The 230,686-nt window shown below is 53.1% G+C and carries 206 protein-coding genes, 3 pseudogenes and 1 riboswitch (1 of these 210 cut by a window edge); of the genes and pseudogenes, 179 read left to right on the top strand and 30 right to left on the bottom strand.

From position 1 onward, the window contains the following. Nucleotides 1-208 precede the first annotated feature (208 nt). From KXU80_RS07440 to KXU80_RS07395, 10 genes and pseudogenes are all read left to right on the top strand, one after another. The gene (locus tag KXU80_RS07440; RefSeq protein ID WP_219837599.1) at nt 209-1,090 is read left to right on the top strand and encodes a phosphotransferase; all 882 of its coding nucleotides are present in this window, start codon (nt 209-211) and stop codon (nt 1,088-1,090) included. Nucleotides 1,091-1,308: 218 nt separating this feature from the next. Continuing rightward, entirely contained in the window at nt 1,309-2,262 is a 954-nt protein-coding gene (locus KXU80_RS07435; protein WP_219837598.1) for a glycoside hydrolase family 43 protein, read from the top strand. Between the two features lie 1,031 nt (nt 2,263-3,293). Further along, nucleotides 3,294-4,655 carry a WG repeat-containing protein gene (locus tag KXU80_RS07430; protein ID WP_219837597.1) on the top strand — a complete coding sequence of 454 codons (1,362 nt, stop codon included), beginning with the start codon at nt 3,294-3,296 and terminating at the stop codon, nt 4,653-4,655. A gap of 600 nt (nt 4,656-5,255) precedes the next feature. Then, on the top strand, nt 5,256-5,684 hold the full coding sequence (locus KXU80_RS07425; protein ID WP_219837596.1) for a P-loop NTPase family protein: 429 nt from the start codon (nt 5,256-5,258) through the stop codon (nt 5,682-5,684). Nucleotides 5,685-5,771: 87 nt separating this feature from the next. Then, nucleotides 5,772-6,683 (top strand): phosphotransferase family protein, encoded by a 912-nt coding sequence (locus KXU80_RS07420; RefSeq protein WP_219837595.1) that lies wholly within the window; start codon nt 5,772-5,774, stop codon nt 6,681-6,683. A gap of 267 nt (nt 6,684-6,950) precedes the next feature. Beyond that, on the top strand, nt 6,951-7,454 hold the full coding sequence (locus tag KXU80_RS07415) for a GNAT family N-acetyltransferase (protein WP_258171425.1): 504 nt from the start codon (nt 6,951-6,953) through the stop codon (nt 7,452-7,454). A 182-nt stretch (nt 7,455-7,636) separates the two neighbouring features. Then, nucleotides 7,637-8,068, top strand: a complete 432-nt coding sequence (locus KXU80_RS07410; protein ID WP_219837593.1) for an NUDIX hydrolase — start codon at nt 7,637-7,639, stop codon at nt 8,066-8,068. Between the two features lie 151 nt (nt 8,069-8,219). Continuing rightward, nucleotides 8,220-8,762: a DUF6199 family natural product biosynthesis protein gene (locus tag KXU80_RS07405; RefSeq protein ID WP_219837592.1), complete on the top strand. Its 543-nt coding sequence runs from the start codon at nt 8,220-8,222 to the stop codon at nt 8,760-8,762. 107 nt (nt 8,763-8,869) lie between these two features. Beyond that, nucleotides 8,870-9,166: a hypothetical protein gene (locus KXU80_RS07400; protein WP_219837591.1), complete on the top strand. Its 297-nt coding sequence runs from the start codon at nt 8,870-8,872 to the stop codon at nt 9,164-9,166. 174 nt (nt 9,167-9,340) lie between these two features. After that, nucleotides 9,341-10,611: pseudogene (locus tag KXU80_RS07395) on the top strand (IS110 family transposase). 524 nt (nt 10,612-11,135) lie between these two features. Here KXU80_RS07395 and KXU80_RS07390 read toward each other — a convergent pair. Continuing rightward, a complete protein-coding gene (locus tag KXU80_RS07390) occupies nt 11,136-11,525 on the bottom strand; it encodes a YmaF family protein (RefSeq protein ID WP_219837590.1) in 390 nt (129 codons plus the stop codon). Between the two features lie 247 nt (nt 11,526-11,772). Here KXU80_RS07390 and KXU80_RS07385 point away from each other — a divergent pair, with 247 nt between their 5' ends. The 5 genes from KXU80_RS07385 to KXU80_RS07365 all read left to right on the top strand — a co-directional run bounded on the left by KXU80_RS07385 (nt 11,773) and on the right by KXU80_RS07365 (nt 17,111). After that, the gene (locus tag KXU80_RS07385) at nt 11,773-12,249 is read left to right on the top strand and encodes a UPF0158 family protein (RefSeq protein ID WP_219837589.1); all 477 of its coding nucleotides are present in this window, start codon (nt 11,773-11,775) and stop codon (nt 12,247-12,249) included. Nucleotides 12,250-12,326: 77 nt separating this feature from the next. Further along, a complete protein-coding gene (locus KXU80_RS07380) occupies nt 12,327-13,241 on the top strand; it encodes a phosphotransferase (RefSeq protein ID WP_219837588.1) in 915 nt (304 codons plus the stop codon). A gap of 493 nt (nt 13,242-13,734) precedes the next feature. Then, on the top strand, nt 13,735-14,046 hold the full coding sequence (locus KXU80_RS07375) for a VOC family protein (RefSeq protein ID WP_219837587.1): 312 nt from the start codon (nt 13,735-13,737) through the stop codon (nt 14,044-14,046). Nucleotides 14,047-14,656: 610 nt separating this feature from the next. Next, a complete protein-coding gene (gene ltrA / locus KXU80_RS07370; RefSeq protein WP_219837586.1) occupies nt 14,657-16,036 on the top strand; it encodes a group II intron reverse transcriptase/maturase in 1,380 nt (459 codons plus the stop codon). Nucleotides 16,037-16,184: 148 nt separating this feature from the next. Beyond that, the gene (locus tag KXU80_RS07365; protein WP_219837585.1) at nt 16,185-17,111 is read left to right on the top strand and encodes a TniB family NTP-binding protein; all 927 of its coding nucleotides are present in this window, start codon (nt 16,185-16,187) and stop codon (nt 17,109-17,111) included. A gap of 368 nt (nt 17,112-17,479) precedes the next feature. On the opposite strand, the gene KXU80_RS07360 is transcribed toward KXU80_RS07365, so the two are convergent. Continuing rightward, on the bottom strand, nt 17,480-17,788 hold the full coding sequence (locus KXU80_RS07360; RefSeq protein WP_219837584.1) for a hypothetical protein: 309 nt from the start codon (nt 17,786-17,788) through the stop codon (nt 17,480-17,482). 193 nt (nt 17,789-17,981) lie between these two features. Beyond that, nucleotides 17,982-18,701, bottom strand: a complete 720-nt coding sequence (locus KXU80_RS07355) for an MOSC domain-containing protein (protein WP_219837583.1) — start codon at nt 18,699-18,701, stop codon at nt 17,982-17,984. A gap of 153 nt (nt 18,702-18,854) precedes the next feature. Here KXU80_RS07355 and KXU80_RS07350 point away from each other — a divergent pair, with 153 nt between their 5' ends. The 11 genes from KXU80_RS07350 to KXU80_RS07300 all read left to right on the top strand — a co-directional run bounded on the left by KXU80_RS07350 (nt 18,855) and on the right by KXU80_RS07300 (nt 32,189). Beyond that, a complete protein-coding gene (locus tag KXU80_RS07350) occupies nt 18,855-19,649 on the top strand; it encodes a VOC family protein (protein ID WP_219837582.1) in 795 nt (264 codons plus the stop codon). Nucleotides 19,650-19,826: 177 nt separating this feature from the next. Beyond that, entirely contained in the window at nt 19,827-20,306 is a 480-nt protein-coding gene (locus KXU80_RS07345; RefSeq protein ID WP_219837581.1) for a DUF6530 family protein, read from the top strand. Nucleotides 20,307-20,342: 36 nt separating this feature from the next. Continuing rightward, nucleotides 20,343-20,729, top strand: coding sequence for a GIY-YIG nuclease family protein (locus tag KXU80_RS07340; protein WP_219837580.1), 387 nt, complete (start codon nt 20,343-20,345; stop codon nt 20,727-20,729). A 338-nt stretch (nt 20,730-21,067) separates the two neighbouring features. Beyond that, nucleotides 21,068-22,051, top strand: coding sequence for a substrate-binding domain-containing protein (locus KXU80_RS07335; protein ID WP_219837579.1), 984 nt, complete (start codon nt 21,068-21,070; stop codon nt 22,049-22,051). Next, the gene (locus KXU80_RS07330; protein WP_219837578.1) at nt 22,048-23,487 is read left to right on the top strand and encodes a sensor histidine kinase; all 1,440 of its coding nucleotides are present in this window, start codon (nt 22,048-22,050) and stop codon (nt 23,485-23,487) included. Before KXU80_RS07335 ends, KXU80_RS07330 begins: the two co-directional genes overlap by 4 nt. Beyond that, complete coding sequence (locus KXU80_RS07325; protein WP_219837577.1) at nt 23,484-25,067, top strand: response regulator; 1,584 nt, start codon at nt 23,484-23,486, stop codon at nt 25,065-25,067. The genes KXU80_RS07330 and KXU80_RS07325 overlap by 4 nt, the downstream gene beginning before the upstream one ends. Before the next feature lie 46 nt (nt 25,068-25,113). Further along, nucleotides 25,114-26,208 carry a D-xylose ABC transporter substrate-binding protein gene (gene xylF / locus KXU80_RS07320; protein WP_219838918.1) on the top strand — a complete coding sequence of 365 codons (1,095 nt, stop codon included), beginning with the start codon at nt 25,114-25,116 and terminating at the stop codon, nt 26,206-26,208. 214 nt (nt 26,209-26,422) lie between these two features. Then, nucleotides 26,423-27,523 carry a sugar ABC transporter substrate-binding protein gene (locus tag KXU80_RS07315; protein WP_219837576.1) on the top strand — a complete coding sequence of 367 codons (1,101 nt, stop codon included), beginning with the start codon at nt 26,423-26,425 and terminating at the stop codon, nt 27,521-27,523. An 89-nt stretch (nt 27,524-27,612) separates the two neighbouring features. Beyond that, entirely contained in the window at nt 27,613-29,133 is a 1,521-nt protein-coding gene (locus tag KXU80_RS07310; RefSeq protein WP_219837575.1) for a sugar ABC transporter ATP-binding protein, read from the top strand. Between the two features lie 11 nt (nt 29,134-29,144). Further along, nucleotides 29,145-30,320 carry a sugar ABC transporter permease gene (locus tag KXU80_RS07305; RefSeq protein ID WP_219837574.1) on the top strand — a complete coding sequence of 392 codons (1,176 nt, stop codon included), beginning with the start codon at nt 29,145-29,147 and terminating at the stop codon, nt 30,318-30,320. A 306-nt stretch (nt 30,321-30,626) separates the two neighbouring features. Continuing rightward, nucleotides 30,627-32,189 (top strand): histidine kinase N-terminal 7TM domain-containing diguanylate cyclase, encoded by a 1,563-nt coding sequence (locus tag KXU80_RS07300; protein WP_219837573.1) that lies wholly within the window; start codon nt 30,627-30,629, stop codon nt 32,187-32,189. Between the two features lie 80 nt (nt 32,190-32,269). Here KXU80_RS07300 and KXU80_RS07295 read toward each other — a convergent pair whose 3' ends face one another. Beyond that, a complete protein-coding gene (locus KXU80_RS07295; protein ID WP_219837572.1) occupies nt 32,270-33,193 on the bottom strand; it encodes a DMT family transporter in 924 nt (307 codons plus the stop codon). Nucleotides 33,194-33,321: 128 nt separating this feature from the next. On the opposite strand from KXU80_RS07295, the gene KXU80_RS07290 reads away from it, so the two are divergent. Then, nucleotides 33,322-34,203 (top strand): LysR family transcriptional regulator, encoded by an 882-nt coding sequence (locus tag KXU80_RS07290; protein WP_219837571.1) that lies wholly within the window; start codon nt 33,322-33,324, stop codon nt 34,201-34,203. A 17-nt stretch (nt 34,204-34,220) separates the two neighbouring features. On the opposite strand, the gene KXU80_RS07285 is transcribed toward KXU80_RS07290, so the two are convergent. The 3 genes from KXU80_RS07285 to KXU80_RS07275 form a co-directional block, all read right to left on the bottom strand. Continuing rightward, nucleotides 34,221-34,994 carry an SDR family NAD(P)-dependent oxidoreductase gene (locus tag KXU80_RS07285; RefSeq protein WP_219837570.1) on the bottom strand — a complete coding sequence of 258 codons (774 nt, stop codon included), beginning with the start codon at nt 34,992-34,994 and terminating at the stop codon, nt 34,221-34,223. 130 nt (nt 34,995-35,124) lie between these two features. Further along, the gene (locus KXU80_RS07280; RefSeq protein WP_219837569.1) at nt 35,125-36,903 is read right to left on the bottom strand and encodes a sensor histidine kinase; all 1,779 of its coding nucleotides are present in this window, start codon (nt 36,901-36,903) and stop codon (nt 35,125-35,127) included. Beyond that, the gene (locus tag KXU80_RS07275) at nt 36,900-38,459 is read right to left on the bottom strand and encodes a helix-turn-helix domain-containing protein (protein ID WP_219837568.1); all 1,560 of its coding nucleotides are present in this window, start codon (nt 38,457-38,459) and stop codon (nt 36,900-36,902) included. The genes KXU80_RS07280 and KXU80_RS07275 overlap by 4 nt, the downstream gene beginning before the upstream one ends. Nucleotides 38,460-38,668: 209 nt before the next feature. Here KXU80_RS07275 and KXU80_RS07270 point away from each other — a divergent pair, with 209 nt between their 5' ends. The 4 genes from KXU80_RS07270 (at nt 38,669) to KXU80_RS07255 (ending at nt 43,020) form a co-directional block, all read left to right on the top strand. After that, nucleotides 38,669-40,057, top strand: a complete 1,389-nt coding sequence (locus KXU80_RS07270) for an ABC transporter substrate-binding protein (RefSeq protein WP_219837567.1) — start codon at nt 38,669-38,671, stop codon at nt 40,055-40,057. 71 nt (nt 40,058-40,128) lie between these two features. Beyond that, a complete protein-coding gene (locus KXU80_RS07265; protein WP_219837566.1) occupies nt 40,129-41,043 on the top strand; it encodes a carbohydrate ABC transporter permease in 915 nt (304 codons plus the stop codon). Next, nucleotides 41,040-41,858, top strand: coding sequence for a carbohydrate ABC transporter permease (locus KXU80_RS07260; protein ID WP_219837565.1), 819 nt, complete (start codon nt 41,040-41,042; stop codon nt 41,856-41,858). Before KXU80_RS07265 ends, KXU80_RS07260 begins: the two co-directional genes overlap by 4 nt. A gap of 103 nt (nt 41,859-41,961) precedes the next feature. Next, nucleotides 41,962-43,020, top strand: a complete 1,059-nt coding sequence (locus KXU80_RS07255) for a DUF4037 domain-containing protein (protein ID WP_258171308.1) — start codon at nt 41,962-41,964, stop codon at nt 43,018-43,020. Between the two features lie 23 nt (nt 43,021-43,043). Here the strand turns inward: KXU80_RS07255 and lspA are convergent, their stop codons facing one another. Further along, the gene (lspA, locus tag KXU80_RS07250; protein ID WP_219837563.1) at nt 43,044-43,526 is read right to left on the bottom strand and encodes a signal peptidase II; all 483 of its coding nucleotides are present in this window, start codon (nt 43,524-43,526) and stop codon (nt 43,044-43,046) included. A gap of 120 nt (nt 43,527-43,646) precedes the next feature. Between lspA and KXU80_RS07245 the strand changes: the two genes are divergently transcribed. From KXU80_RS07245 to KXU80_RS07215, 7 genes are all read left to right on the top strand, one after another. After that, nucleotides 43,647-44,339 (top strand): DUF7002 family protein, encoded by a 693-nt coding sequence (locus tag KXU80_RS07245; protein WP_219837562.1) that lies wholly within the window; start codon nt 43,647-43,649, stop codon nt 44,337-44,339. A 292-nt stretch (nt 44,340-44,631) separates the two neighbouring features. Then, nucleotides 44,632-45,642 (top strand): ABC transporter substrate-binding protein, encoded by a 1,011-nt coding sequence (locus KXU80_RS07240; protein ID WP_219837561.1) that lies wholly within the window; start codon nt 44,632-44,634, stop codon nt 45,640-45,642. A 6-nt stretch (nt 45,643-45,648) separates the two neighbouring features. Continuing rightward, nucleotides 45,649-46,464, top strand: coding sequence for an ABC transporter ATP-binding protein (locus KXU80_RS07235; RefSeq protein ID WP_219837560.1), 816 nt, complete (start codon nt 45,649-45,651; stop codon nt 46,462-46,464). Further along, a complete protein-coding gene (locus tag KXU80_RS07230; protein WP_219837559.1) occupies nt 46,445-47,245 on the top strand; it encodes an ABC transporter permease in 801 nt (266 codons plus the stop codon). The genes KXU80_RS07235 and KXU80_RS07230 overlap by 20 nt, the downstream gene beginning before the upstream one ends. A 294-nt stretch (nt 47,246-47,539) precedes the next feature. Beyond that, complete coding sequence (locus KXU80_RS07225) at nt 47,540-48,646, top strand: GGDEF domain-containing protein (RefSeq protein WP_219837558.1); 1,107 nt, start codon at nt 47,540-47,542, stop codon at nt 48,644-48,646. Further along, a complete protein-coding gene (locus KXU80_RS07220) occupies nt 48,643-49,734 on the top strand; it encodes a GGDEF domain-containing protein (RefSeq protein WP_219837557.1) in 1,092 nt (363 codons plus the stop codon). Before KXU80_RS07225 ends, KXU80_RS07220 begins: the two co-directional genes overlap by 4 nt. 43 nt (nt 49,735-49,777) lie before the next feature. Beyond that, nucleotides 49,778-52,141 carry a putative bifunctional diguanylate cyclase/phosphodiesterase gene (locus KXU80_RS07215; protein WP_219837556.1) on the top strand — a complete coding sequence of 788 codons (2,364 nt, stop codon included), beginning with the start codon at nt 49,778-49,780 and terminating at the stop codon, nt 52,139-52,141. A gap of 74 nt (nt 52,142-52,215) precedes the next feature. Here the strand turns inward: KXU80_RS07215 and ytxJ are convergent, their stop codons facing one another. From ytxJ to KXU80_RS07195, 4 genes are all read right to left on the bottom strand, one after another. Beyond that, complete coding sequence (ytxJ, locus tag KXU80_RS07210; protein ID WP_219837555.1) at nt 52,216-52,560, bottom strand: bacillithiol system redox-active protein YtxJ; 345 nt, start codon at nt 52,558-52,560, stop codon at nt 52,216-52,218. A gap of 100 nt (nt 52,561-52,660) precedes the next feature. Continuing rightward, on the bottom strand, nt 52,661-54,586 hold the full coding sequence (locus KXU80_RS07205) for a glycosyl hydrolase family 18 protein (protein WP_219837554.1): 1,926 nt from the start codon (nt 54,584-54,586) through the stop codon (nt 52,661-52,663). A gap of 146 nt (nt 54,587-54,732) precedes the next feature. After that, nucleotides 54,733-55,011 carry a YxcD family protein gene (locus KXU80_RS07200; RefSeq protein WP_219837553.1) on the bottom strand — a complete coding sequence of 93 codons (279 nt, stop codon included), beginning with the start codon at nt 55,009-55,011 and terminating at the stop codon, nt 54,733-54,735. A 2-nt stretch (nt 55,012-55,013) separates the two neighbouring features. Further along, nucleotides 55,014-55,451: a hypothetical protein gene (locus tag KXU80_RS07195; RefSeq protein WP_219837552.1), complete on the bottom strand. Its 438-nt coding sequence runs from the start codon at nt 55,449-55,451 to the stop codon at nt 55,014-55,016. A 131-nt stretch (nt 55,452-55,582) separates the two neighbouring features. Between KXU80_RS07195 and KXU80_RS07190 the strand changes: the two genes are divergently transcribed. Next, on the top strand, nt 55,583-56,116 hold the full coding sequence (locus tag KXU80_RS07190) for a DUF309 domain-containing protein (RefSeq protein ID WP_219837551.1): 534 nt from the start codon (nt 55,583-55,585) through the stop codon (nt 56,114-56,116). An 85-nt stretch (nt 56,117-56,201) separates the two neighbouring features. Here KXU80_RS07190 and KXU80_RS07185 read toward each other — a convergent pair whose 3' ends face one another. Together KXU80_RS07185 and KXU80_RS07180 are read right to left on the bottom strand one after the other, a co-directional pair. Next, nucleotides 56,202-56,777: a beta-class carbonic anhydrase gene (locus KXU80_RS07185; RefSeq protein WP_219837550.1), complete on the bottom strand. Its 576-nt coding sequence runs from the start codon at nt 56,775-56,777 to the stop codon at nt 56,202-56,204. A gap of 69 nt (nt 56,778-56,846) precedes the next feature. Beyond that, a complete protein-coding gene (locus KXU80_RS07180; protein ID WP_219837549.1) occupies nt 56,847-57,164 on the bottom strand; it encodes an iron-sulfur cluster biosynthesis family protein in 318 nt (105 codons plus the stop codon). Between the two features lie 120 nt (nt 57,165-57,284). Between KXU80_RS07180 and KXU80_RS07175 the strand changes: the two genes are divergently transcribed. Continuing rightward, complete coding sequence (locus KXU80_RS07175) at nt 57,285-58,799, top strand: carboxypeptidase M32 (protein ID WP_219837548.1); 1,515 nt, start codon at nt 57,285-57,287, stop codon at nt 58,797-58,799. 110 nt (nt 58,800-58,909) lie between these two features. On the opposite strand, the gene KXU80_RS07170 is transcribed toward KXU80_RS07175, so the two are convergent. Further along, complete coding sequence (locus tag KXU80_RS07170) at nt 58,910-59,773, bottom strand: helix-turn-helix transcriptional regulator (protein WP_219837547.1); 864 nt, start codon at nt 59,771-59,773, stop codon at nt 58,910-58,912. A 122-nt stretch (nt 59,774-59,895) separates the two neighbouring features. On the opposite strand from KXU80_RS07170, the gene fabF reads away from it, so the two are divergent. From fabF to KXU80_RS07075, 19 genes are all read left to right on the top strand, one after another. Continuing rightward, nucleotides 59,896-61,143: a beta-ketoacyl-ACP synthase II gene (gene fabF / locus KXU80_RS07165; RefSeq protein WP_219837546.1), complete on the top strand. Its 1,248-nt coding sequence runs from the start codon at nt 59,896-59,898 to the stop codon at nt 61,141-61,143. Between the two features lie 67 nt (nt 61,144-61,210). Continuing rightward, nucleotides 61,211-62,203: an aromatic acid exporter family protein gene (locus tag KXU80_RS07160; protein ID WP_219837545.1), complete on the top strand. Its 993-nt coding sequence runs from the start codon at nt 61,211-61,213 to the stop codon at nt 62,201-62,203. Between the two features lie 122 nt (nt 62,204-62,325). Continuing rightward, nucleotides 62,326-62,880 carry an outer spore coat protein CotE gene (locus tag KXU80_RS07155; protein WP_219837544.1) on the top strand — a complete coding sequence of 185 codons (555 nt, stop codon included), beginning with the start codon at nt 62,326-62,328 and terminating at the stop codon, nt 62,878-62,880. A gap of 136 nt (nt 62,881-63,016) precedes the next feature. Then, nucleotides 63,017-64,429, top strand: coding sequence for a putative amidoligase domain-containing protein (locus tag KXU80_RS07150; protein ID WP_219837543.1), 1,413 nt, complete (start codon nt 63,017-63,019; stop codon nt 64,427-64,429). A gap of 84 nt (nt 64,430-64,513) precedes the next feature. Beyond that, a complete protein-coding gene (gene mutS, locus KXU80_RS07145) occupies nt 64,514-67,306 on the top strand; it encodes a DNA mismatch repair protein MutS (RefSeq protein ID WP_219837542.1) in 2,793 nt (930 codons plus the stop codon). A gap of 98 nt (nt 67,307-67,404) precedes the next feature. Further along, nucleotides 67,405-69,645, top strand: a complete 2,241-nt coding sequence (gene mutL / locus KXU80_RS07140) for a DNA mismatch repair endonuclease MutL (RefSeq protein WP_219837541.1) — start codon at nt 67,405-67,407, stop codon at nt 69,643-69,645. Continuing rightward, entirely contained in the window at nt 69,642-70,412 is a 771-nt protein-coding gene (locus KXU80_RS07135) for a class I SAM-dependent methyltransferase (protein WP_219837540.1), read from the top strand. The genes mutL and KXU80_RS07135 overlap by 4 nt, the downstream gene beginning before the upstream one ends. Further along, nucleotides 70,409-71,416, top strand: a complete 1,008-nt coding sequence (gene miaA / locus KXU80_RS07130) for a tRNA (adenosine(37)-N6)-dimethylallyltransferase MiaA (protein WP_219837539.1) — start codon at nt 70,409-70,411, stop codon at nt 71,414-71,416. The genes KXU80_RS07135 and miaA overlap by 4 nt, the downstream gene beginning before the upstream one ends. Continuing rightward, a complete protein-coding gene (gene hfq / locus KXU80_RS07125; protein WP_219837538.1) occupies nt 71,413-71,652 on the top strand; it encodes an RNA chaperone Hfq in 240 nt (79 codons plus the stop codon). The genes miaA and hfq overlap by 4 nt, the downstream gene beginning before the upstream one ends. A 208-nt stretch (nt 71,653-71,860) precedes the next feature. Beyond that, nucleotides 71,861-74,461 carry a PBP1A family penicillin-binding protein gene (locus KXU80_RS07120; protein ID WP_219837537.1) on the top strand — a complete coding sequence of 867 codons (2,601 nt, stop codon included), beginning with the start codon at nt 71,861-71,863 and terminating at the stop codon, nt 74,459-74,461. A 63-nt stretch (nt 74,462-74,524) separates the two neighbouring features. Beyond that, nucleotides 74,525-75,223 carry a peptidylprolyl isomerase gene (locus tag KXU80_RS07115; RefSeq protein ID WP_219838917.1) on the top strand — a complete coding sequence of 233 codons (699 nt, stop codon included), beginning with the start codon at nt 74,525-74,527 and terminating at the stop codon, nt 75,221-75,223. Between the two features lie 199 nt (nt 75,224-75,422). Further along, on the top strand, nt 75,423-75,977 hold the full coding sequence (locus tag KXU80_RS07110; RefSeq protein ID WP_219837536.1) for a ribonuclease FAU-1 family protein: 555 nt from the start codon (nt 75,423-75,425) through the stop codon (nt 75,975-75,977). Then, nucleotides 75,974-76,660, top strand: coding sequence for a YdcF family protein (locus KXU80_RS07105; RefSeq protein ID WP_219837535.1), 687 nt, complete (start codon nt 75,974-75,976; stop codon nt 76,658-76,660). The genes KXU80_RS07110 and KXU80_RS07105 overlap by 4 nt, the downstream gene beginning before the upstream one ends. A 119-nt stretch (nt 76,661-76,779) precedes the next feature. Further along, nucleotides 76,780-77,763: an AAA family ATPase gene (locus KXU80_RS07100; protein WP_219837534.1), complete on the top strand. Its 984-nt coding sequence runs from the start codon at nt 76,780-76,782 to the stop codon at nt 77,761-77,763. Nucleotides 77,764-77,791: 28 nt separating this feature from the next. Further along, nucleotides 77,792-79,078: a GTPase HflX gene (gene hflX, locus KXU80_RS07095; RefSeq protein ID WP_219837533.1), complete on the top strand. Its 1,287-nt coding sequence runs from the start codon at nt 77,792-77,794 to the stop codon at nt 79,076-79,078. Nucleotides 79,079-79,179: 101 nt separating this feature from the next. After that, the gene (locus KXU80_RS07090) at nt 79,180-80,406 is read left to right on the top strand and encodes a methionine gamma-lyase family protein (RefSeq protein WP_219838916.1); all 1,227 of its coding nucleotides are present in this window, start codon (nt 79,180-79,182) and stop codon (nt 80,404-80,406) included. Between the two features lie 61 nt (nt 80,407-80,467). Next, a complete protein-coding gene (locus KXU80_RS07085) occupies nt 80,468-80,878 on the top strand; it encodes a MerR family transcriptional regulator (protein ID WP_162644588.1) in 411 nt (136 codons plus the stop codon). Between the two features lie 31 nt (nt 80,879-80,909). Next, nucleotides 80,910-82,238, top strand: a complete 1,329-nt coding sequence (gene glnA, locus KXU80_RS07080; protein WP_219837532.1) for a type I glutamate--ammonia ligase — start codon at nt 80,910-80,912, stop codon at nt 82,236-82,238. A 134-nt stretch (nt 82,239-82,372) separates the two neighbouring features. Further along, on the top strand, nt 82,373-82,951 hold the full coding sequence (locus KXU80_RS07075; RefSeq protein ID WP_219837531.1) for a hypothetical protein: 579 nt from the start codon (nt 82,373-82,375) through the stop codon (nt 82,949-82,951). Between the two features lie 96 nt (nt 82,952-83,047). On the opposite strand, the gene lexA is transcribed toward KXU80_RS07075, so the two are convergent. Further along, on the bottom strand, nt 83,048-83,668 hold the full coding sequence (gene lexA / locus KXU80_RS07070; RefSeq protein ID WP_219837530.1) for a transcriptional repressor LexA: 621 nt from the start codon (nt 83,666-83,668) through the stop codon (nt 83,048-83,050). A gap of 191 nt (nt 83,669-83,859) precedes the next feature. Here lexA and KXU80_RS07065 point away from each other — a divergent pair, with 191 nt between their 5' ends. The 5 genes from KXU80_RS07065 to KXU80_RS07045 all read left to right on the top strand — a co-directional run bounded on the left by KXU80_RS07065 (nt 83,860) and on the right by KXU80_RS07045 (nt 87,040). Further along, nucleotides 83,860-84,234 carry a LysM peptidoglycan-binding domain-containing protein gene (locus tag KXU80_RS07065; protein ID WP_219837529.1) on the top strand — a complete coding sequence of 125 codons (375 nt, stop codon included), beginning with the start codon at nt 83,860-83,862 and terminating at the stop codon, nt 84,232-84,234. 211 nt (nt 84,235-84,445) lie between these two features. Beyond that, nucleotides 84,446-84,643 carry a DUF896 domain-containing protein gene (locus KXU80_RS07060; RefSeq protein ID WP_219837528.1) on the top strand — a complete coding sequence of 66 codons (198 nt, stop codon included), beginning with the start codon at nt 84,446-84,448 and terminating at the stop codon, nt 84,641-84,643. Nucleotides 84,644-84,675: 32 nt separating this feature from the next. Next, nucleotides 84,676-85,662 (top strand): aldo/keto reductase, encoded by a 987-nt coding sequence (locus KXU80_RS07055; RefSeq protein WP_219837527.1) that lies wholly within the window; start codon nt 84,676-84,678, stop codon nt 85,660-85,662. 49 nt (nt 85,663-85,711) lie between these two features. Then, complete coding sequence (locus KXU80_RS07050) at nt 85,712-86,230, top strand: hypothetical protein (RefSeq protein ID WP_219837526.1); 519 nt, start codon at nt 85,712-85,714, stop codon at nt 86,228-86,230. A 24-nt stretch (nt 86,231-86,254) separates the two neighbouring features. Beyond that, nucleotides 86,255-87,040: an HAD family hydrolase gene (locus tag KXU80_RS07045; protein WP_219837525.1), complete on the top strand. Its 786-nt coding sequence runs from the start codon at nt 86,255-86,257 to the stop codon at nt 87,038-87,040. A gap of 91 nt (nt 87,041-87,131) precedes the next feature. On the opposite strand, the gene KXU80_RS07040 is transcribed toward KXU80_RS07045, so the two are convergent. Next, nucleotides 87,132-87,668 (bottom strand): 1,2-dihydroxy-3-keto-5-methylthiopentene dioxygenase, encoded by a 537-nt coding sequence (locus KXU80_RS07040; protein ID WP_219837524.1) that lies wholly within the window; start codon nt 87,666-87,668, stop codon nt 87,132-87,134. 235 nt (nt 87,669-87,903) lie between these two features. Here KXU80_RS07040 and metH point away from each other — a divergent pair, with 235 nt between their 5' ends. From metH to KXU80_RS06930, 22 genes are all read left to right on the top strand, one after another. After that, complete coding sequence (gene metH, locus KXU80_RS07035; protein ID WP_219837523.1) at nt 87,904-91,341, top strand: methionine synthase; 3,438 nt, start codon at nt 87,904-87,906, stop codon at nt 91,339-91,341. 86 nt (nt 91,342-91,427) lie between these two features. Continuing rightward, nucleotides 91,428-92,369 carry a ribonuclease Z gene (gene rnz, locus KXU80_RS07030; protein ID WP_219837522.1) on the top strand — a complete coding sequence of 314 codons (942 nt, stop codon included), beginning with the start codon at nt 91,428-91,430 and terminating at the stop codon, nt 92,367-92,369. An 83-nt stretch (nt 92,370-92,452) separates the two neighbouring features. Then, nucleotides 92,453-93,427, top strand: coding sequence for a metal-dependent hydrolase (locus KXU80_RS07025; RefSeq protein WP_219837521.1), 975 nt, complete (start codon nt 92,453-92,455; stop codon nt 93,425-93,427). Between the two features lie 181 nt (nt 93,428-93,608). After that, nucleotides 93,609-95,894, top strand: a complete 2,286-nt coding sequence (locus KXU80_RS07020) for a DEAD/DEAH box helicase (RefSeq protein WP_308858206.1) — start codon at nt 93,609-93,611, stop codon at nt 95,892-95,894. Beyond that, entirely contained in the window at nt 95,891-97,231 is a 1,341-nt protein-coding gene (locus tag KXU80_RS07015) for a ribonuclease H-like domain-containing protein (protein WP_258171307.1), read from the top strand. Before KXU80_RS07020 ends, KXU80_RS07015 begins: the two co-directional genes overlap by 4 nt. 6 nt (nt 97,232-97,237) lie before the next feature. Continuing rightward, nucleotides 97,238-98,056 carry a TIGR01457 family HAD-type hydrolase gene (locus KXU80_RS07010; protein WP_219837519.1) on the top strand — a complete coding sequence of 273 codons (819 nt, stop codon included), beginning with the start codon at nt 97,238-97,240 and terminating at the stop codon, nt 98,054-98,056. A 16-nt stretch (nt 98,057-98,072) separates the two neighbouring features. Continuing rightward, entirely contained in the window at nt 98,073-98,912 is an 840-nt protein-coding gene (locus tag KXU80_RS07005) for an Fpg/Nei family DNA glycosylase (RefSeq protein WP_219837518.1), read from the top strand. A 6-nt stretch (nt 98,913-98,918) separates the two neighbouring features. Beyond that, nucleotides 98,919-99,764, top strand: a complete 846-nt coding sequence (locus KXU80_RS07000) for a deoxyribonuclease IV (RefSeq protein WP_219837517.1) — start codon at nt 98,919-98,921, stop codon at nt 99,762-99,764. Beyond that, entirely contained in the window at nt 99,757-100,065 is a 309-nt protein-coding gene (locus KXU80_RS06995) for a cyclic-phosphate processing receiver domain-containing protein (RefSeq protein WP_219837516.1), read from the top strand. The genes KXU80_RS07000 and KXU80_RS06995 overlap by 8 nt, the downstream gene beginning before the upstream one ends. A gap of 18 nt (nt 100,066-100,083) precedes the next feature. Continuing rightward, complete coding sequence (locus KXU80_RS06990) at nt 100,084-100,866, top strand: ABC transporter ATP-binding protein (RefSeq protein ID WP_219837515.1); 783 nt, start codon at nt 100,084-100,086, stop codon at nt 100,864-100,866. Beyond that, nucleotides 100,863-101,882: an SAM-dependent methyltransferase gene (locus KXU80_RS06985; protein WP_219837514.1), complete on the top strand. Its 1,020-nt coding sequence runs from the start codon at nt 100,863-100,865 to the stop codon at nt 101,880-101,882. Before KXU80_RS06990 ends, KXU80_RS06985 begins: the two co-directional genes overlap by 4 nt. A gap of 90 nt (nt 101,883-101,972) precedes the next feature. After that, complete coding sequence (locus KXU80_RS06980) at nt 101,973-103,565, top strand: serine/threonine-protein kinase (protein WP_219837513.1); 1,593 nt, start codon at nt 101,973-101,975, stop codon at nt 103,563-103,565. Between the two features lie 100 nt (nt 103,566-103,665). Beyond that, nucleotides 103,666-105,225, top strand: a complete 1,560-nt coding sequence (locus KXU80_RS06975) for an ABC-F family ATP-binding cassette domain-containing protein (RefSeq protein WP_219837512.1) — start codon at nt 103,666-103,668, stop codon at nt 105,223-105,225. Nucleotides 105,226-105,356: 131 nt separating this feature from the next. After that, complete coding sequence (locus KXU80_RS06970; RefSeq protein WP_219837511.1) at nt 105,357-106,055, top strand: response regulator transcription factor; 699 nt, start codon at nt 105,357-105,359, stop codon at nt 106,053-106,055. Beyond that, nucleotides 106,052-107,410 carry a HAMP domain-containing sensor histidine kinase gene (locus KXU80_RS06965; RefSeq protein ID WP_219837510.1) on the top strand — a complete coding sequence of 453 codons (1,359 nt, stop codon included), beginning with the start codon at nt 106,052-106,054 and terminating at the stop codon, nt 107,408-107,410. Before KXU80_RS06970 ends, KXU80_RS06965 begins: the two co-directional genes overlap by 4 nt. Nucleotides 107,411-107,434: 24 nt before the next feature. Next, the gene (locus tag KXU80_RS06960; protein ID WP_219837509.1) at nt 107,435-108,298 is read left to right on the top strand and encodes a carbon-nitrogen hydrolase family protein; all 864 of its coding nucleotides are present in this window, start codon (nt 107,435-107,437) and stop codon (nt 108,296-108,298) included. A gap of 24 nt (nt 108,299-108,322) precedes the next feature. Further along, the gene (locus tag KXU80_RS06955) at nt 108,323-108,982 is read left to right on the top strand and encodes a GNAT family N-acetyltransferase (protein ID WP_258171306.1); all 660 of its coding nucleotides are present in this window, start codon (nt 108,323-108,325) and stop codon (nt 108,980-108,982) included. 37 nt (nt 108,983-109,019) lie between these two features. Continuing rightward, nucleotides 109,020-109,688, top strand: coding sequence for a GNAT family N-acetyltransferase (locus tag KXU80_RS06950; RefSeq protein ID WP_219837508.1), 669 nt, complete (start codon nt 109,020-109,022; stop codon nt 109,686-109,688). A gap of 21 nt (nt 109,689-109,709) precedes the next feature. Further along, nucleotides 109,710-110,486 carry an MBL fold metallo-hydrolase gene (locus KXU80_RS06945; protein ID WP_258171305.1) on the top strand — a complete coding sequence of 259 codons (777 nt, stop codon included), beginning with the start codon at nt 109,710-109,712 and terminating at the stop codon, nt 110,484-110,486. A 480-nt stretch (nt 110,487-110,966) separates the two neighbouring features. Then, a complete protein-coding gene (locus KXU80_RS06940) occupies nt 110,967-112,907 on the top strand; it encodes an endonuclease MutS2 (RefSeq protein WP_258171304.1) in 1,941 nt (646 codons plus the stop codon). 141 nt (nt 112,908-113,048) lie between these two features. Beyond that, nucleotides 113,049-113,729 carry a trimeric intracellular cation channel family protein gene (locus tag KXU80_RS06935; protein ID WP_219838912.1) on the top strand — a complete coding sequence of 227 codons (681 nt, stop codon included), beginning with the start codon at nt 113,049-113,051 and terminating at the stop codon, nt 113,727-113,729. Then, nucleotides 113,726-114,202: a low molecular weight protein-tyrosine-phosphatase gene (locus KXU80_RS06930; RefSeq protein ID WP_219837506.1), complete on the top strand. Its 477-nt coding sequence runs from the start codon at nt 113,726-113,728 to the stop codon at nt 114,200-114,202. Before KXU80_RS06935 ends, KXU80_RS06930 begins: the two co-directional genes overlap by 4 nt. A 131-nt stretch (nt 114,203-114,333) precedes the next feature. Here KXU80_RS06930 and KXU80_RS06925 read toward each other — a convergent pair whose 3' ends face one another. Then, nucleotides 114,334-115,074 carry an alpha/beta hydrolase gene (locus KXU80_RS06925; protein ID WP_219837505.1) on the bottom strand — a complete coding sequence of 247 codons (741 nt, stop codon included), beginning with the start codon at nt 115,072-115,074 and terminating at the stop codon, nt 114,334-114,336. Nucleotides 115,075-115,356: 282 nt separating this feature from the next. Here KXU80_RS06925 and pdhA point away from each other — a divergent pair, with 282 nt between their 5' ends. The 11 genes from pdhA to KXU80_RS06870 all read left to right on the top strand — a co-directional run bounded on the left by pdhA (nt 115,357) and on the right by KXU80_RS06870 (nt 128,224). Further along, a complete protein-coding gene (pdhA, locus tag KXU80_RS06920; RefSeq protein WP_219837504.1) occupies nt 115,357-116,424 on the top strand; it encodes a pyruvate dehydrogenase (acetyl-transferring) E1 component subunit alpha in 1,068 nt (355 codons plus the stop codon). A gap of 41 nt (nt 116,425-116,465) precedes the next feature. Next, complete coding sequence (locus KXU80_RS06915) at nt 116,466-117,443, top strand: alpha-ketoacid dehydrogenase subunit beta (RefSeq protein WP_219837503.1); 978 nt, start codon at nt 116,466-116,468, stop codon at nt 117,441-117,443. 52 nt (nt 117,444-117,495) lie between these two features. Beyond that, entirely contained in the window at nt 117,496-118,818 is a 1,323-nt protein-coding gene (locus KXU80_RS06910; protein ID WP_219837502.1) for a dihydrolipoamide acetyltransferase family protein, read from the top strand. Between the two features lie 4 nt (nt 118,819-118,822). Further along, nucleotides 118,823-120,238, top strand: coding sequence for a dihydrolipoyl dehydrogenase (gene lpdA, locus KXU80_RS06905; RefSeq protein WP_219837501.1), 1,416 nt, complete (start codon nt 118,823-118,825; stop codon nt 120,236-120,238). Nucleotides 120,239-120,366: 128 nt separating this feature from the next. After that, nucleotides 120,367-120,855: an acyl-CoA thioesterase gene (locus KXU80_RS06900; protein ID WP_219837500.1), complete on the top strand. Its 489-nt coding sequence runs from the start codon at nt 120,367-120,369 to the stop codon at nt 120,853-120,855. Nucleotides 120,856-120,914: 59 nt separating this feature from the next. Continuing rightward, nucleotides 120,915-121,877 (top strand): thymidylate synthase, encoded by a 963-nt coding sequence (locus tag KXU80_RS06895; protein ID WP_219837499.1) that lies wholly within the window; start codon nt 120,915-120,917, stop codon nt 121,875-121,877. A 29-nt stretch (nt 121,878-121,906) separates the two neighbouring features. After that, nucleotides 121,907-122,392 (top strand): type 3 dihydrofolate reductase, encoded by a 486-nt coding sequence (folA, locus tag KXU80_RS06890; protein WP_219837498.1) that lies wholly within the window; start codon nt 121,907-121,909, stop codon nt 122,390-122,392. A 215-nt stretch (nt 122,393-122,607) separates the two neighbouring features. Further along, nucleotides 122,608-124,095 (top strand): glutamate synthase subunit beta, encoded by a 1,488-nt coding sequence (locus KXU80_RS06885; protein ID WP_219837497.1) that lies wholly within the window; start codon nt 122,608-122,610, stop codon nt 124,093-124,095. A 95-nt stretch (nt 124,096-124,190) separates the two neighbouring features. Continuing rightward, complete coding sequence (locus tag KXU80_RS06880) at nt 124,191-124,508, top strand: hypothetical protein (protein WP_219837496.1); 318 nt, start codon at nt 124,191-124,193, stop codon at nt 124,506-124,508. Between the two features lie 69 nt (nt 124,509-124,577). Continuing rightward, nucleotides 124,578-125,696 (top strand): hypothetical protein, encoded by a 1,119-nt coding sequence (locus KXU80_RS06875; RefSeq protein WP_219837495.1) that lies wholly within the window; start codon nt 124,578-124,580, stop codon nt 125,694-125,696. Nucleotides 125,697-125,749: 53 nt separating this feature from the next. Further along, nucleotides 125,750-128,224, top strand: coding sequence for a DNA topoisomerase 3 (locus KXU80_RS06870; protein ID WP_258171303.1), 2,475 nt, complete (start codon nt 125,750-125,752; stop codon nt 128,222-128,224). 66 nt (nt 128,225-128,290) lie between these two features. Here KXU80_RS06870 and KXU80_RS06865 read toward each other — a convergent pair whose 3' ends face one another. Then, complete coding sequence (locus KXU80_RS06865) at nt 128,291-129,031, bottom strand: HAD family hydrolase (RefSeq protein WP_219837494.1); 741 nt, start codon at nt 129,029-129,031, stop codon at nt 128,291-128,293. A gap of 125 nt (nt 129,032-129,156) precedes the next feature. Here KXU80_RS06865 and KXU80_RS27915 point away from each other — a divergent pair, with 125 nt between their 5' ends. Then, entirely contained in the window at nt 129,157-129,291 is a 135-nt protein-coding gene (locus tag KXU80_RS27915; RefSeq protein WP_258171302.1) for a hypothetical protein, read from the top strand. 87 nt (nt 129,292-129,378) lie between these two features. Here the strand turns inward: KXU80_RS27915 and KXU80_RS06860 are convergent, their stop codons facing one another. After that, the gene (locus KXU80_RS06860) at nt 129,379-129,600 is read right to left on the bottom strand and encodes a hypothetical protein (protein WP_219837493.1); all 222 of its coding nucleotides are present in this window, start codon (nt 129,598-129,600) and stop codon (nt 129,379-129,381) included. A 172-nt stretch (nt 129,601-129,772) separates the two neighbouring features. Between KXU80_RS06860 and KXU80_RS06855 the strand changes: the two genes are divergently transcribed. The 18 genes from KXU80_RS06855 to KXU80_RS06770 all read left to right on the top strand — a co-directional run bounded on the left by KXU80_RS06855 (nt 129,773) and on the right by KXU80_RS06770 (nt 150,688). After that, nucleotides 129,773-130,498 (top strand): phosphonate ABC transporter ATP-binding protein, encoded by a 726-nt coding sequence (locus KXU80_RS06855; RefSeq protein WP_219837492.1) that lies wholly within the window; start codon nt 129,773-129,775, stop codon nt 130,496-130,498. Beyond that, entirely contained in the window at nt 130,495-131,007 is a 513-nt protein-coding gene (locus KXU80_RS06850) for a GNAT family N-acetyltransferase (protein WP_219837491.1), read from the top strand. The genes KXU80_RS06855 and KXU80_RS06850 overlap by 4 nt, the downstream gene beginning before the upstream one ends. 84 nt (nt 131,008-131,091) lie before the next feature. After that, the gene (locus tag KXU80_RS06845) at nt 131,092-131,703 is read left to right on the top strand and encodes a DUF3298 and DUF4163 domain-containing protein (protein ID WP_219837490.1); all 612 of its coding nucleotides are present in this window, start codon (nt 131,092-131,094) and stop codon (nt 131,701-131,703) included. Between the two features lie 24 nt (nt 131,704-131,727). Next, the gene (locus KXU80_RS06840) at nt 131,728-132,333 is read left to right on the top strand and encodes a response regulator (protein ID WP_219837489.1); all 606 of its coding nucleotides are present in this window, start codon (nt 131,728-131,730) and stop codon (nt 132,331-132,333) included. 241 nt (nt 132,334-132,574) lie between these two features. Beyond that, nucleotides 132,575-134,359 (top strand): sensor histidine kinase, encoded by a 1,785-nt coding sequence (locus KXU80_RS06835; RefSeq protein WP_219837488.1) that lies wholly within the window; start codon nt 132,575-132,577, stop codon nt 134,357-134,359. Beyond that, nucleotides 134,352-135,938 (top strand): response regulator transcription factor, encoded by a 1,587-nt coding sequence (locus tag KXU80_RS06830; RefSeq protein ID WP_219837487.1) that lies wholly within the window; start codon nt 134,352-134,354, stop codon nt 135,936-135,938. The genes KXU80_RS06835 and KXU80_RS06830 overlap by 8 nt, the downstream gene beginning before the upstream one ends. Nucleotides 135,939-136,059: 121 nt before the next feature. Continuing rightward, nucleotides 136,060-137,406 (top strand): ABC transporter substrate-binding protein, encoded by a 1,347-nt coding sequence (locus tag KXU80_RS06825; RefSeq protein ID WP_219837486.1) that lies wholly within the window; start codon nt 136,060-136,062, stop codon nt 137,404-137,406. 69 nt (nt 137,407-137,475) lie between these two features. Beyond that, on the top strand, nt 137,476-138,354 hold the full coding sequence (locus KXU80_RS06820; RefSeq protein WP_219837485.1) for a carbohydrate ABC transporter permease: 879 nt from the start codon (nt 137,476-137,478) through the stop codon (nt 138,352-138,354). Next, a complete protein-coding gene (locus KXU80_RS06815) occupies nt 138,354-139,172 on the top strand; it encodes a carbohydrate ABC transporter permease (protein ID WP_258171301.1) in 819 nt (272 codons plus the stop codon). Before KXU80_RS06820 ends, KXU80_RS06815 begins: the two co-directional genes overlap by 1 nt. Before the next feature lie 13 nt (nt 139,173-139,185). After that, complete coding sequence (locus tag KXU80_RS06810) at nt 139,186-141,306, top strand: alpha-galactosidase (protein ID WP_374987757.1); 2,121 nt, start codon at nt 139,186-139,188, stop codon at nt 141,304-141,306. Nucleotides 141,307-141,420: 114 nt separating this feature from the next. Continuing rightward, nucleotides 141,421-143,133, top strand: coding sequence for an amino acid permease (locus KXU80_RS06805; protein WP_219837484.1), 1,713 nt, complete (start codon nt 141,421-141,423; stop codon nt 143,131-143,133). Between the two features lie 211 nt (nt 143,134-143,344). Beyond that, nucleotides 143,345-144,010, top strand: a complete 666-nt coding sequence (locus KXU80_RS06800) for an MOSC domain-containing protein (protein ID WP_219837483.1) — start codon at nt 143,345-143,347, stop codon at nt 144,008-144,010. A 25-nt stretch (nt 144,011-144,035) separates the two neighbouring features. Then, nucleotides 144,036-145,070: a phosphotransferase gene (locus tag KXU80_RS06795; RefSeq protein WP_219837482.1), complete on the top strand. Its 1,035-nt coding sequence runs from the start codon at nt 144,036-144,038 to the stop codon at nt 145,068-145,070. Between the two features lie 151 nt (nt 145,071-145,221). After that, entirely contained in the window at nt 145,222-146,142 is a 921-nt protein-coding gene (locus KXU80_RS06790) for a polysaccharide deacetylase family protein (protein WP_219837481.1), read from the top strand. Between the two features lie 213 nt (nt 146,143-146,355). Next, nucleotides 146,356-147,366 (top strand): 2-oxoacid:acceptor oxidoreductase family protein, encoded by a 1,011-nt coding sequence (locus KXU80_RS06785; RefSeq protein ID WP_219837480.1) that lies wholly within the window; start codon nt 146,356-146,358, stop codon nt 147,364-147,366. A 39-nt stretch (nt 147,367-147,405) separates the two neighbouring features. Beyond that, nucleotides 147,406-149,712: a thiamine pyrophosphate-dependent enzyme gene (locus tag KXU80_RS06780; RefSeq protein ID WP_219837479.1), complete on the top strand. Its 2,307-nt coding sequence runs from the start codon at nt 147,406-147,408 to the stop codon at nt 149,710-149,712. 127 nt (nt 149,713-149,839) lie between these two features. Beyond that, on the top strand, nt 149,840-150,130 hold the full coding sequence (locus KXU80_RS06775) for a hypothetical protein (RefSeq protein ID WP_219837478.1): 291 nt from the start codon (nt 149,840-149,842) through the stop codon (nt 150,128-150,130). A gap of 24 nt (nt 150,131-150,154) precedes the next feature. Continuing rightward, nucleotides 150,155-150,688 (top strand): hypothetical protein, encoded by a 534-nt coding sequence (locus KXU80_RS06770; RefSeq protein ID WP_258171299.1) that lies wholly within the window; start codon nt 150,155-150,157, stop codon nt 150,686-150,688. A 114-nt stretch (nt 150,689-150,802) separates the two neighbouring features. On the opposite strand, the gene KXU80_RS06765 is transcribed toward KXU80_RS06770, so the two are convergent. After that, nucleotides 150,803-151,786: a YpdA family putative bacillithiol disulfide reductase gene (locus KXU80_RS06765; RefSeq protein ID WP_219838907.1), complete on the bottom strand. Its 984-nt coding sequence runs from the start codon at nt 151,784-151,786 to the stop codon at nt 150,803-150,805. 171 nt (nt 151,787-151,957) lie between these two features. Here KXU80_RS06765 and KXU80_RS06760 point away from each other — a divergent pair, with 171 nt between their 5' ends. The 12 genes from KXU80_RS06760 (at nt 151,958) to KXU80_RS06705 (ending at nt 165,136) form a co-directional block, all read left to right on the top strand. Continuing rightward, on the top strand, nt 151,958-152,491 hold the full coding sequence (locus tag KXU80_RS06760) for an ADP-heptose synthase (RefSeq protein ID WP_219837477.1): 534 nt from the start codon (nt 151,958-151,960) through the stop codon (nt 152,489-152,491). Nucleotides 152,492-152,848: 357 nt separating this feature from the next. Then, nucleotides 152,849-154,588 carry an ABC transporter ATP-binding protein gene (locus KXU80_RS06755; protein ID WP_258171421.1) on the top strand — a complete coding sequence of 580 codons (1,740 nt, stop codon included), beginning with the start codon at nt 152,849-152,851 and terminating at the stop codon, nt 154,586-154,588. A gap of 92 nt (nt 154,589-154,680) precedes the next feature. Beyond that, nucleotides 154,681-156,489, top strand: coding sequence for an ABC transporter ATP-binding protein (locus KXU80_RS06750; protein ID WP_219837475.1), 1,809 nt, complete (start codon nt 154,681-154,683; stop codon nt 156,487-156,489). Between the two features lie 154 nt (nt 156,490-156,643). Then, the gene (locus KXU80_RS06745) at nt 156,644-156,916 is read left to right on the top strand and encodes a hypothetical protein (RefSeq protein ID WP_219837474.1); all 273 of its coding nucleotides are present in this window, start codon (nt 156,644-156,646) and stop codon (nt 156,914-156,916) included. A 318-nt stretch (nt 156,917-157,234) separates the two neighbouring features. Further along, entirely contained in the window at nt 157,235-158,518 is a 1,284-nt protein-coding gene (gene serS / locus KXU80_RS06740; RefSeq protein ID WP_219837473.1) for a serine--tRNA ligase, read from the top strand. Between the two features lie 89 nt (nt 158,519-158,607). Then, nucleotides 158,608-159,573 carry an AAA family ATPase gene (locus tag KXU80_RS06735; RefSeq protein WP_219837472.1) on the top strand — a complete coding sequence of 322 codons (966 nt, stop codon included), beginning with the start codon at nt 158,608-158,610 and terminating at the stop codon, nt 159,571-159,573. Nucleotides 159,574-159,597: 24 nt separating this feature from the next. Then, on the top strand, nt 159,598-160,692 hold the full coding sequence (locus KXU80_RS06730) for a DUF58 domain-containing protein (protein WP_219837471.1): 1,095 nt from the start codon (nt 159,598-159,600) through the stop codon (nt 160,690-160,692). Then, nucleotides 160,689-161,978, top strand: coding sequence for a DUF4129 domain-containing protein (locus KXU80_RS06725; protein ID WP_219837470.1), 1,290 nt, complete (start codon nt 160,689-160,691; stop codon nt 161,976-161,978). The genes KXU80_RS06730 and KXU80_RS06725 overlap by 4 nt, the downstream gene beginning before the upstream one ends. A 77-nt stretch (nt 161,979-162,055) precedes the next feature. Beyond that, nucleotides 162,056-162,418, top strand: coding sequence for a hypothetical protein (locus tag KXU80_RS06720; protein WP_219837469.1), 363 nt, complete (start codon nt 162,056-162,058; stop codon nt 162,416-162,418). Between the two features lie 251 nt (nt 162,419-162,669). Next, nucleotides 162,670-162,882, top strand: coding sequence for a hypothetical protein (locus KXU80_RS06715; RefSeq protein WP_219837468.1), 213 nt, complete (start codon nt 162,670-162,672; stop codon nt 162,880-162,882). Nucleotides 162,883-163,093: 211 nt separating this feature from the next. Next, nucleotides 163,094-163,654, top strand: coding sequence for a transglutaminase domain-containing protein (locus KXU80_RS06710; protein ID WP_219837467.1), 561 nt, complete (start codon nt 163,094-163,096; stop codon nt 163,652-163,654). 150 nt (nt 163,655-163,804) lie between these two features. After that, a complete protein-coding gene (locus KXU80_RS06705; RefSeq protein ID WP_219837466.1) occupies nt 163,805-165,136 on the top strand; it encodes a beta-propeller fold lactonase family protein in 1,332 nt (443 codons plus the stop codon). Nucleotides 165,137-165,201: 65 nt separating this feature from the next. Here the strand turns inward: KXU80_RS06705 and KXU80_RS06700 are convergent, their stop codons facing one another. Then, nucleotides 165,202-165,978, bottom strand: a complete 777-nt coding sequence (locus KXU80_RS06700; RefSeq protein ID WP_219837465.1) for an alpha/beta hydrolase — start codon at nt 165,976-165,978, stop codon at nt 165,202-165,204. Between the two features lie 115 nt (nt 165,979-166,093). Here KXU80_RS06700 and KXU80_RS06695 point away from each other — a divergent pair, with 115 nt between their 5' ends. Beyond that, nucleotides 166,094-167,065, top strand: a complete 972-nt coding sequence (locus KXU80_RS06695) for a serine hydrolase domain-containing protein (protein ID WP_219837464.1) — start codon at nt 166,094-166,096, stop codon at nt 167,063-167,065. 66 nt (nt 167,066-167,131) lie between these two features. After that, nucleotides 167,132-168,919 (top strand): ABC transporter ATP-binding protein, encoded by a 1,788-nt coding sequence (locus tag KXU80_RS06690; protein ID WP_219837463.1) that lies wholly within the window; start codon nt 167,132-167,134, stop codon nt 168,917-168,919. A 111-nt stretch (nt 168,920-169,030) separates the two neighbouring features. On the opposite strand, the gene KXU80_RS06685 is transcribed toward KXU80_RS06690, so the two are convergent. Next, a complete protein-coding gene (locus KXU80_RS06685; RefSeq protein WP_219837462.1) occupies nt 169,031-169,186 on the bottom strand; it encodes a DUF1540 domain-containing protein in 156 nt (51 codons plus the stop codon). A 154-nt stretch (nt 169,187-169,340) separates the two neighbouring features. Here KXU80_RS06685 and KXU80_RS06680 point away from each other — a divergent pair, with 154 nt between their 5' ends. After that, nucleotides 169,341-170,621: a chloride channel protein gene (locus KXU80_RS06680; protein WP_219837461.1), complete on the top strand. Its 1,281-nt coding sequence runs from the start codon at nt 169,341-169,343 to the stop codon at nt 170,619-170,621. Between the two features lie 85 nt (nt 170,622-170,706). Here KXU80_RS06680 and KXU80_RS06675 read toward each other — a convergent pair whose 3' ends face one another. After that, complete coding sequence (locus KXU80_RS06675; RefSeq protein ID WP_219837460.1) at nt 170,707-171,180, bottom strand: C40 family peptidase; 474 nt, start codon at nt 171,178-171,180, stop codon at nt 170,707-170,709. Nucleotides 171,181-171,425: 245 nt separating this feature from the next. Here KXU80_RS06675 and KXU80_RS06670 point away from each other — a divergent pair, with 245 nt between their 5' ends. The 21 genes and pseudogenes from KXU80_RS06670 to KXU80_RS06570 all read left to right on the top strand — a co-directional run bounded on the left by KXU80_RS06670 (nt 171,426) and on the right by KXU80_RS06570 (nt 196,831). Next, a complete protein-coding gene (locus KXU80_RS06670; RefSeq protein WP_219837459.1) occupies nt 171,426-171,959 on the top strand; it encodes a hypothetical protein in 534 nt (177 codons plus the stop codon). Nucleotides 171,960-172,111: 152 nt separating this feature from the next. Then, nucleotides 172,112-172,441, top strand: a complete 330-nt coding sequence (locus KXU80_RS06665) for a metal-sensitive transcriptional regulator (RefSeq protein WP_219837458.1) — start codon at nt 172,112-172,114, stop codon at nt 172,439-172,441. A gap of 136 nt (nt 172,442-172,577) precedes the next feature. Next, complete coding sequence (locus KXU80_RS06660; protein WP_308858204.1) at nt 172,578-174,779, top strand: heavy metal translocating P-type ATPase; 2,202 nt, start codon at nt 172,578-172,580, stop codon at nt 174,777-174,779. Between the two features lie 86 nt (nt 174,780-174,865). Further along, nucleotides 174,866-175,039, top strand: coding sequence for a cation transporter (locus KXU80_RS06655; RefSeq protein WP_374987780.1), 174 nt, complete (start codon nt 174,866-174,868; stop codon nt 175,037-175,039). Between the two features lie 104 nt (nt 175,040-175,143). Continuing rightward, nucleotides 175,144-177,093, top strand: coding sequence for an ATP-dependent DNA helicase (locus tag KXU80_RS06650; RefSeq protein ID WP_219837455.1), 1,950 nt, complete (start codon nt 175,144-175,146; stop codon nt 177,091-177,093). A 58-nt stretch (nt 177,094-177,151) separates the two neighbouring features. Continuing rightward, nucleotides 177,152-177,874, top strand: a complete 723-nt coding sequence (locus KXU80_RS06645; protein ID WP_219837454.1) for a thioredoxin domain-containing protein — start codon at nt 177,152-177,154, stop codon at nt 177,872-177,874. Then, nucleotides 177,871-178,350 carry a disulfide oxidoreductase gene (locus KXU80_RS06640; RefSeq protein ID WP_219837453.1) on the top strand — a complete coding sequence of 160 codons (480 nt, stop codon included), beginning with the start codon at nt 177,871-177,873 and terminating at the stop codon, nt 178,348-178,350. Before KXU80_RS06645 ends, KXU80_RS06640 begins: the two co-directional genes overlap by 4 nt. Nucleotides 178,351-178,530: 180 nt before the next feature. After that, complete coding sequence (locus tag KXU80_RS06635) at nt 178,531-181,443, top strand: 2-oxoglutarate dehydrogenase E1 component (RefSeq protein WP_219837452.1); 2,913 nt, start codon at nt 178,531-178,533, stop codon at nt 181,441-181,443. Nucleotides 181,444-181,446: 3 nt separating this feature from the next. Then, a complete protein-coding gene (gene odhB, locus KXU80_RS06630) occupies nt 181,447-182,712 on the top strand; it encodes a 2-oxoglutarate dehydrogenase complex dihydrolipoyllysine-residue succinyltransferase (protein ID WP_219837451.1) in 1,266 nt (421 codons plus the stop codon). Between the two features lie 156 nt (nt 182,713-182,868). Then, nucleotides 182,869-184,197 (top strand): deoxyguanosinetriphosphate triphosphohydrolase family protein, encoded by a 1,329-nt coding sequence (locus tag KXU80_RS06625; protein ID WP_219837450.1) that lies wholly within the window; start codon nt 182,869-182,871, stop codon nt 184,195-184,197. Between the two features lie 655 nt (nt 184,198-184,852). Beyond that, nucleotides 184,853-185,137 (top strand): MarR family winged helix-turn-helix transcriptional regulator, encoded by a 285-nt coding sequence (locus KXU80_RS06620; protein WP_258171297.1) that lies wholly within the window; start codon nt 184,853-184,855, stop codon nt 185,135-185,137. Nucleotides 185,138-185,504: 367 nt separating this feature from the next. Next, a complete protein-coding gene (locus KXU80_RS06615; RefSeq protein ID WP_219837448.1) occupies nt 185,505-187,043 on the top strand; it encodes an alpha/beta fold hydrolase in 1,539 nt (512 codons plus the stop codon). Between the two features lie 205 nt (nt 187,044-187,248). Beyond that, a complete protein-coding gene (locus tag KXU80_RS06610) occupies nt 187,249-188,151 on the top strand; it encodes an alpha/beta fold hydrolase (RefSeq protein WP_219837447.1) in 903 nt (300 codons plus the stop codon). A 141-nt stretch (nt 188,152-188,292) separates the two neighbouring features. Next, a complete protein-coding gene (locus tag KXU80_RS06605) occupies nt 188,293-188,490 on the top strand; it encodes a helix-turn-helix domain-containing protein (RefSeq protein WP_219837446.1) in 198 nt (65 codons plus the stop codon). Between the two features lie 279 nt (nt 188,491-188,769). Then, entirely contained in the window at nt 188,770-189,210 is a 441-nt protein-coding gene (locus KXU80_RS06600; RefSeq protein ID WP_219837445.1) for a hypothetical protein, read from the top strand. Nucleotides 189,211-189,578: 368 nt separating this feature from the next. Then, nucleotides 189,579-191,036: pseudogene (locus KXU80_RS06595) on the top strand (IS5 family transposase). A gap of 524 nt (nt 191,037-191,560) precedes the next feature. After that, nucleotides 191,561-192,295: an alpha/beta fold hydrolase gene (locus KXU80_RS06590; RefSeq protein ID WP_258171296.1), complete on the top strand. Its 735-nt coding sequence runs from the start codon at nt 191,561-191,563 to the stop codon at nt 192,293-192,295. Nucleotides 192,296-192,564: 269 nt separating this feature from the next. Then, a complete protein-coding gene (locus KXU80_RS06585; RefSeq protein WP_258171295.1) occupies nt 192,565-193,620 on the top strand; it encodes an IS110 family RNA-guided transposase in 1,056 nt (351 codons plus the stop codon). Between the two features lie 1,373 nt (nt 193,621-194,993). Continuing rightward, a complete protein-coding gene (locus tag KXU80_RS06580; RefSeq protein WP_219837444.1) occupies nt 194,994-195,197 on the top strand; it encodes a hypothetical protein in 204 nt (67 codons plus the stop codon). 93 nt (nt 195,198-195,290) lie between these two features. After that, complete coding sequence (locus tag KXU80_RS06575; protein WP_219837443.1) at nt 195,291-196,199, top strand: hypothetical protein; 909 nt, start codon at nt 195,291-195,293, stop codon at nt 196,197-196,199. 113 nt (nt 196,200-196,312) lie between these two features. Next, nucleotides 196,313-196,831: a glutathione peroxidase gene (locus KXU80_RS06570; protein ID WP_219837442.1), complete on the top strand. Its 519-nt coding sequence runs from the start codon at nt 196,313-196,315 to the stop codon at nt 196,829-196,831. Between the two features lie 166 nt (nt 196,832-196,997). Here KXU80_RS06570 and KXU80_RS06565 read toward each other — a convergent pair whose 3' ends face one another. Next, entirely contained in the window at nt 196,998-198,341 is a 1,344-nt protein-coding gene (locus KXU80_RS06565; RefSeq protein ID WP_219837441.1) for an APC family permease, read from the bottom strand. A 162-nt stretch (nt 198,342-198,503) separates the two neighbouring features. Then, a riboswitch (guanidine-I (ykkC/yxkD leader) is annotated at nt 198,504-198,613 on the bottom strand. Between the two features lie 82 nt (nt 198,614-198,695). Between KXU80_RS06565 and KXU80_RS06560 the strand changes: the two genes are divergently transcribed. Then, the gene (locus tag KXU80_RS06560; RefSeq protein ID WP_219837440.1) at nt 198,696-198,935 is read left to right on the top strand and encodes a cold-inducible protein YdjO-related protein; all 240 of its coding nucleotides are present in this window, start codon (nt 198,696-198,698) and stop codon (nt 198,933-198,935) included. A 60-nt stretch (nt 198,936-198,995) separates the two neighbouring features. Here KXU80_RS06560 and KXU80_RS06555 read toward each other — a convergent pair whose 3' ends face one another. Then, a complete protein-coding gene (locus KXU80_RS06555; RefSeq protein WP_219837439.1) occupies nt 198,996-199,892 on the bottom strand; it encodes a DNA-3-methyladenine glycosylase family protein in 897 nt (298 codons plus the stop codon). 163 nt (nt 199,893-200,055) lie between these two features. On the opposite strand from KXU80_RS06555, the gene KXU80_RS06550 reads away from it, so the two are divergent. From KXU80_RS06550 to KXU80_RS06480, 15 genes are all read left to right on the top strand, one after another. After that, nucleotides 200,056-200,625, top strand: coding sequence for a bifunctional transcriptional activator/DNA repair enzyme AdaA (locus tag KXU80_RS06550; protein ID WP_219837438.1), 570 nt, complete (start codon nt 200,056-200,058; stop codon nt 200,623-200,625). Continuing rightward, a complete protein-coding gene (locus KXU80_RS06545; RefSeq protein ID WP_219837437.1) occupies nt 200,618-201,133 on the top strand; it encodes a methylated-DNA--[protein]-cysteine S-methyltransferase in 516 nt (171 codons plus the stop codon). The genes KXU80_RS06550 and KXU80_RS06545 overlap by 8 nt, the downstream gene beginning before the upstream one ends. A 44-nt stretch (nt 201,134-201,177) precedes the next feature. Next, the gene (locus KXU80_RS06540) at nt 201,178-202,452 is read left to right on the top strand and encodes a sensor histidine kinase (RefSeq protein WP_258171294.1); all 1,275 of its coding nucleotides are present in this window, start codon (nt 201,178-201,180) and stop codon (nt 202,450-202,452) included. 8 nt (nt 202,453-202,460) lie between these two features. Continuing rightward, nucleotides 202,461-203,096, top strand: a complete 636-nt coding sequence (locus KXU80_RS06535) for a response regulator transcription factor (protein WP_219837435.1) — start codon at nt 202,461-202,463, stop codon at nt 203,094-203,096. A gap of 143 nt (nt 203,097-203,239) precedes the next feature. Then, nucleotides 203,240-204,214 carry a DoxX-like family protein gene (locus KXU80_RS06530; protein WP_219837434.1) on the top strand — a complete coding sequence of 325 codons (975 nt, stop codon included), beginning with the start codon at nt 203,240-203,242 and terminating at the stop codon, nt 204,212-204,214. Continuing rightward, nucleotides 204,198-204,875 carry a DUF4166 domain-containing protein gene (locus KXU80_RS06525; RefSeq protein ID WP_219837433.1) on the top strand — a complete coding sequence of 226 codons (678 nt, stop codon included), beginning with the start codon at nt 204,198-204,200 and terminating at the stop codon, nt 204,873-204,875. Before KXU80_RS06530 ends, KXU80_RS06525 begins: the two co-directional genes overlap by 17 nt. 65 nt (nt 204,876-204,940) lie before the next feature. After that, nucleotides 204,941-205,237 carry a DUF6509 family protein gene (locus KXU80_RS06520; protein WP_219837432.1) on the top strand — a complete coding sequence of 99 codons (297 nt, stop codon included), beginning with the start codon at nt 204,941-204,943 and terminating at the stop codon, nt 205,235-205,237. Nucleotides 205,238-205,346: 109 nt separating this feature from the next. Further along, the gene (locus KXU80_RS06515; RefSeq protein ID WP_219837431.1) at nt 205,347-205,673 is read left to right on the top strand and encodes a hypothetical protein; all 327 of its coding nucleotides are present in this window, start codon (nt 205,347-205,349) and stop codon (nt 205,671-205,673) included. A gap of 193 nt (nt 205,674-205,866) precedes the next feature. After that, nucleotides 205,867-206,745, top strand: coding sequence for a radical SAM/SPASM domain-containing protein (locus KXU80_RS06510; RefSeq protein ID WP_219837430.1), 879 nt, complete (start codon nt 205,867-205,869; stop codon nt 206,743-206,745). Between the two features lie 24 nt (nt 206,746-206,769). Further along, nucleotides 206,770-208,707: an LTA synthase family protein gene (locus KXU80_RS06505; RefSeq protein ID WP_219837429.1), complete on the top strand. Its 1,938-nt coding sequence runs from the start codon at nt 206,770-206,772 to the stop codon at nt 208,705-208,707. Nucleotides 208,708-209,036: 329 nt separating this feature from the next. Then, nucleotides 209,037-209,759, top strand: a complete 723-nt coding sequence (locus KXU80_RS06500) for an urea amidolyase associated protein UAAP1 (RefSeq protein ID WP_219837428.1) — start codon at nt 209,037-209,039, stop codon at nt 209,757-209,759. A gap of 108 nt (nt 209,760-209,867) precedes the next feature. Then, complete coding sequence (locus tag KXU80_RS06495) at nt 209,868-210,518, top strand: urea amidolyase associated protein UAAP2 (protein ID WP_219837427.1); 651 nt, start codon at nt 209,868-209,870, stop codon at nt 210,516-210,518. Between the two features lie 25 nt (nt 210,519-210,543). Beyond that, entirely contained in the window at nt 210,544-214,188 is a 3,645-nt protein-coding gene (gene uca, locus KXU80_RS06490) for an urea carboxylase (protein ID WP_219837426.1), read from the top strand. Beyond that, nucleotides 214,185-215,996 carry an allophanate hydrolase gene (gene atzF, locus KXU80_RS06485; protein ID WP_219837425.1) on the top strand — a complete coding sequence of 604 codons (1,812 nt, stop codon included), beginning with the start codon at nt 214,185-214,187 and terminating at the stop codon, nt 215,994-215,996. The genes uca and atzF overlap by 4 nt, the downstream gene beginning before the upstream one ends. Before the next feature lie 135 nt (nt 215,997-216,131). Further along, nucleotides 216,132-216,722 carry a hypothetical protein gene (locus KXU80_RS06480; RefSeq protein WP_219837424.1) on the top strand — a complete coding sequence of 197 codons (591 nt, stop codon included), beginning with the start codon at nt 216,132-216,134 and terminating at the stop codon, nt 216,720-216,722. 12 nt (nt 216,723-216,734) lie between these two features. Here the strand turns inward: KXU80_RS06480 and KXU80_RS06475 are convergent, their stop codons facing one another. Beyond that, nucleotides 216,735-217,343: a biotin transporter BioY gene (locus tag KXU80_RS06475; RefSeq protein ID WP_219837423.1), complete on the bottom strand. Its 609-nt coding sequence runs from the start codon at nt 217,341-217,343 to the stop codon at nt 216,735-216,737. A 97-nt stretch (nt 217,344-217,440) separates the two neighbouring features. Here KXU80_RS06475 and KXU80_RS06470 point away from each other — a divergent pair, with 97 nt between their 5' ends. The 4 genes from KXU80_RS06470 (at nt 217,441) to KXU80_RS06455 (ending at nt 221,897) form a co-directional block, all read left to right on the top strand. Continuing rightward, the gene (locus KXU80_RS06470; protein WP_219837422.1) at nt 217,441-218,301 is read left to right on the top strand and encodes an energy-coupling factor ABC transporter ATP-binding protein; all 861 of its coding nucleotides are present in this window, start codon (nt 217,441-217,443) and stop codon (nt 218,299-218,301) included. After that, the gene (locus tag KXU80_RS06465) at nt 218,298-220,049 is read left to right on the top strand and encodes an ATP-binding cassette domain-containing protein (RefSeq protein WP_219837421.1); all 1,752 of its coding nucleotides are present in this window, start codon (nt 218,298-218,300) and stop codon (nt 220,047-220,049) included. The genes KXU80_RS06470 and KXU80_RS06465 overlap by 4 nt, the downstream gene beginning before the upstream one ends. Before the next feature lie 66 nt (nt 220,050-220,115). Beyond that, nucleotides 220,116-221,180, top strand: a complete 1,065-nt coding sequence (locus KXU80_RS06460) for a M42 family metallopeptidase (protein ID WP_219837420.1) — start codon at nt 220,116-220,118, stop codon at nt 221,178-221,180. A 72-nt stretch (nt 221,181-221,252) separates the two neighbouring features. After that, on the top strand, nt 221,253-221,897 hold the full coding sequence (locus tag KXU80_RS06455; RefSeq protein WP_219837419.1) for a hypothetical protein: 645 nt from the start codon (nt 221,253-221,255) through the stop codon (nt 221,895-221,897). Between the two features lie 79 nt (nt 221,898-221,976). Here the strand turns inward: KXU80_RS06455 and KXU80_RS06450 are convergent, their stop codons facing one another. After that, complete coding sequence (locus KXU80_RS06450; protein ID WP_258171293.1) at nt 221,977-222,894, bottom strand: DMT family transporter; 918 nt, start codon at nt 222,892-222,894, stop codon at nt 221,977-221,979. A gap of 97 nt (nt 222,895-222,991) precedes the next feature. Further along, complete coding sequence (locus KXU80_RS06445) at nt 222,992-223,771, bottom strand: YheC/YheD family protein (RefSeq protein WP_219837417.1); 780 nt, start codon at nt 223,769-223,771, stop codon at nt 222,992-222,994. A 164-nt stretch (nt 223,772-223,935) separates the two neighbouring features. On the opposite strand from KXU80_RS06445, the gene KXU80_RS06440 reads away from it, so the two are divergent. The 4 genes from KXU80_RS06440 (at nt 223,936) to KXU80_RS06425 (ending at nt 225,832) form a co-directional block, all read left to right on the top strand. After that, nucleotides 223,936-224,088, top strand: a complete 153-nt coding sequence (locus KXU80_RS06440) for a hypothetical protein (RefSeq protein ID WP_219837416.1) — start codon at nt 223,936-223,938, stop codon at nt 224,086-224,088. A gap of 113 nt (nt 224,089-224,201) precedes the next feature. Then, nucleotides 224,202-224,621, top strand: a complete 420-nt coding sequence (locus KXU80_RS06435) for an SRPBCC family protein (RefSeq protein ID WP_219837415.1) — start codon at nt 224,202-224,204, stop codon at nt 224,619-224,621. Next, nucleotides 224,608-224,970, top strand: a complete 363-nt coding sequence (locus KXU80_RS06430) for an ArsR/SmtB family transcription factor (RefSeq protein WP_219837414.1) — start codon at nt 224,608-224,610, stop codon at nt 224,968-224,970. The genes KXU80_RS06435 and KXU80_RS06430 overlap by 14 nt, the downstream gene beginning before the upstream one ends. A 55-nt stretch (nt 224,971-225,025) precedes the next feature. Further along, nucleotides 225,026-225,832, top strand: a complete 807-nt coding sequence (locus KXU80_RS06425) for an MBL fold metallo-hydrolase (RefSeq protein WP_219837413.1) — start codon at nt 225,026-225,028, stop codon at nt 225,830-225,832. 236 nt (nt 225,833-226,068) lie between these two features. Here the strand turns inward: KXU80_RS06425 and KXU80_RS06420 are convergent. Next, nucleotides 226,069-226,581 (bottom strand): annotated as a pseudogene (locus tag KXU80_RS06420) (peptidylprolyl isomerase); the annotation flags it as partial. A gap of 207 nt (nt 226,582-226,788) precedes the next feature. Between KXU80_RS06420 and KXU80_RS06415 the strand changes: the two are divergent. From KXU80_RS06415 to KXU80_RS06405, 3 genes are all read left to right on the top strand, one after another. Next, nucleotides 226,789-228,621: a cache domain-containing sensor histidine kinase gene (locus KXU80_RS06415; RefSeq protein WP_219837411.1), complete on the top strand. Its 1,833-nt coding sequence runs from the start codon at nt 226,789-226,791 to the stop codon at nt 228,619-228,621. Next, nucleotides 228,614-229,879, top strand: a complete 1,266-nt coding sequence (locus KXU80_RS06410) for a response regulator (protein ID WP_219837410.1) — start codon at nt 228,614-228,616, stop codon at nt 229,877-229,879. The genes KXU80_RS06415 and KXU80_RS06410 overlap by 8 nt, the downstream gene beginning before the upstream one ends. A 129-nt stretch (nt 229,880-230,008) precedes the next feature. Further along, nucleotides 230,009-230,686: the start of an ABC transporter substrate-binding protein gene (locus tag KXU80_RS06405; RefSeq protein WP_219837409.1), read on the top strand. It continues 687 nt past the right edge of the window; only the first 678 of its 1,365 coding nucleotides appear in the window; the start codon lies at nt 230,009-230,011; the stop codon falls past the right edge of the window.

The raw sequence follows: 230,686 nt of genomic DNA, 5'->3' as shown, positions 1-230,686 counted from the left end.
TCTAGTAATAAAGTTGTTGTATTTATAATAAAGTTGTTTAAATTGAGAATAAAGTTGTTAAAAAACTTGGTCATGGTCGCTCAACTAACGGGCGGTTTAATAAAAGCACGTTTTACTTAATGAGATAGTTGATTGGGGGGGAGATAAAATAAAAAGCTTCTTCGTGCTAATAGCCCTCTGTGTAAGATGAGAAGAAAGGATGGTTTGCATGAACCTTACAATAGAAGAGGTATTAGAGGAGATCCGGTTCAGAGAGCTGATTCCGGTTCCGTTTGACTACACTCCGCTAACAGGAGGAACCGTAAGCACGCTTGTGTCCGTCGGATATTCCGATTCGGTACCGCGCTTCGTGGTGAAAATGAACAAGCCTGACGTCATTAAGGCGGAGGCTTCTTTTCTAAAGACCTATGAAGCCGTTGCGCTGTTTCCCACACTGCATTATGTTGATCCTAGTGACCGGTTTATGATCTACCGCTATATTCCAGGTATGACCGATGAGCGGCGGGTAAAGAAAAAGGACTGGATGTGTACGTTGGTGGAGGATGTTTTGAATCACTATGTGCGGTTACCTGGGGATTCCGTTCCAAAGCCCTCTTCGAGGCTATCCTGTTCAATCAGTGGTTTTGAATGGGCACGCGACGTCATTGGACAACATCTCGGAGAAGAGGACTTCCAATTTGTGATCGAACTGAGCAGGCAGGCGGTGGAGATTAAAGAGGGACGGGATACCTATCTGCTGCACGGGGATTTCGGCTTGCACAACTTTTTGTTTAACGAGGGGCGTCTTATGGGTGTCATTGATCCGATTCCGGCTCAGGATGAGTTGATCTATGATCTGGTCTATGCATTCTGTTCTACTCCTGACGACATGATCTTGGAGACGATCCAGCCGGCTGCAGCGATGCTTAAGAACTGGCATCCGGCTGATTCCGGAGGTCTGCACAGGGAGGTGATGCTAGGCCTTTACAGACGCATTGCCTGCTGTATTTACTATCATCCGCATGATCTAGGGGGATACCTTCAGACATGGTCCTACTGGAGAGGTTTGTGGGCAGCTTTAGAGAAAGCGGTAAACCAGAATGATTATTAAGCTGATATGAACGAGGCGGTCAATACCGGGCCAGATTGTTGGAAGAAAGACGAAACAGGTACGGGTAGTCATTTAACAAGTGATTTGTTAGAGATTGCAGGCTTTAATTTGGGTTTTTCATATGAGCTAAACCTTTTGCCAGAGAATTTTCCGAGGCCTGCAGTTGAGCTTTGGTTTCAAGGAAATATACCTTGCCGGTCAGATTGGAGGCGGATTCATTGTCAGCTGTTTATAAGAATCCCTTGAACATTCGAAATATCGGAGATCCCTTTATATTGAGAACGACGGACGGCAAATACTATTGTTACCCTACATCGGCGCAGAACGGTTACAAGGTCTGGTCATCCGAAGACCTGATCGAATGGACGGACGAAGGGTTCGTATACGAGAAGGAGCGCAATGACAAGGCTTGGGGCTACAAGCAGTTCTGGGCTCCCGAGGTCGTGGAGCGCGAAGGCAAGTTCTATATGTATTACACGGCGCGGTGGAGTGAGAAGGACAGCTTGCGAATTGGAGTTGCCATTGCGGAGAGCCCGACCGGTCCTTTCGTTGACGTATTCGACCGACCTCTGTTTGACTTCGGCTATGCCGCAATCGACGCGCATGTCATGCTGGGTGATAACGGCACTTATTACCTGTACTATTCAAGAGACTGCTCCGAGAATATCGTGAATGGGCGGCATGAGAGTCATATCTACGGATTCGAACTGGATGACGATATGTTGACTCCGAAACAGGAAGGAAAGCTTCTGTTGCAGCCTGACCAGGAATGGGAATTCAAGTCCGGACCAGATTGGCTTTGGAATGAAGGGCCATTCGTCGTTCGGAATAATGGTCTGTATTACTTAATGTATTCGGCGAACTGCTTCGCCCACCGGGATTATTCGGTTGGGTACGCGGTCAGCGAATATCCGCTGGGGCCGTACCGGAAGTACGAACATAATCCGATTCTATTCTCCGATTGTGAAGAAATATCCGGGCCAGGGCATCACAGCGTAACGGACTCTCCCGATCGCACGGAGCTATTCATTGTGTATCACACGCATTCCGACCCTGTAGTAGGCGGTGGAGACCGACAAGTCTGCATGGACCGAATGGCGTTCCGGGAAGACGGCTCCATCGTCGTTCACGGTCCGACGCTGAAGGAGCAGAAAGCGCCTTCGGGATTCTGAATCATGACCGGGCGGTATCCGCGCACGACGAGGTGTCGGGCAAACGGGCAGTCCAACCAGCGAAAACAAACAATTTAAAAAATACGTAGACCAGTATGTTGCTCAATTAAAAATATAAAACAAAAACAAATCAGCGTACCAATATTATTAATATGGCACGCTGATTTGTTTACGGAAAGGGCCTCAGAAGAATAAATATCATTAATGTATAGAAGTTCTTGTCGTTTTTGTATAGAAGTTCTTGTCGTCCGACATGTAACAATATATATATGTCGGGTGACAAGAACATTATCTCATTAAAGGCCGCGAATATCGCGGCTTTCTGTATTAATGGGATCAAGTTCTTGTCAAAACCAAATGACAAGAACTAGATCCCATTACCGAAATTGACAAGAACTTGATCTCATTCCCGACGATTGTCAGGGAAGCGCATAATGAAACAGCTGAATCTTTGTCGGAGGACAAGATCATATATCCATTAAGACCCGCTCAATGCGCGGGTTTGCTTTTTTATGGATATAACTTCTTGTCCTTTTCGAAAGACAAAAAGACGAGAGGCAGGGAATCGTGTAATAAAGGCAGCCGGTCAGAAATTAACGATGAACACTCACCCCTCTATGAGGGCCGCCAATTTGGTGGCCCTTCGTTGCGCATATGGGCTGGATAGTTAAATCATTTTCGCGAGTTCAAACGAAGTAAACAAACGTGGGATATATGCAAGGACTGTTGAATGCGTTAGAGCTTTTGGAACATTATTATAGGAGAGATGCTGGAGCAATGTACCACTGCCCGCTAGAAAGTCAATAAACCCCGAACTGAAATGGGAAATACAATACAAACGAGACAGCAGCCAGTGCTTTAACTGGCTGTTGTTTTGCATTATAGCGTCAAAGGGGAACTGAGGTTGAAAATTCCGTTACTCTTTTTTACGCCTTTCTACTTAAACTGAGCAGAATTTATGGTAAATTATTCATATTAATGTCGGTTTATGTAGTCGCAGATACAAAATCCAAAGACAGGGAGCGTTTTGTTTGAAAAGACGATATCAAGTAACTCGCGTGAAATTTCTAGTGGTTTGTACGATGGTACTTGCGGCAATTACTCCAAACGTAGTTGCGCATTCGGCTTCGGTTTACAAAATTTCGCCGAAGTACACGTTTGCCGAAAAATTCAGCGAAGGCTTAGCCGCTGTCCGTTTAAACGATGATTATAGGTGGGGATACATCGACACATCCGGCCAAATGGTCATCTCTCCAAAGTTTGAAGAAGTCGGACAATTCCATGACGGATTAGCGGAAGTGCGATGGAATGGACTGGTGGGGTTCATCAACGCGAAAGGAAAAACGATGATTCCTTTTAAATACCGGGATGCGCAAGACTTCCAAAATGGCGTTGCCTGGGTAAACGACGGGCTCGGGTGGAACTTGATCGACAAGAAAGGAAATACGATTGCAAACAAGCACTATCAAGTCGCATTTCCGTTCATCGAAGGGCTTGCTCGCGTCGCAGAGAATAGGGAATACGGTTGGGGCTATATCGATAAGAAGGGCAAAGTCGTTATTCCGCTGCAATATAAATTCGCCCCGTTCGATTTTACCGAGGGATTCGCAACAGTCAAAGACATGCAAGAACAATACTATCTGATCGATGCAAAAGGTAAAACCACGGCTTTCGGGTCTCATACGGTAACGAACTTCGATAATGGGTTTGCAGTCGTCGGAACCCCTGGAACGAAGCAATGGGCGATCTACAATAAATCAGGGCAATTAAACACGTTGTCGGAGAAATATGATCTTATGGTGGAGTTTCATGAAGGAATGGCTCCGATCAGAGTCAATCATAAATGGGGATTTATCGATCAATCCGGGAAGAAGGTTATTCCGCCGCAATACGAGGAGTTCAACTATGACATGGGAACGACTAACGGGAATCCCATCTTTCAAGAGGGATTAGCCGCCGCCGTTCAAAAAAACGGGAAGATGGGGTTCATCGACAAAACCGGCAAAATCGTAGTTCCATTTATTTACGATCATGTTCACGATTTCTCTGGGGGCATTGCCAGTGTTTATAAAAATGGCTTAGCCGGTTTTATCGATAAAACAGGCCGAGTGGTTATCCCCCTACAGTTTGCAGGCTTCAAGGTGGATCCCATGGGGGCTACGTTTAACAGCGGCCTTGAACCAGCAAGGGACAAGTCTACTTTGCTTTGGGGATATATCACTAAGCCACCTTTGAAAAAAACGACCCAGGGGTATGAATTATTGTCAGGTGACAAGAACATAATCTCATTAAAGGCCGCGAAAAACGCGACTTTTTGTATTTATGGGATCAAGTTCTTGTCAAAACCAAATGACAAGAACTTGATCCCATTACCGAAATTGACAAGAACTTGATCTCATTCCCGACAATAGGCTGGGAAATTAAATAATAAAGGCGCAAACAGACCCAACTGACGGCACTTCGTTGAACTAACGGGAGACTATAGTTGAATGGAGACACAACGGCAGCCGGCCTCACGACGGCTGCCGTTGTCCATTGAAGTAACGGGCAGATTGCGTATGTTGATGTCAAATATATGAATATAAAAGTTACTTGGTGGTTAGGGGGAAAATCGCATGCGGAAGGATTGTAAATTGATTTTGGTCGAAGGGTTGTGCGGCACGGGTAAATCTACGTTAGCGGAGCGATTGCATCAGTACTAGGTACAACAAGGCAGGTCGTCTTGTTTTTATGATGAAGGCGCCGAAGGACATCCAGCGAGCTTAAACTGGCATGCTTTCTTCCGAGAAGAAGAATATAAGCAATTTTCGGAGCGCTATCCGATCACAGCTAACGAGATCCGTTCGCGGACTATAAAGGATGGTAGCAATTGTTTACTGCCTTATCGTGGGGTCAAGAAGTTCAGCGAGCTGAATGCACTCTATGCCGAGCTGAAGTCCCGTGAGTTATGCTGGACGGATTCACCCAGAGCCACGCTGTCGGAGTTTACATATTTGATTCAGAGGCATTGGGCTCGTTTTGCTGAACTTGCCAGCACTACAGATAACGTTTTTGTACTTGAAGCTGTGTTTTTTCAACATCAAATTCATGATTTGTTAGGGCACTATGAAGCTTCTGATAGCCAAATTGAGCACCATATTGATGAAATCGCTAAGCAAATTTCCGCTATGAATCCCGTCTTGATTTATTTAACCCAACCTAGTGTACGGGAGCAGCAGGTTTGGATTTCATCCATCCGTTCTAAACCAAACTTCGCAACGGAACATAATATTAAGTTTATGGAAAACCGTAAACGGATCGAGTTAAGGTTGCTTGATTCGCTTCCTTTCCCAACCCATGCGATTGAAAATGCACATCTGGACTGGGAAGATGTCTTTTGTAAAATGGTATGCGCAATGAACCGGTTGCCTTTTCTCAATTAAGGGTAGATAAGCAAATTAACCTCGACACTTTCCGTTAAAAGTTAAATTTATTGAAAAGTGTATAAATCCATACAAGGAGGAATCACTATGGAAGATTTCAAGCAAACAGCAAACCGTTTTGTGAAGGATCACTTCGGTGGCCGTGCTCAAAATCTTGCGCCCTTAGCATCTGGTGATTGGTCGAGAGCCTATTCCTTCATGCTCGATGGGTGTGAAATGGTTATTCGTTTCGGTGCATATCTGAATGATTTCGAAAAGGATCGTGTAATGGGGGCGTATTCCATGGCCACGATGCCGATTCCAAAGGTTATAGAGGTTGGTGAGACGGAGAACGGATTCTTCGCCGTCTCTGAACGAGTTCAGGGAGAAAAGCATCTCGATGAGCTGGACGAATCGGAACTGCGGATTGTCCTTCCACAATTGTTTGATGCGCTCTACGAGCTTCAAAAGCTAGATCTCACTAACACACAGGAAGTTGGACTTTGGCGTCCGGAAGGAACAGGTCCGAGCTGGGGAGCAGAGCTATTATTGGTGGCTGAGCCCAGAGATAGGCTTGCTGGTTGGCGCGAACGGTTAAAGACTTCGCCACGGGAGGCAAGTATCTTCGATGCCGGTGTAGTAAAGCTTGGTAAACTCGCACCGCAGCTTCCGGAGTGCCGGGGTATCGTTCATAACGATCTCTTGAACCGAAACGTGTTGGTGGATAATGGGAAACTAACCGGGGTGTTCGATTGGGGAAATGCGTTCTATGGTGACCCTCTCTACGACCATGCTTGGTTTCTTTATTGGTGGCCTTGGTTTCCTCAATGGCAGGGGATTGACTTGCAGGAAATACTTGACCACCACTGGGAAAAGCGCGGGGGACCGCCCGCACAGATGAAGGAACGCCTACTGTGTTATCTCATTCACATAGGGCTTGACCATATCGCTTACAGTGCTTTTAGGGAACGCACAGAAGATATGAGACGAAATGCCGATCAATTATTGACTTACATCTAACTGGCGATGTCCGATTGGGAATTGTCAAAGGGAATAATTATCCGAGAAAGCAAAATAGTCCGTCACGCTAAGACAAGAATAATTGAGGCTAATATCATTAAGCTATCGGAGAACGATAGCTCAATAATAACACGACGGCAGCCGGCTTCAGATCGATCGGCTGCCGTCATTGCGCTAACGGGAAGTTAAAATAGGAAATAAATAATATTAAAATAGGCGTAGGCACTTTTACAACTTGCATAATAGGAGTGTGGATCCGTGTTTACAATGGAAATTTTGCAAATGGAAGATGTATTCACTGAGATGCTTGATTCATTTGAACGTTTTCAAATCACAACAAAGGTGATTTTCAATGATAGGGGTACATGGATTGAGACCGAGGATTCATTTGAAGATAATTGGACCTTACAAAAGAAACGGCAGATTGTCGAGCATTTTATAGATACGATTAAGCATGGCGGTGCTGTTGTAATTGCTAAACAAGGGGCACATTTGGTTGGTTTCGCTGTTATTGAAGCTGTGCCATTTGGAAGTGAGTCTATTTATCGGGAGTTATCTTTTCTTCACGTAACCCGTTCCGTCCGAGGACGAAAGGCAGGTGAGTATCTTTTTCTAAAGGCAAAAGAAATTGCAAAATTATTAGGTGCAGAAAAACTGTATATAGGGGCGCACCCATCAGTGGAAACTCAAAATTTTTATCGCAAAATGGGTTGTGTGCAAGCGATAGAGATTAATGAATTTATTTATAAACGAGAAATTCGGGACATTTAATTAGAGGTCACGTTATAACTCAGCTAAGATAGCTCAATCATGGCACAACGGCAGCCGGCCTTATAACGATCGGCTGCCGTCGTTGCGCTAACGGGCAGATTAGTTTAATAGGCCGCAACAAAAATAGGTAATCATCGTCTAAAATATGGAACTTATTTCTAAAACTCAAAGGGGATACGAAAATGTCAAAAAAACCAGTCGGAGCAGCTGCTGTGATTATGGATTCAGAAGGGCGAATTCTTCTAGTAAAACATAACTACGGAAAATACAATTGGGAACTACCAGGGGGGTTATCAGAACTTAACGAGTCCGCAGAGGACACTGCAAAGCGAGAAGTGTTTGAAGAAACTGGTCTTGAAGTTACCGTCGGTCGCTTAACTGGCGTGTATTATGAACCCACTCACGATATGCATCATTTTGCATTCATATGTAAGGTTGTCGATAATCAACAACCACAGCCTGATGCTGCGGAGGTAACAGAATGTAAATATTACAACATAGATGATTTGCCTAGACCGATTAGTGACTTCACTATTGCACGTATTCAGGAAGCTTTGAATACTGACAGTAATCAATTATTCCACATCATCGGACCAAGACAGTGGTTTGAATAGTCTGGGAGCCATCATTTAGTCTATTCAACTATCGGGAAACGATAGTTGAATTAAGAGGATCTCCTACAGCTTCGGCGGATCCTTTTCAGCTTCGCAACGAAATCTCAAATAGCCGCGTATAACCTTGCAGAATGGAAAGGAGGCGTTCGCGTTGGGCGGTTTTCTACTCATGCTACTTGGGCTTTTCAATGCGTTGTTTCCGTATCCGGCATGGTACCTTTCGGTCGGCTGGCGCATAAAGGATGCCGAACCGACGGAAGCGGCGCTCTTCACGAACCGTGCGGTCGGTGTGATCGCAGCCATTGTTGGTCTCGTCATTATGATTTCGAGCTGTTCAATCGGAGGCGGTGGGGGCTCCGGCTACGCGTCTGCGTTTCAGAAGCGGCTGCTCGCCGGCGAGGTGCAGGAGATCAAAATCGACATCCCGGCCAATACGCCCTCCTTATCCGAGGAAGAGCGTGCCCAGGCCGTCGACCTGATGGCGCATGCGCCGATGGATGGCTTCACGCTAGGTATGAGTTATAGCGGTGCGGGCGAGGCGACGATCGTCTACAAAGACGGGACGACGGACGACCTGCTCATCGGTACTTCGGGCGGCATCGAGTTGCTCCCGAGGTCGGGTGACAAGGCGTACCTGTTTCAAAGCGACGAGTTGGAAATCTTGTTCCGTACGTGGATGAACCGTACTGGTTAAGGGCTTGAGCGGATCGCAGCCTGTGCTTGTGGACGTGGTCGGAGCGGTGTCTCATTCCGGAACTAACGGAGAACGTTAGCTCCAAAGGCAGGGAGGGCGAAACAGATATGGAGTCCAGCCGATCGGTAAAAGCCACTATTACATGGGAAAAAGACCCTGCACGATTTCTATTAAATACGTGGATAACGGACATTATTGTGAACTATGGAGAGCTGAAGGGAAAACATTTTATTGGGGATTCTTGGACGGTGCCTGTGAGAATTACAAGCTTTGTTGAAGGTACCTGGGATACATTTGCAGACGTAGGTTTTCTTGTTGATGAAGCCCCTTGGCATCTCCTTGTAAGTGGATATACCTTTAGACTTTGGGCTGGGAAAGAGATTGCGACAGTCAAAATCCTTTAATGCATTTCGTTACGTTTTTTATTGAGCCTATTTATGATTAAACTAACGGAGAACGATAGCATTCCTGTAGAGCGTTAATTAAGAGCTTTGCAAAAAGAAAAGCGCCTCGGTACGATGGGAGTACGCAACGGGTCATAGCCCTTAAAATCCCATCATCCAGGAGGACGCTCTACTATGAAGTTTAAATCGCAGGACAAACAAAATCAACTCATTGAAAAAATTACCGCTCAGCATCTCGTCGTCGGGATCGACATCGCACAACTAACGCACGTTGCACGTGCAGTAAACTTCGCGGGATCGTAATCGGCAATCCCCTATCTTTCTCAAATGACGAAGAAGGTTTTCAGATTCTTCATCGCTGGATCCAGTCGTTGCAGGCAGCCCATAACTTTAATTCCGCTATCATAGGTATGGAACCAACGGGGCATTACTGACTAAGCGTCTCCAGATGGCTATCTGAGAAGCAATTTGAAGTTGTTCTTGTTAATCCTCATCTCGTGAAAAAGAATAAGGAAAACCGAGACAATACGCCATCTAAGAGCGATAAAAAAGATGCTCTTGTCATCGCAGACATGGTTAAAAACGGCTACTATTCGTTCATTCGCAAAACGTCTGAAGCTTTTGAAGAGCTTCGGGTCTTTCTCTCAAACCGGGACTCCGTCGTTACAAGACTCGTTAGTGCAAAGAACCAAATTCATCGTTGGGTTGACGTCGTGTTCCCTGAGCTACGTCAAGTTTTTAAGAAGCTGATGTGCAGAGGTTCATTGGCGACACTACGTCTGTTCCCGACACCAGAAGAACTGAGAAATTTAACGCCTCAGGACGTGGTGAGAGGGTGGAAATCCATTATGCAACGTCAGTCTGGAAACAAGAAGGCTCAGGCCCTAATTGCTCTTGCTAGACATTCTGTTGGCTCTACTCAAGCAACGCATGCGTACAAGCTTCACTTAAAGCAACTTCTCGCTGAATATGACTTAGCGTGTGAGCAGCTGCAAGATGTGGAGACAGAGATTATTGCAGTTTTGGACCGCATCCCTTTTGCTAGATCCATGCTTGCTGTCAAAGGGATTAGTGCCATTTCATTGGCTGGTATTCTGGGCGAAGCTGGGGATTTAAGCGGCTTTGTTCATGGCAATGCTTTGTTGCGTCATGCTGGTCTTAACCTCGCAGAGGCAAGCTCGGGCAAATGGACTGGACAGATGAAGATTAGTAAACGCGGACGATCTCGCCTTCGACGTTTCATTTTCATGATGACATTGAGCTTGACCGCGAATAATCCGGAGTTCAAGGCGATGCATGCATACAATGTTCAGGTGAAGAAGATGAAGAAAATGAGGTCTCTGATGAAGCTCTGTGGTAAACTGGCTCGCATTCTTGTAGCGATGGCTCGTAGTAGTGAAGCCTACAATCCCCACAAAACGATGCCGTTTCGGCTAGCAGCTTAAGTCGATAACTTACCGTTTGTCGTACGAATTTTGGCTTATTCGCGGGATTTCAAAGAAAGCACGGGGTACCGGATGTGATTGAATCAAAGGGCACCGACCCGTAACGATAGCAAGACCGGCCTCCACCCCCTGGACAGGCGTAACGAAGGAATGAGAGGGCATCGACCCGCCCCGACATGGGAGTGAAAACCTCCAGGGGCGGCGTGGAGAATGCATGCAGCATATGGAAGGATATGGGGTTTTAATCTCCCCCTCTATTTCCTCACGCCTTCATGTTGTCCTGGTCTTCAACAGGGTTGCCCAAACAGTCTTTCCGCAAATCTAGCAAGGGTGAAATCCTGCGAATAAGCGAGTATTCGTGAGAAAAATGAATCGTACTGAGGGAGCTCAATCATGACACGACGGCAGCCGGCCTCAGAACGATCGGTTGCCGTCGTTGCGATAACGGGCAGTCTCGTTACAATTCATGGTAAAATTATGATATGAAGGAATGAGAAGAACTAAGGGAGAGGTGAATTCATAGCTTATCGACTACTGACTTCATTACTTGTTCGCCCGCTATAGGCATGCGAATGCGGGTTACTGCCATCGATTGTCGTATACCCCTCAAATAAGTGGTAATGTCCACCGCCAGGAAGAGCAATGGCGGGACCAGTGTTCCCCTGAATGCGATGGGTATGACCTTGATTCATGGAAGTAAAGGTATTATAGCTGTGGACATGAGGTACACCGGTGGGGGCAGGGGCAGTCCAGCTCGCGTATTGATGAGAATGTCCGTCATTTATTGATGTTATACCGGAAATTGAATGAACATGAACCGGGTTTCCATTGAAGGAAGTTATATAAAGTTTGTGTGAGTGCTGAGGATCATCATCTCCAGAATCCATTACAAACCCAATAACGGGAATTTTCATAATGGGCTCCTTTCCTTAAAAGTAATAAAGTACAGGATTAGTCTATGGAGAATGAAGATGTAGGAAGCGGCTTAAGCCCATACAGCTCAATGTTCTGATGCTCAAGAATAACTAATGGTCCATTAATCTAACTGGGAACGGTAGTTCAATCTGCAGCGGCAGTCTGGAGTTTTTCTCGTCCAGGGTAGCTGATTTTTTTTTGGACAGGATGTTAATTAAGATGTAATTATAAGGGGAGAAATCGAATATGAAGGCTAAGAAACCAGTTAAGTTAATTGATTTAGTTGGTGAAATTGAGATGCAAATAGACGATACTTTTACATACATTAATTCAGCAACAGGAGAAGTTTTTATGCTAACAAGAGAAGAAATTGGAGCGGCTGAAGATGAAAAGCCACTCGAAAAATTTCCTGAATGGCAAAGAGAGAACATCGCAAAAGCAATCCAGATTCTTGAAGATGAAGATGGAATCTACATCGACTTTACATTAAGAAATGACTTCAATGAATATGAACTCATGGAAGATTTTATTGGGGCATTAGAGGATGAAAAAATTCGAGAAAAACTGTTTGTAGATATTCAAGGGCGAGGAGCATTCCGAAGATTCAAAGATAACATTATTGAACATGGTGTTGATAAACAATGGTATGACTACAAAGAAAGAAAGATAAAGGAATTAGTAATTGAATGGTGTAAGGGTCACGATATTGAAATCCAGCATTAAGCTAAAGGGCAGTTATGCGTAACTTCCAGGGAATGTAAACGTCTGAATAAAGTAAGGAACGAGGAGGCAGCCATTTCATGGGAGGAACGAATGTATGGGATGCGGAGTGGGAGGTTAACGAAGAGCAGGCGCGGACGCTGATCGGCAGACAATTCCCTCAGCTGTCATCGAAGCAAGTGAAGCGATTGGGCTGGGGCTGGGACAATACGGTTTTTCTCATCGGTGACGAGTACGTGTTCCGGTTTCCAAGAAGAACGATTGCAGTTGGCTCGATTCGTATGGAAGGGAAGCTGCTGCCGAAGCTGGAGGCATATATGACCATCCCCTATCCGAAACCGTTGTTTTATGGCGAAGCAAGTGACGAATACCCGGCACCATTTCTTGGCTATGCCTACGTGCCAGGAGATTTCCCCATCGGTTTGACGGAAGAACGCCGGGCTTTATCGGCAGAGACGCTGGCGAAATTTTTGCGGAGATTGCATGAGTTTCCGGTGCAGGCGGCGCTGAAGTGCGGAGTTCAGCAAGATCATCGAAGCTTGACGGACATAGCATCGCGCAAAGTGAAATTGGAGGGCTTTCTATCGAAGGTGGTTGAACACTTGTCGCCGGAGGAGTCCGGTGTGATCGAAGCGTATATTAGCAGGCTGCAAACGGACCGTGTCGAGGCGGTGAATGCACTGCTACATGGCGATCTTCATTTCAAAAATATGCTTGTGAATGAGAACGGGATCGTTTCCGGCATCATTGATTGGGGCGATCTGAGCGTAGGCCATCCGGCTTGCGATTTGAGCGTTGCTTACAGCTTTTTACCACCATACGCTCGCGGCGTGTTTTTCGAAACTTACGGAGGAGCGGACGAGGAAACGAAGCTGCTGGCGCGGCTGATCGCGGTATACATCCCCGTACTGATCTTGATGCAAGCGGTCGATGACAGGAATGAAGCGATTGCGGCAGAGGCGAAATCCAACATCATGCGGGCACTGTCGGATTAGGCTCATTATTTCGTTGCAGCTATGGGCTATGGCTATCGGCACCATTTTGTCGTTTAAAGGCCGCGATAAGGTACGATTCGCCTTCTCTGATGCCGCTTTATGTTGAGGAACACGAAATTCAACAGAGTAAGTCGTTGCGCTAACGGGAAACGATAGTTCAATTAAGACACGAAGGCAGCCGATCGGAAATGTTCGGCTGCCTTCGCTCAACTAACGGGCAGGATAGTGGGAATTTTTAACGAATCAATAAATTCAAGGAAAGCTGCACTCTCAAATGCTCGGAATTTATCTGAGCAGCAGCAATGGCGATCATCGACATAGAAGGGAGAATGTAAAATATGTTGAACAATAAAACGAATGGTGGAGATGTGATCGGTTACTGCTGCATGAGATTTCCAGTCACAAACTTAAAAAAGTCGGTGGATTTTTATTGTTATGTGTTGGGCTATGAATTGATTTCAGCAGATTATCGTTTGGAGAAGCACATATAGCATTGAAAAATGGAAATGGCCCAGGTATTTTTTTGATGGAAACCAAAGCGAAAGATGTAACGCAATTGAAGTTTATATTTCCTCGTTCATTTTTTGTCACAAGCAGCACGGGGTACGTAACGATGGTTGAGATATTAACGAATGATTTGCTTGCTTTGCATGAACGGATAAAACAAGCTGGAACCCTTATTGATAAAGAACCTGTTTTTACTAATGATTTCGGTTATTTCACCTTTTACGATCCAGATGGGCACTATATTCGGGCGGTTGAAGAAAGAGGCATGTATACTGATAGTAAGAAAGCATTGAGCTAACGGGCACGATAGCTGAATAAACACGAAGATACGGCAGCCAGCTTATGGCTGCCGTTTTCTCAACTAACGGGCAGTGCGCGCCTAGCTAAGCTAGACACAACTTACTGATGCAAGTTCAGTCGGGGTAGGGACCAAGCCGCTCCGTAGCTAGCAGGCAGACGTCGGCGAAATCCGGCGGCTGAAGCCCTGCGAAAAAAGTCGCACTCTTCGCGATGAAGCAAATCTGCAGGCCGTAATGAAAATGAATCCTACCGCATCGTGAAAGTGAACCCGAAAGGGACAAGAGGGAGCCGAGCCACGACTGCCCCGGCGAAGGCCATGGAACGCGCGAAGATCTTGGAATGCAGCGCATAAGAACCCTCCGGTGTAAAGGGATCGGCATGTAGAGACAGTTGTGTCTGCAACTAGGGAGACCCTCCCCCGCACGAAGTTTTTTTTTTTCGTAACGAGCAAACCTATAAGCCCTAAAGGTGAAGTGGCGAGCTGCGGGAAGGGAGTCGGAGGGGGCCATACTACCAATGATCCGGCGGACAACATAACCCCGGGGAGGGAAGGGCGCCGAGAGGCAATACCCCACTTCGTTCACGGGATATCAAGGAGGTAAGAGCAAGTGAATGCCGAATACACGGCTAACGCCACCAATGAAAACGCTCGACAACTCCAAAATACCCTTTATCTTGCGGCTAAGGAAAACCCCAAGCGTAAATTTCATGCCCTGTATGACAAAGTATTCCGGAAAGATATCCTGCAAGAAGCATGGACTCGAGTGAAAACGAATCGCGGCAGTGCTGGCATTGATGGACAAACGATCTTATTCATCGTTCGAGAGATTGGCGAAGAATCCTTCATCGAAGAGATCAGGCAACAGCTAATGAATGGGGAATATCGACCGACTCCGGTCAAACGGAAAGAGATTCCGAAGCCGGACGGAAAGACACGACCCTTAGGTATTCCAACCGTCCGTGACCGGACTGTTCAGATGGCGACAAAATTGGTGATCGAAGGTATATTCGAAGCGGATTTTAAAGATTGCTCGTACGGATTTCGCCCCAAGCGATCGGCTCATCAGGCGATTAATAGCATCCGAGAAAGCATCAATTGGGGCATTGTCAACTGGGTGGTCGACATAGATATCACAGGCTACTTCGATAATATCTCCCACAGCAAGCTGATGAAACTGGTCGAAGAGCGCATCTGCGACAGGCGTATTCTGAAGTTAATTAGACAGTGGCTTGAAGCAGGTGTTATGAAGGATGGCGTATGGCACAAAACGGAGATCGGAAGCCCACAAGGCGGCGTAATCTCTCCGCTATTGGCCAACATCTATCTCAACTACCTGGATACGATATGGGAAAAGCGGTTTTCTCACCTCGGAAAGCTGGTAAGGTATGCCGACGATCTTGTCATTCTGTGCCGCTACAAACCGCAGGCTCTTGAGGCGATTCGTACTCTTAAAGCGCTCTTTTGGAAACTGGAATTGACCATGAACACATCCAAATCAAAGCTAGTGTGTCTTTGGAAGAACCAAGACGGATTCGACTTTCTTGGCTTTCATCATCGGAAAATGCCTTACCTCCATAAAAACGGGACAAAGTATCGACTGCGAAGCTTTCCATCGAAGAAAGCAATGAAGAAGATGCGCACGCGTGTGAAGGAAGAAACGGCATCTAGAGGCAGGTTAAACTGGCCGTTAAAGCTGATGGTCGAGCTGCTGAATCCGATGATCCAAGGATGGCGTAACTTCTATGCTCATCTGGATGTGGATCGAAGTATGGCAAACCGTTTCCTGGTGAAAGTGGACTGGTACATCCTGAGGAGATTGAGACTGTTCTGGAATAACAAACACAGAAAGCGTAAGCAGAATTGGTCAGAGATGCATGTTCTGCTTCAACGTACAGGACTGAAAACATTATGCACATGGAAAAACCGTACTGCCCTGGATGAAGAACGTCGGAAAGCCGTATGCGGGAAAACTGCATGTACGGTTTGATGAGGAGGGGCTGGGATCCCCAGCCCTTTACTCTACTTAGTTGAGCAAATAATAACGAATTTTACAAATGCAAACTAGAAGGATATTCTTAAGAAAAAGAGAGAATGGGAGGAAGTAAATGGCACTCTAAGTTATTGAAGAATTGGAATTGTTAGAGCAAAAGTTTTCAGGTATTTATTCGGATGTTCAGAAAGAAGCGGAAAAAAATGAGATTCATTTGTCTGAATACCACTTTGCTTATGCCCATATTGCACAAGATAAGTTTTCAATAACGTTTTATCACAATGAGTTTTCAGACGACTCTTTTTATTTAAATATGAGTTTTGAAAGCTTAAATGGTAAGAAAGCTAGCAACGAAGAACTGAAAAGACGTGTTGAGCATGTGAAGAAAATTATCGTTCATCACCCTGGCTACGGAGAACTTCTGGAAGAATTAGAGATGATGCTGGTCCTTTCCGAGGGTTCTGTAAGTCCTGAAGGGTTATATATTTACGGTCCTACAGGGGTCGGAAAGAGTACAGTAACAGAGGAATTTACTGCTCGCTATCCTAGAGAGCTCGTAAAAACGAATGAAGGGGAATACACTCATATTACGGTATTACACGTACGAGTACCCCCAAAAGCAACGCCTAAAATGCTTGCTTCCAAGATTCTAGAAGTGATGGGCGATCCAGGTCATCATAAAGGGACATTGACTGATTTAACAAGTCGTATCCATTATTTTGTGCGTGAGCTTGGTATCAAAATGATCATTCTGGATGAATTTCAGCACTTAATTGATGCCGATACAGACCATGTTCTTACTACAGCATCGAATTGGGTAAAGACATTTACTGAAGAAATTAAAATTGCAATTGTATTATGCGGAATGCCGGAATCTGTAAGTGTGTTTTTGAGCAATCCGCAATTGGATCGAAGATATTGTAACAAAGTTAGTCTAGAACCTTTTAAGTACGGGACGCTGAAAGAAATCATCGATTTCCGTACGTTTCTCCAAAAAATAGATATGGAGCTTCCTTTCCATAGTCGATCGAACATCGCAGATCCATTTTTAGCTAAGGAATCAAGAAGTTAAATGCCAAATCTACTATCACGCCGAATGCATATACTTGGATTCAAACGCATTAATATGGAAATATAATTGAATTTCAAGACTAGTTTCGTTGTATAAATAATACCCTCGATCAAAGATGATCGGGGGTATTATTTATGTTACATTTTACTTGGAGAACACCATATAAATTCATTTGAATAAATATACAATTGACAAAATGCGTAAATTCTCACTAATTATGTATTCTGGCCCTTTTATGGACAGTCATCTACTCAATATTCTCATTAATTCTGAAAATACCCCTTCATAAATCAATCTTTTTCGCAACTATTTTCTCATAAATTCTGACGTCACACACCCGCAAAAGGACGTTTTTCGCTCGTTATGGATTAGTTGCCGCGTTTGACTTTGATCCGTTTTACTGAGCCTTGACCGCTTTGCTCGTCGATCTTCTTGCCGGCGATGCCGCTTCTTCCGTTCCCGTTCGCAAAGTTCGATTTGAAGTTGGCCGTCTTTCTTCCGAAGAGTGCATTCTGGCCGCCTTTGTTCGCATTCGTACCTACGTTCCGATTAATTTGACCGCCGCATTCAGCCCGCTGTTCGACCGTAATGTTGTTTCCTTTGTGAATCGAGATGTTGTAAATGATATAAATGTTACGGCCCTTGCGCTTCGAATGCTCATCTTCGACAACCCCCATATGCTTATTTCATACACTATATTCTATCTCTTCCATTTGCTAATATAGATGTCCAATAGTCTGCAAGATAGATGTCCCCCAGGAACAGATGCCGGTGATTGTCAGCTCGCAGGCGGCCGAAGTTCGGTCGCGGCTGTCTCTTATTCAAACACAAGAAACGGCGATCCCGTCCGGGACCGCCGCATGTCAATGCTTAAGTGTGAAGGAGTCTGATCTCGTCGCCGGCTTGAACGCCGCCGGGTCGTCTAACGGAAGCGTAGAGGCCAAAATGCAGCTCGAAATGCTCATTAACGGCCGCGAGCAGCGATTTATCCCGTTCGAGCGTACCGGGTTCGATCGTAATCATGGAACAGCGCTCGCAGTATTCGTTAATTTGGAGCTCGGCGCCGCCGATCGCGATACTGCGGCCTATCAGCTCGCCTTCCTGAAGCAGCGTATCATCCAGCTCGATCAGCAGATTCGGTCTGAATCTGCGAGAATCAATCGCTTTGTCCCATCGCGTCTCCAGCTTCAGGAGGGAAGCTGTCGTCACGATGAGCAGGCTTGCTGCGTCAACGGCCATTAGACCATCAATGGGCTCGGCGTATGATTTCAGCGAGACGGGCTGGGTGCTGTGCTGCTGGATTTCCTCCCGCAGCTGCTCGTCCCATAGCAGACTTCGCCCATCTGGCGAAATGATGCGCAGCCGATCGGCTTGTCCGTCTCCTCCAAGCCTAGCCTGATAGTTCAGCATGACCGGGATGGTTCTCGCGGTAATGAAGCTGTTCCAGCCTTCGCGCGTTTCATCTACGAAGGCGGCGATACGGTCGCCTTGCATTCCGTACGATTCGATGCCGCACGCTTGCATACGTTCGCCTGCAAATGATTTTACGGGGTAACGGGTAATTTCTAGTAGTTTACCAATGGTTTTCATGCGAGCTAAATCCTCTCTGGCAGGTAGTCGGCGTTAAGGCGTTCATGTCCTCATCTTCAGGTGTTTATTTAATGATTGCCACTTTATAAACATAAACATATACTAAGTATAGTATAATGGTAAATATAACCACTTAAGGGGAGGTGACGCTGCATGATTACGCATTTCGCCGAGCTTCATCTGCACACGGTTTCCATTCAGGGCGTCAAACAATTCTATCATAATCAAATGCGCTTCGATATTGCCTTTGAATCCGATACGGAGATTCATTTCCGGCCAACGCCGCATACGACGCTTGTCTTTACGGATACTGCCGAGCCGATTGCTCCGGTTCATATGGCATTCGAGGTTGCTTATTCTGCCTTCGATTCGGCGGTCAGTCGGCTTGAAGCGGCTGGCATTACGCTGCTGCAATGGTCCGACGGCAGGGCGGTCGATGATTTCGAGACGGGGAAGAACGTGTATTTCCGTGACGGCGAGGGCCACTTGCTGGAGCTGATTTCGCATACTTACGTGAAGGAAGGCGTCGTAGAACCAAACGGCGTGTTAGAGATTCTGTATATGCGAGAGATCGGGTTTCCGGTCGACGAAGTCGCCAGCTTCAGGCAAAAGCTCGTTCAGCTCTTGCATGTCAAGCTCGATCGCGTATTCGACGATTTTACGTTTGCGATCGGAGGTACGGCGCATGCGGTCGTCGTTTCGAAGAAGCGCAAATGGGTTCCCATCGCGATGACGGCGCTGCCTCCGTCGATGGAGGTATGCTTCGGCGTAAGCGGTGCCGAAGATCTAGAGGAGGCTGCGACTCGGTTAGAAGCGAGCGGTCTCCCCTATGAGAGGACTGACGAAAGCAGCCTTGAATTTGAGCTTGAAGGGTACCGGCTGCGTCTAGCGTTGACCCGATTTCCCGAAAATACACCGCGTCTTCTGCAGCTGCCCCAATCGCAATAGCCCTATACATGCAGCCGGAACCGCCTTTGAAGGCGGTTTTTTTTGCGCTGAGCGCCTATTGACTTGCCGAACCGCTTGGGATAGAATCAAGTTTGTGATTTAGTAATTTAGTAAATTACTAAATAAAATCTACATTTAAAGCCTATTTATATTTTTCAAGCGAATGGAGCATCAGCAATGAAAATTCCAACAACATTAAAGCATAAGCCTGTCATCGTCTCTGAGAATTACGAGGGGATCGACGGCAGGTACGCCAATCATACCGACGCGAAGGGGCTTTCGCTCGGACTTGCACAGTGGAATGACAGAGGCAAGATTGATATCTCAGCTAAAGTTTGGCGGTATACGGGCGAGAAATGGTCCAGGCAATCGGAGGAGCTGCCGCTTCACCGGGTGCTGGATTTGGCTATTCTGGTGAGCAGAGGCATCGCTCACTTCAGGGAAGCGTACCGGTACGATGATCTGTACGATAAGGAGAATCCCGTCATCGACCGGATCGGTCTGCAGGGCGACGCCATGACGGTGGCGGTATGCACCGATAACGAGAAGATCAACGAAGATATCAAGCTGTTCAGCCAAGCGCTCAGCTCGGACGACGAGATGATCGGCGAGCGGCTTCGGACGCTGTCCCGAATTTTGAAGGAGCTGGGTTATTAAGCTTAACGCTGAGCAGACAGAATAGGAGGCAGCAGCATGTCGCTCGATAAACAGAAGAAGAAGGAACTGGCGACCGCGTACGCGAAGTCCTTCCGGCCTATGGGCATCTATCAAATCCGCAATACGACGAACGGCAAAGTATGGATCGACGGCACGATGGACCTCGACGGTGCTCGAAACCGTTTTGAATTTTCCAAGCAGATGAACATGATCACGATCTCGGAGCTGCGCGAGGACTGGGATTTGTACGGCGGGTCTATCTTTGTCTTCGAGGAGCTGGATCAGATCAAGCCGCGCGAGGAAGTCATGAACGACCGTTCCGAGCTGGCCAAGTATAAAGAAGAGGTCGAGGCGCTGAGGGAGCTGTGGCTGGAGAAGCTTCAGCCCTACGGCGACAAAGGCTACAACAAAGTGAAACGATAAGAAACAGGTCTTTGATCCGGTGCAGCCGCACCGGATTTTTTGCCGTTGCCGGAGATGCCGGGTCTGGCAATATGTGGGGGTTCCTTTGCCAGAAGCAGCATCTTGATTCAGGTGACGATACGAGCTGCAAGTCTGGAAATGACTGCATATTTCATACGGAGAGAGGGCATCCTCATCTGTGTGCGGATGATGTCGGTCCTAATCCCGATGAACGACTGGCGCTGATTTCACCTGGTAGGATGGCTTATCGGGTATGAACGTGAGACCGGCGATCTATCCGAAACGCAGAAATCATGATAGAATAGCTTACAAAATTTGCTTTTGCCGAGGGAGAAAGCATGAAACGGTTGATTTATATTGCGGTGTTCGCGAGCTGCTTGACTGCGCTGGCGGTAACGATTTATCTCATGCTTACGATTTTCCAAAGCGATATGGATATGGACACATCCTCATTTCCCTTGACGGATAGGCATCCGGAGCACATTGTCCTGATCTCGCAGGAGCAGGGCAGCTACGTGATGAACGAAATTCAGAAGGGCGCTAGAGAAGCGGGCGAAGCCCACGGCATGAAGGTGGATTTCTCCGGCGTATACCGGTCGAATTTCGAAGAGCTTTTAAAGCAGATCGATATTGCAATCGCTTCCAAAGTGAACGGGATCATTATCGAGGGCGTCGATCGTCCAGAGTTCGAGCTGATGGTCGACAAAGCAACCGAGAGAGGCATTCCGGTCGTGACGATCAACTCCGACGCGCCGGGGAGCCTTCGCAAAACATACGTAGGCTCTGATCATTATCAGGAGGGCATCCTCATGGGAGAGCGGATCGCTGCCGACCTTGGCGGCAAAGGCGTTATCGGTGTCGTCGCGAATCCCGATTCGATGGATACGGACCAGCTGCGGCTGAAAGGATTACGCGAAGCGTTGAACGGCTTCACGGGCATTCGACTCGTCTTCGCTTCCAAGGACGCGGAGATGCTCCAGCCCAGCATGCAGGCGTACGACATGCTTAATCACTTCCCGTCGATCAATGCATTCATCGGATTGAAAGCCGACTCCGCCAAGAGTATCGTCCAAGCGGGGGAGTCGCGTTCCCGTATGAAGGGCTACAAGGTGTTCATGTTCGACAATTCACCGCAAACGGTCAAGCTGATTCAAGATGGACTCGTGCAAGCCGGGCTGTCGCAGCATTACGAGGAAATGGGCCGAATGAGCGTCGACTTAATCGAACGCTGGCTCGGCAGCGATCAGCTGCCGCTTGGCCGAAGCTATTATACGCCGATCAGCATCGTGATCGCCTCTGATCCGAAGGAGGCGGCAAGGTGAAGACCATTCGCAGCAAGATGATGATGCTGTCGATCATTATCTGGATCATCATGGCATTCATTTGGATTTCGATGAGTATTTTTAATCAGCGGACAGTTGAGAAGTACAACGAGATTCTGCAGCGGTATCTGATGATGAACCAAGCCTCCCAGCAAAGCAGGCAGGCACTGACGACGCTGAACGATTACCGCATGTCGCCGACGGAGGAGAGCCTGCGGCTGTATGTCTCTGCGAATAACCAGCTGCAGCTGACGAAAGCTCAGATGAATTGGCTCCGAAATCCCAGCAACGACATGGTGCTCGATAACTTCCAGCATATGATGGAGAGCCAGTCCGAGGCGATGAACCTCGCGGTCCGATTTCAGAAGGACAATGACGATGAGAACGGAATCAAGCAGTTCGACGAAGCAACCAATATTTCGACCTATATCTCCGAAATGACGCTTGAATTGATCAGCGGCGAACAGAATACGTACGACGCCTTCTACCGCAAAATCATCGACCGCAGCAATGATATTAAGAAAATGGGCTTCTGGACGCTCGCGCTCGTATCGCTGCTGCTGCTGCTGTTCTCGTATCGCTTCGTCAACAGCGTCACGCAGCCGATTCTGAAGCTGACCCAATCCGCGCGAGAGCTGTCGCGGGGCAATTTCCAGAACCCCATCGTCGTGAATAACAACGACGATATGTCGTTTCTTGCCCGTACGCTGGACAACATGCGGCTGAACATCGGCAATCTGTTTGACGAGATCCAGAGCAAGGCGCAGCTGGAATACGATCTGCATAAGCACAAGCTCATGCTGAAGGAAAGCGAGCTGAAGAGCCTGCAAAGCCAGATCAATCCGCATTTTCTGTTCAACACGCTCAACATGCTGTCGAAAGAAGCTTATCTTGCCGGAGCGGACAAGACGAGCGAACTGATCAGCTCCGTTGCCGGCATGCTCCGCTATAATTTGAGGCGCATGGACAGCCGTGTTACGCTGCGTGACGAGATTGAAGTGCTGGAGGAATATTTGACCATTCAGCAGGCGCGCTTCGGCAGCCGGGTCAATATTGTTCGTGACATTGACGAGGATGCGCTTGATATCGAAGTGCCGATTCTTATTCTGCAGCCGATCGTGGAGAATGCTTTCATCTACGCCATCGAGCCGTCCGAAGACGGAGGTACACTCACGCTGCGCGTGAAGAACGAAGGAAATCACGTCCTTGTGCAGGTGGAGGATAACGGACAAGGCATGGAGTCCGAGCAGGTCGCGCGCATGCTGTCCCATGTCGACAGCGCTGGATATAAAGGGCATTCCACCGGCATCGGCATCCGAAACGTGCTGGACCGTCTGCAGCTGTTTTATGGGGTGCAGGATATTATCGCGGTGGAATCAACGCCCGGAGAGGGCACATGCTTAACGTTAGCTTTGCCGAGGAGGCCGAAATCATGATCACGCTGTTAATCGTTGACGATGAGCCCATCGAGCGGATCGCCCTGCAAAGAATCCTCGAAACAGGACTGCCAGAGATCGCCGTCGTCGGTCAGGCGGCGAACGGCAGGGAGGCAATCGAAGCCGCGGCGCTGCTGAAGCCGGATCTAATTACGATGGATATCAAGATGCCGGGCATGAGCGGGCTGCAGGCCATCGAGGCGATCCAGGAAACGAATGATACCGTTACATTCATTATGGTCACAGCCTACGATACGTTCGAATTCGCGCGGCAGGCGCTGCGGATGGGCGTTCGTGATTATTTGCTCAAGCCAAGCAAGACAGCCGTCGTGCTGGATACGATTGGCAAGGTGGCGGAGGAGATCAAAGCGGCGCGGAGCGAAAGCGAGGTCAGGCGGCTTGACAGGGAACGGCTGCGCAAAATGCTGCCGATCGTCGAAGCGGACATCGTCTCGCAGCTGCTTTTTGATTTCGTGCCGTCCGAGCATTTGGGCGAGATGATCGAGCTGCTTGGACTGCCCGCCATGAACGGCTGTTTCGTCATGAACGTACTGCTGCCCGGCCCCTGCGAGGATGATGGGAGCACCGGAAGCCGTGCAGAGTCGATCTATGCGAACCTCGTTCAGCAATTGGAGACTACGGCCGTCCCGTGCTGGATCGGCCGGTTGTCCGGCAAGCAAATTCCGCTGCTGATCTTCGTTGACGGCGCGCAATCCTATCGAAGCTATGCGGTCGGATTGGCCAGGAAGCTGGTGCAATGGCTTCACCGAAAGAGCGGGGAGGAGCCGTTCATCGGCATCGGCGAACTTTACGGAAGCATCATGGATATGCGCAAATCCTATCACGAGTCGCTGCTCGCTTCCGTTGACGGGTCGCTGCCAGCAAGGTATTGCTTGTACGAGGATTTGGAACGGCCCGATAATCCGACAACGGGAAGCATGGCGATGGGCAGGGAGAAGAGCGTGCTGGAAGAGGTGCGGCGCGGCTATTGGGAAGCAGCGCTTGAAGGCATCATCGGCATTATTGACGTCTATGAAGGCTCGGGCGCTTCGATTGGCATGGCGCAGCAGCGGGCGTTCGAGGTGTTGATCGTTATTACGCGGATGCTGCAGGAGATGGGCATCGACGTGAACAATCCGTATTACCCCCATCAAGCGGTAAGTTATATGCAGCTGAAGACGGAAACGCGCGTGCTTGTAGGCCAATTGGCTGAGAAGACCGTCACGCTGGCGGAAGACATGGAATCCGACCTCCTTCAGACGGTAAAGCAGTATATTCGGGCGCATGCGCATGAAGATCTGTCGCTAGAGCGCGTCGCGGCGCAGGTTAATCGCAATCCGTTCTACATGAGCAAGCTGTTCAAGTCGCATTTTGGCCTTAATTATATCGATTATTTGACGGAGTGCCGGATGGAAACCGCCAAGCAGCTCATGCAGGAAACGGACAAGAGCCTAAAGGAAATTACGTTTGAAATCGGCTATCATGATCCGAATTATTTCAGCCGGGTGTTCAGGAAGATTGTCGGCTGCTCGCCGACGGATTACCGGAAAATGCTGCTGCGACCGGCGAACAAGAAGTAGCTTGCAGGCGCAGAAAGCCAAGGAGAGGTGTACGGTGAAGTACAGCATGGGACATAGCTGGTTAACGGGATTATTCGCGGCGGCGCTGCTTGCGCTCTTGGCAGCTTGCGCTTCGGGCGGGGACGGAGAGACGATCGGTCAACCGCCTGCCGCGAATGGAGCGGCAAATAAAGCGGGCGTCAATCAGAAGACCAAGCAGCTGGTCATCGGGTTATCGCTTGACACGCTGCTTGAGGAGCGATGGAAGAAGGACCGGGATTTGTTCAAAGCGGCAGTCGAGCAGCTTGGTGCCGAGGTTGACGTCGAAGCGGCGAACGGCGATGACGTGAAGCAGATCGAACAGGCGGAGAGCATGATATCGCGAGGCGTCGACGTCTTGGTCGTCGTGCCCCATGACGCCGAGGTATCGGCGGCGATCGTTGCGAAGGCCCATCAGGCGGGCATCAAAGTCATCTCTTATGACCGGCTCATCGTCAATGCCGATGTAGACCTGTACGTCTCGTTCGATAACGAGAAGGTCGGCGAGCTGCAGGCGGGTGCGATCGTTGCGCAGGTGCCGCGGGGCAATTACGTGCTGATCGAAGGAGCGGATACGGACAATAATGCGCATATGTTCAAGCAGGGGCAGATGAACATTCTAAAGCCGCTCGTCGACAAAGGAGATATTCAAATTGTCTACGATCAATTCACGAAGGAATGGAAGCCGTCGAATGCGTTCGAGAACATGAAGACGGCGCTGAAGGCGAACAATAACGCGGTTAATGCCGTCATGGCGGCGAATGACGGGACGGCCGGGGGCGCGATCTCAGCACTGGCCGCGCAGCATATGGCGGGGCGAATCCCCGTATCCGGGATGGATGCCGAGCTCGCCGCCGCGCAGCGGATCGTGGAAGGCACCCAGGCCATGACGGTATACAAACCGATTCGTAAGCTGGCCGAGCGGGCGGCCTATCTCGCCGTTCAGATGGCGAAGGGCGAGCAGGTCAGCACGGACAAAACCGTCTTCAACAAGAAGGTCGACGTGCCCGCCATCCTGCTCGAGCCGATCGCGGTTAATAAGGCAAATATGGATACGACGATTATCGCGGACGGATTTCACAGCCGGGAAGAGGTGTACCGGCAAGTGGACCAGGGCAAGTAAGGATAGAAAGTGAGAAGCGGCTTTTCGCAGCGATGCGGGAAGCCGCTTTTTTTGGCATTCTCTAAAGATGCATCCAGCGGGCGATTAAGGCAAAAGACAAAATAGTATAGACGGTATGCAAAAAGTGCTAATCGTTAGCGCTTTCATGACAAGCCTGCGATGCTATAGTTGGACATGAAAGCGCTTTAGTACATTTTCGAGAGGGGTAACAAAAATGGGAAAAGGTTTGAAACGGATCTCGCTGGTGCTCGTGATTATGATCTTCGCGGCTGTCGTCGCAGCTTGCGGTAAGGGTGGAAGCAAGGTCAGCGTGGGGATCGTGCTGCCGACGAAGGATGAGCCGAGATGGGTGCAGGATGAGCAGCGCTTCAAGGATGCGCTGGACGGCACGAAATATACGACGGACATTTTGTTCAGCCAAGGCTCTTCCGCGAAAGAGAAAGAGAACGTCGAGACGCTGATTAACAAAGGCATTCAAGTACTGATCATTTGTCCACAGGACGGCGACGCTGCCGCAGCGGCCGTCGAGTCGGCGAAGAAAGCCGGCGTCAAGGTCATCTCCTACGACCGTCTTATTACGAAGACGGACGCAGTCGACTACTATGTGACGTTCGACAGCGTGGCTGTCGGCGCAGCGCAAGCCAAATACCTCGTTGATCACGCTAAGGGCAGCGGCGAACCGCTTTACTTGTACGCCGGCGCTGCTTCCGACAACAATGCATTCTTGTTCTTCCAAGGCGCATGGTCCGTGCTGCAGCCGAAGATTGCGGACGGCACGTTCAAAATCGCCAACTCCAGCGAAGCGGTCGCACTGAAAGACATGGCGGATCTGTCCCGCGAACAGCTGAGCAAAATCATCGGCCAAGTCACGACGAACTGGGATGCCAACGAAGCGAAAAACAAAGCGCAAACGCACTTGACCGCGGCGGCGGACGACATGAAGGGCGATGTTGCGATCCTGGCACCAAACGACGGCACCGCGCGTTCCATTGCCGATGTATTCGGTTCCGACAAAGCCGTGACCAGCTACGTGGTAACTGGCCAAGATGCGGAGAAAGCATCCGTACAATACGTTATCGACGGCCATCAGTCCATGACGGTGTTCAAAGACGTGCGCAGCCTCGTGAAGGACGCGATGGGCATGGCGATCGCCATCTTGGACGGCAATACGCCTCAAACGACCGGTTCCTACAACAATGGCAAGATCGACGTGAAAGCGAAGCAAACCGATGTCATTGTCGTCGACAAAGACAACGTGAAAGCGAAGTTGATCGAATCCGGCTATTACGAGGCCAAGGATTTCAAGGGTCTGTAAGTGACCGAATAAATGTTGCGGAATAGCGATAGCTAACGCTGTCGCTATTCCATGCTTGTTAGCCTGGCCTCAGTAAGGAGTGCATGATGATGGGTACGAACATGTTGGAAATGAAAGCCATCTCGAAGTCGTTCACGGGCGTCAAGGCGCTCTCGAACGTGAACTTTCAGGTGGAGAAGGGCGAAATTCACTGCTTGATCGGCGAGAACGGCGCGGGCAAGTCGACACTGATGAAAGTGCTGAGCGGTGTATATCCGCACGGCACGTATGAAGGCGATATCGTGTTCGAGGGCCGCGTGCAGAGCTTCTCCCGCATCAGCGACAGCGTGAAAGCGGGCATCGCGATCATTTATCAGGAATTGGCATTGTTTCCTGATCTGACGGTGTACGAGAACATTTTTGCAGGCAATGAAGTGAAGCAAGGGGCGTTCGTCAATTGGAATCGTACGATCGTACGGGCCAAGGAAATGCTTCAGAAGGTGAAGCTGAACGTCAATCCCGAGACGCTGATCAAGGATCTCGGCGTCGGCAAGCAGCAGCTGGTTGAAATCGCGAAATCGCTGAGCAAGAACGTTAAACTATTGATTCTAGATGAACCGACGGCCGCGCTCAACGAGGATGACAGCGAGAATTTGCTGCAGCTTCTGCGCGAGCTGAAGAAGCAGGGCATCACCTGCATCATGATCTCCCACAAGCTGAAGGAAGTCATCGCGATCGCGGACAAGGCGACCGTACTCCGCGACGGGCAGACGATCTGCACGCTGGACGCGTCCAAAGGCGAAATTTCCGAAAGCGTCATCATCAAAAACATGGTCGGCCGTGAGATCGATGATATCTATCCCAAGCGTGCGGCGTACAGCTTCGGCGAGGATGTGCTCGACATCCGAAACTGGTCTGCATACGATACTCGTCTCGGCCGGGAAGTCGTGAAGAACGTGAATCTTCATGTAAGAAAAGGCGAAATTGTCGGCATTGCCGGCTTGATGGGCTCCGGACGCACAGAATTGGCACAAAGTATATTTGGCAATCCGAAGTCGTATAGATTGAAGGGCGAGCTGGCCCTTGGCGGGGTGAAGAGCCAGTTCAAGCATCCGCGGGATGCCATCGATGCAGGCATCGCATACGTGACGGAGGACCGGAAGGGTGATGGACTGTTCCTGATCCAAGACATCAAGAACAATATCTCGGCCGCGAACCTGCACGAGATTTCCAGTCGGGGCATCATCAACAGCAACGAAGAAGTGAAGATCTCGAACGCGTATAAGCAATCGCTGAACATCAAGGCGCCTTCCGTGGAGCAGATTGTCGGTAATTTGAGCGGCGGCAATCAGCAGAAGGTGTCGCTCGGCAAGTGGCTGTTCGTTGGTCCGAAGCTGCTCATTCTCGACGAACCGACTCGCGGTATCGACGTTGGCGCCAAATTCGAGATTTATACGATCATGAACAAACTCATCAGCGAGGGCATGAGCATCATCATGATTTCATCCGAGCTTGGCGAGGTGCTCGGCATGAGTGACCGCATCTACGTCATGGCAGAAGGCCGGATTACAGGCGAGCTCTCAAGTGACGAAGCGGATCAGGAAAAAATCATGCATTTTGCAACGCAATAGGGGGAAGTCATATGAATTTCTATAAAGAAGCCAGATCGCTCATTAAAGTGAACATCCGCGAATACGGCATGTACATTGCCTTGTTCGTCATTATGCTGACGTTCTCGATTTTAACGGACGGACTGTTCATGTCATCGCGCAATATCAGCAATCTGCTGGATGCGACCGGCTACATCGCCGTGCTTGCGGTTGGGATGACGCTCGTCATCGTCATTAGGCATATCGATTTATCCGTCGGATTCGCGGCTGGGTTTCTAGGGGCGATTGCGGCGATATTTCTAACGCAGCTCGGCGTGCCATTCTATTATACGATTCCCATTATCCTGGTGCTTGGCATCGTGGTAGGCTTGTTCAACGGATTCTTGGTCGCCCAAATCGGCATTCCATCGTTCGTCGCTTCCTTGGCCGGGATGCTGATCTTCAGAGGCGCGCTGCTGCGGGTGACGGAGAATACCGGAACCATCATCGTCAAGGACGAGCATTTCAATGCGATCGGCAACGGTTTCATTCCCGCGCTTGCCAAGGTGGGCGGCTTGAACGTGCTCTCCTTGATCTTCGGGGTCGTCATCATTGTGCTCTATCTCTTAAGCGAGTTGTCCAAGCGGAGAAATAAACTGAAATACAAATTCGAAGTTGTGTCGGACCGTATTTTCGTGGTGAAATTAATATTCGTCTCGGCGATCATCGCTTATATAACATGGATTATTGCCGGCTATAACGGCTTCTCTTGGACGGTCATTATCATGCTGCTGATCGTCGTTATTTACCACTTCCTGACGACGCAAACCGTGCTCGGACGGCATATTTACGCGGTAGGAAGCAATCCGGAAGCGGCGCATCTCAGCGGGATCAGCGTGAAGAAAATCACGTATATCGTGTTCGGCTCCATGGGCATGCTGTCAGCGTTATCCGGCATTCTATTCACGGCGCGGCTGCAATCTGCAACGACGACGGCAGGTACGTTGTTCGAGCTTGACGCCATCGCAGCGGCTTATGTCGGCGGCGTATCCGCTGCCGGCGGAGTGGGCAAGGTGACCGGCTCCATTATCGGCGCGATCGTCATGGCGTCGCTTTCCAGCGGGATGAACCTGCTCGGCGTCGGCATATCGTATCAGTACATGATTCGCGGCGCGGTACTCGCCGCGGCGGTGATCTTCGATGTTATGACGCGAAGGAAGAAGCGTTAAGGTCATGACGCGAGTGTGCAAGTACGGCACCATAAGGTGGAGTATCTTCTCATAGTGCCGGTGAAAGAAGCTTGGATCCGTTGTTGAGGATTCAAGCTTTTTATTTGACGATCGGGCAATGTCAATCGAACCTCGAATACGTAATAATCGGTCGTTGGTAAGGTAATCGTTTCATCCTCAATCGCCTCCGCTTGCTAATCGAATTCCATATCGCGTGACATCCCAATATTGATATGGTACCATTATTTCGACTTTTTTCGAGGTCTCGCAGGAAAAGAATACTAAGAACAGCTTGGAGAGCCGACTATGGGTCCGTTTGTTACGATGTATATCTCGCTTATAGCCACATCGGGCGTTTTTACCGTTTTTCTGTGCTTGTATGCGTACTTCAAGCGCTCCCAGCTGTCGGGTGCAAAAACCTTCGTCGTCTATACGGCGTCGCAATCGGTCTACATTTTCTCAGCAGCGCTTCAACTGACCAGCAGCAGCACCGAGGTTATGATGCGATGGACGATTGTGGAATATATCGGCCTTTCTACGGCGCCGGCGCTTGGTCTCATGATCGTCATACAGTACATCGGCAAGACCATGACCCGCAGATCGATCGCGCTGCTCTTCACTATTCCGGCGCTAACCTTCATCATCGTAGCAACCAACGATTGGCATCATTTGTTTTATAAATCCATGCAGTTTCAAACGGGCGGAACTGTTCCACTCACGAATATCGTGGTTGGACCGTGGTATGTCATCCACGGTGCCTTCACGTTCGGCACCATGCTCGCAACGCTGGTGCTGCTGCTTCGGCGATGGCCGCAAACGAAGAAAGCTTTTCGGCTGCAGCTGCTCACGCTCATCGTGGGGCAATTTCTGCCAATTGTCGGCGCTTTCGTCTATTTGATGGGCTTGACGCCCCATGGGACGGATCCCGTGCCCATATTGCTGTGCGTGACATCGGCGATGTACATTTGGGCGATTGTGACAACTAGAATGCTGACGATTGTGCCGATTGCAAAGGACAGCATCTTCGAAAGCATGCGGGAAGGCGTAATCGTGCTGGATCACGCCGAACGCCTGATTGATTTCAATGGAGCGGCGGCTAAGATGTTTCCGGGGCTTGCCGTGGGATTGCTCGGCAAGCCCTTGGATGAAGCGTGGATGAAATTAACGGGGATGTCATTCCCGGCTGGCCGGCTGCAGGATGGCTCTCACGAGGAATTGAAGCAGCTGACGGCAGACGGCACATCATGCTACTATCAAGTGCGCTCCTCGGACGTCATGGGCCGGAGCGGCGAGAAGGTCGGCAGCATGCTGATGCTGATTGATGTGACGGAGCCTCGGATGCTCCAGGACCAGCTCAAACAGCTGGCTTACTTCGACGGACTGACACAATTGTTAAACCGAACGGCATTTCTCTACCGCAGCAAGAAGCTGCTGGATAAGGCGCGCACGAACGGCCAGCCAGCCTCAATCGTGCTCTTCGACATCGATTTCTTTAAGCGGATCAACGATAAGCATGGGCATGACAACGGCGACCTTGCCATCCGGCATGTCGTGGGGATCGTACGCGACCAGCTGGGGACGGACGTTCTCTTCGGACGGTACGGCGGCGAGGAGTTCGTGTTCATGCTGCCGGGAATTCGCATCGAGGAAGCGGAAGTCCGCGCGAACCATATTCGCGCCATGCTGGTCGAGAAGCCGCTGAACGGCAGCTTTGGAACGCTTGTCATTACGGCGAGCTTCGGCGTGGCCCAGCTGCAGCGGCAGGAGGATACGTTGGAATCGCTGCTGCATGATGCGGATATGGCTCTGTATGAGGCCAAGCGCGGCGGCCGCAACCGAGTCCGCGGCTATCAGCTCCAGCATCAGTAAACCGATAGCCAGAAATCCGCGGTACTTAAGCACCGCGGATTTTTCGCAATTTTTGCCGCAGAAATGCAACTGGTGTGCGACTAGGATTTACTGCTGCTAGGGACAGCACTGACATGACGAGCACGCGGACGCCATTTGAACAGCCCCGCGGTTAAGATCATGCCGCCGATGACGAGCAGACCGCCGATGAACTGCGAAGCGACAAGCTGCTGCCCGAGGAATACGGCGATGATGGCGGTGAAGATCGGAATCAGGTTCATCGTCATGCCAGCCGTATTCGGCCCAAGCATCTTCATGCCCTGATTCCAGAAGATGAATGAACCGACGGAAGGAAATAGGCCAAGATAGATAATGCCTGTAATCCCAAGCGGCGTGATGCGTGACACGTCAAGCGGCTGCGTGAACAGAAGAGGAATCATCAGGATAACGCCGACAATCGCCGTCATCGCAATCATCGTAATGGAGGGGATATGCTTCGCTTTCTTGCTGAGCAGCGAATATACCGTCCAGAACAGGATGACGACTATCATGAGGGCGTCGCCCTTGTTGTAGGCCGTATGAAAAACTTGCAGCAGATTGCCCTTGGTCAGCACCGTCAATACGCCGAGGAACGAAACGACCATGCCGGCAATCTTCATGCCGGACAACTTGACCTTCATGAAGATTAGCGAGAAGAGCATGATCATCGCAGGCGTCAGCGTATTGATCAGCGCCCCGTTCGTCGATGATGTATAACGAAGCGCGGAATAAGTCAAAATGTTGTAAATGACGACGCCGGTGACGGACAACAACAGAATGATCTTCCAGTTATCTTTCCATACGCGCAGCCATGCGGGCTTCTCGATGAAATGCGCCATCGGGACGAGGATAACGACCGCGATTGCCCATCGAAGTAACGCGATCCAGACCGCCGGAAAGTCGCTTGCGCTGTATTTGCCGAATATCATGTTGCCTGCCCAAAATAAGTTGCAAAGAATAAGAAATGCCCAGGCTCTATATTTCATTCATAACACTCCTTCGTCATGTTTAATGCCGTTCGCCGCAAGCTTGCCGTTTGCCGCATCCCCATGATACGATAAAGTATGTCATAAATAAAATGAATATATTTTATAGGAGGCATATCGAATCTGGTATGAATAGATCATTGCTGCAGTTGATCGTGAAAATCGCCGATACGCGCAGTTTCACGAAATCGGGGCAGGAGCTTAATATGACGCAGCCTGCCGTCAGCCGCGCCGTAACTACGCTGGAAGCCGAACTGGGGGTAAGCCTTCTCATTCGAGATCGGCGCAGCGGCATCCAATTGACTGAGGTCGGGGAGCGTGTCATACGTATTTTTCGTGAAATCTTATTGCATTATGAGAAGGTGGATCAGGAAGTTTCAAGGGAGAAAGGGCTAGAGACGGGGAAGGTTCGCATCGGCGCGTTTCCCATTGCGTCTTCCTATTTCATTCCTCGAATTATCGGGCAGATCGCTAAGTTCTATCCCAATATCGAGTTTGTTATTCAGGAAGGCACGATTGCGGAGATCAGGGGATGGATGGAGAGCCGTCAAATCGATGCGGGTTTTATTATCGCTACAGACGAACAACCGGTAAATGCCGCGACATATCCCGTATATCAAGAGAAGATGTTCGCCGTGATGAGGGACGACAATCCGTTGACCGACCGGGAGGCCATCACGTCGAACGATCTGAGTCGTCAGCCGATGATCATTTGCCGAGCCGGCTACGAGCCGCCCGTGATGGAATGGTTCCAGCAGGGCGGCGTGAAGCCGATTGAGAAATTCATCATCCATAATTACGCCACGGCGCTTAACCTCGTACGAGAAGGCATGGCAGCCGCCATCATGTCGGAGCTGTCGCTCATCAACATGCCGGAACGTATCGTGAAGCGTCCGCTCAATCCGCTTGGCAGCAGAGAGATTCAACTTGCCGTTCCTTACCCGGAGGATTGCTCGAACGCGGTCCGATTATTCGTTGAAACTGCGCTTACGCTGTTTCCGAACGCTTAGGAGCCAGAGGGAACGGCTCACATGCCGTAGTGCGTGGAACCGCCGTCGACAGCCAAATTCTGACCGGTGACGTAGCTGGCCTGATCGGTGCAGAAGAAGATGACAGGCGCGACGATTTCGGCTAATTGACCGACTCGGTGCATGGGGTTCATGTTTTCGATCTTTGCTTTAAATTCAGGGTTGTCAAGCGCCGCCGAGTTGAAGTCCGTGCGGACAAATCCCGGGCTGATGGCATTGACCGTAATGCCGTTCTGCGCCCATTCATTCGCAAGCTGCCTCGTGAGGTGGACGACGGCTGCTTTGGCAGGGCCGTAGGGCGTGGAATACGAAAGCGTCAGATCGGCGGCAAGCGAAGCGATGTTCACGATGCGTCCATGCCCGCGGTTCACCATATGTCTGCCAACGGCTTGGGACATTAGGAAGACGGACTTGAAATTGGTGTCGACTACGAAATCCCACTCCTCCTCCGTCAGCTCAAAGACGGAATGGCGTACCGTCGTGCCTGCGTTGTTGATCAGAATATCAATCTTGCCAAAATGCTCCGCAATACGCTCCACGGCAGCCTCGATGGACGATCTATTCGTTACGTCGCAGACGAGTCCAAGCGTTTGCCGACCTGTTGCTTGGGCAATTTCTTCGGCTGCCTGCCGCACTTCACTCTCGGTACGGGCGGTAATGGCGATGTCTGCGCCAGATTGCGCCAGCCCCTCGGCGATGGCGCGTCCGATGCCGCGGCTGCCGCCGGTTACGATTGCGGTCTTGCCTGATAGATTTAAGCTGTACGATGTCATGCTGCTCACTCACTTCCGGTCTATGTAGTAGGATAAGATCATTTCGCCGAGGAGCTCTAAGCGGCGTCATTCTGCTGCAAGTCTCGCTCGCGAAAGCCTGCTCCTATTATGCGCCGCCGAAGTCCGAATATCAAACGGCCCTCGCTGCAGTCGTCTTCGCAGGCTGAGCGAGAATGGCAGGCATCTCGATACGGACCGCTGTGCCTTCTTCAAGGCTGCTCGTAATAATCAGCCGAGCCTGGTCGCCGAACAGGTGCTCCAGCCTCCGCTTCGTATTAGGCAATCCGATGTGCCTGAGGCCGGGGCTTCTTCGGCTTTCGCGGGGCTCCCATACGGCCGCAAGCTGTTCCGCGTCCATGCCGACGCCGTCATCTGCAACGGTGATCACGAGCTTGTCTTCGCAGGCGGAAGCCGTCAAGCGGATGGTTCCCGGCGCATCCTTCGGACATATGCCATGGAAAATCGCATTCTCGACGAACGGCTGAACCAAATTGCGAGGGATTAAGCAGGCCTTCGCTTGCTCGTCGATATCCCACACTGCGGTGAACATGTCCGCGTAGCGATAGGATTGTATGGCCAGGTAGTCCCGCAGCATCGCCATGTCATCCTGAAGCGGAACCATGGATTGCGCGCCGCCCATTTTGACGGCATCCTGCAGAATGCGGATAAAGGAGCCGACCATTTTGACGATATCGTCATTTCCCTGCTTCTGCGCCATATAGATCACGGCATTCAGCGTGTTGTAGACGAAATGCGGATTCAGCTGCGAGAGGAGCAGCTCGAGCTCCATGTTCTTCTTCTCCTTCTCGTGCTGAATGGATTCTTCCAGATAGACGCGCAGCTGCTCGATCATGCGGTTGAAGCCTTGACCGAGCTTCTCCAGCTCATCGCCCGAGCGGATCGTGACCGATGCCTGCAAATTGCCGATGGATGCGGCGTTCATGGCATGATACAGCTGCATGATCGGCCCTGTGATGCGGAGTATGGCGGACATGATGAGCAGCAGAATCAAGATCGTGCTGGTCAGGGAGAACACGCCGAGCAAATAAATCACGACCTTTGCGCGCTCGACCATGGAATGGCCGGAAGTAAATGTAACCAATTTCCAGCCGTTCTCCGCTAAACGATCGATCAGCATATAGCCCCCTTTAAGCGGACGGTAGCTGCCTTGACCCGGTTCTGCGGCTGCGTCCGCGAGGCTGACGTGATCAAGTGTCTCCGGGGGAGGCTGCTTCCCGTAGAGAAGATGATTGGAGCCATTCAGCCACAGCAGGCCGTCGAAATCAGCGCCGCCAAACCCAAGCACCGACTCAAAATTGCTGTAGTCGAGATTAAGAATAAGCACACCGATTTCGCTTCCGATTTTGGAAATATCCTTCACCTTGACGATGTAGCTGATCGTTTTGCTCTCGGTGAGCGCGTTGAAAAACATCTGGTGCGGTTCCGTAAATCCGTTTCCTTGGCTGGAGGAAACGAAGTTCAAGTACCAGGGCTCCTCCATCCGGTCGGCAAAATAACTGTCGTACCGCGCTTCGCTCCAGAATGTCTCGCCGCTTGGCATGACGATTGCATAGCTGGAAACCTCCTTGCGAAGCCCTTTATTTTCGTTCAAATAATTAAACGTATCCTGAAGCAACGCAAATTTATCGAACGTATCGGCCTTGTGGTAGGTTTTAAAAAAGGTTTGCAGCCGATCCGAGATAATGAGCGAGGACGCGAACTGCGAAATATCATCGGACATGTATTGAAGCTGCCGGGAAGTCTGGCTGAGCTTCGACTGATCGTCATGAATCATCTGGTCGACCAGAATGGTGCGGTAATAATAATAGGTGAAACCGGCGGATAGCAGGAAGCTGACGACGGCGACAATCGCGATTCGCTGTAAAATAACGGCTCGAAGACTTCTCATGATGGACAGTCCTCGCTTCGGTATTGATGCGGCAGCGTCCCTGTCATTTTCTTGAACACTTGGCTGAAATGCTGGGGCGAACGATAGCCGACGCTCGTTGCCACCTCGGTCATTTTGGCGTCGCCGCGGCGGAGAATCCGTTTGGCTTGACGGATGCGGTGCTCCGTCAAATAGTCGAGAAAGGTTCGTCCGAGCTCGCGCTTGAACAACTGATGGAGGTAGGAAGCGCTGATCTCTGTCGCATGGGAGACCGTATCGATGCTCAGATCCTCGTGGTAGTGCTCATGCATATAGCGAAGCGCCTTCTGCAGCTTGCCGGGCAAGCGTTTGCTGTCTTCGGCATCCTTGCATAGTTCGCCTAGCAGACTGACGAATCGCTCGCGAATGTCTGCGATGCTGTAGGCAGGCGGAAAATTCGGGTCGTCGAACGGATCGATCTCGAGCATGCCCCGAAGCGCGCGGCGCTCATTGACGAGCGTCGTCAATCCGCGGACCAGATGGAACAGTCCGCGAAGATTCCAGAACGGCGCGCTGATCCCTTCAAATAAGCGTATAACAGCGCTTACAATAAGCGGCGCGTCGTGCTGGCTCAACCCTTCTGCGATGTCATGCATCCGGGAAGCAGCTGCATGCGCCGGGTCGGCATGTCCGTTAACCGGAAGCTCGTCGGCGCTGACGAGAGCGCCAGGACCGGTGAACACGGCATGCAGCAGCGCCGTATTCACCTTGCGGTAGGATGCGGTCAGCGCAGCCTTCTCTTCCGTTTCGCAAGCATAACAGATCGAGAAGGAATGGCTGGACTTGCTCGCCGCCAGCGCTCTGAATGAACGCATCAGCTCGCGAAACGATTCGCGCAAATAAGAGGCCGTGAACGAAGCTGAACGGCTCTTTAGCGAGAACAGGATAACGGATTGAGAGGTGCCGAGAGGAAAATCGCCTGCCCGCTGCCAGATGCCGTTGCCTTCAAACAAGAGCTCTTCTTCGCGGGTCAAGTAGAGAGGCGCTGCGGATCCCGCGTACCTATCCCCGGAGGGAACGGAAGTGAAAGGGAGATCCGGATACAGCAGCGCGATGCCATACGGAGGTTTAACACTGCTGCTCGCAGGATCAGGTTTGACGACTCCAGTCAACTGCTCCTTCAACTGCTCGCTTCGCAGCAGATGGCGCTGGGCTTCATCCGAGGTCCAAGCAACGCTTGCCTTGTTCACTTCATGCAGCAGCTTATGGCTGTCGACCTCATGCTTAATCAGATAGCTCGAGACGCTGCCGATCGAGATCGCCTTGCGTGCGTATTCAAAATCCTCATAGGCGCTCATGACGATAAACTTGACGCCGAGCCGTTTCTCGCTGACGGCTTGAATGAGCTCCAGGCCGTCCATGACGGGCATGCGAATATCGACGATCATGAGCTGGGGACGTAATTCCTCGCACAGACGCAGCGCGCTCCGGCCGTTCGTCGCCGTGGCTGCGATCGTATAGCCAAGCTCGTCCCAAGCAAGCAGACTTGTAATATGCTCGATGGCAATGCGTTCATCATCGACTAGAATGATTTTCATGCGTGCAAGCCTCCCGGGAAGATAGAATGGAGTGATTTCGATTATGCGGAGGTCAACGCTGGTACTATGAGTATAACCGATCGGAGAGGCTTGCTAGAAGATCGAGTGTAGGATTGCAACCAAAAATGTAGGATCATGATGTTTACGGCCCTCTGTACGAGCGAGTAACATTGTAAGCGGATACAATACATATCACGGGAGGTTCGCGGATGTTGAATCAGAAGAGCATGAAGCGTGTCGGAGCGGTAGTAAGCGGCATAATGCTGGTTGGTTTGCTGGCAGGCTGCGGCGGAGGAGACGGCGCAACGAATCAAGCGGCGAATAATAACTCGGGTAAAACGACTACTAACAACAAGGCAAGCTCGGGAACGAACGCGGCAGATACGGGAACAGGGAATGCAGGGGCCAAATCAGGCGCGGACTACAAAGGCGAGTTCGTCCTGTGGACCTGGGAGCCCGAGCATCCGACGGCCTTAGCGGCATTCAACAAGATGTACCCCAACATCAAAATGAAACGCGTTAATGTCGCGGCAGGCGACGTCACGAAGAAGCTGCAGACGACCATCGCATCCGGCGGCGAGCTTCCTGACGTGATTCGGATCGAGAGCGGCCAGAAGGCGAAGATCTTCGACATGGACGTGCTGGAGAACCTGGAAGAAGCACCGTACAGCGCCGATAAATCGCTGCTGTTCGATTATGATATCAACGCATTCTCGATGGGCGGGCATCTCGTATCGATACCCGACGACATGAGCATTGCCGGTCTGGCCTACCTGAAGCCGCTGGCCAAAGAATATTTGGGCACCGATGATCCGAAGGAACTGGAAGGCATGCTGACCAATTGGGACACCTTCATTGACAAAGGGAAAGAAGTCGTTGAACACAGCGGCGGCAAAGTCAAAATGTTCCCGGGTCTCGGCGATGTCTATTCGGTAATCAAGGGTCAGCGCGCGGAGCCGTACTTCGACGGCGACAAGCTGAAGACGCCCGTGCTGACGAACGTATTGACGGATCTCGTCAAGTTCCGCGACTCCGGCATCGTTGACAAGCTCGATCAATGGACGCCGGCTTGGAACGCTACCTTCGCGCAGTCCAAATATATGTTTGCGATGTCGCCGGTTTGGATGCCGCAATACGTCATCGGCGCCAACGACAAGGCGGAAGGCCGCTGGGGCTTAATGGTGCCGCCGAACGGAGGATTTATCGCGGGCGGTTCCTCGCACGGCATACCGAAAGGCGCGAAAAACGCCGAGCTTGCCTGGAAGTGGATCGAATTTACTTCGATGACGCAAGAAGGCGCGGACGGCCAGAAGAAGGACGGCGTGTTCACGCACTATAAGCCGGCCTACGACGACAAGGCGTTCACGAACTGGACATGGCCAAGCTTCGGAACGCAGGATATCGGCGCGAAGTATTTCGTTGATATTTCCTCGACGACCAAGGCGGTAGCCGAGAACGTCAATGATCTGCTCTTGAACGACGTCATGAACATCGTGCTTCAAACGCTGGCTAAGGACAACACATTCGGGGTCGATCAGGCGCTGGACAAAATCAAGAAGGAATTGACTGCCAAGGAACCTAAGATCACGTTTGAATAATCGAAGAGCGAAATCCAAGGAACGGCTGCTTCTACGGCTGTTCTTTGGCTTCTTCTGTAGGAGTGTGAGCGATGAATACTGCTAAGCGTAAATGGGTTCCGTATTTCTTTCTTTCTCCGTATCTCTTGTTCTATGTCGTGCTCGGCTTGATTCCGATTGTCTTCTCGTTCTACGTCAGCCTGACCAACTGGGACGGTATCAGCGGCAAGACGTTCGTGGGCTTGTCCAATTATAAGTTTCTATTCAACCCGGATTCCTATTTCTTTCAATCAGTGGGCAACACGCTGCTCTTCATCGCGATGACGCTGCCGCTGCAAATTATTTTCGGACTAGCGATTGCTTCGCTGCTGTACAGTCAGTTCGTGAAATGGAAGGCCTTCTTCCAATTAATCAACTTCCTGCCGTATATCGTCACGCCGGTGGCGGTAGGGCTGATGTTCAATCTGCTGTTCGACTGGCAAGCCGGCTTCGTCAACAAGGTGCTCCTTCATTTTGGTCTGATCGAGGAAGGCATTTACTGGCTGGGCGACCCTGTGTACGCCAGGATGATTATCGTGCTGATGCTGTTCTGGAAAGGCTTCGGGTATACGATGATCTTCTTCCTGGCCGGTCTTGCCAATATTCCGAAGGATCTGAACGAAGCGGCGCAGGTGGACGGGGCTTCAGGATTCCGGAGCTTTTGGTCGATTACGCTGCCGCTGCTAAAGCCTGTCATGACGTTTATTATCATTACAGGCATCATCGGCGGCTTCCAGCTGCTGGAGGAACCGATGCTGCTGCTCGGCGGCTCGGGCATGGGATCCAGCTCGGCGGTCATCGGCGGGCCTGAACGCTGCTGCTTGACGACGGTATGGAATATGTACGATACCGCCTACGGAAGCACGACCCGGTACGGGCTAGGCGCGGCCATCGCGTACGGGCTGTGCGTCATTATCGCGATCTTCTCCTTCATCGGCGTCAGATTGCAGAGGGGGGATCAAGAATGAACAGTACCGCACGGACAACCCTTGCTACATCGGCTATTGCGCTGCTGTCCATCTTCGCGCTGCTTCCGTTCTATATCATGATCGTGATGGGTACGTATCAGAACGAGGATTTATTTCAGCGGATCGTCCTGATTCCCGGCCACTACCTATGGGAGAATCTCAAGACCGTCGCGGCAAGCCGGTTCGACCTAGTCTATTGGAACAGCTTGATCGTTTCCGTCGCGAGTACGCTGCTGTCGGTATTCGTCAGCGCATTCGCCGGATTTGCATTCGCGAAGCATGAATTCAAGTACAAGAACAAGATATTCGGAGCGGTGCTCCTGACGATGATGATTCCCGGCCAGCTCGGCCTGGTTGCCTACGTTATCGAAATGCGCTATTTAGGCGTATCGGGCACGCTGCTGCCCTTGATCATGCCTTGGATTGCCAATGCCTTCGGCGTCTTCTGGATGACGCAGTTCATGAAAGGTGCGATCCCGACCGAGGTGCTCGAGAGCGCGCGCATGGACGGCTGCTCGGATATCGGTGTCTTCTTCCGCATCGTGCTTGCTTTTATTTATCCAGCGATTACGACATTGTCGCTGCTCGTGTTTCTCTGGTCGTGGAACAACTATCTGCTGCCGCTCATTATCATCAACAAGCCGGAGCTGTACACCATTCCGCTTGGCATTACTTCGCTTGGCAACGCGTACCGCACGGATTTGGCCGCGCAAATTCTCGGGCTTACGCTTGGCACCATTCCCGTGCTGATCTTGTTTGCTTTCGGCTCGAAGAGCTTCATTCGCGGACTGACTGCTGGTTCGGTCAAAGGATAGGCAAGTCCGATCCATTCGTATTATACTCAAATTATAATGGCATACGTAAGCATAAAGGGCTGCCGCCGGGCAGTCCTTTATGCAAGAGAAAGGAGCTGCGCATATGCAAGGAATCGAGCTTAGCCGGCGATTCTATACGGAAATCGTGGCGCCGATGATGACAGGGTTAACCGTTGCCGGGTATTCGGCAGCACTGGTCGGTACCGGAAGTGAGGTTCTGGGGTTCGATACGGAGATGTCGCAGGATCATGATTTCGGACCGCGCGTCGTCTTACTTGTCGACGAGTCGGATCGGGCATGTATCGCAGCCATACGAAGCGGGCTGGAGCAGCAGATTCCGCAGCACTTCCTCGGTTATCCGGTCGATGCTGGCATGACTAGAATCGAGACGTTTCACAGCTTTATCGACAGCTGTCTGTCCATGGATCTTAACAAGCCGGTCGAGCTTCTCGATTGGCTGACCTTCCCGTCACAGACGCTGCTTGAACTGACGAGCGGCGACGTGTTCCATGATGATCACGGAAGACTCTCGGCGCTTCGCAGCCGGCTTCGGTATTATCCGGACGATGTTTGGCTCTATATCATGGCTTCCATCTGGCAGCGAATCGGTCAAGAAGAGCATTTGATGCTGCGTGCGGGCTTCGCCGGCGACGAGCTGGGCTCAGCCGTCATTGCTTCCCGAATCGTACGCGACATTATGAACCTCTGCTTCTGCATGGAACGAACCTATGCGCCTTATCCAAAATGGTTCGGTTCCGCGTTCGGGCGGTTGAACTGCGCGGAAGCGATTCGGCCCTACCTGTGGGCGGCACAGACGGCGGCGGCATGGCGTGGTCGAGAGTCGGCTTTGAATGCGGTCTATCCCCACTTGGTGAAGCAGCTTCAGTCGCTGGGCGTTGCCGCGGGCAATCCGCAGGGCGAAGCCGCTTCATTCTATGGCCGGCCGTTCAACGTCATGGACGGCGGGCATATCGCGCAGCTTCTGATTGAAAGCATCCAGGACGCAGCACTGCGGCGGTTTGCCCGGAAGTGCTTGATCGGCAGCATTGACCAAATAACGGATAACACGGATTTTCGCACCTGGAATCATTCGGCGGAGCGAGCAGAGGAAGACGCTCGAGGGGCTTTGAAACGACTGTATCAAGCAATGGGCTATGCGTAGGCTTGGCCGTCTTTAACTTTAGTTCAATATGTATGCGAATTTTCGTCTGCACGATTGCGGTTTGCATCCGCTTTTTTAGAGAAAAATAGATTCTGAACGATAATGGCAAGCAGGCCGGCGTTGATCGACAAATCCGCGATATTGAGAATGCCGTGCCCTGGGCCGAATTGCAGGAAGTCCGTCACTTTGCCGTACATCAACCGCTCGATTCCATTGCCCGCGGCTCCCGCGGTGAGAAAGGCGAGCCCGATATCCATGACGCGGCGATTATACGTCTTTTTGCTTCGGTAGATAAGAACGGCAATAATAAAGATAACAGCAAGGATGCCGAACAGTCTTCCGTAGCCCTGGAAGGAGCTTCGGGCTGCGCCGGAATTCTGATAATAGGTAAATTGAAGCACGCCCGACCAGAAAACGTGGGTATCCCCGACATTCATGGTTGAGCGAACGATCCATTTCGTAAGCTGATCGATTGCGGTCATGACCAAAACGATCCAATAGAACATAAGAAGAATCACCTGCCTCTACGTTGTTAGTGTAACGTAAGCATACAAAGGATTGGCGCAACAAGCAACAAGCAACAAGCAACAGGCCGCCGGCTGGGCGGCCGACAAGGAGAACATCACATGACGGAAATAGAGGCGATTATTGCGTTAGTAACGAAAGCGGGGGGCAGAAAATCCCTGTACCATTTTACGAGAGCAGGCAATTTGCCTGCTATCTCGCAATTCGACGCGCTGTGGTCCAGCTCACGGATTATGCAAGATTCTACGGGAGAACGCAGGCTGGCGGCAGCAGAAGTCCACGTAGACGGCTATTCGCTTACAGTGAATTCGCATCTCCGTATCCCAGAGAGCATGATGGACGCCGGAGTCACCCTAGAGCAGTTTCGCGCTTGCTTGGATCAGCATGTGTTCCTCTGGCCGACAATCAGGGATTGCCGCAAAATGCTGGATACCTATACCCGCCGCGAACCGGACGCTGCGTTCGCTGTGCTGGAATTCGATGCGAAGGCACTTCTGACGTCTTGCAGCGAGGCGGTGAAGCTGTCCAAATACGACTCTGGAAGCTCGCCTAGGTTCCCAAACAACTGCGGCTACCGGAAGAGTCCAGCCATGTTTCTGCCGCTTGCGGAATTCGGCCGTGTCGGCAGCAGCACGGTGCCGGCGAAAGCGGCGGAAATAAAGGAGGTCCTCGTCGAGGACCAGCTGCGTCATATGTCCCGCTTCCTGAGGGCTGTCTATGCGGCGAATGCCAGCGATGTGCCTGCCGCTTGGCAGGGTATTGTGAAATCGCTGGCTGCGTTTGGCGAATCCTAGCTTACATGCGCATATTCGGATAGGAGGATGCGCTTGTTAGCTGAAGCATACGCATGATCCGATGGCTGACCGTGAAGTTCTAGCATGTCAGCTAGAATGACATGCCTTCCCTTTTTCCGTAATTGTTGCAGCTGAATATGAACATCCCCTCAGAGCTTTGAATAGGATATTACCTATTCAAAGCTCTTTGTGCTTCTGGCGAAGGAGCGGGACCATACCGGTTCCGGTCGAACCGTCCATATACAATGTTCCTTGGCGATTTCAATACTTCATATGAGAAGGAGAGAACAACATGCGCAAAACCATCAAGCCGGCGCTTCTTCTGCTGGCGTCGCTGCTGCTGATTCTGTCCGCGGCGTGCGGCAAAAGCTCCAAAACGGATGAAACGACGACGGTTAAGTTCTCCGAAATTATCCGTTCGATATTCTACGCGCCGCATTATGTTGCGATGTCCCAGGGCTTCTTCAAGGAGCAGGGCTTAAACGTGGATATGAATACGGCGCAAGGCTCCGACAAAGGGGCGGCCGCACTCATTGCCGGTACGGCGGATATTTCCATGGTCGGTCCGGAAACGACGATCTATATTTTCAATCAGAAGGGTGACAAGACGCTCAAGGTCTTCCACCAGCTGACCTTGAAGGACGGCTCTTTCCTGCTCTCGCGCGAGAAGAACGATTCCTTCAAATGGAGTGATCTCTCCGGCAAAACGGTAATCGGCTGGAGACCGGGCAGTTCGCCGCAAATGGTGCTTAATTCCATGCTGCTGAAGGAGAAGGTGAGCGATGTCAACGTCGTGACGAATATTGCTTCGACGGCAATGGCAGGCGCGTTCACAAGCGGCCAAGGCGATTATATTCAAGTTTTCGAGCCGGTCGCATCGACGCTGGTCAAGGAAGGCAAGGCGTACTATGTCGCGTCCCTCGGCGAGAGCTTCGGCGCATATCCGGAAACCTCGTACGTGGCAACGACCGATTACATCAAAGCGCATCCAGACGTCATCAAGAAATTCTCGGCCGCGGTCGCCGAAGGCGCAAAATGGCTGAAAACCGCGACAGACGATGAGATCCTGAAGGCGCTGAAGCCGTTCTTCGACGGTACGCCGGATGATCTGATCCTGCAATCGGTCAACCGCTACAAAGCGCAGGATACGTGGCCGACGGATCCCGAGCTGACGCAGGCGCAATTCGATACGCTTCAAAACGTGCTCATCGAGAACGGCGTGCTGAAGGCTGAAGATAAAGTAGCCAAGATGGATGATGTCGTTGATATGAGCTTTGTGCAGCAGCTCGGAAAATCGGACTGACCGCCCATGGCACGCAGGGTAGATGGGGCGCATGCGGGGCAGGAGGAGCATATTCGGCTGAGCGGAGCAGGGCTTCATTATTTTACGCCCCGCGAGGAGACAGAGGCGCTGCGGGATATTGAACTCTCAATTGGCAGGGGTGAATTCATCAGCATCGTGGGGCCGAGCGGCTGCGGCAAGAGCACGCTGCTCTCCCTCATCTCCGGCATGCTTCAGCCGACGAAGGGGAAGGTGATGATCGACGGTGCCGAGATCTCGGGGCCTTCCCCCAAGGTGGGTTATATGCTGCAGCATGATCATCTCTTCGAATGGCGGGATGTGCTCAGCAATGTAACGGTGGGTGCAGAGGTTCGGAGAATGGATAAAGCGGCTGCGCGGAGACAAGGGACTGTGCTCTTGAAGCGTTACGGGCTTGGCGATTTCATGCATCATTCGCCGAATCAGCTCTCCGGCGGCATGCGCCAGCGGGTGGCGCTGATTCGGACACTCGTGGCGGAGCCGGATATTTTGCTGCTGGACGAACCTTTCTCCGCGTTAGATTACCAGACGCGGCTTACGCTGTCGGAGGAAATGTTCCATATTATCAAGGACCAGGGGAAGACAGCTGTGCTCGTTACCCATGATCTGTCCGAGGCGATCAGCATGGCGGACCGGGTGATGGTCATGTCCAAGCGGCCCAGTACCATCTCCGCGATTCACGAAATTATGTTCGACGAGAGCGTGGAGCGCTCACCTTGGCGCAGGCGGCAGGCAGCCGCGTACCACGACTATTTCAATTTGATCTGGAAGGAGCTGGAGGGGCATGTCGACACCGCTCTATGAACGCTATCTTCGCGCCGAGAGGCGCAGGCGGTGGATAATTTGGCTGACTCGGCTTTCGCTTCTTGCAGCGTTTCTCGTCCTATGGGAGCTTGCGGCAAGATGGGCATGGGTCGATTCCATGCTCACGAGCAAGCCGTCCCAGCTGTGGAGCTCGTTTCGCGAGCTGGCGATGGAAGGCAACCTGTTCCGGCACGCGTGGATTACAGGCCAAGAGACGCTCGTTGGCATCGCCGTGTCAATGACGGCGGGAACGGCGATCGCCGTCCTGTTCTGGTGGTCGACGTTCGCGTCGAACGTGCTTGAGCCGTATATGATCGTGCTGAATGCACTGCCGAAGGTGGCTTTGGGGCCGATTTTCTTCATGTGGCTGGGCAATGAATATTCGGTGTATGGGATGGCGGTCGCGATTTCCGTTATCGTGACCATTGTCATGATCGAGAACGGGTTCAAGGAGATCAGCCGCAGCAAGCTGAAGCTCATGGAATCGTTCGGCGCGACCAAGCTGCAGATGCTGCGTATGGTGCTGCTGCCCGCGAGCGTGCCGCATTTCATCGCGACGCTGAAGGTCAACGTCGGTTTAACGCTCGTCGGCGTCATTATGGGCGAATTCCTGTCCTCGAAAGCTGGGCTTGGCTATCTGATTATCTATGGCGGGCAAGTGTTCCAAATGAATTTGGTCATGGTTAGCATTGCGCTGCTGGCGCTCATGTCGATCGTGCTTTATGGCGGTGTTAATGTGCTGGAACGGATTGCGCGGAAGCGATATCATCACGGTCGATGAGGGGAAAACCAAGGACCCTACCAATACGAAGAATGCCTGATTCCTTATAGGGGAATGAGGCTTTTGTCGTGCTATGAGATGCAGCATTATTCGTAACTGCTAATATGTTTTTTTAGGGTTTATATGAAAATAGGCCTATATAACTAAAATACATATGTAAATTATCGTTGAAAAATAGAGAGTAAACGGTATAATTTAGCGTATAGCGTGATTATCTATTGATTTTAGGTCTATAGTCCTTGTATTCAATCCTTGTATAACGGCAGTTAAATAATCGCAAAGCGGTGATCAGCTATGAATGCCTCCTCGATTGAGAACCACACTTGGAATCGCAGGGTGCTGTATTTCTACTGGATGATAGCCGGACTTATGCTGCTGACGGGAGAAGTTATTCATTTGCTTCGTTTGTATCCGGACGACTGGTCGGGAGCTTTGTTTCCGCCTGGGCTTGAAACCGCATTCTTCGTTCTGTTCGCCTGCCTGCTGCTATCCGAAATACTCTATCGGGTCATGAAGCCGTATTATGACTTCTTCCTGATCGGCGTCGGATTTGCTTTCGGCCTCGTTATTATGCTAGCGTTCGGCTCGACCGTTAAGGGGCTTTATGCTGCGCTTGATTTTCCGATTATCGTATCACTGTTTTATTTCGATCGTCTGAAGCTGAGGTTTGCGGCTATATTTACGCTGTTCTGCTATGGCTTGTTCTATGGGTTCTTGGAACAGCTGCGGGATCAAATCACGTTCTATGAGATGGTTGCGCTTACAAATATGGTTATTGGAACCGTACTCATTGGACATGTCATGATGTCCAAGGCGCAAGTGCTGCTGAAATCGCTGGAACAGGCAGCGCGATCAGAGATGAATGCATTTGCGGAAACCATCGCAGACGAGAATGAAGCCAAATACGATCATCTCACTGGACTCTACAACCATATTACGTTTCAAGAATATATGATTTCACTGACGGAGCAGCAGTTCGGCTCATCGATGCAGCTGCAGCTGGCTGTTCTTGATATCGATAACTTCAAATGCGTGAACGATACATGCGGCCATCATCTCGGTGACATCGTGCTGCGAGATATCGCGGATGTGTTGAAGGACTGCATCTCGATCGATGATGTAGCCGCCAGGTTTGGAGGCGAAGAATTCGCAATTATTTTGACGGGCAAACAGCCTAAGGAAAGCCTGGCGCTGCTGGAGGACATTCGAGAACAAGTCGCCGGATTGCTGTTTCCCATCCTCAATAATCGCAAGGTTACGGTGAGCATCGGCATGTCTGATTTCCGTCCAGGCATGTCCAAGGATGCGTTATTTCGAGAAGCGGATTTGTATCTGTATGAAGCGAAGAAATCCGGCAAAGACCGTATCGTATCTGCAGTCGACAAGGAGGTGCTTGCATGATCCGGCGACTTCTGGAACCGCCTGTACATATGTCATTCTGGAACCGAAGGGTGCGCATATCCTACTGGTGCTTGGGGATTTTGTTCGCAGCCTGCATCCTGATGACTTGGCCCGTCGTCATGCGCGATTACCCGGACCGTATCGACATCTATGTCCGCAACCAGGTGCTCATCCAGAGCGGAAGTATTTTCGCTATTCTTATCGCTGCAGAGCTGCTCTATAAGATTAAGGGCGAGTTTCAGAACTACTTAATCATCACGGTCGGATCCTGTTATGCCCATATCGTGCTGTCCTTGAATTCCCCGGGCGTTCACGGCGTTCAGATCGTAATGATCCTTCCTTTGCTTATTTCGACCTTATATTTTGAATATGGCAAAGTTGCCTATGCCTGCTTCATTACCGTCGTGCCTTACGCATGCTTAACGGCATTCACGGATTTCTATCTTTACGGTTACCGCAGCTATGATAAAGCGATTGGCTATGGGCTGGTTTGCTTCGTAACGCTCATCTGCCTGGCTGTCGTGAATCGGGGTTTGCGCATCATCACCTCGGAGGAAACGGCGCTGATTAATGAAGAGAAGCACCGGCAGCAGCGGCAGGTCATTCATGCGATTTCCCGCAAGGATGCGTTAACCGGCTTGAACAATCATAAGACGTTTCAAGAGAAGCTGTGGCAGGCGATAAAGCAGGATGATGGTGGGCCGCTTCATCTCGCCTTGATCGATCTCGATAATTTCAAATCGATTAACGATACGTTCGGTCATTTGTCGGGTGACGCCGTACTTCGCCACCTCGGTAGGCTTATCGATGCCAGCGCCGAGCCTTCCGTCTTCACGGCGCGATACGGCGGCGAGGAATTTGCCGTTATTTTCTCGGGAATGGAAACGGGGGCTGTCCAGCAATGGCTTGAACGGCTTAGAGCTGATATCGAACAGGCCGTCATCATAGAGCTTGGCGGCAGGCGCGTCACTGTCAGCATAGGCTGCCATCGTCTCCTGAAGGAAGAAGATAAGGATGCCCTCTTCCGTATGACGGATGAGGCGCTCTACCGCGCGAAGCGCAGCGGGAAGAACCGAATCGCATGGTGACCTCGTTCCGATTGTTCCTCACTGAAACAGGAGTTGATCATCGATGATGCGAGCTGACGTGTATCTGCTCTTTATGCTGGCGCCGCTATTATTTCTATTTCAATCGTCAGTGGATATTTATCGCCGAAATCCAGGCAAGCTGGAGAACCGAATGGCAGCCGCTGCGATGCTGCTGTTATTTCTGCTGTCCGTCCTCGACTTTACCCAAATGCTCCTGCCCGTGACGTCGATCGCTTACTGGTACGCTTATGTGAAATATCCGGTGACGCTGCTGCTGGCAGGAACAAGCCTTTGTCTGCATGTTACGATGACGCGCGGCTATCATCGGATTCCGTATCAAGCGGGCGTCACAGCTGCGCTGCTGCCCGTTGCGGTGTATATGCTTCAAGCGGTCTTACAGGGTCCTCATTACTTCGTCAAACAGGTTACGGTCATCGGACATTGGAAGCTCGACGAGCCAAGCGGCGTTTGGCTGGTGTATGTCATGATCACCTTCGTTATCTGGCTTGCGAATAACGCGCTCGCTTATTCGGCCTGGAAGCAAACGGCTGACAGGGGGAGCAAGGGCCGATTCCTCATCCTCATTCGCTCCAATCTTCTATTTATGCTCGCATTTGGAGTGTGTGCTGCTGTCTGCGCTATCTTCCGTCTGCAACTGCCATTACCGTCGATCATCACGAGCCTTCCCGTATTGGTATGGGGCATCTCGATTCGCCTCATGATGATCAACACGGACTTCCTGCCGCAGCTTGCCGGCAAATACGAGGCGTTCTTCCAGCTGTCGCCTGCTCCCATCCTGATTCTCGATAGGCAAGGGCGTATTCTAGAGGCCAATCCCAGAGCGGTGGAAATGTTCGGCATCCATCTTGAAGGCCAGAACGGGCAGGTATTCGAGTCGTTTCTCATACCGGCGGACCAACAGCGGTTTCATGACCGGTATGCCGCGGATTTCCCGAATATCTGCTGGCAAGGCGAGGAGATGGCGCTGTGGAGCGCAGATGGCCAGCTCCGTACCGTCTTGATGGATATGGCTGCGCTTGCCGAGAATGGAGAGCCTTACGTGCTTACGATTCTAAGCGACATTACGCAGCGCAAAGCGGTCGAACGTCAAACGGACTATTTGGCTCATTACGATGCGCTGACGGGCTTGCCCAATCGCATCTCGTTCAAGCATGAGCTGGAGGAGGCATTAGCGCGAGAGAATCATCCCCATCAATTCGATGCCGTCCTGTTGGTCGATCTGGATCGCTTCAAGCTTATTAACGATACGCTGGGGCATCATAACGGCGATGAGCTGTTGAAGCTGATTGCCGCGCGGTTTCGTGAATGTCTATCGCCTGATATGGGGCTTGCCCGGGCGGGCGGCGACGAATTCATGATTCTGGTCCGAGGCGCTGCCGAGTATGACGAGATCATCTGGATCGCCGAGAAGCTGCAGCAGGCGCTGGAGTCACCGGTCTGCCTGCACGGCGCCCCATTCTTTATTACGGCGAGCGTCGGCATCAGCCTCTTCCCAAGCGACGGCAATCAGGCGGATGTCATTATTAAGAATGCGGACATCGCCATGTACCATGCCAAGTCGAAAGGAGGCGGACAGTACCGGTTCTTCTCGAAGGAATTGAATTCCTCGATTAATCGGATGGTCGAGATGGAAGCGAATTTACGCAAGGCGCTGGATGAGGACGAGTTTATCATTCAGTACCAGCCGCAGACGAATATCGGCAGCGGGAGAACGATCGGCGCGGAGGCGCTCGTTCGATGGAATTCGAAGGTGTACGGCATGGTATCGCCGGCGGACTTCATTCCGCTTGCCGAGCAGACCGGGCTTATTCTAAGGCTTGGCCAATGGGTGATGGAGGAAGCTTGCAGGGAGGCGAAGCGCTGGGAGCGTGGCGGGTGGCCGTCGATGGTCGTCTCTGTGAACGTGTCGGTCAAGCAATTCATGCAGCCGGATTTCGTAGCAGAGGTCAGAAGAATTTTGGAGGAAACGGGACTGGAGGCAAGGAAGCTCTACTTGGAAATTACGGAGAGCGTCGTCATCGATAAGCTGGAAGTGACCTTGAAGATGCTGGATGAGCTTGTCGCCATGGGCGTCGAAATCGCAATCGACGATTTTGGAACCGGGTATTCATCACTTAGTATCTTGCGTCAGCTGCCGATCTCCATTATCAAAATCGACCGCTCGTTCATCGGGGAAATGGTCGAGGCTGAATCCGTGCGAACGGTTGTCTCAACCATGATTTCGATGACGCACAGTCTAGGCAAGACGGTCGTCGCCGAAGGTATAGAGACGGAGGAGCAGCTCGCATGGCTCAAAGCGATGGGCTGCGATAAAGGCCAAGGCTATTACATCGATAAGCCGCTGTCCGCCGAAATGATGCGGAACAGGCTGAAGAAGTCTTCTTAGACAACACATAAGGCCCCGCGCCCAATCGTCGCATGGACGATTGGGCCGGGGCCTTGATTACGGAGACGGCAAACTTAATTCATAACCGCCTTCATATGTGCTTGCGTGATGGACCAGTGCGAGGAAGTCCAATATTTCGCTTTATCCTTAATCAGAATAATTTGAGGTGATTCGTGCTTAACCGAAATATCTTCCGCTATTTGATTCGATACTGGGCGGGACTCGATTACTTTCACGAGCACGTAATCGTTCTCGTCGGAAGCATCCGGGCTGTTTAGGTAGCTCGTGAATTCATGGTACGCATTCGCGCTTACCGGACAAGTCGTGCTGTGTTTGAACACGACGAGCGGACGGGTACTGGACCCTTCGAGTGCGGCATTCCATTCTTCCAATGTTTGAATTTCCTTGTATTCGGACATGCTGCATTCTCCTAACTGTTATGATTTGAGTTACAGTACTGCTGTCCCAACATCATAACATAACGGATGGTAAGAATGCCACCTGCGACGAGCAGCGCCATTATTTCCGCTGAAGCAGCATGTTCCAGAGGGTAGCCTGCTCAAAGCCGAGCCGCCAGGCGGCAAGGCCGGCCAAGTCATATTTCTTCGCAATGGCGAGCCGCGCTTTGACGGTACCCGCCGTCTCAGACCAGAATATATGCGTGTATCCGTCCTGACCAAAGTACGTATACTTCGTCTGTCCGGAGGCGGCGTCGAATGCGGCTTGCGCGCCTTGCGATTGAATAAGCGCCGGCACATCCTTCATCAGTATCGCTTTGCTGTCTACGAGGCTGCCCTTGCTGTTCACGCGCCATTCCCGCACGTAGAACGGGATGCCGAGCATCAGCTTGTCGCGTGGAATTCCGTAGGACAGAAACTGCCGAACGCCTTCTTCCACCCACGGGAGCCCGGCGACGGAGCCTGCATCCTCGCTGCCTGCCCAGTGCTGGTCATAAGCCATTATCATAATCATATCGACAATTCCTGCCATTGAAGCGTGATCATATGCGGTTTTGGCATCCCAGCTTACATCGCCGCGCGGCAGGTCGATGGATACCGTAAGACCGGCTTGATGCGCTGCTGAGGTTAAGGAGCGGATAAAGGCCGTATAGCGGGCACGGTCGGAGCCGGCCAGGTTTTCGAAATCGACATTTACGCCATCGACGCCGAGCGCGGAGAGCTTCGCAACAAGCGATGCAATGAACCTTCCCGTCGCCGCCGGATCGCTCAGAAACGCACTAGTCAGCTTGCTGTCAAACTGGTTGCTGACGAGCGGCGTGAGCTTGATACCGGAGGCATGAAGCGTTTTCACCAAGGCAGAGTCGGAAGCATCCGTGAAGGAGCCGTCGGCGGCTTCGAGCTCGAACCAGGAAGGGGAGTCGACGTCCAGACCCTGCGTCCGGCTGACTTGATCCATAATGGTGGACGTGCGCGAAACGCCGTTCCACGCGAGCACTTGAAGCTTGTTCTTATTATTCCATATTGCGCGGAAATCAGCGGTCAACACGCTGGAATTGGTAAATTGGCCCGCATACTGAACGGCACTCTTCCGCGTGTAGAAGGTTTTCAGCAGCGTGTCGCCTTGGTAAACGGACAAATAGGGCATGTTGGTCCACCAAGGTATTCCATCTTTTACGACCGTTGCGCCGGCTAACGTTTTGGCATAGGCAATGGCGCTGTAAATACTATAATAGGCACCAAGCGCCTTGCCCGATTGGATGACGGTGAAAGACGGGAGATTTGTATGTACGATCTGTCCCGTAAACGTATTCATAACTGAACTGCCCGGTGATTGGGCTGAGGCGCGTATGGCATCAAGCAGGAAGCTGTACGATGTATGACTCAGCGAAATTCCATCTTTTGTCACGATGTACTTTGGTTCGGAATGGCGCTGTGCGTCTTCCTGTGCTGGCGAGAGGTTGTCCCATACCCATTGATTGCCGGCGATATCCATGACGTGAATATTGGCGTACGGCTTGGCCGCCTGCTTCGCTTCGGCAAGCGTCTTGAACATCCAGCCGCCAGCCGAATTGTCGCCTTGGTACATCCGATAATTGGGGAAGGCGGCTTGTACGAATCCCGGCTTCTCAAGATCGCGGATCTGGGCGAATCGCGCTTTTCCCGCGAACTGCTTCGCTTCCGCCAACGTTCGAAACTCGCGTCCCGCGGAAGTGACACCGTTTTCATAAACTTTGAACCTTGGGAGGTTATCCCAGACCCATTCGCGTCCTGCTATTTTCTCTACATGGGCGTGATCGAATGTGCTGGCATAGCGGGTCGCACTGGTGATGGTGACAAATTCTTTGATCGCTCTATCGTTTTGAAAGACCCGATAATTTGTCGTGCTGTCTGCAGCGTGAACTGCAGCGATGGCAATCGTCGTTAAACCGGCTTGCAAGGCCAGAGCGGCAGCGATAACGGCGGTCCATTTGATACGTTTTTGCATGGGCGAATAGATACACTCCTCTCTAATCTGCACCGTTAGACGCAAGAAGGGAAAAGAGGTTGCGCGGATTTCGACAATTTCCGATATTTACATATAAAAAGAGGCAGGTGCAAAGCGTTGCCGCTGCACCTGCCTGACAGGTTCTGTTAATCTTCGATATCCGCCCAGAATTCCTCGTCTGCATCGAGCGTGATCTGCGAACGAAACTTGCGAAGCTGATACTGTTTGTACAAATATTGTTCGATGGCTTCAAGCAAATTCGCTTCCACCAAATACTGGCTTCTTCCAAGCACCCATACCTCTGCAGTAAAGCCGTACTCCTCATCCCACGACAGCTGCACTTCGACGTCAGTCGGCGAGACACCGCGGCGATCTGCCATGTGGAGGCATATAGCGTTAATAATCTCGTCCGTATAGATCCGCATCCTTAATGGGTTCTCCGGTTATCGGGATGCTGGGGCCGGTTCTTGTTGCGGAAATAGCGGAAGATCCCAGCAATCAGAACGATTACAATATAAATGGCTGCCACGTTGAGAAGCAACCCGATAATATTCCCGAGGAAGCCCATATTGCCGAAGATGCCGCCAAACAGTAAACCGGCAATGCCTCCGATCATCAGCCCTTTCATAAAGCTGCCGCCGCTGAAGAATCCGCGTTGGCCGGTCGTACCCGTCGTCGACTTGGGCGTGCCGCTTGTTGTTCCGTTCGTGCTCTTCGTGACGTTATCAGCAGGCTTGGACGGTGTGGTCGTATGGCTCTGTCTTGGCGATTTGAAACCGCCCCCTCTAGGTCGTGCATCTGCGGATCCGACGCTGACGACAAAGAACAACGCGAATGCCATCAGTACGAGTAAACCTTTCTTCATTGCAATTCTCCTCCTGGTTATCTGGCTCGTTATGCAATATTGCCTTTCTGTACAATTACGATTAATATAATCAAAGGTTTCAGTTTTCATTCTCGTTTTTAGCATGATTTTGCGGGAAATGGGGGATAAGCATGCATAACAGCCCGTATCCAGCTGCCTATGAACACTTTCTCTATGAATTTCACGCTGTGCGGGATTACTTCGAATGCCATGAGCTGCTTGAAGCGTATTGGAAGGAGCATCCCGGTGACGGTTTCGGCGATACATGGATTGGACTCATTCAATTGGCCGTCGGTTCCTATCATCATCGGAGAGGCAATCAGCGGGGTGCGTTGAAAATGTTTCAACAGTCGCTGGAGCATCTCGCTGCCGCCTCGCAAGCCGATCGACTTGGCATTGACGGGCAGGAGCTGCTTGCACGGATTGCACGGCAGGCTGCAGCCGTGGAGCGCGGCGAGTCGTTCACGGATATGAATATTCCCTTAACCGATGCCGCACTGCTGGAACGACTACAGCTCGCTGCCGCCGTATCGGGCAAAGTATGGGGAGCGCCGAGCGATTCCGACGAAGCGCTGCTGCACCGGCATACGCTGCGAGATCGCAGCGATGTGATTGCCGCGCGAGCGGCCGCGGCAGAGGCGAAGAAGCTTCGGAAGTCGCAGTAGCAGGCAGCAGACTGCTGAACGTACAAAAAGCTTAGCTGCAAACGCGGGATAACCGCGCGAGCAGCTAAGCTTTTTTGGTCTTTGTTTACGCTTGCGGGTCTTCTCCGTACCCGTCGACGATCAGATCCAGCTTGCCGGTCGTCGGATCGATAATCAAGCCGTGAACAGGGGTATTCGAAGGCAGAAGCGGATGGTTCTTGATAATCCCGACACTGCGCTCGACGCTGTCTTGGACATTGTCGAAGCCGGTCAGCCAGCGTTCTAGATGCATGCCGGAATTGCGCAGCGTACGCAGCGTTTCCTCAGTCACGCCGCTCTCGAGCATATGCTTCATGACGAGATCCGGGTTAAGACCTGTCATGCCGCATTCATAATGGCCGATGACCGCAACTTCTTTGGCGCCGAGTTCATAGACGGCGACCAGAATGCTTCGCATGATGTTGCCGAAGGGCTGGGTCACGATGGCGCCGGCGTTCTTGATGATCTTGGCGTCGCCGTTGCGCAGATTGAGCGCTTTGGGCAGCAGCTCCGTGAGCCGCGTATCCATGCAAGTGACGATGACCATTCGTTTTTCGGGAAATTTGTCGGTTACGTACTTCTCATAGTCAAGGTTTTCTACAAACTGCTCGTTAAAGGCTAACATATCTTTAATCGTACTCAAGTTTGGTCCTCCTCCTCTACTGTCCCACTACATGTTTTTTCTATCTCTTGCTCGGATGACGAAAGCAGTCTACTTCAAGAAGCGCAAATTAGACGTGTAAATCTGATTGTCGCTCTTTAATACGAAAGCGTTGCGCGAAGCATTAAAATCCACTTTAAGCTCAGGCTCGAAAAACACTTCGTAGCGGGGTTCGTACCATACCGAATAAGGCGCGCCTTCGCCGAGCTTGTCGTCTGGATCCGGCTCGTTGACTAATAGTAGCGTCGGAATCCCGTTCGCGACACAGCCGCAGCCTTCGGTATCGTAGAGTAATTTGAGGTGCTTGTTCTCGTCCGCAAGCGGAGCATTTAGCTGCTCCACGGCTCTGTCTGTAAAGGTAAAATGCATGATAAGGACTCCTTTTTGCGAAAATGAGACATACGCGGGATTAAAGTTGATTATACGGTTTGCAAAAAGTATGATCAAGTAGCATCCTCTAATCAGAATTGGAAAGGTGATGAAACGTTTATGGCAAGCAAAGGAAACGAAGTGCTGGATTTATTCGTATCGCGCATCGGACTTATTAAGAGTTATGAGGAGGCGCTTGCCGTTCTCTACTGGGATTTGCGCACGGGAGCGCCGCGCAAAGGCATGGACGTTCGTTCCGAAGCAATCGGCAATCTGTCTGGTCAAATGTTCAAGCTGTCGACGGCTCCGGAGCTCGGCGAATGGCTGACGGCGCTGGAGCAGCCGGAAGAGAATGCCGCGCTTAGCGAGGTGCATCAGCGGCTCGTCTTAGAGACGCGCAAGGATTATGACCGCAGCGTCAAAATTCCGCCGCAGCTCTATCAAGAGTACGTCGTCTTAACCTCGCAGGCGGAATCCATGTGGGAGGAAGCCAAGACAAACAGCGATTATGCGTCGTTCGAGCCGTTCTTGGACAAAATCATTACATACACGAATCAATTCATTGATCTATGGGGCGTCAAAGGCTCCCGTTACGATACGCTCCTGGACGCCTACGAACCGGGCATGACGACGAAGGAGCTGGACCGCGTATTCGGCGGACTGCGCGAGCAGCTGGTTCCATTATCCGCGGCCATTGCGGCATCGCCGCATCAGCCGGAAACCGAATTCTTGAAGCAGACTTACGCGAAGGAAGCGCAGAAGAAGTTCAGCCTGTTCATTCTAGAGCAAATGGGCTTCGATTTCGCGGCGGGGCGGCTTGATGAGAGCGCGCATCCGTTCGCGACAGGCCTCAATCCGGGTGATGTTCGGATTACGACGAGGTATCTGACCGATGACGTAACCAGCGCGCTGTTCGGCACGATTCATGAAGGCGGCCATGCACTGTACGAGCAGAACATCCGCAAGGATCTGATCGGCACGACGCTTGCGACGGGCACGTCGATGGGCATTCACGAATCGCAGTCCCGCTTCTGGGAGAACGTGATTGGCCGCTCCATGAGCTTCTGGAGCCGCTACTACGGCGATTTGCAGCAGCATTTCCCGGGGCAGCTGGACGTGTCCATGGAGGATTTCTACCGCGCGACGAACGTGGTCGAGCCTTCATTGATCCGAATCGAGGCGGATGAGCTGACGTACAACCTGCATATCATTATCCGGTACGAGATCGAGAAGCTGATCTTTAATGAAGGCGTGAAGGCATCCGAGCTGCCGGCGCTCTGGAACGCGAAGTATAAGGAATATCTCGGCATCGAGCCGAAGAACGACGGCGAAGGCGTGCTGCAGGATGTGCATTGGTCCGGCGGGGCGTTCGGTTACTTCCCTTCTTACTCGCTCGGCAATATGTACGCAGCCCAGATCACCGATACGCTCGAGCGCGAAATGCCGAATTTCTGGGAGCTGGTCGAGAGCGGTAATCTGCATCCCATCAAGGAGTGGCTGACGGACAAGGTCTACCAATATGGCAAGCTTAGAACGCCTTCCGAGCTCATCACGAGCATTACCGGCAAGCCGCTGGATCCGGAATATTTGGTCAACTATTTAGAAAAGAAATATACTGCGATCTATAAGCTGTAATTTCAGCAGAATAGTCGTATCAATCGTTCAAATAAGGCCGCTTTCGCAATGTGCGAAGGCGGCCTTGTGTTGTTATGCGCCGACAAGCGCTATGCACTGCCATCTCGTTGTCAGTCGGAGGGGACTGCCCGCGTTTTTATGGCCATCAGCTTCCGAAGCTTGCTTTCGGTAGAGGAGTCGGCGTCTGGTGTATAAATGCTGCAGCGCAGATCGGATTCCCCCTGCACCTGCAGTGAGGTAAGATGAAAGTGCATTTTGCCTGCTTTGGCATGCCGGAATTCGATCAGCACCTCTGGTGCTGTGCTCACGCGGCTCTTCTCCCAGAGGGGATTGAATTCAGGATAGGTCGCGCTCATTTCACGGAGGAAGGTATCATACCACTCATCGTCAACATACTGGCCGTAATAGGCGCGAAAGATGGCCAGAAATTCGCTGACGAACTGCTCCCAGTTGCCTGCCAGCCTCTTGAATTCTTTACGCTCGAACAAGAGGGCGATCATATTCCGTTTCTCTGTCGGGATTCGCTCGAAATCCATGAACACGTGGGAGGCGGCTTCGTTCCAGCCGACAATTTGACAATGGCGGTTGGAAATGATGGTCGGGCAGGTATGAAGCTCGCGCAAAATCCGTCTAAGCGAAGGGCTGATGACCGTCGTTTCCTCCTGAAGCGGCGGCGAGATACCGGTACCAGTGTCAAGCGCGAGGGCGAACAAGTATTTGCGTTCGTCGGAATTCAGACGAAGCGCTGCAGAGACGGCTTCCAGTACGGAAGCCGACACTTTAATATCCCTGCCTTGCTCCAGCCACGTATACCAGGTCGAACTGACGCCAGCCAGTTGGGCGACCTCTTCCCGCCGGAGACCCGGCGTGCGTCGCCGAAGTCCCGGTTCGATGCCGACAGCCTGCGGAGTGAGTTTGGCGCGCTGTGCCGCAAGAAATGTCGATAAGGCTTTAAGCCGAGTAGGATGATTCAATGAGAGAGCTCCTTACGAAAATTGTATAGTGGTTTTTATACTAGGATAACTGACAACTTGTAATAGGATACCATGTATGCCAACATAGCACCACAAGGGTAATTACAAGGAGGCAGGCAGGCATGGAGAAAGTCGTCATTACGGGGCTTGGCATCATCTCCCCGCTCGGAAACACGGTGGATTCGTATTGGAAGGCGCTGAAGCGGGGCGAATCGGGCGTTTCGGTCATTGACCGTTTCGATACGTCGCATCATAAAGCGAAGATAGGCGGCCTGGTTCGGGATTTCGATGCGGATGCTTTGTTCGGCCGCAAAGAGGCAAGGCGAATGGACCGATTCGTGCAGTTCGCGCTCGCGGCAGCCGAGCAGGCTTGGCAGGATGCGGGTTTAAACGAAGCATCCATTGATAAGGAGCGCGTCGGCGTCTATGTTGGCTCCGGCATCGGCGGGCTCGATACGCTGCTTGCTCAAGATCGCGTACTAATCGAGAGAGGGCCGGAGCGGGTGAGTCCAACGCTCGTTCCGATGATCATCGCCAACATGGCGCCAGCCATGATCAGCATGCGTTTTGGACTTCACGGTCCGACGATGGCTCCTGTTACGGCATGCTCGATCGGCAATACTTCAATCGGCGAAGCTTTTCGCCTCATTCGATACGGTCATGCCGATATCGTCATTGCTGGAGGAACGGAAGCGGTCGTGAATGATATCTCGCTGGCGAGCTTCGGCAATGCGACGGCGTTATCGACTCGCAATGATGCGCCGGACAAAGCCAGCCGCCCGTTCGATTCCGATCGCGACGGCTTCGTCATGTCGGAAGGCGCAGGCATCGTCATCCTGGAGTCGGAATCGCATGCCCGCAGGCGGAAAGCGCGCATGTACGCGGAAGTAATCGGCTACGGCGCGAGCTCCGATGCGTATCATATGGTAGCGACGCATCCGGAGGGGCATGGTGCTTACTTGGCGATGAAGGCCGCACTCCGTGAAGCAGGGATTGCGCCTAGCGAAGTCGACGTGATCTTTGCGCATGCAACGAGCACGGAGCTTGGGGATATATCGGAGACGAAAGCCATTAAGCGGCTGTTCGAAGGCAGGGCCTATGATATACCGGTTACGGCTGTCAAATCCATGACCGGCCATATGCTCGGCGCAGCCGGCGGCGCGCAGGCAATCGCCTTGATGAAGACGCTGAATGAAGGCATCGTACCGCCGACGATTAATTTGACCCATCCGGGCCCGGACTGCGATCTCGATTATGTTCCGAATGAAGCCCGCGCTATAAATGCCCGCATCGGGGTCAGCAATTCGTTCGGATTCGGCGGTCACAACGCTGTCGTCGTGTTCAAATCGGTTGACTCATCTCTTAAATGAGGAGTAGGATAGAAGAAAACCAAAGCCGGAGCGCTGCGCTCACGGCTTTTCGTCTGGAGAGGCACTTATGGGGATACGCGTGATCAAAACGGCAATCGCCGCGCTTGGCGCCTTATATACGGCGTATTATTTGGGGCTGACTCCATCGCTCTCCGCTGGGCTGCTGGCGATTCTAGGCGTTGAAGTTACCCGAATGAAGGGGCTGAAAAGCGCGTTTGCACGGTTTATGGCTTCTGTGCTGGGGCTGTTCTTCGCGTCGCTGCTGTTCTTGGCGTTTGGCTTTCATATCTGGACGATATCGATCTTCATCTTATTGACTTTCCCGATTCTATCCCGGCTTCAATTGAAGGATGGTATCGCGACAAGTGCCGTCATTGTCTTCCATGTATACGCAAGAGAAGAAGTCACTGCGGTACTCATTGGTAACGAAATCATGCTGCTTGTGACGGGCCTCGGCTGGGCAACGGCCATTAATTTGCTCTATATGCCGAAGGAAGAGCATAAACTGGTAGAGCTTAGGCACCGAACGGAAGAGAAGTTCGGCATTATTTTCGGTCATATGGCGCAGTCGCTGCGTACACCGTCCATCATATGGGACGGACGCGAGCTGCTGGAAGCCGGGCAGGCGGTCGAGGAAGGGATTCGGCGCGCAGAGGTGAGCCGCGAGAACCGGATCTGGGGACAGAGCAGCGAGTACAGCCGATATTGGGCGAAGTATTTCGATATGAGGCAGCAGCAGCTGGAAACGATCGGGCAAATGCTGGCCCAGCTGGCTTTTGTCTATGAGGTGCTTCCGCAGGGAGAATTGACAGCTGAGCTGTTCGAATTACTTTCCAGCGATGTGAAATCCGACGTATATGAAGGCGGCGTGGAGACAAAAGTGCTGTTCATGGAGAAACGCTTCAGGAGCATGTCGCTTCCCGTCACGCGGGACGAATTCGAAATGCGCGCGGCGATCCTTCATTTATTGTTGGAGCTGAAGCGGTATTTGGCCATTGCCAAACGGCTTAAGAAACAAAAAAACAGCCTGAAGGCTGCTCCCCGAGAAGACCTGGCGTAATGCCGATCGGACGATATTTGAAATCGTCCACAAAATTTGTACATGTCAAAAAGAAATAGTCACCCTAGACGAATGTCCTGCATACACTTTAATTGAATGATTGTATGGAGGAGGTTAGATCGATGGCTTATGCAGATAAACAGCTTAAGGCTAGAGAAATAATGACCAAAGCTGTCTGCGGAAAAGGTCGTAAGTTTTCCACAGTAACGCACAACGTTACGCCGCCTCATCATCCCACGAGCATTTTGGGCGCTTGGATTATTAACCATCAATACGAGGCGGTCCGTTCCGGAGACGGGATCGAGGTTATCGGTACTTACGATATCAACATTTGGTATTCTTACAACAAAAACTCGCAAACCGATGTAGCCAAGGAAACACTTTCCTACGTCGAACACGTACCGCTTTCCTATCTCGATCCGAAGCACCGGGCTTCGACCGAGGAAGTATCTGCGGAGTCAACGCAAGAACCGAATTGCATTGAAGCTAATATTTCGTCCAGCGGCTCAGGTGTCGTTATTCGCGTGGAGCGCGAATTTGCGGTTGAACTGGTTGCCGAGACGAAAATATGGGTAGCGACATTGCCGGGCGGCTCCGAAGACGGCAAAGATTACGAGTACGGCGATGACGGCGAGTTTGAGGATTTGGATCCGGAGCTGCTCGACGACGAACTGTAATTTTAGCGGGTTACAGTTCTCATGTATCGTATGCGAAGGCAGGGAAAGATTCGAGGGCGAGAGCCCTCTTTTTTTTCGAAAAATAATGCGATGGGGCTTGAGGAAGGATTCGTTGTATGAATGGGGGTGTATGCCCATGACAGGCCGTGTATGGGTTCAGGATGGCGCCGCGTATTTGCTTTGCCTAGACAGGGCCGAACAAGCGCATACGAATGAGGGGCCCGCGCCAGGCGATGCCGTAATTAAGACAGACACGGCATTGGCGGGAAATAGGAGCGAATGGATCGCGAATCCATGGCTGGTGCTGAACGCAGGGCTTCCGGCTTTCATGGAGGAACGAGATGGAGCGTGGAAGAAACGGCTTGAACGTGCGGGGGTCGCAGTATCCCGTGACGCCGGACTGGAACAAGTTCGTCAGTATAAGGTGGCGTTCTTTCATTTGCACGCGCTCTCAGTCGAGAAGCTCCTCCCAGATCAGTCGCATCGAGTTCTCGTGGATGCGGCCTCGACCTTTACTCCCATGCAAGAAGAGGATGCGCGATATCGTCCGCTCGTTCGGCTGGCGGCGCGTGCGTTATACGCCTGCGGATTGGACAACGGTACCGTGGTGCTTGCCGAGAATCGTCAAGGCCGAAGTAGTGTAACGGGGATCGGTGTGCCATCAGCCGCCGATTATAAGCAGGAGCCTTGGGTGTCGGGCATCCGTCAGCTTGCACGTGAGCTTCGGCCAAGCCGGAAGCCTGCAGCGGCTGGCGCCGTATCCGAACCGGCTGTCATGCTCGGCGCCGACCCGGAGTTCCTGCTGCTGGCCGAGAACGGCAAAGTCGTTTCCGCGGCGAGATACTTGGAAGGCGGGCACGGAGCTGGCTGCGATGCCGTCTTCATCGGCGGCCAGATCCAGTATCCCGTCGCGGAGCTGCGTCCGGCACCGTCTGATTCGCCGTCTGGCCTAGCGGGCAATATCCGCCTCCTGCTCAAGGATGCCGCGCAGCGCATACCCTCGCAGCCGCCTCTTCGCTGGGCGGCAGGCGGCATGCCCGCAGCCGGCTTCGCCCTCGGCGGCCATATCCATGTGAGCGGAGTTCCGCTGACCGGCCGGCTGCTGCGCCAGTTGGACAGCTATGTCGCGTTCCCGCTCGCGATGATCGAGTCGCCGTCGGACGGAGCGCGCCGGCCCCGTTACGGCTTTCTTGGCGATTTTCGGCTACAGCCGCACGGCGGGTTCGAATACCGGACGCTGCCGAGCTGGCTGGTCTCTCCTGCAGCCGCCAAAGCTGCATTCGCCCTGACGCTGCTCTGCGCAAAGGAGAGCGAGCGGCTTGCGTACTTGCCTTCCACGGAGGAGCGCTTCGTCGAGGCCTATTATGCAGGGGACCGAACGGGGCTAAGGGCTTGTTTCGATGATATCGCTGGCGCTATAGCGGGCACGGTCTCGTACGCAGAGCTCGCTAGATGGATCGAACCGCTGTTTGCGGCCATCCGCGCAGGCAAAACATGGGATACCGAAGCGGATTTTCGTATCAAATGGCGGGTTTCGACCGTTGGCTGACAGGGGCGCTCCATGAGGGGGCGCTTTTCTGTTATAATGAAGTTCTGGTGTTTCATTCACGCAAATTTATATAGGAGGGGCCGTATGACTGCATATACCCCCATGATTCAGCAATATTTGGCGATTAAGGAAGGCGCGCGCGATGCGATTTTGTTTTTCCGTCTCGGCGACTTCTATGAAATGTTTTTTGACGATGCGATCCATGCGTCGAGAGACCTTGAAATCACCTTAACGGGACGGGAAGGCGGCGGCGACAAGAAAATTCCGATGTGCGGCGTTCCCTACCATTCCGCCGAAGGCTACATAGCTAGACTGATTGAAAAAGGCTATAAAGTTGCGATTTGTGAGCAGGTCGAGGATCCGGCAGCAGCCAAAGGGGTCGTCAGACGGGAAATTATTCGCGTCGTTACGCCGGGAACTGTGATGGAGAGTAAGTCACTTACGGAGAAAGCGAACAATTTCATCGTCTCCGTCTCGGAGCTAAGCGGCGTTTACGGCGTCGCGGCCTGCGACCTGACGACGGGCGAGCTGTACGTGACCTCCTTCTCCGCGGGTGCGGATGCGCTGCTTGACGAGGTCAACGTGTATCATCCTTCGGAAGTCGTCGGCGATGCCTCCGCGCTCGAATGGCTTCGTCCCGCTGCGTCAGGATGGAACCGGCCCGTGCTGTTCACGGATAGAGCGCCAATGCAGGCGGACCGGCTCGAGCAGCAGTTCAGCCAATTGGAGCTTGAGGCGCTCGCTCCGGCAAGGCATCGTGCGGTCAGCTTGCTGACGGGCTATCTCGACGAGACGCAGAAGCGTTCGCTTGGCCATGTACGCAGAATTTCGGTGTATGAGCCGAATCAATATATGATTCTTGATCCCTTCACGCGCCGCAACCTGGAGCTGACGGAAACGGTTCGCGACCGAAGCAAGAAAGGGTCGCTGCTGTGGCTGCTCGACCGCACGAGAACGTCGATGGGAGCCCGGCTGCTGCGCAGATGGATCGATAAGCCCTTGCTCTCGAAGCCGGCGATCGATGAGCGGCTTGAAGCGGTGGACAAGCTGTACCACAGCTTCATCCTGCGCGACGAGCTTCGTACCGAGCTGAATGAAATCTACGATCTGGAGCGGCTTGTCGGCCGCGTTGCCTATGGCAGCGCGAACGGCCGGGATCTTAATGCGCTGAAGACTTCGCTTCAGCATGTACCGGCGCTTACCGCCTTATGCGCGGATTCGGATTCCACAACGCTTCGCAAGCTGGTTGCCGGCGTGGATGACTGTGCCGATTTGGCCGCGATGATCGAGACGGTCATCGTGGACGAGCCGCCGGTTTCCGTAAGGGAAGGCGGATTGATTCGTTCGGGATACGACGCGTATCTGGATGAGCTGCGCGAAGCAAGCGTGAACGGGAAGAGATGGCTTGCGGAGCTTGAGCGCAAGGAGCGGGAAGCGACAGGAATCAAGTCGCTGAAGATCGGCTACAACAAAGTGTTCGGCTATTATTTGGAAGTGTCCAAAGCCAATGTCGGCAGCCTCCCGGAAGGCCGGTATGAGCGCAAGCAGACGTTGACCAACGCGGAACGTTACGTGACGCCGGAGCTGAAGGAGAAGGAATCGCTTATCCTCGAAGCGGAAGAGAAAATGGTCGATCTCGAATACGCCAAATTCGTGGAGCTTCGTGAGCATCTAACCGTGCACCTGCACCGGCTGCAGAAGCTTGCTGAAGTACTGGCGGCGCTTGATGTGTTCCAATCGCTCGCGACCGTAAGCGGTGAACAGCGCTATGTGAAGCCAACTGTGACGGAGGGCTATAATTTCGTCGCTGTGGAGGGGCGCCATCCTGTCGTTGAAGCCGTTATGGAAGGCGCGGCATTTATCGCGAATGATACCAGACTGACGAAGGACGGCGGTAGCGATGCTTCCATGCTCCTTATTACCGGCCCCAACATGGCCGGCAAGAGCACATACATGCGCCAAGTAGCGCTTGTGAGTATCATGGCGCAAATCGGCTGCTTTGTTCCTGCGAAGCAAGCGGAGGTGCCGCTGATCGACCGGATCTTCACGCGAATAGGAGCGGCGGACGATCTCATCGGCGGTCAAAGCACGTTCATGGTCGAGATGAAAGACATTCAAATTATGACGGAGAAAGCGACTTCGCAAAGCTTGGTCATTATCGACGAGCTTGGCCGTGGCACGTCTACCGGCGAAGGCATGGCAATCGCCCAGGCGGTAATCGAGTTCGTGCACCACGAAGTGGGCTGCAAAGCGCTTGTGTCGACGCATTTTCATGAGCTTGCGCATTTGGGAGATACGCTGCCTCATCTGGCGAACGCGTGCATGGCTGTACAGGAAACCGGCGATAACGTTACGTTTCTGCGCAAGCTTGTGCCCGGTGCAGCCGGCAGCAGCTACGGCATCTATTGCGCGCAGCTCGCCGGATTGCCAGGCAGCATTATTACGCGCGCGTACGCGCTGCTTGATTCGCATACGAAGCTCGAAATGGCGGCGGCTGCAACGCTGCTGCCAACTGCGATTGTGACTCGTGAACAAACGGCAGCCGCGGCTGGAATTGTAACAAGCGCAGCAGGTGAACGACGTATCGAGCCGAATTCCGGCCCTTCGGGAGCGGCTGCCTTGGCGGCGGCGGAATCAGCATCTATATACGCAGCTCCGGCGCTTGAAAATCAATCAGCCGATTTGTCTGCGGCAGCCGGAGTGGTGCAGCTCTCGATCTTCGAGGAGCCGGCACCGGCCGATAACGCTAAGGCTCGCAAAGGAAGCCCGCGTGCGGAGCAGCTGGCCGATCAGCTGCGGAAGCTGGACTTGTTCAACCTGACGCCGATGCAGGCGATGCAGTGGCTGAATGATATGAAGCTGAAGCTGAACGAGTAACTTGCAAAAATCTAAGCTTATGCTTCCGATGCAAGTTTTTTGCTAGCTCCGAAGCGTATTCAAGTAGTATCGCAAAAAACTTTTAAAGGGTGACGTTCATGAGCAAAATCCGGATTTTGGATGAGCAGCTAGCCAACCAAATCGCTGCCGGCGAGGTTGTGGAACGGCCTTCTTCCGTTGTGAAGGAGCTCGTTGAGAACGCCGTCGACGCCGGCAGCTCCACGATTGATATCGTCATCGAGGAGGGCGGTTTGTCGCTCATTCGCGTAACCGACGATGGCACGGGGATCGAAGGCGACGATATCGAGACGGCCTTCTACCGGCACGCGACGAGTAAAATATCCTCCAGTAAGGATTTGTTCCGGATCGCCAGCCTTGGCTTCCGGGGCGAGGCGCTGCCAAGTATCGCGGCCGTAGCCAAGGTAGAATGCATCTCAGCGCCGGACAAGAGCGGACTCGGCCGCAGGCTCGTAATCGAAGGCGGCACGATCGTCGTCAACGAGGAGTCGAACGCTCCGCAAGGCACGGATATCAGCGTGCGGGAGCTGTTCTACAACACGCCGGCACGGCTGAAATATATGAAAACGATTCAAACCGAGCTTGGCCATATCGCCGATTACGTGAACCGGCTGGCCTTGGCGCATCCCGGCATTGCTTTCACGCTGAAGCATAACGGTAACACCTTGCTGCGCACGCTCGGCAGCGGAGACCGGCTTCAGACGTTCGCCGCGATTTACGGCACGGCGACAGCCAAAGCGATGCTGGCGGTCGAAGGGGAACATCCAGACTACGAGCTGCGCGGCTACATTTCCAAGCCGGAACAAACCCGTTCGAACCGCAATGGCATCACTGTTGTTGTGAACGGTCGATATATCCGGAGCTTTGTGCTGAATCAAGCGATGATGCAGGCGTATCATACGCTGCTTCCGATTAACCGCTTTCCCCTCGCCGTGCTTGAATTGGGTATGCACCCGTCCCTGCTGGATGTCAACGTCCATCCTTCCAAGATGGAAGTTCGATTCAGCAAAGAGGCGGAACTGCGCGAATTTATTGAGGACGCCATCAGACGCGCGCTCGGCAAGCAGCGTCATATTCCCGGTCCGGCATCGCCGACCGAGCGTTCGAAGCCGGCTTTCATTCAAGACCGGATTTCGTTTCATCAGCCTGAGCCAGCGGGATCTGACGGCCAAGCCGTCTCTCCGGTCATCGCTGCCAATCCGTATGCTTCGCCATCGTCCGCGGCCAACATGCCGTTATTCCAAACGACGCCGCAGGCAGAACGACCATCTCTGAATCGGCCAGCTGATGCTGCCGGCAAACTGTCCGCAGCCGAGGTGGCGGCCGCGCTTGACAAAGCAGAACAATCGTTCGGCAGCCGAACGGAGGACGCATTCGCTTCTTCGGATTTCGGTTGTGCTCATACGTCGGAGAGCTCCCAAACAGCTCCGTTCAACGCGGAGCGGGTAACGGGCTCATCCTCTTCGCTTCGGCCAGCGGGCTTGCCGGCCAGAAGTCAGTCGCAGCAGGAATGGCAAAGCGCCAGATCGGCGTCTGTTCCGAAGGACGCGACAGAACGGCTCTATGCGCCTCCAAGCGGGCAGAATCGGGAGTGGAGCGCAAGAGAATCGGCGGAAACCGGCTATACCCATCCGACCGCGGGCCATACCGTGTATCAGCCTATCGATAAGCAGCCTGAGCCGGCCGCTCCCGTCGTTGATTCGCCTCATCGCGACATTGACCCTGCATCACCGGCATTTCCTGAGCTCTACTGGATCGGCCAGCTTCATGGGACGTACATCGTCGCACAGAACGAGGAAGGGCTGTTTCTGATTGATCAGCATGCCGCGCACGAGCGGATCAATTATGAATACTATCTGGATAAATTCAGCCGGCCGGAACAGGCGAGCCAGCAGCTGCTGGTTCCGCTGACGCTGGAATTTACGCCGACAGAGGCTGACGCGCTCCAAAGCAAGCTTCATCTGCTGCAAGAAGCGGGCGTCGAGCTCGAGCCTTTCGGTTCGAACACCTTTCTTGTTCGCGCATACCCGGAGTGGCTGCCTGCAGGCGACGAAGGCGACGTCATCGAGGAAATGGCGGACTGGCTGCTGCAAGAGCGAGGCGCGATTGACGTCGGCAAGCTGCGCGAGAAATCGGCCATTATGTGCTCATGCAAGGCGTCGATCAAAGCGAACGACCGGCTGACGCGCGAAGAAGGGGAAGGCTTGTTAAGAAGGCTCGCTTCCTGTATGCAGCCGTACACCTGCCCGCACGGCCGACCGATCGTCGTTCATATGACAACCTACCAGCTGGAGAAGATGTTCAAGCGGGTGATGTCATGATCGTGTCGACGCCGCAGAAGCCATCCGAGGAGCAGATTCACTACGCGCAGGGGATCGCCGAGGAGCTGGGAGGCCGTTACGTACCGCGCAAACAAGACTCGCTGCAGCTGCTAAAGCAGAAATACGAGGATTCCTGCCTCCTTGTTGCAGACGATCGTGGACTGCGCTATTATGAGAATTCGGAGGAGCCGCTGTATTTTCATCCCAGCATGGCTTACGTCCGCGTCAAACGGATGCGCAAAGGCGAGAGCGACCCGCTCATTACGCTGACCGGCTGCCAGCCAGGCGATGTCGTGATTGATTGTACGGCAGGACTCGGCTCGGATGCCATCGTGTTTGCGTATGCAGCGGGGAAAGCAGGATCCGTGACAGCCTTGGAGAGCGAGCGGATGCTGTATACCGTCGTTCGCGAAGGGCTGCGCAGCTATCATACTGAGCACGGAGATGTCAACGAGGCGCTGCGCCGCATTCAGATGCAGTGCATCGATCATCTCAGCTACCTGTCCGCGCAGCCGGACAAGAGCGCGGACATCGTTTATTTCGATCCGATGTTCCGCCAGCCGCTGCACGATTCTTCGGCGCTTGCGCCGCTAAGAGGACTGGCGAACAGCTCCGCGCTCAGCGAAGCATCCATTCGGGAAGCGCTTCGCGTCGCCCGTAAATGCGTCGTGCTCAAGGAGCACGGGGACAGCGGCGAGTTCCAGCGTCTTGGCTTCCAGCGCCGCCACAGAAACAAAATTGCATACGGAGTGATTCTGCCATCATGAGCTCAGCATCAAACGATAGCGCCAAGCCGAAGCTGCTCGTGCTGATCGGACCGACTGCCGTCGGCAAAACGAGGATGAGCCTGGACCTTGCCAAAGCATGGAACGCGGAGATCATTTCCGGCGATTCCATTCAAGTGTACAAGGGCATGGATATCGGCACGGCCAAAATCAAACCTGAGGAGCGGGAGGGCATCCCGCATCACCTCATCGATATTTGCGATCCGGTGCATCCGTTCTCGGTTGCAGAGTTTCAGGAGCGCTGCGCCGCCCTGATCCCGGCTATACAAAGCCGGGGCAAGCTGCCTTTTATCGTAGGGGGAACGGGGCTTTACGTGGAGTCCGTCGCCTACGCTTACGAATTCGCGGAAGTGGGATCGGATGATGCCTTTCGCGAGGAAATGCGTCTCTATGCGCTGAATCAAGGTGCCGAAGCCCTTCATGACAAGCTGCGCGCCGTAGATCCGGAGGCGGCGCAGCGGCTGCATCCCAATGATCAGCGCCGCGTCATCCGCGCGTTGGAGGTCTACCATTTGACGGGATCCACAGTTTCCCGGCAGCTGGAAGGACAGAAAAAGACCTCTCCTTACGAACTCTGTATCATCGGCTTGACCATGGACCGTGCTGTGCTTTACGCCCGTATCAATGAACGAGTCGATGCCATGATCGAAGAAGGCTTGGTGGAAGAAGTTCGCGGTTTGCTGGAACAGGGCGTTCCGGGGGATGCCGTTTCCATGCATGGATTGGGGTATAAGGAAATCGTGCTTTATTTACAAGGTCATATGACGCTGGAGTCGGCCGTTGAGCTGCTGAAACGCGACACGCGGCACTTCGCGAAGCGCCAGTTGTCCTGGTTCAGGCACATGAACGACATTCACTGGATCGATTGCGGTGAAAATTTTAACGAGAATTTGCAAACAATTCATGGTATAATAGCAGGAAAGTTTAGGATGGAACTTGAATATACTATTAACCAACCTTTTGACGATGGGGGTAACGCGCAATGAACAAATCTATCAACATTCAAGATACGTTTCTGAATCAACTTCGCAAAGACAGCGTGCCGGTAACCGTCTATTTAACGAACGGTTTCCAAATTCGCGGTGTCATTAAAGCCTTTGACAATTTCACGATCGTCATTGACAGCGAAGGCCGCCAGCAAATGGTGTACAAGCATGCTATTTCGACGTTTACCCCGCAACGTAATGTTTCGCTCATGCAGGTGCAAGACAACGACGCGTAACTACCGGAGAGCATGCGATGAAACCTTTTCTAAGCATGTTACGTTTAATTGGATATCGGCACGAAAGAGCAACCCTTGCGACGTGCGGGGTTGTTCTTTTTATTGACGGGATATCATGTTTCACGCTCCCCGTTGCCGGTTACTCATATAGGGTATAAATAGAGAGAAGCGTATCATCCGCGTTTCCAATTTGGAGGGGACCTTGCTTATGGCTGTAGGACCGCGCAAAGCGAATACCAAGCGAACGGAGAAGAAACCGAAGAAGAAAAACAAAAAACGCAAATTAGCCGTATGGCTGTTTTTTACGGCAGCGATCGCTGTCGTGTGCGGGATCATTGGCTATATGCTCATTATTTTGAACGGGGAAAGGATTTTGTCCGAGAATCAAGATAAATTGATTCTTCCGGAAGCTTCCACGATCTACGACGGACAAGGAAAAGAAGTGACAAGGCTCGGCGCGAACCGCGAGAACGTGGAGTTTGCCGAAATTCCGGAGCTGATGCGCGATGCCGTTATCGCAACGGAAGACCAACGCTTCGAGAAGCATTCCGGTATCGATCTATGGTCGATCGGCCGCGCGCTCGTGAAGGACGTCGTTGCCCGCAGCGCGGTAGAAGGCGGAAGTACGATTACGCAGCAACTGGCGAAAAATTTATTTCTCTCGTCCGACAAAACACCGTTCCGCAAAGCGACGGAAGCTTCCATCGCGGTTGCGCTGGAGCATAAGAAGACGAAGGACGAAATCATAACGATGTACCTGAATCGGATTTATTTCGGGAAGAGCGCCTATGGGGTCAAAGCAGCAGCAGAGTTATATTTCAATACCGACCTGAAGGATTTGAAGCTGTGGCAGATGGCGACCCTTGCCGCAATCCCCAAAGCACCGTCAACGTATAATCCGATCAAAAACCCGGAAAAATCGATGGAGCGGCGGGCAGTCGTCCTGCAGCTGATGTTCGATCAAGGGTATATCACGAAAGCACAAATGGACGAGGCGAAGGCCGTTAAATACGAGCCGGTCGAGCAGGACAAAAATACAGAAACCTATACGGCTTTCATTGATTACGCCTTGGACGAAGCCGAACGGGTCAGCGGCCTGACCGAAGAGCAGATGCGCATCGGCGGCTACAAGATCTTTACGACGCTTAACACGCAGGCACAGTCTGTCATGGAGCGGGAATTCGAAGACGACAACAATTTCGAGAAGAGCGTCGACGCGCAGAAGGAGCAGGGCGCGATGATCATCGTAGATCACCGCTCCGGCGAAATCCAAGGTCTTGTCGGCGGTCGGGACTATGCGAACAAAGGTACGAATCGGGTGCTGATTCCGCGTCAGCCGGGTTCCTCTTTTAAACCGATAACGGTATATGGACCGGCGATCGAGACCGGCGATTATTTTCCGTGGTCGATTCTGCAAGACGTGAAAACCTGCTATGGCAGCTACTGTCCGAGAGACAGCAACAGGGTCAAGTATATCGGTCCTGTTTCGATGGAGCAGTCCATTAAAGAATCGCGGAATGCCTCTGCGGTCTGGCTCTTGAATGAGATGGGCGTCAAAACCGGTTTGGCTTTTGCGGAAAATCTCGGCTTCGAGCTGGATAAAACGAAGGATCGCAATTTGGCGATCGGGCTTGGCGGTTTGACGTACGGCGTTACGCCTTACCAGATGGCAAAGGCTTACAGCGCGTTCGCGAATGACGGCAAAACCGTCGATCCGCATGCATTGGTCAAAATTACAGATAAAGATGATACGTCGCTGTACGAATACAATGCGCCGACTTCTGAACAGGTGATGAAGCCTTCCACCTCCTACTACATGACAGAGCTTATGCAAGGCGTTCTCGAGAAGGGCGGCACCGGGGTAAATGCCCGTATTGACAGGCCTGTCGCCGGTAAGACCGGTACGACGCAGAACGGGGTTCCCGGCGTGAAGAACGGCTACAATCGCGATGCCTGGTTCGCTGGTTATACACCGGAATGGACAGCCGTGGTATGGATGGGCTATGATCATACCGATAAAGATCATATGATCAAGCGAAGCAGCGAGCAGTCTGCCGCGATGTTCGGTAAGGTGATGCGCGAAGCGATGAAAGGCGTGCCGAAAGGCAGCTTCACGAAGCCGGCAGAGGTGCATGTAGAGAAGCCGCCGATCGGTATTACGAACTTCAACGCGGTGTACGACGAACAAAATGCTAGAGTGCAGCTGTCCTGGTCCCCTGTGGAGGGCGAAGGAATGACGTATCGTGTCTATCGTAAGGAAGCGAGCGAGGCAGCATTTACGAAGCTGCTGGATTCGCTGGATGCGACAGGCGTAGACGACCTGAGCATTGCTCCCGGAATGAGCTACGAGTATTACGTGACCGCCTATGATCCGAAGAAAGATATGGAGGGCGAGCCGTCGAGCAAGCTGAAGGTCGACATTCCGGAGATTCAAATCAATCCGTCAGATCCGCAAAATCCGGATCAAGGGACGCCGGGCGATGGAAGCGGAGGCGACGACGGCACGACACCAGGAAACGGAACGGAGAATCCGGATAACGGCGGTACGCCTCCGGATGGGGGCAACAATGGTACAACGCCTCCGGATGACGGGGGCCAAAACCCGAATAACGGCGGTCAGCCTATCGAGCCTGGAAACGGCAACGAAAATGGCAGCGGAGGCAGCAACGGCACTGGCGGTAATACGGGTACAGGGTCTGGCGACACAAACAACGGTACCGATGACGGTACCACTCCTGTAAATGGTCAACCGACAGCACCGGGCGGTGAAGAAGCGAACAAGAACGATACGGCAGTAACCTCGCCGTAAGCGAGCGGGACAGTTAGCGCTTGAAGACAAGAATTACTAGACGTGGAGGCTTATTCGAAGATGATGATGAAGAACCGTACGGCGCTCATGCTCGTATTGTCGGCAATGTTGATTGTAGTTACGGCATGCGGAGCAAAAACGAATAACACGGCGCAAGACAATCAAAATGTGCAGTCTGGCGCGAGCAATGCAGGTAATTCGGGCAATGGGGGCAATGCAGGCAGTACGCCGAAATCCTGGTCCGAGATGCCGAAGCTGACAATTGACAAGGATAAATCGTATACAGCCGAGTTCAAGACGAACAAAGGCGACTTCAAGATTGAATTGTATGCGAAGGATGCGCCGCAGACCGTTAACAACTTTGTGTTCTTGGCTAACGAGAAATTTTATGACGGCGTGAAGTTTCACCGCATTATCCAAACCTTCATGATTCAAGGTGGAGACCCTACAGGAACCGGTGGCGGCGGTCCGGGTTATTCCATTCCCGATGAACTGAACAATGGCCACAGCTACGAAGAAGGCACGCTGGCAATGGCGAACGCAGGACCGAATACCGGAGGAAGCCAGTTCTTCATTTGTACCGGAGCGGACGCGGCTGGGTTGAACAATACGCCTAACTATCCGATCTTCGGCAAAGTGTCCGAGGGGATGGACGTCGTGAAGACAATTGCAGCTACGCCGGTAACGGCCAGTCCTTCCGGCGAACCGAGCCAGCCCACGGAAGACGTCATCATCAAGACAATCACGATTACGGAGAAATAAGCTTGGCAATGGGGAGAGCGGCTGGATGCTGCTCTCCTTTTGTATAATCGTACAAGGCGGGGCTTGGTTTATTTTATAGGGTCGCTGGAGATGGACGTTAAGTTGTGGTAATCTTTTTTTAATGAGGGAAATCTGCCCTGCTGCTTGTTTGCGTTCCGCGCCGAACTAGAGCGCGATCCTAACGGAAAGGTCGTTCCGTATGAAACGAAAATTTTCTGACCGAGCCAATTGGCGCCGCATCCTGCGTAGAAGTTACACGTGTCTGACGATGGACGGAGACGAATTCAAGGGTCTTGTGACGTTCTATCGCATCCACGAATTGCGCGAACCGCTTTGGAAAGAATACAACGGGCGCAAATTATGCCTGGCTGACCGAGGCTATTTGTGGATGCAGCATTTTCCGCGAGGTGAACATTTTGTCGTGACGACGATGTTCGATGATAAGAATCGCGTCGTTCAGTGGTATATCGATATTTGCAAGACGCAGGGCTTGACGGATCAACAGGTTCCATGGTTTGACGATTTGTATCTCGATGTCGTTGTACTTCCGAGCGGAGAGGTGTTTTTGCTCGACGAAGATGAGCTGGAGGAAGCCGTTACCCAAGGAACGGTGACGAATAAAGATGCCGCGCTTGCACGCAAGACGGCAGGCAGACTGCTGTCTACGATACGAAACGGACGGTTTCGTTATTTTACGCTCAGCTTGAAGCATCGCAAAACGTTGGCGCAGAGCGGAGAGCTCAGCGAATCGTGAAAGCCGCAGCCGAATCGAAGCGGAACCCGAAGCGCAGCCCAAAACGCAGTTCCCGCAGACGTTTCCGTCCCTTACTTCTTCTTCTGCGGATCTGCGCTTGGGTCGCGGCGCTCGGCGTATTCTGGTGTGCATATTTGCTTTGGTTGATTTGCAGCTATGATTTACCGAAACCGGTTCCAAAATCAGATGCAGCCATTATCTTAGGCGCAGCGCTTTGGGATAATAAGCCAAGTCCCGGTTTGCGCGAGCGGCTGGAGCACGGGTACGCTTTATACAAGCAGGGTACCGTGAAGTATTTTATTCTCTCCGGCGGGCATGATCATAATGGCTCTACGCTCTCGGAAGCGGAGGGCATGCGCGATTATTTGGCAGCTAAGGGTGTCCCGAAAGTGAAGATGATGCTGGAAGAAGACTCCAGGAGCACCTACGAGAATCTGCTCTTCAGCCGGCCGCTGGCCGCCAAACACGGCTGGTGCAAGCTTCTAATCGTTACCCATGACTTCCATGCGCCTCGCGCCGGGGAAATTTCCGCGTATTTGAATTATCCGGCGAATACCGTGACCGCGGGCTACAAATCCCAAGTTCTGAGCGTCGGCTACAATTATTCGCGGGAAGTATTGGCCTATACGAAATGGAAGCTGGATGAACAACTGATGCGCCTCGGCTTACGGCTGCCGGATTAGCTGTCATCCTGACTAAGGCTCGCCTTAAATCTGTTAATATGGCGGTTATCACTAGAATACAATGGATTATACGCGCAGCAGATGCCCATGATCCTTGAAGGACAGGTGATGAAGCACATATGGACGATCGAGTCGTTACGACAGGCGGGAGTGGCAGTGGAAGACCCGCCCGTCAAATCAATGTAGTCCTCCGAAGCAGCGAATCGTATGCCCTTGCCGGCAGCCCGGCACCGCAAATCGACAGCGAACCGGCCGCTGCTGCACGGCCGCTGTCCGCGAACGACCCGTTCCTAGACATCCAACGTGAGCTCGACCCCATGGTCGGGCTTGAGAACGTGAAATTGCTGATTTATGAAATATATGCGCTGCTGCAAATCAGCCGCATGCGTTCGGATGCAGGGCTGTCGGGCGGATCGCATGTGTACCATATGATCTTTACCGGGAATCCTGGTACAGGCAAGACCACGATCGCTCGCATTGTGGCGAAGCTGTTCAACAAGATGGGCGTACTGTCTAAGGGCCATATGATTGAGGTGGAACGAGCCGATCTGGTCGGTGAATATATCGGGCATACCGCCCAGAAAACCCGTGATCTTGTGCGCAAGGCACTTGGCGGCGTACTGTTTGTGGACGAAGCCTACAGCTTGGCTCGCGGCGGTGAGAAGGATTTTGGCAAGGAGGCGATCGATACCCTTGTCAAGGCGATGGAGGACCATCGGAATCAATTCGTGCTCATTCTTGCGGGTTATCCGCTCGAAATCGAGAACTTTCTGCTGACGAATCCGGGCCTGCCGTCGCGCTTCCCCATTCAAATCGATTTTCCGGACTATTCGGTGGATCAGCTCATCCAAATTGCGGAGTTAATGGCGAAGGACCGGGATTACACACTTATTCCCCAGTCAGTGTTCAAGCTGCGCCAGCATCTCATGCAGGAGAAGGCAATGTCGATGTTCGCGTTTAGCAACGCGCGTTATGTGCGCAATATAATCGAGAAAGCCTTCCGTCATCAGGCGGTCCGCTTATTGAATCAGTATCCTGCCGGTTCACCGGGCAAACAGGAACTCATGGCTGTTCGCCCGGAGGATTTGAAATGGGAGAAATGAACATTTAAAGGAGCTGCAACCGCCAACTATGAGGCAAACAACCTACGATACCGATACCGGTATGCAAGATCGGGCGATTCTCGTCAGCCTTATAACCCCCGATATCAAACGAGGGCCGGGCAATCCCGAGCATTCCCTTCAGGAGCTAGTCAGCTTGGCGGAAACGGCAGGCGTCGAAGTGTTGGCGTCGCTGACGCAGAATAAGGAGAAGATCGATACCAAGTGGTTCATCGGCAAGGGCAAAGTCGAGGAGCTCAGAGCCGCTGCCGAGGAGCTTGGCGCTACGACTGCGATATTCGATCAGGAGCTCTCCGGTGCACAGGTCCGCAATTTGGAAGAATCGCTGGATTTGAAAATCATCGACAGGACGCAGTTGATTTTGGACATATTTGCGCAGCGTGCCAAAACTAGAGAGGGTATAATTCAAGTCGAACTGGCTCAGCTCAGCTACTTGCTGCCAAGGCTATCCGGCCACGGCAAGAATCTCTCCCGTCTTGGCGGCGGAATCGGGACAAGAGGTCCCGGCGAGTCGAAGCTAGAAACCGACCGGCGCCATATTCGTGACCGGATCTCGGATTTGAAGCACACGCTTGCAGAAGTCGTGCGGCACCGTACGCTTCACCGCGAGCGCCGCAAGAAGTCCGGCGTGCAGCAGGTTGCGCTCGTCGGGTATACCAATGCCGGCAAGTCGACGCTGCTTCGTGAGCTGACGCAGGCCGATGTATATGTGGAGAACCAATTATTTGCTACACTTGATCCTACATCCCGCAATTTGACGCTTCCAAGCGGCAGCGAAGTCGTGCTGACAGATACGGTCGGTTTCATTCAAAATCTGCCGCATGACTTGATCGCCGCGTTTCGGGCGACGCTGGAGGAAGTATGCGAAGCGGATCTCGTGCTTCATGTCATCGACAGCTCCTCCATCATGCGTGAAGAACAGATCTCGGTCGTGGAACACATCCTTGGCGAGCTTGGCGCAGCCGATAAGCCGCAGCTGATGATTTATAATAAAATGGATCTGGTTGTGGCGGGAAGCGGTCAGCTCCTGCCGGCCAACGGACCGGATACGCTTGTGATCAATGCGTATAACGATTCGGATTTGCTGCGGCTGCGGCAGAAGATTCAAGACAAGATGACAGGCGCTACGCGAACCTTCGTGCTGCCGGCCGAACGCGGCGATCTGATTGCGCTTGCTTACCGAACGGGTGATGTACTCGAACAGTCCGTTGAAGGCGAGAGCATGTGGCTGACGGTCCAGCTGAACAAGCAGGATTATGAGGTTCATGGCCATACGCTGGAACAATATGTTCATTAAGCATAAAAAACAACGTGGAGATATGAGGAGAGACTTTGAAGGTGAAACAGCAAGAACGTACAAGCTGGTTAGAGTTGACCAAGTGGGCGGAGGCTGCAGAGATGCAGGCCGCCCCTGTTTTTCGTTCACTGGACGGCGTCGCTGAGCGCAACCAGTGGAAAGTGATTGAAGCGTTTCAGAAGCACCGCGTCAGCGATTATCATTTTAACGGTTCGACCGGGTACGGCTATAATGATCGGGGAAGAGAAGTGTTAGATTTAGTCTACGCGGATGTCATGGGCGCGGAAGCTGCACTGGTGCGTCCGCATTTCGTATCCGGGACCCATACGATCAGCTGTGCGTTATTCGGGCTGCTTCGTCCGGGCGACGAGCTGCTCTACATTACGGGACGTCCGTATGACACACTGCATAAGGTGATCGGGAAGCCCGGCGACGGCAAGGGATCGCTGCAGGACTTCGGCATCGCCTACGGCGAGGTTGCTCCGCTTGCGGACGGCTCCATTGATTGGGACACGGTCGCAGCCCGCATGACAGCTCGAACCCGTGTGATCGGCATTCAACGTTCGCGCGGTTATGATTGGCGCGCATCCTATACCGTTGCCCAGATTGGCGAGATGGTGAAACGGGTAAAAGAATTGAAACCGGACGTATATATATTCGTAGACAACTGTTACGGTGAATTTACGGAAGAATTGGAGCCCACCGAGGTTGGCGTTGATCTGATGGCTGGATCGTTAATCAAGAATCCGGGCGGCGGCCTTGCGCCGACAGGCGGCTACGTAGCAGGCAGGAAGGAAGCAGTCGACCTGACCGCTTATCGGCTTACGGCACCGGGTATTGGCGGCGATGTCGGAGCGACGCTCGGGACGCTGCGAGCCATGTATCAAGGCTTGTTTTTGGCTCCGCATCTCGTCGGACAAGCGCTCAAGGGCAGTGTTTTCGGCGCGGCGATATTTGAAATGCTTGGCTTCGAAAGCAGCCCCCGTTATGATGCGCCGCGCACGGACTTGATTCAGGCAATTCGGTTCAAGGAAGCGGATCAGCTAATAGCGTTCGTGCAGGGCGTGCAGCGCGCATCCGCAGTAGATTCACATGTCACCCCCGAGCCGTGGGACATGCCTGGTTATGAACATCCCGTTATTATGGCGGCTGGTACATTTATGCAGGGTGGGAGCTTGGAGCTTTCGGCGGATGCGCCGATCCGTGAGCCCTTTATCGCGTATATGCAGGGCGGACTCACTTATGCCCATGTCAAATACGGTGTTCTGAACGCGCTCAGCATGCTTGCCGAACGAGAGTTGATTGTAATTAAACCTTACACAACTTGACACGTTTTTGGCATAGATGTACAATGAGAGCATATATCAGATACTGGAAGGTTGATGCGACATGGGTGACGAAATACGCAGAAATATGGCGCTTTTTCCGATCGGCATCGTCATGAAGTTGACCGACTTGACCGCTCGGCAAATCCGTTACTATGAGCAGCACGAACTAATCGTACCCGCTCGTACGGCCGGGAACCAGCGGTTGTTCTCGTTTAACGACGTGGAGAGACTGCTCGAAATCAAATCGCTGATTGAGAAAGGCGTTAATATCGCCGGCATCAAGCAGGTGATGAACCCGGTTTCGAAGGAATCGGAAGACGCGACTGTCGTCAGCGAATTGTCAGAAGTGAAACGACGCGAGCTGTCGGATGCACAGCTTCACCGCCTGCTGAAACAGCAGCTGCTTGAGAAGAGACCGGGCAAAGCCTCGTTAATTCAAGGCCAGTTGTCCCGTTTCTATAACAAAAAATAATAACAATGAATAACCAAAAGGAGCTGATTCCGTGAGCTACAACAAAGATGACATCAGACGTATCGCGAAGGAACAAAATGTCCGGTTTATTCGTCTTCAGTTCACCGACTTGCTTGGAACGATCAAGAACGTAGAGATTCCCGTCAGCCAGCTGGAGAAAGCACTCGATAATAAAATGATGTTTGACGGTTCTTCCATCGAAGGTTATGTGCGGATCGAAGAGTCCGATATGTATCTCTATCCAGACCTGGATACATGGGTCGTATTCCCTTGGGTGGCCGAGGATCGCGTTGCCCGCTTGATCTGTGATATCTATATGCCGGACGGCACGCCGTTTGCCGGCGACCCGCGGGGTATTCTGAAGCGTGCGCTGAAAGAAGCGGAAGAAATGGGCTTTACCGCTATGAACGTAGGTCCGGAACCGGAATTCTTCCTGTTCAAAACCGACGCGCAAGGCAACCCGACGACGGAGCTGAACGACCAAGGCGGTTACTTCGACCTTGCGCCAATGGATCTCGGAGAGAACTGCCGACGCGAAATCGTGCTGACGCTGGAAGAGATGGGCTTCGAAATTGAGGCATCGCACCACGAAGTGGCGCCAGGCCAGCATGAAATTGACTTTAAATACGCGGATGCGATCAAAGCTGCCGATCAAATCCAAACGTTCAAGCTTGTCGTTAAAACCGTAGCCCGCCAGCACGGCCTGCATGCTTCTTTCATGCCGAAACCGTTGTTCGGTGTAAACGGATCCGGCATGCACTGCCACCAATCGCTGTTCCGCGGCAACGTGAACGCCTTCTATGACGAGAGCGACAAGCTGGGCTTGAGCCAAGTTGCCCGCTACTACATGGCAGGTATGCTGCGTCATGCGCGTGCATTCGCAGCCATCACGAATCCAACAGTTAACTCGTACAAGCGTCTTGTGCCTGGTTATGAAGCACCTTGCTACGTAGCTTGGTCTGCGAGCAACCGCAGCCCGATGATCCGAATTCCGGCTTCCCGCGGCTTAAGCACGCGTATTGAAGTACGCAGCCCGGATCCGGCCGCTAACCCTTATCTGGCGCTTGCTGTTATGTTGAAGGCAGGTTTGGACGGTATCCGCAACAAGCTGCCGCTTCCTGCGCCAACGGATCGTAACATCTATGTAATGACGGATGAGGAGCGGATCGACGAAGGCATCCCGAGCTTGCCGGATGACCTCAAGGAAGCGCTCACCGAGCTGCTTCGCAGTGAAGTCATCTGCGACGCGCTCGGCGATCATGCACTTGCTCACTTCTATGAGCTGAAGGAAATCGAGTGGGATATGTACCGCACGCAAATTCACGAGTGGGAGCGCGATCAGTACCTGTCGCTCTACTAGAACCAAGATCACGACTGCTTCCGCGGAACCGCGGGGGCAGTTTTTTTGTTTGGATCGAGGAACTCACCCGCACTTGTACAGCCCATTGCGCATACAATGCCGCATTAGAACTTTGCTGAAAGGCGGTGCCATGAATGAAGGGTATTATAAAAGCAGGGACCTCTTTCAAGCTCACGGGCCCTGTGCTTTCCCATGTGGCTGCCATCATGACGCCCTTTTATATGAAAATCGCCGGCAACCGCAGCTTTGCGCTGCGATGGTCCAGAGCGGTAAGGCAGGCGAATTTGGACGTATTGCTAGCCTTGTTCAAGGCGGTGACGCCGCCGGCGAAGCTGAGCGGGTTTTCCGTGAATGGAATCGGGTATTTTATTGATTTCCAATTTCCGCCGCCTACCCTGCAGTATTCAAACGGAACAACGATTCCTCCCGGTACGGCGCAGTTTACGTTCTCAACGCCGATCCATCGTGCCATTGCAAGGGCGGTCATCCCATTCTATACAGCACTTTCGAAATCACCAGCTTATGCTGTGGCGTTGGCGTCCGCTGTCAACGCAAATGACATCGCGCGCATTCGAAGGCTTGTTCGACAAAAAGTGACATCTAAGGCATTGCAAGCCGTTACGAGCGATTTCTCGGGGGTAACGCTTACCTTCAAATTCCGAGGCAGCCGGTTTCTCTATCGGAACCTATTGTTCCGTGAGATTGTAGGTTAAGTGACATGAACATTGTTAATGATCTGCAAATCGAAAAGCACAAGGGGCATTCACTGCGCTTCATGCAAGCGCTGTGAATGCCCCTTGTGCTTATGTTTAGTGGATATCGCGGAAGAGGCCGATGACTTTGCCGAGAATCGTAACGTTGCGGAGGCGAATTGGCTCCATCGTTGCGTTCTCCGGCTGCAGGCGAATGTGATCCTTCTCCTTATAGAAGGTCTTGACGGTAGCTTCGTCGTCCTCCGTCATGGCAACAACGATATCGCCGTTGGTCGCATTCTGCTGCTGGCGAACGATGACATAATCTCCGTCATGGATGCCGGCCTCGATCATACTCTCACCCATGACGTTAAGGATGAAGACAGTATCGTCGCCGACTTTATCTGCTGGAAGAGGGAAGTAATCCTCGATATTCTCTGTCGCCGTAATCGGGACGCCGGCGGTTACTTTACCTACAACAGGCACCTTAGCGATGGAGAGGGGGAATGGAATTTCATTGTCTTCTCCATCTAAGATTTCGATTGCGCGAGGCTTCGTAGGGTCGCGGCGAATGAGGCCCTTCTTCTCTAAACGGTCCAGGTGGCCGTGAACCGTTGAACTTGATGCCAGTCCGACAGCTTCACCGATCTCACGAACGGAAGGCGGGTAACCTTTCTCGCGAACTTCCGTCTTAATGAATTCTAGTATCGCCTGCTGGCGGTTTGAAAGTTTCGACACCGGAATCACTCCATCGTTTCATTTGTGTCAAATTATAACACAGAACCGGAGTTCGTACAAACATAAGTTCGAGAAACACAAGTTCGCATTTTTCTGCGAACAAACGTTCTAAAATGTGTTGACTGCAAACGGATGTTCGTGTTATTCTGGATTCATCGAGTACAGAACAAACGTTTGGGGTGCTGATAATAATGACAACGATATCTATGTATTCAACCGCTAATCCAGGTAAGGGATCCATTACACATACAGCAACGCGTTCACGTCAGGAGCGCAGGGCAGAACGGTTATTGATTCGTCTTGCTGCTGCAACGTTATTCTTCGTCCTGCTGTTTACTGGTCTTACATTAATGACGAGCCATGCGAACAGCGAGCTTCCCGCCCAACCGACCGCAGAGGAACAAGTGATTATTGTCGGCTCTGGCGATACATTATGGGAGATCGCAAGCGACATTCGTAAGGAAGGCGAGGATATCCGGCAGATTGTGTATGCGCTGCAGAAACGGAACAACTTAAGCGGCGGTTCATTAAAGGCCGGACAGTCACTGATTGTTCCAGCGGATTAATAGCTTGCAGCATAACTATATGTTAAGAAACAGGACTAGGCGGGCCGCGCTGCTTGGTCCTTTTTTGTTTTGTATCGAGGCATTAATAAGCCTTGCACTGACATGGCAGAACCCAAGCAGCGGACATGTTGTCGCCTTGACAATGGAGGATTAAAAATGTCAAAGTAAAGAATGTGATGTTGACCAGGAACCTGAAAGGAGTGCAGTAGAAATGGAAAAAATCATTGCTCGAATCAATGAGCTTTCAAGAAAGAACAAAACAGTCGGATTAACAGCGGAAGAGCTGGTGGAGCGCGATGAGCTGCGCCGTCAGTATTTGGCCAATTTCAAACGGAATTTCCGTGATCAGTTGGATACTATTAAATGGGCGGAAGACGAAGAGAATGAAGGCGGTTCGATCAAGCATTAACCACTTGCGCGATGAAGAGGGGGCTTTCATCGATGCAATACCGATTGTTAGGCCGCAGCGGATTAGCGGTATCAGAGCTTTGCCTGGGTACGATGACCTTCGGGAACACAACAAGCGAAGCAGATTCCATTGCGATGATTCATAGCTTCATGGAGCAAGGCGGAAATTTTCTGGATACGGCGAATGTCTATGTACAGGGCCGCTCCGAGGAGGTCGTCGGCAAAGCGATCAAAGACCGCCGCTCTGAGGTTGTCCTGGCGTCTAAAGCCCGTTTCATGACCGGTGATCATCCTAACAGCGGCGGTGTTTCCCGCAAGCATATTATGGATGCGATAGACGCCAGCCTTAGACGTCTGAATACTGATTATATCGACCTCTATCAAGTACATGTCTGGGATCATGCCACGCCGATCGAAGAAACGCTGCGTGCGCTGGATGATCTGGTTACATCGGGTAAAGCACGATATATCGGCTGCTCCAATTTTTTTGCATGGCAATTAATGAAGTCGCTTGCTGTAAGTGACCGTGACCGCTATGTGCGCTTTATTTCGATCCAACCGCAGTACAGTCTGGTCAGCCGGGAAATGGATCGTGAAATGCTGTCGCTCTGCCAGGAAGAGAATGTTGGCATTATCCCGTGGGCACCGCTCGGCGGCGGCTTCCTGACAGGCCGTTACAACCGCGACGTGCCAACGAGCGGACGGTTGACAGCCAAGCAAGGCGAGAGCTCTTGGACGCTTCGCGCGTCGGACAATAACTTCAACGTGTTGGAAGTCGTGAAGCAGACTGCGATGGAGCTGGATAGAACGCCGGCTCAAGTGGCACTGAAATGGCTGCTGCAGCGTGAAGGAATCACGTCGCCAATCTTCGGAGCCAGCACGCTGGAGCAGTTCGATGAAAACATGGGTGCGATCGGCTGGCAGATGCCTAAGGAAGCGTGGAACAGGCTGGATGAAGTCAGCGCACTGCCAAGCGAGTACCCGAACCGATTCATCGCCAAATTCGCAAGACCGTTCTAAATAAAGCCAGTAAAGTGTTCGTTTCGCAAATCGCTAAGGGGGATCATCCGTGTCAAGATCGTGGGAACGTAAAGTACAGAAAAATCAAGAGCAGCTGAACAAGCAGCGCAAGAAACAAGGCAAGTCACCGCTTATGGCGGCGAAATCCGGAACGGATGCACTTGATACATACAAAGGCCGCAGCTATGTCATGCCGGCGTTCCTTTTATTGTTCATCCTGTTCTATGTAATCGTTACGATAAATTCAAGTGCATTCAAGCAAACGGATAACATGTTCTGGATTACGGTTGCTTGTTATGTCGTTCTCGCGGGCTTGTTCCTGCTGCGGAGACCATATTTGTCGGTTGGTAAGGATTTTATTCGTTCCCGCCGTTTTGCCGGCGATCGTAATATCTATGTGAGCAACATGAAAGGCATCACCATACAAAAAGGCTATATCGTGGTTGAACAGCATAAAGGCGGTAACTGGGTGTTCTCGCGCGTCATCAACCGTTATCCGACGGAACAGATGGCAGAACGCATGAAGGCTTTTGCAACGCAGCATGGGATCCCATTAACCGAAAAATAATCAGAGTGGAGTGCACAAGCAAATATGGCAAAACAAGCTGTACTATTTGATCTGGATGACACGCTTCTATGGGATGACAGAAGTGTACAGGAAGCATTCGACGCGACTTGCGAATCTGCGGCTGCCGAGACCGGCGTGAACGCCAAAGCGCTCGAAGAAGCTGTTCGCCGGGAAGCCCGCGCACTTTACGAATCGTATGAAACGTTTCCATTTACCAAAATGATTGGAATCAACCCGTTCGAAGGACTCTGGGCGAATTTTCTGGAGGGAGAACAGGCGGAGTTTCGCCAGCTGCAGCAGCTGGCGCCGGCTTACCGGAAAGAAGCGTGGACACGCGGGTTGAAGGCGCTCGGCATCGACAACGAATCGCTCGGCGCGAAGCTGGCCGAGCAGTTCCCGGCAGAACGCCGTAAGCGGCCGTACGTATACGAAGAAACGTTCGACGTCTTGAATAAGCTGAAGGGCAATTACAAGCTGCTTCTGCTGACGAATGGATCGCCTGATCTGCAGCGCGAGAAGCTGGCTGGCGTGCCGGACATCGTTCCTTATTTCGACCATATCATTATTTCCGGCGAATTCGGCAAAGGCAAACCGGCTGCAGACATTTTCCATCATGCACTAGAGCGCCTTGGGATCGAACCCGAACACGGCATCATGGTTGGCGATAAGCTGACGACGGATATTCTTGGCGCGAATACGATTGGCATGACTTCGGTATGGATCAACCGCCACGGTATGACGCGCTCGGACGAAATCATCCCTACACATGAAATCAAGCATTTAGAAGAATTGCTGCCTCTTATAGGCTGAGCAACGAGCGGCGTTGTTAGTTCACATCGCAGCAGTTGGATATAAAAACGACCTGTCCGCCGGACAGGTCGTTTTTATATGAATGATTGCATTAAGCAAACGTCGGATCTTCGATGTTGTTCGCAATCCAGCCGTCTTTCTCGATGAACAAGCGTACGGCGATAATTTCGCGATTGTCCATGAGTGTGAAGAAATGCGCTTTGTTCTCAGGCACCGAAATCACATCGCCTGGCTCTAGCTCAACGTCGAAATAACCGGTTTGCTCGTCGCCCTTGATGATGAAAATACCGCGTCCGGATACGATCCCGCGAATTTCGTCTTCGGTGTGCGTGTGGATTTGCTCGAATTTCTTCAGCAATTCCTCAATGTTCGGCGTAGAGTCCGAGAGTGAAATGACATCCCAGATTTGATAGCCGCGGCGTGCTGCCAAATCGCGAATTTCCTCATCGAACGTGGCGAGAATCGTTGCTTTCTCCTCGTCGCTTAGTACGAATTTGTTATGAAGTTCAGCCGGGAGCTTGTCAGCGTTCCAGTGCTCGTACAATACCTCTTGACGATCCAGGAACGCACGCACGTTCTCTTCTCCGCTAATCCGCTCGTTCGTGCTGCGTACTCGAATTTCAGCCATAGTGAATCCCTCTTTTCCAATAAAAATCGCAAAAACGTAAATCCGATAAGAATAATTATAAAACATATTCTAGGACCTGTCGACATGGGTGAAGAAGCTTTTGAAGCGGGGTGAAAACCTGCTTTTCACGTCGGTCGAATTCTGTTAGAGTATAGGGTAATGATTTTTGCTAATTCACACATCCGGATACAGCGCGGCCGGCAGTGAATTACAGCTTCGGAAGGGAAGTGCAACTATGTCGAAACCGACAATGCAAGAGATGATGGCGGAACGGATCCTCATATTGGACGGCGCAATGGGGACGATGATTCAACAACGTGATCTTGGACCTCAGGACTTCGGCGGCGATGAGCTGGACGGCTGTAATGAAATGCTCGTGCTGACGCGTCCGGATGTCATTCGCGATATACATGAAGCGTATTTGGAGGCCGGAGCGGACATTCTCGAAACGAATACGTTCGGGGCAACAAGCGTTGTACTGGCGGAATACGATATTCCGGAGAAGGCAAGGGAAATCAATCTGGCTGCAGCGCAGATCGCACGGGCTGCGGCGGATAAATTTTCGACGCCGGACAGGCCCCGTTTCGTAGCGGGTGCGCTTGGTCCAACAACCAAAACACTGTCCGTCACCGGCGGCGTCACCTTCGATCAGCTGGTCGACAGCTATTACGAGCAGGCGCTAGCGCTGATCGAGGGCGGCGTCGATGCGATGCTGCTCGAGACTTCGCAGGATACGCTCAATGTTAAAGCCGGCACGATCGGCATTCAGAAGGCATACGAGCAAACCGGCATTACGCTCCCGCTGATGATTTCGGGTACGATCGAGCCGATGGGAACGACGCTTGCGGGCCAGAACATCGAGTCATTCTACATCTCCTTGGAACATATGAAGCCGATTTCCATAGGGCTGAACTGCGCGACAGGGCCGGAGTTCATGCGCGACCATATCCGGTCGTTGTCCGAAATTGCCCTCTCTGCGGTGAGCTGTTATCCCAACGCCGGCTTGCCGGATGAGAACGGTAACTACCATGAATCACCGGAATCGCTTGCCAGGAAAATCGCGGATTTCGCTGAGAATGGCTGGTTGAACATTGCAGGGGGCTGCTGCGGCACAACGCCGGATCATATCCGCGCAATGGCGGAAACGCTTGCGAATTATGCTCCCCGGACGAAGATGGGTGAACATCCGCCTGCCGTTTCCGGCATCGAAACCGTCTTTATTGAAGATGAGAACCGGCCTATTATGATCGGAGAACGGACGAATATTTCCGGTTCCCGTAAATTCAAGCGGCTTATAAAAGAAGAGAAGTTCGACGAAGCGTCGGAGATTGCCCGCGCGCAGGTCAAAGGCGGCGCGCACGTCATCGACATCAACCTGCAAGACACCGATATCGACGAAGCTTACGCGGTCCATCGCTTCCTGCCGGAAGTCGTTAAAAAAATCAAGGTGCCGCTGATGCTGGATTCCACCTATGATCACATCATCGAGCTCGGCTTGAAATATTCGCAAGGCAAGGCGATTATCAACTCCATTAACTTGGAGGACGGCGAATCGAAATTCGACAAAATTTTGCCGCTCATCCATCGGTACGGCGCCGCGGTCGTGTGCATTCTGATCGACGAGCGGGGACAAGCCGTATCGCGCGAAGCGAAGATGGAAGTCGCTACACGCTCGTATGAGCTGCTGACGGGTAAATACGGTATGCAGCCGGAAGATATCATTTTCGATCCCAATATGTTCCCGGTCGGCTCGGGCGATCCGCAGTATATCGGCTCGGCTGTCGAGACGATTGAAGGCATCAAGATGATCAAGGCGAAGTATCCGCGCGCCAAGACGATTCTCGGTCTCAGCAACATTTCATTTGGTCTGCCTGATGCGGGCCGCGAGGTGCTGAACTCCGTCTATTTGTATCACACGACGAAGGCCGGTCTCGATTATGCCATTGTAAACACGGAGAAATTGGAGCGTTACGCATCCATTCCGGAGGATGAGCGCCGGCTGGCGGAGGATTTGATTTACAATACGAATGACGATACGCTTGCTGCATTTGTTGCGGCCTTCCGTGAGAAGAAAGTGCTCAAGAAAGAGAAAGTGTCGAACCTGACGCTTGAAGAACGGCTTGCTTCTTACGTGGTCGAGGGAACGAAGGAAGGGTTGATCCCCGATCTCGATCTCGCACGGGAGAAGTATTCGCCGCTTGAAATCATCAACGGTCCGTTGATGCGGGGCATGGAAGAGGTCGGCCGCCTCTTCAACGGGAATGAGCTGATCGTTGCGGAAGTGCTTCAGAGCGCCGAGGTCATGAAAGCATCGGTGACGCATCTGGAGCAATTCATGGAGAAGACGGAGTCCGCGGTGAAAGGGAAGATCATTCTTGCCACCGTGAAAGGCGACGTGCACGATATCGGCAAAAACCTCGTCGAAATCATTTTGTCCAACAATGGCTACAAGATCATCAATCTCGGCATTAAGGTTCCGCCGGAGCAATTGATCGAAGCGTACCGCAAGGAGCCTGTCGATGCAATCGGTCTGTCCGGTCTGCTTGTGAAATCGGCGCAGCAGATGGTCGTCACGGCGCAGGACTTGCGCAATGCGGGTATCGATGCACCGATTCTCGTCGGAGGCGCAGCGCTAACGCGGAAGTTCACCAAAAACCGAATCGGCATGGAATACGACGGCCTGGTCCTCTATGCGAAGGATGCCATGGACGGTCTCGACATTGCCAACAAGCTGATGGATAAGGATCATCGGCGCGCGTACGAAGAAGAAATGGCTGCATTCAAGGCTTCCGGAGGCGCGGAAGAGCAGGAGAAGAAGCCGCTGCCGGAATTGACTCGTGCCGTGAAGTCCAATGTTTCGTCGGACGCGCCGGTGTATCTGCCGCCGGATTTGGAACGCCATGTGCTCCGAAACGTGCCCATCCCGCATATTGCACCGTATATCAACATGTCGATGCTCCTCGGTCATCATCTTGGCTTGAAGGGCAACGTTGATAATCTGCTGAAGGAAGGCAACGAGAAGGCGGTCAATTTGAAGGCGACGGTCGACGGCCTGCTGGACGATGCAGCCAAAGGGCTGCTCCAAGCGCATGGCATGTACCAATTCTTCCCTGCGCAGTCTTCGGGCAACGATATTATTATTTATGATCCGAAGCAGCCAGGCGTGGAGATCAAGCGCTTCACGTTCCCAAGGCAGCATGTAGAGCCGTATCTCTGTCTGGCGGATTTCTTAAAATCCGTCGAGAGCGGCGTTATGGATTACGTCGGCTTCCTCGTCGTTACGGCAGGGGAGGGCGTCCGGGAGAAAGCGAGCGACTTGAAGGATAAAGGCGATTATCTGCGTTCCCACGCCTTGCAGTCGGTTGCGCTGGAAGTCGCGGAAGCTCTTGCAGAGCGCGTGCATCATCTGATGCGCGATACGTGGGGCTTCCCGGATCATCCGGAGATGACAATGAAACAGCGCCACGGCGCGCGTTATCAAGGCATTCGGGTGTCGTTCGGCTATCCGGCATGTCCGAATCTCGAGGACCAGGGTCCGCTGTTCGAGCTGATGCATCCGGAAGACATCGGCATCCAGCTGACCGAGGGCTTCATGATGGAGCCGGAAGCATCGGTATCCGCGATGGTGTTTGCGCATCCAGAAGCGCAATATTTCAACGTCGAAAAAGTATAACGCCAATTTGGCATACCCTCCAAAGTTCGGTATAAACCGTACCCTTTGGAGGGTATTGTTATAACGAGAGAATTGGAGGGAATACCTTGCAGCTAACGTTTCTTGGCACGAGTGCGGGAAGACCGACCAGAACGCGTAATGTCACATCAATTGCTTTGTCCCTGCCGGAACCGAAAGGCGGCTTCTGGCTGTTCGATACCGGCGAGGGCACCCAGCATCGGATGCTCGGGAGCAAGCTGAAGCTCAATAAACTGGAACGGATCTTCATTACGCATCTGCATGGCGATCATTTGTATGGATTGCCGGGATTACTGAGCAGCAGAGGCTATTTTGAAGGAGCCGGTCCGCTTGAGATTTACGGTCCCTCCGGCATTCGCGCTTACCTCGAAAGCATTTTTCATTTGAGCGGCGTTCATCTCGGGTATGAGCTTCGCATTATCGAAGTGGAAGCCGGCGTGGTTATGGAAGACGACAAATTCAAAGTGGAAGCCGCTGAGATGGAGCACCGAGTGCCCTGCTTCGGTTACAGAATTACGGAACGTCCACAACCTGGCGCGCTGAATCTGCCCGTGCTGTCCCGTCTTGGCGTGCCGTTTGGCCCGCTGTTCGGCAAGTTGAAACGCGGTGAAGACGTTACACTGTCCGATGGGCGGACGATCGCTGCCGGGGAAGTCGTCGGGCAGCCGACGCCGGGACGCGTTATTACGATTCTGGGGGATACGCGGCCTTGTGATAACGCGGTAATGCTCGCGCGCGGCGCCGATCTGCTCGTGCATGAAGCGACGTTTGCCGGGGGGATGGAAGAGAAGGCGGATGCCTACGGTCATTCTACAATTCTCCAAGCTGCGGAGACAGCAAGAGATGGCGGCGCGAAGCGGCTTGTCGTCACGCATTTCAGCTCGCGTTTCGATGACGAGGCGGTTGCGGATATGGTGGAAAGCGCAAAATCGATTTTTCCGTCCATCGATCCTGCTGCTGATTTTGCCGAGTTCAACGTACCGAGAACGCCGCTTACAAATTCGTTATGATTCCTAAATCATCTCTTTACAATGAGCTGTTACGATGTTGGCGAAAGGCCGGCAAGTATCAGCAGACGAAGGGATGATCAGGCATGGATACCGGAAGTCACCTCTTGTTTGGCGTTACCTTAGCAGGATTATCCCTCACGGATCCCGTCATCGCAGGGCATTCGGAGCTGCAGCACGCCGTGCTTGCAGCCATTCTGCTCGGGAGTCATGCACCTGATTTTGATGCGGTTATGCGATGGAAAGGACCAACCGCTTACATCAGGCATCACCGCGGCTTGACGCACTCCCTGCCCGCGCCGTTCATTTGGGCGCCGCTGCTCGGAGTCCCAATTGCCTGGCTGTTCGGAGCTGGCGCTTGGAGCGGCACGGTCGTCTTTTGGACACTGATCGCGGTTATTTTCCACATTGGGCTCGATTTGTTCAACGCTTACGGCATACAGTGCTTAAGACCTTTTACGCGCAAATGGCTGCATCTGGATGTGCTCTGTTTGTTCGATCCTTATTTATTCGCCGTTCATGGCGCTGCGGCATTGTTATGGATGTTCGGGTACCCGAATCCTGGGCGCTTGTTTATGTTCGTATACGCATTGACGATTCTATATCTAGCATGGCGGATGCTCGTTTCAAGGCAAGTCGTCCAGCTGCTGAGTACGACATACAGATTGGACCCGGGAAGGATTACGATGCTGCCGACACTGCTTGGCGCGGCTTGGCAGTTCGTTGCCGATGCTGGCGACGAGTTCATCATCGGCTATGTCCGCCGCGGACGCGTGGACGAAGAAGCCGTGCTGCTGAAAGCAAAGCCGGAAACCGTGGAGGCGGCAGCCCAATCGACGCTCAGCGTGGATGGCGTGAGAGCCTTTCATCATTTTGCGGAACGGATTCATGTGAAGGTGCAGGAGAAAGTCGACGGTTATCTCGTTACATGGAGCGACGTCCGATTTTGGTATAATCACGGCATGCCGTTCAGCGCGGCGGTCAGGCTGGACCGGAATTTCAATGTCATTGACGAACAGGTGGGCTGGAATAAGAAAGCCTGGGAGCCGCCGTTCGTATAATCGTTACCGTGCAGGGCCGCACATAAGCCTGCTGAAGCTGCGTTTCCAAGGGAGACGCGTTCAGCAGGCTTTTTACATGCGCGTATGAATGATTTTCCAGGCGGTTATCGGGAATTGCAGACCGAACATGCATTCTGTACAATGGGAAGATAGATTCATAGACAGGATAGGGGGAGAGACCTTGAACCGTTGGACGGGCAAAGCATCCGGCTTGGAAGAGTGGCTGGAACTGCTGCGAGAGAATAAGGACATCATGGACAACGTGACCCATTGGCACACGATTCCTGCAAGAGAAGCGCGGACGGTCGAAATGCCGGCCGAGCTGAACCCCAAGCTGAAGGAGGCGCTGGCTGGCCGCGGCATCGGCAAGCTGTTCGTACACCAAGCGGAAGCCTACCTTGCTGTAAGGGCAGGCAAGAACGTCGTCGCCGTCACGCCGACGGCATCGGGAAAGACGATGTGCTACAACCTGCCGGTGCTGCAATCGCTGCTCGAGAACGAAAGCGGACGGGCGCTCTATTTATTTCCGACGAAGGCGCTGGCGCAGGATCAGGTTGCCGAGCTGCAGGAGCTTGCGGCGGCCATGGATGTCGATTTGAAAACAAGCACCTATGACGGTGATACGCCGCCGACGGTTCGGACTGTCGTGCGAAATGCCGGGCATATCGTCGTAACGAATCCCGACATGCTGCATTCGGCGATCCTGCCGCATCATACGAAATGGGTCAAGCTGTTCGAAAATATCAAGTACATCGTCATCGATGAGCTGCACTCGTATCGAGGTGTATTCGGCAGCCATGTGGCAAATGTTCTTCGGCGCCTGAAGCGGATTTGCCGATTCTACGGCTCTAATCCGCAGTTCATCTGCGCCTCGGCGACGATCGACAACCCTCGCGAGCACGCGGAGCGACTATTAGGCGAGTCTGTCGCGTTGGTTGACAACAACGGCGCTCCGATGGGCGAGAAGCACTTCGTCTGCTACAATCCGCCTGTCGTCAATAAGCAGCTGGGCATCCGCCGCAGCAGCGTGCTCGAGACGCAGAAGCTGGCGGGTCTTCTGCTGCGCCAAGGCGTGCAGACGATCGTGTTCGCGCGCAGCCGCGTTCGGGTGGAGCTGCTGCTCACGTACCTGCAGGAGCTCGTGAAGAACGAGCTTGGCACGAAGACGATCCGCGGCTACCGCGGCGGTTACCTGCCCAAGCTGCGGCGCGAAATCGAGCGCGGCCTGCGCAGCGGCGAGATTCGCGGCGTCGTCAGTACGAACGCGCTGGAGCTTGGCATCGATATCGGACAATTGCAGGCCTGCGTGATGAACGGATACCCCGGCTCCATCGCTAGCACCTGGCAGCAGTCCGGGCGCGCCGGCCGTCGTCAAGGCACCTCGGTGACCTTTCTTGTCGCGAGCAGCAATCCGCTGGATCAATACATGATCCAGAACCCGGATTTCTTCTTCAACCAGCCGCCGGAGCGGGCGCTGATTCATCCCGATAATCTGCTGATCATGATCGATCATGTCAAATGCGCGGCTTACGAGCTTCCGTTCGAGCGGGACGAGAAGTTCGGCGACGAGCCGCTTGAGCATATGCTGGAATTTCTGACGGAGGAGAAGGTGCTGCACCATGTTAATAACCGCTGGTATTGGATGGAGCAGTCCTTCCCGGCTCACGGCATCTCACTGCGCTCAGCCGCGCAGGAGAATTTCGTCATCGTCGACATGACGGAGGGCAGCCGCGTGCTCGGCGAGGTCGACCGCTTCAGCGCGCCGACGCTTATTCACGAAGAGGCGATCTATATCCATGAAGGCGTGCAGTATCAAGTGGAGAAGCTGGACTACCACGAGAAGAAGGCATTCGTGCGCGAAGTCGACGTGGACTATTTTACGGATGCGAACATGGCTGTCGAGCTGAAAGTGCTGCATGTGGACAAGGAGAGGGAGAGCGGCGATCTGCTGCGCCAATACGGCGAGGTGACGGTCAATGCCAAAGCGACCTTGTTTAAGAAAATACGCTTGCGGACGCACGAGAATATCGGCAGCGGCCCTATTCATTTGCCGGAGGAAGAGCTGCATACGAGCAGCTACTGGTTCTCCTTCAGCGAGGCAGCCGCCGCCCGCAAGAGCACGAACGACATGCAGCAGGCGCTCCTTGGACTCTCCAACGTACTCGTGCATATCGCGCCGCTCTACCTGATGTGTGACCCTATGGATATTCGCGTCGTGCCGCAGGTGAAGGCCGTTCATTCCAAGCTTCCGACGATTTATTTCTATGACCGCTATCCGGGCGGCATCGGCTTAAGCGAGCGGTTGTACGAGGTGCACGACAAACTGCTGCAGCAGGCAAAATCACTCATCCGCAGCTGCACCTGCCTGAGCGGCTGTCCGGCTTGCGTAGGTCCAATCGAAGAGGTCGGGCTGCTCGGCAAGTCGCTCGCGATGGATTTGATCGAGGAAGCGAGCGCACAGTCGTGAGCGGGCTTAGAGATCGCCTCCTTCGGATGCGGGCGCAGCAAACCGCGCAGGCGGAGCGCTTGGCGGGTATGGTGGAGCAGCCGGAGGAGATCAAAGACGATGGCGCTAGCGCTGCAAATGCATCCGATGCGGCAGACGAACTGCCGGCAGCAGCATCCGCATCCGGTCTCCCGCCCGAATGGGATGCGCTCGGCGTCCGCCTCGTCGAATCGGCGGAAGGCATGTTTCTCGTCCGCGAGAGCCGGTATCCGTTTTCGCATCGGCATGGAATCCATCAGCTTGCCGAGCTGCCGGGTACGCAGCCTTCGCTTGCTGCCTTCGACAAGCAGACCAGCGCTTTCCGCGAGGTGTCTAATGTGCTCTTTCTCGATTTGGAAACGACCGGTCTTGGCGTTGGGGCTGGCAACGTACCATTTATGGTTGGGCTCGCGTACGTGGAGGATGAGGTTTTCGTCGTGGAACAGATGCTGATTCGACATCCGGCAGAGGAGCGGGCGATGATCGCTTATTTGTGCGGGATGCTGCCGAGCTTCACGCATCTCGTCACGTATAACGGGCGTACGTTCGATTGGCCTGTCTTATATAATCGTTTTATTCTGAATGGATACCGAAATTTCAATTGGGAGCCCGTGCACATCGACCTGCTCCATCCGTCTCGTTCCGTGTGGCGCAATACACTTGTCTCTTGCAAGCTGAGCCATGTCGAAGAAGAACGGCTTGGCATTACGCGCAGCGAGGATGTGCCGGGATCGCTCGCACCAGCCATTTATTTTCAATATTTGTCCGACGGAGACCCTGGTCCGCTGCTTGGCGTATTTCGGCATAACGAGATCGATATGCTCTCCTTAGCCGCACTGGCGATCCGCTTCGGGCATTTTCTAGGCGGCGGGGTTGGCTCAGCCATTCCGCTGCCTGCAGAAGCCGAAGAGCTTCTGCGAACGGGACTCTGGCTGGAGAAGATGGGCAAAGGGGACTTGGCCGAGCCGCTGTACGCGCTGTTCGCCGAGCATCCGAGGCCAACGGTGAAATGCCTGTGCCTGCTGGCCGAGCGCGACAAGAAATGTGGAAATTGGCATCGTGCTGTGTTATTGTGGCAGAAGGCTGTTCAAGCGGCGGAAGAAGCGGCTTGGCCGGAATATGAGGCCCATATCGAGCTGGCCATGTATTACGAGCATCGGACGAAAGCGTTCGATCAGGCGCTCGCTTTAGCCGAGCAGGCATTTGAAATCGCGGCGCGCCGTCATGCCGGAGTGCGGCTTGAGGCGAAGCGCCGTGCGATATTGGAAGGCATCCGCAAACGGATCAACCGGTTGCAGATGAAAAGATCGAAGGAGTGAACGGTCATGGGGACGGGCATTCGCGGTTTGCTCATTGATTTGGATGGTACGCTGTACCACGGCGGCATTATGATACCCGGTGCAGACGAGCTGGTTCGCATGCTGCAGCGGGAAGGTCTTCGCTATTTATTCGTAACGAACAATTCCTCAGCTTCACCTGAAGTGGTGGCAGAGCGGCTGCGCGGCATGGGGATCCCGGCGAGGCCGGACGATGTCGTAACATCCGCCCAAGGCGCCGCCGCTTATCTCGCGGAGCAGATGCCCGGCGCTAACGTGCATGTCATCGGCGAGGCCGGACTGCGCGAAGCGATTCAAGAGGCTGGACTCAACTTGGAAACAGATCAGCCTGACGTTGTCGTTCAAGGCATCGATCGCGAGCTGACCTACGATAAACTAGCCGCTGCCGCTGCGCACATCCGGAGCGGGGCACGTTACATATTGACGAATCCGGATCGGCTGCTGCCATCGGAGCATGGGCTGATTCCGGGCGCAGGCTCGATTTCAGCGATGCTTCAGGCATCATCTGGCGTTCAGCCGGTCGTCATCGGCAAGCCCTCGACAATCTTGATGGATGTCGCTTTGAAGCGGCTTGGCCTTGCGCCGGAGGAGACGTGGGTGGTTGGCGATAATCCGGCGACCGACATTGCGGCAGGACTAGCCGCAGGTTGTCTCTCTGTGCTTGTATTAACAGGGCTTGCAACGGGCGACAATTATAAAGAGCTTCTTGCTGCAGCAAACTGCGAAGCGGATGTCGTCATCGACACCTTACCGCAGCTGCAGGAATACATAGGGAATCAGCTGGCCCAGCAGAGGCAGCGCCGATAGGAAGGAAGTTGCACGTATGCCGGAATATCCGGAAATGGAACATTATCGCAAGCTGCTGGCGGAGCGCATCTCCGGCCAGCCCATCACAGACGTCATAGTAACAAGACCTAAATCGATCAACGTTCCGGAGGAGACATTCCAAGAGGAATTGATCGGCCGTACGGTTTGGTTCGTCGAGCGGCGCGGCAAAATGCTGCTCTTCCATCTCGACAACGGGAAACGGCTGCTGCTGCACCTGATGCTCGGCGGCCTAATCCGCTACGAATCCCGCGATTTGACTCCGGATGGCCAGCCGCAGGAACGACCGGAACGCTCCGTGCAGGTGTCGATCGGTTTCCCGCAGGGAGAGCTGTGCTTCATCGGCCTGCGGCTCGGTTATTTGCATTTGCTGACTGTGAAGGAAGCGATCTCGCAGCTTGCTGATCTCGGACCGGAGCCGTTCGATAAATGGCTGACGCTTGAGAAGTTCAAGGAGCGGTTCAAAGGAAAGCGCGGCTCGCTCAAAACCGCTCTGGTGGATCAAAAGGTCATTGCCGGCATTGGGAACTGTTATTCTGATGAAATTGCGTTTGAAGCAAGGGTGCGGCCGGATGCCCGGATTGCCGATATTGAGCCAGAGACATGGGAACGGCTTTATCACGCGATGCATAGTGTGCTCGCTGATGCCGAAGCTCAAGGCGGTTACATGGAGCTGCCGCTGACGAATGACGATACAGTAACCGGCGGCTATAACGATAACTGCCGCGTATACGACCGCGGAGGCGAGCCTTGCTTGAATTGCGGCGGCACGATCGTGCAGACGGAGATCAATTCACGCAAAATGTTTTATTGCCCGACCTGCCAGAAGGACCGGTAAAACACGATGCGTGCGGGCGTTCATGTTTCCACGCGGGGCGGCTACCGCGAAGCGGCCCGGAGGGCTGCGGCGTACGGTGCCGAAGCCTTTCAGTATTTTCCGAAAAACCCTCGCAGCTTGTTGGTCAAAGCTTTCGATCGAAGCGAGGCCGGCCGCTGCGCGCAGTACTGCGACGAGCATGGCATCGTCTCGATCGCACATTCGCCGTATCCGACCAACATCGCGGCAGAGGACGCCGGGCATCGCGCCAGAACGGTGTCTTCGCTGCTCAATGACCTCGAAATCGCAGAAGCGTGCGGTTCGCTTGGCGTCGTCGTTCATTTTGGCGTTTATAAAGGGCCTGATCCGCTCGAAGGATACCGTAATAGCGTGCTGACGCTGAGCGCTGTTGCGAAACAGTGGCATGGGCGGGCGAAGCTGCTGATTGAGAATCAGGCGGGCGAGCACACGTTCATGGGAACGACGATGGAAGAACTCGCGCAAATCCGCGGCCTTTGCACGGACGCACATAAGATCGGCTTCTGCCTCGACACCTGCCATTTGTTCGCAAGCGGCGTGTGGGATGGGCGGCCTGAAGCTGAATGGATGGATAAGGCGATCGCGCTGGGCGTTATCGACCATCTCGCGGCGGTTCATTTGAACGACTCGGTCTATCCAAGCGGCGAGAAGCGCGACCGGCATGCGGTCATCGGAGAGGGGTTTATCGGTGAGGCGGGCTTCAGCTGGCTGCTTCGGCATCCGCGGCTTGCGCAGGTCCCGTTTGTATTGGAAACGCCTTCGGGGAACGAGGGTACGCATAAGGGACAGCTGGATCAGATTCGGCGGATGGGAGGCCAAGCGGCTCATGATTAATGTGTATTTGGACGATTTCCGGCCATGTCCAAAAGGCTTCGTACTGGCGCGGTCGGCAGCGGAATGCATCCTGCTCTTGAAGGATGAAGAGGTCGACGTTCTATCGCTTGATTTCGACCTTGGCTGGGAGCAGCCGAACGGGCTTGCGGTCGTGCAGTATATCGTGGACAGCGGGCGATATCCGCGCAGCTGTTATTTTCACACCTCCAGTGCAGCCGGCAGAATGAGCATGATTCATCTGATGACCCAGCACGCGCCGCCGGAAGTCGTCATTCATCATGGGCCGATGCAGCTGGAATGACATAGGAGGGGAAATGTCATGATTACGATGCAAAACATCACGTTTAGACGCGGTGAGCGGCAAATACTTAATGGCGTTAATCTGCAAATGAACAAAGGCGAGCACTGGGTTATTCTAGGCCGCAACGGATGCGGGAAGACGACCTTGCTTGAAATGATGACAGGCTACGAATTCCCGACCTCCGGTACCGTCGACGTGCTCGGCAACCGTTACGGCGAATGCGACGTTCGCGAGGTGCGCAAGGAAATCGGCTACATCAGCCAGGCTGTCATGGAGAAGCTCACGCTGCGCGACCCTGTTTGGGAGGTTGTGGCGACCGGGGAATATGCCTTCCTGCGCTTCTATCAAACGATCGACGAGGCCGTGCGGCTGAAGGCGCTGCGGCTGCTTGAAGAGGCGGGGCTGCTCCACACCGCAGAGCAGACACTGGGCTCGTTGTCGCAGGGCGAACGGAAGAAAGTGCTGCTCGCCCGCGCGCTTATGCTGAGTCCGAAGGTGCTCATTATGGATGAACCTTGCGCGGGTCTTGACCTGTACGAGCGCGAGAATCTCCTGATTGATCTCGGCCGTCTCAGCGAGCGAGATATGATGGTGGTCTACGTCACGCATCATATGGAAGAAATCATTCCGCTCTTTACCCATGTCGCGCTCGTGCAGGACGGCGAGATCGTAGCGGCAGGGCCGAAGAAAGAAGTATTAAGCCCGGATTGGCTGAGCCGCGCTTACGATTGGCCGGTTGAAGTCAATTGGGCAGATGATCGTCCGTGGATTCGGGCACTACCAGGAGGAAGAACGCAGTGACAGAATGGATTGGAACCGCGAACCGAGGCTTCGCTTCGCTTGCGATGGAAGAGCTTCGCAGAGTGATTAATGGCATTAAAATTACACAGCTCACGGCTGGTGAAGTGTTCCGGATCGAGGTTCCGCTGAGTCGCGAGGATATGCTGGATTTGCTGCAGCGCAACGAACCGATATTTCTGCGGCATATACAGCCGATTGACCGCATCTTGCCGATTCAAGGCAATGCGGACGATCTGCAGGCGTTGTCCGATTTGGTGCGCCATGCAAGAATGCGCTGCGAGAACGTAACGACGGCCGTTCATTATCGTCGCGTGGAGGGTACGCGCTTTCCGTATTCGGCTGCGGACACCAAATCGGTGCTGGATGCCGTCATTATGGAGCTAGGGTCGGAAACGACGATGCAGTCGCCGGAGCAAATATTGTCCATCTTCGCCGGCGTGGACGAGCTGTACGTCGGCTGGGGAACGCCAGCCGAGCAATTGTCCGACTGGCCGGGCGGCGCGATACGCTTTCAACGCGAAGAGGGGCAGATTTCAAGAGCCAAATTCAAGCTGCTGGAAGCGGAGCGGGCATTCAAGCTGTACTTGGAAGAGTTTCGCGAAGCGCTCGATATTGGCGCGGCGCCGGGCGGTTGGACGCACTTGCTCTTAGAGCGCGGCCTTCGCGTTACCTCGGTGGATCCCGCCGATCTGCACCCCTCGCTTAAGGCATATCCAAGGCTGACGGCGATGAAGAAGAATGCTTCGGACGTTAAATTCCCTCCGGGGACGTTCGATCTGCTTGTCTGCGATATGAGCTGGAGTCCTATGCAGATGGCGAAGCTCGTACTGGAGAAGACGGATGCGCTGCGGGATGGGGCGACGGCAATCATAACGATTAAACTGATGCACAAGAAGCCGCTTCAGACGATCCGGGATGTTATCGCGAGGCTGGAATCGTCGTTCCAGCTGAAGAAGGCCAAACAATTGTTTCACAATCGCGACGAAATTACGCTATACTTGGTGAAGAATAATTAGAATTACACGAAACGGGAAAGCATCCCGAAGGAGCAGAGAGTTCGTCTGCTCGTTCGGGGTGCTTTTTGCCGTCTAGAGGAGGCTGAATTTATGAGTCAGGCGCAATTTGAAAGCGGCATGGTGGTCGGCGAACGTTATCGCATCAGCAGGCTGATCGGAAGAGGAGGCATGGGCGAAGTTTACGCAGCGGAGGATCTTCGGCTGCACGGGAAGCTCCGTGCCCTCAAGGTGAATCGGCCATTTCAAGGGAACGGGCTTCGCAGTGCAGAAGAGGCGGGCCTGCTCATGCGGCTTAACCATCCGCATTTGCCGTTGATCGTGGATTATTTTCCGGCTGCGGACGACGGCGGACTCGAACTCCTTGTCATGGACTATATTGACGGGATCACGCTGCAGGACTATTTGGCGCAGCAAGGCGGCTTCATTACGGCGGAGCAGACGCTTGAGATCGGCGTGCAGCTTGCGGATGCGCTTCGTTACCTGCATCAGCAGCAGCCCCCTATTATTCACCGGGATTTGAAGCCCACGAATGTCATGATTGACCGCAGCGGCTTCGTTCGGCTGATTGACTTCGGGATAGCCCGCCAATATAAATTCGGGCAAGCACAGGATACGATTACGCTGGGTACGCCGGGCTTCGCGGCTCCCGAGCAGGAGGGCGACCGCCAGAGCGATGCCAGAACGGATGTGTTCGGGCTTGGCGCCTTGCTTTATTATTTGATGAGCGGCGGGAACCGCTTATCGGGCAATGGGATGATGACGGGATTGCCGGATCGCAATTCCGTTGCCCGCGCTTGCCTCGACATCATTGGCCGGATGACGGACCCCGTCCCTGCCCGCCGGTTTAATACGATGGAGGATGCAGGCAATGCATTGGGCGCTTGTCTGCTAGGTACCGAAGGTACGCTGCACTTCCCAGCACGATCCTCCGAGAACAACCCGCCGCGGCAGGCGCGCAAACAGCATGTCATGGTGGCCGCATTATCGCCCGGCGCCGGCGCTACATTCACAGCGATAACACTTGCACGTCTTCTCGAGCAGCAAGGGGATCGAAGCATTGCAGCCATCGAGCATCCTGACCTGGAGCCGGAATGGCATGCGCTGGTTCCGGAGGCGAATCATCGCCCTGGAACGCCTGCTCAAGCAGCGGCAGACCGAAGGTACCTGTGCATGGCGTCGCCCTCCAAGCGCTTGGATTGGTACATGCTGGATCCGGCCACTGTAGCCATCGCCGCTTTGGAAGCGGAGCAGCAGCTGAAGCACCGCTTCATGCTGCAGTCGATCGAGGCGCCGATTCGAATCACCGACGTTTCCAGCCATTGGATGCATCCGGATACGGAGCTGCAGCTCATTCATTGCGACCTGCTTATTGTAGTCGCCGATCCCTTCCCATCGAAGTGGACGCTCCATCGCATGTCGACGATGAAACGCATTAGCGGCGAACGGGAACGCGCTGGCAGAAGCACGTATTGGATCGCCAACAAGGACGCTAAGTTCCGCGCCCGCAGTGAATGGCTGGCGATGCTTCCTGTGAAGCCCGTTTGCTCGATACCGCTGCTGCCTGGGGACGAATGGGCCGATTATATGTGGTCAGGCAAGTGGGCAACGCTGCATCCGAGGTGGAAGAAGCTGCTTGAAAGCGGTTTTCAGCCTGTTTTTCGCGCAATCTATGACAGATGCTGACACAGAGGGACAATTCCTGTGATACAATGATGTGCGGGCGATGTTGATATGAGACGATGGACGGCCCGCTATACTTGATCCATGGAAAGCGAGTTTAACGATGAGTTTATTGACTGTAGAGGATTTATCCCATAATTTTGGCGACCGTACGTTATTCAAGAATGTTTCCTACCGCCTGCTTGCGGGCGAGCGCGTCGGCCTGGTCGGCGCGAATGGAACCGGCAAGTCTACAATGATGAATATTTTGACGGGCAAGCTGCTCAAAGACAGCGGGCGGGTGGAATGGACGCCGCGTATCAGATACGGCTATCTAGACCAGCATACGAAGCTGGTTCCCGGTAAAACGATCCGTGACGTTCTTCGGGATGCATTCGAGCCGCTGCTCCTGCTCGAGCAAGAATTGAACGAGATTTCCGCGCAGATGGCGGATGCCGATGCCGACCAGCTGGAGGAATTGTTGACGCGGATGGGGGAAATTCAGGAGGAACTCGAAATCGGCAATTTCTACCTCTTGGACGTGAAAGTTGAAGAAATGGCGAACGGCCTTGGCTTGAATGCGATCGGTCTTGACCGTGACGTATCCGCGCTTAGCGGCGGACAACGGACGAAGGTGCTCCTGGCCAAATTGCTGCTTGAGAAACCGACCGTCTTACTTCTGGATGAGCCTACGAACTATTTGGATGAAGAGCATATTACGTGGCTGACGAACTATTTGAAGAATTACCCGTATTCCTTCATTCTCATCTCGCATGATACGGGATTCATGAATGAAGTCGTTAATGTCATCTATCATTTGGAATTTACGAAGCTTACCCGTTATGCCGCCAATTACGAGAAGTTTCTCGTCATGGCCGATATGAACAAGGCCCAGCATCTCGACGCGTACGAGAAGCAGCAGGAGTATATCAAGAAGCAAGAAGATTTCATTCAGCGCAACAAAGCGCGCGCTTCCACCAGCGGACGGGCGAAGAGCCGCGAGAAGCAGCTTGACCGCGTGGACCGTATCGAGAAGCCGGAGGAGGCCTCCAAGCCGACCTTTATATTCAAAGAGGCGAGAACGAGCGGCAAAACGGTATTCGAAGCGAAAGGGCTGACGATCGGCTATTCGCGGCCGCTGGTGCCGCCCATGGATATGCTGGTGGAGCGCGGCGACAAAATCGCCATCGTCGGGAGCAACGGCGTCGGCAAATCGACGCTGCTGAAGACGATTCTAGGCAAAATCGAGCCGCTGGACGGCAGCGTCTATCTCGGCGATTATTTGTATCCCGCTTACTTCGAGCAAGAGGCGAAAGCGCCGACGCTCACGCCGCTCGAGGATGTGTGGAACGAATTCTCCAACATGAACCAGCATGAAGTACGCGGTGCGCTTGCCCGCTGCGGCTTGAAGAACGAGCATATTACACGTCAGTTGAACCAATTAAGCGGTGGCGAGCAGGCGAAGGTTCGCCTATGCAAGCTGCTGATGCGCGAGAGCAACTGGGTTGCCTTCGATGAGCCGACCAACCACCTTGACATCGGCTCCAAGGCAGAGCTGAAACGCGCGCTCCAAGCGTACAAAGGCACGATTATCCTCGTCTCCCACGAACCGGATTTCTACGAAGATTGGGTAACGAAAATATGGGATGTGGAAGCGTGGTCGCTGCAAGCGGCTAACCGCTAATTCCTGCACGTAAGCCGCCAAGATGCGCTTGGCGGCTTACCATGCTTGCAATGGCGGACATGCTTCATTATGATAATGGGAACAGACCGAGCGTCTGCGTAAGTCTATAACAAAGTAGGTGCAAAGCGAGAATGAACGAACGCATTCTAGTCATCGAAGACGAGGACGGCATTGCGCGGATTCTTCAGCTCGAGTTAGAGCATGAGGGCTATACAGTCGGCCGTGCTGTCGACGGCAGAAGCGGCTTGGAGATGGCGACTGGCGGCGAATGGGACATGCTGCTGCTTGACGTCATGCTCCCCGAGCTGAACGGCATAGAGGTCCTCCGCCGAATTCGGCAGGCCGGCAATCCGATCCCGATAATATTATTGACGGCACGCGATACGATACCGGATAAAGTGAGCGGTTTCGAGCACGGCGCCAATGACTATATCACGAAGCCCTTCGCGATGGAGGAGCTTCTTGCGCGCGTGCGCAACTTGCTGCGTATCTTCCAGCAGCAGCCGAAGGAGCCGGAAAGCCCGGATGTGTTGAAGGCGGCCGATCTCTCGATCGAGCTTCGCACGCGCAAAGTATTCCGCAAGGATTTGCCGATCGAGCTGACGCCGAGAGAATTCGAGCTGCTCGTCTATTTGGCGGAGCATCGCAACGAAGAGAAGTCGCGCGAAGACATTTTGTCCGAGGTGTGGGGCTACGATTTCATCGGCGAAACGAATCTCGTCGACGTATACATCCGTTACTTGCGGCAGAAGGTTGACAAAGGCTACCGGCATAAGCTGATTCATACTGTCCGCGGCGTCGGTTATATGCTCAAGGAGCCCGATGCATGACGCTCCGCAGACGGTTTACGTTTTTTACGATTTTTTGGCTGATTTTTATTTTGATTCTATTTAATATTTTCGTTTATTTATTCGTCATCAAAATCACGATTCGCAGCGAGGATCAGCTCCTGACGAATAAAGTGAATATTTTGCTTGAGGATCCTCGCATCAACGATCCCAATCAGCTCGCGAACAGTGATTTGCTTCGCGACTATTACAATGTCAGTGAGCTGATGCGCATTGTGGATCGAACAGGCAAGGCCGTCAATACGCAGGGCTCCGATCCGGAGCTGCTAGCGCTCAAGACGGAGTTCTCGTCTCAGCACGACACGGGGATGTTTTTCATCGAGGGACGGCGCGTCCTCTATATGAAGGTTCCGCTTTATCATGACAACCAGATTATCGGCACGCTTGAATTGTACCGAAAGTTGACGCTGCTCGACAGCTATCTGCAGGTATTGGTTATTGCGCTTACGATTACGAGCATCGGGGCGATTCTATTTGCTATCTTCGGTACGTATTGGTTTACCTCGCGCCTAACCGCGCCGATTCAGCATATGGTACAGACGATGCGTGAGATCGACCGCAGCGGGAAACTGCGCCAAATCGAGCTTGCTCAGCGCGACCAATCCGCGGAGCTGCTTCAGCTTGCCCGAGCGTTCAACCAGATGATCGACAGGCTGGATCGTACCTTCGAGAGGCAGAAGCAGTTTGTCGCCGACGCTTCGCATGAGCTGAAGACGCCGCTTACGGTCATCAGCAGCTATGCGGGTATGCTGAAGCGCTGGGGCCGAGATGATGTGAATATCCGTGATGAAGCGATCGAAGCCATCAGCAAGGAATCGCAGCGGCTGCAGAACCTGACGAAGTCCATGCTTCAGCTGGCACAGGCGGAGCAGGAGGACTGGCTGCAGACGGAGACGTTCAATCTTGTACAGCTTGCGGACGAGACCGCCGATATGCTGCATATGACATTCCAACGGATGATTCGCGTGCATACCGGCAAGCAGCAGGATATCCGGCTGTCCGCCGATAAGGACAAGATCCGCCAGCTGCTCGTGATTTTGCTCGATAACGCCATTAAGTACAGCAAGGAAACGATCGATATGACGATTTCGCTCAATAAGGGGATCGTTCGGTTCTCGGTTTCGGATAAGGGGATCGGCATCCCGGAAGACGAGATGCCTTATTTATTTGAACGGTTCTACCGGGTAGACGGTGCTAGAAGCCGGAGCACGGGCGGTGCCGGCCTTGGATTGTCCATTGCAAAACGGATCGTGGAGCTGCACGACGGCCAAATCGACGTGTTCAGCAAGCCTGAACAAGGAACGACGATTTCGATCGCGCTGCCGCAGAGGAAATAAGCAAGGGGATAAGGGGAGAAGGACATGAGCCGTTTGCGCGTTTGCGCCGTACAGTATAAGCTGGCTGATCTTGCGAGCTTTGACGAATTCGCTGCTCAAGTGAGTCACTACGTTCGAAACGCGTCGGAGTACGGCGTGCAGTTTATTTTATTTCCGGAATTTTTCACCACGCAGCTGCTCTCGATCGGAGACGAGCGGGGCGAAGCGCTGCCAATCGGGCAGCTTCCTACATTCACGGTCGCCTACATCGAGCTATTCAAGCGTTTGGCGGCTTCCTACGATGTCCATATCATAGGGGGCACACATGTCATTGATGCAGGCGGCGGCAAGCTGCATAACGCTGCGCATCTATTCTATCCGGACGGCCGCGTGGAGAAGCAGGCGAAGCTTCATATGACTCCGACGGAGCGGGAAGAGTGGAATATGTCCCATGGCGACGGACTTAGCGTATTTGATACAGAATACGGCACGATCGCTATGCTGACCTGCTATGATATCGAGTTCCCAGAGATCGTACGCATGGCGCGGGCGAAGGGCGCGGACATCATCTTCTGTCCGTCCTGTACCGATGACCGGCACGGGTTCCACCGCGTCCGGTATTGCTGCCATGCAAGAGCGGTAGAGAATCAAGTCTACATCGTCACGACGGGAACCGTAGGGTCGCTGCGGAAAGTCGATTTCATGCGGGCGAATTACGGTCAAGCGGCGGTTATTTCGCCGAATGATATCCCATTTCCACCTGCGGGCATCCTGACGGAAGGCGTAATCAACGATGACATGCTCGTCGTGGCCGACTTGAACGTCGAGCTGCTGCATGATGTGCGAGCCGCCGGCTCCGTCACGACATGGAGAGACCGCCGAACGGATTTGTATACGGATTGGACCTGATTCCCCTGGCGAGGAGGAAGTCGTTTGTTTAAACAGCTCATTGTGTACGCGGATGGCAGCCCCGTCGAAATCGTCATTCGCAACTATACCGCTGCCGACTTCGCGGGCATGATTGCAATCCAGCAAGCGAGCTTCCCGCCGCCTTTTCCGTCCGAGCTATGGTGGAATGAAGCACAGCTTCTTCAGCATGTAACGTTATTTCCGGATGGTGCGCTCTGCGCGGAGATGAACGGACGGTTAATCGGTTCCATTACCGGCCTAAGAATAGGCGATGAACAGCTCTTGGGAAACCACACCTGGGCCTCCATCACAGACAATGGTTATATTCGCAATCATGATCCCCAAGGGGAAACATTGTACATCGTAGATATCTGCGTTATCCCCGAGCTGCGTAAGGCGGGAATCGGTAAATGGCTCCTGCAGTCCATGTACGAGCTTGTCGTGCATCAGGGAATGCGAAGACTTCTAGGCGGCGGCCGGATGCCGAGCTATCATCGTTACGCGGATCACGTATCGCCTGAACAATATCTGGCAGGTATCGTTGCCGGGGAATACCGTGATCCTGTCATCTCTTTCCTGCTTCGCTGCGGACGTATGCCGGTCGGCGTTGCCGCTCATTATTTGGAAGACGAAGAATCCTGTAATTATGCCGCTTTGATGGAGTGGAAGAATCCTTTCCGATGAAGATGGATGTCAACGAACGCATAGAGGAGCGATATTTTTGGACTATATTCGTATTCAATCGATCGATAATCCCCTGTTTGCCAAGCTGCATGAATTGATGAAAAACATCTTCCCGCCTGAAGAAGTGCTGGCCTTTGATAAATGGCGCGCGCCGCTGGAGGATCCGAGTCTCCATGTGTATGTTGCCGTACATGAAGGAGAGGTCGTAGGGACAACTGAATACCGCTATTACCCGAAGCTCCGGGTTGCGATGACGGATTTTACGATCGTCGGCCGTCCCGGCCTTGGCATAGGACGTTTCCTCATGCGAAGCCGCGCGAAGGATCTGGAGAAGCTTGCGGAGCAGAGCGGTACGGTATCGCTAGGTATGTTCGCTGAAATCTACGACCCTGTTCAAGCTTCCCATACCTTCGGTGGCATCTACCCGATGAGTCCGTATGTACGCCGGGAAGTGCTTTCGCATATCGGCTATATGCGGCTGGATTTCCCTTATGTGCATCCATCTTGGGAAGAAGACGGTTCGGCTGTAGGCGGCTTGAACCTCAGTTTCCTTCCGGCAGACGAGGAACGTACGGAGCTCGATGCTTCGCTCGTGACGGCTTTCTTGACGGATTATTATTCCGCGCTGCCAAACAAACCGGACGAGTGGTACGCTATGATCGAGCAGCTAAAGAACGAAAAAACGCTGCGGCTGCTTCCGCTGTAAACAGGAGAGGGGCTGGATTCCGTGGATATCACATTTTGGGGAACGGGGGATGCCATGGGCGTTCCTCGGGTCTACTGCTCCTGCGAGGTTTGCGAGGAGGCAAGAAGCAGCGGCGTCAACCGCAGATTCCGCTCGCTTGTGCAGCTGACCGATGCAGCGTTCGGCACGATGTTGATCGATTGCGGGCCGGATTGGCGCAGCGGAATGGAAGCAGCTTCATTGCGCCGGATCGACGGGCTGCTGCTGACGCATGCACATTTCGATCATATTGCCGGACTGCCGGAATACGCAGATATGTGCAGATGGCTGGGCAGCAGAGGGAAAGCGTACGCCATGCCGGCCGTCATTGAGGAGATTCTGATTCGGTTCCCTTGGCTGCGGTCTCAGATCGATTTTCACCCGATCGACGGACCGCTTGCCTTCGGCGGCTGGGAAGTACACTGCTGGAAGGTCAACCACGGCAAGAACGGGTACGCGCACGCGTTTCGTTTCACACATGCCGCGATGGGAAGAAGCTTCGCTTACTGCTCCGATTCGATTGCGCTGCAGGGCGAAGAGCTGGAGCCCCTGCGGGACTTGGATCTGCTCATTCTCGGTACGAGCTTCTACGAAGAGCCTTATCCATTCGAGACGCGTTCCGTTTACGATGTGAAGGAAGCCCTTGCGCTCATCGGGCAGCTGAAGCCCGGGAGGACATGGTTTACCCATATGTCGCATGATATCGACATTGGCCGGGATTACGGGCTGCCGGGCAGCGCGTCATTCGCATGGACGGGGCTTAAGCTCTCAGTGGATTAAGAAGTTGGCTGGGCGTATGCCGCTTGACTTTGGCTGCTGCCAACCGCTAAAATAAAGGTAACTTTAAGCAGTAAGGGGAAATTTTAATGTGTGTCGGTGTTCTTAACTTCTAAATTGGATAGAACCTGGAGCCTGTAGGGCTGCCAGGGACAGAACGGAATGAACCTGTACGGAAGGCTTGCGCGGTTTGCGCAGGTTTATCTTGTTATGGATGCTCCAGCTTCTGTCGCCAATGAGTTAAGAACATGACAATTTCCTCCTGCTGGACGGTAAATTAGCGTGCTCTTCGAGCACGCTTTTTGTTTGTTCGGGATCCTTTCGCTCTTATGGGAGAGGTCTCGGCCGAATGCCGTTGTCCCAGAACAGGAATGGAATGCGTATGCGTTCTGTTCCTGTTTTTTTTATTTATCGATAAGAATAGAAAAGGACGGGATCCGCGAAATGAATCCATCGACCCTGATAAAATTAGAGTTTCATAAAATGAAAGACATGCTGGCGGGGTACACGGTATCGGGTGCAGGCAGAGCGTTAGTCGAACGCCATGTGCCGAGCACGCATGCGGCGCAGGTGACAGCCTGGCTGCAGGAAACGGAGGAGGCTGCCCGCCTGCTGAGTACAGGCGCGAGCGTGCCGCTGTCGGCAATGGATGGCATTGAGCCGTTCATGGCGCTGCTGGGTAAAGGCAAGATCTATTCGGAGCAGGAGCTTGGCCAATTGGCTGCCTGGCTCGCGGCGGTTGCGCAGATGAAGCGCTACATGGACAGCAAGCGCGTGAGCGCACCTACGATAAGCAGCTATGCGGATTCCATGCATGACTGCCCGGAGCTGGTGAAGGAGCTGGTCCGCTGCATTCGTCACGGCGTGCTCACAGACCAAGCAAGCCCGGCGCTTGCCGATATTAGAAGGCATCTCGCCGCTGCGGAAGATCGAATCGAGCGCAAGCTTGGCCAGCTGCTTGGGAAATACAAGAGCGCGCTGCAGGAGCAGCTCGTCAGCAAGCGGAATGGGCACTTCGTCATTCCGGTCCGGCGCGATCTTCGGAAGCAGGTGCCGGGTACGGTCTGGGATGAATCCGCAAGCGGCCAAACCTTGTTCGTCGAGCCCGTGGACGTAGCCGAACTGCAGGCAGAATGGCAGATGTGGAAGAGTGAGGAGGAGCGCGAGCGGACGCAGATTCTGTCGCAGCTCTCGGATCTGGCGGAAGCGCATGGCAGCCAGTTCAGCTGGAATGTTGAAGCGATGGCGGCGTTTGATTTTATTTTCGCGAGAGGTAAATTGTCCAGAAGCTACGGAGGCATCCATCCGGTTATCGCGGATAAGCCGTATATCCGGCTCGTTGGGGCAAGACATCCGCTGCTGGGCGAGAAGGCGGTGCCCCTGACGGTCGAGATTGGCCGCGATTGGCGGCAGCTGATCATTACGGGACCGAATACGGGCGGCAAAACAGTTGCGCTGAAGACGATCGGACTCTTTGCTTTGATGAGTCAAGCGGGTCTGCTCATTCCGGCTGAAGCCGGATCGGAACTCGGCGTGTTTCAAACGATCTTTGCTGATGTCGGAGACGGGCAGAGCATCGAGCAATCGCTCAGCACCTTCTCGGCGCATATGGTTGCGCTTGGCGAGATGCTGCGGGCGGCCAACAGCCGTTCCTTAATTCTGCTCGATGAATTGGCAGCCGGTACGGACCCAGGGGAAGGAATCGCACTCTCTATCGCGGTGCTGGAGGAATTACTGCAGCGGCGCTCGCTTGCGGCGGCGACGACGCATTTTAATGAAATCAAGCGATTCGCGGCTGTCGTCGACGGCTGCACGAATGCGCGCATGACCTTCGATACAGCAACACTTAAGCCGCAATATAAGCTCGAAGTCGGCGAGGCAGGGGATAGCTATGCGTTTGCGATCGCCAGACGGTTCGGGCTTCCGGAATGCGTCGTGCAGCGTGCGGAGGAGCGGGTCCGCAGGACGCTGCAGCCTCCTGAACAAAGCGACTTGCCCCACCCTACCGAAGCAAGCTTCGTGAAAGCGCCGCTGGAAGCAGCAACGAGTTCACCGGCTCGCACCCAGGGGAAGACGGCAGTAGAGTCCATTCCGACTCAATCCGAAGGGGATGAACGGAAGAAGCGGCCATTCGAAGTCGGGGACTGCGTCTGGATCTACCCGTTGAAACGAACGGGAATCGTCTTCCAAACGGCGAACGAGCGGGGAGAAGTCATCGTGCAAGTACAGAAGAACAAAATGGCCTTCAACCGGAAACGGCTCTCGCTCTACATTCCGAACACGGAGCTTTATCCGGAAGGCGGGTATGATATGGATATCGTATTTGACACCAAGGCGAATCGGAAGACGCGCAAGCTGATGGGGCGCAAATACGTGCCGGGACTGACCATTGTTACGCCTACCGACGAAGATTCCGTTAAATGACGATGGACCGAAATCGCAATCTATATCGGAATCCGAACAAACTAACGCTTGAAGATTGCGGCGGCCGCGGCTAAAATGAGTAAGGACTTAAGAAACGTACACCGCTGGCGGAGGCAACATGAGATGAATCTTGGCGTTAACATGGACATTTTTACAGTGTTCAGCATTATCGGTACGATCGCATTTGCGATGAGCGGCGCGATTGTGGCAATGGAGGAAGAGTATGATATTTTGGGCGTTTACGTGCTGGGGCTAGTAACGGCCTTCGGCGGCGGGATCGTCCGGAATCTCTTGATCGGCATTCCAATCACGACGATTTGGACTCAGGGCATGCTGCTGAAGACGGCTGTCATCGCCATGACCATCGCATTCGTGCTTCCTGTGAAATGGCTTCAAACCTGGAAGAAGAGCGAAGCCTTCTTCGATGCGATCGGGCTGTCGGCGTTTGCCATTCAAGGCGCGCTTTATGCAGCCGGCAAATATCCAATCAGCGCATGCATCGTGGCAGCCATGCTGACAGGGATCGGCGGCGGAATAATCCGCGATGTGCTGGCGGGACGAAAGCCGCTTGTGCTGCGTGATGAAATCTATGCCGTATGGGCAATGGCCGCAGGGGCGGTTATCGGCTTAGGCTGGCTGAAGACCCCGCTGGAGCTGCTCATTCTGTTTGGCGTCGTTATCGTGTTCCGTATGCTATCGGTTCATTATGACTGGCGATTGCCAAGGAGATCGCTCAAATTCGCGCTTGCGCAATCGGTGCATACCGATGAGAAACGAGCGGCTGCAGCAAAAAACGAGCAAGTGGAAGGGGAACATCAATGATACGCGTTTTGTTTGTTTGTCTCGGCAATATTTGCCGTTCGCCGATGGCGGAAGCGGTTTTCCGCCATCAAGTAAAGGAACTGCACGTAGAAGACCGCATTGAGGCAGACTCGGCAGGAACGGGCGACTGGCATCTGTGCAAGCCGCCGCATGAAGGAACCCGTAAGCTGCTCGACGAGTACGGCATTTCTTACGAAGGCATCCGAGCTCGACAAGTGTTGCTTGACGACTACTCTAACTTCGATTACATCGTTTGCATGGATTCCAGCAACGAACGGGATGTGAGAGCCGTATTCGGAAGCAAATCGGACGGCAACGCCAAAGTGTTCAAATTCATGGATTTACTGCCGGATCATGAAAGCGATGACGTTCCTGACCCTTACTATACCGGCAATTTCGAGCAGGTATATGAACTGATCGATCAAGGCTGCAGAAACCTGCTGGCCCGAATTATGGAAGCACATCATGCCTAACAGCTCGATTTGTTGACAAAAGGAGCAGTCCCTTCGGTCATGTAATATGACGAAGGTTACTGCTCCTTTCTTAATTATAGCTAGGTGACTCAACCCACGGAACTGACGAATGTTTCTCCAACCGTTGTTGTTCAGCTCTCGGTTAACAGGAAGGTTCGAAGCGCCTCAGGAATAAACTTCTGCCAGAAGCCCCAAATATGGTCGCCGTCATGCTCGCCATAGATGGTTTGAGCGCCGCGGTCCTCCAATATCTTGCGCATATCGCGGTTCATCTCCACGAAATTAAAGATGCCCCGGTCAGCTTTGAAAGCCGTTTCCTGCAAGCCGACAATCATATACAATACGAGCTTGCTGAGATCGCTCTCCCGTTCGGCGATTCGCTGCGATACCGGATAAAAAGCACCGGAGAAGGAAATAATTTGATGGAACATATTGGGATACGCCAGCGCGATATGGAAGCTGACGGATCCGCCCAGCGAATCGCCGGCAAGGATGCGAGATTCAGATTCGCGACGAACGGGGTAATGCCCTTCAATATAAGGGACAAGCTCTTCCCCGAAGAAAGATACATAGGTGCCGTGGCGTTCGCCGTCCGGCGCATATTCGGCTGTGCGATGCTTCAGATCTACCTCAACGCCGACGATAATGAAAGGTTCGATGCCTTCGTCGAGAATCAATTGATTGGCAATTGTCGCGATACGGCCGAAATTGAAAAATTGCTCGCCGTCCTGGCAATAGACGACCGGATAGCTGAGTACTTCATTGTAACCGGGAGGCAGATAAATGCGAAGACTGCGGGAGCCCTCAGGCAAATAACGACTGCTTACGACTTCCTTCACGATGGTTCTCTTCAAATAACGATCGTCTGTCATCTGGCAAAACTCCTTTTTTCCTGCATGGTTTCGTGCTGCATTGGGCAAACAAAAGGGAGATATTCAGTGGTTAACTGGTGGGAAGCGGACTCTGTTGTATTATGCTGTACTATCAATAATATAGTACTGTTACATATACAATTTAGCAGAAATATTAAGAAAATATGACGAAGTACTAGGGTTTTTAGTGCTTTATGCTTTGACCGTACTGCTTAAACAGGTTTATAATCATTCTATAACAGAGCTACTCGTTTTTTCAAATATTCAACTGAGGTGAACAATATGAGCAAGCTGCCTTATGAAGTACAGTCGGAGCCAGTAACGCCTTTATCCGTCTTGTCTCCTGAAGGAGAAGTAGTCAACGAAGCTTATTTGCCGAATTTGACAGATGATCAATTGAAAGAAATTATGTATCGCATGGTTTTCACCCGTACATGGGATGAGCGTGCGGTTAACTTGGGCCGTCAAGGCCGTCTTGGTTTCTATGCGCCGGTATCCGGTCAAGAAGCGTCGATGGTCGGTAGTGAGTATGCCCTGAATAAGGATGATTTTGTTTGCCCGGGCTATCGTGACATGCCGCAAATCGTATGGCACGGACTTCCGCTTTATCAGGCTTTCCTCTACTCCCGCGGTCATCAGCACGGCGGTCAAATTCCTGAGGGCGTTCACGTGCTCATGCCTCAAATCATTATCGGCGCACAAATTTTGCACGCGACCGGCGTAGCGATGGCGTTCAAGAAAAAAGGCGAGAAGCGCGTAGCGATCACTTATACAGGTGACGGCGGTTCCTCGGAAGGCGACTTCTACGAGGGTATGAACTTTGCCGGCGCATTCAAGCTTCCGGTTATCTATGTCGTTCAAAACAACGGCTATGCGATTACGACGCCTTACGAGAAGCAAACGGCAGCACAGTCCATTGCTCATAAAGCGCTTGCTGCCGGTATCCGCGGCGTACAAGTCGACGGCATGGATGTTCTGGCTGTTATCAAAGCCGTATCCGAAGCAGCAGAACGCGGCCGCAACGGCGAAGGTGCGACACTGATTGAAATGATTACGTACCGCTACCGCCCTCACTCCATGGCGGATGATACGACGAAATACCGTACGAAGGACGAAGAAGGCGAATGGAGCCTGAAGGATCCGCTTGTTCGCTTCGGGAAATACCTCGAGAAGAAGGGCCTGTGGTCTGACGAAGAAACGGCCCGCGTGAAAGAGGAAGCGAAAGCGACCGTTAACGAGCATATCAAGAAAGCCGAAGCGACGGAGAAAATGACTGTAAGCGGTCTGATCGACTCCATGTTCGAACATACGCCGGCACACTTGGAAGCGCAAAAAGCCGATTTTCAATAATGGGATGACTATAGAAGCAAGCTAAGGAGGAACTCGCGACAATGGCTCAAATGAATATGAAAGAAGCGATCCGCGATGCAATGCGCGTGGAGCTGAAAAACGACCCGAACGTATACATTTTCGGTGAAGACGTCGGTAAAGTCGGCGGTGTATTCCGTGCGACGGAAGGCTTGCAAGGCGAATTTGGCGAAGACCGCGTATTCGATACGCCGCTGGCCGAATCCGCGATTGCAGGGATGGCTGTAGGTATGGGGATTCAAGGCTTCCGACCGGTTGCCGAGATTCAGTTTGTTGGTTTTATCTACGAAGCGCTTGACCAAATGTTCGTTCAAGCAGCCCGGATGCGTTACCGTTCCGGCGGCCGTTACAACTCGCCGATCGTTTTCCGCACGCCTTTCGGCGGCGGCGTTAAAGCGGCTGAGCTGCACACGGATTCGCTTGAAGGCTTGGCGATCCAAACGCCAGGTATTAAAGTTATTGTTCCTTCCAATCCTTATGATGCTAAGGGCCTTCTTGTTGCGGCGATCCGCGATAACGATCCGGTATTCTTCATGGAACACTTGAACCTGTATCATGCTTTCCGCGCTGAAGTACCTGAGGAAGCTTACACGGTTGAGATCGGTAAAGCGAATGTTGTACGCGAAGGATCGGATGTAACGATCATCGCTTACGGACTTATGGTTCATACAGCGGTGAAAGCTGCAGACGAGCTGGAGAAGAGCGGCATTAAAGCAGAGGTTATCGATCTGCGTACATTGGTTCCGCTTGATATCGAAACGATCGTAGCATCGATTAAGAAAACAAACCGCGCGATCGTGGTGCAGGAAGCCCAAAAAACTTCTGGCGCTGCTGCCGAAATCATCGCTCAAATTAACGAGAATGCTATTCTTCATCTGGAAGCTCCAGTGCTTCGCGTTGCAGGTCCGGATACGGTTTATCCATTTGCACAGGTGGAGGATGCTTGGCTGCCAAGCACGGCGCGCATCGTTAAAGCCGTTAACCAAGTGATCAACTTTTAAGGAACACACGACATGGGCAGATTTATGAAAAGCTAGAAGGAGGTCACGGGACGTGGCAAAGTTCGAGTATCGTTTCCCGGAGCTGGGCGAAGGGTTGCATGAAGGCGAAATCGTCAAAATGCATATCAAGCCCGGCGATACGGTTACGGATGAAGATATCATCATGGAAGTACAGAATGACAAGGCAATCGTTGAAGTGCCTTGTCCTGTGAATGGCAAAGTGCTTGAAGTGCTTGTAAAGGACGGCCAGGTTTGCCACGTTGGCGAAATCGTTGCTGTCATTGACGCCGAAGGCGAACTTCCTGAGCAAGCGGCTCCGGCAGACGACAGTCATAGCTCGCAAGCTCCTGCACAGGCGCCAGCCGCTCCGGCAGCTGAAGCACCAAAGGCGGAAGCGCCTAAAGCCGAAGCACCGGCGCCTCAAGCTGCACCGGCTCCTGTTAACGCAGCCGGCGGCCTAGTACTGGCGACCCCAAGCGTGCGTAAATTCGCTCGTGAGCAAGGCGTAACAATCGCTACGGTTGCAGGTTCCGGCAAGAACGGACGCATCACGCGAGAAGATATTACGGCATTTGCAAGCGGTGGTGCGGCTGCACCTTCTGGACAAGAGACAGCGGCTGCTCCTGTTACCGGCGAAGCGAAAGCGGCTCCTGCTGCAGCTCCTGCGGGCGACCGTACGGAAGAACGCGTACCGTTCAAGGGCATTCGTAAAGTAATTGCTAACGCGATGGTGAAATCCGTCTACACTGCGCCGCATGTTACGATCATGGACGAAGTGGACGTAACGGCGCTTGTTGAGCTCCGCACGAAAGCGAAGCCGCTCGCCGAGAAGAAAGGCGTTAAGCTGACGTACCTGCCGTTCATCGTTAAAGCGCTTGTCGCTGCTTGCCGTCAATTCCCGATCTTGAATTCGACGCTTGACGAAGAGAAGCAAGAGATCGTGTACAAGAAATACTACAACATCGGCATTGCTACAGATACGGAGAATGGCCTGGTCGTTCCTGTTATCGCGGATGCCGATCGCAAGAACGTATGGATGGTAGCCGACGCTATTCGCGACCTCGCTGTGAAAGCACGCGACGGCAAGCTTGCGGCTTCCGAAATGAGAGGCAGCACAATCAGCATCACGAACATCGGTTCCGCAGGCGGCATGTTCTTTACGCCGGTCATCAACTTCCCAGAAGTTGCGATTCTCGGCACGGGCCGCATTTCGGAGAAGCCGGTCGTGAAGAACGGGGAAATCGTTGCTGCTTCCGTTATGGCATTGTCCCTAAGTTTTGACCACCGTCTAATTGACGGCGCGACAGCTCAAAACTTCATGAACTACATTAAACAGCTGCTTGCTGATCCGCAATTACTTGTAATGGAGGTTTAAAACCATGGTAGTAGGAGATGCTTCACTCGATATTGATTTGCTGGTTGTCGGCGCAGGCCCAGGCGGTTATGTAGCGGCGATTCGCGCTGCACAGCTTGGCCAAAACGTACTTGTCGTGGACAAACAATATGTCGGCGGCGTATGTCTAAACGTAGGCTGTATCCCATCCAAGGCGCTCATTTCCGCGTCTCACCAATATGAATCCATCAGCCATGCTTCATCCTTCGGTATCACGGCTTCTGACGTGAAAGTGGAATGGAGCAAGGTGCAGGAGTTCAAGAACGGCGTCGTCAAGAAATTGACAGGCGGCGTAGCAACACTTCTTAAAGCGAATAAAATCCAATATTTCGCAGGCGAAGTGATGTTCATCAACGAGAACGAAGCACGCGTATTCAATGAACAGGAAGCGCCGCGTTACCGTTTCAAGAACTGCATCATTGCGACTGGTTCCCGTCCGATCGAGCTGAAGGCATTCCCTTACGGCGGTCGTATCGTGTCTTCGACAGAAGCACTGTCGCTGCCTGAAATTCCGAAGAGCCTTGTCGTTATCGGCGGCGGCTACATCGGCGTCGAGCTTGGCCAAATGTACTCGAAATTCGGTACGAAAGTAACCATTATCGAAGGCTCCGACACGATTCTACCGGGCTTCGATTCCGATATGTCCTCGCTCGTTGCGAAGAAACTCAAAGGCGCAAAAGCCGAAATCGTTACTGGCGCGCAAGCGAAGAGCGCGAAGCAAACGGACAACGACGTAACGGTTACGTACTCCGTTGGCGGCGAAGACAAAGAAGTAACGGCAGATTACCTGCTCGTTACGGTTGGCCGACGTCCGAACACGGACGGTGAGCTTGGTCTTGACATGATCGGCATGAAAATGACCGATCGCGGCTTGATCGAAGTGGATGCGCAGTGCCGCACAAGCATTCCGCACATCTACGCCATCGGCGACATTATCCCAGGTCCTGCCCTTGCGCATAAAGCCATGTACGAAGGCCGTGTTGCAGCGGAAGCGATTGCCGGACAGCCTAGCACGATCGACTACAAATGCATCCCGCTCGTTGTTTTCTCCGATCCGGAATGCTCCAGCGTCGGTTACAGCGAGAAGGAAGCGAAAGAGAAAGGCCACAACGTCAAAGTGGGCAAATTCCCTTTCAATATCAATGGGCGCGCATTGTCGCTCGGCGTAAACGAAGGCTTCGTGAAAATCATCGCGGATGCGGATAACGGCCTTGTGCTCGGCACGCAAATCGCCGGTATCGAAGCTTCCAATATGATTGCTGAGCTTGGCCTTGCGATCGAAATGGGCGCAACGCTTGAAGACATCGCGCTTACGATTCACGCACATCCAACACTCGGCGAAATCGTACTGGATGCCGTTGAAGTGGCACTTGGTCACCCGATTCACGCGATTGCCAAATAAGAAGCTGACAAGCTTCCACACGACAGCTTTTGAAGCGAAGAGGTCAGGCTGCAGTTATTCTGCAGCAAGGCCTCTTTCTTCATAAATCCCTATTAACATCTACATAACTGAAGGAGGGTGGTGACATTATGACGCCAGACAGCAAACCGGCAAGCGAATCCCGTTCCACGATGATGCAGCTTATATTTCCGTCCGACACGAACTACCACGGCACGATGTTCGGAGGCAAACTGATGGAGCACATGGATAAAATTGCAGCGATTACCGGCATGCGGCATTCGAGAGGTCCCTGCGTGACGGCCTCGACGGACAGTTTGGATTTTGTGGCGCCCATCCAGGTCGGCGACGTGATCGACGTGGAAGCGTTCGTAACGTGGACGCACAAGAGCTCAATGGAAATATATGTGAAAGTAGAGAAGGAGCATGTGTACACGGGTGAACGGAAAACGGCCGTGACCGCTTTTTTCTCCATGGTTGCGCTGGACGAGAACGGCAAGTCGCGTCCCGTTCCGGCCGTCATTCCAGAAACAGAGGAGCAGCGCGAGTTTCATCGCACGGCACCTGCCCGATTCGAGCTGCGAATGAATAGAAAACGGGACAGATCCGCCATAAAATGATACTATATTCTAATAGATCAATTTGCCCCCAGGCGCCGATGAGCGGGAGTTGAATGATAGTGAGCAATAGTGAACAGCAATATTTGGATTTGCTTCAGCATGTGTTGAAGCAAGGAACGAAGAAAGAAGATCGAACCGGGACGGGAACCTTGTCTGTTTTCGGTTATCAGATGCGGTTTGATTTAAGCGAGGGGTTTCCGCTCTTAACGACCAAGCGCGTGCCGCTGCGATTAATCGCAAGCGAGCTGCTTTGGTTCATGAAGGGCGATACCAATATTCGTTATTTGCTTCAACATAAGAACCATATTTGGAACGAGTGGGCATTCAAGAAATGGATTGAAAGCGATGAATACACCGGTCCGGATATGACGAACTTCGGACTTCGCTCACAGCAGGACGAAGCATTCAATCTGCTCTATCAAGAGCAGGAACAGCTGTTCATCAAGCGGATTTTGGAAAATGAAGCATTCGCGCTGAAATACGGCGATCTTGGTAACGTTTATGGCAAGCAGTGGCGCAACTGGCAGACCTCAGAGGGAGGCGCCATCGACCAGCTGAAGAACGTCATTGCTGAAATCAAGAAGAATCCTGATTCCAGACGGTTGATCGTGACGGCATGGTCGCCGGAAGATGCGACGCCGCAGCGTTCCGCGCTTCCTCCATGCCATACGCTGTTTCAGTTCTATGTGGCGGATGGGAAGCTGTCCTGCCAGCTGTACCAGCGCAGCGGCGATATTTTTCTCGGGATTCCGTTCAATATCGCGAGCTATGCCCTGTTGACGCATATGATTGCCCAGGAATGCGGCCTGCAGGCAGGGGACTTCGTGCATACCATCGGGGATGCGCATATTTACAATAATCATTTGGAACAAATCGCGCTGCAGCTTGGACGCGAATCCAGAGCACTCCCCGTATTGAAGCTGAATCCGGACGTCGCATCTGTATTCGATTTCGAGGTTGACGATATCAAAGTGGAAGGCTACGATCCGCATCCTTCGATCAAGGCGCCTGTAGCCGTATAGATGTAGATGACGAAGGGAGCGGGAGTAAGTTGACGCTAACACTGATTGCGGCAATGGCCAGGAACAGAGTTATCGGGGCAGACAATTCGATGCCATGGCATCTGCCTGCCGAAATGGCGCATTTTCGCCGTACAACATCCGGCAAAACGGTTGTTATGGGCCGTAAGACGTTTCAATCGCTTGGCGGTCCTCTGCCCAAACGGCGCAATGTCATTCTAACGCGGGACCGCGGGTTCGCTGCGGAAGGCTGCGAAGTGGTGCATGACGTCGAAGAAGCGATCGCGAAGTTCGGCGATGGAGAAGAGCTTATGATTATTGGCGGTGCGGAGATTTATGCACAATTTTTACCTCGCGCAGACAAGCTCCTGCTGACCGAGGTCGAGGCCGATGTAGAAGGCGACGCCTATTTTCCTTCTTTTGATCCTGCCGAATGGCGTGTCGATAGCACCGAGAAGCACGAGATCGACGACAAAAACGCGTTCGCGTTTAGGATTATGACCTACATGAGAAATTAGCCGGGGGGCTAACTTGCCAGAAGAGCTATCGTCGAACATTATGTCATAAAGTGCAAATGATTGTACGGAAAATCCATTTAATGAGATGGGCCTTATTGCTACGATATTGTAAATACTTTCTGGGAAAGTTTGATATTGAATAATAGCAGTTTTCTCGATATAGTTGAGAGAACACGAACATTCGGTTATGGGAAAATGGATGGAGGAAAGCGACCATGTCTACACCTACAGGATTTATGGACTACAAACGCGAATTGCCGGCCGACCGTGATCCGCTTGAGCGGATTAACGATTGGAATGAATTTCATAAGCATTTCAGCGAAGACCAACTGAAAACGCAAGGCGCACGCTGCATGGATTGCGGAACGCCTTATTGCCACACCGGCATTGAAATGTCGGGCGGCACTTCGGGCTGTCCTGTCAACAACCTCATTCCGGAATGGAATAATCTCATTTACCGCGGGTTGTGGCGCGAGGCACTTGACCGCTTGCACAAAACGAACAATTTTCCCGAGTTTACAGGACGCGTATGTCCTGCGCCGTGCGAAGGTTCGTGTACCGTCGGCTTGATTGGCGATGCGGTTACGATCAAAACCATCGAACAAGCTATTATCGATAAAGGATTCGAAGAGGGTTGGGTTGTTCCGCAGCCTCCGCTTATGCGTACAGGCAAGAAAGTTGCCGTCGTAGGATCCGGACCTGCAGGCATGGCTGCTGCAGCACAGCTGAACAAAGCCGGCCACACGGTGACCGTGTACGAGCGCGCAGACCGCATCGGCGGCTTGCTGACGTACGGGATCCCAACCATGAAGCTCGAAAAACATATTGTTCAACGCCGTGTGGACTTGTTGGAAGCAGAAGGCGTAAACTTCGTTACCAATGCTGAAGTGGGCACGAATGTACCAGCTGAACAGCTGATGAGTGATTTCGATGCTGTCGTGCTTTGCGGCGGCGCTACGAAAGCCCGTGAAGTGGACATTGAAGGCCGTGATTTGAAAGGCGTTCATATGGCAATGGATTACCTGAACGGCACGATCAAGAGCTACCTGGATTCCAATCTGGAAGACGGCAATTATATCAATGCAGAAGGCAAAGACGTTATTGTCATCGGCGGCGGTGATACAGGTACGGACTGCGTAGCAACCGCGCTCCGTCATGGCTGTAAATCTGTTACGCAATTCGGTACGCACAGCAAAGCGCCGCTGCAGCGCGACCAAGAGAACAATCCTTGGCCGCAATTCCCGAACGTGTATACGCTGGATTACGCGCATGAGGAAGCACGCGCCCTATACGGCTCCGATCCGCGTGCATTCTCCGTATTGACGAAGAAATTCGTCGGCGACGAGAACGGCAATTTGAAAGAGCTGCACACGGTGCAAATCGAACGTACCGTTGATGATACCGGTCGTAAAATCTATAAAGAGATTCCAGGTACGGAGAAAGTATGGCCAGCTGATCTCGTCATGATCGCCGTCGGCTTCGAAGGTCCTGAGAACACACTGATTCAGAAGCTGGGTCTGGAACAAGACCGCCGTTCCAACGTGAAAGCCGCTTACGGCAAATACACGACAAACGTCGATAAAGTATTCGCAGCAGGCGACATGCGCCGCGGACAAAGCCTGGTCGTTTGGGCGATTAACGAAGGCCGCGAGGCTGCGCGCGAAGTTGACCGTTATCTAATGGGTTCCTCGCAGCTTCCATAATGAAAGCTTGAAACAATCGTTAGCACAAAGCGCCTTCGGGCGCTTTTTATTTCGTTATCCATAGACAGGAAATAAACAGGAAAGAAGGTTCGGTTATGATACAATACGGTTCCGACACCATTACAGCGCTCCGTTTCCTTTCGTTCAAGCCGCAGATGGAACGCCGAGACACACAGTGGATCGATATCGAGCTTCGCCCTGAGATCGCGGCGGAAACGCCGGTACCGGCAGAAATCACCGACCTGACGGTGCTCGTTATCTGTACGCATGGCGGAGTGATCGCCCAGATCGTGCCGCACGACGAAGGGACCGATTGCGAGTTTCAGTTTACATTCGAGGAGAAGGAACAGATCCGCTCCTACATCGAACAGGCCGATATGCAGGCAGCCATCGCAAATCTAGCACGCAACTAGGACGAGTTGTGGTAAAATTACCCTTAGTATTGCTTATCATAAACGAAGCGAGACTCGGGAGGCGATGGAATGCACGGCAGTGCTGCGGGCGTGCTTACTCAGACGGACATTCGAAATATTCGTCATTATGTTCAGCATAAGTACGGTGATTTGCCGACCGAACGGCGGGCTGAGATTGTAGCAGACGCCATGCAGCGTATCGTCATTCGCCAGCTGCCTGAATTCCCGATGGAACAGAAGCAGCAGATCACTTCCGCATTGCTTCGCAAAATCGCAGCAAGCCAAGGCGTACCCGTAAGCGATCGGCATATCTTCGAGGCATGCATGCAGCTGGATGTTGAGAATCCAGCCTTATTCGGCGCACTTCATCGATGGACGGAGCAGCGTCTAGGCGTATCTATACCGATAGAGGCATTCCGTGAGGTTGTTCGTGAAGGTGTACATATTGCGATGCATCCAAGAATCGGCGTCGAGGCGTGGGACGCAGCAGTCGGTGCCGCGGGTTTCGTCACTCGTGAATCGACTTCAAGCGATAGCACCACCTTCAGGCAAGCAGAAGCTGCAGCGCTTCCCACACACAAGCCGATACAACGAAACGGCTTGTTTTTCGCGTTGTCGCTGCTTCTCATCAGTACAATCGTCGGTTACGCCTGGTGGGTGCTTCGTCCCGTTGCGGGGCAGGGAGCCGTGAAATCGGCTGCCGTGCGGCCCTTCCATCCGGAGATGATCAAGCCTGCCGTTCTGAACGAGCTGCCGGACGAGCTGCGCTACATCGAGGTAGATCGGAGCAAGCTGGTACGCTATCTAACAGCCAAATCCTCGCTGCTTGCTGAGGAGCCCTATTTAAGCGCGATCATCGGCGCTGCGAAGAAACATAATATTCATCCGCTGTTGTTATTCGCGATTACAGGGCAGGAGCAGGCGTTCGTGCCGAAGACGGCAAAGAATGCACGTAAGATTGCCAACAACCCGTTCAACGTCTATTACAGCTGGCAAGATTACAATACAACGATCGAAGAGTCCGCGAACATTGCCGGCAAAACGATCAATCATTTAAGCTTCGAGCGTCCAAACGATGTCGATGCGCTGGAATGGATCAACCGCAAGTATGCCGAGGATGACAATTGGTCGAACGGCGTAAGCCGTATTCTGAAAGCAATGATCGCGCAAATTATGACGGACAAGTAACGGTAAAAAGAGGGATGATCCTGAAAACGTTAATTATTGCGGAGAAACCCGACATGGGCCGTACGATTGCCGCCGTCGTAGAGCCGAAGGCGCAAAATAAACGCGCATATCTGGAAGGCGAGAATTACATCATTACCTGGGCGATCGGCCATCTAGTCAGCTTGGCAGAACCGGATCAATACGATCCCAAATATAAGCGCTGGAATGAAGCTGACCTGCCGATCATCCCGGATCGGTTCAAGCTGTGGCCGAATGCGCGCACCAAGGACCAGCTTACGATTATCGGCGAGCTTTCGAAGCGGTGCGGCAGACTGGTCAATGCTTGCGATGCCGGACGCGAAGGTCAGCTTATTTTTCATCTCATCCGCCAATATTTGAAGCTTCCGCAGCCGACAGACCGGCTGTGGATTTCGGATTTGACGCCGGAGACGATCCGCCGCGGCTTCGACGGTCTGCGCAGCGACGGCGATTATGACGATTTAACGCGCGCAGCGCGTGCGAGAAGCGAGGCTGACTGGCTGGTCGGTATGAATGCCTCCCGCGCATTTACGATCCGTCACAAGACGCTTCTGTCGGTCGGCCGCGTTCAAACGCCGGTGCTTGCGCTTCTCTATGACCGGCACAAAGAAATCACGGCATTCGACAGCGAGACGTATTTCATCGTGCAGGCGGCTTTCAGTCAGCAGGATTTCACGTACAAAGGTGTATGGCAGGGTGATCGGATTACGAAGCGCGAGCAGGCTGAAGCGTTGGCTGCGAAGGTAACCGGCAAATCGGGGAAGATCCTTAGCTATACAGTGAACGAGTCCAAGGAATATCCTTACCGTCTGTACGATTTGACGCTGCTGCAGCGGGAGGCTAACGGCAGGTACGGCTATCCGGCGAAGAAAACGTTGGATATCGCCCAGGCACTCTATGAGAAGCATAAGGTCATTACTTACCCGCGGACGAGCTCCAACTATGTAACGGAAGAGAACATCCCCGTTATGGGCAATGTGCTTCAAATGCTGAAAGGGACGTCTTATGGCGATCTAGCCAACGGTGCAGATCGAAGCCGGGTACACAAGGGAAATCGAGCGGTATGCAATCCCGCTAAGGTAGAGGATCACCATGCCATCCTTCCGACGCCGAAGCGTCCTGGAACGCTGAGTTCCGAGGAGCAGAACATCTATGATCTGATCGTTCGCCGATTTCTATCGCATTACTACCCGCCGGCGGTATACAAGAATCACGATGTTGTAACCGAGGTAGAGGAGGAACGCTTCCGTACTCGGGCCAAGGAACAGCTTGAAATCGGCTGGCGTATCGTGCTTGGTACTAACGAAGGCAATGCTGTTAAAGAGAAGGGCAAATCGAGGAAGAAATCGGAGGATGGACCTGTATCGGATGAAGCCGACGACGATTTGGTCGAGACGGATCAACCCTTCTCCGTACAGGCGGACCAGCCCGTCCACTGCGACGCAGCGGCTGCGCTGGAGAAGGAGACCAAGCCTCCTAAACCGTACACCGAAGGCACACTGCTGAAAGCGATGGAGAGTGCGGGTAAATCCATTGAAGACGAAGAGCTGCGCGATGCGATGAAACAGACGGGTCTTGGCACGCCGGCGACTCGGGCGGCGACAATCGAGAGGCTCAAGCAGGTCGGCTATATCAAGCTGACGGGCAAGCGGCTCGATGTTACGACCAAAGGCTGCGCGGCAATCGAGCTGATCCGCGGTGCCGGTGTCGAGTTGCTGGCTTCGCCCGAGATGACGGGCCGCTGGGAGCAGCGTCTGCACCAAATCTCCAAAGGCGAAGCCTCTGATGCGCAATTCATCGCCAAAGTAAAGCAGTTTGCGGAGATGATTGTCGAAAAAGTGAAGCATCAGCGGCCAGCGGCCGCAAGCTTATTTGAGGAAGCAGACGACGGCACGCCTGCAACGAAGGGACGTTCCGCGCGCAGCGCTGCCGGGAAAGGCAGCTCGACCACGGGGAAAGAACGATCGAGCAGTCGATCATCTGGCAGCCGTTCGGTGAAGACTGCTGCGCCGGACGCTTCGAAGACACAGAGAGTGTCGAGCAATCGCAGATCCGCACCTGCTTCCGGAGCACCCGGCGATGCGAGTTCGGGCGGTACAACGACCGTAGCCTCGCGAGCTGCGACCACACGGCGAAGCTTGGCGGCATCACAAGCTACGGCGACACCGCAAGCTTCGGCAACATCGCGTACCTCTGTAGCTTCTTCCACACCGGGTGCAGCCACAATTGCTGTTGAATCGATTGCAAGCTGTCCAAGGCCGGGCTGCGGCGGTCAACTCGTCGAGGGCAAACGGGGCTATGGCTGCCTGCGCTTCAGAGAAGGCTGTTCGTTTGTCATTTGGAAAAACCAACAAGGGAAGACGGTTACGCCGGCTATGGCCAAATCGCTTGCAGTAAGCGGCGAGACGCGTAAATCCACATTTAAGCTTGAAGACGGCTCCACCGTGACGGGAAAGCTGAAATTAATCGACCCGGCGACCGGTGCCGTTCAATTTCAATCAGCAACTTAAAAAGGCTTGTCGAACACAGAGCGCGATGCTCTTGTGTTTGACAAGCCTTTTCCTATGAACGCGCGATCACAACGGCCGCTGATTGACGTAATTCTTAATACTGTCCGGAATATCCGACAGATGCTTAAGCGTCAAGAATGCGCCCTTTGGTTCTACGTCGATGCCTACAATATTATAGGCCCACTCTGAATCCGTTTGCATATGAATCGCATTAATGCCGGTAGTCAGGGCAGGGATGACATCTGTTCGGATGGAGTTACCGATCATCCAGGTCGATTTGCGGTCGAACTTCCCATGCTGCAAAATGCCTTCCATCGCTTCCGTGTTCTTCATCGAACGCACGTAGACACGAGGACCAAAATATCGTTCCAGCTTCATTTGCTTAATCTTCCGCTGCTGAATCAGCATCTCGCCGCCGGTATAGAGATGAAGCTCATGACCGTGGGAGGCAAGCTCGAAGAGGGTTTCCTCCATGAACGGATAAGGCTCTACCTCATGATCGTATACGCTTCGCCCCAGCTTCCACAAAAAATCCTCTTCCGTAACCGCAGTGGAACGCCCTGTCAGATTGGAGAAATGGCGGTAGGTATCGACGAAGGATTGAGGGAAGTGTTCGCTCGTGAAGCCGGTCAGGTGTACCCCGGCAATATCGATTTCCGTCTGCATGTCACGAATTTCTTGAGTGGTGACACCGAAGCCGCGGAACCAATCCGTCATCGTATCCGTAAATTGATCGATAACGAAATAGAAATATTTGTTGCAGTAAATGAGCGTATCATCGAGATCGAATAAAATAATTTGTTTCATCTTAGGCACGGCTCCTTCCCCAGATGATTTCGCTGTAGATACAATCTACCGCATCTTGGGATTCGCCGTCAAATCGAATACGACTGGGGATATTTACAAATACTGTACCCGGAGGTGATAAGGAAATGGAGCATGATAAAAAAAGCAGCAGCGGCCGCAAGATCGAGGCGGGAATAAGAGAGAAAGAAGAGAGCATTAAACCGGAAAAAGCGGCGAACAGACCGGCAAGCTTGAATGGCATAAACAAACAACTTCAGTAAGCATTAGCCTGACATAAGGTAGCGTCTCTATATGACAGAACATTTCCTGAGACGGAAGCCTGTCATATAGAGGCGGGATAAATGGAGTTAAGCGTATTTATTCATTTTGGCTGTGAGATCTTGTTTAATGTAAGCAAGCCTCTTACGTACATAGAAATCATAGCTTGCGCCTTTCAATTCGCGAGGGCTTATAACCTCATCCGCACTGTTGTCGATAATAGTCAATGAGCCGTTGGAATAAAACTTAAATGTCAGATCCCGGAATGGTCGATGCGCTTCAATAAATCGATAATTTTCACAGTTTGTCATGATGGTCAGCCTCCTAACGAATAGATAGAGATTAGAACATTTGTTCTTGTTTTTATTATAGCAAACATCTGTTCGTATGGAAACTATTATTTTTTTCCCTTACACTAGATTCATAGGAGTAATGGCACTACGGCTTATATCAGCATTTTCAGACGGATAAGGAGCGGCAGTCATGATCAGAGTATCGCAGTTATCGAAACAAATTCCGGGCGGGCCGAAGGTTCTTTCCGGAATCAATCTTACTATAGAACCCGGTGAGTTCATCGCGGTCAAAGGCGCCAGCGGAAGCGGGAAGTCCATGCTTCTCAAATGCTTGGCCATGCGCGAGAAATGGACAAGCGGCACGTACGTCGTAGACGGCGTCGATATTTTCAAGAAAGGCTTCTCCGGCACGTTGAAGGTCCGCCGCGAAATCGCTTACCTCGAAGAGAAGCCGACCTTATACGGCAATCGCACCGCCCTTAAGAACGTGCTGATCGGCGCAGCTTATCAAACGCCTGCATGGCGGAGAATAACCGGCATGGTGCGAAGCGACGACTATATGGGCGCGATGGATATGATCGAGAAGATGGGTTTGCTCGAGAAAGCGCATCAGAAGGGCGACAAGCTGAGCGGCGGTGAGAAACAGCGGATCGCGATGGCCAGGGCGCTGGTGCATGGCGCGAAGACGCTGCTTGCGGACGAGCCGGTCTCAGGGCTTGATCCTCATGCGGCGGAGCAGGTGCTTGCGGATTTGAAGAACATGTGCCGGATTCAAGGCGTCTCGGTGGTCGCCGTCATGCATCAGGGCGATTGGGCGGAGCGCTTCGCCGACCGAATTATCGGTCTTAATAACGGGGAGCTCGTGCTGGATATCAAGGGAAGAAAAATGACGGAGCGGGAGAAAAACCTGCTGTGAGCAGGGCTGGAGTGAATGCCGGGATTGTGCTTCGGCTCATGCAGGAAGAGGAGCTGCAGGCGGCGCACGAGCTCGAACTTTCTTGTTATTCCGAGCTTGCGGCTGCGAGCAGGGAAGCGTTCTCGTTCAGGCAGAAGCATTTTCCCGCATATTTCTGGTCTGCATGGGAAGGCGGCAGGCTGATCGGACTTGCATGCGGCGTTCGGACGGAGGAAAGCAGCTGCGAAGGAGATGCCGTCAAGAGCACGCATGACGCTGATCTCGGCGGACGGCATTTATGCGTGCTGTCGGTGGCTGTGGCTGAGAACAGCCGTCAGAAGGGCATCGGCTCGATGCTCATGGAAGCGCTTATCCGTCAGGCAGCCGAAGACAAGCTTGCTTCGGTTGTGCTAATGTGTGAGCGGCATTTGATCCGCTTCTATGAGGCGCTTGGGTTCCGATATGCCGGCCTCTCGTCGTCTACACACGGCGGAATCGAGTGGCATGAGATGAACTTGCAGCTTGCCTGAAGCTGGCATCGGAATTCCTCGTGCAAAGGAAGAGCACAAGCGGCATACAATGGAGCATCAACCTCAAATAGGCAGGTGTTCCGTATGGCCTTTCAATTTCCGGCAATCGTACAGCCCTCGCGCGTGACATTTCCAAAAGCCGAGCTCTGGGTACCCGTGGTAAGCGGGCTGCATCATGCAGCGGCGCGCAATGCAATCAACAACAAAATCCGCCAAACGGAGCGCGAGCTTGTCCATAATCAAGGCTCGCTCATGGATCCCAGGGCGGAAATGCAGGGCTACTTCGAAGTGAAGACAAACGAGAGAAACGTGTTCAGCCTATCGCTCTTCAACTATGCCTACACAGGCGGCGCGCATGGATTGACGCTTCAGGAGTCGCTTACCTTCGATACCGGAACGGGTAAATCCTACTCGCTGGCAGAGCTGTTCAGGCCAGGGAGCGATTATGTTAAACGGTTGTCCGATGCCGTAAAGCTGCAGCTTGCATCAAGGCAGATCGAAACGTTCGAGCCATTCAAATCCATCCGTCCGGATCAGCCGTATTACGTTGCGGACCGCTCGCTCGTGCTTTACTTTGCGTTGTATGAAATAACGCCGTACGCGTTTGGGTTCCCCTATTTCCCAATTTCGGTATATGAACTGAGCGACATCATTAACCCCAACGGACCGCTTGGCCGGATGGATATGAACAATTAATTACCACGCGAAGGAGATCTCCCCATGATTTATGCGCTCATTCTGCTGGCTGTCTGTGCAGCCGTTTATTTTCTCATCCGTCATCGTCGACAGCGCGAGGAGAATAAGCCGGTCCTAGAACAGCGTACAGCAGACGTACAGCAGAATACGGAGCCCGAGGAGCCGGCAATTGCTTTTAGCCTAGAAGCGATTGCGAGCCCAGCATTCGAGGTGGATTTGACGAATTGCCGCATACTCGTCGTCGATGACCAGGCTCCAATCCGGTTTTTGCTGCGGGAGCTGTTCGAGCAGGAAGGGATTACGGTGCTGGAAGCGTCGAACGGCGTAGCTGCCGTGGAAGCCGTTCGCGATCAGGACGTACATTATGTGCTGCTTGATCTGAAGATGCCCGATATGGACGGGATCGAGGCGCTGCGGGAAATCCGCCGCATGAACCGCTCTGTTCAAGTCGCGATGATTACGGCTTTCGGGGATCCGGATCGGATCGATGCGGCGAAGCGATTAGGCGTGAGGACGTTTTTTACGAAACCGTTCGATATTTTGTATGTGAAGTCGCATGTGATCAACGATCTGCGTAGAGGGCTTAACTCGCCAGCAGAAGTAACAGCAAGCCTACATGCATCGTCATAGCTGCGATAATCCGCGGGCAGAGCTGCTGCCGGCGGTTTTTTGCGCTTATTGGCAAATGTCGACCAGCAGATTCTCCATGATCAAGCCATGCTGTATCAAGCTCCAGCCATGAGTGCAGCGTAATAAGGGGAGGCTTCATGAACAAGAATAAGAGAATCGTCCATCATGAACCGAGTATCGTCAATTGGCTTCTGATGTCGATCGGCGTAAGGTTAACGTATCGGAGTGCGGAGGTGCAACTATGAATTGGCTGTTTATGAACCGGACGATCAGCGTCAAAATCGTATGGAGTACCGTGCTCATTTCCTTGATTCCGCTCCTGCTTCTGTCTAGTTTGTTTTATTGGACAAGCACCAATTCCCTTGAGAAAAACATGTTCCGCAGCTCGAATCAGAATGCCGATTATTTATCGAATTACCTCAATCAGTACTTTCGCAATATGTCGACGTCCGCACTACAGGTTTATGCGTTTGACCGGATCGTCAATCTGATGGCGCACGGCGCCAATTACTCCGACGCGGACATCATCAACGTCAACGATACGCTGGACAACTATTATCAGTTAGTCGTCAACAAGAACAAAGACATCATGAAAATCATGATGTTCGGAAAGGACAACACGCTTCGCGATGCGTGGTCCAGAGCGACCAGCTACAATATGATCAAAGTAACGAGCATCCCGAACTACAAGGCGATGCTCGATTTGCCGTTTCAGCAAGCGATGGCATTCACCTATCACGATAAGGCGCTGAATCAGGATTTCTTCGTGTACAGCATGACGATTTACGATCCGTTCTACCGGACGAAGTTCGGGACGCTCGTCTTCTATGTGCAGAAGAAAGATTTCGTGGCCATGGTGGAGGCGAACAATCGTCCTCCGAATGTCATCGTACTGCAGAACGAGAACGGCCAAGTGATATACCGAACGAACGAGCAGCATAATGATGCCGTCAAGCCTTATGCGCGTCCGGAGAAACGGATCAACAACAGTCCGCTCGCCTTGAAGTTTACCAAGAACCACGATTTGCTCGTGGGCACGGCAGACTTGGACAATGCAAACGTGGGATTAACGATAGTTTATCCCAATCCGGAGCTGGCGCAAAACCGCAAGAACACGCTGCTCATCACGGTCGGGGCGCTGGGCTTCGTCCTGATTGTCATTATTTTGTTCTCTGCGCTCGCCCAGCGGTTCATAACACGGCCAATTCAACTGCTCGGCAAAGCGATGCGCGCGGTCCGGAGCGGGAATTTCGAGGTCTCGCTGGCGCCGTACCCGTATCGAGACGATCTGTCCGAGCTGACAAGGAACTTCAACTTCATGACGGAGAAGATTCGCGAACTGATCGAATCGGAATTCAAGACCCAGCTGCGAAACAAAGAAGCGCAAATTCTCGCCCTGCAGATGCAGATCAATCCGCATTTTCTGTACAATACGCTTCAGACGATCGGCGGCAAAGCCGTTCTGGCCGGCGATTACGACATTCACGAGATGTGCCGTGCGCTCGGCGATATGTTCAGGTACAGCTTCTACGAAGGCAACATGGAGTCTACGATCGGCCAAGAGCTGGAGCATGTCAACAATTATTTATACATTCAGCAGCTTCGCTTTGAGGCCTCCATCGAGACGGATTTTGAAGTGGATCCGGCATTAATGGCATGCTCGATCACGCGTTTCGTCCTGCAGCCGATTATTGAAAATGTCATGGTGCATGTACTAGGCAAGCAGGAACAGCATCAGCTGCAGATTGGCATCAAGGCCGAGCGGGAAGGGGATTCCGTGCGTATTACGCTTCAAGACAACGGGCCGGGCATGGAGCCTGAGAAGCTTGCGGCACTGCAAACCGACTTGGAGCAGCAGGCAAGGCAAGTGTTCTCCGGCGTATCAATTGGGCTCAGGAACGTCCATGAACGGATTCGGCTTATTTACGGCCAAGCCTACGGACTTGAGATCAAGAGCGCCGCAGGTGAAGGGACAACAATCAGCATCCGAATTCCTTATAAGAATCGAGGTGAGACGCATGTATAAAGTCATGGTGGTGGACGACGAATATTGGGGCAGAAAATCGATCGTTAAGATGATTAATGAACTTTCTGCGGATGTCGGCGTTATTGCCGAGGCCAAGCATGGCGACGAAGCGCTTGAGCTTATACGAATCAACAAGCCGCATATTATCGTGACCGATATGAACATGCCGGTGATGAACGGGGAGAAGCTACTCGAGGTGCTGTACACCCAGTACAGCGAGATTAGAGTGATCGTGATCAGCGGTTACTCACAGTTCGAATATTTGAAGGCAGCGCTGAAATACCAAGCATGCGAATATGTGCTGAAGCCCGTATCAGTTACAGAGCTGGGCCAAGCGGTTGCGAAAGCCATTGAGGCAAGCCGGGCATACATGAGCGCGCAGCAGCAGAAGAAATCGACGATCGACATCATGAAGCTGAAGCGGGAGGAGTTCCTTCAGCATGTTACCAGCCGCCGAATAACGAATGTATCGGATATTCAACAGCAATTGAGCGAGCTGCACATTAGGGCGATGGACGGTCCATATCGACTGGCCGTCTGCTCATTCCGGCAGCTGGTCGAGATCGCAAGGATAAAATTCCATGGCAATGCGGATCTTCTGATGTACAGCTTGGAAAACATGCTCTACGAGGTGCTGCAGGACGAAGCGGCGCTCATGTACAAGTCGGACGATCAGATGTCCATTTGTCTCGTGCTGCCTGAGTCTTCGTATAACGAGCAGCGTACCCGTGACGTTATGAATGGCTTTCATACTGCCGTCAAACAGGTGCTGAAACTGGATGTCATCATCGGGATCAGCGGCTCGTTTGGCGAGATCACGAAGCTGCCGGAAGCGTACAAGACAGCAGCCGACGAGCTTGGCAGGAATCCATTTAATGACGATACGCTGTCCATCACGATAGGGGAGCGGCCAGGCCTGACAAGCAAAGCCGCACTTCTCACTGCATTTGATCTCAATGCCATCAGCCAAGCACTCGGCTCGGGAAGCGAACGAGACAGCCGAAGGCTGTTGTCTGCCTTCGTGGAGCGAGTCCGTATGCGTAAGGAAGCGACCATTCACGACGTGCAGCGTGAGCTGGCGAAGATCGTTGAACTGGCGTCCACTGAGCTGAAAGGGTGCATTTCGGCGCAGCCGTCGTTGTTCGATACGCGTCTCATTGCGGGCGTCCTAGACCTGAAGCATCTTCAGGCGTGGATGGAGCAGTTAGCGGACGCCATGGCAGGCCATGGCCAAAGCAACGGCAAATCGGAATCCGTTCAATCGATCGGAGAGGTCGTTGCTTATTTGGATACGCATTATTTCGAGGATGTCAGCCTTGTCGGCGTCGCGACGCGGTTTCATATGGATCCTAGTTACTTAAGCAAGCTGTTCAAATCGGTCACGGACGAGAATTTCATCGAATACGTCACGCGTAAACGAATGGAGAAGGCTTGCGAGCTGCTGCGGTCCTCGGACCACAAAATCCAGGATATTTCTGAGCTGGTGGGTTATGAAAACCAGCGGTATTTCAGCCAAGTATTCAAGAAATTCACCGACCAAACGCCTTCGGAATACAGGGAGCTCAGCGTCAAAAAATAATTAGTGCCGCAAAATATTGAACATCGGGAGCACAATTTATTGGATTACGCATCCCCTCCGGGACAAGTAAGCTAGAAATAGAACGATAGCGTTCTGACTACACATGAAGAGGGGAACTGCAATGAAAAAGAGAATGGCTCTCGTATTATGCACACTCATGTTTGCACTTTCGATTACAGCTTGCGGCACCAGCGACAACAACGCGAATACTGGAAATGCCGCAGGGGGAACCAATGACGGCAAAACGACGAACGAGCCGGCACCTGCCGAACCGGCTAAGGACGAAGAACCGGTCACGATCTCGTTCATGCACTTCAAGAGCGACGTGACGGACGGCGTACAAAAAATTGTAGATCAATTCGAAAGCGAAAATCCAACCATTAAAGTCGATGTGCAGCCTGTTAAATACGACGATTACTACACGGTGCTCAAAACCAAAATGGCAGGCGGCGACGTGGTCGACGTCTTCACGCTGAACTCTGGCGCGCAAACGAAGCTGTTCGTTGACGGCGGTTATGTGGAGGATTTGAGCGGCAAGGACTTCTTGTCCAACTTTGACGAGAGTGTGCTGAAATCGCAGGCAACCGACGGGAAGAACTACATCATGCCGCTGAATGCCGGACCGATCGCGGTATTCTACAACAAGAAAATTTTCACCGATCTTGGTCTACAAGTGCCAAGAACGTTCGATGCGATGATCGAAGCGGGTAAGAAGATCAAGGCAGCCGGCAAAACGGCCTTCGCTTTGGGCTGGAAGGATCAATGGACGCTTGGCATGTGGGTTGGCCGCGATCTGCCGAGCAACACGGCGCTTGTGGCAAATCAACCGGATTTCTTCGAGAAATTGGAGACCGGCGCAGCTAAATTCGCCGACAATCCAGCAGCGAAAACGACAATCGAGCATGCGAAGCAGCTGTACGACCTCGGCAACAAAGACCAGCTGGGCGTCGATTACAACGGTATCGTGGATCTCTTCGCCAAAGGCGAAGTCGGCATGATGTACATGGGGACTTGGCCGCTGGCCGACATTCAGAAGAAAAATCCGGATCTCTACAACAACAGCATCGGCTACTTCCCGTATCCGTTCAGCAACGACGAGAGCCTAAACAAGCTCGAGTTCAACCCGGACGCTTCTCTGGCCGTCAGCAGCAATTCACCGCATAAAGAAGCCGCGCTTAAATTCCTGGCCTTCATGGCAAGCAAAGAAGGCGGCGATGCTTGGGTCAAAAACATCAATTCCCTCAGCTATGTGAAAGGTTCTTCCACGGACATCGCGCCGGCAGTTAACGATCTTAAACCTTACTTTGACAAAGGTGAAATGTACGATTCGCAGAGCTACCTGGCGAAAACGTCCATCGACTGGGGCAGCCAGTTCGTCCAAGTCGTTCAGAACTATTTCTTCGGCAAGTCGACGGAAGACGAAGTCATCAAAGCCATGGATAACTGGGTTGCCAAGAACCACAAATAAGATCGGCATCAACGATGATAATGGCATAGGCGCTGCCTATGCCGTTATCCATGAGGAAGGACATAAATTATGGTAACCATTAAACGAATGATTCGGCGGGAATTTTGGTATCTTGCATTTCTTATACCCGGCTTGTGCTTGTTTACGCTGGCAGTCGTCATTCCGTTCGTAATGGGCGCGCGCTACTCATTTACGAATTGGGACGGGCTGGCTCGCACAGTGCATTATACGGGCCTAGACAACTACAAACGCGCCTTCACCGATCCGGATTTCTGGAAATCCCTGGTGAATACGTTTAAATACGCCATCATTATTACCGTGCTGGTTAATCTGATTGCGCTGCTTCTGGCGCTGCTGCTCGATACGTACTTGAAGTTCAAGAATTTTTTCCGTACGGTATTTTTTCTGCCGAGCGTCATTTCTATCGTATTATCTGGATTCATTTGGAAATACAATTATGCAGTCGGTTTCCCAGACTTGTTCAGCAAGTTCGGAATTGAAATTACGAGCCCGCTGGGCAATCCGGATTACGCGCTGTTCGGCTTGATTCTTATCGCAGTGTGGATGGGCATTGGCTCGCCGATGATTATCTACATCGCTGGACTTCAAGGGGTATCCGGTGAATTATTAGAAAGCGCCGAAATCGACGGCGCGAATATGTGGCAGTCGTTCCGTAACATTACGCTCCCTCTGATCGCGCCTTCCATCACGATCAATATGCTGCTTGTGCTGACAGGCTCGCTGAAAGTATTCGATATGGTTTATGTAACTACGTCAGGCGGACCCGCGTTCTCAACGGAAGTGATTTCGACGTTCATCTTCAAGAACTCGTTCAACAATTTCCAAGCCGGTTACGGAACCGCATTATCGATGATCTTCTTCGTCATTCTGGTTCTCGTAACGATCATTCAAATATCGATCTTCAGAAGACGGGAAGTGGAGCAGTAATGAACAAGACACATATCGCCACCTTTACTATCGTTTCAGCTGCTGCGGTCGTGTTCCTGTTTCCGTTCTACGTCGCCTTGCTGATGGCATTCAAATCTGCGAAGCAAACCTTCGATTCCTTCTATTCGCTGCCTTCGAGCATCTACCTCGTGAATTTTAAGCAGGCATGGAGCGTGTCGAAGTATCCGTCAGCCATTACGAACAGCTTTATCATTACGGTCATATCCGTGGCGTTGATCGTGCTTGTCTCGGCGCTTGCCGGCTATTCAATCGCACGCAGAAACAAACCGTTTTACAATTTCATCTTTATCGTGTTCCTTGCGGGCTTGGTCGTTCCGTTCCAGATTACGATGCTGCCGCTCTACAAAATGGGTAAAGAGCTCTCGATGCTGAACTCGCACTGGGGAATCGCGCTCATCTACGGCGGTCTTGGCGTGCAGATGGGCGTGCTGTTCTACGCCGGCTTCATCCGCGCCATTTCCAGGGAAATTGAAGAAGCGGCAAGGATTGACGGCTGCTCGACGCCGAGAATTTTCGTCCAGATCATCCTGCCGCTGCTAAAACCGGTTACGGCAACGGTGCTCGTGCTGAATGCGCTGTACATCTGGAATGATTTCTTGCTTCCGCTGCTATACCTGCAGGATAAAAACTACCGCACCATTCCGCTCCAACAGTATTTCTTCTTTGGGCAATACAGCAGCGACTTGAATCTGGCTTTCGCTTATGCTGTGATGGGGATGATACCAATCATCGCATTCTTCTTGTTGACGCAGAAGTATATTATTAAAGGAATCGCGGCAGGGGCAGTAAAAGGATAACTTTACGATAGGGGTGTCTTCATTGCCAATCACGTATTTGGAACATTCACAGCTGTTCGAGCTGCGTACGAGCAAAACGTCCTACCTTTTCGGCATTCGGCCAAACGGTTCTGTCCAGCATGTCTACTGGGGCGAGCAGGTTGAAGCTTCGGAATGCGGCTATAGGCTGAAGAACCGCGGCCATAGCTCCTTCGATGCCGAAGTGAATCGCGAAATCGAGGAATTCGGCGGATGGGGCGGCTGCAACTATGCCGAGCCGGGACTGAAGGCAACGTTTCAAGACGGCGTGCGCGACCTGAAGCTTGCCTTCGCCAACTTTGAAATCCCAAGCGATGACGAGCTGGTCGTTCATCTCGCCGATGACCATTATTCGCTGCGCGTGGAAGTCCACTACCGGGTAATCGCTGAGCATGATCTCATTGAGCGTTATGTAACGGTAGTGAACGAGGAAGAGCATCCCGTCCGCATCGAGCAGGTCATGGCTGCTATTTGGTCTGTGCAAGGGCAGCGGGATTACCGGCTAACGCATGTGACAGGCCGCTGGGCCGGCGAATATCAGCTGAGAGAGACCATGCTCTCTGAGGGTAAGAAGGTGCTGGAGTCGAGAAGGGGCTTCACTGGTCCGCACGCGAATCCATGGTTTGCGATCGATAACGGCAAGGCGGATGAAGCTTCTGGCAAGGTATGGTTCGGCGCGCTCGGCTGGAGCGGCAATTGGAAAATCGTCGCGGAGAAAACGACATTCGGCCATGTCCGCATCGTAGGCGGCATCAATGACTTTGACGGCTCGTTCGTCCTGCAGCCGGGAACCGCTTATACGTCGCCGGTCTTCGTTGGCGGCTATACATCCGGCGGCTTCGGAGAGATGAGCCGATTGCTGCACGGCTATCAGCATGATCATGTCATTCCGACGGATAAGCTGCGCAAGGTGCTGTACAATTCGTGGGAAGCGACGGAGTTCGAAGTCACCGTGCAAGGTCAGCTCGAGCTTGCAAGAAGAGCGGCGAAGCTCGGCGTGGAACGCTTCGTCGTAGATGACGGCTGGTTCGGCGCGCGGCACAGCGACCGGGCGGGACTGGGCGATTGGCAGGTCAACGCGGAGAAGTTCCCGAACGGCCTCCAAGAGCTGATTGATGAAGTGAAGGAACTCGGCATGGAATTCGGCATCTGGGTGGAGCCGGAGTCGGTTAATCCGGACAGCGATCTATTCAGGCGGCATCCGGAGTGGGTGTACCAGTTCCCGACGCGCGAAGGGACGCAGCTGCGCAACCAGCTGCTGCTCAATCTCGGATTACCCGAGGTCAAGGCATTCGTCCTTGATTTCATGACGGAGCTTCTGTCCTCGTATGATATTTCATTCATCAAATGGGACATGAACCGGACGGTTACGGAACCCGGTGTTCATCCGCGCTATCAACAAGCCGGCGAGTCGGTATGGATCAAGCATGTCCAGCATGTCTATGAAATTTGGGCAGAGCTGCGGCGCCGATTTCCGCATGTTGAATTCGAGACATGTGCCGGCGGGGGAGCGAGGATCGATCTTGGCATGCTGCGCTATGCAGATCAAGCGTGGATCAGCGACAATACGGATGCGCGCGACCGGCTGAGCATTCAAGAGGGCTTCACCTACGCGTACAGTCCGGCTGTCATGATGTGCTGGGTCACAGAATCGCCGCACGGGTTCAACGGCAGAAGCCTGCCGATGTCCTACCGCTTCCACAGCTCGATGATGGGCGGTCTCGGCATTGGAGCCAACATCCGTCATTGGTCGCCGGAAGAAATGGCGGAAGCGAAGCGTTACGTGGAGCTGTACAAGGAGATTAGAGCAACCGTTCTGCAAGGCAGCTTGTACCGGCTGGAATCGCTGCGTTACTCCAATACCGCTGCTTATCAATATTTGAGCCAGGACCGGAAGGAATCAGTCGTCTTCACTTTCCTGCAGTCGCAGCATTTTGGCGCTGAGGAGCGGCACTTGCAGCTTCAGGGGTTGGACGCCGGAGTGAAGTACGAGGTTACCATCGACGAGCAGGAGCTGCTTGTCCTTCATGGCTCGAATCTGATGCATGTCGGTCTTCCGCTTCAGTTAAGAGGCGATTACGGCAGTAAGCTTATCCGTCTAAAGGCAATCCAATAATCGAATACGAAAAGCGCAAGCGAGCCGTTTTCCGGTGTTATTCCGGTGAACGGCTCTTTTCTTAGGTGCTGTGCCTCGGATGTCCCTCATAGAGTCAAGTATGGAGGTGCGGCTATGGTTCTGCTCTGGATAGGCTGTTTGCTTTTCGCTGCGGTTTGCATGCTCACGCTCTCGCTCGCGAGAATCGCGGAGAAGCGTGCGAAGCTGTCGCTGCACCAATCCCTGCATCAGCATTCCGCCTATGTCCGATTCATGCAGGATAAGCATGAACTGAACGCGCTTGGCTTCGCGCAGCAGCTTACGCGGTATTTGAGCGGACTGGCTTCGTTCGGGTTCTCCTTCTCATCCTTATCCCTGATCGGCGGCGCGATTCTGTTTCTAGGTCCTGCACTGGCTGCAGGCGGACCTGCATTGATCGGTTTCGGCTGGCCGCTCTTGGGGCTGTTCGGCCTGCTTACGGCCTGCTCGATCGCCGCGCTTGCGTCGTCCGTGCCGACGGCTGGCGGCTGCTATCATTGGGCGTTATCTTACGGCGGACGCCGCCTCGGGCTATGGTCCGGCTGGCTGCATGTGATCGGAAGCCTGCTCATGTCTGTTACAACCAACCTGCTTCTCGCGGATTGGATGTGCCGGATCATTGAAGATCGTGTGGGCTATTCCGGCGGATCCGGTTTATTTTATACGCTTCTGGTGCTGTTGTTTGTATCGCAGGGACTCGTCGGCGTTCAAGGCATCCGCGGATTAGGCGCATTGTTTACGGCTGCTGCTGGGCTGCAGCTGCTGCTGATTGTCGTTCTCTTCGCGATGCTTGCTCTAGCTGCATGGCCCGGCGAGTACCCTTTCCAAACGCTGTCGGGCGATCTGTTTGATAGCGGAACGTTTGGGAAAGGAGGGCATTCCTTGCTGCTTGGCATCCTTCTGCTGCAGCGTCTATTTCTCGGGAAAGGCACGACTGCCCATGCGGCTGAAGAGACGTGCGATCCGAGAATCAACGTGCCATGGTCGATCTATCTATCGACCACTGCGCTGTTTATGCTGGGATTCGTTTTGTTTGCCTTTATATTGATGCATACTGCGCTGGGCGGAAACGGCAGCGGTGCTGCGATGCTTGGCCTCGGTGTCTGGCTAACGGAGCAATGGTCGGCTTGGGGACCGTTGTGTTCGATCCTATGCTTCATCATAGCGGTGTTCATCTGCTGGGCGAATGGACTGACCGCTGCGACAGCAGCGACCAGAGCGCTGTTCGCTATGGCGCGAGACGAATCGGTGCCGTATTTCGGGAAAATAGCATTCGTATCGAAGCAGTTTCGATCCCCGATGTATGCAGTGATAACGGTAAGCGGAGCCTCGTACATGCTCGCCACTCTGCTATGCACGGTTGCTTCGCCTGAATCAATTCAGCCTCTTGTCCAGCCGCTGATTCTGCTCAGCGTCGCAGCCGTTCATGCCGCATATGCGCTTCCAGTCGGCTTGAAGCTGCGTTCGCGTTATTCAGCCTCGAGACAAGGGGTCGCTCGCAGCGTAAGCCGTGATCGGGGCCTCCCCAACCGGCGAGGGCCGTGGGAGCTTGGGAAATACAGTGTGCTCATCGATGCGGTTACGTTCGGCTGGTTAACGGTGAGTGCGATGCTCGCCTGCAGCATGCTTGCGCTGTCCGTGCAGGTCGCCGCCGTTATCCTCGCAGGGGCGGGCTTTGTCGGTATCGAGCTTAGACATCGCAGCTTAACACGGAAGACGCCGGTCAAGGTCGTAGGGTCATCGCGCTTCGGAAAAAGAACGATTGACGAATGTATCAGAATAGAAAGAAAATTCCCGCAAAACTATTAATTCGTGAGGAAATATTTCCCCAAACGGCGTTAAATCATTTCCCGGGGAAGCGCAGAAACCAACACGAAAAGCGCGCTTTCGACACAATCTGTAACCGTCGACGCATTGAAATGTCCGCTATTTCCGGGGCTTTTATCGCAGTAATCATTGCGGTGTCTTCTCCAATCCGCGTATAATTTCAATAAACGATCATAAACGGAGGTTGGCATTCATGGAACTTGGCGAACTAGTATCGCTTAATATATCTCTGCTAGAGACCGTACCTTTCGGTGAGAAGGAAGTGATTACGGGCATTAACAAGAAGGCGGTCGTCGGCAAATCGCTGCCGTTGTCCTTCACAGGGTTGGCCGGAGATGCGCAGGGCGATCTCGTGAACCACGGCGGGCCGGATAAAGCGGTTTGCGTTTACAGTGCGGATCATTTCCCGTATTGGCAGCAGAAGTGGAAGCGTCCTGTTGCAGCAGGTGCATTCGGCGAGAACTTCACGGTGACTGGACTAACCGAAGAGTCCCTCTGCATCGGCGATCAGGTTTCGGTCGGTCAAGCACTGCTGCAGGTTAGCCAGCCGCGGCAGCCCTGCTACAAGCTGGGCATGAAGCATGGCTTGCCTAGTCTGCAGCTGGATGTGCAGCAGAACGGCTACACCGGCTTCTATTTTCGTGTACTGGCGGAAGGCGAGATCGCCCAAGGCGACAAGCTGATTTTGCAGCAGCGGCATCCCGCAGGCATTTCCATTGTGGAAGCGAACCGCGTCATGCATAAGGATAAGCGCGACCGTGAGGGCATGCTGAAGCTGCTGAGCGTTCCAGAGCTCTCTTCAAGCTGGCAGCATAGCTTCATGAAACGGTTGGCCAGGCTGAATCAAACGGAGAATTAGTAGACGCGCCAGGGGGAACGCAATCATGGTACAGAAGCAAGAAGGCGGCGAGTTTGCCGTCTACGTAGAGCGCTATTCCTTGCCCGGCAATTGGCAGGCAGTATTGGAAGAGAGCGGCATGAACAACACGACGCGGATGATCTATGCCGATAAAGCCAAATTCGTGCTTCGCGTTTATGATAATCATCGGGACACCGCAATCGTAAGCATGGAACACGAGCTTCTCGTGAAGCTGCAGCAGGCAGGTTTGACATTTCAGGTGCCCCTGCCGATAGCGAATGTTGATGGGGAAACGGTGACAGCTTCGCCGGGTGGCAAACTTGCGGCATTATACGGCTACATTGAAGGAACCCGGCCGGTATCCGAGAACATCCATCATGTGGAGAGTCTTGGGCGCGCGGCGGGGGAGCTTTCGCACGCGCTAGCGGCGATCTCGGACATAGAGGGACTTGTGCCTGTGTACAAGCCGTATTACGCGTGGCAGGAAACCCACGCGGCCATGGACGCGGACGCGCTGACCGCATTATGCCTGAACATTCCGCTTCTTGCGAACCGGAAGAACGAAGTGGAAGAACTGCTCTTGATGCAAGCACGATTAACGACGTTAAACGAAGCGTTTCGAAGGCTTCCGCATCAATGGATTCATGGCGATATCGTCTTTACGAACGCAGTTGCAAACGGGGATGAAATTGTCGGGCTGCTCGATTTTGAATTTTGCACGGTGGACTTGCGAGCGATGGAAATCGCGGTCGTTCTGGCTGAGTTTCCAAGCGATAACGATGGGGAAGCGAAGGAGCGGATCGAGGTGTTCTGCCGCGGCTTTGGCTCGCAGACCCGGCTCACGGAGCAAGAATTGCGGCTGCTGCCGGACTTAATCCAGCTTCGCATGCTGGATGTATGGCTTCATTTTGCGGGGAGGCTTCAGGAAGGTCTCGACCCGGCAGCCGTCTGGCTCGGACAGATCGACCGCGTCCATTTTGTTTGCGGCTGGATCGAGCACCGCCGGGCTGCCTTGGCTGCGCTTTTTACAAAGCATTTGGGAGCAAGTATTCCTGTTTAAGAGAACTATTAATGACGTTAACTATTGGCCCAAAGTATCATTCTTCTCTTGGAGGAGCATGATCCTTTGGGCTTTTGTCATATAAATAATCTGATCCGTTCTATTTCCAATGCGATGGCGACCGAAAGCGCAGCAGGAGGGGGATGTCGATATGAAGAGCACGGCCGAGCAGCTCGGATACGGACCGAAGGACCGTCTCTTGATCATTAACGCTGACGATTATGGCCTCTGCCATTCTACGAATATGGGGATTCAGAGGCTTTTGGAGGAACGGACGGTCTCTTCGGCGACCATCATGATGCCATGCGGCTGGTCCAGGGAAGCAGCGCAGTGGAGTGCTTCGCGTCCGCATCTCGACGTTGGGGTGCATTTTACGTTTACGAGCGAATGGGACGCCATGAAATGGGGCCCGGTTTACAGGGGAGGCTCGACGTTGTCGCTCGTAACCCCGGAAGGCTATTTTCATAAAGAAGCCAAATCGTTCGAGCGCCGCGCGGATGCGCAGCAGGTGAAGCAGGAGCTGCTGGCCCAGGTCGAGATGGCGCTGCAGCTCGGCATTCAGCTGACCCATGCCGACAACCACATGGGCAGCTTGTATGGCCTTCAAACAGGGCACGATTTTCTGTCGGAGGTGTTCGAGGTATGCGCCAAATATGGCCTTCCGTTCAGACTTCCGCGCTACCTGCTCCTCGAGAGCGGCATTCCAGCGCCGCCCGAACTCGCCGGCCAGGCGTTGAAGCACGCTGAGGAAGCGGAGCGAAGAGGTGTTGTTATACTGGATTATCTGGTGGCGCTGCCCTTCCACGCGGCTCCGCTGGAAACGTACGCCCAGTTCAAGGCGCAGATGATCGCGCTTATTAAGAGGCTCAGACCGGGCGTATCGGAAGTGATCATTCATCCGTCCTGCATCACTGACGAGCTGCTTTCCTTTCATGGAGAACCGCTTAGGCGGGGCATGGAACTGGATATATTCCGTGATCAGGAGGTCAAGGACGTGCTTCGAAGTGAAGGCATCATTCAAATCGGATGGCGCGAGCTAAGGCAGCACCAGCGGCGATTTCTGAAGCCGTAGCATCGCGGCTGGCAAGGTGGAGGAAATCTGTTCCAGCCTTGTTTCTAATTGGCGGACGAGCTGTACTAACACAGCAGGATGGACAATTGGCTGTATTACTGTTTCCTCGGTGCTGCTTGGAAAATAAATGCTATTCGCCCCAAATTTATGATGATATACTGACAGTTGTGAATATAAAAAGTATTCAGTTAATTCGGGAAGGGAGTGGAGCAAATGGCATTACTTCCAAAGCAGAATGATCTTGGATTCTTTGAAATTCGACTGGAATCGATCGGCGGTCTCGGTGCCAACCTCGCGGGAAAAATGTTAGCTGAAGCGGGTGTAGTTGGAAGCGGTTTCAACGGGGTAAGCTTCTCCTCTTACGGTTCGGAGAAGAAAGGGTCGCCGGTTAAGGCGCATATTCGGTTCTGCGATTTGGAGACGAATATCCGTGATACGACACCGGTCGAGCGTCCCCATATCGTCGGCGTGTTTCACGAGAATTTATCCAAAACCGTCAATGTCATCAGCGGGATTTATGAAGACAGCGTTGTATTGGTTAATTCCTCCAAAACTCCGGAGCAGCTGAAGGAGAAAATGAATCTCGCCGCTGGTACACTTGCCGTCGTCGATGCAACAGGGATTTCACTTGAAGAAAACAATCGTGTCAACATGGCTATGCTTGGCGGCTTGTTCCGGCTCTGCGACTTCCTGGATTTCGAGCATATGAAAGGCATTATCCGCAAATCGCTGGAGAAGAAATATCCGCAGGCGGTCGAACCCGCCCTTCGCACGTTCCAGCGCGGTTATGACGAAGTCCAATTCCAGACCTTCGGGCTGCCGGAAGGCATTGCGATGCCGCAGCCGGCGCGCTGGGATGTTCCGTCGCTAGGCTATTTGACGCAGCCGATCGGCGGCATGATCGTTAATCCCGGCAACAGCGTGCTGAAGGATCTGTCTATCAGCCGGCAAGGGATGATGCCGCATTTCGACGAGGAGAAATGCATCCACTGCGCTGCCTGCGACACGGCTTGTCCGGACTTCTGCTTCGTGTGGGAAGAACAGCCGGATAAGAAAGGGCGTCCGCAGATGTTCCTGCAGGGCATCGATTATCAATATTGCAAAGGCTGCTTGAAATGCGTTGTCGCTTGTCCCACGGAGGCGCTTGCTTCCGAACGGGAAACAGACGGCTATGGCGACGAGCATCGCGTACCGCACAAATTTGATTGGGCATCAGCGAATTAACGTCGTGTTTTGGATTGCACGGAAGAGAGGAGCTTACAAATGGCCATTGAAATCAATAAAGAAGTGAGCACGGGTACAGTCGAGCAACGCATGGTCTATGAGTCGGGCAACGAGATGGCAGCCTATGCGGCGCATCAGATCAATTATCATGTCATGGGGTATTTCCCGATTTCCCCTTCGACGGAAGTGGCGCAGTTCCTGGATCTCATGAAAGCGAACGGCCAGCATGACATCAAGCTGATTCCGGCCGACGGCGAGCATGGCTCCGCGGGAATCTGCTACGGCGCTTCCGCGGCGGGCGGCCGCGTATTCAACGCGACAAGCTCGAACGGCTATCTCTACATGCTGGAGCAGATGCCGGTGCAATCGGGTACACGTTTCCCGATGGTTATGAATCTGGTTTGCCGCTCTGTATCAGGACCGCTTGACATTCACGGGGATCACTCCGATCTCTATTTCGCGCTGAATACGGGCTGGCCGATTCTGATGTGCCGCGATCCGCAGGCCGTATACGACATGAACATCATGGCGCTGAAGCTTGCTGAGGATCCGGCGGTCCGGCTCCCCGTGCTCGTCGCCTCCGACGGCTACTTCACCTCCCATCAGAAGCGCAGAGTGCAGACGTTTGCCCACCGCGCGGACGTGCATGCTTTCGTAGGGGAGAAATCGCCGGAGGGCTTCAAGCATGTGCTGGACCGGAACAACCCCATTACGGTCGGACCTTACATGAACGAGCCGGACTATATCAATAACTGCTATCAACAGTCGATGGCGATGTATAATGCGTCCGAAGTATTTGATCGTATTCGCAAGGAATATGAAGTGCTGACCGGCCGCGATTATCCGATCTTGGACCTCTACCGGATGGAAGACGCGGAAGTAGCCGTATTCCTCATGAATTCAGCTTCCGAAATCATCAAAGACGTCGTCGACCAACTGCGCGCCAAGGGTATCAAAGCAGGCTCGATTGCACCTAATATGATCCGCCCGTTCCCGGCGAAGGAAATTGCTGAAGCACTGCGCGGCATCAAAGCCGTTACGATCGGCGACCGTGCGGATTCGTACGGCGGCCATGGCGGCAACATGACGAACGAGATCAAAGCGGCTTTGTTCACGCATGGCGCGAAGGATACGCTCGTGATCAGCCGGATCTACGGCCTCGGGGGCAAAGACTTCTACGCCGAGGACGGCCATCATCTGTTCGAGCTGGCGATCGAGGCTGCCAATACGGGCAAAGTTGACGTGCCGTTCGATTACTGGGGCCATACACCGGGAGATCCGGGCAAAGCGCCGAAGCGCGTGCTGGAGCCGCTAAAATACGAGGAGTTGAAGACAGGCCTCATTACAGTGGACCGAGACGAAGCTTCCGGCAAGCTGAAGGTCAAGGTTCCGCCGATCCGGCAGCTGACCAAGAAGCCGAAACGGCTTGCTCCGGGTCACGGCGCATGTCCGGGCTGCGGCATTTTCTCGGGGCTGGAGCTGTTCTTCAAAGGCATAGAGGGCGATATCGTTGCGCTTTACCAGACAGGCTGCGCCATGGTGGTGACGACGGGCTTCCCGTATTCCTCGCACAAGGCGACTTATATTCATAACCTGTTCCAGAACGGTGCGGCCACGCTCTCGGGCGTCGTCGAAATGTTCTGGGAGCGCAAACGCCGCGGCGAGCTCGACCAATACGGCCTGAAGGACGATTTCACGTTCGTCATGATTACTGGCGACGGCGGCATGGATATCGGCATGGGTCCGGCCATCGGCAGCGCGCTCCGGAATCACAAAATGATCATTCTGGAGTACGATAACGAAGGCTACATGAACACGGGCGCGCAGCTGTCGTATTCGACACCGCTCGGCCACCGCACGTCCACGTCGAACGTGGGCAAGCATCAAGGCGGCAAGCTGTTCCATCACAAAGACACGGCGCAAATTATGGCGGCAACCAACATTCCGTATGTATTCACGGGCTCGGAATCGGTGCCGCAGGATCTGCTCCGCAAAGCGGCAAAGGCGCAATACTACGCGCAGAACGTCGGTCTCGTCTATGGCAAAATTCTGATCACATGCCCGCTTAACTGGCTATCGGAGGAGAAGATCGGCCAGACGTTGATCGACGATGCCGTCAACAGCTGCTTCTTCCCCCTCTACGACGTGGAGGAAGGCATTACGACAATTACCTTCAATCCCGAAGAAAAGGGCAAGCGGATTCCGCTCGGCGATTGGCTTAAAAACATGGGCAAGACCAAGCATATGACGCGCCCCGAATATGCGGAAGCGCTGAAGTCGTTCGAAGATGAAGTGGAGCGCCGCTGGCAGCGGCTCAAAGCCAAGCACGAGAACGCCTATCTATAGACTTAAGGCCGGTTTCCGAACAAGGCGCGGCGGCGCGAACGCCGGCGCCTTGTTTGGGTTAGAAGCTAGATATAAACGGGGATCCGGGTGTTGTCCCGGTGTCCGAATTAAAGGGAGCTGCGAGAAGATGCCAACTGTACTGCGCCACCGCGCATCGGGAGAAATTGCCTGCGGCATGCTGAAGAATACGTATGATTTTGCCTATTACGGCGCGATTTGGTGGGAAGATATAGAGACAGCGGAGCGGCAATTCAGCGAAGCGCTGGCGCTCGCCGGCTACGCGGACGACTCCGGCTGGGATCTGCTGGAGATCAAGGAAGAGCGGCTGAAGCTGTTCAACGTGAAGCTGAACAATGACCGGCGGCGCGTACTCTTTCTTGAAATGGATGGAAGCCTGCAGGTGCGCAGGGCGGAATAGGACAGCGGCAGGGGGGCGTGAAGGGTGTTGAATGAAGAAGTGGATGTCGATTATTTCCGGCACCTGCTGGAAGTCAAGTCGGATGAAGCCGTCGATGCCGTCGGATTAGAGCTGCAAGCGGCAGGATTTACGCCGATCCGGCGATTTTTGGACGCATTCCGGCTCTATCTTCGAAATTACGAGGAACATGAATGCAGAAGGGCGGAGGTCCTGTTAAAGCGAGCGATGAAGGCGCTCCCGGAACCGGGTCGGTTCAGTCCCTCATGGACGTACATCTGGCGCGAGTTTGACGGCATCGTCCGGACGAAAGAGCAGGTATTTCGCGATATTCCGGCAGCGGACCGAGGCGGAGAATGGCAGGTGCTGCTGGACAACCCGTTCTCCAATCAGAACATCGCCGTTTATCCGGGTCTGACGTTCCTGGAGGCAGCGTATATGTTTGCTTATTTTGGAACGGAGCTTGCGAATAACGAGTATATTCGGCTTCAGAAGATCGCAACCGTGCTGACCTTCTCCGGCGCTGATTCGAGCGGACTGCAGCCGATCGCCGGCTTGTAACGCTGTCCCGGATTTCGGAAGTCGCTGCAATCACGACTCACAAGCGCCAAAAGGCCTCGATTTCACGCACGTAGAACCGTGCGAAATCAAGGCCTTTTCCATTGTTTAATGGAGTTAAATCTTGCCGATTTCCTTCAAGTGCGCAGCGATCTTGCGGCCGTGGAAACGGCCGGATTCGATGAAAATTTCATTTGCCTCATGCCGCGAAGCGACAACGCCCGCCAAGTAAACGCCGGGAATGTTGCTCTGCATTGTCTCGTTGTCGAAGGTAGGAAAGCCTTCCTCCTCCATCGTCACGCCGAAGGAGGTCAAGAACGCGCGGTCCGGATGGAAGCCTGTCAGCGCCAGTACAAAATCATTCGGAAGACGCTCGAAGCCGCCTTCATGCTCGATCGTTACGGTATGCGGCTCGATCTCGACGACTCGTGAAGCGAAGCGCATTCCGATGCGTCCCTTCGTGACGAGGCCTTCGAAGATGGGCCGCACCCACGATTTAATGCTGGAGGAATAATGCTCGCCCCGGTAAATGACGGTGACGTCTGCGCCTGCGCGTTCCAGCTCTAATGCGGCGTCGATCGCGGAATTGCTGCCGCCGATAATCGCGACCTTCATGCCCGTATAGGGATGCGCTTCACGGAAGAAATGGGTGACCTTGTCCATATTCTCGCCCGGAATGCCCAGCTCGTTCGGATGGTCAAAATAGCCGGTTGCGACGATGACGGTATCCGCGTGATAGATTCGGGGCGCCTCGTAACGGTTATGCGCGCGGAGGATGAACGATCCGTCCGCCTGCGGTTCAACGGCCGTGGCCGTCTCATAGGCGTTAATGCGCACGCCTCGGCGGAGAGCGACGCTTCGGTAATAGTTCAGTGCCTCGAGACGGGAAGGCTTCTCGTTTGCAGTCGTGAACGGGATATCCCCGATTTCGAGCATGACGGGCGTGCTGAAGAAATGCATGTAGGTCGGGTACTGCGAGATCGAATGGACGACATTGCGCTTCTCGATGATGAGCGCATGGACGCCGTTGGCCTGAAGCTCGACGGCTGCAGCCAGACCGCAGGGACCGGCTCCGATAATGATGACCTGTTCGTGAGGCATTTGCATAATGAAATCAGCTCCAATATTCATTTGAGGCCATACTTGCGAATAAATTATATTTTAGCACAATCGTCGTCCATCTGGCTCCATGCCGCGTTAAGCATTTGGCTCTGTGCCCGCAGGAAAGATATGTTGTATAATAAACTAACGCTGCGTGAAAGGGGAGATAGAATGCGACGGCGATTCGTTATTGAAGCCGTAATGGTTGCAACTTATGGTCAATTGCTCGTGCCAAGCCGGCCGGTCGATTTTGTCTTGCCATATTCAACGATTATGGAGCTCTATGATATGAAGGACGGTACGGAGCCAGTGATGGACGATCCGGAGGATGACGCGCACGTGAAAAGCAAGATATCGGAGCTTATCGCGTTCTTCGAAGATCCGTTCAATCGCAAGAAGATAGAGCGTGCCCTGCAGATGCCTTGGCGTGAAAGTCCGCCGCTTCTGTTGAACGATATGATTCAATTCACGGTTGTCCATGCGGTGGATAACGCCCAGTACGGCGAATATTTCGACCCGATCGAGACGGAGCTGCTGCTCACGTCCATCAAGCTGAGCGTGCCGCTGCTGTCGGATCAATTCGAGTTCCAGGATAAGCTGCTGGAGGCCGAGGTACCGGTTCAGGTCTACGATATCGAGGATTATGAATTTGCCGTGGAGCAGGGTATTACGGCGGCCGACTTTGAGTCCATGCGCGATATGTAGGTTAAGTGCGGCGCAGTCAGGCTAGGCATTGATCCTGTATGCGTTTGCACGGAAAAAACTTTTTTCGGCGGAGCCTCTTGCGCACTGCTGGAAGTGATGATAAGATTTGGATGTTCCAGTAAACGGAAACATTACCAAGGAGGGCGATGGCTATGGTTAACATGAAGGTTAAACAGCGTAACTTCGTGCGGAATCAAGTCTATCGGCCCAACTTCTTGCCCATGAGACAGCTGTAGGCAGCTGCCCTGTTTCGTGCGTACAAGGAGACTTTGAGCCATGGGCTCGAGGTCTCCTTTTTTGTTGCCGACATACCGGAACCGCTTGTTTGACTAAGGAGGAATGATGGCGTTGAACGTTATGCTTCGCTTGTTGAAGTACCTGCGGCCCAGTACGAAATGGGTCGTCATCTCGACTGGCCTAATGCTGTTCGGCACGCTGGTCGACCTGGCAGCGCCTTGGCTGCTCAAAGAAGTTTTCGATGAGGGGATCGCAAACAAGGATGTCCAAATGATTCTGATCTTTACCCTGTCGCTGGCGGGACTGCAGGTAGCCAAGAGCTTCGCGATGTTCGTGCAGGGACGTTCGCAGGAGCTGGTCGGCCAGAATGTCGTCTTTACGCTACGGGAGCAGATGTACGCGCAATTGCAGCGCCTATCCTTCAGCTACTACGACAAAGCGCAGACAGGGCAGCTCATGTCGCGGATGACCGGCGATATCGAATCGGTCAAGAACTTTATCGGCTTCGGGGCCATGGCGATGATGATGGGGGGATTCACCTTCATCGGGACGATTCTGTTCATGCTGTTCATGCAATGGCAGGTTACGCTGCTCAGCATGGCGACCGTGCCGCTGCTGCTGCTTGCCCTGTACCGGTTCAACAAGAAGGTCGGTCCTGCCTGGGGACAAATCCGGGAGCAGATGGGGAAGCTGACGACGACGCTCCAGGAGAACATTTCCGGCATTCGCGTCGTGAAGGCATTCGCCCGCGAGAAGGTTGAACAGCATAAGTTCGAAGATCGCAACGGCGATAATTTCTCGACTAACATGGAGCGCGCGAAAGTCGAAGCTAAGGCGTTTCCGCTCATGAATTTCTACGGCGGCGTGGTCTTTGTGACCATGGTCTGGTTCGGCGCTTATTTCGTGGCCAAAGGCCATATGTCGTTCGGCACGTTCATGGCGTTCCAGTGGTACACGTGGGGCATTATTTGGCCGCTGAACATGCTGGGCTGGCAGATCAACATTATGCAGCAGGCTGTTAAAGCAGCTCCGCGCGTGTTCGAAGTGCTGGATACGCCGGTCGATATCGAATCGGAAGCCGGCCGCGCCGAAGATACGAACCGAATTGAAGGCAACGTGGAGTTCAGCGGCGTTTCCTTTCATTTCGCGGACCAGGATCAGGAGAAGGAAGCCGGCGTTCTGGAAGGCATCTCGCTTGGCGTGAAGAAGGGCGAGGTCATTGCCGTTCTAGGAGCTACAGGATCCGGCAAGAGCAGTCTTATTGCACTTATGTCGCGGTTCTACGAAGTCAGCCAAGGCAAGCTGACAATTGACGGCGTGGACGTGAAGGATTACGAGCTGGAAGGCCTTCGCCGGAAGATCGGCATCGTGCCGCAGGAGACGTTCCTCTTCTCCGCAACGATCCGGGAGAACATTGCCTACGGCGTGCCGGAAGCCACGCAGGAGCAGATCGAGTGGGCAGCCCGTAAAGCGCAGATTCATGCGTTTATCGAGAGCATGCCCTACGGATACGACACCATCATCGGCGAGCGCGGCGTCGGATTGTCCGGCGGCCAGCGCCAGCGGGTCGCGCTCGCGAGAGCCATACTGATGGATCCGCCGATCCTCGTGCTTGATGAAGCGACGGCAAGCGTTGATACCGCGACGGAATCCGCCATTCACGAAGAGCTTCTTGAGGTCATGAAAGGCCGCACGACCTTCATCATTGCTCAGCGGCTCTCCTCGGTCAAACGGGCGGACCGGATCATCGTGCTGGACCGCGGCCGAATCGTACAGCAAGGCACGCATAAGGAGCTGTTCGAACAGGAAGGCTTCTTCCGGAACCTGTTCCAAATGCAGGAGGCTGCTGCAGCAAGGTAAAGCCGGCACTCGTCTAAAAGCATTCATCTTCCAATACGCTCTTTAACGATATTAACTATGAGTTCATTAACGATATAAAAGGAGGGGCAGACATGAGTCAAGTGGAATGGGATTCCGGCGAAGAGCTGGAAGAAAAGCCGTTTAATCGCGATTATATGAAGCGATTGTTCCGCTATGTGCTTCCCTACCGCAAGGAATTATCGGTCGTCATCGTCATCGTACTGCTGAACATGGCGCTCAGCTTGGCTGAGCCGCTCTTCGTCCGCTATATCATCGACGAAGGGATCGTGAAGAAGGATTTCCTGCTGATCAATCTCATCGGTGCCGCTCTGCTCGGCTCCAAAGCCATCGGCTGGCTGCTCGGCTATTTCCATACCAAAATGATCAACTTTACGGGACAGCGCATCCTGTTCGATCTTCGGCAGCAGCTGTTTAATCATCTGCAAACCTTGTCATTCCGCTTCTTCGACGGCAGGCCGGCAGGCAAGATCATGTCCCGGATCACGAACGATACGAACGCGATCGGAGAGCTGATCAACGGCGGTCTTATCACGATGGTCATGGAATTTACCCATCTCGTGGGCATCGTCGTCATCCTGCTTTGGATGGACTGGAAGCTGGCGCTGCTGTCCTTCATCACGCTTCCTCTCTTGTACTTAATCGTGGGCAAGATGCAGCCCAAAATTGAAGGCTCCTGGTCGCATTCGCGTAAGACGATGTCGGCGATTAACGGTAATTTGAATGAAACGATTCAAGGCATTCGCGTTATTCAAGCCTTCTCGCGCCAAGCGGAGAACAACCGCCGGTTCGAGCAGCTCAACACGCGTAACAAGAACGCGTTCATGCGGGCGATTACGCTGGAATCCATGGTTTGGCCATCCGTCGAGATGGTCGGCATGATCGGCACCTGCATCGTACTCTGGTTCGGCGCTCAAGCCGTTATGAACGAAGAGTTGACGCTCGGCTTCATTATGGCGTTCATCAATTACTTGTGGCGCTTCTGGGGGCCGCTCAGCGCATTGTCCAAGGTATACAGCCAAGTGTTGTCCGCCATGGCTTCCGCAGAACGGATCTTCGAAATTCTGGACACGGAGCCGGAGGTTAAGGACCGTAAAGACGCCAAGGAAATGAAGACGATCCGCGGCGAGGTGATCTTCGAGAACGTCTCCTTCCGTTATGCGGAGGATAAGCCGGACGTACTGCGCGGCATTAATCTGCACATCAAACCTGGTCAGCGCATTGCGCTCGTAGGTCCGACAGGTGCGGGCAAAAGCACCATCGTCAACCTGCTGATGCGATTTTACGATGCGACGGGAGGTCGGATTCTGATCGACGGTCAGCCGGTTTCGGATGTCACGCTTGAATCGCTCCGGCGCCAAATGGGCATCGTACTGCAGGATTCGTTTATCTTCTCCGGCACCATCGAGGAGAATTTGCGCTACGGCAACGAGGATGCTTCGGACGAGGCGCTGCGTCAGGCGGCGGAGCATGTCCGCATCGATAAATTTGCCTCGCAGTTTGCAGACGGCTATCAGACGCAGGTAGAAGAGCGCGGCTCCAAGCTATCCGTCGGGCAACGCCAGCTGCTGGCCTTCGGCCGCGTGCTGCTCTCGGATCCGCGGATTCTGATTCTGGATGAGGCGACGTCGAGCGTAGATACGGAGACGGAGCAGCATATTCAGGCAGCGCTTCAGACGATGCTCGAAGGACGCACGGCGTTCATTATTGCGCACCGGCTCTCTACCATTCGGGATGCAGACGTCATTCTCGTGGTGAAAGACGGTCAAATCTCCGAGCAAGGCTCGCATGACGAACTGATGAAACAAGGCGGTTTATATAAGAAGCTTTATATGACGCAATTCGAGATGCAGCAGTCACTTGCGATGCAAACAGGGGCTTAATGCATGAGGGGCAGTCTCCCGGCAGCGGGAAGCTGCCCTTTTGCACGGTTGGCGGGGGCAAAACAAGGGTAAACTGGATAAATGAATTGACATTCACACGCAAATTATATAAGCTTACAAGGAATTTTCAAATCTACAAAACAGGAGATTGATTATGAAATTCAACATGAAAATTAAAGATTTTGCAGCGGCAGATATAAATCCGGCAGCAGGTCTCTATCATTTCGTTGTTACGATGTCCGACAATACGCAAATCCGCCTTATTTTCACGAAGAAACCGGATTGGAAGCTGATCGGCGTTAATCGTCTTCTGACTGTGCCTTGTCCGATCTGCAGAAGAGATTACTACTGCAACTGCATGTCCAAATATACGGAAGCTTTCGAGCGCGAAGTATTGGATAACGAGCTTATTTCTTCCGTTCTTTAATCGTATTAAGGGTCAGCTAGGGGTAGAGTAGGGCATTGCCGCTTGCAATGATGGCGGCGGCTCTGTTATACTTTAGAGCAATAAGCAAACAGGCCGATGATGAGTATCCAACTCGGAGGCGCTGCGTACAGAGTGCGGCATGATTGTGCTGCATCTCTCCAAGTAGTCCGGCACCGCACCGTTACCCGTGGACCGAGAGAGTCAATCCTGGATTGACTAATTTGGGTGGCACCGCGAACGCGTTCTTCGTCCCATTGTTATGGGACAAAAGGAACGCGTATTTTTGTGTTTATTACTCGAATGGAGGCGTGGTTAACGATGCTGGAGATGGGATGGATTCGGAGAGAAGCGGCGGCATTTCAGCGAGCGGCGGATTGGAAGGGAATCAAAATTTCAATCGCGGAACTGATCGAAGTGGATGACCGGCGAAAAGCGATGCAAAGAGAAGCGGAAGAACTACGCGCGGAACGAAACAGACGATCGAGGGGAATCGAGCTGCTCATGCGTGAAGGCCGTAAGGAAGAAGCACAGCGGGAGCGGGAGGCATCGGCTTCGCAGCTGGCGAGGCTGAAACAAGTCGAGGATAATTACCGCGAGACGGAGCGGATCTATGAAGCCTTGATGCTGCAGGTGCCGAATCTGTTATCGCCGGATACGCCGCAGGGCGCCACCGACCGGGATAACGTTGAGATTAGGCGATCGGGCGAACAGCCCGCGTTCGATTTCGAAGCGCGCAGCCATATCGAGCTTGGCGAGTCGCTGGATATCGTCGATCTTGCGCGCGGCGTCAAGATCGGCGGCGCCCGTCAGTACGTGCTGAAGAACAACGGCATGCTGCTGCAGCGTGCCGTACAGGAGCTGGCGCTGGATTTGCTGTTAGGCAAGGGGTTTGACCTGCTGGATGTACCGGTCATGGTGAAGGAGGAGACGATGATCGCAACGGGGTATTTCCCGGGGAACCGCGACCAAAGCTACGCGATTCAAGGCGATGACAAGTGGCTCGCCGGCACTTCGGAGGTACCGCTCGTATCGTTCTATAGCGGCGAAATCCTAGATTTGGCCGCGCCTAAGCTGCTTGGCGCGGTCAGCGCCTGCTACCGGAGCGAGGTCGGCTCGGCCGGCCGGGACGTGCATGGACTCTATCGCGTCCATCAGTTTGCGAAGGTGGAGCAGGTGGTTATCTGCAGAGCGGATCTGACGCATGCGCTGGAATGGCTGGAGCGTATGACGGCGAACAGCGAGGAGCTGCTGCGTCTCCTGGAGCTGCCCTACCGCGTCGTGGCCGTGTGCAGCGGCGACATGTCGCAGAAGAATTACAAGCAGTATGACATTGAAACCTGGATGCCGAGCCGCGGAAGCTACGGAGAGACGCATTCGGCCTCGCTGCTGCTCGATTTCCAGGCTCGGCGGTCGAATATTCGCTACCGGGATGAAGAGGGGAAATTGAAGCATGCGTATACGCTGAACAACACGATGGCTGCCAGCCCGCGTATCTTAATTCCGCTGCTCGAGAATCATCAGCGTGCAGACGGATCGATTTATATCCCGCCTGCGCTTCGACCCTATATGAAGGGTCAGACCGAGCTTCGGCCGCGCTTGTAGCCGCGCATCCGCTATGGCTCCTCTCGACAATTGCAGGTATACTATAGGAAGTAATGCCATTCACTGGAAATCGAGAGGAGCACAGCGGAATGAGTTTGGGGAATATCGAGCAAGCTGCGAAGGCCATACGTGCGAATGTAAGCAAGGTGATTGTCGGTAAAGAAGATATCGTCGATAAATTGATTATTGCGCTCTTGACCTCAGGCCACGTGCTGCTGGAGGACGTCCCGGGGACGGGGAAGACGCTGCTTGCTAAAGCGGTTGCCAAATCTATCGATGGCGCGTTTAAGCGGATCCAGTTTACGCCGGATTTGCTGCCGTCGGATTTGACGGGCATTCATTTCTATAATCAGAAGCTCGCGGAGTTCGAGTTTCGACCCGGTCCGTTGTTCGCCAATATCGTGCTGGCCGACGAGATCAACCGCGCTACGCCGCGCACGCAATCCAGCCTGCTGGAATGCATGGAGGAGCGTCAGGTGAGCATCGACGGGACGACGCATCAGCTCGGGCATCCGTTCCTCGTCATCGCGACGCAGAACCCGATCGAGCAGCAGGGGACGTTCCCGCTGCCGGAGGCACAGCTCGACCGGTTTCTGTTCAAGGTGAAGATGGGCTATCCAACGACGGATGAAGGGATTGCGATTATGAAGCGCTTCATGGTGGACAGCCCACTGGAGCAGCTGGAGCCGGTCGTGGATGCTTCGCAGATTGAAGCCGCGAAGAGGCAATACACGAACGTAGAGGTGACCGACGAGCTGCTCGGTTACATGCTGGCTGTCGTGGAGGCCACGCGCAAGCATCCCGACGCGGCGCTCGGCGCAAGTCCGCGAAGCAGCCAAGCGCTGCTTCGGGCTTGTCAGGCGAGGGCTGCCATTCAAGGACGCAGGCATGTGCTGCCCGATGATGTGAAAGCGCTGGCAATTCCTGTGCTGGCCCACCGGATCGCCTTGCGGAGCGTTGGACGCATGCGCCAGGATGCGGCCGAGGGAATCGTTGCAAGCATCCTGGCGTCCGTCTCCGTTCCTGCGGATGCGCCGCTCATTAGCCGCCTGTAATACGCGGGAAGCGGTGGATTAAACATGGGTATTCATTGGTATATTATCAGCGCAGTCCTCGTTATGCTGCTGCAGCGGTTTATTTTCCGGCGATTCGTCATGAGAAAGGTCAGTTATTCGCGCTCGTTCAACGTGCAGAGCTGCTTCGAAGGCGATTCCGTCGAGATGGTGGAGCGGCTTGTCAACGACAAGCTGATTCCGGTGCCGTGGCTGCGCGTGGAATCCATCTTGCATACGGGATTGAAGTTCCAAAGCGATGCGAATTTCGATGTCAGCAGCGGACAATTCCTTCAGAATCACCGGAGCCTCTTCAGCTTGACGGGCAAAAAGCAGCTGACAAGACGGCACTCGGTTCATGCCGCGCAGCGCGGCTGCTACCGGGTGACCAGCGCTTCCCTGACGTTCGGCGATCTGTTCGGCATGTTCAGCGCTTGGCGTTCCGTGCCGCTGCAGGTCGAACTGCTCGTATATCCGCAGCCGGTCGACCGCGAGCTGCTTCAGCTGCCTTCCCGGAGCTGGCAGGGCGATATTGCCGTCAGGCGCTGGATCGCGGAGGATCCGTTCGTCATCAGCGGCGTCCGAGCGTATCGATCCGGCGATTCGCTCAAGATGATCAACTGGAATGCGACCGCCCGCACCGGAAATTTGCAGGTGCACCGCAGGGACTATACGGCCGATTACAGGTTGACGGTGCTGCTGAACGTCGAGGATCATGCGGGGATGTGGGATGCCGTTAACGACACGTCGATGATCGAGCATGGCATTCGGCTTGCGGCGGGCATTCTTCAATATGCGACAGAGCAGGGGCTTGAGACCGGATTTGCCTGTAACGGGCATGAATTGGACGTGCCCGGCAAAGTGATGAAAGTAGAACGGGGCGGCGGAAGTGAACATTTGACTTATCTATACGAACAGCTGGCGAAGCTGGTTATTTTCAGGACGCTTCCTTTCCACACCATGCTGGAGCAGCTGGAAGCGGAATGGGATGAGCCTGGCGATCTGGTGATCATCTCTGCTTTCATGAGCGAAGGCATTCAGAGCATGATGGCGCGTCTACGCGAGCGAGGGCATGCGGTAGATTGGCTCCCTATTGCGGAGAGAGGAGCTGAAGCGGTATGAGGTGGCTGCAAATGCTGCTGAAGACGAGTCTGCTCGAACTCATGCTGTTCTTTCCGATCGTGCTGTTTCTCTACGTCCAGCTGCCGCTCGGCACTTTGACACTAACGGAGACGGCGGGTCTGCTGCTAGCGGCGTATATGGCAGGCTGCATCGTCAACACCTTGCTTAAATTCAAGCATCCTTTTCCGAAAACCTTGCTTGGAGTACTCCTATCAGTGGGTTTCTTCCTGCCAGCATTCGGCGTCACGTATGCAAGCATCGGCATGATGCTGCTCGCGTTGATCGCGGTTTACCGCGGAAGCAGACTTCCGGTAACGCATGCAGCGTTCCGGCTGAACACGCAGGAGTACATCTTAGGGGTCTTTATTTATTTCGTCGTGTCTGTGCTTCATGCCATCCATCCGTTCTTTCAAGGCTATGAATGGATCTATTCGGCCGCAGGCATGCTGACGCTCGTGATGACGTTATACCTGACCAACCGCAGCATGGTCAGCCGCGAAACACTGTCCGGCAGCGAGCGTCCGGTCGTCGAGCCGTCGGTTCGGCGCAACAACCGGATTTTTGTGGGAGCAGTGATTGCGGTCGTCGTCTTGATTGCTTTAACGTATCAGCTGCAGGCGGTGTTCGGCGCGGCATTGCATGCCGTCTCGTCATGGTTAACGGCATTGTTCAGCGGTACGGATGCACAGCCGCAGCAGGTGCTGCCTGATCAACCGGTACAGCCGCCGCACCCGCCGCTGCCGCTTGGTGAAGCAAAGACAATGGCTCCTTGGGTGAATTATTTATTGTTTGGCGTTGTATCGCTCATTGCTGCAGCCGGTTTATGGCTCCTGCTCCTGAACGTCGGTAAGTTCTCGGAGTGGCTCCGCGAGATGCGTCAACGCTTCCTTGGGTTGTTCAACCGAGAGAAGGGGAGCTTCGCGTCCGGTTACGTCGATCAGATCGAACGCATACAGAAAGCGGGGAACGCTCCGCGCAAGTGGCGCGGCCGAGCCGGCGGCGAACGGTTACGCTGGAAGGATCTGCAGGATAACGAATCCCGCGTTCGTTATTTATATCGCCGCTGGCTCGGACAGGCTGTGAAGAAGGGGTTCGCGCATCAAGCGCATCTTACGCCGCAGGAGATAGCGGTTCAGCTCGGTCAACGCAGTCTGGACGGCAGCATCTCTCGCTCATCAGCTGATGCACTGCTGGCTTCGTACCAAGGCGTTCGTTACGGCGGCGAGCGGCCCTCGGATGAGCAGCTGCAGAAGCTGGCGGACGAGGTTGGACAGAAGAAGCGTTGATTGACTGCCGGAAACATAAATATCCATCTCGAAGGGCAAGCTATGGCAGTAAATTCCGATGCCAAAGGAGACTTCGAATGAATCCGAATATGCAGAACCAGCCGATCAACAGCCAGCAGCTCAGCTACGAGCAGTTCCAGGAACAAGTTAAGCTGAGGCAGGAGCAAGAGCAGCGACGCGCGCAGGAAGCGCTGCGCAACGCTGGACTAGATCCGCGTTCGCAGCAGGTGCAGATGGTCATTCAAGAGCTGTACAACGTGGAGAATGAACTGAAGCTTGCAGAGAATCAGCTTCAGATGCAGATGGATGCACAGAAACGCCAGATCGCAAACATTCAACAAAGGGTTCAGCAAGCGATGGCGCAAATCCGCAGCGCACTCCCGTCCAACTCGGTGCAGGAGCCAACTATGCAAGGGCAATACAATCCTTTCGTGCAATAGCGATTGGAACGAAGAGTGAAAATCCTGGCTGCCCAACCTCTAAGCAGGTAGGCGGCCAGATTTTTTATTTGCCCTATACATACTCTATCTTCAGATAGGACGATGGATGATGAAGATCGGTGCCCCTTTACTTGGCGGCTTGCTGCAGCTTAGCAATAGACGAACGCTGCGGCATAAGGCCTTCTTTACATCCCGAGCGGCGGAATGATAGAGTAGAACCAATCCATTCCGAAGCAAGGAGAATGTGCAACGTGAGCGACAACATGCCAACGACAACCATACATGCTTATTACAAGCACGCAGAGGAAGCATTCAACCTGCTGCCTGCCGCAGCTGCACAGCTGACGCAGCTTAAGGAAGCGTTCCGGCAAGCGGATGAAGACTTCCTCGCCATTGAGCTGAAGACGATGATTGCCCGTCTGGAAGAGATCCGCCAACTGCTGGCTGAAGGTCCGCAAGGTTAATAGGAAGAGAGATGCCTGCCTAACGTCATGTTCGCATGAACTTGGGCAGGCTTCTTTATTTTTCTTCGTCTTCCTGAGGCATGAATATCACATAGGCTATTGAATAATAATTCGATTTGATGCATAATTATTCTATAAACCACATTCATGAAGCCCTATTCATTTACATGCCTTGTCAGTGAGTGCCATTCTAAAATTGAAGGTGATCGAGATGATATTATTATGCGAATCCAGTTTTCTGGGTGACTATTTGGCAGAAACCGAAGAGATTGACTACAGCCACCCCCATATTCAGAAGCATGCATCCGAGTTATTCGCCGCGTCATCGAGCGAGAATGATTTCGTGAGCAAAGCATTTACTTTTGTATGCCAACAAATTGGCCTATCCGCTGATCACGCGAGCTCGGCGATGACATCCAAGGCTTCGGAGGCCCTTCTGCACGGCGAAGGGAGCGGAAGTTCGAGATTAAACGTCTTGTGCGGAATCTTGAGGAGCAAGGGGATTCCGAGCGGATTCTGTTACCCTTCGGCGGTGCGGGGGACTGCGGGAGAGGGCGGAGAAGGTCATGCGTTGAACGCGGTATTCCTGAAATCCGCCAACCGCTGGGTCCTCCTTGATGCCAGCGGCAATCAGACGGGCGCACAGGCAATTGCGACCGGAGGTCTGACAGGCGCCGTCCGCAGCGGAAGCAGCGAAGTAAGCGTCTCTGAGATTTTGACGCTGCCAAGAACGAGCACCACTCCAACTTTTCCAAAAGCACAAATTGCATAAATATTAAACCATCGAATAACCAGCGCTCCAGTAGAATTCCACAGGTGCCTGTTCGGCCCAAAGAAACGGCATATAGTGAGATGCCTCGTGCCATTTCACTCTATCAGCTCATAAGATAGAGGAGTGGAAGAGTAGAGGAGGCGTCAGCCTTTGCCGGTATTGGACACAGGTCTGCTTTTTAATCGGGAAAACCGCCGTACGGCTAGTTTGAGAATCAGCATCATGAATCGAGGCAGGCAGCAGGCAAGAGCAAGCATCCAGCTGTATACGAATGCATCGCTGGAAACTGGCGAGCGTACGAACGGGTTTGAGGCCGGCTACGGGGCGATGCTTACGGAATCACTGGCAAATGTTCAACTCAGCGCTGCGGGCAGGCCTCGAAGTTTATTTTCCGTTACGCGGGAAGTCGCGCTGCTTCCCGTTTACGGTGTTCGGGTCACGGTCGTTGGTCTGGCGGCGGGAGAGGTATCCGCTTCCATGGCCGAGGTTGACGAAGCCGGCGCCGTAATTGGGCAGCAGAAGCTGGAGCTTCTGTCGACGAGCGTGGACGATATGCTGCATGCTTACGTTGCGAACCACACCCAGCATACGCTCACCGTCATTCAAACCGCCGATAATACGAGAGTCGCGACCATCCCGCTGCCGACCGGGTGCAGCCCGAGACTGCTTGATTTCACGCCCGACGGGCGGGAGGTCTACGTCACCTGCCAAGGCGATAAGACGGTCAAGATTATCGATACGCTGACGCATACGGTGAGCGGCGAAATCAAATTCCCGCTTGGGGCCGTGCCATTCGCGATCGCCGTATCGCCGGTAGGAGCAGCTGCTTACGTGACGACGCTGATCGAGGATTACCTCGCTGCAATTGATACCGATTCGCGGACGCTGATTAAGCTGATCCCGTTTCCGCCTGGCAGCGATCCGGCTGCGGTTGCCGTATCGCCGGACGGGAAGCGCGTCTACTGCTGCCTCATTAACCGAGGGACGCTCGCGGTGATCGATACGGCCGAGCATACGATCGCCGTAACGATTAAACTGCCTGCAGGCTCCAAGCCATCGGCGGTTGCATTGACACCGGACGGCGCGCATGCCTATGTAACGGATATCCAGCATGAGCGCTTGTACTGCATTCGTACATCGAACCATACCCTCGCGGCGACAATTAAGCTTGATCCCGGCAGCGACCCGCAGCAGCTCATCATTACACCGGACGGTTCACTGGCTTATTTGGCCTGTCGTGGTTCCGATGAAATCGTGGCAATCAACCTGAGCCGCAATGAGATTTTGACCAAGATCGAGCTTCCCGAGGGAAGCAACACAAGCGATATCGCGGTAACGGCTGACGGTCTGAAAATTTACGTGACGATTCTGACATTCGGATACGTCGCCGTCATTGAAGTGGCCAGTCAGCTGCCGATCGCGATTCTGCCGACAGGAAGCTTTCCGTCAGGGATCGCCATCTCGCCGATTCTTCTTCAATAATACGAATAAGCCGCAGAAGCAGCGCACGGCGCCTGCTTCTGCGGCTTATTCTGACATTAGGCGATTTAAGGCCGCGAATCGAGGGGGAGCCATTCCAGGACATGCTGAATGTACGTGTCCCAATAGCCCCAAGCATGGTCGCCCGGACTTTCGACGTAAGTAAGCGGCAGTCCGAGCTCCTCGGCATGCTCATGGAAGCGGACGTTGTCCGGATACAGAAAATCCTCGGTTCCGCAATATTGATAGAGCTGCGGAATCGGAGCGCCGGATGCCTTCAAGCGGCTGGAAGCAAGAAACAGATTGTTCGGCAGCTGCTCTGCTTCTTCGCCCGTTCCGAAGATGCGCCGAAAATCAACCGGCTCGCGCTGCTTGATCGTCATGACGTCAAGCGCGCCGGACAAGCTTGCCGCCGCAGCGTATTGCTCCGGTTTATTCAAGGCGAGCTTGAATGCGCCGTAGCCGCCCATGGACAAGCCTGCCACGAAATTATCCTCTCGTCGCTCCGATAAGGGGAAGAAGGAACGCGCAATCGCGGGAAGCTCCTCGCTGATAAACGTCCAATAATCGCCGCCGCTCATCATATTCGCGTAGAAGCTGCGGTTGACGGCCGGCATGACGACCGCAAGTCCAAGCGGCGCGACGTACCGCTCGATGGACGTCCGTCTCTGCCAGATGGTATGATCGTCGGATAACCCGTGCAGCAGCAGCAGTGTCTTATGCTTCTCCTGCGCCGCATTGGAAACCATGCCGATTTGGGTATGCGCCTTTTGGGGCAGAATAACCGTCATCGAGCTGGAAATGCCTAGCACATCGGAATAAAAATCACATTGAATGAGTGCCATCGTCGAATAAGAACCTCCTAAGTGAATGTATGAGTTCTATCCTTGCCTAGCACCTCTATTGTACACAACCTCCAGCTTTTATGAAGACATAATATGATAAAAAAGGAACGAAGCGATGGATTTCAATCTCAAGAGAAGCACGCCCGAATTCGTAACAGAACCGTTGATGCAGCTGCTTCAGGAATGGAAAATCAAAGACGTCATTCTCCTGCAGCGCGGAGAAACGCTGTGGAGTTGGCATGATGGGGGAGCCGACCGCGTAAGCGCGGTCTATTCCTGTACGAAGAGCATATTGTCGGCACTAATCGGGATCGCAATCGATCAAGGTTTAATCGGCAGCATTAAGGAGCGGATCCGCGATTATTTTCCTTCATTGAACGCAGCGTCGGATGAACGGTACCGCATGATTACGATCGAGCATTTGCTGACGATGACGTCGGGCATTGACTGGCCGGAGTTCGATAAGCCGTACTGGCAGATGAAACGGACTGACGATTGGATCGGGTTTGTTTTGAGGCAGGAGGTCGTTCATGAACCGGGCCACGCGTTTGCCTATAATACCGGAGGGTCGCAGCTCCTTTCGGCCATCTTGACGAAGGCGGCTGGCATGTCGACACTCGACTTCGCTCAGCGGACGCTCTTCGGCAAGCTCGGATTCCATAAGCCGAAATGGGACAGTCACGGCGGCATTTACGAAGGAGGAGCGGGGCTGTACTTGACCGCGCGCGACATGGCTTCTTTCGGCCAGCTCTATCTGCAAGGCGGTGTATGGGAAGGTGAGCAAGTTATTTCGGAGGCATGGGTAGAAGCGTCGACAACCGCGCAGCATAAGGGGTTGTCGCATTACGACCCGCCGATCTTCGGCGAATACGGCTACCACTGGTGGGTCTCCTCACAATCGCATAACGGGCATATCGATTGTTATTTTGCGAAAGGGTACGGCGGTCAGTACATCGTGGTGATGCCTTCGCTCGAACTCGTTGCGGCCATCCGCAAAGAGCCGGAAGGGCGGGCAAACGCCATCTATTCGAAAAAACTGCTGCTGGAGCACATCCTTCCGTTCTGTTCATCTTCTGTTCAAAAATGACTGGTACGCTGTCTTCAAGATTACAGACCAGACATTGATAAGAGACGGGGAAGGAATGGATCCGAAATGTCATCATCCCAGCAACAAATACAGGAACAACAAGAATCGAAGGGCAGCTGGAAGCACTTCTTGAAGCTGCTGAGGCAAACAAGTCCACCGAAGTCGCTCATTATCGCGGCTGTTCTATTAAGCCTGATCGGCACGCTTATATCGCTCGTTATCCCACTGTTTACGAAGAAGCTCGTTGACGGCTTCAATATCAGCAGCTTAAGCTTCGGCCAGATCGCGCTATTCGGCGGAGTGTTCATCGTACAGGCCGTCGTGAGCGGCTTCTCCATGTACATGCTGAACGTGGCGGGTCAGCGTATCGTGGCCAATCTGCGCGATAAGCTGTGGAAGAAGCTGCTCGTGCTTCCGGTCTCGTACTACGATAACAATCGGACCGGCGAGACGATCAGCCGAATGACCAACGACACCGGCATTGTAAAGCAGCTCATCGCGGAGAACTTTACCGGCTTCTTGACGGGCATCATTTCCGTGATTGGCTCGGTCGTGGTGCTGTTCTATATGGATTGGCAGATGACCGCCGTCATGCTTGGCGTGATCCCAGTCGCAGCGTTGTTCATGATTCCGCTCGGCAGACAAATGTACCTCGTATCTAAGGGTCTCCAAGGAGAAACGGCTTCGTTCACGGCGACGCTGTCCCAGGTGCTGTCCGAGATCCGACTGGTTAAATCGATGAATGCGGAACGCCGTGAATATGCAGCAGGCGAGAAGGGCATCAAGAGCTTGTTTCGATTCGGACTGAAGGAAGCGCGTATTCAGGCGATGATCGCGCCGCTCATGTTCTTCGTCATGATGATGCTGCTTGTCGTGATCGTCGGCTACGGAGGCATGCGCGTATCGTCAGGTGAACTGACGGCCGGGGAACTGGTTGCCTTCATTCTCTATCTCATTCAGATCGTGATGCCGATGACGCAGATCACGTCGTTCTTTACCCAATTCAAGAAGACGGTCGGCGCGACGGACCGCATCGTTCAAATTCTGGATGCGCCCGAGGAAGACCACGTGACAGGCATGCCGGTGCAGCGGGCCGATCAGACGATCCGCATCGATAATGTGAGCTTTGGCTATAACGGCAGCGATCCTGTGCTGTCCGGCTTAACCTTCGAAGCGGCGCCAGGTACGGTAACGGCGATCGTAGGTCCAAGCGGCGGCGGCAAAACAACGCTCTTCTCCTTGCTGGAGCGTTATTACGAACCGACGGAAGGGGCTATCCTGTTGGGCGGCGATGCCATTGGCAGCTTCTCTTTAACGTCGTGGCGTAGCCAGTTCGGATACGTCTCCCAGGAAAGCCCGCTCATCGCAGGCACGATCCGCCAGAATATCTGTTATGGCATCGAGCATGAAGTGAGCCAAGATGTCCTTGTGCAAGCGGCAGAAATGGCGTACGCACATCACTTTATCAGTGAGCTGCCTAACGGCTACGATACGGAGGTCGGCGAAAGGGGCATCAAGCTGTCCGGCGGACAGCGTCAACGGATCGCCATTGCGAGAGCACTTCTCCGCGATCCGAAGATCCTCATGCTGGACGAAGCGACTTCAAGCCTTGACAGCAAATCGGAGGTTGTCGTTCAAGAGGCGCTTAAGAATCTCATGGCCGGCAGGACAACGCTCGTTATTGCGCACCGGCTGTCCACTGTTGTGGATGCGGATCAAATCATTTTCATCGAGAAGGGAAGGCTGACTGGCAGCGGCACGCACGAGGAATTGCTGGGAACGCACCCGCTGTACCGAGAATTTGCCTCTCAGCAGCTTCGGCTGCAGGATCATGAAACCGTAAGCCGCGCATAGAAATAGGAATAGAAATTTTCGTTCTCACTGATAATTATTATCAACATTGGCCATACTACGATTTAGACGAACAATGAGCCGCCTTTTAGGGAAGGCGGCTCACGAAGTCGTTTAAATTTTCGGTTCGAACGTTTTGCAGTCTGTTTCTTCGGAGTTACTTGCCTGCTTACCGCGGTTGCTTACTACGTAAATCGAGGAAGCATTGCAATTATTGCCTGCACCCCAATATTTGCAGGAGTTAACCTCGCATGCTACATCTTTAGCCATATGACTACTCACCTCCGTCCTTTGTTTAGGATGGACGTTTTGGCATGCCTTTTATACCCCGTGTGCAAAGTTTATTGCGCCGTCTGCAGGGAGCCGTTATCATAGTTGTAATCGATACAGCTGTGAAAATGTTTCCAGAGGGAAGAAGGCCGTCATGCGAGTTTTTGTAAAATGGGTCGTGTATAGTCTCATCGTTGGAGGAATGACGGGGACTGCTTCGGCCGTTTTCCTAGCCGGTCTGGAGTGGACAACGGACCAGCGGGAAAAGACACCGCTGCTTCTATGGCTGCTGCCGTTCGCGGGTGCGCTGGTCAGCTTCATCTATGTCAAATACGGTGCCAATTCAGGCAAAGGCAACAATCTGATCGTTGAACAAATCCGTAATAACGACACGCATGCAGGAACGCTCGAACGTGTGCCGCTTCGCATGGCACCGCTCGTGCTGCTAGGAACCTGGATGACGCATCTCTTCGGGGGTTCAGCCGGTAGGGAAGGCACGGCCGTACAGATGGGCGGAAGCTTGGCAGGTGCATTCGGCAGATGGGTCAAGGCAGCCGGTGCTGAGCGCCGCATACTGCTTCTCTGCGGAATAAGCGGAGGCTTCGGATCCGTGTTTGGAACACCTGTGGCCGGCGCCGTATTCGCGCTTGAAGTCGTAACGATGGGCAGGTTGGTCGCTCCTCGTATGATAATTCCTTGCTTGATAGCGGGTTTTGCCGGCGATTATGTGACCCGGGCATGGGGAATTAAGCATTTGCATTACGCGATTGCAGACATACCGTCTTTCTCGCTGCTCGTGCTGGTCAAAGTCATTGCGGCGTCCATACTCTTCGGGCTGATGAGCATCCTGTTCACGTTCTCGATTTCGTTCCTCAAGCGTAAACTGTCGCGAGCCGTTTCTAATGCCAGCCTCCGAAGCTTAATCGGCGGTTTTGTCATTATTGCACTTGTCTACGCGATAGGATCAAGGGACTATCTTGGGCTCAGCCTGCCGCTGCTCGTACAGTCCTTCCACGAACCGTTGTCTGCCGCCGCGTTCGCTTGGAAGACCATGTTCACGGTCGTCACACTGGGTACCGGCTTCATGGGGGGCGAAGTCACGCCGCTGTTCGTTATCGGTGCCGCTCTTGGCAACGCGTTGTCGCCGCTGTTAGATCTCGGCGTCTCCTTCTTGGCCGCGCTCGGCCTGATCGGCGTCTTCAGCGGTGCAGCGAACGCCCCGCTGGCCTGTTTTGTGCTCGGGATCGAATTGTTCGGCGTGCATGGCATAGGGTACATGTTCGCCGCCAGCATTGTCAGCTACATGTTTTCCGGCCATATGGGCATCTACAGCTCGCAGCTAATCGGCGTTGATAAGCCGCGCTTCCTGCTTAGAATTCCCGGCATTTCGCTGCTTCATAAGCGCAAGCAGACGAAAACATCGTCCCGGTCATAACCGCGATGCATGCAAAGAAGGAGCGTCGTTCCGCTTGGGAACGATGCTCCTTCTGATTTTGGTTTCTTTTGTAGTTGGAATATGACTATTTGCGGCGAGCGAAAGCGTAGTGGTCTTTCCACCAACCGGAGTTGATGCTCGAGATCATAACGCCGGGTTTGCCGTACGTATGAATCATTTTACCGCCGCCGATATAAATGCCGACATGGTGGACGGGTTTGTAGAAGAAGACCAGATCGCCAGGTTTCAAATTGCTTTTGCTTACGGCTTTACCGACTTTGGCTTGGTCCTTCGATTCGCGCGGCAGCGAGATGCCGTGCATCTTGAATACATGCTTCGTGAACGAAGAGCAGTCGAAGTTACGGGTCGTTTTGGTCGATGCCCCGAACTTGTAAGGTGTGCCCAGATAATGCTTAGCAGAAGAAATAACTCCAGATGCCGTCGAAGAGGAAATGGATGCGTGTGCAGGCGTTGCATGAAGGATGGCCGATCCGCCCATTAATACGGAAAAGCTCACGGTCACGCTCATCACCAATTTTGCAATTTTGTTTTTCATCATAGTCAGTTCCCCCTTGATGTGGTTGTTTGGAAGTCCGGCTAGTACATGGAGCAGGTCGTTTGGCCTAGTTCCACTATAGCACATGTTTTTCTCCCAACATTTACATAGGTAAGGGATTCACTAGAGATGATAAGGCTTTCAAGCGTAATATGAGAATTCGATTAGAAATTCCTCATGATAGGTATATTGACAACCTGTTATGAATACGCTCTCATAATGATCGGGTTTGAAGGGAAGTGAGCGCGATGATTTATTTCTATTTGGGGAGCATTGCCGCGGTTACGTGCTTGTCCGGCATATCCATATACAGCGGGTATAAACGGCGTTCGTCCATTAGCTGCATGGCCGGCATGATGATCGCCATGACGATTGCGATGATGGAAAGCTTGGCGGTCGGCACGATCGCCGGCATCGTCTATCCGCAGGATCTGGCATTTCCGACGGCGGGAGCCGTGCTGCTTGGCATCGTATGCGGCTACTTGGCCGGGAAGCCCGCAGGCACCATGGCTGCGCTTGACGGTATGCTTGCAGGCATCATGGGCGGCATGATGGGGGCAATGCTTGGTGTTATGCTGGGGAAGCATGCGTTTATGATGGTTCTGTTTATCGATCTTATCTTTCTATTTATACATAGCGTGCTCCATCAATTAATCAGAGAAGAGTCGACCGGTCAGCAAGGGGATTTATCCAACGTCAAGGGAGGGACGATGTGGCTTCATCCATATGTGTTCGGGCTTGGGATCTTCGTATTGGCCGCCGTATTCTTGTATCAAGGTTAGTACTAGAGTAGACGCAAGAAGTGCTTGCTAGGTTTCAATAATAGTTGAATTCCAAATAATTGGCATGCGTTGTATACCCCCTAGAGGTATGATAAGATAACCGTATAACCAAATAGAAGCAGTAAATCATGGATATATGGAGGTTGGACCTTATGGATCATTCCTGTCATACCGCAGAAGGCGAGCTGCTGACAGAAGAAGGCGAGCGCAAGAGCGCGCACAGCCAGGAAACGAAGAACAGTCTTATCGCCCGCTTAAACCGTGTCGAAGGTCAGATCCGAGGGATAAAGGGATTGATCGAGAGGGATACGTACTGCGATGACGTGCTCAATCAGATTGCCGCGGCGCAATCGGCGCTCAATGGTGTGGGGAAGCTGCTGCTGGAGCATCATATGAACAGCTGCGTCATCGACCGCATTCAGCAAGGCGATAATGACGTGGTGAAGGAATTGCTGATCACCATAAACAAACTAATGAAGTGATGCGGCCTGCAGTGGAGGATACGTGCTGTATGGCCGCTTTTTTGCCTCTTGATATACCCTATGGGGGTATGGTAAAGTTAATTTGCGGGGTGTACCCCATAGGGGTATAATGGGGGATAGAAAGGATTTGAAGGTTATGGAACAACAAACAACGACGCTTCAAATCAGCGGCATGACTTGTGCGGCTTGCGCGGTCCGGATCGAGAAAGGTCTTGGGCGCATGGAGGGCGTTACGAGCGCGAACGTCAATTTGGCGATGGAAACCGCACGTGTGGCGTTTGACGAGAACGTTGTCGACGCCTCGGCGATTATGGACAAAATCGAAATGCTCGGCTATAAGGCTGCGCTGCAATCCGATTCGCCGCTGGATAAGTCATCGGAGCTCCGAAGGCTTCGCTTACGATTCTATATAGCGGCACTGCTTACGCTGCCGCTGCTCGCCGCGATGATCAGCGAGATCTCGTTCTTGTCATTTATTCCTTTTCCGGACTGGCTGATGAACCCATGGCTGCAGCTGGCGCTTGCCGCGCCGGTGCAGTTCGGAATCGGAGGACCGTTCTATATCAGCGCGTACAAAGCGCTTGTAAACCGCAGCGCCAACATGGATGTGCTTGTTGCGATGGGAACCTCCGCCGCTTTTTTTTACAGCTTCTATGAGACTGCGGCATCCATAGGCGCCGGCATGCATAGGTTGGAACTGTATTACGAAACGAGCGCGCTGCTCATTACCTTCCTGCTGCTAGGCAAGCTGCTTGAAGCGCTGGCCAAAGGGCGCACGTCACAGGCAATTACCGCATTGATGCGCCTTCAGGCCAAGCATGCAACGATTATTCGCGGCGGGGAAGAGCTGCGCGTTGCAGTGGAAGAAGTGCAGACCGGCGATTTGGTTCTCGTGAGGCCGGGAGAGAAGGTTCCGGTTGACGGCATCGTCGTCAGCGGCAGCTCCTCCATCGATGAATCCATGCTAACGGGCGAGAGCCTGCCGGTGTTTAAGGCAGAGGAAGATCAAGTCATCGGCGCAACCTTGAACGGAACCGGCGCATTAACGATTCGAGCTTCCAAAATCGGCCGGGATTCCGTCTTGGCCCGAATCATCCGGTTCGTCGAAGAAGCGCAGGGGTCCAAGGCGCCGATCCAACGGATCGCGGACGTTATCTCAGGCGTCTTCGTTCCAATCGTGATCGGACTTGCGGCAGCGACGTTCCTGCTCTGGTATTTCTTCCTCGAGCCGGGCTCGTTCTCCGCGGCACTCCGTACGGCGATCGCCGTTCTGGTAATTGCCTGCCCATGCGCGCTTGGATTAGCGACGCCGACGTCCATTATGGCTGGCTCGGGCAGAGCCGCGGAGCTCGGCATTCTATTCAAGGGCGGCGAGCATCTCGAACGGGCGCATGCGATCGACGTCGTCGTACTCGACAAGACAGGCACCGTAACGGAAGGGAAACCGCGGCTGACCGACATCCACGTCTCGCCCCGTTTCCAGGCGAAGCAGCTGTTTAGCTGGGTGATGGCCGCTGAGAGCAGCTCCGAGCATCCACTGGCGGCAGCCATCGTTGCGGGGCTGCGGGAGCGTGGAGCCGCCCCGGCTGTCGCTGCTGCGCAGTTTGCGGCTGTGCCTGGGCACGGCATCGAGGCCGAGGTGGAAGGCAAGCGGCTTGTCATCGGTACCCGCCGGTTTCTGGCCGGGCATAGCGTGCAAGTAGAGGAAGAATGGCTGAACCGGGCGGTGCTGCTGGAGCAAGACGGACAGACGGTGATGTTCGCTGCAGTCGACGGCGAGTTTGCGGCAAGTCTGGCCGTAGCGGATACGATCAAGCCGACCTCCGCGCCAGCCATAACCGCATTGAAGGCGCTTGGTTTGCGCGTGATCATGCTGACGGGCGACAATGCGGCAACTGCTCAAGCGATTGCCAGTCAGGCCGGCATCGAGGACGTTCTCGCCGAAGTGCTGCCTGAAGGCAAGGCGCTGGAAATTAAGAAGCTTCAGGCCGAAGGCTTGAAAGTCGCCATGATCGGGGACGGGATCAACGATGCGCCTGCACTGGCTGCCGCTGATATCGGCATGGCGATGGGAACAGGGACGGATATTGCGATGGAGACGGCGGATATTACGCTTATGCGCGGCGATTTGAATAGTATCGCGGAAGCGATGGCGATCAGCCGCAGCACGATGCGCAACATCAAGCAGAACCTGTTCTGGGCATTAGCGTATAACGCAGTTGGGATTCCGATCGCCGCCGCCGGGCTGCTCGCACCATGGGTCGCAGGCGCCGCCATGGCGCTGAGCTCGGTATCGGTCGTGCTGAGCGCGCTGCGCCTACAACGGTTTCGCCGCTGACACCGGCAGCCGATTCAAGGCCGTAACTCAGTCAACTATAGATGAAGGAGATGTTAACATTGACAAGCGTTATTGAAGTTAAAGGAATGAGCTGCCAGCACTGTGTAAACAGCATCGAGGGCGCACTGAAGAAGAAGGGCGTAACGGCGAAGGTCGATCTCCCCGGCAACCGTGTCACCGTTGATTTCGAAGAGAAGTCCATTTCGCTCGTGCAGATCAAGTCAACGATTGAAGACCAAGGCTTTGACGTTGTTTCTTAATGGCAGCCAATCAATCCTTAGCAGGCTAATCCGGTAAACGACCGGGTTAGCCTTTTTCCTTGTAGTCATGCTATGATAGATCTTTGATTGGGGGCTGTCATGACATGAATCAATATCCATTTGAATTTGACCCGAAGGTACCGTTTATGCAGCAGGCCAGCGACTGGATCGCGGACGTTTTCTACGAGCGATTGCCGGAAGCCGGCTTCGAGCTGCGGGACGAACAGATCTATATGGCGTTTCAGCTGGAACGCGCTTATAACGAGAAACGGACGATTTTCGCCGAAGCCGGCGTCGGCACGGGCAAAACGTTTGTCTATTTGCTCTACGCCATCAACTATGCAAGGTATACGCGCAAACCGGCGATTATCGCCTGCGCGGACGAGTCGCTGATCGAACAGCTCGTGAAGCCGGAAGGTGATATCGCGAAGCTGGCGCGGTACCTTGATCTGACGATCGATGCAAGGCTCGGCAAGTCGATGGACCAATATATTTGCCTTAACAAGCTGGACGATGCCAGAGGCGGCATCGAGAATATCGAGGTGTTCGGAGATATCTACGGCTCGCTGCCGGATTTCGTGAACACTCCCGGTACGATGCAGGCCTTCCACCCTTACGGCAATCGCAAGGATTACCCGCATCTAAGCGACGAACAGTGGAACGCCGTCTCCTGGGACGTGTTCCAGGATTGCCTCGTATGCAGCCGGCGCCATCGCTGCGGACAGACGCTGTCGCGGGAGCATTATCGCAAAGCGGCCGATATCATCATCTGCTCGCATGATTTCTATATGGAGCATGTGTGGACCTATGAAGCGCGCAAACGCGAAGGGCAGCTGCCGCTGCTGCCTGAGCACAGCTCGGTCGTCTTCGACGAAGGCCATCTGCTGGAGACGGCGGCTCAGAACGCGTTGACGTACAAGCTGAAGCACAATGTGTTCGAATCGATCATCACGAGGCTGCTGCAGGGTGAAATCCGCGAAACGCTTGCCGTGGCGATCGACGAGGCCATTCTACAAAGTGAGACGCTGTTCGCCCTGCTGGAGGACAGCAGCATCGCGGTTGCGGCTTCCGACCGCAGAGAAGTGCCGCTGACGGAGAAGCTGCTTCGCGAGGTCAATCGATTCGTCTCGCTGTTGTCGGTCATTGAAGAAGAGCTCGTCTTCGAAAGCGGTCTGTTTACGATTGATGCGTACCAGCTGACGATTGTCGAGGAGCATCTCGAAATGCTGCAGCTCGCGTTGAATCTATTCAAGCAGCCGAACGGGCTCATTTCGTGGGTAGAACAGGGCAAGGACGGCGCAACCCTCGTCATTATGCCGAAGCTCGTCAAAGAAATATTGAAAGAGCGTGTCTTCGCCAAACAGATGCCTGTTATTTTCTCGTCAGCAACTTTATCCGTAGGGGGCTCGTTCGCTTACATTGCCGAAAGTCTCGGGATCGAGGATGCATTATCCTTCTCCGTCGCTTCGCCTTACGAATACGATTCGCAGATGAAGGTTTCGGCATCAAGCGAAACCGACCAAGCGAAGAAGCTTCAGTTGACCTTGGAACGGCTGCGTGAGTCGCAGGGCAAGGCACTGATTCTGTTCCCATCCAAGGAAGAACTGCAGCGGTTCCGCACGGATATCGAACCGATACCCGCTTATGGCGAGTTTAGATTCTTGTTCGAAGGCACGGCTGAGATCAGCCATCTGATCAGTGAGTTCCAGCATGACGAAGACAGCGTGCTGTGCGCAGTCACGCTGTGGGAGGGGCTTGATATCCCGGGGCCATCCTTATCCCACGTCCTGATGTGGTCGCTGCCGTTCCCGCCGCATGATCCTGTGTTTACGGCGAAGCGCAAAGACGCGGCGGAGCCGTTCAAGCAGGTGGACATGCCTTATATGCTCCTGCGGCTTCGTCAGGGACTCGGCCGCCTGATCCGCAAACGCGACGACGAGGGCATCATTACCATCTATGGGGAAGCGCTCGAAGATACTTATGTCATGGAGCAGGTGAAGAGCGTTCTGCCGGAAGGCGTCATACTGTCGCCGCTAGCGCGCGCATCGAATTGACATCTGGCAGGCAGCCTTTTACAATTTGAATAGACTCATAGAAAAGGATGGTAGATGGATGACGCAACCGATGAAGAAATCCACGTATAAGAGCCAGCGCCGAGCGGAGCAGGAGAAGCTCGAGAAGCAGCGCAAGGTGATGAAGAAACTGATATGGGGAACGGGGATCGTCGTCCTGCTGGGCATTATAGCCGCGCTTGTGTTTACGCCTAAAGCGGATCCGACAAACTTCGATTACGCGAAGCTGCCCGTATTAGGCAAGCAAGACGCACCGATCAAAATCGTAGAGTTCGGCGATTACAAATGCCCATCCTGCCAAATCTTCAGTCAGCAAATCAAGCCGCAGCTGGAGAAGGATTATATCAACACCGGCAAGGTCGGCATGTATTTCATGAATTTCCCGTTCATCGGACCGGACTCCACGACGGCCGCGCTTGCTGCGCAATCCGTCTACCACCAGAACAACGATGCATTCTGGAAATACTATGACGTCCTTTACAAGAATCAGCAAGACGAGCACACGGAGTGGGCGACGCCGGATTATTTGGTGCAGCTGGCTAGGAATAATGATATTCCCGTGGATCTCGACCTGCTCAAGAAAGATATCGACGAGAAGACGTACGACAAGGAAGTCAGCTCGCACGCAGCGACAGCGGTCAAAGCGAAGGTCACTTCGACGCCGACGCTGTTCATTAACGGCAAGGAATTCAAAGGCAATTTCAGCGATTACCCAGCCATCAAAGCCGCAATCGAAGATGCGCTGGCCGGTAAGCCGGAATGACCCGCAAACCGCCGTTTCTAGCCTTTTTCAGCAGATACGCGCTTTACTTTTCGTGGGTCGTATCGATCGCCGCTGTCGGCAGCAGTCTCTATTTGAGCGAAGTCATGAAATTCGTTCCATGCAACTTATGCTGGTACCAGCGGATCTTCATGTATCCCATCCTCATTTTGCTTGGTATCGCCAGTTATACCCAGGATCGCAAAATCATTCGTTATGTCCTGCCTTTATCGATCATCGGGGGCTGCATCTCTTTGTATCATTATTTAGAGCAGCAAATCCCTGCGATCGCCAAAATGCTGCCCTGCACGGTAGGTGTTCCATGCAGCGACGATTATCTGGATTGGTTCGGCGGTTATGTAACGATTCCGTTTTTGGCCCTCATAGCTTTTATCTTGATTACCGTCCTTCTGCTTAACGGCCGGGAGGCCGAAGAAGCAGATTTGGATGACGAAGAAGCTTATATCACGTCGAATTAACTAATGAGGCCCAATTTTGGGCCTCTTTTTTCGCTAAATTATGAACGTTCCGAGGACATTTGTCACAATATTTGTTCCTCCCAACTAGTTCTGCTATCATGAGATGGATGAATGTTATTCGGGTTGATACAAGTGATGCATATTGACCCGTTGTATACTTAATGATGGAGGTAGCCGTTAATGACAGCAGACAGTATTGACCGGAAGTCGCCATGGGAGCTCTATTACGGCCCCAATTTGGGTTACATCGAAGAGATGTATGAGAAATTCCTGACAAATCCGGACGAAGTAGACCCTTCCGTTAGAGAATCATTCCAGAAGTGGGGCCCCCCGCCTTCGGCAGCTGTGAAGCAGGACTTGACTGCAAACGCAACCCAGCCGCTCGCATCGAGAACGGATGGTACCAATAGTATTCGAACGTTCGATCCCGCTTTTTTGAAGAAAATTGTCGACGCAGGCAAACTCGTACGGAATATCCGCACCTTTGGCCATCTTGCAGCCGACAACGATCCGCTTGGCATATCACCGCCGCCCGATACCCGTTTACTTGAGCCAGCAACGTTCAAGTTGTCCACGGAGGATCTGGAGGCTATTCCTGCTTCTCTGATCTGGGAAGAAGCACCGGAGAACATCCGCACTGGCCAACAAGCCATTAGTCATTTGAAAGACGTGTACATGAAGTCATTCGGCTTCGAATTCAGCCACATCCATGACCAAGACGAACGGATTTGGCTTCGCCGTCAAGCCGAGATCGGCATGGCAAGCAAACCAATGACTGCGAAGGAACGCATTGCATTGCTTCAACGTTTGATCGATGTCGAGCAATTCGAAACGTTCATCCACCGCTCGTTTGTTGGTCAGAAACGTTTCTCCATCGAAGGAATCGATACGCTCGTACCGATGCTGGACGAAGTTGTGAGAGAAATCGCTCATGACGGCGCACGGCATATTGTGATGGGTATGGCTCACCGCGGGCGCCTGAACGTACTGACACACGTGCTCGGCAAGCCTTATGAGGCAATTTTCTCCGAATTCCATCATTCGACGAGCAAGGAGTTGTCGGAAGGCTCCTTGGGTATCAATACCGGCTGGACGGGCGACGTGAAGTATCATCTTGGCGCCCATCGTTCGCTGAAAGCAGGCGAAACGGTCGAAACACGTATTACGCTTGCCAACAACCCGAGCCACTTGGAATATGTCAATCCGGTTGTTCAAGGTTTCGCGCGCGCTGCACAGGACGATCGTTCGAAAGCCGGTTTCCCGGTTTCCGATTTCGGAAGCGCAGCGGCCATCCTCATCCATGGCGACGCGGCATTCCCCGGCGAAGGTATCGTGGCGGAGACGCTGAACTTCAAGAAGCTGTCGGGCTACGAGAGCGGCGGCACGATTCACATCATCGGCAACAACCGTCTCGGATTTACGACGGACAGCAGCGATTCTCGTTCGACGTATTATGCGAGTGACTTGGCGAAAGGCTACGAGATCCCGATCATTCACGTAAGCGCGGACGATCCGGAAGCATGTATTGCCGCTGTTCGCATGGCCTGCGAGTACCGCCAAAAGTTCAGCAAAGACTTCCTGATCGATATGATCGGTTACCGCCGTTATGGTCATAATGAAACGGATGACCCGGAAACAACCCAGCCGCTTGTGTACCAGAAGGTGCATAATCATGCCGTGGTCGCCCGGCTCTATGCCGAGAAGCTGAAAGAAAAGGGCTTCGTGACCGAAGAGCAGGTCGAAGGCTTGCGCAAGGAAGGACTTGCGAACCTGCAAGCAGCCCTTGACGTAGTGAAAGAGAATGACAAGAATCACAAGCAGCCGAAAATCGACGATGCCGGCAGCAAACGCCGCAAGAAAGACCTCGTAACGGGCGTTTCGCTGAAGAAGCTGCGCGAAATCAACGCGGATCTGCTGAAATGGCCGGAAGGCTTCAAGGTGCACGACAAGCTCGAACGGATTCTGATGCGCCGCGCAGGTGCGCTAGATAAGGGCAGCAAGGTCGATTGGGGCCTCGCGGAAACGCTTGCCTTCGCGACGATTTTGTCCGATGGCACGCCGATCCGTCTGAGCGGTCAAGATTCGGAACGCGCGACGTTCGCCTTCCGGAACCTCGTGCTGCACGACCCGACGAGCAATGCAACGTTCTCGCCATTGCATACGCTGCCGCAGGCGAAAGCTTCCTTCGCATTGCACAACAGTCCGCTGGCGGAAGCATCCGTGCTTGGTTTCGAATATGGATACAACGTATTCTCGCCGGAAACGCTCGTTATTTGGGAAGCGCAATACGGCGACTTCGCCAACTGCGCGCAAGTCATTATCGACCAATTCATTACGGCAAGCCGCGTGAAATGGAGACAGCAATCCGGTCTCATCATGCTTCTGCCGCACGGTTACGAAGGCCATGGGCCTGAGCATTCCAGCGCAAGGCTGGAGCGTTACCTGCAGCTGGCAGCTGAAGACAATCTAACGATTGTCAATATGACTTCGGCAGCACAGTATTTCCACCTGCTTCGCCGCCAAGCGTCGATTCTGAACACGGAAGAAGCGCGTCCGCTGATCGTCATGTCGCCTAAGAGCCTTATTCGGAACGCGAATGTTGCATCCGAACCGGCCGAGCTGTCCGAAGGATCGTTCAAGCTGGTACTGGAACAGCCGCACCTTGGCAAGAAAGAAGATAAGGTAGAACGCTTGATCTTCTGCACAGGCAAAATAGCCATTGACCTGGAAGCGGGACTTGAGTTGAAGGATGGACAGGCTGCCGATGCTTGGGATTGGCTGCATATCGTGCGTGTGGAACAGCTGTATCCGTTCCCGAAAAGCGATGTAGAGCAAGTCATTGCGCGTTACCCGAATGTAAAGGAAGTGCTGTGGGTGCAAGAAGAGCCGCAGAACATGGGGGCATGGAATTACATCGAGCCTCGTATTCGTGCTCGCGTATCCAACAAAGCGACTGTCCGTTACGTTGGGCGGCCTAAACGTTCCAGTACGGCGACCGGCTTCCACAACGTACACAATATCGAACAACAGCGCATCATTTCGGTTGCCCTCAACCGCAGTACGTTAAACTCGAATAGCCAAGGAGAGAATTAGGCAATGAACGACATTAAAGTACCCGAGATGGGCGAATCGATTGTAGAAGGCACAATTTCTAAATGGCATGTTAAAGCAGGCGACAGCGTGAATGTCGGCGACGTGCTGGCTGAGCTTGAGACGGATAAAGTCAATATTGAAATCAGTGCAGAGCAAGCTGGCGTCGTCAGCCAGCTTCTGCGTGCCGAGGGCGACACTGTTGCTGTAGGCGAAACGATCGGCGTCATCGGCGGCGCAGCTGCGGCAAGCGCTCCTGCGGCGGCACCGGCAGCAGCTCCAGTTGTTGAAGAGCAGAAGCCTGCAGTACCTGCGGCTGTACCAGCAGCAGTACCTGCGGCTGTATCGGCTCCTGTTGCAGACACGGCATCCATTCCGTCCGCAACGCCGGCTGCACGTAAACTTGCAAGAGAGCTTGGCATTGATCTGACGCAGGTGCAAGCCAATGATCCGCTTGGCCGTATCCGTCAAGAAGATATCGCTGCGCATGGTACGACAGCTCCTGCAGCGGCAGCACCGGCTCCTGCACCGCAGGCTGCTGCGCCGTCCGCTCCGGCAGCTGAACCCGGCAAACCGACGGAACGCCGCAAAATGTCGCGCCGCCGCATCACGATCGCTAAACGCCTGGTTGAAGCGCAGCATAATGCTGCCATGCTGACAACGTTCAACGAAGTCGACATGACGGCGATTCTCGACGTGAGAAAACGCCGCAAGCAAGCTTTCGCTGAAAAGCACGAAGTGAATCTCGGGTTCATGTCCTTCTTCACGAAAGCCGTTATCGGCGCGCTGAAGGCTTACCCGCTGCTAAACGCCGAAATCCAAGGCGAAGAAATTCTCGTGAAGCAATACTACGATATCGGTATCGCGGTTTCCGCTAAGGAAGGTCTCGTCGTACCTGTCGTACGCGATGCAGACCGTCTGAGCTTTGCTCAAATCGAGAAGCAAATCATCGATTTGGCTGGCAAAGCGCGCGCGAACACGCTCGGCTTGAATGATCTTGCCGGCGGTACGTTCACGATTACGAACGGCGGCGTCTTCGGTTCGCTGCTGTCCACGCCGATTCTGAATGCACCGCAAGTCGGTATTCTGGGCATGCACAAAATTCAAGTGCGCCCGGTTGCAATCGACGACACTCGGATGGAGAACCGTCCGATGATGTACATCGCGCTTTCCTACGATCACCGGATCGTAGACGGAGCCGAAGCTGTCCGCTTCCTCGTAACCGTAAAAGCGCTGCTTGAAGATCCGGAATCACTGCTGCTGGAAGGTTAGTCGCCTAGCGGAGTCCGAAACCATTTGACCGAAACCTCACTTGTTGGCGTCAGGACATCTGTCCCTCGGCGTCAGCAGGTGAGGTTTTTGTATTTGCTATTGCCGCTTCTTCTACATAAAATAAAGAAAAGTGAGAAAAAACAGAGGTGGATGAGGATGAACGTACGTAAAATGCGATTGTTTGATTTCGAAAACATCCACTCCAGCGATGATCGGGACGAGTATGAGAAGGACTATGCCAGATTGATCCAGTCGCCGGCTTTTCGGCGGCTGCAGGGGAAATCACAGGTTTTTGGCGCAGGCTCCGGCGATTATTACCGCACGCGATTGACGCATTCGCTGGAGGTTTCGCAAATAGCCCGCGAAGTGGCGCGCAAGCTTCGCAAGCAGGATTCATTTCTAGCAAAGAAGGAGCATCCGGGACTCATGATGGATCCGGAGGTCGTGGAATGTGCTTCCCTGGCTCATGATTTGGGCCATCCGCCATTCGGCCATAAGGGCGAAGAGGTGCTGAACGAGCTGCTTATGAAAGAATGTGGGCTGAAATACGAGGGCAATGCGCAAAACTTCCGCATCCTGATGTTTCTGGAGAAACGAGCAGGCAGCGACAGCGGTCTTGATCTTAGCGCTGCCGTGCTGCTCGCCATCAATAAATATCCGTATTGCCTGGACGACCCTGGCAGGCTGAAGGGCGTCTACGGCATGGAATGGGAGGGCATCAGCTCGCTCCGCCAAGCGTGGGGCATGCCAGAGGGCTGTGCCACCCTGGAAGCGCAGCTGATGGATCTATGCGACGATATCGCATACTCCACGCATGATATCGAGGACGGCATTCGCGCCGGCAAAATCCAAATGAACCCGAACCTGTTCGAGGATGACCGGCTTGTCGCCAACGTGATGCAGGAAATTATCGAAGATTCGGGCAATGCCGTCATGCACTGGGAACAGGTCGACATGAAACAGATGGTGAAGCAGGCGCTTCATCACTATTTGCAGCAGTGGGAGAGCATCTACGTGGAATGCGGCCGCGAGCCTTCGCGCACGCGCCGGGAGATGAAAGCGCGCTGGGTGCGTAAATTCGTGAGCGGCGTCGGCATCATCGACGATCCCGCAACGGGCTGGAAACGCGTAACGTTCATTCGCGACGGCGTGCAGGATTTGGAGCTGCTGCGGACGATGGAAATATTGAAGAAGCTGGCCTGGGTGACGCTGATCAAGGATTTTCGCGTGCAGCGACTTCATAAACGAAGTGAAATCATGATCAAGCGTCTATGGGACAGCTTTAAGGTGCAGGACACCGGGCGGTTGATCATTCCGCCGGATTGGCTGGAGAGCTACGAGCGGCAGCGGAGCAAATGGCCGTGGGAACGAATGGTGGCCGACTATATCGCGGGTATGACGGACGCTTATGCCGAGAAGGTCTATGCGGAATTTTTCGCCAGCGCATATAGTTCAAAATGGGGTTCATTGTATGAAAGAGATTAACAGTATACGACTTCGACTGATGCGTCAAAGAATCGGTTCTTTACGCCTTTAGGCTTTTCTTGATCTTCCTTCGTTTCACCTAAACGGGAAAGGGCCTGCATTATAATGGTCTCTTTCTCGTTTTCTTCGTTTAACCGTTCTCGCAGGTCGTCAGCGCTCATTAAATCGTTGACGAACATAAACTGCCATTTCTATTTCCGCTCGCCCGTAGAGGTTAATTCGCGGTTTAAACGATCGATCTCCTTTATTCTTTTTCCTTCCTGAATTTTCTGTTCCTTGCCGGCTTCGTCCGTAAGTATCGGATCCGATATGATGTCATTAATATGGTTAAGCACCAAATATTCTATGTGATGCTGCCCAAACATCGGCTGATTGCATCCCTTGGTAAGTGTGCCATGGCAGGGTTTGAATCCAAATTATTACCAATTGCATTTACGGGCATATAAGACTATTATTGATTTAGCAAGACCAACGCAATCAGGGTCATGGAGGTGAAAAAATAATGGTCTCGCATATAGACTTCTGCAATTGTACGAAGATGAGACGCGCAGCACGTCACATGTCGCGATTCTATGATGTCTGTTTGTCTGTGTCGGGCTCAGGGTTACGAGCTACTCAATATTCCATCTTAGGCTATCTTAGAACTGAAGGGCCGATGATGATGATCGAACTCGCTGAGCTTATGACAATAGATCGAGCAACGATTGGACACAATCTACGGCCGTTGGAGCGGGATGGATTAGTACGTATTCAGGTCAGCGAAACCGATCGGCGCGCCAGAATCGTATCCATCACAGATGAAGGGATCAAAAGAGTTGAGCTGGGAAGATCCGGATGGGATTTTGCTCAGGCTGAATTCGAAAAGCTCTTCGGCATTGAACATGCAGCGTCAATGAGGAATATGCTGGATGATGTTGTTGGCATTAGCTTTCATACCTGATGAATTGCTGGTCTGCAAATTTTCGACGGTGACGGCAAGAATCTTGATGGTACTCGTCATCATCGTCGATTCGCTAAAAGATAGAAGAAGTTTCACTTGTCTCGTCAAATACGGGCATATGAGACTAAGTGCAATCACACTAACTAAAAAGGATGGGATACCCACTAGGAGCACAACCTTCACAGAGTATCGCATCGACCGTGAATGTTTTGCCGGCCGGTCACAGGCTGCAAATCGACATTCTGAACCAAATCGCTGAGTTTATCCTAGGAGATTTATAAACAAAAAGATCTTATTAAGCTGGAACGACGGTTATTGATCTTAAAAAAATTAAACAACGTAAACACATTCGAGGAGGAAAATAGTAATGAAGAAGAGTTTAAAAGTGATCACTTCCGTAGCGATGGCTGTTTCGATGTTCTCATCGATAGAGGTGGCAGCAAACGCAGCAACAACAACTACTTCTGCAACTGTTTCAGCATCCAAAACGTCTGCTAATTTCAAAGATTTGGCTAACGTAGATGCAGCTCTGAAATTGAAAATCGATGCTTTGCTGGAAGCAGGCGTGTTTAACGGCGTATCTAAGGATTACTTCGGAATCAGTCAAAACATGACTCGCGCTCAAGCCGCAAAAGTCCTGACACTGATTTACAACATCAAAGTTGACATGACAGTTACGACTTCCAGCTTCAATGACGTTAAAGGTAGTGACAAATCAAACGGATGGGCAATCCCTTACATCGAGGCTGCTAAGAAAGCCGGCTTGATCACTGGTGTAACGGACAATGCTTTTGTTCCTGGCGGAAACGTAACGTTAGGTCAATTGGCTAAACTGTTGGTTGCCGGCCTAGGTAAGAAAGTTGATACAACCGGTACTCCTTGGTACAAAGAAGTTATTTCTCAAGCAGTAGATCTGAAATTACTGTCGGAAGGTACTAATGGAGCCCAAATTGCTTCCCGCGCTAACATCGTAGAAGGTGCTTACGGTGCCTCAAACTTGGCTGCAAAAAATGCTTTTTCTGATGAAGAACTTGTCAAAAGACTCCCTGGTTTCCAAAACAGATATAAAAAGGTAAATGGCGTCAAACTTCATTACGTAGAGGGTGGTAAGGGCGAACCGTTATTTCTTCTTCCTGGTTGGCCGCAAACCTGGTATTCGTTCCACAAAGTTATGCCGGAACTAGCGAAGCATTACCATGTTTATTCCATTGACTATCGTGGAATGGGCAGTTCTGACAAGCCTGAATCCGGCTATGATAAGAAAACCCTGGCTGCGGATATTCATTCATTGGTCAAAGAACTCGGCTATGAAAAAGTTAACGTTGCAGGCCATGATATCGGGTCCATGGTTGCTTACGCTTATGCAGCTCAATATCCTGAAGCTACGAAAAAACTTGCTATGTTGGATGTTCCTCATCCTAACGATCGATTTCTGAAAATCCCGCTCTTGTCGGCTCCTAGCGCGTACGATTTGAGTAATCCTGATCGTGCTTGGTTCCCGTGGTGGTTTGCACTAAATTCCATTCCAGGATTGCCTGAGCAATTGCTGCAAGGAAAACAAGCGGATATCGTTCACAATTGGATCTTCGATTATCAGCTCTATAACAAAGCTTCCATGACCGCAGAGGACAAGGCGATTTATAACGCGAGCTATGACAGCCCTGAGGAGATTCGCGCAAGTAACGGTTGGTATAAAACGTACAGGAAAGATATTGACGACCTGAAAACGTATAATAAGCTGTCAGTGCCGGTTCTAGGTATAGGCGGTGCAAAGTTCGGGCTTGATCCATTTTTACGTGAAAATGCAACTGACTTTAAAGTGGTGAATTTAGAAAAAACCGGACACTGGATCGCAGAGGAGAATCCGCAAGAAACGATTAAATTGTTTATCGAGTTTTTCCAATAATAACACAACTTTGAATTGTATAAGTGCATGTTCATTAATGAGTCGGAATAATCCAAGTCGACTGGACATGTACGGGTGCCAGCCAAACTCGCCGCCTTGTGGTAACAGATTATCAACATCGAGATAGAGGTAGCTCTTAGGAATATTCAGGAGAAGACAGGATATCATATTTAAGTACATTAACTAGAAGGATGGGAACAACACAATGAACACTAACTTTACAGCAAAACTGGACTCAACACCGTCGCCAAAGATGGAGATTGGCGAGTTGCAGGTCAATTCGGATATCAAGCTTCGTCATATGGTCTATCGTCCTGCCCAACCGAAGGCTACGGTGTTGTTCCTACACGGCTTCCCAGAGTCGATGTATTCGTGGAAGCCGATTGCCGAATCTCTGTCCAGCGATTATGAGGTTCATGCGTTTGACTGGCCCGGTTACGGACAATCCTCACGTCCGAGCGCCGATCGCTTTTCCTACGCACCGAAAGACTATGCCCAGGTGCTGGAACAATATATCCGCGCTTCCGGTATCGACAGCTCGAAGCTGGTGATTTACGCGACCGATATCGGGGGGTTGCCGGCGTTGCTGGCCGCCCTGGAACAGCCACAAATCGCGAGGAAGATCATCGTCGGAGATTTTGCGCCATTCAACCGGCCGCAGTACATGTGGGAAAACCTGGCGGCTCTGAAATCTAAGCCCTCGTCCGATGTCGTGCGTGCTGCGATGAACCAGACCCGAGATGAAATCCTGGCAAACACGTTCTTCCGCGACAATCCGACAGAAGAGCGCTACACGTTGCCCCAGGAGTTCAGGGACGATATAGCGAAAGGGTGGGACGGCGATATCACTGCGGCCGACGCGTTCTATCACTACTACTCTCACTTCACCCGCGACCAGGACTATTTTGAAGCCAATATGTCGAAGCTCAAAGTGCCCGTGAAAGTCGTGTGGGGCGAACAGGATAGCTACGTCAAGAAGGAAATGGGCGTCGAGTTCGCTGAGCGTAATAATTTAAAGCTTACGATTCTCCCTGGTCTCGGCCATTATCCGCATCTGCAGGCACCAAAGCAGACCGCAGATGAGCTTCGAGCCGAAATCGACGGCTGATGCTGGCCAAGCTCGCAGCACGCGCGGACTTTCCGCCACAGGCTTACGCCGATTGCGCCGTTTCGAAATGAGAGCCCTGCCAACAGTCCCGAGAGCGGACGTCCGCCACTGGCCGGCCATGTGAAAGCGGGCCGGCCATGCATGGCAGATCGCGAGGGGCGACGCCATCTGCTACTTCATTTGGCGGCGGCGCTATTCGCGGAAAGAGGCTACGGAAAGGTCAGTCTTGAAATGATTGCACGTGAGGCCCACGTTGCCGTCCGAACAATCTACGTCAAATTTGGAGGGATGGCTGGAATACTGAAGGCCATCATCGAGGACGAACGCGATTACGTTTGAGCTAATTGGGAACGATAATGCTACTCCAAAACATAAGGCAGCCGACGATGAACTGCACCTCCAATTGTTAGACACCATTTAACTGCATGTTCAACCACTTAGTTTACCTTTTTGGTTCTTGCTTGCTTTGCTACTTAGTTCCTTGATCATTCTGGAAATGCTGCCGAAGCACGAAGAATCTAAGCCACAGAAACATAAAATTTCGCTTGGCATTCCCGAAAATATAAATAAGCAATTATTTGACGACAAAGTAAGGATAAATCAATAGGAGGAATCAATATGTCGGAAAAAAGACGAAATGAAAAAAATGCTCAATATTTGGGGATCGGCGATCCCAATCTCCGAAAACACTACTACCCGGCATGGTTAGACAACCTAGCCGACGACGTCACACTTGAGGGCGCTGCGATGGTCGGCGCCGCTCAGGGCGCAGATGAAGTTCGTTCAATCGTGGTCACTGCCCGCTCGCTGTATGAGTATCAGGAGTTCCACTTTGCCGACAAATACGGCGACAACGGCTTTCTCGAGGACTATACAACTCAGGTTCGCGGTGAGCCCGTCGGCGTTGTTGTCACAGTTTTCAACAACAAAGAGGGGAAGGCCCAGCACATTGTGGTGAACCACCGGCCACGCAGCTCGTTGTTGCTCTTCTCCCGCTTGATGGGCGAGAAGTTCGCCGGAACCGCAATTGGCGATCACTTCCTCGCTAGCGAGTCTTGAAACGGACGTACCAACAACCGCCAGTATCCAACTTCAGCATGACGTCCAAGTTTTCACACTGTTACCTATGACGGGCGGATAAATCGTTGAAATGTAGAATTGTACAAAGCTAAGCGATCTGAATGATGAGTGAAAATGACTCGGGAATTCGTGTGTTTATTCGTGTATCAAAGCGCAGCCCTCATCTTAATATTAGGTGGGGCTAATTGACGTTTTTGTTTATTGATTTGTAAAATACGCATACTTAGGGCTTGCTGAATGAATGAAAAACCTAGGAATAACAAGGGTTTGACCATATTTTTTCGAAATAAGATGCAAGGAAACCGGTAGACAGTCCGGTAAATACCGTGCATCTGGAGGACGAAATCATGTATCAACGAAGTGATGGCCAACTCATCATGCCAGGAGATTTTTTCCTGCCGTTTGGCGGAAAATTAAGCGAAGATAACCGCTGGGTGCTTCTCGCCGCGATGATCCCATAGGCGAAGGTCGAGGAGAAGTACGCCAAGTCCTTCAAAAGAAGCCAAAAGGGTCAAAAAGTGGTACCCGTCCGTGTCGCGCTCGGAGCGCTTATCATACAAGAGCGGCTCGGGATTGATGATCGTGAGACAATTCAGCAGATTCTGGAGAACCCGTATCTGCAGTACTTCCTGGGGCTGCCGGGTTATCAGAACCGACGCCCTTTTCAGGCGTCACTCATGACTCACTTCCGCAAACGACTTGGCAGCGACGTCATTCAAGAAGTCAATGAATGGATAGCCCTCGAAGAAGTCAACGATTCGAGCGGCGGCTGCGCTGCAGAGGGCACAAACGGGAATCTCACGAATCAAAGCGCCGAAGCGACTATTCATCAAGGAAAGCTGCTCCTTGACGCCACCTGTGCACCCGCAGACATGGCTTACCCTACCGACCTGTCGCTGCTGAATGACGCGCGAGAAAAGTTGGAAATCATCATCGACCTGCTTCACGAGCCGCACCGTGGAAAGATGGAAAAACCGCGCACCTAACGGCAAAAAGCAAGAAAAGCGTACCTTGCCGTGTCCAAGCAGCGGCGCGTAAAGCCCAGTACGATGCGCAAGGCGATCGAAAAGCAACTGCGGTTCGTTGCGCGCAACTTAAGATCGGTCGCCGCTTTAGCTGGAACCGGTACGCTATCTGCGCTGCCCAGGAGCCTGTACAAAAAACTGTTGGTCATTCAGGAGCTGTACCGCCAGCAACGTCAGATGTTCGATGAACGCTCGCACAGCGTCCCGGATCGGATCGTCAGCATCTCGCAACCGCACGTTCGTCCCATCGTACGTGGCAAGGCAAAGGCTAGTGTAGAGTTTGGCGCTAAAGTCGCCATCGGCTTGGTGAACGGTTTTGCGTTTGAAGAGAAACTGGACTGGGATAATTTCTATGAAGGTCTCACGCTGAAAGCCTCGGTGGAAGCCTACTACAAACGCTTTGGCTTCTACCCCGAAGCGGTGCTTGCCGATCAGATCTGCCGTAACCGCGAAAACCTGCGCTATTGCAAGGGTTTGGGCATCCGCCTCAGCCGACAGCAGCTTTGGCGACCATCTGCTAATCAAGATGAAGCTAAGCGTCTCTCCAAGCTCGATGCATCGGAGCGTAACGCAATTGAAGGCAAGTTCGGCGAGGGCAAGCGTTGCTATGGGCTTGGTCGTGTTCGAGCACGCCTTCAGGCGACGAGCGAGACCGTCATCAGCCTACAGTTCCTCGTGATGAATCTGGAGCGAAGACTACGACTTTTCTTTTTTTCGTCTCTCGCATGGCTACAAGCGTTTCGGCTGTGCTTGAATGTGAGGCTTTTGCAATCAAATTGATTTGTTTAGCAAGCCCTACTTATGGAAACGGTCGGAGTAATCGGCTTGAAAGTGCGAAATACTACGAAAGGTAAAATGAAGCTATAGGCATATTGGGATTGTTGTTCTGGCAACAAACAATGACTAGTGCTGTCTTTGCTAAAATGTAAAGAGGAGGGATATTTTTGTTCAGAAGAAAATCGAGTGTGTTCGAATTAATGGCAATTACGCTGATCATGTCGCTGCTTCTTTCAGGTTGTGCAGAAAACAATAATCGGCAAAATCAGAATGGAATGGATTCAAGCTCAATTTCAACGGATTCTGATCTAAAGTTGTAAACGGTTTCGGATTCACAGCGTTCTATCGAACCAAAAGTTGACAACAAAGCAATTACTGATAAGGAGCTAGTCAAAGAACTTCCAGGGTTCAACAATCGTTACAAACAGGTTAATGGAATCAAGATTCACTATGTTGAAGGCGGTAAAGGCGAAGCGCTGTTACTTCTTCCCGGTTGGCCGCAAACATGGTATTCGTATCACAAAATTATGCCTGACCTAGCAAAACAGTTTCATGTTTTTTCAATTGATTATCGTGGAATGGGAAGTTCTAGCAAGCCTGAATCAGGTTATGATAAGAAGACAATGGCTGCAGATATTTATGCCTTGGTTCAAAAACTTGACTTAAAGCAAGTTAACATCGTAGGACATGATATAGGGTCAATGGTTGCTTACGCTTATGCAGTCAATTATCCTCAAGCTACAAAAAAACTAGCCATGTTGGATGTTCCACATCCCAATGACCGATTCCTGAAAATCCCTATTCTTCCGCCTCCAGGCGTTTATGATTTGAGTAATCCTGATCGTTCTTGGTTCCCGTGGTGGTTTGCTGTGAATACTATACCTTATTTGCCAGAGCAATTGCTGCAGGGAAAACAAGCGGATATACTTCACAGTTGGATCTTTGATTATCAACTTTATGGCAAAGCTTCCATGACCAAAAGAGATAAAGCGATCTATAATGCGAAATATGAAAGCCCTGAGGCAATTCGTGCAAGTAACGGTTGGTATAAAGCATACAGGCAAGATATTGAAGATCTCAAATCGTATGGAAAGCTGTCCATGCCAGTTCTCGGTATTGGCGGTACTAAGTTTGGGCTTGAGCCTTTTTTAAGCCAATACGCAACTGATGTGAAAATGGTGATATTCGAGAAATGCGGACACTGGATTGCAGAGGAGAAACCTCAAGAGACCATTAAACAGTTTGAGGAGTTTTTTCGTTAACTGTCAGCTCATAGCCGCGTAAATTGCAGCTTTTTCGTATTATTAGGTAACCCGAATATACTGGTTGGCCTATTTTTTTAGGCATTCTATGATGGCGGTAGCGGGGAGAACGTGCGGCTTTTAGGGGCATTGACCCCGAAAGCAAAACTGTTCTCCCACTGTCCCCAATGACCATGATTGAGCTGGTAGAAGCAATGACCTCGCATAACAAGCGAACTATGGGTTTGGAACCATCGTGGGAGTGCCGGCAATTTGCTTAGGAGGATGTTATGGAACCGGTAGTAGGCATTGACGACGTTTCAAAAGGCAGTAGTGTTATTCAAGCCTTTTTGAGGCGAAATGATGCGTATGGGAAACTAGAGATCATCACGTACAATAATCATGGTTTTTTACGAATAGATCGTGTGTTATCGGAGTTGCGCATGGATACAGGGATGGAACTAGTCGTTGTACTTGAAGCAACAGGACACTATCATCGGGGACTTGTTTCGCATTTGAAGCACCAAGGGTGGAAACATGTCATTATTAATCCATTACTTTCAAAGCGAGCGAGAGCCACGCAGCTTCGAAAGGTAAAGTCCGATGCCGCCGATGCCTGGCATCTGGCTGAAATGTATTACCGCGGGGATGTAAAACCCCATTGGACGTGGGAAGAAGCGTACACGGAGCTTCAGCACGTAACCAGGCAGCATGAGTTCATCACAGGAATGTTTGTGCAGGCCAAGTTAAATTCACGAGCATTGCTTGATCAGGTATTCCCGACGTACACGCAACTGTTTCGGGATCTATTTTCGGTCACCTCTTTGCTCATACTGCAACGATGCTTGGAAGGTAACATCCAAGGAATCGATGAAGTGTTTGGAGAAGTGACCGGTAGAGCCCGTTCAAAACAATGGGTAGCCGAGAAAATGGAAAAACTGCAACAACTACTGGAGCATTGGCATAGGCAGCCCAAAAGCCACTCACAATCCAAAGCGCTGGAAGGAATGATCGCGTTGCTGCTCGCATTTTTGAAGCAGATAACAGATCTCGAAGAGCTCATGCAGCAAATTGCGAGCGAGCTTCCTGAAGTAGGGCTGGTAAAGAGTATTCCGGGCATTGGGGACAAGCTGGCTGCTGTCATCGTTGCGGAGGTAGGAGATGCAAAGCAATTTAAAGACCCCAAGCAGCTTGTAGCCTATGCGGGGTTGGATACTGCAATATTCAGCTCAGGAAAGTTTACAGCAACTAGTAACAAAATAACGAAAAAGGGATCTAAGAGCTTAAGGCGAGCCTTGTATTTACCGTACAATGCGGTCTTCGGCGAAGTGCGAATGGCAGGATAAAAGAGTATTACGACAAGAAAAGGAAAGATGGCAAGCCGTACAAGGTGGTCGTGATCGCTTGCGCCAACAAGGCTTAACCATATTTACCCATAAACCTTCTCTCTAATGAATGTTTATTTGTTGTACCTAAAATGAAGTATACCAACAGAACAAGGTTCAACCAACATATAATGCTTGACAGGTATTAGCTGGTTTTTTGCGTTATGAGATAAATTCTTGCTTAAGGCAGGTAAGTTCGAATTGGACAAGAGAGGGAGAAAGTGGCCGCGGTACAAGCTATAGTGGATCTCCACCGGAATTCGCGGGTAAGACCAAGTCGCAAGGTTATGTTGGAAGAGTATAAGAATAAAATTGCATAATTGTCCCAGATTCATGACAAAATAAGTATAAATTTAAGGTGGAGGTAAAATATGTCGGATAAGGAACGAAAAAAACCTTCCGTACGTTATATGAGTATCAGGAATTCAACTTCGCCGACAATTACGGCGACAAAGGCTTCCTCGAGGACTACACCACTTCGATCAGCGGCAAGCCCACTGGCGTTGTCGTCATGGTTACCCGCAACGACGCCGGGAAAGCCCAGCACCTAGTGGTGAACCACCGGCCACGAAGTTCGGTGCTACTCCTCGCCCGCTTGATGCACGAGAAGTTTGCCAGCACCTCCATTGGTGAGCACTTCATCCTCAGCGACTCCTGAATCAGATGGGGCAGGTACACGGATAATTCGTCGAGCGACGCAGATGTTCGTAATGGAGCATCTGCGTCGCAGTGGACGGCATCAACCACTAGAAAGGTAGCGGGACCGTGGTATGGCGGAAGATATATGTCAGAGTTGATAAAAGGTAAGGATAAGGAGTAATACGTTTTTCCAATAATTGAAGCTGTTTTTTGCTGTTAATGACTTTACCACTTATGCACATTACCAGAGCCAAATTGGTAAAGTCATTTAAGTTATAAAGAAGTTGTAGTTCTCGTGATCAATCCTTGATGGCAATTTTGATGTAAATTCGATGTATAACACCAGCATCAATCAGCTAAATTCACCTTTTTCAACGGACAATGGTTTATAATATCCAATTCATAAGGTTTTAACCGACTATAACACATATCAAGAGAAATGATCTCTATCGCTGGCAGCGATGAGGTCAACAGAAGAGTATAATAGTATAATATGATATAACGCGCACTAATATTGACGAACGTCAAAATTGAGCCTAAAAAGTCGCAGCTATTTAGGCTCGAAATGTATACTATTATGTATTACATGGGAGCCGCTCCGGCTCCATTTACGAACGAGATTAAGATTCGAGCAGGAAGGGGCGATTCGGGCATTGGCGCCCGGTCGTTTTTTTTGACAAAGGAGATGCACGAGCATGAACAACTTAGAAGCAACCGGAAGCAAGTGCGCGGTTCGGCGAATGGGAGTCGTCACTTCCATTGACGAGCAAGGGATGTATATCGCGGTAAACGGGCGCGTGCTTCGCGTCATGAAGGAGAAAATGTCGCCGAAGCTCAAGGCTGGTGACGAGGCATCTTGGGATGGCAGGATTTGGACCGCTTCAAAGCGCGCAAAATAGGGTACATCAATCATGAGAAAAGCTTAATGCCCGCTGCACCCTATAAGGGAGCGGCAGCTTCGAATCCTTCAATTATAAGGGAGGATGACACTCATGGAAGTATTGGAAACGAAGCGATGCCTGTTCTGCGATGCGTTAGTACAGGTGAAACATAAAGGCAGCAGCGAATGGTATATGAATTGCCTCTGCTCGCCAAGCGGCTCTTACGGCCTTGCCGATGGAAGCTATGAACCGTTCCGGCTGCTTTCTTACTCCGAGAAACGGAACGAATTCCCGATTATTTCTGCGTATATCCGAGAACAATGCGATTGCGAGGAGACGGTCGTCATCTCGTACGAGGAACGCGATAGTATTCTGAAATCCCCGCTCATTCCGCTGACAACGGAAGAGAAGGGCCAGCGGCTGCTGCGTTACTTGCATCGCCATGCCGGCGGGCCGATGGAGCCCGTCGTGATTAATCAGTTCTCGCAAAGCTATAACTTGACGTACTCGATGAATTTGCAGGAGCTTGTCTATATTGCGGAGAAGCTGAAGGAAGATGGCTTCATCGAGCGAATCGGCTCGACGTTCCGGCTGACGGAGAAAGGCTGGCTGGAGGCTGCAGTGAGCTCTAGCGGCAAGACGTTCAAGCCTTGCTTCGTCATGCTGCCAGGCGGCTCGGATGAAACGGTCCAAGCGTGGATGGAAACGGTATTCCCCAGATTGATTCAGCTCGGATATGCGCCTAAGCTGCTGGAGGACGGGGACGGTGAAGCCTCTCTTGGCAAGCCTATAGAATCAGTGCTGCAGCGGCTAGCGAAATGCAAGCTCATCATTGCGGACGTCACGACGCCGGAAGCGGAGTTGTGGCTGCATGCCGGTTACGCGCTTGGCAGCGATATTCCCGTCATCTGGACTTGCCATACTTCTGCGACGGGCAGCCGCCCTGAGGGGCTTCGTCCCCTCGTTTGGGAACATGGTGAGGACCTCGCTGATCAGCTGCAGCATGTATTGAGCCGGTAGAAAGGAAGCCTGCCCCGGAAGTGCGCAGGGAAAAGTTGCCTGTCCCTGTGCATATGGTCTATAATGATTTTATACAATTTAATTAAATGCAATAATTTTGGGAGGGAAGATCCGTGGGTATTTATGATTTCGAGGTGACGACGATCAGCGGTGAAGATACCACGCTGGCAGCTTATAAAGGGAAAACGCTGTTGATAGTCAATACGGCTAGCGCCTGCGGCCTGACGCCTCATTACAAAGGGCTGCAGCATATTTTTGAAACCTATCAGAGCGAAGGCGTTGTGGTACTTGGCTTCCCTTGCAACCAGTTCGGCAGTCAAGAGCAGGGAAGCAACGAAGAAATCGCAAGCTTCTGCGAATTGAATTATGCGGTCACCTTCCCGATGTTCGCGAAAATTGATGTCAAAGGCGAGAACGCGCACCCGCTGTTCAAGTATTTGCTTGAAGAGGTTCCGGCTCCCTATCGCACCGGTGAAATCGAATGGAACTTCGTGAAATTCCTGGTCGATAAGGAAGGACATGTCGTGAAGCAATACTCGGCAAGGACCGAGCCTGCCGATATCGAACCGGATCTGCGCAGCCTCATTACAACGGGCGGTCTTGGCGCGGCTCCGAATACGGTCAACGACTAAGCTTTCCTGCTGTCGCCTTACGACAGCGGATCATGCATCGATAGATAGCCACAATGGGGCGTCCCCGAGCTGTTGAAGCTCGGGGACGCCCCATTGTTTATTTTGCCGGATTCAGCTGCGCGCTTTGGCTCAGCTTTCGGCATGGGCCGGTCGTCAGGGCAGCTTCTTATCGCTCGGAGGATTTCATTTTGGACAGCGTCAGTTTATTTCGTCCCGACCATGGTTTGGCGAATGACATATTGCGCAGGTTGAAGGCGATGCCGAATACGAGCCACAGCAGGCCCATGAGCAATGCGTCTTTGCTGAGCAGCAGAAACAGCCAGCCGATAATACCGGCGCCTAAGCCCGGAAGAAGGAGATAGAGCAGCGTTCCAGAAGCCGAGCGTCTGCGTTCCTTTACATAGTAGTGGCTGATAACGGAGAGATTGACGAAGAAGAACGCAGTTAATGCGCCGAAATTGACGAATTTAATTGCCATATCCAGATGGATCACGAGGGCCAGCATCGAGACGATGGCAACGATCAGAATATTGACGACAGGCGTCTTGAGCTTCGGATGCACGAAGGCGAAGTACCGCTCGGGCAGTATGCGCTCGCGGCCCATGACGTACATCAGCCTCGATGCGCTGGCAACGGAGGAGATGCCCTGCGTGAAGATGGCAAATAGAAGAACGATGATGAAGATAGAGCCGAGAGCGGCGCCGCCGACCATTTTCACGATTTCAAGTCCGGCTGCATCCACGTCCATGAAGGAGATGGCCTTCGGGAATGCAAGTTGAGTGAGGTAAGACGGTGTGACATATAGGATGCTGGCGATTATAATAATAAAGCCGATCGCACGAGGGATGTTCCGTTTCGCATCCTTGGTTTCCTCCGCCATCGTGGTGATGGAGTCGAACCCGAGGAATGAGAAGCAGATGACGGATACGCCGGATAGGATCGCGGGTAACGGGATATCCGTTTGCATGAACGGTGCCAAGGGATGGCTGAACGACGATAAATTTCGGATCAGAAGTATACAAAAGAGCGCAATGAAGCACATTTGAAGAAGGACAAACCATTTGCTCAAATTTGCCGAGAAGGAAGCGCCTTTGATATTGACGAGCGTTATGACGAGATTGATGCCGACGATCCATGCATAAGCGGGAATAAGTGGAAATTGTGCGTGCATGTAGATGCCGAACGTTAAGCAGGCAATGATGGGGGAAAACAAATAATCAAGCAGCAGAGCCCAGCCGACGAGAAAGCCGAGATAGGGGTGGACAGATTTTTTTACATACGTATAGGCAGAACCCGAGGTCGGATGGGCGACAGACATCATTCCATAGCTGCAGGCGGTAAATAGGATCGCAATAAAGGCAAGCAGATACGCTTGTGTCAGCATCCCTGACGAGGATGCATAGGCAATTCCGTAAATGGAGAAATAAATCATCGGCGTCATCCAGGCGAGTCCCAGAAACACGACCTGAACCAAGGTCAACGTCTGTTGGAGCTTTACTTGCTTTTTCATGTGCAGCAATCCCTTCGATATTGGACTGTAACAAGGTGTAACGGGCAGCGGTCCATTGCTGGGCAGCGCCTTCCGTATCATCTGCTGGAAGAAAAGGGGGTAGCGGTCGATTCTCGACGCATTCCTGTAAATAAAAAAAGCACAGGAGATATCGCGTTGATATCCTCCCGGGCTTTTATCCCTCCGTGAACACAGCGGCTGCCGTGCGTTTTCTCTCGGTCCAGACTGATGGTCAGATAAGCTGTCACCACGGAACCCTAGAAAACGATTATTTGTTTTATTTGTTAGATAATATAACACAAACAGCTTAATCGTCAAATAAAAACTTTGTTAACACTGATTTAGCGTGTTGTAATGGAAAGGATGCTTACATTGTCTACGACAGAAGAAGAAAAACCGAAGCTTATCGCCACAAAAATATGGAAGTGTAAAAATCCGGAGTGCAAAGCGTGGGTTCGCGAGGAATTTGCCGAAAGCGAGCAAAGCTGCCCAATCTGCAAAGGCCCCATGCATCGCAGCATGAGGCATCTGCCGAAGGTTCAGAACAAAATCAAACGTCAGCCGCGCAAGCCTAAATCGGAATTCGATATTTAAAGAGATTGCCCAGGTTATCGCCTGTTCTTAAGCCGCCGTCATGGCGGCTTTTCTTATTTGTTACATGAGCCGCCACAGATAGAAGACGGCATAGGCTTTCCATTCGCCCCACGGCGCGGACAGCTGCTTGATCTCCGCGATGGACGGTTTCTCGCTGCGGTTCAACACGAGCTTCAGCGCGTTGTGCAGGCCGACGTCTTCGAGGGGGAAGGCGGCTGGCATACGCAGGCAGCGCATGAGCACATAGTTGGCGGTCCAAGGTCCGATGCCGCGGATGGCGGTGAGCGCCTTCTCTATGGATGGCCAGTCTCCGATCGCGAGCAGCTGCTGTCTAGACAGCGCGCCTTCCGCCATCAGCTTCGCGACGCCGATGGCATACTCGGCTTTGCGGCCGGTGAACTGCAGCGCGGTCAGCTCTGAAGGCGCGGCCGCAGCGATTCGTTCCGGCGTTGGAAACAGCCAGTAACGGTGGCCCCCCCATTCCTGCGAGGTGCCGAACTGCTCGACAAACTGCCGCTTGAGCGAATACGCGAACGTCAAATTGATCTGCTGCCCCATAATTCCCCAGCACAGCGCCTCAAACAGATCCGGGATGCCCACAAGTCGAAGTCCATGCAATTGCGATACGGCTCGAGACAAAATCACATCCTGTTCCGCAAGGGCAAGAAACGGCGCCAAGTCTCTATCCATATCCAGCCATTCCCGGATATATGCGGTTACGGCTAGAACAAGGGGGTCATCAATCGGTACCGTCACTGCCGGCAGCCGGACATGCAATAAACCGTCCGGACCGGAGGAAACCTCGGTCAACACTGCGGAATCGCCTATCATAATCAGCTTCGTGACGGTCCCGTCGGCAACGCGAAACAGGCATTCCTTGTCGGAACGCGCCAAATAGTCCAGTATATATTCGAATGTAAAGGCATTCGGGGTATTTAATGTAAAGGTCGTTGACATAAGATCTGGCCATCCTCCTCGTCGAATGACGGTATGCACCGTTCTTACTACTAGTTGTACCATATATTCGCAGGATTAGACTTTCGTAATCTTGCTCTTCCATCTCGCATGCCTTACAAATCGCCTTCAAAGCGGTTATACTTTGGCTTGGAGGTGAGGCTTCGTGTTGACGGATCAGGAATGGACGGCTATCGTGGAGTGCGATGCCGCTTATGACGGACAGTTCTATTACGGCGTTCGAACGACGGGGATATTCTGCAGACCCTCCTGCAAGTCCCGAACGCCGAAGCGGGAGCATGTCCATGCGTATGCATCTACTGCCGAAGCGCTTACGGACGGATTAAGGCCTTGCAAGCGCTGCAGACCGGACGGACTTCGCCAGCCGGACGAAGAATGGGCAGCATCCATCGCTAAGGCGATACGGACCCATTACGCGGATAAAATAACGCTGAGCATGCTTGCCGAGCAGCAGCATGTCAGCCCGTTTCATATGCACCGTACGTTTAAGCGAATATGCGGCGTAACCCCGGCGGCTTACTTGCTGTTGACGCGGATTGAAGCGGCCAAGCAGCTTCTCCGTTCCTCCGTGCGGACGATCGGCGAAATCGGCGAGCAAGTCGGGCTCCCGAGCCCGGCGCATTTTGCGACCGTATTTCAGAGGGCGGAGGGCTGTACGCCGACACAATATCGATTGGCACATAACAATCAGAGAGCGGAGGGACCCCATGAATAGGCTGTATTGGACATTGGTTGAAGAAGGCGGCTGGCGCTTATACCTAGCGGCGACGGACGAGGGACTGTGCTACGTCGGATCGCCGAACGCGCCGTTCGAGGAGCTTGGCCATTGGCAGGCCAAGCAGCTTCCCAAAGCGGAGCTCATGCGCAACGACGCCGTCATGGAACGCTATGCAGCCGAGCTCCGCGCATATCTGGATGGCCGTTTGCAGACGTTTAACGTGCCGCTGGATTTAAGAGGCACCTCGTTTCAGCAGTCGGTTTGGCAGGCGTTACTGCGTGTTCCGCACGGTGAGACCAGCTCGTACTCCGCGATCGCGGAGCAGCTTGGCAAGGAGAAGGCGGTTCGCGCCGTAGGGATGGCAATCGGTGCCAATCCCGTGCTGATCGTCGTTCCCTGTCACCGCATCATTGGCAAGAACGGCAGCATGACCGGCTACCGGGGCGGCATGGAAGCGAAAGCGAGCCTGCTCGCGCTGGAAGGCTCGCTTCAAGTAACGCGATGATTCTCTATTTCTTTGCACTGCTGGCAGCGGCGGTGGTGCTGCTTATGAACAATTACCGCCGGGAGACGAATCGCTGGGCGGCGTTCTTCCTCGCCTGCGCTTCGATCGGCGGCTTGGAGGATACGTTCAATCAGGCCGACTGGAAGTGGGCTTCCGAAGCCGCCGTCTTTATCAATCAGACTTGGACGCCGTATGGTATTCTTATTTTCAGCTTGTCGTACGGGGCTGCTCTGCCGAAGAATAACAGGAAGAGGACGGCTTTGAAAGCCGTTCTTATGCTTCCTTCGGTGTTCATGTTGATCATTACGCCTATACATCCCATCCTGGAGCTTGACTACCGCGTGCTGCTGGGGTGGGCGGGACCGTTCTATCTATGCTCCTGTTACCTATTGATTCGAGCGCTCTGGCTCGAGAAGGATGCTGCAAGAAGGCGCAGCCGTCTCGTCACGACGCTGATTATTGTTCCTACGCTGCTTGCCGTGTTAGGGTTCATCAATGTGGCGCGCGCCATCCGGCCTGATTTCGATTTCTTTACCTACATCTCCTTCTTCATTATCTACTCCTTATCGCTAGGTTTACTCTGCGTATTCATCTACGGCGTGCTCGGCGTAAAGCTCCGCATCGAGCATGATCCGCTTGATACGACGATGAAAGCCGTCAGCTCCGGAACGGCGATTCTGAATCATACCATCAAGAACGAGATTGGCAAAATCGCGCTAAGCACATTAAATCTCGGCAATCATCTCGCTCCCGGCGATGAAGAAACGAAGCAGCATTTAGCAATCATAGCCAATGCCTCCTCTCATATGCTGGACATGGTTACACGCATCCATAATCAGACGAAAGCGATCGTGCTGTACGAAACGCCGAGCCGCCTCGACCGCATTTTCGAAGAAAGCTTGGAACAGCATGTCCTGCTGCTGGATGAGAAGGGCATTACGTTCTCGTTCTCGCCGCTGGAGCGGCCGCTGCTGTCGATCGACCCCGTTCATATCAGGGAGGCGATCGGCAATATGATCCGAAACGCGATCGAGGCGATGAGCGAGGGCGGCCATCTTCATTTGACCCTTGAAGGTGACAAACGGTATATCGAGGCGGCGCTTCAAGATACCGGTTCGGGTATTCCCGCGAAGCAGCTTCGCCAAGTGCTGGAGCCGTTCTACAGCACGAAGAGCGAGACCGCGAATTACGGTCTAGGGTTGTCTTATGCGTATAACGTGATGCTGAGCAGCGGGGGTACCTTGACGCTGGACAGTCAAATCGGTATCGGGACGCGGGTGACGCTCCGGTTTCCGCGCAAGAAACAAGTGAAGGAATGAGAGATCAGATGAGTGCGATACGGGTGTTTCTCGTGGAGGATGATCTGGACTGGATCAAAGCCATCACAACGTTCATTAACCGGGAAACGGATATGCTGGTGGTCGGCGCGGTGACGAATTCGGCGGAAGCCGTTCAATTCGCGCGAACCGTGGCATTCGATGTGGTGCTCATGGACATTCAATTGACCGACCGGAAGCATGAGGGTCTCTATACCGCGCTTGAAATCCACGAGCTAGTGCCCAAGGCCAAGATCATCATGCTCTCGTCCGTCAACGACGAGCAGGTCATGACCAAAGCATTTACTGCCGGAGCTGTCAATTATATCGAGAAGACGAGCTTCTTGCAGCTGCCGCATGCGATCCGAAGCGCCTTCCATCATTCCGCGCCCATGGATGCGCTGCTGAAAGAATTCGCGCGGCTGAAGCGGGAAGAGCAGCTGAAGGGCCTGACCGCCGCGGAACGCGAAGTATTCGAGCTGATCGAAGAAGGCTTCACGCAGTCGCAGATCGAACGGAAGCTCTACAAGGCCGAGAGCACGCTCAAGAACCAGGTGAACAAGATGTTAAAGAAGCTCGGCGTACGAAGCAGCCGCGAGGCTGTCGAGAAAGTAAGCCGCAAAGGCATGCCGCGTAATCCGGAGTGAAATTTGGCGTAATAACGGGGACTTATCAGCAGGGGTACTACGATTCGTAGTACTCTTTTTTGCATGCGTACCATGAAAGTTGGTTCTGCTCAGATTGCACGATTCGCCGTTATACTTGCCTTACAGAGGAGCTGAGCGATGCGATGAGCAGAAGCAAAACCGCTATTTATGTGGAAACGACCATACAGGCAGACATGGATACGATCTGGGAGCATACGCAGAATCCCGCGCTTCACAAACAGTGGGATCTGCGGTTCACGGATATCACGTACCTCCCGAAAGCGAAAGAGGACGGGCAGCAGCTGTTTACGTACAGTACACGAATCGGATTCGGACTGCAGATTCGGGGAACCGGGGAATCGCGGTCGGTGATATCCCCCAAACGCAGCGTACGGCTGTCGACGCTTGCTTTCGGCACGGAACAGCCATTATCGCTGCTGAGTCATGGAGCGGGCTATTGGAAATATGTCGGCGAAGGCAGCGCGGGCAGCGACTCGCAGTCCGTGACGTTCATATCGCAGTACGATTACCAGACGCGCTTCGGCCTGCTTGGCAAATGGACGGATTATCTGCTGTTTCGCCCCCTGTTCGGCTTTGCGACGGCTTGGAGCTTCGATCTGCTGCGCATCTGGCTGGAACGAGGCATTCCGCCTCGGTTAAACATACAGCGTGCTTGGATTCACTACCTGTCCATGCTTGTTCTGGCTGTCTTATGGACCTTGCAGGGCCTGCTTCCGAAGCTGCTTTATCCGCAGTCCGGCGAGCTTGCGATTGTGGAAACCGTTGGCTGGTTCAACGGATTTGATCCTTTGACGGTCATACGTGCAAACGGAATCGCGGAAATCATCGTGGGGGCAGCGATACTTTTCTTTCATCGTTCCAAGGTTATGTACAAACTTCAATCCGTGCTGCTCATTGCCATGGCCGTACTTGCTGCTGTTAACCAGCCCGCGCTGCTCGTATCGCCGTACAATCCCATTGCGCTTGCTGCCGGCATGCTTGCGCTAGCCGCTGCAGCGGTATGGACGATCGACGATCTGCCACGGGCAAGCCGATGCAAACGCAGTCCAAATTCCACAGCCCACAAGGAGGGCAAGACAAATGAGATCGATCTATGAACAGGTGCTAGGCAAGCAGTTTGAATCGCTTCATCCCCGCATGCAGGAGCGGTTCGGCTTCGACAGCGAGGCCGGCATTGCTTCCATCGGCGAAGGGGTGATGGAACGCGTATGGTATGCCAAATGGGCAGCGGCACCGCTTAAGCTGGGCTCGCAGCGCCATATGATGTTTCCGCAGGGCGGCGCGAACATTCCGTTTACCGTCTCCAACTACGCATACACCGATTCGTACGGCCGGGAAACGGTAACGTGGATTCGGCGGTTCCATTTTCCGGATGCCACACGTAAGTTCGACGCAACGATGATTTACAGCAGAGAGCGCAGGAGCATCGTGGATTACTTGGGGACGAAGCAGCATCTCGCCGTCGATCTGGATTTCATCGTATCCGAGCAAGGCGGTATTCGCATCATATCGCGTGAGCAGCGCTTCTACGCAGGTATACTGCAGTTCCGCGTCCCCGCCGGCTTAACGGGCGAAGCGAACATTCATGAATGGTATGACGACGAAGCAGCCTGTTACCGGATCGAGGCGGATATCCGAAATCCGATCTTCGGACCGGTGTTCCAATACCGCGGCACGTTCCAGGCTTCCGTCATTCCGACGGCGGGCAGGAAAACGCCGTACGAGGTCAAGCCGCTGCGCGAGGAGTTCCGAGAGTAGCGGATTAGAAAGATCAGCCTACACACGGTATAATGGAGGCGATGAAGACAGGAAGGATGAGGGCATTGATCGCAATTGAAGCTTTTACGGTGGAGAAAATCAGAGATCCGTTCGGCATACTCGTCGGCGACCGGTATGAATTCAAGCTCGAGATCGAGGTTGCAGAGGACGATGATCTGTTCGTCGAGGGCGGCTTGTACATACGCGTCATCTACCGCGTGGACGGCGAAGTGGGCAAAATCGTCAAGTACGAGCTGTACGAGAGAACGAACGACCGCTATTTCGATTTCGACCTGGAGGATGAAGAAGAGCAGCTGATAGATTCCTTCTGCAGCGCGCATTTCTCCGAAGCGGAGGAATAAACTAGGAAAGGGTTGTGCACGCTCGCCGTTTCATAAAGGTACAGCCCGTTTAATAAACAGTACGGCAAGCGAAGGCGGGCCGAAACAAAGTGATTAGGCGGTGAATGACATGACGATCCATTATCTGTTGAATTGTTTTAACAATCAAATTTTGGTGAAGCAGGCAGAAGGCGGCGCTGAGGCCTACAATGTCAACATTCAAAGCAACAGCAATCCACTCAGTTTCGGCAATACGCTATATACGGCGTCGACCAAGGATCAGGCCGTACGAATTGCCAATCAGCTGTGCGAATTCTACTCGCTGGCCAGAGCAAACGGCTACCGATTGGAAGGAAGGACGTTTCGCAGCGAGGACAAATCGGATATTTCCGCCGAGCATGTCCTGAAGGTGGTCCGGACGAAGGACGAGATGCATCGGATGCTGCAGAATGCATAGGAATTGAAGTCGACTGCGCTGCTATTTGCTCGGATGGACATATGCAGGACTCCTATTAGGGGTCCTGCTTCTTTGTTTCCGGCGGCATTCGGGAGGCGGTTTCCAGCGAGCCAAAGTGGACAGCCCTTGCCGCACCGTCTTATAATGGAGGGTATGCGATTGCAATCGATTCGTTGAAACGGGGCTTATAGGGATGAAGAAGTTCAAGAAGTTTTATATCGAAATTACGAGCGTATGCAACCTGGCGTGCTCGTTCTGTCCGCCGACGCACAGAGAGAAGGGCTTTATCAGCATCGCTGACTTTACGAAGCGGCTGGATGAAATCAAACCGCATACGGATCATATTTATTTCCATGTCAAAGGCGAGCCGCTGCTGCATCCCAAAATCGATCAGCTTCTCGATCTCAGCCACGAGCGGGGCTTCAAGGTAAATTTAACGTCGAACGGCACGCTGCTGCACAAGGCCGGTCCTAAGATTATAGGCAAGCCTGCACTGCGGCAAATCAACTTCTCGCTGCACAGCTTCGACGGGCATGAAGGGTCCGTCGATAAAGAAGGTTACGTGGCCAAGGTGCTACAATTCACCAAGGAGGCCGTTGCCGCCTCCGACGTACTTATTTCGCTGCGGCTTTGGAATTTGACGGAAGACAACGCGACAAACGTTGACCGCCAGCGGAATCAAGAGATTTTGGATCAAATTGAGCGTGAATTTCAGCTGGATTACCGCATTCAGGATCAGTTCACGCGGGGCAAGGGCATTAAGATTGCTGACAGGGTCTACTTGAACCATGACCATGAGTTCAAATGGCCGGATTTGAAGGAGGAAGAAGACGAGAGCAAGGGCTTCTGCCACGGGCTGCGCAATCAGGCGGGCATTCTCGTCGACGGGACGGTCATTCCCTGCTGCCTGGACGGCGAAGGCGTCATTAATCTGGGCAACATCAACCAAACTTCGTTCTCGGACATTATCGAAGGGGAACGAGCGAACCGGCTATACGACGGGTTCTCCCGCCGTGAAGTGGTAGAGGAGCTATGCCGCAAATGCGGGTACCGTCAGCGGTTCAGCATGTAAAGAAGAGAGGTTTCGCAATTCGTTATGAGTGAGTATACGTTTAAGACCAATAAGCAATTGAGCTACTTGAATCGAGAGAGACGGACGGCGGGCATCCCGTTGTTCTATACGGCAATTGTGCTCTTCCTGTCCAAAATGGTACTGCTGCGTCATTTTCTGTTTCATGAGATCGAATGGCCGCGACTGGCAGCCGATGCATCGGCTGTGCTTGTCATTCTCTGTCTGCTGGAGCTGGTTACGCCTGCGAGGGTGAAGGCATGGGCGTACGGCGGCCTCAATCTGATTTATTCGATGCTCCTGTTCTCGGCAGCTGTTTATTTTGAGCATTTCGGCTCCGTGCCGACCTACACGGCCTTATACGAGCTTCACCAAGTGACCAAGATCAAATCGAGCGTCGAGTCGACCATCCAGTGGAGCCATTATTGGTTCTTTACCGATATCGTCATCGGCCTCATTGTTTGGATCGCGGCAGCAGTCAGCGCAAGGCGCCGATCCGATCGTGGGAGAAGCGTATATGGGGGCGCGACGCCTTTATACCGCGTTGTCCTGTCGGTCATCCTCATCCTAAGCGTTATGCTGTCGGCGCGGTTCATTCAAGTCGGCATGCCGATTCAGAATGAGCTGGTCGAAGCCGAGCAGGAAGGGTTCTTGAATTATCAGGTATCTGCCGCCATTAAGGCAGCCAAGGACGACAGTATCGCGGCAGAAGGCAATACGGCCGAAATCGCCACGGAGGCGGAAACGCTTCAGGCGAGCTATCCGTACAAGAAGCAGCAGGGCGGAACGCCGGCGTACTTTGCTTCGCAAAAAGGCAAGAACGTCATCTTCATTCAGATGGAGGCGTTCCAGAACTTCCCGATTCATCTGAAGCTGAACGGACAGGAAATTACGCCGGTGCTGAACAAGCTGGCGGACGGCAGCTATTATTTCCCTCATATTTTCCAACAGATCGGTCAAGGGAATACATCGGATGCGGAGTTCATGTCGAACACGTCCATCTATCCAACGGCCAAGATCGCCATGTCGACCGGCTACGGAGACCGAACGATTCCGAGTCTGCCGAGATTGCTGGAGAAGCAGGGCTATACGGCGGACACGTTCCATGTCAACGACGTGACATTCTGGGACCGCAATAAGCTTTACGCGGCACTTCAATTCAGCCATTATTACGATAAACCGTTCTACAAGAATGACAATTTCAACAGCTTTGGCGCATCCGACGAGGAGCTTTACCGCGTTGCCGTCGACAAGCTGGGCGAAGTAAGCCGCAGCCATCAGTCCTTCTTCGGCCAGTTCATTACCGTGTCCAGCCACTTCCCGTTTGAAGTGCCTGCGGACCGGGCGAAAATGGCGCTTCCGGCGAATTTAAAGGATACGCAGCTCGGCAATTATTTGCTCGCCGTCAATTATACGGACTACGCGATCGGCACGCTGATCGATCGGATGAAGGCGGAGGGCATCTGGGACAATACCATTCTCGTCCTGTACGGCGATCATTTCGGACTTCAGCCGAATGACACCGATCCTGCGCAGGTCAGCCAGGCGCTCGGGATCAAATACGATCCGCAAGTGTCGCGGTTCAATATCCCGCTCATCATTCATACGCCGGACGAGAAGGCGGGCAAAGTCGTTGAGCAGGTCGGCGGACAGCTCGATATTATGCCGACGGTCGCGAATTTGCTTGGTATATCGCTTGCCCAAGAGAACTATACGGCGTTCGGCCATGATTTGCTGAATATCGATCAGAACGTCGTCGGCTCACGCTATTATCTGCCAACGGGGTCTTTCTTCAACAACGATATTCTGTTCGTACCGGGCCAAGGCTTCGACGACGGCACCGCAATTAACATCAAGACGCTGGAGCCGGTGAAAGATCTGTCCCCTTACCGGCAAGATTACGACTACATCTTGAAGCTGATGGACGTGTCCGACCGCTATGTACGGTCGCTGCCGAAGCGCTAGCAGGGCGTAATTTGATATCAATGTAATAAAACCTGACATAAATATTGACACATTGAAAGCTTCACGCCTATAATACGTATCAATAGCAGGTTATTACAATCACATATCGGTTCTCATGTCAGCTATTGAGAACAAAAAAGCTATCTAGGGTTCCGTTGAGCACGAAGCATGACTTCGTTCATCAAGTCTGGTCCAAGAGATAGTGTGCAGAAGAGCAAGCGTGCCTAGCACCGGCCCACACTGCATAACACGGAAGGATAAAAGCCTGGGAGGTCACGACTCTCAGGCTTTTTTGTTTTATTAAGTACCTATTCGAAGGAGGACGTACGATGACGAATCTATGGAGCAAGACCATTCAGCCCGGCGACAAATGGTCAGGCGTGGTGGGCAGAGGCCGTCTGCTCACGTTTACCGCGCTGCAGCCCGGAGCTAATCTCTCACTGATGCTGTTCAATGCGAAGGACTTGACGGAGCGCTACAACATGCCTGACTCCTTGAAGGCGCAATATACGGCGCATCTTACACGCGGCAATGTATTGATGAGTGACAATGGACGCGTGCTCGCGAGTATCGTCGAGGATGAGCTCGGCTGGCACGATACGATCAGCGGCTATACGACTAGAGAGGGAACGGACGCGAAATACGGTACGACGAGCTATCAGGCGCTTCGCAACGATTGGCTGCGGAGCGGATATGAGAATTTTGCCGTAGAGCTGGTGCGCTGCGGACTCAGCAAGCGGGATTTGGGGCCGGTCGTCAATTTGTTCTCGAAGGTGTACGTCGACGACGAAGGCCGGATGATCTACGATGCCGCGCATTGCGGCGAAGGACAGTCCGTTACGCTGCGCACGGACATGGATGTGCTGCTCGTTCTCTCGAATACGCCGAATCCGCTTAACCCGAGCGCCGTGTATCCGGCGGCGGCCGTACAACTGGAGGTCGCGAGCGCGGCAGATTTCCAACCGGAGAGCGATTACTGCTACAACTTCCGAGGCGAGAACCGCCGCGCGTTCGAGAATACGGCGGCGTATTACCTGCTGACCGGTCAATAGGTGACTCAAAGACGTATCGCAAAAACTTGGCTTATGCTTCCGATGCTAGTTTTTGCTCGCGAGGAAGAATCTCAGGTAGCAACGCAAAAACTTTTAGGAGGTTATCCCATGTCATCATTTATCCGGGTTGAAAGTCAATTTAGGGAAGAGGATGCCACCGTTGATGAGATTGTTTTGGCAGGCGACGGGTGGATGAGAGCGCTTGAGCCGGGACAGGTGCTGCGCATCGTGGATATGGAGGGCAATCAGGCGGCGGATACGCTGTTCTTCGATGCCGATCATCCAGAGGATCATTATAGTGCGGTCGCGACCATTGCCGGCCAGCAAAACATATACCTGACCACGGGCTCCGTGCTTCGCGCGGAATCGGGCAAAGCGCTGCTGAAGATCGTCGCCGATACATGCGGCAGGCATGATACGGTCGGCGGCTCCTGCTCCGCACAGAGCAACACGGTCCGCTATTCCCACGACAAGCTTCACATGCATAACTGCCGCGACACGTTCATGCTGCAGCTGGCGCAGCATGGCGGCGGCTACACGAAGCGCGATCTCGCGCCGAATGTGAATTTTTTCATGAACGTGCCGGTTTCGCCGGATGGCGGGCTGCGGTTTGCGGACGGCGTGTCCGCGCCGGGCTGTTATGTGGAGATGGAAGCGATCTGCCGCACGACGGTACTGATCAGCAACTGTCCGCAGCTTAACAATCCGTGCAATGCCTATAACCCGACACCGATCCGCGTGTTGATTTGGAATCCATAGAGAGAATGAACCGGGAGGGATTACCATGTTTACGAAAATTCTAATCGCCAATCGCGGCGCCATCGCCGTTCGCATCGAGCGCACGCTTCGCAGGCTTGGCATTCAGTCCGTTGCCGTCTATACGAGCGCAGACCAAGACAGCCTGCATGTCGATGGCGCCGATGAAGCCGTTCTGATCGGTACAGGACCGGCCAAGGAAAGCTACTTGGATGTCGACCGGATCCTCCGCACGGCCATCGAGACCGGCGCTCAGGCCATCCACCCCGGCTACGGCTTTCTCAGCGAGAACGCGGCCTTTGCCCGTGCATGCCGAGAGCACGGCATCGTCTTCATCGGACCGACGCCGGAGCAAATGGAAATGTTCGGCCTGAAGCACTCCGCACGCGAAATCGCGGAGCGGGCGGGCGTCCCGATGCTGCCCGGAACGGCATTGATTGCAGAGCTGGACGAAGCGCTCGAACAAGCGGAGATTATCGGTTATCCCGTCATCCTGAAGAGCACGGCGGGCGGCGGCGGCATCGGCATGCGCGTTTGCGGGGACGAAGCCTCGCTGCGTCAGGCATTTGACGGCGTACGCCATTTGGCGGAAACGAATTTCAAGAACGGCGGTATTTTCCTCGAGAAATACATTGCGAAGGCACGCCATGTCGAGGTGCAAATCTTCGGCAATCAGTTTGGCGAAGTGGCGACGCTCGGCGAGCGCGACTGCTCCATTCAGCGCCGCAATCAGAAGGTGATCGAAGAGAGCCCGGCACCGAATTTGCCGGAGAGCGTGCGTCAAGACATGTTCGCCTCAGCGAAGCGGCTTGCCGCAGAGGTCGGCTATCGGAGCGCGGGTACGATCGAATATTTGTACGATCCGGAAACATGCCGGTTCTACTTCCTCGAAGTGAACACGCGTCTTCAAGTGGAGCATGGCGTGACCGAAGAGGTGCTCGGCATCGATCTCGTGGAATGGATGGTGCTGGAAGCAGCGAATGAGCTTCGAAATATCGAGTCGCTGGTGAAGCAGCCGAAGGGCCATAGCATACAAGCGCGCATCTATGCCGAGGACTGCCTGCACAATTTCCGCCCGAGCGCAGGCAAGCTGGATCAAGTGAGGTTCTCGGAGAATGCGCGGATCGAATCTTGGGTTCGCGATGGAATAACCGTAACCACCTTGTATGACCCAATGCTGGCCAAAATCATCGTGCACGGCGACAACCGCGCCGATGCGATCGCGAAGCTGACTGCAGCGCTGGACGAGACAAGGTTGTACGGAATTACGACGAATCTGCAGTACGTGCAAGCCCTTCTTGGCGAAGAGTCGTGTTTAAGCGGGAATGTGTACACACAGCTGCTGAACAGCTTCGAGCCGTCCGAGCGCGCGATCGAAGTCATTGACGGCGGCGTGCAAACGACGGTACAGGATTGGCCGGGACGGAAGGGCTATTGGGATGTTGGTGTACCGCCGTGCGGTCCGATGGATCCGCTCTCCTTCCGGATCGGCAACCGGCTGCTGGGCAATAAGGACGATGCAGCGGGACTGGAGCTCACGCTTCGCGGCGGTTCATATCAGTTCCGCAGCGATCTATGGATTTGTTTGACCGGTGCGGGGATGGAAGCCAAGCTGGACGATGAGGCCATGCCAATGTATCAGCCTGTTCGGGTACGCAAAGGGCAAGTGCTTCAATTCGGCGAAGCAGCGGCAGGCATGCGAGGGTATCTGCTGGTCGGCGGCGGCTTCGATATGCCCAAGATTCTGGGCAGCTCGGCGACGTTCACGCTCGGCGGCTTCGGCGGCCATGGCGGCAGAGCGCTTCGCGCGGGCGATGTGCTCGGCGTCAATCGCAGCGGAGCAGAACCTGCAGCGCTCATGCAACTGCATGACACAGACCGTCCGCAGATGACTCGCACATGGACGATCGGCGTTATTCCAGGTCCTCACTGCACGGAAGAATATTTGAAGCCTTCTTATTTGAAAGAACTTGCGGATACGGAGTTCGAGGTGCATTTCAACAGCTCGCGCACCGGCGTCCGGCTGATTGGACCGGCACCGCATTGGGCGCGCGAGGACGGCGGCCAAGCAGGTCTTCATCCGTCCAACATCCACGACAACGCTTATGCGGTCGGGACGCTTGATTTGACTGGCGATATGCCGATTCTGCTCGGACCGGACGGGCCAAGTCTCGGCGGCTTCGTCTGTCCCGTTACGACGGCATCGGCGGAGTTCTGGAAGCTCGGTCAGCTGCATCCCGGCGATAAAGTCCGGTTCCAGCTGCTGACGCTTGAGGAAGCGGACCGCCTGCGCGCGCTGCAGGATCAGAATCTGGATGCCATCGGCGAACGAGCATGGAGCAGGCTTGTTCCGGCCGAGCTGCCGCAAACGAAGACGGAAATCGTCCCGGCCTATCCGATTCTCCACCAGGAGACGGAGAACCGCCGTTTCCCGATTACGATTCGCTGCAGCGGAGACGAGAACATTCTCGTGGAATACGGAGAGATGGAGCTGGATCTGCTGCTGCGTTTTCAGGTGCATGCGCTTATGGAAGCCATCGAAGCGAGCGGCGCGATTCCGGTGCAGGATTTGACGCCGGGCATCCGTTCGCTCCAGGTGCATATCGATCCGACAGGGACGACGGTGCAGGAGGCCTGCGCGCGTATTCTAGAGCTGGACAGCAGCCTGCCGTCGCTGGAATCCATCAAGGTACCTTCGCGTATCGTTCGGCTGCCTCTTTCATGGGATGACCCGGCAACGCAGCTGGCGATCGATCGCTATCAGCAGAACGTTCGCCCGGATGCGCCTTGGTGTCCGAGCAACCTGGAGTTCATCCGTCGCATTAACGGACTTGAGCGCATCGATGACGTGCAGCAAATCGTCTACGACGCGAATTATCTGGTTCTCGGCCTTGGCGACGTCTACTTGGGGGCGCCGGTCGCGACGCCGATCGATCCGCGTCACCGGCTCGTGACGACGAAGTACAACCCGGCACGGACGTGGACGCCGGAGAATGCGGTCGGCATCGGCGGGGCATACATGTGCATCTACGGAATGGAAGGACCTGGCGGCTACCAATTCGTGGGCCGCACAATTCAAATGTGGAATCATTTAAGCCGCGAAACGGCCAGCTTCCAAGCCGGGAAGCCGTGGCTGCTGCGCTTCTTCGATCAAATCCAGTTCTACCCTGTCAGCAGCGAGGAGCTGCTGCAGTTACGGGAGGATTTCATGAGAGGCCGATTCGAGGCAGATATAACGGAAACGACATTCGAGCTTAGCGAATACTTAGCGTTTCTGTCCTCGATCGAGGACAGCACGGAAACGTTCCGGAACATGCAGCAAACGGCATTCAAAGCCGAACGCGAGAGCTGGAAAGCGCTCGGACTGGCCGAATACGTATCCGAGAGCGACTCGGCGAGATCTGCCGAGGAGGATGAGCTGCCGGCAGGCACGGTCGGCGTCCGCTGCACGATGCCGGGCAGCGTTTGGAAGGTGCTAGTGAAGGAAGGACAGCCGGTCAAGAAAGGAGACACGCTCATCATCGAGGAGAGCATGAAGATGGAATTCTCCCAGACAGCGCCGTGCGACGGTGTCGTCTCCGCACTCTTCGTGAAGCCGGGCGATGAGGTGCACACGGGTCAATTGATCGTTGGGCTTGTAATGGAAAGCGAAAGAGAGGTATCGATGGCATGACAAACGTACACTGGCCGGCTCGTTTCACAATGGAATGGCTTCGCGAGCAATACTCGAACGGTATGCTGACCCCTGCGGCGGTCATCGACGAAATCATCCGCCGCGCGGATGCCGATGCATCCATGAATATCTGGATTACGCCGCCGGCAATGGCGCATATCAAGCCCTATTTGGATCGGCTGGAAGAGACGGATCCCGCCAGCTCCCCGCTCTGGGGAATTCCGTTCGCGATTAAAGACAATATCGACTTGGATGACGTGCCAACAACGGCGGCATGTCCCGATTTCTCCTATTTGCCGAACGAGAGCGCAGCAGTTGTACAGCGGCTGATCGATGCCGGCGCGATACCGCTCGGCAAGACGAACCTTGATCAGTTCGCCACTGGACTCGTTGGCACGCGCAGCCCGTACGGCGAAACGCATAATTCGCTGCGACCGGAGCTGATCAGCGGCGGCTCCAGCTCGGGCTCCGCCGTGTCGGTCGCCCGGGGCCAGGCTGTGTTCGCGCTCGGCACGGATACGGCGGGCTCGGGCCGTGTGCCGGCTGCGCTGAACGGCTTGGTCGGCTACAAGCCGAGCTTGGGCGCTTGGCCCTCCAAGGGTGTTCTGCCGGCTTGCGCAAGCCTGGACTGCGTCACCGTTTTCGCGCATAATCTGGAAGACGCGCTCGCAGTGGACGCGGCAGCGCGCGGGCTGGAAGCTTCGGATCCGTGGTCGAAGCAGTTCCGTCAGCCTGACGCGAACAGGCTTCCTTCACGGATTGTCCTGCCGAAGGAAACGCCGGCTTTCTATGGACCGTTCGCGAAGCCGTACAGCGAGGCTTGGGATGCAGCAGTCGCGGCTGTCCACGAGATGGATATTCCAGTGACTTATGCCGGGCAGGAGCTGTTCGAGGATGCGGCGGCCATTCTGTACGGAGGACCGCTTGTCGCCGAACGGTGGGCGGACCTTGGCGGCTTCGTGGAAAGCCATCCCGGTTCGGCATTCCCCGTGACGGAGCAGGTGCTTCGAACTGGCGCTTCGCCGTCGTATACGGCTGCGTCCGTCTTTCAAGCGATGCATAAGCTTCAAGCGTATAAGCTGGAAGCGAGGAAGCTGCTCGAAGATGCCGTGCTTATGCTTCCGACCTGCGGCGGCACGTGGACGCGCGAGCAGGTTCGGCGCGATCCGATCTCGACGAACAGCGACATGGGCCGTTACACGAACCACTGCAACCTGCTGGATCTGTGTGCGGTTGCCGTGCAGGCGGGCGAAGCCGAGACGGATCTGCCGTTCGGCGTGACCTTCTTTGCGACAGCCGAGGAGGAGTCGCTGATTTGCGGCGCGGCTGCCGCGTTCAGCCGAGCAATCGGTGGTGTAACAACGCCGGAGCCGCCGGTTCTCGTGGAAGACGGCGAAGGTGCTGACGATGTGGTGCAGAACAAGCCTGCAACGACGCTCGTCGCGGTTTGCGGCTTGCATATGCGCGGATTTCCGCTGGAGAAGCAGATGCAGGCATGCGGGGCCGTCTTCGTCCGCGAGACCGAGAGCGCGGCCAAATATCGTCTTGTGAAGCTGCCGACAATGCCCGCGAAGCCGGGCATGATCAAGCAGGAGCAGGGCGGTGCCGCGATTACGCTGGAGGTATGGGAGATGCCGCTCAGCGCTTTCGGCGGCTTCGTCGCTTCCATCCCGGCGCCGCTCGGGATCGGAAAAGTCGAATTAAACGATGGCACGGAAGTGCCTGGATTTACATGCGAGGCCTATGCTGCGCTTACGGCGGAGGATATTACCGAAGCCGGCTCCTGGCGCAAAGCAGTCCTTCAATAAGAGCGTTGCGCCATTCGTCAGCCGCGTCCACACCAATGGGCGCGGCTGAACTGTTTCACGTGGGCTGCGTCACCGCCGGCACTAGAAGGTTAAGCGAAGGGAGGCGTATAATAGGAAGGTCTGGAGGATGATGCGATGATGAAGAAAATCTTGGTCGTGCTGGGGACGCTGATCCTCTTGCTGGTCGCGGCGGGCGCCGGAATCGCTTGGTATGTGAAGCCTGCGGAGAAGCTGGATTTGTCGTATAACAGCGTGCAGTTAATCGACCGCGCGATCACCATGCTGAAGCAGCTAAATACGCAGTTCGAGTTATCCGAACAGGATGTTAACAATATCGGTAAGGCGTATATCGCGGCACAGCCTGAATACGCGGCGGGAGTGACGGTGACAGGCGCGCGCTTTCAATTCGAGGGCGATCGGCTTGCCGGGCATTACAATTTGCGAATCGGAAAGCGTATCCCTGCCGGCATTGTCGTCTATTACCGGGTACAATGGCGCGAGCCCAATCTGGTTGCGGCCGTAGATGAAGTCAAGCTGAAAGGGATCTCGCTGCCCGCAGGATCATTTGACGATATCGTTATTCCGCTAGGCCGGCAGCTTCCGGCGTTGATTCATATTCAATCCGCGTCGATCGTGGGGGACAAGCTGGTCATCGCAATAAGAAAGCCGACGCTGCGGGAGCTCCGCGACTTACTTAGAAGGGAGCTTGGCCTGCAGGCCGGCTGAGGGTTTGCTGAATTAGAGCTTAGGCATAAGCGGACGCAGCTTGCTGATCAGGAATACCGCAGCAATGGCTTTAACGGTATCGCCGAACAAGAACGGATAGCAGCCGCCGCTCATCGCCGCGCTGAAGGACAGCTTCGCCTTGTATGCCAGCCAAGGCACGCCGCCGACATAGGCGAGTGCGACACCGAAGAGGATGAGGCTGACGAACAACAGCAACATGCCGCCGCGGGACAGCTTACTCGAGCGGGCGAACAAGCGGTCGCCGGCGAAGCCGATGAGAAGCGCTTCGAGCGGGAACATCCATATGTAACCGCCGCTGGAGCCGAAGACGACGGCTAGTCCGCCGTTTCCGCCAAGCAGCGGCAGGCCGGCTGTCGTAAGCAGAACGACGAGAAAGATGCTGAGGAAGCCGAGCCGGGCGCCGAGCAGACCGCCGGCAAGCATGACGGCCAGCGTTTGTAGCGTGATCGGAATCGGTGTAAACCAAAGCGGGATTTTCACGAAACAGAAGGCAATGAATAGTGCCGCGAATAATGCGGTGAATACAACGCCTCGAATCCAGTTAACGGGTTTGCCGGATGCGATCGAGGTTTGCGTGGGATGAGATGGCTGGTTTTCCATTGTCTTTTCTCCTTTCGATATGTTAACCTTGTAATCTATATTTGGTTAACATATCGAATCTTATCACGGGAGTAAACTTTTGGGAAGAGGGAATTTCGTGTTGGACGGAACGTTACATACTGATTTGATTTTAGAAGGGGTATCCATCGATCGATTGCTGGAAAACGGCGATGTTATGCCGAGGTTGGGGCAAGTCGACTTCACGCTGCGCCCGGGGGAATGGGTGAACCTTGTCGGCGTGAACGGCAGCGGGAAATCCTCGTTAGCCCGATTGCTGGCAGGGTTAACAATCGATGGGGTGCAGGGGACATGGAGCCGCGGATTTGCCGGCATGGACACGTCCCCCTATGTCATGCAGCAGCCAGATGCGCAGCTGTTCGCAGAAACACCACGGGAAGAGATCCGTTTTGCACTGGAATGGCGCGGAATTCCAGCGGCGCTGATCCTTAGGGAGACCGAAGCGATTTTGGAAGAAACCGGCTTACAGGAAATTGCCGACTCTCCGTGGGACTTGCTATCGGGGGGCCAGCGGCAGCTGGCGGCGACGGCAGCCGCTTCCGCCGCTGAGACGCCATTGATCGTTTTCGACGAGGCGACGTCGATGCTGGACGAGCAGTCCCGGCGCAGCGTGCGCGAGATTGCGGCAAGGCTGAACAGCCGCGGGTCGGCTGTAGTGTGGGTAACGCAGCGGCTTCAAGAGATCGGGCTGCATGAACGAGTTGCTGCGATGGCGGAAGGCAGGGTCGTCTATGACGGGCTTGGAGGGCCATTTCTCTATGGACGGGATTACCCGGCTTCCATCCGAAACGAAGCGCCGCCTTGCCTGGCGTGCGGCCTTCGGCTGCCGTATCTCTCGCAATTGGCGCTAGAACTTGGAAGGAAGGGGAAGCTGCAGGCGCCATTCCCGGAGACAACTGAGCAATGGGCGCTTGCGCTGCGGCAGGTGATTCCGCAATGAATCCATATGCCGTATTTCCCGCCCATCCGATAACGATTCGAGGCTTACTGCTTCGTCATGACCGTTCATTTGACGTCATCCCGGAATCGGAACGCCATAACGCATCTGAGGTGAGCCTGCAGCCCGGCCGGATAACGGTGCTTATGGGCGCGAACGGAGCGGGCAAGACGCATTTCATGGAAGTTATCGCCGGCTTGCGCGAACCAGGAACGCTGGAGACGGCGTTCGGAGAAGAAAGCGTCTGGACGAGGAGAGGATCACGCCGCCGCAAGGGCAAGCTGAGCCCGCAGGCGCTGCTTGCCTACGGCTACGCCAGCCAAGCGCCGGAGGAGCAGCTGTTCATGCGATCGGTCCGGGATGAGCTTGCATATACGCTTCGTCCGTATTCGCTGCCGGCCGGGGAGCGCGAAGCGCGAATGGCTGCTGCTTTATCGGCCGTCGGCTGGAATGAAGCTTGGCTGTCGCGTGACCCTTACCGCATGAGCGGAGGCGAGCGGCGCAGAACGGCGCTTGCCGCACTGTTTGCGCCGCCGGCGGCATGGCTTCTGCTGGACGAACCGACGGCAGGTCTGGACGCCGGCGGCTACGAGAGACTTGGCAGCGCGCTGAAGCAGCGTGCTGCGGAGGGACAAGGCATTCTGCTCATCTCGCATGAGAGCGACTGGGCGATGGAGCTTGCGGACAGCCTGATTCTGATGCATGGGGACGGAAGTATCCGGATGTGCACAAGCACAGAGCTTATTCATCACCCCGAATGGCTTGCCGAAGCGGGAATGGATGTGCCGGAATGGTTCGAAGTCGCCGCAATGCTGGCAAGCTCAGGCGTGAATGAAGCGCATCTCTGGGATCCTCGCAAGCTGGACTCGGAAGACTTTCCCGAACAGCCAGCCGAGCAGGGAAGTCCGCTGCCCGCACAGCCGGTCACACTAAGCGCAGCAGTAGGAATTGAAGCTCCTACCCGTCATCATGGCACAGGCAATCGGCGGCCTTTTGCAGTCCGCTCTCATGCCCTTAAGCCATCTCCAATTGCGTCTTTCGACGCCAGGGCTGTCTGGTTGACCTACGTGATTCTATCGGCAGCCATCTTGAATCTATCCACGTGGCCGGGGCTAGGATTCGCTGCCCTGCTCGTTGCGGCCTGTCTCTATTTCGGACGAATTTCGCTGCGGAGATGGAGCGGAGCAATCAAGGCTGTTGCGACTTTCACGATCGCCATCTCCTTGTTTGCGGGGCTCGGCCATCACGAACAGGGAAGCTGGTGGCAGCTATCGGGTGCCTTACTCTCGCTGAAATCGCTTCTTCGGCCGCTGCTCGTCATGCTGATCGGCTTCGGCATTCCGCTTGCCGTTACGCCGCTGCGGCTTCGGCGTTCCATGGAGCAGCTGTTCACCGTCTTCGGGCGTGTGCCGCTATGGGGAACGAAGCTGCTGCTCACCATCACGCTCCTGCTGCGGTTCATTCCCATCCTTCTCTCCGAGTGGGAGAGGTTCGCCCGTATCTCGACGGCAAGAGGCAAGCTGGCGGGGCAGGGCTGGCGCGGAGGGGTCCGGCGGCTGCAGGAAACGGCACTGCCGTTCATGCTGTCGCTGTTCCGGCTTGGCGAGCAGGCGGCGGACGCGCTGGAGAGCCGCGGCGTCGGCACGCAGAAGCATCCGACGGTGCTGGTGACGGCTTCATGGAGGCGGAGCGACACGCTGCTCGTGCTGGCTGGCTTGGCGGCAGCCGGTTTGCTCTGGCTCGTAAAATAGGATTTTCGGCCGGAATCGGCTATGATAGTAGCAGGTCTTATACTCGAAAGGAGTGCTTCGCTAACCATGCCCGCACTGCTGCAACCTAAGCTCGACCGCACTTATATGATAACGCTGCTCGAACGGCTGCTTGCGACGCCAAGTCCAAGCGGCTATTGCATGACGATTATGAAGCTCATCGAGGAGGAAGCCGCTAAGCTTGGGCATGCCTTGGAATTGACGCCGAAGGGTAACGGCATCCTGACGATCAAAGGATCGGAGCATGACCCTAACGAAGTAATCGCGCTCACGGCGCATGTCGACACGCTCGGCGCTATGGTGCGCTCGATTAAAGGCTCGGGAACGCTGCGTTTCACACCTGTCGGCGGCTATGCAATGGCTACGGTGGAGAGCGAGTACTGTACGATTCATACGCGCGACGGCAGGACTTATGAAGGAACCGTGCTGACGACCAAGCCATCCGTTCATGTTCATGCCGACGTCCGCGACTTCAAGCGGGACGAAGCCAATATGGAGATTCGCATCGACGAGCCCGTACGGAGCAAGGAAGACGTCTTGAAGCTTGGTATCGGGGTAGGAGACTATATATCGTGGGATCCGCGGACGCGCGTCCTGCCGAACGGCCTCGTAAAATCCCGTCATCTTGACGATAAAGCAAGCGTCGCGGCTTTGTTCACGCTGCTTGAATGGATGAAGCGCGAAGGAAGAACGCCGCAGCGCACCGTTAAAGTGATTATTTCGACTTATGAAGAAGTCGGTCACGGAAGCTCGCACATACCGCCGGACGTTACAGAAATGATCGCAGTGGATATGGGCGCAATCGGCGATGACCTCTCGACGACGGAATACGAGGTATCGATCTGCGCCAAGGATTCCTCTGGACCTTACGACTATAGGATGACGTCAGCGCTGATCGACCTGGCCAAGCGCGAAGAAATTCCGCATGCTGTCGACATCTATCCGTATTACGGTTCGGACGCCTCGGCGGCGCTCCGCGGCGGCAGCAATATCCGCGCCGCGCTGATCGGGCCGGGCGTTCATGCCTCGCACAGCATGGAGCGAACGCATCAGGACGCAATCGCGGGGACGGCAGCTCTATTGGCTGCGTACTTGTTCGAGCCGCGCGCGTAACGCGGCCGAACAAAAATTACGGGTGGACAAGTGCAAATCGTACATTATATGATGAATAGTGGGTGATTCGACATGACGACAGAAAATAACGTATCCAATTCCAATGATACGCAGGATCAAGAAGCGAATGCGCTTCAGGAAGCTGAATTCCGTAAAGTTGTAGACGCTTTGCATGAGAATGGTTTGAAGGCGCTCAGGTTCAAGTTCGAAGAGGAGCAAGTGGACGGTCAGGTGCTGAATCACGAGGTATACGGACCGATTTTCACGTTCAAAATCGAAACGCGCGACGGCGGGAAGTATGCGACTGGCTTCTTCTTCCGAGAGCTGCTGAACACGTTTCAAAACAATGATGACCCGGCGCTTTGGATGTCTTCGTTCTTCTTTGATCTCATGAGCGAAGGAGTTAAAGACAAGCTGCTGCCGATGCCTCCGCAATCCGAGGACGAGGCGAAGGCGCTGATCGATAACACCATCGTACCTTATTGCGCCAACATGATTCGCGAGGAGTTTCCGGACGAGCAGGTTTACGTTGATCTGGACCTTCATGAAGAGCATGGCCCTGTTCTCGAAGCCGGATTTACGGCCGTTACGGATGGGAACAACATCTGCGCGCTACCGCTGCATGTGTTGATTGCGCATTACTTGCTGAACCGCGATCCGGCAGAGCCGATCATTCAAGGCTTGTACCGCATCCGCGAGGAGCATGGCTTAGCTTAAAGTTCGTTATTGTTGCATATGGATATTGAAAAAAGCCTGAGCAATCAGGCTTTTTTCTTTGTCTATTTTCTTTGCTTCGTTACGCCTGCAGCGGCTCGCCCGGCAGCGCAGAAGACTGGTTCTCCGCACGCATGTAGATCGCGAGGCCAAGAATAATAAACAGTCCGCCGATTAGCTGGAATCCGCTGATCATTTCCCGGAAGATCAGCATGCCGAGCAGACTCGCGCCGACGGGCTCGGCCAGCACAGACATCGAAATCGTGGTCGGCTTTACATATTTCAACAGCCAGTTGAAAATCATATGCCCGAGTACAGTCGGTACGACGGCAAGCAGAACGAAGACGATCCATTCCATGGAGGGATAGCCTGACATGGATATACCCATCACGAGATTGTAGAGCGCAAAACAAATCGCGGTTATGCCGAAGACAATGAAGCTGTACAGATACGACGAAACGCGCTGCATAATTTGCTTTGCGATGAGCATATTGACGGCAACGGCAAGCGCGCCGAGAAACGACAGCATGTCTCCGAAGAACGCGCGGTGAGACAGCGAGATGTCGCCGGAGCCGATACTGATTGCGCCGGCTAGCGCAACGCACAAACCGATCACAGCGAACTTGTTCGGCCGGTCCTTGAACAGGAAGAAGGCGCCAACCATGACGAAGACGGGCTCAAGCGCGAGCAGAATGGTCGAGCTCGCAATAGAGGTATAAGTAAGCGAAGCCATCCAGAGCAGAAAATGTACAGCAAGGAAGAATCCTGCCGCGAGCAGCAGCAGCCAATCTCGGCGACTAATCGTATGCAGCGTCCGCAGCTGCTTGGTTCCGAAGGGAAGCATAAGGAGGAATGTGAACAGCATACGGTACATGCCTTGCACGGAAACGGGCGCATGTGAGCTTCTGACGAGGATTGGCGCGAACGAAATCGCCAGCATGCCGATCAGGAGCGGAATGAAGGGAGAAACAGACAATTTGGATGAATGAGGCGACTGCACGGTGATGTTCCTTTCTGCTTCGGTTCTTGACGTTATCGAGGTCGGTTCAGCATCCCTCATTATGCACGTTTAGGCTTGTCCAGGCAAGAGAGAGGCGCTATTTGGCAGAATAGCGTCCATAGGTTCGGGCAAACGACATGCCCAAGCGGTAGGTGGGCGGATCGATGACCTTGAGCGGATGAAACTGAGGGTGGTTTGAGTTGACCTCGAGAATCCAAAGCTTGCCTTTACTGTCGAAGGCGAAGTCGATGCCCATCTCGTGCATGCCTGCTTTCTTGCTGCTCAGCCATTTCGCCGTTCGAAGCGCAGTACGCTTCAGTCTTCCGTCGATCGCGGCACTGCCCGAAGCCGACAATCCCCTTGCCCGGTGAAGATGCGGAACGGTCCAGATGCGGCCGCCTTGACTGTAATTCGTGACGATCTTACCGATTTTTGCAATTCTGGCGAACCTGACAGTGACGGTCCAGCTGCCGCGAGGCTTTCGCTGCACCATAATGCGCAGATCATACGGCCGGCCGTTCACCTTTGCGAGCGCAACCGTTTGTTGAACGATCATTTTTCCTTTGCTGACGGAGCGAACGTGTCTGTACAGCTTCTCTAGGCTGGCGTAGCGGGTCTGTGTTTGTTTCCGATACTTCGTAACATAGAGCATGTAGCCCTTCTTAGTCCTTGCTGCTTTACACACGCCGATGCCTAACGAACCGATATTCGGCTTTATATAGACACTGTCGCAGGCAGTCAGCATGGACGATAGATTGGCAAGGCTGAGCTTCATGGTTCTGGGAACGAACGATTTCAATTCGCTGTTTGAAGAAAGCATGCCGCAAACGCGGTTTTTGCCGCGGATCGTGCTGCTGTTGTAGGATTTCTTGGACATCGCTTTCACCTCGTTCTACATTATGACCGGAAGCGCTCTATGAATTGTGTTATGGCGTACGAAAAAGTCGAAATGTTGTCAATTGTAGCCTAATATGAAGTCTGTTATGCTTTTCGAAGCTACAAAAGATCCTAAAAATGCTCGCTATGAAGGAGAGAACACGAATGGGTGTGCCGACAGGGGTATGGGTTGCAGCGGTAATCATCGCGATTATCGTAATTTGGATGACGATATGGGTAACGAACAAAGCGTATTCCCGCAGGTGGGAAGATCATGGTCATGCTACGGAAAAGGATCCAAAGGATAAACGAAGCTAAGTGCATTGACATGAAACCAAAAGGTGTCATATAATTGTGGAGCGAAACCCTTGGGGTTCGCTTTTTTACATATTGAACAGCGCATTGATCCATGACTAGGAGATGAAACTTATATGGAAGTAAGCACACTGCCTGACATTACGCAAACGCAAGTATTTAAAGCCCCGATTACGAAAGTATGGGCAGCGATCGCAACAGCAGACGGTCTAGCTGCTTGGTTTATGCCTAACGACTTCGAGCCGTTGGTTGGCCACGCATTTCATATCGATGCGGGTCCGTTCGGCATGCAGTCCTGCTTGGTGAAGGAAATCGAAGAGCCGAACCGGATCGTGTTTCAATGGGGTACGGAATGGACGATTACGATCCTATTGGAGGAGCAAGGTCCGAGCGAGACGTTATGTACGCTGCATCACGGCGGCTGGCGCACTGACGGCGTAACCGAATTCGGAATGCCGCATGGTATCGTTCGCGATACGATGAACAACGGTTGGGCGGGTCTTGTCGCTAAGCTCGGCAGCTATGTCGAAGCCTGATGCAGTTCTGCCTTCCGGCAAGCATGATGTTTTCCAGGCGATCGCCGATCCTACCCGCCGCGAGGTGCTGAGGCTGCTGGTGGATCAAGAAATGCCGATTATGGCCATAACGGGGCATTTCCCGATCACCCGGACGGCGGTGTCGAAGCATTTGCGAATCTTGGCGGAAGCCGGGCTCGTGAAGGAGCGGAAGGTTGGACGTGAGACGCGTTACCGCTTGGAGCCTCAGCCGCTGCAGGAGCTGCGCAGCTGGCTGCAATATTACGAACGCTACTGGGAGAATAAGTTATCCGCGCTGAAGCGGCTCGTAGAGACGCCGGATGATCCGCAGCAGCCGCCAAACCCGTGATTCCTAATCACGGGTTTTTCTGGTACGCTAATGGGAAAGAAAGGGGCAGTCATTCATGTCGAACTTATATGCTGACATCCAATATATCGGCCAAGTCGGCGTTATTATGCGCCGCAACGGGTACAATGTTGCCGTAGACCCGTATTTGACGGACTCCGTCGACCGCTTATCGAACTTCCCGCCGGGATTCTGGACAAGAAGGTACGCACCGCCCGTCGATCCTGACCGCCTGGACGACTTACAGCTGGTATTGATTACGCACGAGCATCTGGATCATTTGGACCCGGAAACGCTGCTGCGCATTGCCAAGGCTTCACCGTCCTGCACGTTCGCGGGACCACGTGCATGCGTGGAGCTATTGAACGAAATCGGGATCGCAACGCATCGATTGGAAGCGCTCCAATTTGGGGTTCCTTTCGCCTGCGACGGCGGTCTTACGGTTCATCCGATTCCGGCGTGGCATGAAGAACGCGACGTCGATGCCGAAGGCTGGGACCGCTTTCTCGGTTATATGTTAGCTTGGGACGACCTTACAATCTACCATGCGGGTGATACGCTTGTCCAAGAAGAATTGCTTGCGATTCTGAAGACGTACCGGATTGATATCGGACTGCTGCCGATCAACGGCAGAGATCTGTTCCGCAACCGGCTTGGCATTGATGGCAATATGAACGCGCGGGAGGCGGCGGCACTGACTGCCGATACCGGGATAGAGATCGTCATTCCGCTTCACTTTGATCTGTATCCCAATAACAGCGAAGGAATCACGGGCTTCGTGGAGGAGCTCTATACACGGTACCCGGGGCAGAAATTCCATGTTTTTCAGCCGGGAGAAACGCGGCATATCGGCGTCCAACGCTAGGAAAACTGAAGCTGCTCGGAAGGCTCGGTGTGCTCGGTTGATTGGGTCGAAGGGCGACTCCATTCATCTATACGTACTCAGATTACAATACCACGACAAGAAGCACTCCGCTGGGATGGACGCTAGTACGTTCCTTCTACACGGGGTGCTTCTTTGGTTTCAAAGCTAAGCGCTGACAAAGGCAGCCGTCTGCCAGGGTCTCCTCGCATTACGGCTGCCTCTATGTACTACGCGTTCTACTTCGTCGTGTCCGGTTCCGGGTAGTCCACGCCGAGCGTGTCCACGGTGACGGATTTCATAACCGGCGGCTCACTTGGACGGTCATTGCGGCCCGTCGGGACGTTCACGATCGCGTCAACGGCTTCGAGACCTTCCGTTACTTTGCCGAATGCTGCATAAGCGCCGTCTAGATGCGACGAGTTAGCAACCATAATGAAGAACTGCGAGCCGGCGGAATTCGGGTTGCCGGAACGAGCCATCGAGAGGACGCCGCGCGTATGCTTCAGGTCGTTTTTGACACCGTTTTGCGCGAATTCGCCTTGAATACCGTATCCAGGGCCGCCCATGCCGGTGCCGTCGGGATCGCCGCCTTGGATCATGAAGCCCGGAATGACGCGATGGAAAATCGTGCCGTTGTAGAATCCTTTGTTGGCCAGCGAGATGAAGTTGTTCACCGTATTCGGTGCGACGTTCGGGTAAAGCTCGGCTTTAATCGTATTGCCGTTGTCCATTTCGATCGTAACGATCGGATATTCGTTTGATGTGCTCATCGTTATAGCCTCCTAGCAGGATAGTTGATGGTTATTCCATTGGCATCATACCACGCGGGCGGCAGGAGATTCCAGTTATGGGGAAGCGACGAGCGTGCATGATCCGGCAAAGTGCCTGTTTTTTCTCTATGAGCGGCAACTGATAGAACTAGAATTTTGTGCTAGAATAGAAGCAATTGACAGAAAATGGCGAAGAAAGGCGGAAAAGCGATGATTCAGTCGCGGTATGTCAGAGGTTGGTTTCGCAATCAACGTATCAAGCGGAAGATCGTTCTTGTCTTCGTCCCCTTGATCGCGGTTTCTTTGTTCGTGCTCGGCTACGTATCGAACCGGATGATGACGAGCTCTGTCATCGACAAAACGTTCCAGAACGTCGCGAGCGAGTCGCAGCTTATCGTCAACCGGCTGAGGGAATCGATTCTAAACGCGGAGAACTGCGCGAACATCATGACCGTTAATTTGAACAAAGTCGTTACGGCGAACCGGGAGTCGGAGCAGAACGAATTCACGAATCAGAACTTGACGAAGCAGGTGGAGAACCAATTGGACCTCGATCTGCTGTTCTTCCCGGATATCGAGGCGGCGGCCTTTCTCGATACGCACAACCATATATACACGACGGACAACCTCATGTCGGACGGGCTGCAGAAAGCGTTTCGCAGCAAGATTCTGGAGCAGATCGACCAGTCTGCCGGGCAAAATATTTGGTTTACGATGGAAGCGCGCGATTTTCTGACGATGCATAGGGATGCGCCGGTCCTGACGCTTGGCAAAAAAATAATCGAAATCAACAGCGGCGAGCAGCTCGGCACGCTCATTCTGATTATCAAGGAAAGCTCCTTCTCGGCGATTTTTCAGAACAAGGGCCAGGTCGAAGGCCGCAACTACCGGGTCATCGACGCCAGAGGCCTCGTGGTTTCGTCTATGGACAAGAACGAGCTTCTGAAGCCGCTCGCGCTGAGCGCCGCGACGGATATTTGGAACAGCGGTCAGCCTTCGACCGCGATTTTGAAATGGGCAGGCAAACGCTATCTGATCTCGAGCGCACCTATCGATATCATGGGCTGGAAGCTGGTGAGTCAGATTCCGGTCGTCGCGCTGACCGAGGATACCCGCAAGGTGACCTGGCTGATCGTCGGGATGGGCATTTTCGGCATTGTCTTCTCCTTTCTCGTTGCGGAAATGTTCTCGAGAATCATCGCGACCCCGCTGATTCGCTTAACGAAGACGATGCTGAAAGTACGGGAGGGCGATCTGCATATATCGTTCGATGTCAATGCCTCGGATGAAATCGGGTATCTCGCGAGCGGATTTAACAAGATGCTGGGGCAGATCCGTGAATTGATTCATCAGGTGAACGCGGAACAAAAGCAGAAGCGGCACTATGAGCTAGCGTTGATACAAGCGCAGATCAAACCTCATTTCTTGTACAATACGCTTGATCTCGTCTATGTGCTTTGCTCGATGCAGCGAGTGAACGAAGCACGGGACGCGACCAAGGCGCTTGCTGATTTCTACAGAATCGCCCTTAGCGGAGGCAAAGAGGTCATCTCCGTCGGTGATGAAATCGACAACGTCGGCAACTACTTGGCGATCCAGGGTATCCGTTACAGGGACGTATTTGAATACGCATTCGAGGTGGACGAGGATATTTTGGAACACCGCATCTTAAAGCTGACGATCCAGCCGCTCGTGGAGAATGCGATCTACCACGGCCTGAAGCCAAGCGGTTCAGGGGGCAAGCTGTTGATTCAGGGAAGCCGCAGCAGGGACGAAATCAGAATTACGGTATCGGATAACGGAGTCGGTATGGAGCCGGAGCAAGTAAAGAGGCTGCTCGAGCCGCGAGGCAAGGACGACGACGCGAAGAAGTCATTCGGCTTGTTGAACGTCCATGAGAGAATCAAGCTGTTTTTCGGCTACGAATACGGCCTTACCGTATGCAGCCAGAAGGGGATTGGAACGATGGTCACGATTAAGCTGCCGAGCGACACAAAGGGAGAATGCGACGATGTTTAAGGTGCTGATCGTAGACGATGAATCGCTGTTCCGTGAATATTTGCGCACGATCGTCAATTGGGAGACGTATGGATTTACGATCTGTGGCGAAGCCAGGAACGGGATCGAGGCGCTTGAGGTCGCGAAGGTAACGTACCCCGATCTGGCGCTTGTCGACATTAACATGCCGCTGATGGACGGGTTGAAGCTTTCCGAAGCCTTCAAGGAGTTATATCCCGACCTGGCGATTGTGCTGGTCACCGGCCACGGGGAATTCGAATACGCTCGGCAGGCGCTGAAGCTGGGGGTCGAGGATTATATCCTGAAGCCGTTCGATCTGGATGAGTTGTTTCTCACGCTAATGAAAACGAAGAACCGCATTCAACAAGCGGCCGAGGATCGCAAAACCCGCAGCAAGCAAGCGGAGTGGCTGAAGGCGCATTTATTCCATCGGCTGGTCGATCAAGATACGACGATCAATCAGCATGAAATCGCCGCCGAGCTTGATTCGTGGGGGTTCGAGACCGACTCCGACGCGTACATTGTCATGGTGACGGAGATCGACGATAGCTATCAGCTGAGGCTAGACCGCAAGGAAATGCTGCTATGGAAAAACACCATTATCAACATTCTTCATGAGATGCTGGATGCCAAGGGCCGTCGTCTCAGCTTTCTGGGACCGGAAGATCGCATCGTTACGCTGTGTCAGCTGGCCACGGATCTTGATCCGTTCTTGGACGATCCGTCTTGCCTGGAGAAGCTGTGCGTCATGGTCAAAAGGCATTTCAAGTTTACCGTGACTCTTGGGGTCGGTAATCCGCAGCGCGGGCTTGGCGGTATACGCGAATCGTATTTGCAGGCGCTTGCCGCCTTAGGTACTAAGCCGTCCGAGGGCAGCGGTCGAGTGATCCGCTACCGGGCTTCTGATATGCCGGGTTACGGGCGCGCCCGTTCCAAGCAGATCTTCGAGGAAGCGAAGCGGTTTATCGAGCAGAACTATCGTAATTCCGAGCTTAACGTAGAGGAAATTACGAAAATCGCTTTTGTAAACGGAAGTTATTTGCGAAAAATATTCAATCGGGAAGTACGGATGTCGGTATCGGACTACATCACGCATGTGCGCATGCAGCGAGCGAGAGAATTCATTCAATTGAAGAAGTCGAATATTGCGGCAATCTCCGAAATGGTCGGTTACAATGACCCGGGCTACTTCAGCAAATGCTTCAAAAAATATTACGGGGTGACGCCAAAAGATTACGAAAATCAGATAAATCGTTAAAAAAAGGCGCGATTATTCCTATTACAGGAGCGATCCGTTCATTCAATTGCATCGAGTGAAGGCCCTATAATGAAAACAGATACTGAAAGCGCTTCAATCATGATGAAGATTATAGGGGGTTATGGGGAAATGAACAAATGGACGAAGATTAGCAGCGTGGCGCTTACCTCATTGATGACGGTATCGCTTGCAGCATGCGGAGCTGGCGGCGACAAGAACAATGTCAATTCGCCAGCAGCTGCGGAGCCTGCGGCGACAGAGAACACGGCGCCGGCCGCAGCCGAAACGAATTCCAATGCGGCAGCGACTCCCGAAGAGTCAGTCGTCAAGCTGACAATCGCCACGAACCACTTCGACGACGACACATCCAAGCCTTACGACTACGCGGTCGCTGAGCTGAAGAAGGAAATGCCGAATGTGGAATTGACGCTGCAGCCTTATCTGCAGGACAATGGGCAGAAGCTCAAGACGCAAATGGCGACAGGCGATATGCCCGACATCGTGGACACGTCCTGGGACATTATGCAGATCGGCAGTAAATCGGGCAATATCCTTACATTGGATGATTATCCGGAAACAGCTGCATTCAAGCAAGATTTGAATAAGGGAAACGAGCCGAAGCTGATTGCACCGGATGGTCATGTATACGGTTATCCGTATGCGGGCACCGAATTTATCATTCTGTATTACAACAAGAAGCTGTTTGAAGAAGCGGGCGTACAAGCGCCGATTAAGACGATCGATCAATTGAAGGATGCCGCGAAGAAGTTCAACGACAAAGGAATTATTCCGCTTGCGATCTTCTCG

The sequence above is a fragment of the Paenibacillus sp. R14(2021) genome (assembly GCF_019431355.1).
GTDB lineage: Bacteria > Bacillota > Bacilli > Paenibacillales > Paenibacillaceae > Paenibacillus_Z.
The sequence above is the reverse complement of the archived record's forward strand: the minus strand, read 5'-3'. Positions and strand labels throughout refer to the sequence as shown.

Bases quoted from the DNA above. Each gene is read 5' to 3' on its own strand.
- KXU80_RS07440 (WP_219837599.1), top strand. From the start codon at position 209: ATGAACCTTACAATAGAAGAGGTATTAGAGGAGATCCGGTTCAGAGAG.
- KXU80_RS07420 (WP_219837595.1), top strand. From the start codon at position 5,772: ATGGAAGATTTCAAGCAAACAGCAAACCGTTTTGTGAAGGATCACTTC.
- KXU80_RS07415 (WP_258171425.1), top strand. From the start codon at position 6,951: ATGGAAATTTTGCAAATGGAAGATGTATTCACTGAGATGCTTGATTCA.
- KXU80_RS07410 (WP_219837593.1), top strand. From the start codon at position 7,637: ATGTCAAAAAAACCAGTCGGAGCAGCTGCTGTGATTATGGATTCAGAA.
- KXU80_RS07400 (WP_219837591.1), top strand. From the start codon at position 8,870: ATGGAGTCCAGCCGATCGGTAAAAGCCACTATTACATGGGAAAAAGAC.
- KXU80_RS07390 (WP_219837590.1), bottom strand. From the start codon at position 11,525: ATGAAAATTCCCGTTATTGGGTTTGTAATGGATTCTGGAGATGATGAT.
- KXU80_RS07385 (WP_219837589.1), top strand. From the start codon at position 11,773: ATGAAGGCTAAGAAACCAGTTAAGTTAATTGATTTAGTTGGTGAAATT.
- KXU80_RS07380 (WP_219837588.1), top strand. From the start codon at position 12,327: ATGGGAGGAACGAATGTATGGGATGCGGAGTGGGAGGTTAACGAAGAG.
- KXU80_RS07360 (WP_219837584.1), bottom strand. From the start codon at position 17,788: ATGGGGGTTGTCGAAGATGAGCATTCGAAGCGCAAGGGCCGTAACATT.
- KXU80_RS07355 (WP_219837583.1), bottom strand. From the start codon at position 18,701: ATGAAAACCATTGGTAAACTACTAGAAATTACCCGTTACCCCGTAAAA.
- KXU80_RS07350 (WP_219837582.1), top strand. From the start codon at position 18,855: ATGATTACGCATTTCGCCGAGCTTCATCTGCACACGGTTTCCATTCAG.
- KXU80_RS07345 (WP_219837581.1), top strand. From the start codon at position 19,827: ATGAAAATTCCAACAACATTAAAGCATAAGCCTGTCATCGTCTCTGAG.
- KXU80_RS07340 (WP_219837580.1), top strand. From the start codon at position 20,343: ATGTCGCTCGATAAACAGAAGAAGAAGGAACTGGCGACCGCGTACGCG.
- KXU80_RS07335 (WP_219837579.1), top strand. From the start codon at position 21,068: ATGAAACGGTTGATTTATATTGCGGTGTTCGCGAGCTGCTTGACTGCG.
- KXU80_RS07325 (WP_219837577.1), top strand. From the start codon at position 23,484: ATGATCACGCTGTTAATCGTTGACGATGAGCCCATCGAGCGGATCGCC.
- xylF (WP_219838918.1), top strand. From the start codon at position 25,114: ATGGGACATAGCTGGTTAACGGGATTATTCGCGGCGGCGCTGCTTGCG.
- KXU80_RS07315 (WP_219837576.1), top strand. From the start codon at position 26,423: ATGGGAAAAGGTTTGAAACGGATCTCGCTGGTGCTCGTGATTATGATC.
- KXU80_RS07310 (WP_219837575.1), top strand. From the start codon at position 27,613: ATGGGTACGAACATGTTGGAAATGAAAGCCATCTCGAAGTCGTTCACG.
- KXU80_RS07305 (WP_219837574.1), top strand. From the start codon at position 29,145: ATGAATTTCTATAAAGAAGCCAGATCGCTCATTAAAGTGAACATCCGC.
- KXU80_RS07300 (WP_219837573.1), top strand. From the start codon at position 30,627: ATGGGTCCGTTTGTTACGATGTATATCTCGCTTATAGCCACATCGGGC.
- KXU80_RS07295 (WP_219837572.1), bottom strand. From the start codon at position 33,193: ATGAAATATAGAGCCTGGGCATTTCTTATTCTTTGCAACTTATTTTGG.
- KXU80_RS07290 (WP_219837571.1), top strand. From the start codon at position 33,322: ATGAATAGATCATTGCTGCAGTTGATCGTGAAAATCGCCGATACGCGC.
- KXU80_RS07285 (WP_219837570.1), bottom strand. From the start codon at position 34,994: ATGACATCGTACAGCTTAAATCTATCAGGCAAGACCGCAATCGTAACC.
- KXU80_RS07280 (WP_219837569.1), bottom strand. From the start codon at position 36,903: ATGAGAAGTCTTCGAGCCGTTATTTTACAGCGAATCGCGATTGTCGCC.
- KXU80_RS07275 (WP_219837568.1), bottom strand. From the start codon at position 38,459: ATGAAAATCATTCTAGTCGATGATGAACGCATTGCCATCGAGCATATT.
- KXU80_RS07270 (WP_219837567.1), top strand. From the start codon at position 38,669: ATGTTGAATCAGAAGAGCATGAAGCGTGTCGGAGCGGTAGTAAGCGGC.
- KXU80_RS07265 (WP_219837566.1), top strand. From the start codon at position 40,129: ATGAATACTGCTAAGCGTAAATGGGTTCCGTATTTCTTTCTTTCTCCG.
- KXU80_RS07260 (WP_219837565.1), top strand. From the start codon at position 41,040: ATGAACAGTACCGCACGGACAACCCTTGCTACATCGGCTATTGCGCTG.
- KXU80_RS07255 (WP_258171308.1), top strand. From the start codon at position 41,962: ATGCAAGGAATCGAGCTTAGCCGGCGATTCTATACGGAAATCGTGGCG.
- lspA (WP_219837563.1), bottom strand. From the start codon at position 43,526: ATGTTCTATTGGATCGTTTTGGTCATGACCGCAATCGATCAGCTTACG.
- KXU80_RS07245 (WP_219837562.1), top strand. From the start codon at position 43,647: ATGACGGAAATAGAGGCGATTATTGCGTTAGTAACGAAAGCGGGGGGC.
- KXU80_RS07240 (WP_219837561.1), top strand. From the start codon at position 44,632: ATGCGCAAAACCATCAAGCCGGCGCTTCTTCTGCTGGCGTCGCTGCTG.
- KXU80_RS07235 (WP_219837560.1), top strand. From the start codon at position 45,649: ATGGCACGCAGGGTAGATGGGGCGCATGCGGGGCAGGAGGAGCATATT.
- KXU80_RS07230 (WP_219837559.1), top strand. From the start codon at position 46,445: ATGTCGACACCGCTCTATGAACGCTATCTTCGCGCCGAGAGGCGCAGG.
- KXU80_RS07225 (WP_219837558.1), top strand. From the start codon at position 47,540: ATGAATGCCTCCTCGATTGAGAACCACACTTGGAATCGCAGGGTGCTG.
- KXU80_RS07220 (WP_219837557.1), top strand. From the start codon at position 48,643: ATGATCCGGCGACTTCTGGAACCGCCTGTACATATGTCATTCTGGAAC.
- KXU80_RS07215 (WP_219837556.1), top strand. From the start codon at position 49,778: ATGATGCGAGCTGACGTGTATCTGCTCTTTATGCTGGCGCCGCTATTA.
- ytxJ (WP_219837555.1), bottom strand. From the start codon at position 52,560: ATGTCCGAATACAAGGAAATTCAAACATTGGAAGAATGGAATGCCGCA.
- KXU80_RS07205 (WP_219837554.1), bottom strand. From the start codon at position 54,586: ATGCAAAAACGTATCAAATGGACCGCCGTTATCGCTGCCGCTCTGGCC.
- KXU80_RS07200 (WP_219837553.1), bottom strand. From the start codon at position 55,011: ATGCGGATCTATACGGACGAGATTATTAACGCTATATGCCTCCACATG.
- KXU80_RS07195 (WP_219837552.1), bottom strand. From the start codon at position 55,451: ATGAAGAAAGGTTTACTCGTACTGATGGCATTCGCGTTGTTCTTTGTC.
- KXU80_RS07190 (WP_219837551.1), top strand. From the start codon at position 55,583: ATGCATAACAGCCCGTATCCAGCTGCCTATGAACACTTTCTCTATGAA.
- KXU80_RS07180 (WP_219837549.1), bottom strand. From the start codon at position 57,164: ATGCATTTTACCTTTACAGACAGAGCCGTGGAGCAGCTAAATGCTCCG.
- KXU80_RS07175 (WP_219837548.1), top strand. From the start codon at position 57,285: ATGGCAAGCAAAGGAAACGAAGTGCTGGATTTATTCGTATCGCGCATC.
- fabF (WP_219837546.1), top strand. From the start codon at position 59,896: ATGGAGAAAGTCGTCATTACGGGGCTTGGCATCATCTCCCCGCTCGGA.
- KXU80_RS07160 (WP_219837545.1), top strand. From the start codon at position 61,211: ATGGGGATACGCGTGATCAAAACGGCAATCGCCGCGCTTGGCGCCTTA.
- KXU80_RS07155 (WP_219837544.1), top strand. From the start codon at position 62,326: ATGGCTTATGCAGATAAACAGCTTAAGGCTAGAGAAATAATGACCAAA.
- KXU80_RS07150 (WP_219837543.1), top strand. From the start codon at position 63,017: ATGACAGGCCGTGTATGGGTTCAGGATGGCGCCGCGTATTTGCTTTGC.
- mutS (WP_219837542.1), top strand. From the start codon at position 64,514: ATGACTGCATATACCCCCATGATTCAGCAATATTTGGCGATTAAGGAA.
- mutL (WP_219837541.1), top strand. From the start codon at position 67,405: ATGAGCAAAATCCGGATTTTGGATGAGCAGCTAGCCAACCAAATCGCT.
- KXU80_RS07135 (WP_219837540.1), top strand. From the start codon at position 69,642: ATGATCGTGTCGACGCCGCAGAAGCCATCCGAGGAGCAGATTCACTAC.
- miaA (WP_219837539.1), top strand. From the start codon at position 70,409: ATGAGCTCAGCATCAAACGATAGCGCCAAGCCGAAGCTGCTCGTGCTG.
- hfq (WP_219837538.1), top strand. From the start codon at position 71,413: ATGAACAAATCTATCAACATTCAAGATACGTTTCTGAATCAACTTCGC.
- KXU80_RS07120 (WP_219837537.1), top strand. From the start codon at position 71,861: ATGGCTGTAGGACCGCGCAAAGCGAATACCAAGCGAACGGAGAAGAAA.
- KXU80_RS07115 (WP_219838917.1), top strand. From the start codon at position 74,525: ATGATGAAGAACCGTACGGCGCTCATGCTCGTATTGTCGGCAATGTTG.
- KXU80_RS07110 (WP_219837536.1), top strand. From the start codon at position 75,423: ATGAAACGAAAATTTTCTGACCGAGCCAATTGGCGCCGCATCCTGCGT.
- KXU80_RS07100 (WP_219837534.1), top strand. From the start codon at position 76,780: ATGGACGATCGAGTCGTTACGACAGGCGGGAGTGGCAGTGGAAGACCC.
- hflX (WP_219837533.1), top strand. From the start codon at position 77,792: ATGAGGCAAACAACCTACGATACCGATACCGGTATGCAAGATCGGGCG.
- KXU80_RS07090 (WP_219838916.1), top strand. From the start codon at position 79,180: ATGCAGGCCGCCCCTGTTTTTCGTTCACTGGACGGCGTCGCTGAGCGC.
- KXU80_RS07085 (WP_162644588.1), top strand. From the start codon at position 80,468: ATGGGTGACGAAATACGCAGAAATATGGCGCTTTTTCCGATCGGCATC.
- KXU80_RS07075 (WP_219837531.1), top strand. From the start codon at position 82,373: ATGAAGGGTATTATAAAAGCAGGGACCTCTTTCAAGCTCACGGGCCCT.
- KXU80_RS07065 (WP_219837529.1), top strand. From the start codon at position 83,860: ATGACAACGATATCTATGTATTCAACCGCTAATCCAGGTAAGGGATCC.
- KXU80_RS07060 (WP_219837528.1), top strand. From the start codon at position 84,446: ATGGAAAAAATCATTGCTCGAATCAATGAGCTTTCAAGAAAGAACAAA.
- KXU80_RS07055 (WP_219837527.1), top strand. From the start codon at position 84,676: ATGCAATACCGATTGTTAGGCCGCAGCGGATTAGCGGTATCAGAGCTT.
- KXU80_RS07045 (WP_219837525.1), top strand. From the start codon at position 86,255: ATGGCAAAACAAGCTGTACTATTTGATCTGGATGACACGCTTCTATGG.
- KXU80_RS07040 (WP_219837524.1), bottom strand. From the start codon at position 87,668: ATGGCTGAAATTCGAGTACGCAGCACGAACGAGCGGATTAGCGGAGAA.
- metH (WP_219837523.1), top strand. From the start codon at position 87,904: ATGTCGAAACCGACAATGCAAGAGATGATGGCGGAACGGATCCTCATA.
- KXU80_RS07025 (WP_219837521.1), top strand. From the start codon at position 92,453: ATGGATACCGGAAGTCACCTCTTGTTTGGCGTTACCTTAGCAGGATTA.
- KXU80_RS07010 (WP_219837519.1), top strand. From the start codon at position 97,238: ATGGGGACGGGCATTCGCGGTTTGCTCATTGATTTGGATGGTACGCTG.
- KXU80_RS07005 (WP_219837518.1), top strand. From the start codon at position 98,073: ATGCCGGAATATCCGGAAATGGAACATTATCGCAAGCTGCTGGCGGAG.
- KXU80_RS07000 (WP_219837517.1), top strand. From the start codon at position 98,919: ATGCGTGCGGGCGTTCATGTTTCCACGCGGGGCGGCTACCGCGAAGCG.
- KXU80_RS06995 (WP_219837516.1), top strand. From the start codon at position 99,757: ATGATTAATGTGTATTTGGACGATTTCCGGCCATGTCCAAAAGGCTTC.
- KXU80_RS06990 (WP_219837515.1), top strand. From the start codon at position 100,084: ATGATTACGATGCAAAACATCACGTTTAGACGCGGTGAGCGGCAAATA.
- KXU80_RS06980 (WP_219837513.1), top strand. From the start codon at position 101,973: ATGAGTCAGGCGCAATTTGAAAGCGGCATGGTGGTCGGCGAACGTTAT.
- KXU80_RS06975 (WP_219837512.1), top strand. From the start codon at position 103,666: ATGAGTTTATTGACTGTAGAGGATTTATCCCATAATTTTGGCGACCGT.
- KXU80_RS06970 (WP_219837511.1), top strand. From the start codon at position 105,357: ATGAACGAACGCATTCTAGTCATCGAAGACGAGGACGGCATTGCGCGG.
- KXU80_RS06965 (WP_219837510.1), top strand. From the start codon at position 106,052: ATGACGCTCCGCAGACGGTTTACGTTTTTTACGATTTTTTGGCTGATT.
- KXU80_RS06960 (WP_219837509.1), top strand. From the start codon at position 107,435: ATGAGCCGTTTGCGCGTTTGCGCCGTACAGTATAAGCTGGCTGATCTT.
- KXU80_RS06940 (WP_258171304.1), top strand. From the start codon at position 110,967: ATGAAAGACATGCTGGCGGGGTACACGGTATCGGGTGCAGGCAGAGCG.
- KXU80_RS06935 (WP_219838912.1), top strand. From the start codon at position 113,049: ATGGACATTTTTACAGTGTTCAGCATTATCGGTACGATCGCATTTGCG.
- KXU80_RS06930 (WP_219837506.1), top strand. From the start codon at position 113,726: ATGATACGCGTTTTGTTTGTTTGTCTCGGCAATATTTGCCGTTCGCCG.
- KXU80_RS06925 (WP_219837505.1), bottom strand. From the start codon at position 115,074: ATGACAGACGATCGTTATTTGAAGAGAACCATCGTGAAGGAAGTCGTA.
- pdhA (WP_219837504.1), top strand. From the start codon at position 115,357: ATGAGCAAGCTGCCTTATGAAGTACAGTCGGAGCCAGTAACGCCTTTA.
- KXU80_RS06915 (WP_219837503.1), top strand. From the start codon at position 116,466: ATGGCTCAAATGAATATGAAAGAAGCGATCCGCGATGCAATGCGCGTG.
- lpdA (WP_219837501.1), top strand. From the start codon at position 118,823: ATGGTAGTAGGAGATGCTTCACTCGATATTGATTTGCTGGTTGTCGGC.
- KXU80_RS06900 (WP_219837500.1), top strand. From the start codon at position 120,367: ATGACGCCAGACAGCAAACCGGCAAGCGAATCCCGTTCCACGATGATG.
- KXU80_RS06885 (WP_219837497.1), top strand. From the start codon at position 122,608: ATGTCTACACCTACAGGATTTATGGACTACAAACGCGAATTGCCGGCC.
- KXU80_RS06880 (WP_219837496.1), top strand. From the start codon at position 124,191: ATGATACAATACGGTTCCGACACCATTACAGCGCTCCGTTTCCTTTCG.
- KXU80_RS06875 (WP_219837495.1), top strand. From the start codon at position 124,578: ATGCACGGCAGTGCTGCGGGCGTGCTTACTCAGACGGACATTCGAAAT.
- KXU80_RS06870 (WP_258171303.1), top strand. From the start codon at position 125,750: ATGGGCCGTACGATTGCCGCCGTCGTAGAGCCGAAGGCGCAAAATAAA.
- KXU80_RS06865 (WP_219837494.1), bottom strand. From the start codon at position 129,031: ATGAAACAAATTATTTTATTCGATCTCGATGATACGCTCATTTACTGC.
- KXU80_RS27915 (WP_258171302.1), top strand. From the start codon at position 129,157: ATGGAGCATGATAAAAAAAGCAGCAGCGGCCGCAAGATCGAGGCGGGA.
- KXU80_RS06860 (WP_219837493.1), bottom strand. From the start codon at position 129,600: ATGACAAACTGTGAAAATTATCGATTTATTGAAGCGCATCGACCATTC.
- KXU80_RS06855 (WP_219837492.1), top strand. From the start codon at position 129,773: ATGATCAGAGTATCGCAGTTATCGAAACAAATTCCGGGCGGGCCGAAG.
- KXU80_RS06845 (WP_219837490.1), top strand. From the start codon at position 131,092: ATGGCCTTTCAATTTCCGGCAATCGTACAGCCCTCGCGCGTGACATTT.
- KXU80_RS06840 (WP_219837489.1), top strand. From the start codon at position 131,728: ATGATTTATGCGCTCATTCTGCTGGCTGTCTGTGCAGCCGTTTATTTT.
- KXU80_RS06835 (WP_219837488.1), top strand. From the start codon at position 132,575: ATGAATTGGCTGTTTATGAACCGGACGATCAGCGTCAAAATCGTATGG.
- KXU80_RS06830 (WP_219837487.1), top strand. From the start codon at position 134,352: ATGTATAAAGTCATGGTGGTGGACGACGAATATTGGGGCAGAAAATCG.
- KXU80_RS06825 (WP_219837486.1), top strand. From the start codon at position 136,060: ATGAAAAAGAGAATGGCTCTCGTATTATGCACACTCATGTTTGCACTT.
- KXU80_RS06820 (WP_219837485.1), top strand. From the start codon at position 137,476: ATGGTAACCATTAAACGAATGATTCGGCGGGAATTTTGGTATCTTGCA.
- KXU80_RS06815 (WP_258171301.1), top strand. From the start codon at position 138,354: ATGAACAAGACACATATCGCCACCTTTACTATCGTTTCAGCTGCTGCG.
- KXU80_RS06805 (WP_219837484.1), top strand. From the start codon at position 141,421: ATGGTTCTGCTCTGGATAGGCTGTTTGCTTTTCGCTGCGGTTTGCATG.
- KXU80_RS06800 (WP_219837483.1), top strand. From the start codon at position 143,345: ATGGAACTTGGCGAACTAGTATCGCTTAATATATCTCTGCTAGAGACC.
- KXU80_RS06795 (WP_219837482.1), top strand. From the start codon at position 144,036: ATGGTACAGAAGCAAGAAGGCGGCGAGTTTGCCGTCTACGTAGAGCGC.
- KXU80_RS06790 (WP_219837481.1), top strand. From the start codon at position 145,222: ATGAAGAGCACGGCCGAGCAGCTCGGATACGGACCGAAGGACCGTCTC.
- KXU80_RS06785 (WP_219837480.1), top strand. From the start codon at position 146,356: ATGGCATTACTTCCAAAGCAGAATGATCTTGGATTCTTTGAAATTCGA.
- KXU80_RS06780 (WP_219837479.1), top strand. From the start codon at position 147,406: ATGGCCATTGAAATCAATAAAGAAGTGAGCACGGGTACAGTCGAGCAA.
- KXU80_RS06775 (WP_219837478.1), top strand. From the start codon at position 149,840: ATGCCAACTGTACTGCGCCACCGCGCATCGGGAGAAATTGCCTGCGGC.
- KXU80_RS06765 (WP_219838907.1), bottom strand. From the start codon at position 151,786: ATGCCTCACGAACAGGTCATCATTATCGGAGCCGGTCCCTGCGGTCTG.
- KXU80_RS06760 (WP_219837477.1), top strand. From the start codon at position 151,958: ATGCGACGGCGATTCGTTATTGAAGCCGTAATGGTTGCAACTTATGGT.
- KXU80_RS06755 (WP_258171421.1), top strand. From the start codon at position 152,849: ATGCTTCGCTTGTTGAAGTACCTGCGGCCCAGTACGAAATGGGTCGTC.
- KXU80_RS06750 (WP_219837475.1), top strand. From the start codon at position 154,681: ATGAGTCAAGTGGAATGGGATTCCGGCGAAGAGCTGGAAGAAAAGCCG.
- KXU80_RS06745 (WP_219837474.1), top strand. From the start codon at position 156,644: ATGAAATTCAACATGAAAATTAAAGATTTTGCAGCGGCAGATATAAAT.
- serS (WP_219837473.1), top strand. From the start codon at position 157,235: ATGCTGGAGATGGGATGGATTCGGAGAGAAGCGGCGGCATTTCAGCGA.
- KXU80_RS06735 (WP_219837472.1), top strand. From the start codon at position 158,608: ATGAGTTTGGGGAATATCGAGCAAGCTGCGAAGGCCATACGTGCGAAT.
- KXU80_RS06730 (WP_219837471.1), top strand. From the start codon at position 159,598: ATGGGTATTCATTGGTATATTATCAGCGCAGTCCTCGTTATGCTGCTG.
- KXU80_RS06725 (WP_219837470.1), top strand. From the start codon at position 160,689: ATGAGGTGGCTGCAAATGCTGCTGAAGACGAGTCTGCTCGAACTCATG.
- KXU80_RS06720 (WP_219837469.1), top strand. From the start codon at position 162,056: ATGAATCCGAATATGCAGAACCAGCCGATCAACAGCCAGCAGCTCAGC.
- KXU80_RS06710 (WP_219837467.1), top strand. From the start codon at position 163,094: ATGATATTATTATGCGAATCCAGTTTTCTGGGTGACTATTTGGCAGAA.
- KXU80_RS06700 (WP_219837465.1), bottom strand. From the start codon at position 165,978: ATGGCACTCATTCAATGTGATTTTTATTCCGATGTGCTAGGCATTTCC.
- KXU80_RS06695 (WP_219837464.1), top strand. From the start codon at position 166,094: ATGGATTTCAATCTCAAGAGAAGCACGCCCGAATTCGTAACAGAACCG.
- KXU80_RS06690 (WP_219837463.1), top strand. From the start codon at position 167,132: ATGTCATCATCCCAGCAACAAATACAGGAACAACAAGAATCGAAGGGC.
- KXU80_RS06685 (WP_219837462.1), bottom strand. From the start codon at position 169,186: ATGGCTAAAGATGTAGCATGCGAGGTTAACTCCTGCAAATATTGGGGT.
- KXU80_RS06680 (WP_219837461.1), top strand. From the start codon at position 169,341: ATGCGAGTTTTTGTAAAATGGGTCGTGTATAGTCTCATCGTTGGAGGA.
- KXU80_RS06675 (WP_219837460.1), bottom strand. From the start codon at position 171,180: ATGATGAAAAACAAAATTGCAAAATTGGTGATGAGCGTGACCGTGAGC.
- KXU80_RS06670 (WP_219837459.1), top strand. From the start codon at position 171,426: ATGATTTATTTCTATTTGGGGAGCATTGCCGCGGTTACGTGCTTGTCC.
- KXU80_RS06665 (WP_219837458.1), top strand. From the start codon at position 172,112: ATGGATCATTCCTGTCATACCGCAGAAGGCGAGCTGCTGACAGAAGAA.
- KXU80_RS06660 (WP_308858204.1), top strand. From the start codon at position 172,578: ATGGAACAACAAACAACGACGCTTCAAATCAGCGGCATGACTTGTGCG.
- KXU80_RS06655 (WP_374987780.1), top strand. From the start codon at position 174,866: ATGAGCTGCCAGCACTGTGTAAACAGCATCGAGGGCGCACTGAAGAAG.
- KXU80_RS06650 (WP_219837455.1), top strand. From the start codon at position 175,144: ATGAATCAATATCCATTTGAATTTGACCCGAAGGTACCGTTTATGCAG.
- KXU80_RS06645 (WP_219837454.1), top strand. From the start codon at position 177,152: ATGACGCAACCGATGAAGAAATCCACGTATAAGAGCCAGCGCCGAGCG.
- KXU80_RS06640 (WP_219837453.1), top strand. From the start codon at position 177,871: ATGACCCGCAAACCGCCGTTTCTAGCCTTTTTCAGCAGATACGCGCTT.
- KXU80_RS06635 (WP_219837452.1), top strand. From the start codon at position 178,531: ATGACAGCAGACAGTATTGACCGGAAGTCGCCATGGGAGCTCTATTAC.
- odhB (WP_219837451.1), top strand. From the start codon at position 181,447: ATGAACGACATTAAAGTACCCGAGATGGGCGAATCGATTGTAGAAGGC.
- KXU80_RS06625 (WP_219837450.1), top strand. From the start codon at position 182,869: ATGAACGTACGTAAAATGCGATTGTTTGATTTCGAAAACATCCACTCC.
- KXU80_RS06620 (WP_258171297.1), top strand. From the start codon at position 184,853: ATGATGATGATCGAACTCGCTGAGCTTATGACAATAGATCGAGCAACG.
- KXU80_RS06615 (WP_219837448.1), top strand. From the start codon at position 185,505: ATGAAGAAGAGTTTAAAAGTGATCACTTCCGTAGCGATGGCTGTTTCG.
- KXU80_RS06610 (WP_219837447.1), top strand. From the start codon at position 187,249: ATGAACACTAACTTTACAGCAAAACTGGACTCAACACCGTCGCCAAAG.
- KXU80_RS06605 (WP_219837446.1), top strand. From the start codon at position 188,293: ATGGCAGATCGCGAGGGGCGACGCCATCTGCTACTTCATTTGGCGGCG.
- KXU80_RS06600 (WP_219837445.1), top strand. From the start codon at position 188,770: ATGTCGGAAAAAAGACGAAATGAAAAAAATGCTCAATATTTGGGGATC.
- KXU80_RS06590 (WP_258171296.1), top strand. From the start codon at position 191,561: ATGCCTGACCTAGCAAAACAGTTTCATGTTTTTTCAATTGATTATCGT.
- KXU80_RS06585 (WP_258171295.1), top strand. From the start codon at position 192,565: ATGGAACCGGTAGTAGGCATTGACGACGTTTCAAAAGGCAGTAGTGTT.
- KXU80_RS06580 (WP_219837444.1), top strand. From the start codon at position 194,994: ATGAACAACTTAGAAGCAACCGGAAGCAAGTGCGCGGTTCGGCGAATG.
- KXU80_RS06575 (WP_219837443.1), top strand. From the start codon at position 195,291: ATGGAAGTATTGGAAACGAAGCGATGCCTGTTCTGCGATGCGTTAGTA.
- KXU80_RS06565 (WP_219837441.1), bottom strand. From the start codon at position 198,341: ATGAAAAAGCAAGTAAAGCTCCAACAGACGTTGACCTTGGTTCAGGTC.
- KXU80_RS06560 (WP_219837440.1), top strand. From the start codon at position 198,696: ATGGAAAGGATGCTTACATTGTCTACGACAGAAGAAGAAAAACCGAAG.
- KXU80_RS06555 (WP_219837439.1), bottom strand. From the start codon at position 199,892: ATGTCAACGACCTTTACATTAAATACCCCGAATGCCTTTACATTCGAA.
- KXU80_RS06545 (WP_219837437.1), top strand. From the start codon at position 200,618: ATGAATAGGCTGTATTGGACATTGGTTGAAGAAGGCGGCTGGCGCTTA.
- KXU80_RS06540 (WP_258171294.1), top strand. From the start codon at position 201,178: ATGAACAATTACCGCCGGGAGACGAATCGCTGGGCGGCGTTCTTCCTC.
- KXU80_RS06535 (WP_219837435.1), top strand. From the start codon at position 202,461: ATGAGTGCGATACGGGTGTTTCTCGTGGAGGATGATCTGGACTGGATC.
- KXU80_RS06530 (WP_219837434.1), top strand. From the start codon at position 203,240: ATGAGCAGAAGCAAAACCGCTATTTATGTGGAAACGACCATACAGGCA.
- KXU80_RS06525 (WP_219837433.1), top strand. From the start codon at position 204,198: ATGAGATCGATCTATGAACAGGTGCTAGGCAAGCAGTTTGAATCGCTT.
- KXU80_RS06515 (WP_219837431.1), top strand. From the start codon at position 205,347: ATGACGATCCATTATCTGTTGAATTGTTTTAACAATCAAATTTTGGTG.
- KXU80_RS06510 (WP_219837430.1), top strand. From the start codon at position 205,867: ATGAAGAAGTTCAAGAAGTTTTATATCGAAATTACGAGCGTATGCAAC.
- KXU80_RS06505 (WP_219837429.1), top strand. From the start codon at position 206,770: ATGAGTGAGTATACGTTTAAGACCAATAAGCAATTGAGCTACTTGAAT.
- KXU80_RS06500 (WP_219837428.1), top strand. From the start codon at position 209,037: ATGACGAATCTATGGAGCAAGACCATTCAGCCCGGCGACAAATGGTCA.
- KXU80_RS06495 (WP_219837427.1), top strand. From the start codon at position 209,868: ATGTCATCATTTATCCGGGTTGAAAGTCAATTTAGGGAAGAGGATGCC.
- uca (WP_219837426.1), top strand. From the start codon at position 210,544: ATGTTTACGAAAATTCTAATCGCCAATCGCGGCGCCATCGCCGTTCGC.
- atzF (WP_219837425.1), top strand. From the start codon at position 214,185: ATGACAAACGTACACTGGCCGGCTCGTTTCACAATGGAATGGCTTCGC.
- KXU80_RS06480 (WP_219837424.1), top strand. From the start codon at position 216,132: ATGATGAAGAAAATCTTGGTCGTGCTGGGGACGCTGATCCTCTTGCTG.
- KXU80_RS06475 (WP_219837423.1), bottom strand. From the start codon at position 217,343: ATGGAAAACCAGCCATCTCATCCCACGCAAACCTCGATCGCATCCGGC.
- KXU80_RS06465 (WP_219837421.1), top strand. From the start codon at position 218,298: ATGAATCCATATGCCGTATTTCCCGCCCATCCGATAACGATTCGAGGC.
- KXU80_RS06460 (WP_219837420.1), top strand. From the start codon at position 220,116: ATGCCCGCACTGCTGCAACCTAAGCTCGACCGCACTTATATGATAACG.
- KXU80_RS06455 (WP_219837419.1), top strand. From the start codon at position 221,253: ATGACGACAGAAAATAACGTATCCAATTCCAATGATACGCAGGATCAA.
- KXU80_RS06445 (WP_219837417.1), bottom strand. From the start codon at position 223,771: ATGTCCAAGAAATCCTACAACAGCAGCACGATCCGCGGCAAAAACCGC.
- KXU80_RS06440 (WP_219837416.1), top strand. From the start codon at position 223,936: ATGGGTGTGCCGACAGGGGTATGGGTTGCAGCGGTAATCATCGCGATT.
- KXU80_RS06435 (WP_219837415.1), top strand. From the start codon at position 224,202: ATGGAAGTAAGCACACTGCCTGACATTACGCAAACGCAAGTATTTAAA.
- KXU80_RS06430 (WP_219837414.1), top strand. From the start codon at position 224,608: ATGTCGAAGCCTGATGCAGTTCTGCCTTCCGGCAAGCATGATGTTTTC.
- KXU80_RS06425 (WP_219837413.1), top strand. From the start codon at position 225,026: ATGTCGAACTTATATGCTGACATCCAATATATCGGCCAAGTCGGCGTT.
- KXU80_RS06415 (WP_219837411.1), top strand. From the start codon at position 226,789: ATGGCGAAGAAAGGCGGAAAAGCGATGATTCAGTCGCGGTATGTCAGA.
- KXU80_RS06410 (WP_219837410.1), top strand. From the start codon at position 228,614: ATGTTTAAGGTGCTGATCGTAGACGATGAATCGCTGTTCCGTGAATAT.